Below are 229,516 nucleotides of genomic sequence, written 5' to 3'. Positions count from 1 at the left end.
GCGCGTCGACCACCGTCCACCGCACACCCGCACGGTACCGGCGCCGGCCCGACCGGCGCGGCGGTTCGCCGCTCACGCCGACGGCGTGGCAGCCTGGGATCCGTGTACCGGGAACGTCCTGCCGGCGTCGCCGGCGGCACCCTCTGGACCAGCGTCAATCCGGGCGACGCCCGGACGAGCCGGGTGCTTCCGGACGGCTGCGTCGACCTGCTCTGGTCCAGCCGCGCCGGCCTGGTCGTGGCCGGTCCGGACCGGACGGCCTTCCTGAGCGTGGCCGCGCCGGGGGACCGGTGGGTGGGGCTGCGGCTGCCGCCCGGTGTCGGCCCCGCGGTGCTCGGCGTGCCCGCGGACGAGCTGCGCGACGTGCGGGTGCCGCTCGCCGCGCTCTGGGGTGACCGGGCCGTCGCCGAGCTGGCGCAGCGGGCAGCCGAAGCCCCGGCGTCGGTGCTGCCGCGACTCGTGGCGCGACGGCTGCGTGAGGTCGGCGGAGCCGATCCGCTGGGCGCCCAGGTGGCGGCCGCGGCGGCCGGCGGCGTGCCGGTGGGCGCGATCGCCGCCGAGGTCGGGCTCGACGCGCGAACCCTGCACCGCCGCAGCCGACACCTGTTCGGGTACGGCCCGAAGACCCTCGCCCGGATCCTGCGGATGCACCGGGCGCTGGCCGTGGCCCGGACCGGTACGCCGCTGGCCGAGGTGGCCGCCGTCTGCGGCTACGCCGACCAGGCGCACCTGACCCGGGACGTACGGGACCTCGCCGGGGTGCCGCCGTCGACCCTGCTCGCCGCCGGCTGACCGGGGCGAGCAGGGTGGTGCGCTCAGTCGGCCTCGGGTAGCGGGGCGAAGAGGTCGACGCCGTTGCCGTCCGGGTCGTGCAGCACGGCGTAGCGCTGCCCCCAGAACGCGTCCCACGGCTTCAGGTGGCCCTCGTAGCCGGCCTCGGTCAGCTCGGCGTACCACCTGTCGACCTCGGCCGGGTCCGCGCAGCGGAAGGCCAGGCTGTGTCGGGGGCTGCCGGTGGGTGGCGTCCAGTCCGGATCGAAGGAGCGGACCATCTCCGCGTCGTCCCACGCGAGCCGGATCCCACCGGGCAGGGTCACCTCCACGTGCGGCTGGGATTCGGCGCCGGGCGGGATGTCCAGCCCGAGGCGGCGGTAGAAGTCCAGGGTCCGGGCCATGTCGGTGGTGGCCATGCCGATCAGGTCGAAGCGAGGCGTCATGGCACCGACGATAGGGAGTCCCCCCGTCGGGTGTCTTGAACGAAACGGACGCCCGGGTGTAGCCGGTGTGGCCGCGCGAGATGAATGATCGGCGTACGGTGGCTGCAAAGCGGCTTTCCGGATCAAAAGCCCCATGGCGCCTCCTCCGGGACAGCCGGTTTCGTGACGGCGAGGAAAAGGAGCGGTTGGTGTCCCATCTGGCCTATCTGGACGCGGGATCCGGCAGCCTCATCGTGCAGGCGGTGGTCGGCGGGGTGGCCGGCGCGGCCGTCGCCGCCAAGCTGTACTGGCGCAGACTCGTCGACCGGTTCCGGCGGCAGCCCACCGACCAGAGCTGACCCCGGCCGACGATGGCGATCTCCCCGGCGGGCCTCCGGCCCGAACCCGGCTCGTTCCGTGACCCGGCCAACCGGGTCTTCCACGACGGTGACGACGTGCTGCGCGGGCTCGACGCGCAGGCCGCCGAGCACTGGCGGGCGCTGGCCGCCAGCGACTTCTTCACCGCCCTGCTCGCCGCCGGCAAGGTCTGCGGCACCGAGGCGGTCGAGCCCGCCCGGCTGCCCGGCGCCACCCGCTGGGCCACCGTGCTGCGCCACGAACGCATCCCGTTCGTCTCGCACCCCTACGAGTGGTCCTTCACCATGCTGCGCGACGCCGCGCTGCTGCACCTGGAGATCCTGCGCGCGGCGCTGCCCGCCGGCTTCACCACCAAGGACGGGTCGGCGTACAACCTCCAGTGGCGCGGCACCGAGCCGGTCTTCATCGACGTGGGCTCGTTCGAGCCGGTCCGCGACGGGGAGCCCTGGGCGGGCTACCGACAGTTCTGCCAGACGATGCTCTATCCGCTGCTGCTCGGCGCGCACCTCGGCGTGGACTTCCAACCCTGGTTGCGCGCCCGGGTGGACGGCATCGAGGCCGACGCGCTGCGGCCGCTGTTCCGCGGCTTCCGGCGACTGTCCCCCGGCGTACCGACCCACCTGCACCTGCACGCCGCCATGCAGAACCGGCACGCGGCGGCCACCACCACCGACGTCCGCGCCGAGCTGCGCGCCGCCGGATACTCCGGCGAACTCGCCCTGGCCACCGTACGCGGCATCGAGAAGCTGGTCCGCCGGCTGGACCGTCCGCCGGCGACCAGCCACTGGGCCGACTACCAGCGCACCTGCGGCTACACCGAGCAGGACCGAGCCGGCAAGGAGCGGTTCGTCACGAACGCGTTGGCCGGCGGCCCCCGCCCCCGCCTCGTGCTCGACCTCGGCGCCAACGACGGCCGGTACGCGCGTCTCGCCGCCCGCCACGCCGACCAGGTGGTCGCCGTGGAGCAGGACCCGGCAGTGGTGGACACGCTCTACCGGGCGCTGCGGGCGGAGGGCCAGCGGCGGATCCTGCCCCTGGTGATGGACCTCGCCGACCCCTCGCCCGGCGGCGGGTGGCGGGGCGTCGAACGGGCCTCCTTCGCCGACCGGGCCGCCGCCGACGTGGTGCTCGCCCTGGCCGTGGTGCACCACCTGGCGATCGGGCGCAACGTGCCACTGCCCGAGGTGGTGGCCTGGCTCGCCGACCTCTGCGCCCCCGGCGCGCGGATCGTCGTGGAGTTCGTCCACCCCGAGGACCCGATGGCTCAACGGCTGCTGGCCAACAAGCCCGAGGGGACCTTCCCCGACTACCGGCGGGCGGAGTTCGAGCGGCTGCTCGCGGCGCGCTGCGACATCGCCGGGCGGGAGGAACTGCCCTCGGGCACCCGTACGCTCTACACGGCGGTGGTGGGTGACTGAGCCGCCGACCGTCACGGCCGAAGGTGCCGGGGCGGGCGCGCGTCGGGGCCGCTGGGCGGCGGGCCTGCGATCCGAGCTGGGCCGGATGCTGGAGATCGTCGCACTGGTCGGGCTGGTGGTCACCCAACCACTGCTGGACGTGCTCGGCCGCAGCCCCGACTTCTTCCTGTTCCACCGCGCCGACCGGGAGCAGGTGCTGCTGCTGGTCGGGCTGATCGCGGTGGCGCCCACCGGCGCGCTGCTGCTGCTCGGCGCGCTCACCCGGCTCGGCGGGCGGATGGCCCGGTCGGTGACCCATACGCTGCTCGTCGGGCTGCTGATCGCCGCGCTGGCCGTGCAGATCGGCCGGCACGGCACACCGCTGCGGGGCGTACCGCTGCTGTTGGTGGCCGGGGTGGTCGGCGTCGCCGCGGCGGTCGCCCATCGGCGGTGGCGCACGCCGGGCCGGGTGCTGCGGGTGGCCGCCGCCGGCCCGCTGGCGTTCGTGGGGATCTTCCTGCTCCTCTCACCCAGCTCGGTGCTGGTGCTGCCCCGGTCGGCCGACGGCGCGACCGGCACCGCGGCGACCACCGTGCACCCGCCGGTGGTGATGCTGATCCTCGACGAACTGCCGCTGGTCTCCCTGCTCGGTCCGGACGGCCGGATCGACGCGACGCGCTTCCCGCACTTCGCGGAGCTGGCCGCGGGCTCGACCTGGTACCGCAACGCCACCGGGGTCAGCGGCTGGACGCCGTACGCGCTGCCGGCCATGCTCACCGGCCGCTATCCGGCCCGTGACGCCGCGCCGCACTACGCGCAGTACCCGGACAACCTCTTCACCGCCTTCGGTGGGCTGTACGACATCCGCGCCGAGGAGAGCATCACCCGGCTCTGCCCGCCCAGCCGTTGCGAACAGCCGGTCTCACCCGAGCAGGGGCTCGGCGTGCTGGTGCGGGAGACCCGTGGCCTGCTCGGGCAGATCACCGCGCCGCACGAGAGCCGGATCGACCCGGAGGACTCCTACCGGGAGCAGACCGCCGCCGAGGCGGGGCTGGACGCGGCGGAGCCGATCCCGGACGACCCGAAGTTCCGGTGGGACAACCTCGACGACAACCAGCCTGCCCGGTTCACCAGCTTCCTGGCCGGTCTGAAGCCGACGCCCCGCCCCACCCTGCACTTCCTGCACCTGCTGATGCCGCACTCGCCGTGGCAGTTCCTCCCGTCGGGGGCCCGCTACGACGGTCCGGAGGATCTGCCGAACGAGGGCGCCGGCTGGGTCGAGCTGGCCCGGCAGCGGCACCTGGCGCAGCTCGGCTACACCGACCGGTTGATCGGTGAGACGCTGCGGACGCTGCGCGCCACCGGGCTCTACGACCAGGCGACGGTGGTGGTCACCGCCGACCACGGGGTGAGCTTCAGCAAGGGGTACCAGGGGCGCGGCATGGATGCGATCAAGGCGGCGCCCGGCGAGGTGGCCTGGGTGCCGCTCTTCGTGAAGACGCCCGGCCAGCGCGCCGGCCGGGTCGACGACCGCAACTGGGAGCACGTCGACCTGCTGCCGACGGTGGCCGACGAGGCGGGCATCCGGATCCCGTGGCGGGTCGACGGGCGCTCCGCGCGGGACACCCCGAGAGCCGCCGGGCAGAAGCACTTCTACGACCGGCCGGGAGAGCCGACGCCCATCCCCGACGGGGTGCCGAAGCCGCCACCCCTGCCGGCGGTGCATCCGCTGGTCGGCACGACGGTGGGGGAGCGGCCGTCGGGCGGCTCGGCCCGCGTCGCCGACCTGGCCGGGTTCCGCGCCATCGACCCCGACACGGGTACGCTGCCGGCGCTGATCTGGGGGACCGTCCCGGAGGGCGTACCCGACGGCACGCTGCTAGCGGTGGCGGTCAACGGGCGCGTAGGGGCGGTCGTGCCGGTGGTGCCGCCCGACCCGGGCGGCCGCCGGTTCGCCGCCCTGCTCGCCGACGACCAGCTCTTCCACGCCGGGCAGAACCGGCTCGACGTCTACCAGATCACCACCGACGGTGGGTTGCGCCTGCTCGCCCTCTCCTGATCCGCCCGCTCGTTTCGACGGTTTCCCGATCCGGACGGTCGGGAATCGGGTGACGCATACCTCACCGCAGAACCACCGCAGGTGGTGTCCCCGGAACCGCGATTACGGTAAAAGCGAAGGCAATTCAAAGAAGATCTGCCGGCGAAGCGAGGAACCAGATGACGGAAGTCAAGCTCGATCACCCCGGCGGGCAGCTGTCGATGCCGGTGCACACCGCGGTCGAAGGCCCCGCCGGTATCGGGGTGAGCAAGCTGTTGAAAGAGACCGGGTTGACCACGTACGACCCCGGTTTCGTGAACACCGCGGCGTGCTCGTCCGAGATCACCTACATCGACGGCGACGCGGGGATCCTGCGTTACCGCGGCTACCCGATCGAGCAGCTGGCCGAGAAGTCCTCCTTCCTGGAGGTCTCCTACCTGCTGATCTACGGCGAGCTGCCGACCGAGCAGCAGCTGACCGAGTTCACCGAGTGGATCCGGCGGCACTCGCTGCTGCACGAGGAGATGCGTCGGTTCTTCGACGGCTTCCCGCGTGACGCACACCCGATGGCCGTGCTCTCCTCCGCGGTGAGCGCGATCTCGACCTTCTACCAGGACAGCCTGGACCCGTTCGACTCCGAGCACGTGGAGATCTCGACGGTCCGGCTGATGGCGAAGGTGCCGACCATCGCCTCGTACGCCTACAAGAAGTCGATCGGGCAGCCGCTGCTCTACCCGGACAACTCGCTGGGCTACGTGGAGAACTTCCTGCGGATGACCTTCGGCGTGCCGGCGGAGCAGTACGAGGTCGACCCGGTGATGGCCCGCGTGCTGGACATGCTCTTCATCCTGCACGCCGACCACGAGCAGAACTGCTCGACGTCGACGGTCCGGCTGGTGGGCTCCAGCAACGCCAACCTGTTCGCCTCGGTCTCGGCCGGCGTGAACGCCCTCTTCGGCCCGCTGCACGGCGGCGCCAACCAGGCCGTGCTGGAGATGCTCCAGAAGATCAAGGCCGACGGTGGCGACGTCCGCTCCTTCGTGCAGAAGGTCAAGGACAAGCAGGACGGCGTGAAGCTGATGGGCTTCGGTCACCGGGTCTACAAGAACTACGACCCGCGCGCCGCCATCGTGAAGAAGGCCGCCCAGGACGTGCTCGGCCGGATGGCCAAGCCGGACCCGCTGCTGGACATCGCGATGCAGCTGGAGGAGATCGCCCTCGCCGACGACTTCTTCGTGTCGCGCCGGCTGTACCCGAACGTGGACTTCTACACCGGCCTGATCTACAAGGCCATGGGTTTCCCGACCAAGATGTTCACGGTGCTCTTCGCCCTGGGCCGCCTCCCCGGCTGGATCGCCCAGTGGCGCGAGATGATCAACGACCCGGAGACCAAGATCGGCCGTCCGCGGCAGGTCTACACCGGCTCTCCCGAGCGCGCGTTCGTACCGCTCACCGAGCGCTGATCCGCCCGCCGGCACCACCGACAGGCCGCCGACCCCGCGAGGGGTCGGCGGCCTGTCGCCTGTCGTACCGGACCACGGTCGCGGTGCGGGACCTCGGGCGCCGCGCAGTGCCTGGGCCTCGGTCGCGGGGCTGGACCCGGACCTTGGGCGCGGCGCTGGACTTCGTGCGGCCGGCGGGGATCCGCCGGGTTCGGGGTTCGGGGTCGGCAGCCTTTAGAGCTGATGTCGTAAACGCATCGGCTCCGATGTCGTAAGCGACTCAGCTCCAAAGGGGCCGCGCAGCGGTACCGAGACCCCGGAGACACGCCGCCGCACGCCGCTCCACGCCGCGCACCGCAGCAGGCCGCCAGACCCCACCGCATGCCGACCGCCGGCCACCGCCCGTCGCCGCATGCCGCATGCCGCAGCGGTAGGTTGCCGCACGCCCCCGCGCCGCCGCAGGCCCCGCCCGCCACTCGCAACCGGGTGGCCGGGCTGGGGTCAGATCGGGGTCGGGGCGGTCGCGGCGTCGGGTCGGGTGGGTCTCAGCGCAGGCCGGCGGCGGCGAGCAGGTTGCCGGCGGCGACCGGCGGCAGCGCGCGGCCCGCCGCCATGCGCTGCTCGGCCCGCTCGGCGGCGAACGCCGGAGCGCCGGAGATCGCGGCCGCGTACGAGGCGGCGGTGCGCCGGGCGATCGCCGACCAGCCGTACTGCTCGCGCACCAGGGTGCCGGCCCGCCGGGCCAGGGCACGCGCAGTGTCCGGGTCGGCGAGCAGCGCATGCACCGCCTCGACCAGTCCGTCCGGGTCGTGCGGCCGGAACGTCATGCCGGTGACGCCCGGCTCGACGATCTCGGCGAGCCCGCCGGTGGCCGAGACCGCGATCGGCGCCCCGGCCGCCGCGCCCTCCAGGGCCACCATGCCGAACGGCTCGTAGATGCTCGGCACCACGAAGCAGTCCGACGCGGCCATCAGCGCCGGCAGCTCCCCGCCGCCGAGGAAGCCCGGCATCTGCACCACGCCGGCCAGCCCCAGCCGGTGCACGTCGGCCTCCAGCTCGGCGCGGTAGGGGCCGTCGCCGGCGATCACCACCCGCAGCCCCGGGTGCCGCTCCCGCAGCCGGGGAACCCCGGCGAGCAGGTGCTGCACGCCCTTCTCGTAGACCAGCCGGCCGGCGAAGGTGACGAGCGGCCCGTCCCCGGCGAACCGGGCTCGCGCCGCGGCGACCGCGGTGCGCGGCGCCCGCCAGCGGTGCGGCTCGACCCCGTTGGCCACCACGTCGACCCGGGCGGACGGCACCCCGAAGAGCGCATTCACCTCGTTTGACATGTACCCCGAGCAGACGATCACCCGGCCGGACTCGCTCGCCAGCCACTGTTCGACGCCGTGGATGGTGCGGTTCATCTCCTCGGGGAGCCAGCCCTGGTGTCGGCCGGCCTCGGTGGCGTGGATGGTGGCGACCAGTGGGATGTCGAGGTGCTCGCGCAGCGTGATCGCGGTGTGGGCGACGAGCCAGTCGTGGGCGTGGATGACGTCGTAGTCGCCGGCTTCGGTGGCGCGTAGGGCGGCGCGGGTGAGGGTGTGGTTGAAGGCCATGGTCCAGGCGAGGAGGCTGTTGGTGGCGAGGGGGAAGGTGACGGGGTCTTCGGCGGCGCGGATGATGCGGACGCCGTCGGCGTACTCCTCGAGTGGGGCGCCGTCGGCGTGGCGGGTGACGACGGTGACGTCGTGGCCGGCGGCGGCGAGGGCGACGGAGAGGGCGTGTACGTGTCGGCCGAGGCCACCGACGAGGACGGGCGGATACTCCCAGGAGAGCATCAGGATCCGCTGCGCCGCCGGGGCGGCCCCCGGACCACCGGGCTGCGGGATCTGGGTACGGGTCAGGGTGGGCCGGCAGGTGCGGTCCGAGGCGACGGCGAGCGGCTCGCCGACCCGCAGAGTGGTCACAACTGTCTCCGTCCAGGCAGGGGCGTACGCGCCGGCGGCGATGGCGGCGTAGGCAGGAAGGTGGGCGGGATCGAGGCGCGGGTACGTGCGCGTCCCCTGCACCAGGAAAAGCCATCCGGCGGCCGATCGCATCCCGAAAAGGGTCAGAGGTGACGGACGACACCTGAACGGCCCGCCTGTCCGACTCGGACGGATTTCCCCGTCGGCCGAAAGGATGGATTGGCCGCGGCGGGCGCGGGGCATTACCGCCGTGCGCAGCGTGCGGCCCGCCGTGCGGTGCGCTCATGACGCGGGGCGCTCATGATCAGAACCGAAGGAGCGACATGCAGGTCTGGCCGGGTGAGCGCTACCCCCTCGGCGCCACGTACGACGGGATGGGCACCAACTTCGCGATCTTCTCCCAGCGCGCCGAGAAGGTCGAGCTGTGCCTCTTCGACGAGTGGGACACCGGCGCCGAGCGCCGGGTCGAGCTGCGTGAGGTGGACGCCTACGTCTGGCACGCGTACCTGCCGGGCGTCGAGCCGGGGCAGCGCTACGGCTACCGCGTCCACGGGCCGTACGACCAGGCGTTCGGGGTGCGCTGCAACCCGCACAAGCTGCTGCTCGACCCGTACGCCAAGGCGGTCGACGGTGACGTGACGTGGGACCCGGCGGTCTACGACTACGACCTGGAGCACCCGGAGCGGATGTCCGAGGTCGACTCGGCGCCGTTCATGCCCAAGTCGGTGGTGGTGAACCCCTACTTCGACTGGGGCAACGACAAGCCGCCACGCACCCCGTACCACCACTCGGTCATCTACGAGGCGCACGTACGCGGGCTGACCATGCGCCACCCGGACGTCCCGGAGGAGCTGCGCGGCACGTACGCGGGCATCGCCTCACCACCGATGATCGAGCACCTGACGCGGCTCGGGGTGACCGCGATCGAGCTGATGCCGGTGCACCAGTTCGTGCACGACCACCGCCTCGCCGACCTGGGGCTTCGCAACTACTGGGGTTACAACACCATCGGCTTCTTCGCCCCGCACCACGGCTACTCGGCGATGGGCCGGCAGGGCCAGCAGGTGCAGGAGTTCCGCGGCATGGTGAAGGCGCTGCACTCGGCCGGCATCGAGGTGATCCTCGACGTGGTCTACAACCACACCGCCGAGGGCAACCACCTCGGGCCGTCGCTGAGCTTCAAGGGCATCGACGCGCCGAGCTACTACCGCCTATCGGAGGAGGATCGGCGGTACTTCGTCGACTACACCGGCACCGGCAACAGCCTCAACGTACGCAGCCCGCACTCACTCCAACTGATCATGGATTCGCTGCGGTACTGGGTCACCGAGATGCACGTCGACGGCTTCCGCTTCGACCTCGCCGCCACCCTGGCCCGGGAGTTCTACGAGGTCGACCGCCTCTCCACCTTCTTCGAGGTGGTGCAGCAGGACCCGGTGGTGAGCCAGGTCAAGCTCATCGCCGAGCCGTGGGACGTGGGGCCGGGCGGCTACCAGGTGGGCAACTTCCCGCCGGAGTGGACGGAGTGGAACGGCAAGTACCGGGACACCGTGCGGGACTTCTGGCGCGGCGAGCCGGCGACCCTGGCCGAGTTCGCGTCCCGGATCTCCGGCTCCGCCGACCTCTACCAGGACGACGGGCGCCGCCCGTTCCACAGCATCAACTTCGTCACCGCCCACGACGGGTTCACCCTCGCCGACCTGGTCTCCTACAACGACAAGCACAACGAGGCCAACGGTGAGGAGAACCGCGACGGCGAGAGCCACAACCGGTCGTGGAACTGCGGGGTGGAGGGGCCGACCGACGACGACGCGGTGCTCGCCCTGCGCGCCCGGCAGCGGCGCAACTTCCTCGCCACGCTGATGCTCTCCCAGGGCGTGCCGATGATCGGCCACGGCGACGAGCTGGGCCGCAGCCAGCAGGGCAACAACAACGCGTACTGCCAGGACAGCGAGCTCTCCTGGGTCGACTGGGAGAACACCGACGAGCAGTTGCTGGAGTTCGTCGCCACGCTCGTCGCGTTCCGCCGCCGGCACCAGGTGTTCCGTCGCCGCCGGTTCTTCACCGGCCTGCCGGTGGGCGGCCGGGAGGTCGACGCGCCCCTGCCGGACCTGGCCTGGTACACCCCGGACGGCCGGGAGATGACCGGCGAGGACTGGGGCAACGACTTCGGCCGCTCGGTGGCGCTCTTCGTCAACGGCGAGGGCATCCGCGAGCGCGGCCAGTACGGCCAGCGTCACCACGACAGCTCGTTCCTGCTCTGCTTCAACGCCCACGACGCGCCGCTGGAGTTCACAGTGCCCGGCAGCGAGTTCGGGCAGAAGTGGGAACTGGTGATCAGCACCGCCGAGCCGGACCAGGGCGAGGTCACGGTGATCAGCGCGGGCGGCGCCGTCCGGGTGCCGGACCGCTCCCTGGTGGTCCTGGAGAGGACGGTCTGACGATGTCCGCGGCCCCCCGAACGGACGGAACGAACGCGACGCCGACCGCCCGGGTCGGCGCCACCTACCGGGTGCAGGTACGCCCCGGATTCGACCTGGACGCCACCGCCGGGCTCGCCGGCTACCTCGCCGACCTCGGCATGACGCACCTCTACAGCGCACCGCTGCTCACCGCCACCCCCGGCTCGGCGCACGGCTACGACGTGGTCGACCACCGGGCCGTCAACCCGGAGCTGGGCGGGGAGGCCGGTCGGCGGCGTCTGCTGCGCGCGCTCCGCGCGGCCGGGCTCGGCCTGGTGGTGGACATCGTGCCCAACCACGCCGGGGTGGCCGTGCCGGCCGCCAATCCGCCGTGGTGGGACGTGCTGCGCCGGGGCCGCGCGTCGGCGTACGCCCGCTGGTTCGACATCGACTGGGAGCGCGGCCGGCTGCTGCTGCCGGTGCTGGCGGAGACGCCCGACGCCCTCGACGACCTCAAGATCGCCGACGGGGAGCTGCGCTACCACGAGCACCGCTTCCCGATCGCCGACGGCACCACGGGCGGCACCCCTCGGCAGGTGCACGATCGGCAGCACTACGAGCTGGTGTCGTGGCGGCGCGGCGACGCCGAACTGACGTACCGCCGCTTCTTCGCGGTCAGCGACCTGGCCGGCCTGCGGGTGGAGGACCCGGAGGTCTTCGCCACCACCCACGAGCTGGTCCTGCGGTGGGCGTCGGCCGGCGAGGTCGACGGCATCCGGGTCGACCACCCCGACGGGCTGCGCGACCCCGCCGGCTACCTGGCCCGGCTGCGGGCCGCCGCGCCGGCCGCCTGGCTGGTGGTGGAGAAGATCCTGGAGTACGGCGAGGAGCTGCCGGCCTGGCCGGTCGACGGCACCACCGGCTACGAGGCGCTGGCGGCGGTCTCCGGGCTCTTCGTCGACCCGACCGCCGAGGGTGACTTCACCGCGCTGGACGCCCGGCTCGTCGGCCGCCACACCTCCTACCAGGACCTGACGCACGACACGAAGCTCGCCGCCGCCACCCGGCTGCTCGCCGCCGAGCTGTCCCGGCTGGCCGCCCTCGCGCCGGAGGTGGCGCCGGCGGCGGCCCGGGCGGCCCTCGCCGAGCTCGCCGCCGCCTTCCCGGTCTACCGGGGCTACCCGCCGCACGGCGCCCGGCATCTCGCGGCGGCCCGCGCCGAAGCCGGCCGTCGACGCCCGGACCTCACCGGCGCGCTGGACGCGCTCACCCGGCGGCTCCGCGACCCGGACGACGAGCTGGCCGCCCGCTTCCCCCAGTTCACCGGCGCGGTGATGGCGAAAGGCGTCGAGGACACCGCCTTCTACCGGTGGAGCCGCTTCGTCGCCCTCAACGAGGTCGGCGGCAGCCCCGCGCACTTCGGCGTGCCCCCGGCGGAGTTCCACCGCTTCGCCGCCGCTCGGCACGTCCGCTGGCCGACCGGCATGACGACGCTCTCCACCCACGACACGAAGCGCAGCGAGGACGTCCGCGCCCGCCTCGCCGTGCTCAGCGAGCTGCCGCAGCGGTGGGCCGAGCAGGTCACCGAGTGGATGGGGGTCGCCCCGCTGCCAGACCCGGCGTTCGCGCACCTGCTCTGGCAGACCGCGGTGGGCGCCTGGCCAATCGAACGCGAGCGACTGCACGCGTACGTGGAGAAGGCCGCCCGGGAGGCGTCGGTCTCGACGAGCTGGGCCGACCCCGACCCGGTCTTCGAGCGCGCGATGCACGCGGTGGTCGACCGGATGTACGACGATCCTCGGCTGCACGCCGAGCTGACCACCTTCGCCGCCGAGATCACCCCGGCGGGCTGGTCGAACTCGCTCGGGCAGAAGCTCGTGCAGCTGGCCCTGCCCGGGGTGCCCGACACCTACCAGGGCACCGAGCTGTGGGACAACTCTCTCGTCGACCCGGACAACCGCCGCCCGGTCGACTTCGCCGTACGCCGGGAGTTGCTGGCGCGGCTCGACGCGGGCTGGCGGCCGCCGGTCGACGCAGGCGGCGCGGCGAAGCTGCTCGTGGTCTCCCGCACGCTGCGGCTGCGCCGCCGCCGGCCCGACCTCTTCACCGGCTACCGCCCCGTTCCGGCGCACGGGCCGGCGGCCCCGCACGTGGTCGCCTTCGACCGGGGCGGCGCGGTCGCCGTCGCCACCCGGCTGCCGCTGCGGCTGGCCCGCGACGGCGGCTGGCGCGACACCGTTCTGTCGCTTCCTGTACACAATGTGACCGACGTGTTCACCGGGCGGGTCTACAGTGGGTCTGAGCTGCTCCTACAAGATCTGTTGAGCACCTATCCCGTCGCCCTCCTCGCTCCCGTCGATCACGTGGAGGCTGCCGCATGACCGAGTTCACGGTATGGGCGCCCGAAGTCGCCCGGGTCCGGCTGCGCCTCACCGGCGGCGCCGACCATGAGATGAGCGGCGGGCCGGACGGCTGGTGGCGGGTCGAGGTGCCCGACGCCGGCCCCGGCACCGACTACGCGTTCCTGCTCGACGACGACGACGACGAACAGCCGCTGCCCGACCCCCGATCGGCCTGGCAGCCGTACGGGGTGCACGGGCCGAGCCGCCGCTACGACCACACGGCCTTCGGCTGGAGCGACGGCGCGTGGACCGGGCGGCAGCTGCCCGGCAGCGTCCTCTACGAGCTGCACGTCGGCACCTTCACCCCGGAGGGCACCTTCGACGCGGCGATCGAGCGGCTCGACCATCTGGTCGCGCTCGGCGTGGACCTGATCGAGTTGTTGCCGGTCAACGCGTTCAACGGCGAGCACAACTGGGGCTACGACGGCGTCTGCTGGTACGCCCCGCACCAGCCGTACGGCGGCCCGGACGGGCTGAAACGGCTGGTGGACGCCGCGCATGGCAAGGGACTGGGGGTGATCCTCGATGTCGTCTACAACCATTTCGGGCCCTCCGGGGCCTACGCGCCGAGGTTCGGCCCGTATCTCGCCGAGTCGGCGAACCCGTGGGGGCGCTCGGTCAACCTCGACGGCCCGCACTCCGACGAGGTACGCCGCTACATCACCGACAGCGTTGTGATGTGGCTGCGCGACTACCACGTCGACGGGCTGCGGCTGGACGCCGTGCACGCACTGCCGGACACCCGCGCCGTGCCGCTGCTGGAGGAGCTGGCCGTCGAGGTGGAGACCCTCGCCACCCACCTCGGACGGCCGCTGTCGCTGATCGCCGAGTCGGACCTCAACGACCCCCGGCTGATCACCCCGCGCGAGGCGGGCGGGTACGGCCTGCACGCCCAGTGGAACGACGACGCGCACCACGCCCTGCACACCCTGCTGACCGGCGAGCGGCAGGGCTACTACGGCGACTTCGGGTCGCTGCAGGCGCTCACCGACGTGCTGACCGGCGCGTTCTTCCACACCGGCACCTGGTCGAGCTTCCGGCAACGGCACCACGGGCGGCCGGTGGATCCGCGGACGCCGGGGCACCGTTTCGTCGCGTACCTGCAGAACCACGACCAGATCGGTAACCGGGCCACCGGCGACCGCATCTCCGCCTCGCTCTCGCCCGGCCTGCTGCGGGTCGGCGCGACGCTGCTGATGACCGCCCCGTTCACGCCGATGCTCTTCATGGGGGAGGAGTGGGCGGCCAGCACCCCGTGGCAGTTCTTCACCTCGCATCCGGAGCCGGAGTTGGCGGCCGCCGTGGTGACCGGGCGGCGGCGGGAGTTCGCGTCGCACGGGTGGCCGGCGGGGGAGGTGCCGGACCCGCAGGACCCGCAGACGTTCGCCCGGTCCCGGTTGGACTGGGCGGAGCTGGACAAGCCCGAGCACCGCGAGATGCTGGAGTTTTATCGGCGACTCATCGCGCTGCGCAAGAGCCGGTCGGACCTCTCCGATCCACGGTTGAACGCGGTGAAGGTCCAGCACGGCAACCAGTTCCTGGTGATGCGCCGGGGCGACACGCTCGTCGCGGCGAACCTCGCCGACCGGGCGCAGGGGATCTCCCTGCCGGGGGTGGCGCGGAAGGTGCTGCTCGCGACGGGGGAGGGCGTCACGGTGATGCGCGACCGGATCCAGCTACCTGCGGAGACGGCGGCGATCGTCGCCCTTTGAGGTTCATGTCGACGCCCTTGGCAGGAGCCAGCAGTGCGAGTCGACGAATGGAAAGCTCGTCGTGCGGTACCTCGGCGGGCGTGGGTTCGCCCGCGACATACGCCGCCAGCTGCGCGTTGCCTGCCCCGGCCAGCCAGCGCTCGGCCGCGCGCCGCGCCTCGGGGTGCGGCACCGGGTCGCAGGTCCCGGCACACCCAGGAGCGGCTGATGGCGGCCGACCGTCTCGCTCGGCAGCAGCCCGACGCCGGTCACGGCCGTCTGACATTCTCGATATCCACCGCTTGCCAACGGATCTGATGACACCCTGATCGCGGTGAGTGCGGTCGCGAACCCGGGAGAGGCGGTATCGGGATCAGGGTGAACGGCTTCTGATGCGTACCGCGTTGATCGTGTTGGCCGCGCTGGCGGCGGCCGTGGTCGTGGACCTGGTCTCCGGCGTGTTGGTCCGCCGGGTTGCCCGTGGCCGCTATAGCTGGCTGCTGGAGCCGCTGCGGCACGCCTGCCGCCGCCCGGCGGCCACGGTCCTGCTGGTCGCAACGCTGTTCTACGCGCTGCCGCCCGGACCGGACGCGTGGCAGCGTTATCTGCGGCACGCCATCCTGCTGGTCCTGGTCGGCGTCTGTGCGTGGCTGGTGATCAAGGCATTGCACGTCGCCGAAGCGGTCGCGTTCAGCCGGCTGCCGAGCGATCCGGTCACGAGCCGGAGGGTCCGGCGGGCCCGTACCCAGATCCGTCCGGTGCGGCGGCTCACGGTGGCCGTTGTCACGGTCGTCGCGGTCGGCCTGATCCTGATCACCTTCCGGCCGGTACGCCTCTTCGGCCTCTCCATTTTGACCTCAGCCGGGGTGGTCGGCGCGGTGATCGGCCTCTCCGCCCGGACCGCGCTCGGCAACGCGTTCGCCGGCATCCAGGTCGCCTTCGCCGACGGGATGCACGTTGGCGACGTGCTGGTGGTGGACGGCGAATGGGGTCGGGTGGAGGAGGTGAAGCTGACCAACGTGGTGATCCGGCTCTGGGACGAGCGGGTGCTCATCCTGCCGACCACGTACTTCACCGAGCGGCCGTTCCAGAACTGGACCCGGAACGAGTTTCGGGTGGTCGGCAAGATCCAGTTACATGTCGACCACACCGCGGACCTGGACGCCCTGCGCCGGGAGGCACGCCGACTGGTCGAGTCCTCACCGCTGTGGGATCGAGACCAGTGGGTGCTCCAGATGGTCGACGCCACCCCGCAGACCGTGGTCATCCAGGTGCAGGCCTCGGCCGCGGACGGCGCCAGCGCCTGGGACCTACGGTGCGACCTGCGCGAGGGACTGGTCCGCTACCTGCGCGACCAGCACCCCCAGTGGCTGCCCCGCACCCGCAGCCAGTACCAGCCCTGACCATCGGTTCCGGCGTGGCCGGCGGGCGCCGATGAATGAGTCGGCGCCTACCGGGGACTAGCTGGACCAGGCCCTGTCGACAGGACACGGCCTACGCCGAAAGGGGCGAGAGGCGGCGATGAGCGTCGACCGGGACTGCACCGAGGTGGAGGGCGCCGCGCCCGGGGGAGCGGCCGGGCAGGCTCCGGGAGTGCGGTGACCGGGCGCGGGTCCGTCGTCGTGGGTGTCGTGGCCGCCCCCGGGGCCGCGGCCGACCTGGCGCGGGAGGCCATCCCGGAGCTCGCCGACCGGCTCCGCAACCGGGTCCCGGAGGCCGACTGGGCGGTACGCCTCCAGGTAGCGCGGCTCGTCGAAGGGCCGGCCGACCTCAGCCAGCTCATCGAGGCAACCCGGCGCAGGATGCTGGCCGAGGGCTGGGGTCTCGTCCTCTGCGTGACAGACCTGCCGTTGCAGACCGCGCGGCGGCCCGTGGTCGCGCACGCCAGCACCACCCACGGCGTCGCGGTGCTTTCCGTGCCCGCGCTGGGCCCCGTCGCCGTGGCTCGGCGGATGGCCGAGGCCGGAGACCGGCTCCTCGCGGCACTGCTCGGCGATACCGACGCGGTCGGCGACCCGGTACGGGCCGGACCGCGCCGCCGGCGCCTCGCCACCGGACAGCGGGCCCGGGGACTCGGCGCACGGGTGAACCACCAGGCGTCCGGCATCGGCCTGCTGGCCGGGGTGATCGGCGGCAACCTGCGGCTGCTGCTCGGTATGCTTCGGGCGAACCGGCCGTGGCGGCTGGCCGTCCGGCTCTCCCGGCTGCTGGTCGGTGCCTTCGCGACCGCCGTCCTCGCCCTGGTGAGCGCCGATATTTGGCAGCTGTCGGCGGCCTTGGGAAACCTCCGGCTCGGCCTGCTCGCGGGCGGCTCCGTCCTGGCGGTGGTGCTGACCATGTTGCTCGGCGCGCGCCTCTGGGAGCGGGTTCCGCGCGATTCAGGTGCCCGTGAGCAGGTCGTCCTGTTCAACGTGGTCACCGTGCTCACCGTGGTGATCGGTGTCCTCGCGCTGTACGTGGCGCTCGCCGTGCTGGCCATCATCGGGGCGATCGCCCTCGTCCCCTGGGACCTGCTTGGTGAATCCACCGGCCGACCGGCCGGCGTCGCCCATCAGGTCAAGCTGGGCTGGCTGGTCAGCTCGCTGGCGACGGTCGGCGGCGCGCTCGGCGCCGGACTGGAGTCGGACTCGGCGGTACGGGAGGCGGCGTACCGCTATCAGCCCGACACGGAGCTGACCGGCGAGCAGGGTGGGCCGGACCCGACCGGCGGGGCCGGACAGGGACCGAGCGGCGAGTCCGGGTCGCCGCGCACAGACAGGTCTGAGCCGGAGCGGAACCACGAGGCCAGCTGACTGCGCTGGTTGGCGCTGTGATCAGGACCCGTTTGCGGCGTTGCCTCAGCGGCGCGGATCGCCAGCAGGACGGTGTCGTCAGTGGGCTGGTCTCCAGGTCGAACCGGGTCGCAGGAAGATCGATCGCCGCTCCACTCAGATCGCCCTCGCTGCCGCGCTTCAGGTCGCGGGTGATCGAGCTTTCCCGGACGGTGCGGCCACCGGTTCTCGCGGCGTCCATCCGGCAACTGTCCTACTGGCTCGATCTCGGCCGGGCACTGGCTGACGGCGGTCGCCTGGACGTCGACGCGTTGGCAGCGTTCGTGCGGGGCGAGCGGGCCGCGCCGGTGCCGTCCGCCAATAGTCCCCTCGCCCTCGATGCAGTGGTGGCTCTTGCGCAGCGCACCCAGCGCCGCGCCATTAGAGATGCGGTCGAAGGCCGGTAAGTTGCTGCTGTAGTGATTTGCCTCGGCTGCCGCGAGCTAGGAGTGCTTGCCATGCCCCCACCCGCAACCACCATCGTCGACCCCCGTTTCGCCACCGAGTTGCGGCGATTGCGGGAGGCGCGCGGCCTGTCGCTGCGGCAACTCGCCGCCGCCGTCAACCACGGCAAGAGTCTCGTTCACCAGTTGGAGGCCGGGAAGACGAAGCCGACAGTGGACGTGGCGACCCGGCTCGACGAGGCACTTGAAGCGTCTGGTGCCTTGGCCGCGCTGGTCGTCGACGCTCCCGTTGGCGGTGATCGGCTGGCTTACGTGACGGCGCATCCCCGGCGGGTCGACCGTGCCGCCATAGAAGCGCTTGCGGACCTTCTCGCTGGCTACCGTCGGCTGGAGGATGCCATCGGTTCCGGACCGATCATGGGTCCCGTCGGCACCCACCTCGACACCGTGACCGGGCTGTTGACGGATGCCCCACCTGGCGTGCGACCTCGTGTGGTCGATGTGGCCGCGCAGTGGGCGCAGTTCGCGGGTTGGTTGAGCATCGCGCGGGGTGCGGAACGCGCCGCGACGATGTGGAACGCGAGGGCGTTGCAGTGGGCCACCGAGGCTGGCAACACGAATCTGGTCGCCACAGTGCTCTCCTTTCAGGGACACCAGGCCGAGTTGCGGAACGATCTGCCTGCCATGATCGACCTTTCTCGGGAATCACGGCGAGACACGTCGGTGAACTCGGCTCTACGCGCGTACTGCGCCGGGCAGGAGGCCAGGGGCTTCGCGATGTCCGGGGCCGCAATCGCCGACGTGGTCGCGTGCCTGTCTGAGGCGTCGGACCTGTCGGCCCAGGCGACAGAGGAGCCGCTCTCCCCGTGGGGCTACTGGTACACGCCGTCGTTCTTCGCCGTCCAGCAGGGAACTGTTTGGCGGTATCTCGGCGCGAGCGACAGCCGCGCCAACGAACGGGCCATTGAGCTGCTGACCGTCGGGGTCGCGGGCGTCAGCGAGGAGGCCAGCGGTGCGGAGTGGCACGGCCGCAACCTGGTGCACCTCGCGGTTGCGCAGGCGCAGGCGGGGGATGCGGCAGCGGCTCGCGAGACCCTGGCGAAGGCGGACGCGATCGCGGTCGCCACCGCCTCGCGGGAACTCGCTCGCCAGGTGACCGAGGCTGCCCACCGACTTGGACTGTCCGCTATGCCGTAACGGACGCCTTTCGCCTGGCCCGCTACCCATCGCCACCTCGAACATAACGGTGGGTGACAGCGTAGTGACTTTTTCGATGCCTTCGTCGCGCCCACTGTCCGATGGAGGTGGGTATGCAAGACAGCACTTCGGAGAGCCGGGGCGAGGAGTCCGAGGCGGCCGAGCGAGAAGCCGCCAAGCGGCGACTCCTGGCGCAGGCGGAGGCGGATCGCGTACCGGTGGAGGAGACCACCCGCGCCGTCCCGGACCGGCGGTGGCGGCGTGACCGCTGACGAGCTGCCGATCGGCCGCCGGGTGGCGCGTTGGCGGGTCCGGCGGCAGCTGACCCAGCAGATGCTGGCCGACCGGCTGCGCAGGTCGAAGAGCTGGGTGGACAAGGTGGAGCGGGGAGTCCGTCCGCTGGACCGGTACTCGGTGATCCAGGAGCTGGCCCAGGTGCTGCGGATCGACCCGGAGCTGCTGCTCGGCCGGCAGCGGCCGGTCACCGTGGGCACGCTGGACGGGGTGGACGACCTCCGGGCCGCGCTCGCCCGCTACGACACCCGGCCGGCCCCGGCCGGGGAGGCAGAGCAGCTGCGGCGGCTGGTCGGGCACGCCTGGTTGAGCTACCAGCACGCGCACTACCCGCAGCTGGTGCGGGTGCTGCCCGGTCTGCTCGACGCCGCCCAGGGCACGCAGACCTCGGAGCTGCTGGTGCAGGCGTACCGGATCACCTCGTCGCTGCTGGTGAAGCTCGGCGAGGCCGACCTGGGCTGGCTGGCCGCCGACCGGGCGATGGCCGCCACGGGCGGCGACCCGGTGCTGTCGGCGACGGCGGCTGTCTCGGTCGGGCAGGCACTGCGCGCGCTGGGCCGGGGGCGGCTGGCCCTCGCCGCGACCCTCGCCGCCGCCGAGCACCTGGAGGTCGATCGGCGGCGGCCGCCGGGGGAGTGGGCGGTCGGCGGGACGCTGCTGCTCCAGGCCGCGCTGGCCGCCGCCGGCTGCGGCGACACATGTCGCGCTGAGGAGCTGACCGAGCGGGCCGCCGGGATCGCCGGGCGGCTTCGGGGGTACGACGATGCGCACCGCACCGGCTTCGGGCCGGTCACCGTCGAGCTGGCCCGGGTCGTGGCGGCCGCCGAGTGGGGTGACGCCGGGGCGGCGGTGCGGCGGCACCCGGCAGTCGTCCGGCGGGCGGGGTGGCGGCTGCTGCCGGCCGAGTGCCGGGGCGCCTACCTGCTCGACGTCGCGCGGGCGTACCTCCAACTGGGTGACGTGCGCGGCGCGGCCCGCAGCCTGGTCGACGCGGACAGCATCGCGCCCGCGGAGGTCCGGTGCCGGCCTTCGGCGCGTACGGTGATCGCCGAGGTGGCTCGGGCGCACCCGGCGCCGGCCGGCGTGGCGCGCCTGGCGACGCTGGTCGGCCTCACCCGGTGAACGGCCGTCCCCGAGCCCGGTCGGTCAGCGCAGTGACCGGAAGCCGTCGCGGATCTCCTGCGTGAGCAGGTGGGGCTGTTCCCAGGCCGCGAAGTGCCCACCGATGTCGAGCCGGTTGTAGTGGACGAGGTTCGGGTACGCCTGCTGCGCCCAGCTCAGCGGGGCCTGGAACAGGTCGGTGGGAAAGACGCTCACGGCCGCCGGGATGGTGACGCCCTTGGGGGCGAAGAAGGAGTACGCGTTCATCGCGTAGAGGCGGGCCGAGGAGACCCCGGTGTTCGTCAGCCAGTAGAGCGTGATGTTGTCGAGGACGTCGTCCCGCGACAGGCCTCCCTCGTTCCCGGCGAAGGCGCGGGAGATCAGGTCGAGGCTGCTCGCGTCGTGGTCGAGCATGAAGGCCGCCAGGCCGACCGGTGAGTCCGCCAGGGCCGTCAGGGTCTGCGGGCGGGTGCCCATGATCAGCGCGTACGCGGCGTGCTTCCAGAAGAAGTTCAGCTGTTCGCAGGCGCGCATCTCGTCCGCCGACAGGTTGGAGGGCAGTTGACCCATCGCGTTGTTCAACCCGGTGATGTCGGACTGGAACAGCTTGTCGATGTCGGCGGGAACGACGCAGGGCATGCTGGAGTGGATGCCGGCCAGCTCCGGCGGTGCCTGCGCGCCCAGCAGGTCCGTGATGACCGCTCCCCAGTCGCCGCCCTGCGCCACGAAACGCGAGTAGCCCAAGCGCCGCATCAGCTCCGTCCAGGCGCTCGCGATGTGGTCCGGCCCCCAGCCGGGGTCGGTCGGCTTGCCGGAGAAGCCGTAGCCGGGCATCGACGGGATGACCAGGTGGAAGGCGTCCGACGCCGGTGCGCCGTGCGCCGTCGGATCAGTGAGCGGGCCGATGATCTTCAACTGCTCGATGACCGAGCCCGGCCACCCGTGCGTGACGATGAGCGGCAAGGCGTCCGCGTGCTTCGAGCGGACGTGGAGGAAGTGGATGTCCACCCCGTCGATCTGGGTGATGAACTGCGGCAGGGAGTTCAGGGTCGCCTCGACCCGGCGCCAGTCGTACTCCTTCTCCCAGTAGCGTGCGAGCGCCTGGATCGTCGCCAACTGCACGCCCTGCGACTGGTCCGGGACGGTCTCCCGCTCCGGCCAGCGCGTCGCGGCGATCCGGGTACGCAGCGCCGTCAGCTCGCTCTCGGGGATCTCCACCGTGAACGGCCTGATCTCCGCGACGCCCGGCCGGGCTTCGGTCTTGACGGCCATGCGGGCCACCTCTCCTCGCAGGTTCTTGCGGCCGAGCAGAGTCTTCGGCTTGGCCGCGCAGCCTTGTGCGTACCCCGCCGATGCGTGGCCTCGCCCTGGTCGCTGCCCTCGGTGGGACGCCGTCGACGCGGGTGGACACCCGGTCGGCCGAGGGCGCCCAGGCGCCCGCTGCCCGGTCCTGCCCGGGGCGCCAACGGTGGCGGAGCCACCTGTCCAGAGCCTAGGGCGCTTCATGTCGCGTCGCGGGCGATACCGCGATCCGGGCTGCGGCCCCGTCGCGGAGGCCGGTTGCTGCGGCTCAGAGCGGTGGCGGGCAGCGGTCGGGGAGGGTGACGGTTCCCGGCTGGTGGCTGAAGGTGGTCAGGGTGAACCACTCGTCGAGCGCGGGATCGAAGAGGTTCTGGAAGCCGAATTGCAGCACCTGCCACCACTGGCCCGGGTTGCGCTGGTCGACGTAGACGTCGCCGAGCGCGATGGGGAACCGGGGGTTCTCTCCCGGCTGGGTGGAGCCCCCGACGACGCCGACCCGCCAGTGGTCGACGCGCCGGTCCTTCTTCCCCTGGAGGATCTCCGGCCCGACGTAGCGTGCGGTCTTCAGCAGGTCGTTGAGGATCTGGCGGTTGAAGAACCCGACCCGGTCGCACTGGCGCGGCGGGGTCGCCGGGATGCCGGGCCACTTGTAGGTGAGTGTGTAGAGCGTGTTGCGGTAGATGATGTTCGTGAACCAGATCGGGTGCTCCGGGCCGCCCGCGATCATCTGGCTGTCGCCGCCCCGGCCCTGCCAGGTGAAGGGCACGTCGATGCCGAGGTCGCGGACGACGTAGCGGCCCTCGCCCCGGAAGTCGGCCGGCAGCAGCGGCGGGCGGGGCTCCTCGAAGACCGGTGGGACGCCCGCCGCCTGCCCGAGGCCGGCGACCGTCGTCTCGTCGGCGGGGGCGGCGTTGCCGGCCGGGGTCGGCTTCGGTGGCGGGGGACCGTCCACCGGACCGGGCGCGATGAGGGCGAGGGCGAGCGCGCCGGTGACACTCGTCGAGATCAACCTGCGAAGTGCTCGCGTCCGGGTCATCTGCCCCTCCAGGGTGGGAACGGCTCGAAGCGGACGAGCCAGGGATGAATCGGTAACTTCTTCGCGAATCGTAATGGTTGGCACGGTGATCGACTTGGCTTCCTCGAAGTCGGGGTCTCCGGGGGCCGCGGATGCCCCGACTTCACCGAGCCCTCGCTGATCGCGCTTCCGACGCTCTCGAGCAACCCGGACGTTCTCCCTGGAACCGGGCACACCGGACCCCCGTACGGCATAGCGTCACGGTGGCGGGCACCACCACCGCCGCACCGCCCGACCGGCGGCCACGCCCTGCGGAGGGACCGACGTGAACCCAATCGACGGAGTGCTCCTGCCCGAACTGGACTCACCCGTCCGCGATCCGCACCTGCCCCGGGCCCTCGGCTGGCTGAGCCTCGCCCTCGGGGCGAGCGCCGTGGCCGCACCCGGCCCGCTCGCTCGGCTCACCGGCATCGACGACTCGCCGGCGGCCGGCACGGTCATCCCGGCCCTCGGCGCCCGCGAACTGGGCCACGGGCTCGGACTGGTCGCCGGACGCCGACCCTCCGGCTGGGCCTGGACCCGGGTCGCCGGCGACGCGATGGACCTGAGCCTGCTCGGCTGGGCGATGACCGACCGCAGCGGTGAGCGACGCCGCCGGCTCGCCCTCACCACGGCCGTGGTCGCCGGCATCACCGCCCTCGACGTGCTCGCCGCGCTCAGCGCCGGGCGCGCCCGCCGGACCCGCGACCGGACCATCCGCATCGACATGGCGGTGACCGTCAACCGCACCCCGGCCGAGGCGTACCGGTACTGGCGGGACATGGAGAACCTGCCCCGGTTCATGTCGCACGTGGAGGCGATCCGCACCATCGACCTGCGCCGGTCGCACTGGACGGTGCGGGGGCCCGCCGGTCGGCACGTCGAGTGGGATGCGGAGATCGTCGACGACCAGCCGAACCGGTCGATCGCCTGGCGGTCGCTGCCCGGCACGCCGGTGCCCAACGCCGGTCGGGTCCGATTCGTGCCCGCTCCGGGGGAGCGGGGCACCGAGGTACGCGTCCAGCTCGGCTACGTGCCCCCGGCCGGAGCGGTGGGCCGGGCCGTGGCCAAGGTCTTCGGCGAGGAGCCGGAGCAGCAGGTCCGCGACGACCTGCGCCGGTTCAAGCAGGTACTCGAGACCGGCGACGTGGTCCGCTCCGACAGCAGCCCGGACGGCATCTCGGTACGACAGCAGGTCATGCAGCGCCCCGCCCAGCCGCTGCCCAACGGTTTCCGCCGCTGAGCCGCTCGATGCGCGAGGAGGAGCAGGGATGAAGGCCACCGCCTGGATGGGCCGCGACAGCGTCAAGGTCATCGACGTGCCGGACCCGACGATCCTGAGCCCCCGGGACGCGATCGTGCGGATCAGCACGACCGCGATCTGCGGCTCCGACATGCACCTCTACCACGGCTACATCCCGGCGATGCGCAAGGGCGACATCCTCGGGCACGAGTTCATGGGCGAGGTGGTCGAGGTCGGTCCGCAGGTGCGCAACCTGCGCCCGGGGGACCGGGTGGTGGTGCCCTTCCCGATCGCCTGCGGACACTGCATCTCCTGCCAGCGCGGCCTCTACTCGGTCTGCGAGAACTCCAATCCCAACGCCGGCATCGCCGAGAAGATCATGGGCCACTCGCCGGCGGGTATCTTCGGCTACTCCCATCTACTCGGCGGCTACGCCGGCGGCCAGGCCGAGTACGCGCGGGTGCCCTTCGCCGACGTCGGACCGCTCAAGCTGCCCGACGAGGTGCCCGACGAGCAGGCGGTCATGCTCGCCGACGTCTTCCCGACCGGCTACATGGGCGCGGAGATGTGCGACATCAAACCCGGGCAGCTCGTCGCCGTCTGGGGAGCCGGCCCGGTCGGGCTGCTCGCCGCCGCCAGCGCCCGGCTGCTCGGCGCGGAGCGGGTCTTCGTCATCGACCGGTATCCGTACCGGCTGCGGCTGGCACGCGAACATGCCGGCGCCGAGACCATCAACTACGAAGAGAGCGACGTGCTGGACACGCTCAACGAGCTGACCGCCGGCCGTGGCCCGGACGCGTGCATCGACGCTGTGGGCCTCGAGGGTCACCACGGCAACGCGGCCATCTACGCGTACGACCGGGTGAAACAGGGCGTCCGGGTGGAGACCGAGCGCCCGCCCGCGCTGCGCCAGGCGATCCTGGCCTGCCGTAGCGGCGGGGTCGTCTCGGTGGTGGGCGCCTACGGCGGATTCGTCGACAAGTTCCCGATGGGCGCGTTCATGAACCGGTCCCTCACCATGCGTACCGGGCAGTGCCACGTGCAGCGCTATCTCCGGCCGCTGCTGGAGCGCATCCAACGTGGAGAGATCGACCCGAGCTTCATCGTCAGCCACCGGATGCCGCTCAAGGACGCCGCGAAGGGCTACAAGCTCTTCCAGAAGAAGCAGGACGAGTGCTCCAAGGTGCTGCTCACCGCCTGACCGCGCTCGGTCGGCCGCTCGGCGGTCCTGGACCGCGGCCGCGTCTGCCGACCCGCGACCTCGGTAGGGTGTCGGCATGCCCGTCGCGACCCGGACGCCCGATCATGAGGTGCTGACGGCGGGGCCCGTCCGGTTGTGAGTCGCACCCAGCCGCCCCGCCAGCGGCGGGCCGCCGCCGCGTCGCCGTCGACCTTCACCCGGATCTCCGACCGGTGTGCCCGCGCCGTGCGGTCCCGGCCGTTCGAGATCGCGATCATCGTCCTCATCGTGGCCAACGGGGTCGTCCTCGGCATCGAGACCTTTCCGCACCTGGGGGCGGCCGGGCCCGTCCTGCGCTGGCTGGAGCTGGCGTTCCGGGCCGCGTTCGTCACCGAGATCGTCATCCGGGTGCTCGCCTACGGGCGACGCCCCCAGGATTTCTTCCGGCACGGCTGGAACATCTTCGACTTCCTGGTCACGCTGGCGATCTTCATCCCTGGTCTGCACGGCGACTCGGCACTGCTGCGCGTACTGCGGGTGGCCCGGGTGCTGCGGCTCGTCCGGTTCTCCCCGGGGCTGCGGACGATCGTGGCGGCGCTGCTGCGCAGCCTCCCCGGCGTCGCGGGTTTCCTCGCGCTGGCCATGGTGACCCTGTACGTCTACGGCATGGCCGGCTGGCTGATCTTCGGTGACACGTACCCGGAGCAGTACGGCGACATCGGGCGGTCCCTGCTGACGCTCTTCGTGCTGCTCTCCCTGGAGACGCTGCCCGACCTGATGGAGCAGGGCCTGGCCATCTCCCCGTGGACCCTGCTCTACTACGTCAGCTACGTGATCATCACGGTGAACCTGCTGCTCAACATCCTGATCGCGGTCATCGTGAACTCGATGGAGGAGGCGCGTCGCCTGGAGATGACCGAGCGGTTGGCGCCCGGGTACGACGAGGACGGCGACGGGGTGCCCGACGAGGTGGACCGCATCGCGCTGACCCAGCGGCTGGACGACCTGCGCGCCGTCATCACCGAGCTGGAGCGCGAGCTGCGCATCGACCGCGAGGACGCGCACGCGCGGCACGGGGCGGTGAGCCGGCGCGCCGAGCGCTAACGTGTCCGGTGTGGAGGGCCGCTACCCGCCGGTGCCCGTGCCCGGCATCGCTCACGAGAGCGACGGCGACGTCGTGCGGCTGCGCCCGGTGACCGAGCCCGACCTCGCCATGTTCCGGCGGTTCTGCACCGAGCCCGGGCTGATCGGCCTCGACTGGGGTGGCTTCCGCGACCCGGGTGAGTCAGTGCGACGCTTCGCGGTCGACGGGATGCTCAGCGCGCAGGACGGTCGGCTCGTCGTCGAGGCCGGGCCCGATGCGGTCGCGGCGGGTTTCGTGAGCTACCGGGCCGGTCAGTACGCCCCGCGCGCCGACTACTGGGAGATCGGCATCGCCCTGTTGCCGCAGTGGCGCGGGCGGGGCGTCGGCTGGCGCGCGCAAGCGTTGCTCTGCGACTACCTCTTCGCGCACACCCCTGTGCAGCGCATCCAGGCCGGCACCCACCCGGAGAACCTGCCCGAGCAGCGCTCGCTGGAGAAGGCGGGCTTCCAGCTGGAGGGGGTGGTCCGGGCCTGCGAGTTCCGAGCCGGCCGGTGGCGTGACGGCTACCTCTACAGCCGACTGCGCGACGACCCGTCACCGTGGGACTGAGCGCAGCCCGCCGCTGAGCAGCGCCCTCAGGGCAGCGGCCACTCGTGCACCGGCCGGTTGCTGTGCATCAGGTCGACGTAGTGGCGCAGCACCTCGCGCAGCGCCGCCGGCCGGTCCAGGTGGTCGGCGGTTTCCAGCCGGTGCAGGGTGCCGACCTGCCAGCTCGCGCCGTTGCGCCCGGTGAGGCAGCGCTGCTCGATGATGCCGAGTAGCCGGTCCCGCTCCCGCGGGTCTAACCCCCACTGGTCCAGCCCGTGGTGGGCCAGCGGCAGGAGCCGGCGCAGCACCAGCTCGGTGACCGGAAGGTAGCCCAGGCCCGGCCAGTAGACCTGCGCGTCGATTCCGTGCCGGGCGCAGTTGGTGAAGTTCTCCTCGGCCGCGCTGAACGACATCTGTGACCACAGTGGCCGGTCGGACTCGGCCAGCGCCCGGACCAGGCCGAAGTAGAAGGCCCCGTTGGCGATGGTGTCCACCACGGTCGGGCCGGCGGGCAGCACCCGGTTCTCCACCCGCAGGTGCGGCCGGCCCCGCAGCACGTCGTAGACCGGGCGGTTCCAGCGGTAGACCGTGCCGTTGTGCAGGCGCAGTTCGGCGAGGCTCGGCACCCCGCCCGCCGCGAGGGTCTCCGCCGGATCCTCCGGGTCGCAGACCGGCAGCAGGGCGGGGAAGAAGCGGACGTTCTCCTCGAAGAGGTCGAAGACGCTGGTGATCCAGCGTTCGCCGAACCAGACGCGGGGACGTACGCCCTGCGCCTTGATCTCCTCCGGTCGGGTGTCGGTGGCCTGCTGGAACAGCGGGATGCGGGTCTCCCGCCACAGCTCCCGGCCGAACAGCAGCGGCGAGTTCGCGCCGACCGCCACCTGCACGCCGGCGATGCACTGGGCGGCGTTCCAGTAGTCGGCGAACTGCGCGGGGCTCACCTGGAGGTGGAACTGGGTGCTGGTGCAGGCCGCCTCCGGAGTGATCGTGTCGGCGGTGACCGCCAGCCGCTCCACCCCGTTGATGGAGATCCGCAGGTCCTCGCCCCGCGCGGCGAAGATCTGCTCGTTGAGCAGCTCGTAGCGGGGATTTGCGGAGAGCGTGCCGGCGTTCAGGTGCGCCGGGAGCAGCGTCGGCAGGATGCCGATCATCACCATGTGCGCGCCGAGCGGGCGAGACTTCTCCTCGGCGGCGTTCAGGCTGGCCCGGACGTGCTCCTCGAACTGCGCCGTGCCGGTGCCGGTCAACCGACGCGGCTCGACGTTGATCTCCAGGTTGAACTGGCCCAGCTCGGTCTGGAAGCTCGGGTCGGCGATGGCGGCCAGCACCTCGGCGTTGCGCATCGTGGGCTGCGACTCGCCGTCGACGAGGTTGAGTTCGATCTCCAGCCCGGTCATCGGGCGGTCCACATCGAAGCGGGACTCGCGCAGCATCTCGGCGAAGACGTCCAGGCACCGGCGGACCTTGTCCCGGTAGCGCGCCCGGTCGTCCCTGCTGAAGGTGTGCGTGCCGACGTCTTCGCCCATGGTCACCGCCCGAGTCACCGCTGGTCCTCCTAACCTCCCACGGCGGCGCGGGAAGGGGGAAGAGCCCGTGGAACCTTCCTCTACCTGTCCGCGCATCGGGTGATTCCCGTCGCGTCCGGCCGGTCGGGCCCGGCTTCGCGGCCCAGCGCCGTTAGCATGGCCGCCCGAGAGGTGGTGGCGGTGGGGATGCGCGACAGGGTGACGAAGCTGTTCGTCGGTGCGGCGATCGCCGAGGCCTGTTCCTGGCTCGGTCTGCTGGTCGGGATGGCGGTGAAGTACGGCCCGCCCGGCAACGAGCTGGGCGTGAAGATCTTCGGGCCGATCCACGGCGGCCTCTTCGTCGTCTACCTGCTGCTGGTCCTGCTGGTGGCCCGGCGGCACCGGTGGAGCCTGCTCGCCACCGGGGTGGCGCTGGCCTGTGCGGTGCCCCCGTTCGCGACCCTCGTCTACGAGCGCTGGGCGCGCCGCCGGGGGATGCTCGGCGTGACGGAGGCCGTGGCGCCTCCGCAGCCCGCCACCGTGCGCTGAGCCCTGGCGGTGGCGCCGGGTCGTCCCGCTCGCGCCACGCGAAGCGCACCGGGCACCGGCGGCGTCCGGCGGCGCGTCCGTCTCATCGGCCGCCCCGGCGGGTCGTCGGCGGAACCTGCGGCGACCCCGGAGGTCGCGTCAGGTCAGCGCCGACCAGGCGGCGATGCCGAGCACCAGCAGGATCCCGAGCGTGGCCTGGAGCAGCAGCGGTGGGCCCAGGTGCGACCAGAGCGTCGCGGTGCGCGGGGTGAGCAGCTGCCCGGTGGTGAGGTTGACGATCCGCTCGATCCGCGGCGGCAGGTCCGGGTCGCGCTGCGCTCGCAGGGTCAGCTGCACGTGGTCGGCGGGGTGCACCGCGCTCTGCGCCAGATGTCCGTGCAGTTCGACCTCGTAGAGCCCGCCGGCGCCGTCGCGCAGCCGCACCGGGGTGACCAGGTATTCGGGGCCCTTGGTCAGGTCCTTCCAGCGCCGTCGGGCTCCGCCGCCGCTGCCGGGCAGGATCGCGCGTACCACCAGCATCAACAGCGCGCCCACGCCGGCCGCCGCCAGGACGGCCACCAGGACCGGCTTGCCGATGGCGATCTCGCGGGTGTAGCCCTCCAGGAACCGGACCACCCGGCCGGTGAAGATCCGTTGCGTCGGATGAGCGATGCGCCGGGTATCGAGTCCGCTGTCCATGACCACCACCGAGAGTCCTGATCCGTTCACTGATGGTATCCGTGCCACGGGTTGAACGGCGTGAATGAAACCTGGTCACGCACTCATGTCCGGCCAGGTGACATTCCGGGCGGCACGGGTATGCGCAGGGCCGAGCTGGAAAGGGGTCGAGCATGCAGCTGTCCTTCCTGCGGCCGCTCTACGACCGACCCGGGCCGTGGTGCTCGGTGTACCTGGACGCGTCGGCCGACACGCACGACGCCCACCCGGCGCTCGACCTGCGCTGGCGGGCACTGCAGGGCCAACTGGTCGAGCAGGGCGCGGACGAGCCGACGGTCGCCGCGCTGGACCGGGTGATCCGGGGACACGACCCGGTCGCGGGGGACTACGGCCTGGCCGTCTTCGCCACCCGTGGGCGGGTGGTGCTCACCGAGTACCTCTCGGCGCCGCCGCTGCGCGATCTCGCCGCGTACGCGCCGCTGCCGCACGTGATGCCGCTGCTCGCCCAGCGCGGCGAGCAGGTCGCCTGGGTGCGGGTGCTCGCCGACCGGACCGGCGCGGACGCCGTGGCGGTCAGCGCCGGGGGAGTGCCCCGCCGGGCGCACGTCGTCGGCCGCGAGGACTTCCGGCTGCGCCGGGTGCAGCCGGGTGGCTGGTCGCAGTCGCGCTACCAGCGGGCGGCCATGGAGGCGTGGCACCACAACGCCGGTGACGTCACGGCCGCAACGGTCGAGCTGGCCGAGAAGGTCGGCGCGGACGTGGTGGTGGTCGCCGGGGACGTCCGGGCCACCGGAGTGATCGCCGCGCAGATGCCGCCCCGATGGCAGGACCTGGTCGTCCGGACCGACGCCGGCTCCCGGGCCGGTGGCGCCGACCAGACGCTCCTGGACGACCTGACCGTGCAGACCATCGCCGAGGTGGCAGACCAGCGGATCACCCTGGCCCTGGACCGGTTCGGCATGCAGGAGGACGTCGGCGCGGGGCTGGACGCCGTGGTCGCCGCGCTGCAACGCAACCAGGTCGACAACATGCTGATCGTCGACGACCCGTCCGCCAACGGCGAACTCTGGATCGGTCCGGAACCGACCGAGATCGCCGTCGACCCGGGGCAGCTGGACGCCATGCGCGTCGACGACCCGCTGCGGGTACGCGCCGACGCGGCCCTGGTCCGCGCGCTTGTGGGGACCGGCGCCGAGCTGACCGTGCTCGGCCCGGACGAGGCACCGGAGTTGACCGACGGCGTGGGCGCGGTGCTGCGATACGCGGACGCCAGCACGCCGGGACGGGGCGATGGCTGACCGGACCGCCGCCGACCTGGTGGTGGAGCGCCTGCGCGCCTGGCGGGTGCCCCGGGTCTTCGGTTGTCCCGGCGCGGCCCTCGCCCCGCTCGTCGCGGCGCTGGACCGCGCCGGCGGCGATCCGGCGTTCGTGCCGGCGCGACATGAGGAAGCCGCCTCCTTCATGGCGACCGGGCACGCGAAGTTCACCGGCGGGATCGGGGTCTGCCTCGCCACCCAGGGGCCGAGCGCGGTGCAGCTGCTCAACGGCCTCTACGACGCCAAGCTGGACAGCAAGCCGGTCGTGGCGATCGTCGGCGAGGACGTCTCCGGCCCGCTGGGCGACGCGCACCAGGAGATCGGGTTGACCCGTCTCTTCGCCGACGTGTGCAACCAGTTCGTCCGCTACGCGCGCGGCCCCGGGCAGGTGCCGGCCCTGCTCGACCAGGCGTTCCGCACCGCCGCCGCGACCCGCAGCCCGGTCTGCGTCGTGCTGCCGCGACAGGTGCAGGAGGCGGCCGTGCCCGACCTCCGGACGTACGCCGCGGGCGGCGTGATCACCGCGACCCCCGGCGAGCCGCTGGCCCGGGTGCTTCCGCACGAGCCGGACCTGGCCGCGGCCGCGGAGCTGCTCGGCAGCGGCCGGCGGGTGGCGATCCTGGTCGGGCAGGGCGCCCGGGACGCGGTGGACGAGGTCGTGGCGCTCGCCGACCGGCTCGGCGCCGGGGTGGCCTGCTCGCTGCTGGGCAAGCCGGTCGTCGACGAGCGGCTGCCCTACCACGCCGGCGTGCTCGGCGAGGCCGGCACCCGGGCCGCCGCCGAGCTGATGGGCGGCTGCGACACGCTGCTGCTGGTGGGCACGAACGATCCGTGGACCGGCTACCTGCCGATGCCCGGGCAGGTGCGCACGGTGCAGATCGACATCGACGGCCGGCGCGTCGGCAGTCGCTACCCGGTGGACGTCCCGCTGGTCGGCGACGCGGCCGAGACGCTGCGGGCGTTGCTGGCGCGGGTGCCGGACCGGCCGAGCCCGCAGTGGCGGGCCACGGTCGAGAACTCCGTGGACCGGTGGCGGCGTGAGCTGGTCGACCGGGCCGCCGCGCCGGCCGAGCCGGTGAACCCGCAGCTGGTGCTCCAGGAGCTCTCGCCCCGGCTGCCCCGGACCACGGCGGTGGCGGTGGACGTCGGCTCGGTCGTCTACTGGTACGCGCGCCATCTGGAGCTGCCGCCGGGGGTGAACGCGCAGCTCTGCGGCACGCTCGGCGCGATGGGCTGCGCGCTGCCGTACGCGGTGGCCGCCAAGCTCGCCGCACCGGACCAGCCGGTGGTCGCGCTGCTGGGCGACGGCGCCATGCAGCTCAACGGGCTGGCCGAGCTGATCACCGTGGCGCACCACTGGACCCGCTGGCAGGATCCGCGCCTGGTGGTGCTGGTGCTCAACAACCGCGACCAGTCCGGGCTCGCCGCCGGCCGGGAATCGGCGGGTGACCCTGCCCAGCGCCGCCCCGACGTGCCGTACGCCGGCTGGGCGCGGCTGCTCGGGCTGCACGGCGTACGGGTGGACCGGCCCGAGCTGGTCGGTGCCGCCTGGGACGAGGCGCTCGCCGCCGACCGCCCCTGCGTCGTGGAGGCGGTCGTCGACGCCGCCGTGCCGCTCGCGCCTCCCGAACCGGCGCTGGCCGACCTGCGGGGCCTCTTCGCCGACGGGGACGCCGCGCACCGGCTCCGGGAGCAGGTCGACCGCCAGCTCTCGGTCGCCGCGGACGACATCGTCTAGCCCCCCGCCCCACCCGCCCCCCATCCGCCCTCCACCCGGCGTGCGCCGTGGAGCGGCGTGCGGCGGCGTGTCTCCGGGGTCTCGGTACCGCTGCGCGGTCCCTTTGGAGCTGAGTCGCTTACGACATCGAAGTCGATGCGTTCACGACATCAGCTCTAAAGGCTGCCGACCCCGAACTCCGAACCCGGCGGATTCGCCGGCCCCAGGAAATCCGGCGCCGCGCCCGAGGTCCGGCCGGAGCCACCCTGCACCGCGCCCCTCCCAACGCCGTCCGGCAGCCGGTGGGAACGGGCGGGTACGGCGGTCGCCGGTCGATCGCGTACGGCCCGGACAGCCCTCCCGAGACGGACGGGAGACCGCCAACTGGCCGGTATCGGCGAAGTGCCCCCGATCAGCGGATTGGACCCGGCAGGTGGAGGAGGGCCCGTTTGAACCGCATCGGGACGGGAAGCCGGGCCGCGTGGTGAGCGAACGAGGCAAGGTGGGGCCGGTGCACAAGGTGCACGAGGGGCTCGTGGCGGCGGACGCCGGTCTGGCCGGCGACCGGGTCGTCACGGCCGGCAGCGCGGCCCGCGTCCTGGTCGCCGCCACGGCCCGCGCCCTACGTGGAACCGACTGTGCCGACCTGGGACATCAGGGCCCGGTGTCCCGCTTCCCGGGCGCCCCCGATCCCGTCCGTCGAGCCGCGATCACCCGGGCCGCCGGCCGGGTCGCCCTCACCCCCGCGCAGCTCGCCGACGTCGACGCGGAGCGGGTCGCGCGCTGGTTCGTCGACCAGTACCCCCGCCGCGAGTACCCGGGGGTCGTGCTCGGCTCGCCGCACGGCGCGGCGGCGCACCTGGCGGTCGCCCTCGGTGTGCCCTGGCTGCCCGCCGGCTTCGAGATGACCGTGCACTGGGCGCAGGGTGCGGTGGATCGCCCCGCCACCGCGCTGGAGCACGGCGCGACGCTCACCGCGCGGCTGCTCGACGGCAACGACGATCTGCACGTACGCCAGGTGCACTGCCCGGCGAGCCGCGGCGTGTTGGCGGGGGCGACGATCCTGCTCGCGGCCCGCTGGCGGACGCTTCCGGCCGCGTACCGGCGGTTCCTGGCCGACCGGCTGGCCCCGGGAGCGCCGGTGCTCCTGCTGCGAGACGCGCGGACGTGGCCGGTGGTGGAGGCGGGGCAGCGGCACAGCTTCCAGGTCGGCTGTCCCGGCAGCGGGCTCGACCCCGTCGACTTCCACCCGGACAGCCACGCCCTGCGGCAGGTGCTCCGCTCCGCCGGCGGGGACGCCGCCCGCTGGGAGCCGCCGGAGGTCTCCTCCCCGTCCGGGTACGCCGAGCACGGCGTGGAGTCCGGTTTCGAACTGAGCGCCCGGGACTGGGCCGGGCGTTCCGAACGAACCCTGCACCGGGTGCTCTTCCCTCGCCCGGAGGGGCTCAGCGCCGTGGTGGCGGACCTCTACCGCCGGTGGCTGCGCGCGGCGGGCAAGACCGGCGACCGGCTGGTGGTGGAGTGCGGACGGCTGCTCGACCCGTGGCAGGTGGTGCGGGCGGGGCTGGTGCCGTACTGGTGCGAGAACGCGACGAGGCGCAGCGTGGAGGAGGCCGAGTGGTGGCTCGCCGGCAGCGAGCCGTACAACTCCGTGGACGTGCTGCCCGAGCCGCCCGGCGTCCGCTCGCCCGCCCTGGCGGGGCTGCCGCAGTGGCTCGCGGTGGCCGGTTTCGGGCGGCGACGCCGGGCCCTGGACCGCGCCTCCGCGCGGGGCTACCCGGTCACCTCCGTACCCACCCGCCGGGCCACCGAGGTGCTACGGGCGCAGCCGTACGACCTGCCCGTGCCGCCCCCGTTGACCGTGGCGGAGACGTTGGCGGTCTTCCGCGACAGCGGCACCCACCAGGGGTTGCTCGTCTCTTGAGGCAAGCCCAGCGAAACATCCTCGCGAACCCGGGATCCCGTGATTGAGTACCTACGGAGCGGGAACATCGCTGGCTGCGACGGACTGATCACCTTGCGCAGTGTGATGTCGTCGCCCGCTGGCGTCCCAGTCACGTAACCCAACTCCGGCCCGGTGCGTGGTCCGACCACGCGCACGACCGGCTTTCCCGATCCGGGCGAGGGACCTTCCTGAGGGAGGCGCGGATGTTCGGACAGACCACCACAAGCACGCCACCACCGACCGAGCGGGGTCTGGAGGACCTCGACGCGGCCGCACTGGCCTATGCGGCGCGGATCGAGGGAGTGCCACCCGAACGGCGGCAGGAGGCTCGCGACGACCTCGTGCGGTTCGCCCTGCCGTTCGCCGGCCGGCTCGCGCGCCGTTACCGGGGCCGGGGCGAACCGCTGGAGGATCTGGAGCAGGTGGCCCGGCTGGGGCTGGTGAACGCCGTCGACCGGTACGACCCGGAACGGGGCTCCTTCACCGCGTACGCGGCTATCACCATCGTCGGTGAGATCAAGCGGCACTTCCGGGACCGGACCTGGGGCGTACACGTACCCCGCCGGCTACGCGACCTGATCCTCGAGGTCGGGCAGGCCACCGCGTCCCTGACCAGCGAACTGTCCCGGGCCCCGACCGTCGCCGAGCTGGCCGCACGACTGGAGACGCCGGAGGAGGAGATCCTCGCCGCGTTGGAGTCGGCGGCCGGTTACAGCCCCGCCTCGCTCAACGCGCCCGTCGGTGGGGAGAGCTCGGCCGAGTTCGGTGACCTGGTCGGCGAGTCCGACAATGCGCTGGAATCCGTCGACGACCGGGTCACGGTCAGCGGGCTGCTGCACCGCCTGCCCTGGCGCGAGCGACGGATCCTGGCGATGCGCTTCTACGGCAACCAGACCCAGGCGGAGATCGCCGCCCGGTTCGGCATCTCCCAGATGCACGTCTCCCGGCTGCTGTCCCGGGCGCTGACCTGGCTGCGTCAGGCGATGCTCGCCGACACTCCGCCGCCGTGGCAGAACGGCGCGGCCGAGACCGAGGCGAGCAAGCCGCGCATCTCGGTGTGGCAGAACGGCGACCGGGTGGTGGTCGAGGTCGGCGGCGACGTCGACCGGGACGGCGCCGACCAGCTGCGCCGGGCGATGCTGGAGGCGGTCACCGGCCAGCCGAGCGAGGTCGTCGTCGACCTGGTCGGCGCGGGCGGGGTGGACGCCGGTGGGATCGCCGCGCTGGTGGCCGGCCGGGAGGCGGCCGCCCGCACCGGTGTCCCGCTCCGGCTCACCCGGGTGCAGCCCGCGGTGCGCCGCTCGCTCACCGCCGCCGGCCTGCCACCGGCCCGCGACTGAGCGGCCCGTCCGGCCTGCCACCGACCCCGTGCTGCGCGGTCTATCCGACTCGCGACCGCGCAGCCTGTCCTACTCGCGACCGCGCCGCCCGTCCGACTCGCGACCGTGCGGTCCGTCCGACCCGTGACCGCGCGGCCCGTCCGACCCGTGACCGCGCGCGGCCCGTCCGACCCGTGACCGCGAAGCCCGTCCGACCCGACCGCGAAGCCCGTCCGGACGTGTCGGGCAGCCGCAAGGGGCTCTCCTCGACGTCCGGCGTCGCGGAGAGCCCCTTGGTGTCGGCGCGGGCGCGCCCGTCACCGATCCGGCTGGTCGCCGTGGCTGCGCGGGTGGCGCCACTCGTCGTTCTCCTGCGGCGCCCGCTGCGCGCCCAGCGGATTGTCGTCCGGCTCGTCGGTCTCCTCGAAGCTCGGCCGGCGAACCTGCTCCGGATCCGGTACCTCCACCGGGCGGGCGCCGGACTGCGGCGCCGGCATGTACTCGTTGACCTCGTGCGTGCCGTGCGCGCCCTCGGCGGCGGGCGACTCCGGCACCTGCGTGACGTGCCGGAACTCTTCACGGAACTCCTGCGGCGGCCGGGTGGTGCGCTGCGGCAGGTCCCGGCCGAGGTCGGAGACGAGCGGGCCGTACTTGGCGTCGAACGCGGGTCGCTCGGAGCGGATCCGGGGCATCCGGTCGAAGTTGCGCAGCGGCGGGGGGCAGGTCGTGGCCCACTCCAGCGAGTTGCCGAACCCCCAGGGATCGTCCACCGTGACCTGCGACCCGTACCGCCAGGTCTTCCAGATGTTGTAGATGAAGAACAGGGTGGAGACGCCGAGCACGAACGACCCGAGGGTGGAGATCGTGTTCAGGACGGTGAATCCGTCCTCGGCCCGGTAGTCCGAGTAGCGCCGCGGCATGCCCTCGCTGCCCAGCCAGTGCTGGACGAGGAACGTGACGTGGAAGCCGACGAACATCGTCCAGAAGTGGACCTTGCCCAGCCGCTCGTCGAGCAGCCGCCCGGTCATCTTCGGGAACCAGAAGTACACGCCACCGAAGGCGGCGAAGACGATGGTGCCGAAGAGGACGTAGTGGAAGTGGGCGACGACGAAGTAGGAGTCGGAGACGTGGAAGTCCACCGGCGGGCTGGCCAGCAGCACCCCGGTGAGCCCGCCCAGCAGGAAGGTCACCAGGAAGCCGACCGCGAAGAGCATCGGCGTCTCGAAGGTGAGCTGCCCCTTCCACATGGTGCCGATCCAGTTGAAGAACTTCACGCCGGTCGGCACGGCGATCAGATAGCTCAGGATGCTGAAGAACGGCAGCAGCACCTGCCCGGTGGCGAACATGTGGTGCGCCCAGACGGTCATCGACAGCACGGTGATCGCGACGGTGGCGAGCACCAGACCCAGGTACCCGAAGATCGGTTTGCGGGAGAAGACGGGAATGATCTCGGTGATGATGCCGAAGAACGGCAGCGCCACGATGTAGACCTCGGGATGGCCGAAGAACCAGAACAGGTGCTGCCAGAGCATCGGTCCGCCGGTGGCCGCGTCGAAGACGTGCGCGTTGAGCAGCCGGTCCGCGCCGAGCGCGAGCAGCGCCGCGGCGAGCAGCGGGAAGACCAGGATCACCAGCACACTGGTGAGCAGGATGTTCCAGGTGAAGATCGGCATCCGGAACATCGTCATCCCGGGTGCGCGCAGGGTCAGGATCGTGGTGATCATGTTGACCGCGCCGAGGATGGTGCCCAGCCCGGAGACGACCAGACCGATGAGCCACATGTTCCCGCCGATGCCGGGGGAGTGCTCGATGTCGGAGAGGGGCGCGTAGGCGAACCAGCCGAAGTCGGCCGCGCCGCCCGGGACGAGGAAGCCCCCGACCACGATCGACCCGCCGAACAGGTAGAGCCAGTACGCGAGCGCGTTGAGCCGGGGGAACGAGACGTCGGGGGCGCCGATCTGGAGGGGTACGACGTAGTTGCCGAACGCGAAGACCAACGGGGTGGCGAAGAGCAGCAGCATGATCGTGCCGTGCATGGTGAAGAGCTGGTTGTACTGCTCGGGGGAGAGGAACTGCAGCCCGGGCCGGGCCAGCTCCCCTCGCATGAGCATCGCCATCACGCCGCCGATCACGTAGAAGGCGAACGACGTCGTGAGGTACATCAGGCCGATGAGCTTGGCGTCGGTGGTGCCGAGGAGTTTGATGATGGTGCTACCGCGGACCACTTCGCGGAACGAGCCGGGATAGCCGCCGAACTGTGCCGGCGCGAGGATCGCCGGTCCTCTGTCTCGGCCTGGCTCCGTCGTGACCCGCTTGGGCATGGCTTCACCCCGTCGTCGCGTAAGGGGACGGGCGTGCCTACCCCACCCCCTGCCCTATGAAACCAGGCTGAAGGGGCGTATCGGGTCAATTCGCGACGTCGGGTCCGAGGTTGCGTCAGGTCGCCGGCACCATCGCCCAGACGGCCTTGCCGTCCCCGGCCGGGACGCAGCCCCACCGCTTCGCCAGCTCACGCACGAGCAGCAGGCCCCGGCCACCCTCCGACCGCGCGTCCGGGACGCGCGTACGCACGGCCCGCCGGCTGCCGTCGACGACCGCGATGTGCAGATACGGCCGGCGTAGCGTCAGCGTGACCTGCATCGGGGTGCCGGCGTGCCGGACCACGTTGCCGACCAGCTCGCTGAGCACCACCGAGGCGGGCCCGGCGACCTCCGGCAGCTGCCACCGGGCGCAGGCGTCGACCACCAACTCGCGGGCCCGCCGGCACGCCTCGGCGACCGGTTCGAGCCGGGCCCGCAGCCGGGGTGCGGCGGCTTCCCCGGCCGCCCGGGTCGCCTCGGCGCAGTCCCGCCGCACCGGCAACACCCGGCACGCGGTCGTCTCGGCCAGCCAGCGCGTGGTGTTCGGGGGCGGGGCGCAGAGCACCACGGGTACGGCCGGCCACTCCTCGGCCCGGCGGAACGTCGCGGCGAAGACGGCGAGCGCCAACCGGTCCCGTACGGCCACCGCGCCCAGGTCGACCACGAGTGCGTCGGGCTGGGCGGCCAGGCAGGCGTCCAGCCGGCGGTACACCGACCGCATCGTCGCCAGGTCGAGAGTCCCGGCGAGCCGGACGACGGTGACCGGCGATTCGTCGTGCACCTCGCAGGTGATCCGGCTCGACATCTGGCCCCAACCCTTTCGCGTCTCATCGGTGGGACTCAGGAAATACCCTCGGCCCGAATCGACGAAACCGTCGACGCCGTCACCCCGGCGCTCGCCGGGCCGTCGACAGGCCGAGCGCGACCATGCCGAGGCCGAGACCCAGATGCAGCCAGTTGTCGGCGTCGTTGAGCGGGAGGAAGTTCGCCCCACTGCTGGCGTCCATCACCACGCCGTAGAGCCACAGCACGAGGTAGACGGCCCCGCCGCCGACGAGGTAGGCCCGGGCCCGGGTGACCGTCCGCGAGAGCACCAGCCCGGCCACCCCGAACGCGAGGTGGACGAGGTTGTGCAGCACCGACACCTGGAACGTGTCGAAGAGCGCGGCCCCCGAGTGGTGCCCGGCGAAGCGCAGCTCGTCGTAGGGGTTGGTGACACCCGGTACGAAGCCGAGCACCCCGATGACGACGAAGACGACAGCCACCACGCCGGCGGCCCGGCGCACCGGCGCCTTACCGTCGGCCGGATTGGGTCGGGCTCGGGAGTGCGCCAGCGGTCCGATCACCGACGCCTCCTCCCGCCACCGCCCTCGGCCAGCCGCGGCTACCCGCGAACCGGCCGCCCAAACCGAGGGTCGGGGGCGGGCCGGACGGGCCCCCGGCTCCGCCGTCGATCGGGGATCCGCCGCGGTCCGGGTCAGGCCGGCTGCAGGTCGGCGGCCGGGGTCAGGTGCCGGACCCGTTCGTAGAGCGCGAGGTACCGCTCGGCCATCACGGCCGGGGTGAAGCGGGCCGCCGCCTCCCGGCGACACTCGTCCGGGTCGAGCAGGCCGGCGGCGAGCACCAGCTCACCCAGCTCCTCCTCGTCGGTGGTGAGCAGCCCCGTACGGCCGTGCTCGACGAGCTCGGGCAGGCAGCCTCGCGCGGTGGCGACCACGGGGGTGCCCAACGCCAGCGCCTCGACCACCGCGGTGCCGCCGGGCTCCTCCCACCGCAGCGGGAAGAGCGCCGCGCGGGCCCCGGCGAGCAGGTCGTCGCGCTCCCGCCCGGCGACTGTCCCGACCCAGCGGACCAGCTCGCCGTCCAGGTGCGGCGCGACCTCGTCGTGGAAGAAGCGCACGTCCGGGTTCTGCCGGGCCTCCGCACCGGCGGCGGCGAGGTCCTCCGGCCGGTGGTACGGCCCCACCGGTCCGGCCAGCACCAGCGGGAAACCCACCTGCCGGGCCAGCCGCGCGCCCAGGTCCTGCCCCTTGCCCGGGTTGATCCGGCCGAGCACCACCACGTGCTCGCCCTTCTCCGGCCGGGACCGGCGCTCCGCTCCCACCGCGAGCGGGGTGGAGAGGTGCACGTGCCCCACCGAGTGGTCCCGCAGGGCGCGGGGGGCGCGGGCCAGCTGCGACGCGGAGACCCCGTTGACCCGGACCCGGTCCCCGCCGTCCAGGTTGCCGTAGAGGGCGGGATGCTTGGCCAGGTCCCAGTGCAGCGTGTGCAGCGCCGGCGGCCCGTCCGGGCCCATGGCGGTCAGGGTGGCCAACCCCACCGCCTCGACGTGGTCGTGCACCAGGTCGATGTCGTCGCGGGCGCGCAGCTCTCGGACCACCCTGGCCAGGTGCGCCTGGGCGACGCCGCACACCTGGTTGTACGGCCGTTGCAGGGCGCCGAACTGCCCGTCGGGAAAGACCGACACCAGCTCGTCGACCGGCAGGGTGCTCTCGCCGACCGAGGCGAGCACCACCCGGACGCCGAGGCGGCGCAGCTCCGGCACCAGGGTCGCGATCACGTTCTCGATGCCGCCGTAGCCGGGCGGCGGGACGGAGAGCCACGGACCGGCGTTCATCAGTACGGTGAGGCTCATCGGGCCCGGCCCCTCTCCCGGGCGACGGCACCGGCGGCGGCCGGAACACCGATCGACGTGTCGTGCGGGACACCTGTCGACGTGCCGCGCGGGACACCTGTCGACGTGCCGCGCGGAACACCTGTCGACTTGCCGTGCGGGACACCGGAGACCCTGCGACGGCCGCGCCGAACCGGCCCGGCGGTCACGCCGCCGCCACCCGTCGGCCCGGCAGCCGGTCCTGCAGCTCCGCCAGGGGCGGCCGCTCCTGGACGGAGACGTCGCTGACCACGATCTCCCGCTCCAGGTTCGGCAGCCCCTCCGAGCCGCCCCGGCGGAACTGGGTCAGCAGCGGGGTCGGGTCGACGCCCGGGGCCGCCCAGCCCCGCCGCTGCAGCCGGGACCAGACGGTCAGCAGGATCTGCGCGGACATCCGGCCCAGCGCCGCCGTGTCCTGGTGCCGGTGCTTGCGCTCGCCGAGGTCGACCTGCGCCAGCGCGTCGAGCCCCACCAGCTCCAGCAGGTCGATGAGCATCGCCGTCTCCACCCCGTAACCGGAGACGAAGGGCACCTGGGCCAGCACGTCGCGCCGGCCCGCGTACTCACCGGCGAGGGGCTGCACGAAGCCCGCCAGCTCCGGCCAGAAGAGGTTCAGCAGCGGCCGGGCCATCAGCTCCGTCACCCGCCCACCGCCGTCGGGCTCCACGCTCGTCGTACCGACCAGGGGGCGGTGGTAGAAGCCCTTGACGAAGTCGACCGAGGAGTCGGTGAGCAGCGGGCCGAGCAGCCCGGTCACGAAGTGCGGACGGAACTCCCGCAGGTCGGCGTCGACGAAGGCCACCACGTCACCCCCCGCGGCGGCGAGACCCGCCCAGAGCGCGTCGCCCTTGCCGGCGAGGCGGGGCAGCCCGCGGGTCATCTCGTCCTGACCGACCACCTCCGCGCCCGCGGCCCGGGCCACCTGCGCGGTCCGGTCGGTGGACCGGGAGTCCACCACGATGAGCTCGTCGACCAGGGCGACCCGGTCCACCAGGTGTTCACGGATCGTCGACACGATCGCGCCGACGGTCGCCTCCTCGTTGCGCGCGGGCAGCACCACACTCACGCGGGTCTCGCCCTTGGCCCGTAGCAGACGCCGGGCGTTCCAGTCGGCCGCCGAGGTGGTGCGGTAGGTGGCCCAGGCCTCCACCACCGGTGAGACGCTCGAATCAGTCTGCCGCACGGGCACCCCCCAGATCGTGGCGAGAACGAACGTCCTTTTTCCCACCGCCGGCCTCGCGCTAACCAATCATGCCCAACAGCGGGATCGCGACGTTCCTGCCGGGGACCACGCGCGGTGGACGTTTGACCGAACGGCCGCGCGGGGAGTGCTTGCCGCACAACGTGCGGGATCGGGCGGAGAGGCGGGGCCATGGACAGGTGCCGGGTGGGGTTGGTCGGGGCCGGCGGGGTGGCGCAGCGTCACGCCCGGGTACTGGCCGGGTTCGACGACACGGAGCTGATCGGGGTGACGGACGTACGGCCCGCCGCGGCCGCCGCGCTCGCCGGCCTGCACGGCAGCCGGACCTACCCCGACGTCGAGGCCCTGCTCGCGGCCCGGCCGGACGCCGTGTACGTCTGCGTGCCGCCGTTCGCGCACGGCGCGGTCGAGGAGGCCGTGGTCGCCGCCGGGGTGCCGATGTTCGTGGAGAAGCCGGTCGCCGTGGACCTGGTCACCGCCGAGCGGATCGCCGGCATGGTCGCCCGGCGCGGGCTGCTCACCGCGGTCGGCCACCACTGGCGGTACCTGCCGGTGGTGCAGCACGCCCGGGACCTGCTCGCCGGCCGTACCGTCCGGATGGTCTCCGGCGCCTGGTGGGACAAGGTTCCACCGGTCGAGTGGTGGAGCCGGCGGGACCGCTCCGGCGGCCAGGTGGTGGAGCAGGCCGCCCACGTGCTGGACCTGATCCGGCTGCTGGTCGGCGAGGCCACCGAGGTGACCGCGTACGGCGACGGCGCCCCACCACCGGTCGACGGGGCGGACGTCGACTCGGTGACCGCCGCCACCCTGCGCTTCGCCGGGGGCGCCGTGGGCACCCTCAGCGCCGCCTGCGTGCTCGGCTGGAAGCACCGGGCCGGGCTGGAGATCCTCGCCGACGGTCTGGCGTTGACGCTGACCGAGGAGGGGCTGCTGGTCTGCGACGCCGACGGGGAGCGCCGGCTGCCCGCCGACCCGGAGACCGCCCGGACGGCCGTCGACCGGGCCTTCGTCGACGCGGTCCGCGGCATCGGCGACGACGTGCGCGTGCCGTACGCGGAGGCGCTCGCCACCCACCGGCTCGCGCTGGCGGTGGCCGACTCGGCCCGCACCGGCCGGCCGGTACGCCTCGACGCGCCGGCCACGACGACGCTGGAGAGCGCCGGGGTGACCGTCGATGCGTGACCGGGTGGTGGTGGTCGAGGCGCCCGGTCGGGTGGGCCTCGTCGAGCAGGACCCCGCGCCGCTGCGCCCGGGCACGTTCCGGGTGCGGACGCTGTTCAGCGGGGTCTCCGCGGGCACCGAGCTCAGCTACGTCAAGGGCACGAACCCCTACCTCAACGTCACCTGGGACGCCGACCTCGGCCTGTTCCGGCCGGGCGAGCCGAGCACCCCGTACCCGGTGACCCGGCTGGGCTACATGCAGGTGGGCCGGGTGGTGGAGAGCGCGACCCCCGCCGTCGCCGAGGGCTCGGTCGGTGCGATGACCTACGGCCACCGCACCGGCTGGGTCGCCGACCCGCTCGCCGAGCGTTTCGTGCCGCTCCCCGCCGACCTGGACCCGCTGCTCGGCGTCTACGTGGCGCACATGGGTCCGATCTGCGCCAACGGGCTGCTGCACGCCGCGGCCGAGCTGCACGGCAGCGACGTGCGCTCCCTCGGGGACGGGGTCCGCGGACGGCGCGTGGCGGTCGTCGGCGGCGGCGTGGTGGGCCTGCTCACCGCCCTGCTCGCCCGGCGCCACGGCGCCGCCTCGGTGGTGGTGCTGGACCCGACGCCGCAGCGCCGCCAGGCCGCCGAGGCGCTCGGGCTGGAGACCCTCGACCCGGACGCCGACGATCCGGCCGTGGTGCTCAAGACCCGCTGGGCGCACACGGCCGGCGACCGCGGCGCCGACGTCGTGTTCCAGTGCCGGGGACAGGCCTGGGCGCTGAACCTGGCGCTGCGCCTGCTCCGCCCGCAGGGCGCCGTGATCGACCTGGCCTTCTACCAGGGTGGGGCGGAGAGCGTCCGGCTCGGCGAGGAATTTCACCACAACGGCCTCTCCGTCCGGTGCGCCCAGATCGGCCGGGTCCCCCGTGGGCTGGGCTCGGTCTGGGACCGGGAGCGCCTCTCGGCGGAGACGATCGACCTGCTGCGCGGGGACGGCGACGTGATCCGCAAGCACCTCGTCACGGCGGTGGTGCCGTTCGACGACGCCCCTGCTCTGTTGACCGATCTCGCCGAGCGCCGCAGGCGGGAGCTGCAGGTCGTCCTCGCGGTGTGACCGACCGGTCACCGCGCGGATGCGACATGCCGCCCGGGCGGGACGCGGAAGCCCCCCGGGTTCGCGTACCGTTGCCGCTCATGGGTGTCTCGCAACGGTTCAAGAGCAGGTTCCGGCGGTTCCTCCAGCGCCCGGGGACGACGGTGGACCTCGCTCCGCTGGAGAAGCTGCTGCCGGCGATCGAGGCGCGCGAGGGGGACCTCCGCGCGCTTGACGACGCCGAGCTCACCGAGGCCGCCGGCCAGGCCGCGGGCTATGAGGAGATCTGCGCGATCGGCCGGGAGGCCGCCCGTCGTGGGCTCGACCAGCGCCCGTACGACGTCCAGCTGCTCGGCGCGATGGCGCTGCTCTCCGGCAAGGTCGCCGAGATGGCCACCGGTGAGGGCAAGACGCTCACCGCGACCGTGGCCGCCTACGGGCACGTGCGGATCGGCAACGGGCCGGTGCACGTGCTCACCGTCAACGACTACCTGGCCCGCCGCGACGCCCAGTGGATGGAGCCGGTCTACACCCTGCTCGGCCTCACCGTGGGCTGGGTGAACGAGGCCTCCACGCCGCAGGAGCGGCGCGAGGCGTACGCCTGTGACGTCACGTACGTCTCGGTCAGTGAGGCGGGCTTCGACTACCTGCGCGACCAGCTCGTCACCGACATCGAAGACCGCGTCCAGCGGCCGCTCTCCACCGCGATCGTCGACGAGGCCGACTCGATCCTGATCGACGAGGCGCGGGTGCCGATGGTGCTCGCCGGCGCGGTCCCCGGCGAGCAGGACCCGGTGCACGCCGCCGCCGCGCTGGTGCGCGGGCTGCGCAAGGGGCGGCACTACACGGTCGCCGAGGACGGCCGCAGCGTCGCGTTCACCTCGGCCGGGCTCGCCGCCGTCGAGGCCAAGCTCGGCATCGACCTCTACGACGAGCAGCACGTCGAGCAGCTCTCCGCCGTGAACGTCGCCCTGCACGCGCACGCGCTGCTGCACCGCGACGTGGACTACATCGTCCGGGAGGGCTCGGTCGAGCTGATCGACGAGATGCGCGGCCGGGTGGCCCAGCGCCGGCGCTGGCCGGACGGGCTGCAGGCGGCGGTCGAGGCCAAGGAGGGGCTGGACGCCACGGCCGAGGGCGAGGTACTCGGCACCATCGCCGTCCAGGCGTACATCGCGCTCTACCCGAAGGTCTGCGGCATGACCGCGACGGCGGTCCTCGTCGGCGACCAGCTGCGCGAGTTCTTCGATCTCGAGGTGGCGGTGATCCCGCCGAACACCCCGTGCATCCGCCAGGACGAGCCGGACCGCATCTACGCCACCCGGGCGGAGAAGGAGGAGGCGCTGATCGACGAGATCAAGCGCTGCCACTCCGCCGGCCGGCCGGTGCTGGTCGGCACCCTCGACGTGAAGGAGTCCGAGCAGCTCGCCGCGGGCCTGCACGCCGCCGGCGTGTCGTGCGTCGTGCTGAACGCCAAGAACGACGACGAGGAGGCGGCGATCATCGCCGAGGCCGGCGCGCACGGCGCGGTGACCGTCTCCACCCAGATGGCCGGTCGTGGTGTGGACATCCGGCTCGGCGGCAGCGACCAGGCCGACCGGCTGCAGGTGGCCGAGCTGGGCGGCCTGTACGTGATCGGTAGCGGCCGGCACGACAGCCGGCGGGTCGACGACCAGCTCCGCGGCCGGGCCGGTCGCCAGGGCGACCCCGGTGGGTCGGTCTTCTTCGTCAGTCTCGAGGACGACCTGGTCGTCCGGCACGCCGCCGACGCGGTCCCGCCGTCGCCCCGGATGAACGCCGACGGTCTGGTCACCGACGACCAGGTCGACTACGCCGTCGAGCACGCCCAGCGGGTCGCCGAAGGCGTCAACCACGAGATCCACCGCAACACCTGGCGCTACAGCGTGGTGATCGAGCAGCAGCGTAAGGCGCTCGCCGAGCGGCGGGAACGTCTGCTCACCAGCGACGTGGCCGCCCTCATGCTGCTCGACAAGATGCCCGAGAAGGCCGGCGAGATGGACGAGGACCTGCTCGCCAAGGTGGCCCGCTCGATCGCGCTCTACCACCTCGACCGGCTCTGGGCGGCGCACCTCGCCGAACTCTCCGAGGTGCGCGAGGGCGTGCACCTGCGGGCGCTGGGCCGGTTGGATCCGCTGGACGAGTTCCACCGGGCCGCCGTGCCGGCCTTCAACGAGCTGGTCCCGGAGATCGAGGCGCGTACGATCGCGACCTTCACCGAGACCGAATTCGATGAGGATTGGGAGCCGGATGAGGCGGAGCTGACCCGGCCGAGCGCCACCTGGACGTACCTCGTGCACGACAACCCGTTCGGCTCGGAGCTGGACCGGCTGATCGCCTCGGTGGGGCGTCGGCTCACCGGCGCCTCCCGCTGACGTTCCCAGGGCACCGGCCGGCGCCGGCACCGCCGGCCGGACCTGGGCTTCAGCCCGTTTCGACCCGGGTGACGCCGGGTAGTAGGGCGGGTCCGAAGACTCGGGAGAGAAGCAGACATGACACAGGTGATGGCACCGGCCGGGCGTGCCGTGACAGGCCGCGGGGCGGGGGCTGCACGCCCGTGAACCTCGACACCGACCAGCCGGCGGTGCCCACCGTCGGCGTGCTGGAGACAGCCGCGCTGCTGCGGGAACTCACCGCCGGCCTTATCGCGGTGACCGATTTCGATGATGCGCTGACCGCGCTGGTCCGGATCACCCGGGACGCGGTGGCCGGGGTGAGCTTCTCCGGCTTCACCGTCCTGCGGGCCGGCCAGCCGGCCGGGGCGGCGGCCTCCGATCCGACCCTGGCCGGCCTCGACGACCTCCGGTACGGCCCCGACTCGCCGGCCATGGACGCGATCCGCCGCCGGGAGATGGTGCTGTCGGAGAACCTCGGGCGTGAGCGGCGCTGGCCGGACTGGACGCCCCGCGCGGTCGACCTCGGCGTGTACGGGGTGATCTCCGCTCCGCTCGACGTCGACGACCAGGTGCTCGGCGCGATCAACCTGTACGCCGGCGAGTCCGACGTGCTCACCACCGGGCACCAACTCACCGCGATGCTGCTCGCGGAGCATGCCGGCCTGCTGCTGGCCGCCGTCCGGGACCGGGCCCGCCAGCTCGAGGTCGCCGACGAGCGCGACTCCTCCCTGCTCGACGGCGGGGTCGTCGGGCAGGCCATCGGGGTGATCATGACTCAGCGTGGCTGCCCGGCCGAGGAGGCGCTCGAGGTGCTGCGCAGCGCCGCGGCCTCGCTGGACATCCCGCTACGGGAAGTGGCGCAGCGGCTGGTCCGGACGGTCTCCCGCGCCCGGGACAACTGAGCCGCTTCGCACCCTCCTCCCACCGCGCGTCGTTTCACCCCGCGTGCGCCCGGGTAGCACTCTGGGTTCACGCGCCGCGAACCCGGGGAGGGAACGATGCAGAGCCGGCTGCGGGTCCAGGGGCACCCGATCCAACCGATGCTGGTGACGTTCCCGTACGGGCTCTTCGCCACCGCAGTCATCTTCGACCTGGCCGACGTGCTGGGCGGGCCGGCGTTCCTCGGCGAGGTCGGCTACTGGAGTGCGGTGGCCGCCCTGGTCGCCGCCGCGCTCGCGGCGGTGGCCGGCATGGTCGACCTGTGGGACGTGCCCGGCGACCGGACCCGGCGCACCGCCATCGCCTTCAACCTGGTGAACCTGGCGATGGCCGGGTTGTTCCTGCTCGTCTGCCTGATCCGGGCGGACGCCCCGCAGAACGGCGCGTCACCCGTGCTGCTCGCCACCGAGCTGGTGGCGCTCGGCGTCGGCGCGGTGGGGGTACGCCTCGGCGCCCGGCTGGTGCGCCGGTTCGACGAGGGACGGGCCGAGGCCACCACCTTCGACGCCCTGGGCGCGGTGACCGGAACGGCTCCGGAGATCGTCCGTCCCAGCCCGGAGGTCGGCACACCCTGACCCGCCGGTCCGAGGCCCGCCGCCCCTGATCGGGCGGGCGGCGTCAGTGGGCGTCGGTCCGGTGCGCGGCCAGCACGTCCTGGCCGAAGTCGCTGCCCGGGCGGCGCAGCACGGTGTGCGCGTGGTTGCCGTCGTCGGAGGTGTTGTCGTACTCGATCAGCAGGTCGTCGCCCTGGACCCGGTAGTAGTGCCGCTGGCCGGTGCCGGTCGGGCCGGCCCAGGCGAAGTGCAGCTCGCGGCCGTCGAGCCGGCGCGCCTCGCGGACCGCCAGCTCCGGTGGGAGCCGATCCAGGTAGACGGCGAGCAGCTGCCCCAGCAGCGCCCGTCCGGTCGGCCCGAGCCGGTCCGCCGGCACGCCGAGCGGCTCCAGCGGGCCGTCGACCCGGGGCCGGGTGGCGCTGATGATGTCGTCGGGCGCCCGGTCGGCGATGATCGCCGCGTCGCGGGCCGCCGGGCCCATCGCTTCCAGCAACGCCCGCGCCAGGTCCTCCTCGACGCCGAGCGGGCGGGAGACCGGGTGCCCGGCGTGGCGTACGGCCGCCGGGTTCGCGCCGAAGAAGATCGGCGCGGGGGAGACCTGACCGTCCGCCACGGTCATGCTGACCGAGAGGTGGTGCCCCTCGATCCGCCACGCCCAGCGGTCGTCGCGCTCCGGGTCCCCGAAGATCGCCACCCAGTAGTCGCCGCTGTGCCGGCCCAGCCGCCAGCCCTCGGCCCGGTCGAGCACCTCCTCGAGCGCGACGATCGCCATCGCCTGGGCGTACGCGGCGGGGCTCAGCGCGGTAGCCAGCAGCCGGTGCGCGGCCTTGCGCCCGGCGCGGTCGAGGTCGTCCAGGCACACCCCAGGCCGGGGCCGGGGGCGGTACTCCAGCCAGCGCCGGGCGCCGGTGTCGTCGAAGCGGTAGGAGACGCCGGCCCTCGCCGGCTCGTCGAGCGCCGACAGCAGCGTGCCGGCCGCCGCTCGCATCTGCTCGGGTAGCGGATCTTCCACCGCCCCTGTATACCCGGGCCCGGTCACGGCCCGCTCGCGGACACCCCGCCCTTGCCGGCATCGAGGTCGCCGCGGATGCCGGTCCGGGCCGGGTCGAAGATCCCGGCGCGCTTGATACGGTCTGCGGCGTTTGGGGGAGGACGATGGACGAGACGGTCTACGTGGGCAACGCCGGGGCCGACGGCGCCACCAACGGCGGCTGGCTGCTCGGGCACTTCATGCCGAAGGGCGAGGTCCGGCACAGCACCGACGTCGAGATCAAGTGGGGGGTGCATCCGCCGGGGGAGACCCGGGCCCGGTGGGCGACCGGAGAGCAGCGTACGGCCCTGCTGGTGCTGGTCAGCGGTCGTTTCCGGGTCGAGTTGCGCGATCGTACGGTGGTGCTCGGCGCACCCGGTGACTACGTCGTGTGGGGTCCCGGGGTCGACCATTCCTGGTTCGCCGAGCAGGAGTCCGTGGTGCTCACCGTCCGCTGGCCCTCCGTGCCGGGCTACCGGGTGGAGCCGCCCGTCCTGCGCTGACCGGCCCTCGTCGTGAGAGGTGCTGTCTCAGCATTCGAAATACCTACTAAACCTATAGGTTTTCCCGACTAGAGTTCGAGGTGGCCGTACCGCCGGACCCGTGAGGACGCCATGAGCCGCCGCTCCGAACCCGACCCGCTCGCCGTCGCCGCCCGGTGGGCGGCCGAACCGGCCGGCTGGCCGGTGCCGCTGCGCTTCGACCCCGTGCAGCGCTGGTACGCCCGGCTCGCCGCGGACGCCGACCACGAGGTGTGGGCGCTGAGCTGGCTGCCCGGGCAGGGCGCCGACCTGCACGACCACGGCGGGTCGGCGGGCGCCTTCCTCGTCGTGGCGGGTGTGCTCACCGAGGAGACGGTCGCCGGCGGGCGGCTGCGCCCGCACCGGCTCCCCGCCGGCTCCGCTCGCCGCTTCGGCTCCCGGCACGTGCACGCCGTGACCAACCGGGGTGACGTTCCGGCCGTCAGCGTGCACGTCTACCGGCCCGCGCTGCGCCGGATGACCCGCTACCACCTCACCGGCGGCCGGCTGCGGGTCGCCGAGGTGGCCGAGGCGGGCGTGGCCTGGTGATCCCGGTCTGCTCTCGGGCCGGCACCGACGCCGGTGCGCGGCACGCCCAGTCACACCTTCGGCGCCCCCGCCTCGCGTCCGCCGGTCCGTCCTCGTCGGAAGGAACCCTCGTGCACCAGCCCCGCACCACCGACTCGCCCGCTCCGGTTCCCCCGCCGGGCTCCCGAGGAATCGACGAGATCCTGGCCGCCGCCCGAGCCCGGCTCGACCGTCTCGATCCCGAGCGGGCGCACCTGGCTCACCGGGCGGGCGCCCTGCTGGTCGACATCCGGCCGGCCGCGCAGCGCGCCGCGCACGGCACCGTCCCGGGCTCCCTCGCCGTGGAGCGCAACGTCCTCGAGTGGCGCTTCGACCCGCGCTGTCCCGCCCGGCTGCCCCAGGCCGTCGGCTACGACCTGCCGGTGGTGATCCTCTGTCAGGAGGGTTACACCTCCTCGCTGGCCGCCGCCGCGCTGAAGGACCTCGGGCTCCGGCGCGCCACCGACGTGGTGGGCGGCTTCGCCGCCTGGCGCATCGCCGGCCTGCCGGCCCTCGGCCCGACCCCGCTGCCGGCGTCGCCGCTCCCGATGGCCGCCGGTGTGGCCCGCCGCTGACGCCCATCGCGACTGTCGCTCCTCTTGGGAGCGTGCCCAGGTGGAGCTGGCCCACCTCTCCGGCCGCCGGTGACCGAATGTGAACCCGGTGGGGACCCCCTGTATCGGGTCATCCGGGCGACTCTGCTGTAATCATCAAACCTCGTACGCAGAGCGAGCATTCGGCTCCGATGTGTTCGTCAAATGTCACATTCATGCAACGTAGCGGCCTCTTGACCCTCGCACGGGTGCCGGGAAGCATCGATGAAGCGGCGTCCCGGGCCGTGGGGAGATCTCCCGACCAGCCAAGGAGGACCATGTCGGTCAGCCCCGCCTCGTCGCGCGCCGGATGGCATACGGCCCAACCCGTGGTACCCGGCCGGCCTCCCGGCGGTCAACGCCGCCCGGCGAACACGCCCGCGCCGGTGCTCACCGTCACCCTCTCCATCCCGCTGACGTGCGAGGAGTCGCTGACCCCGCCGGCCCGCCGACTGCTCGACGCCGCCCGCGAGCTGATCGAGCGGGGCGAATGCACCGTGACCCTGCCCGCCCCCACCACCGAGCGGCGAGTCGACGTACCGGCCAACCGGGCGGCGTCCCGCTCGCTCGCCGCCGCCCCCGCCCTGCACATCCTCGCCTCGTCCCGTTCGGTGCTGCGCGACGGCGAGCCGCTGCCGCTGACCCGGCTCGAATTCGACCTGCTGCTGCACCTCGTCGCCCACCCGCGCCGGGTCTTCACCCGGCTGCAACTGCTCAACGCCGTCTGGGGCTACGAGCACGCCGGCGTACGCACCGTCGACGTGCACGTACGCCGGTTGCGCGGCAAGGTCGGCGTCGACGTTCCACTGGTCACCACGGTCTACGGCGTCGGCTACCGGCTCGCCGACGACGCCCGGGTCACCCTCGACCGCAGCGGCTGACCGCCACCACCGCCAGGCAGGATGGTGGCGTGCGCATCCGCCCCATCTCGCCCGAGCGACTCGTCACCGAGCTGGCCGACCGGCTCGCCGCGCAGGCCGACACCGCACCGCCCGGCCGGCTGCGGGTGGGCGTCGACGGTCCGGGCGCCGCGCGACCGGAGGAACTCGCCGCCGCGCTCGTCGACCCGCTGCGCGCGCGGGGTCGCCCGGTGCTGCACGTACGCGCCGAGAACTTCCTGCGGCCCGCCTCCGTCCGGCTCGAACACGGTCGGAGGAACCCGGACGCCTACTACGAGGGCTGGACGGACGAGGCCGGGCTACGCCGGGAGGTGCTCGACCCGGCCGGGCCGGGCGGCTCCGGCCGTCTGCTGCCGTCGCTCTGGGACGCCACCGCCGACCGCGCCAGCCGGGCGGCGTACGTCGAACTGCCACCCGGCGGCGTCGTGCTGCTCAGCGGTCCGCTGCTGCTCGGGGGCGGCCTGCCCCTCGACGTCACCGTCCACCTGCTGCTCTCCCCGGCGGCCCTGCACCGACGCACCGACGCCGACGAGCAGTGGACGCTGCCGGCCTTCGACAGGTACGCCGCCGAAGTCGCCCCGGCCTCCTTCGCCGACGTCGTGGTACGCGTCGACGACCCCCGTCACCCCGCCCTCGTCGAGTACGCGGCACCAGCCTGAAAAACCGGTGCCCCGAACGACCTCGCCTGACCGGAAAATCCCCGGTTTGATCGCCGGATCCGGTGGGTATTCGCCCGGCTCACAGCGCACGGGTGATCGCCCGTGCACCGGACGCGACCGTGACCGGGGCCGCCGCGCGCCGGGCCCCCGGTTGACCAGAGGCAGGAAAGGCAGGCAGCGATGCTCGTCCACGACACGGTAGGAACGGGCCGAACCGAGGCGGAGACCGGGAAGATCCGGCAGTCCCTCCAATCGCGCTACGACGAGCTGTCCGCGGAGTACGAGCAGGCGGTGCTGCAGAGTCAGGTACTGCGGCTGGTCGAGGTCGGCGACACCGCCGGCGACGACCAGGCCGACAGTGGAACCAAGACCGCCGAGCGGGACACCGCGCAGTCGTTGCTGCGTACGATCCTCGACCGCCGCGCCCAGTACGAGCACGCCCTCGCCCGGCTCGAAGAGGGCACCTACGGTTTCTGCGAAGGCTGCACGGCGCCGATTCCCGTGGAGCGGCTGGAGATCTTCCCCTCCGCCACCACCTGCGTCACCTGCAAGCAGACCCGCGAGCGGCGGGCGGCCTGACCGCAGCGTCCGGTTGCCGGTCGGTCCGGAACGCGGTGAACTCCACAGATGGGTGACATCCTGGTGGGCACCGCCTCCTGGACCGACCGGACGCTGCTGGACTCCGGCTGGTATCCGCAGACCGCCGACACGCCGGAGAAGCGGCTCGCGTACTACGCCCGGCAGTTCCCGCTGGTCGAGGTGGACGCCACCTACTACTCACCGCCCGCGGAGCGGACCGCGCGGCTCTGGGCCGAGCGCACCCCGGCCGGCTTCACCTTCAACGTCAAGGCGTTCAGCCTGCTGACCCGACATCCGACCCGGGTCAACGCCCTCTACAAGGACCTGCGACCGGAGACCGAGAAGCGCAACGTCTACCCCGACGACCTCGCCCCGCAGGCGTACGAGGAGGTGTGGACGCGTTTCCTCTCGGCGCTCGACCCGCTCGTCGAGGTGGGGAAGCTCGGCGCGCTGCTGTTCCAGTTCCCACCCTGGTTCACCATCAAGCGGGACAACAAGCAGTACCTGCTGGAGGTCGCGAAGCGCTGCTCTCCGCTGCGGCCGGTGTACGAGTTCCGGCACGCCTCCTGGTTCGACGGCGACAACCGGGACGAGACGGTGGAGTTCCTGCGCAAGCACCGCCTGCCGTACGTCTGCGTCGACATGCCCCAGGGGCACCGCTCCTCGGTGCCGCCGGTGCTGGCGGCGACCGCCGACCTCGCGGTGGTGCGGTTCCACGGGCACAGCGACAAGTGGACGAGCACCGACATCCACGAGAAGTTCGGCTACCACTACTCCGACCGGGAGTTGCGCGACTGGGCGCCGAAGCTGCGCGAGCTGGCCGACTCCGCCCAGCGGACCCACGTGCTCATGAACAACTGTTATCGGGACTACGCGCAGACCAACGCGGCCACCCTCGCCGGCCTGCTCGGGGCGGAGTGATGCCGGCCGCCCAGCCGGGTCACCCGCGAAGGGTGAGGACGAGTCACCCGGGCGCGGGACACCGTGGAGGCTGCGTGCGGTCGGTGCGGCGACCGGCGCACCACGAGGAGGTGACCGGCAATGACGGCTCGGGTGGTGATGGATCCGCGACGCGGGGCCGTGCTGCACGTGGTCGGTGGGTCGCGTGACACGCGCGCAGCCCGGCAGGCGGGTCGACGGAGCCCCCTTCGGGCCCGGCCCGGCCCGGCGGGGCCGCCGCGGCGCGACGACGATCGACGCTGGGTCAACGACGAACGGGGGTGGGAAGATGGCTGAGCAGTTCATATCTGCGGTCGAGTCCTCGCTGGACAAGACGAACCTGATCCTGAAGGACATCGAGAGCGCCTACGGCTGGCCCAAGGAGCAGCGCAACCAGTCCTATGCCGCGTTGCGCACCGTGCTGCACCTGCTGCGGGACCGGATGCCGGTGCAGGAGAGCGTCGAGTTCGCGCAGCAACTGCCGATCCTCGTCCGGGGCATCTACTTCGACGGGTGGAAGCCGTCCGACGTACCGGTGAAGTTGAACCGGGAGGACTTCCTCTACGAGGTGCGGCAGGGCTTCCCGTACGACGTGCAGGGCGGCACCGAGCGGGTCGTGCAGGTGGTGCTCGACACGCTGCGCCGGCACGTCACCCAGGGTGAGTGGGAAGACGTCAAGGACACCATGCCGCGGGATCTCGCCCGGATGATGCCGTGAGGTGACGCCGGCCCGCCCCGACCCGGGGCGGGCGGGTCACCCCGCCGGGACGCGGCTCACCTGAAGTCCGTCCCGGCGACACCGGGCGGCGAAGGCGACCGCGTCGGCGATCGCCGCGCCGCCCGGGTCGTTGTTGAAGTAGACGTACACGGGCGCGTCGCCGAACGTATCGGCGAGCCGGCGCACCCACGACGTCAGGGCGGCCCGGCCGTAGCGCGGGTGCGGGCGGGCCCGCCCCTCGTGCAGGCGCAGGTAGCCGAAGTCCGTGGTACGCCACAGCGGCGTCACGGGCCGGCCGAGCCGGTCCGCCCAGACCAGCGCCGCCCGGTGCCGCTCCAGCGTCGCCCGGGTGGCGGCGGTCCACCAGGAGGTGTGCCGCGGCTCCACCGCCACCCGCACCTGCGGTGGGAAGAGGCGCAGGGTGGCGTCGAGGAGCGGAACGTCCGCGGCGAGGGTGGGCGGCAGTTGCAGCAGCACCGGCCCGAGCCGGTCGCCGAGCGCCGAGGCCCGGTCGAGGAACCGGTACACCGGCTCGGCCGGATCCCGCAGGCGCTTGATGTGGGTGAGGTAGCGGCTCATCTTCACCGCCACGCAGAAGTCGTCGGGCGTACGGGCGCGCCACGCCGCGAACGTGTCCCGCTCCGGCAGCCGGTAGAAGGCGTTGTTCACCTCCACCGTGGCGAACCGTTCGGCGAAGTGCTCCAGCCAGAGCCGCTGCGGCAGGCCGTCGGGGTAGAACCGGCCCCGCCAGTCGCGGTACTGCCAGCCCGACGTGCCGAGCAGGATCACCGCCGGACTACCAGAGCTGCAGCGGGAAGACCTCGAACGCGGCACCGTAGCGGACCCCGAGCCGGGTGCCGATCGGCCGGGCGAAACCCTCCAGGAACTCCTCGGCGTCGAAGCCGCCGTCGCCCAACCCGGTCAGGTACGCCGAGTGCGCCCGTAGCGACTCGACCCCCTGCGCGAACGTCGCGGTGACGTCCACCCCGTGCGTCGCCTGCGGCGATCCGGCGGCCCAGACCTCCCGCACCCCGTCCCACCGCTGCACCCCGTCGGTCAACTGCTCCGGGAAGATCCAGCGGTTGCCCGCGTCACGCGCCGCGTCCAGCGTCGCCCGGCCGGTGGCGATGTGGTCGGCCTGGTTCAGCGCGTACGCGCCGTCCCAGGTGTCGCGGAAGTTGTTCGTGATGACGATCTCCGGACGGTGCCGGCGCACCACCTCGGCGAGGGCCCGGCGCAGCGGCACACCGTACTCCAGGATCCCGTCGGGCAGGCCGAGGAACTCGACCGTGTCGACCCCGACGAGCGCCGCCGACGCCCGCTGCTCCTGCTCGCGGACCCGGCGGGCCTGCTCCGGCGCCAGCCCGTCGATACCGGCCTCGCCGCTGGTGACCAGGCAGTAGACGACCTGCTTGCCCTGCCCCGTCCAGCGCGCCACGGCCGCCGCCACGCCGAACTCCAGGTCGTCGGGGTGGGCCACCACGGCCAGGGCCCGCTGCCACTGCTCGGTCACCGGTTCGAGTGGAGTCACGGCTGGCTCGGTCATCGACACCTCCTGCGCCTTCGTCCGCCCCATCCTGCCACCGCGGCCGTCTCCCCGCTGCCGCCGAGACCGGCGTTCGGCGGCCCGTCCCACGCTGACCCCGAACCACCGATGTCCGCCATGTCGGACGTCTACCGTGAGGTTAGGAAGCGAGCGTGGGGGTAGCACTCGCTGCACAGAGACCCCGGCGTACGGCGGGGCCGGCACGAGGGAGCACCGATGGCACTCAGCGACGACGACATGACCACCATGGGCGCCGGAGGCGACGAGGGCCCCGCCGACGGTGGCGCGACGCCGGGCAAGCGGGACGGCGGCGCGGACGGCAGCGCCGACCAGGGCGCCGAACGCGGCATGGACCGCGGCGCGGACCAGGGCGCGGAGGGACCGGCGGACGGCGGTGCGACGCCCGGCAAGCAGGACGGCGGCGCCGACGGTGGGGCGGAGGGACCGGCCGACGGGGGCGCGACCCCCGGCAAACAGGACGGCGGCGCCGACGGCCCCGCCCGCTGAGCGATGGCCGTCACGCAGCTCGACCCGCCGGGCGGCCACGGCCGCCCGGCGGCGCAGCCCGCGAGCGCGTCCGCGGCGCTCGCCCGGTGCGTGGCCGTCGAACCGGCGAAGTTCGCCGCCGCGCACTGGGGCCAGACCCCACTGCTCTCCCGCGCCGACGAGCTACCCGACCCGGCCGGCTTCACCGACCTGTTCAGCCCTGGCGACGCCGACGAGCTGCTCAGCCGGCGCGGCCTGCGCACCCCCTTCCTGCGCATCGCCCGCGACGGGGAACTCGTGCCGCCGGTCCGCTGGACCGGCGGCGGCGGCGCCGGAGCCGAGATCGGCGACCAGGTGCTCGACGAGCGGGTGCTGGAGCAGTACGCCGCCGGCGCGACCCTGGTGCTGCAGGGCCTGCACCGCAACTGGCCGCCACTGATCGACTTCGCCCGCGACCTGGGTCTCGCGCTCGGCCAGCCGTTGCAGGTCAACGCGTACCTCACCCCGGCCGGGAACCAGGGCTTCGCCACCCACTACGACACGCACGACGTCTTCGTCCTGCAGGTCGACGGCCGCAAACACTGGCGGATCCACCCGCCGGTGCTGCCCGACCCGCTGGAGAAGCAGCCCTGGGGCGGCCGGGCCGACGAGGTGGCCGCCACCGCGCAGGGGCCGGCCGCGCTGGACGTGGTGCTCGCCCCGGGGGACGCGCTCTACCTGCCCCGCGGCTGGCTGCACAGCGCGCAGGCCCAGGAGTCCTCGTCGCTGCACCTGACCGTCGGCGTGCGCGCCCTCACCCGCTATGCGCTGGTCGAGGAGCTGCTGGCGCTCGCCGTCGAGGACCGCCGACTGCGGGCCGGCCTGCCGCTCGGCATCGACCTGTCCGACCCGGACGCCGTCGAGCCGGAGCTCACCGAGACGGTCGAGGCGCTGCGGGACTGGCTGCTGCGCGTCGACCCGACCGCGCTCGCCGACCGGCTGCGGCGGCGGTCCTGGCCGGCCGCGCGCCCGGCGCCGATCCGCCCGCTCGCCCAGGCCGCCGCCATCGACACCCTCGACGTCGACAGCCGACTCACCCTGCGTCCCGGGCTCCGTTGGCAGCTCGTCCCCGAGGCCGCGGACCGGGTCGCGCTGCGCTTGTTCGACCGGACCGTCAGCCTGCCCGCCGAGTGCGAACCGGCGGTCCGCGCCCTGCTCACCGGCGCGGTCGGCCGGGTCGGGGACCTGCCCGGCCTGCCGGACGACGCCGACCGGCTCGTGCTGGCCCGCCGACTGCTCCGCGAGGCGGTGGTCGTCCCCGGCTGAGCCGAGCAGCCGACCAGCCGCCCGGTCGACGACCGGCGCGCCGGTCAGCGGAAGAGGACCAGCAGTAGGACGGTGGCCGCCAGCCCGGCGGCGAGCACCACGGTGATCGGGCGGGGACCCAGCACGGCATTACGCCGATCCGCCAGCATCTTCGCCGGCACCAACCCGACCAGCGGGCCGAAGAGCGTCACCACCAGCGCCAGCACCGGCATCCCGACCGCCAGGTCGCCGCCGTAGCCCACCCCGGCCGCACGGGCCACCGCACCGAGGGCGTACGCCAGCACGGCGCCGGCCACGCCGCAGGCGGCGAGCAGCGGGTTGACCGAGCCGGGCAGCTCACCCGGCTGGCGGGTACGGTCGAGCAGCTCGCGCACCTGGCCCAGCAGCAGCACCGGATCGGCGTCGACGCCGGCCGTCGGCGCGGGCGCCCCGGTCAGCCGGCGCCCGGCGGAGCCGAGCCGCTCACGCAGCAGCTGCCACAGGTGCGCCGCCTCCGCGTCCACCCGCTCCTGCAGCTCCCGCGCGTCGGCCAGCTCCCGCTCGGCCTGCTCCACCTGCTCCTCCGCCTCGGCGACGGCCCGGTCCGCGGCGACGCACTGCCGCTCGTGCCAGCTCTGCGCCTCCTCCCGCTGGGCGTGCACGCGGGCGCTGACATCGGCGAGTCTGCGTACCTGCGCCGCGTACGTCTCGCTGGCAACCGGCTGGTTCATCGGGACGGTCCATAGGGGATGATCACTTGGCCGGTGCGGTGCACCGCTCGGTCGAAGAAGAGCCCACGCCACGGGCGGGGGTACCAGTCCGGGCCACCGGTGCCCGGATAGAGCGACGAGCCCAGCTCGCCGCCGTGCGTGTCGAGCGCCACCCAGGCGCCGATCTGATCGGTGCGCGCCGCCGGGCCGCCCAGATCCGCCCGCATCCGGGCCACGCCCCGCCACCAGGCCAGCACGTGCGTACGCCGCTCCGGCCCGTCGTGCAGGATCCCGCGCAGCCGCTCCAACCCGGTACGCCCCCCGGCTCGGGCGGCCAACGCGCCCGCCGCCGCGTCCACCGCGAAGAGCAGCAGATAGTGCGGATCGCCGGCGCTCGCCAACCCGTCCGCCGTCTCGGTCATCAGCTCGGCGACCGTCTCCTCGTCGTACCAGGCGGCGTCCTCGGCGAGCTCCTCGTAGAGGGCACGGGCGATCGGGTCCGCGTCCGGGTCGAGGCAGGCGATGGAGAACCGTGCCGTGCCCGGGCGGTGCTGCCGGGCCAGCGAGCGGGCCGCCGCGTCGAGCACCGCGCACGCCTCGTCGACCCGGGTGCCGAGCACCGCCAGGTTCCGTCCCGGCGCGCGAGGCAGCCGCAAGGCCGCCGACCGGGCCTGCACGTCGATGATCTCGCCGAGCAGCGCGACCGGGCCCCGGGTCGTACCGTCGCCGCTGCTCAGCGCCCGGAAGTCCGGCGCGTCGACGAGCCGCGGGATCGCGTCACCGTCGAAGAGCCGGGCCGGCGCGGCGTCCTGCGGGCGCATCCGCCACAGCCGGTGCTGCAGGCCGCTCCAGGTCTCCCAGTCACTCGCCGACGGGATCCGGGCGACCTGGTTCCCCTCCGGCAGCCCCGACTCGGCGTTGACCACCGCGTGCCAGCGCGGCAGCGACTGGGCGGCGTCGTTGCGCTCGGCGAGGATCCGCAGTGCCTTCGGCAGCGCGATCCGCAGGGTGAACTGGGCGACCAGCGCCGGCCGCCCCCACAGCGCCTCGATCCCGCGCACGTCCTGCGAGGCGAGGACCAGGTGGATGCCCTGCGAGCGACCCCGGCGGGCCAGGTCCTCCAGCAGGTCGGCGGCCTCCCGGGCGACCACGTCGCGCCCGGCGAGCAGCATCTGGAACTCGTCGACCACCGCCACGATGCGCGGCCAGCGGCCGGTCGGGTCCACCGCGCGCAGCTCGGCGAGCTTGGTGACCTCGTGCTTCTTCGCCGCGTCGGCACGCCGGCGCAGCTCCTCGGCGAGGAACCGCAGCAGCGCCAGCCCGAACTCCCGGTCGGTGTTGACGTTGATCCCGACCAGCCGCATGTGCGGCAGCCAGCTCGGGTCACGCCGGCCCTGCGCGAACCGGGCGAACGACACCCCCTCCTTGAAATCGAGCAGGTAGAACTCCAGCTCGGCGGGGGAGTAGCGGGCGGCGAGCGCCCCGATCCAGGTGAAGATCAGGTTGGTCTTGCCGGTGCCGGACGGGCCACCGATCAGCGCGTGCGGCGGGTAGTCGCCCAACGTCAGCAGCACCGGGCGGCCCTGCGGCCCCTCGCCGATGGGTGCCGTCAGGCCGGTGGCCGAGTCCTCCCGCCACATCCGCTCCGGCGGCGGCAGCAGGTCCGTGAAGGGCGTCGGCGCGGGACCGGCGTTGACCCGGGCCGCCACGTCCCGGCAGGTCTCGGTGACCAGGGGCGCCGGCGGCGGCGGGTCGAGCCGGACCGGCAGCCCCGGCGACGCGCCGACTCGCGCGCCCTCCGGTTCGGCCACCACCCGGGTGACCGTCGGATCGTCCGGCAGCGCCACGCCCCGCACCACGAGGTGCACCCCGCACGCCGCGCCCGTACGGACCACCCGGTCGAGCTGGCCGCGCTCGTGGCGGGAGAGCTCGTCGCCGCCGAGCAGCACCGCCACCCGCCACGGCTCGGGCCGGCGGCCCGTCGCGGCGGCCAACTCCCGCAGCGAGCTGTGCTCCCCGGCCAGCACCGTCTCGTTGATCCGCCGGATCTGCTCGACGAGGTCGTCGAGCAACCGACCCAGCCCACCCGGCCCGACGAAGGTCAGCAAGCCGGCGGTGCCGAGCGGGGCGAAACCGGCCAGCCCGCCACCCAGGTGCTCCGGGTCGTACCCCATCAACCGGACGGTGCCGGGATCCGTCCGGCCCAGGGCGCGCAGCAGCAGCGCGCCGACCACCGCGTCGCAGCCGTCCCGGTCGGCGCCGGAGAGTTCGACGTGTCCCGCATCGAGCAGCGGCACCAGGGCCGGCACCGGCTCGGCGCCCGCAATGCCGAGGGTGCCGATCCGCAGCGCGCCGGGAGGCTCGGACCGCTCGGCCGGCGTGGCGCGCCAGCGGGACCACTCCTCGGCGGCGGCGCCGGGCGCCTCCCAGCGGGCGGCGTCGGCGGCCCGCCGGGCCAGCTCGGCGATGCGCGCGGCGTGCCGCTCGTCGATCTCGGCGAGGCGGCGGTCGCGCTCCGCGCCGACCCGCCCCGGCACCTCGGCGGCGGCCCGGCGTACCCGGGTCAGCCGCTCCCGCCCGGCGGCCAGCTCGGTCTGCGCGGCGAAGAGCCGGGTGCGGGCCGCGCCGAGCGCGTCGGCGAGCGTGCCCCGGACCCGGCTGACCAGCTGCGCGCGCCGGTCAGCCATCGCTGCCCCGGCGCCGGGGCGCGTCGACCCACGGACCCGGCCGCCGCGGACGGGTACCGGTGCCCGCGGCCGTCCGGTCGGGAAGCCCACCCGACTGCGCTCGGTTCGCGCCGGCGCCGGTCAGCTCGCCCGGCGCGGCCCGACCCGGGGTGGAACGCCCACCACGGTCGGCGCCGACCCGCTCGCCCGCCCGGCCGCCGTTGCCTGCGCCCGTCGGCGCCGAGTCGCCGGTCCCCCGGCGATCCGCCGTTGCCGCCTCGGGCAGGTCCCGCCCGAGGCGGGCGAGGAGCACACCGGTCAGCACACCGCCGGCCACCGCCGAGTCCGCGGCGTGCGGGGCCTCGCCGGAGCGGCGCGGCGGGGGCATCCGGCACAGCCGGGTCAGCAGCGTCTCCAGCACCGGCGCCGGTAGGCCGGGCAGCAGATCCCGCACCCGACCGTCCAGGGCGCTGCGCAGCCGGCCCAGATCGTCCGAGCGGGGCGGATGGCCGAGCAGCTCGGTGGCGAACTCCCGCAGCAGCTGGGGGGCGAGCGCGGCCATGCCCAGCCCGACGTCGGCGTGTGCCCGGCGCAGCTCGGTGCGCAGCCGGTCCCGGTCACCGGCGCGTACCCCGCGCACCACCCGGCGCAGCAGCTCGGTGGAGTCGGTGATCTGCTCGTCCGGTTCGTCCGCGCCCTCCGCGCCGCCGGTCAGCTCCGCCACCCGTACCGACCACCACCGCCGCAGCCGCACCTGCTCGGCCGGCTCGGGTGGTACGACGACCGGGGCGGCGTCCCGCGGCGCGTCGTGCCGGGGCCGCTCGGAGTCACGTGGCTGGGCCGGGGCGATGCCACCGGCGCCGAGCCCGATGGCGGCCAGGTACGCGGCGAGCTGCTCCTGTGCCAGCCGCAACGCGTATCCGGCGGTCTCGATGTGCTCGGTGGCGGAGGAGAGCTCCGGCACCCCCATCGGGTTGGCCGACTCCTGACGTACCCAGCGCAGTCGCTCGCTGGCCAACCCGAACTTCTCCAACGCCTGGGCGACCAGGCCGAGCGGCAGCTCCTCGGCGGCGGCGTGGACCTGGGCGCCGACATCCTCGACGATCGACACGGCCGTCGCCTACAGGGCCGCGACGTAGAGCTGCGCCTGCTCGACGGCGACCAGGGTCGCCGCGAGGCACTCCTCCAGCTCCTGACCGGCCTGGGTCAGCGAGGCCTGTGCCGCCTCGACCGTCTCGTGCCCGCTGCCCTCCAGCGCCCCGGCCAGGGTCTGCTGCGCCTCGGTGAGTTTCTCGCCGGCGGCCTGCACGGCGCTCTGGCCGTCGCCGATCTGCTGGAGTGCCACGTCGATGGCTGCCTTGAGCTCGGCGACGCTCGCCACGGGGGTTACCTCCTGGGGGCAGGGAGGCTTTCATTAGAGCCTATGGGTACGGCGGGAAGTCATCCGCCCTGTCAGTGTTCCTGCCCCGGTGACCGCTTGTCACCCTGAAGCGCCGGGAGTCCGATTGGCGGGACTGGCCGCATCTTGCGCCCGGACCGCCGGACCCGCCATGCGGCCCTCCGAACCCTCGCGCAGCCAGCGCGGCCCGTACACCTCGGCCCCCTCGGCCACGACCCGATCGCGCAGCTCACGGTCGGCCGTGACGACGACGCGCCGGCGCTGCGGGGCCGCGCGGACCAGGTCGACTATCGCGTCGTCGCCCGAGCCCCGGGCGCCGACCACCTCGACGCCCGGCACCGCCGCAACGTCCCGCGCGCGACCCTCCACCACCAGCACCACCACCACCGGCGGCAACAGCTGCGGGGGCAGCCCGACCTCGCCCAGCCCGGCGAGCGAGTCCCGCAACCGGGCGGTCGCCCCGGCCCGGTCCCGCCACCACCCGTCCGGGCGCGAGCCGACAACGTTCGCGGCGTCCACGATCAGCAGCGGCCGTACGTCCATCACCCCAGCCTGCCACCGCGGGCGCCCGCCGACCCGGCTGCCGCCGCCACCGGCGCGCCGCGCTGCCGCCACCGGCGCGCCGAGTGCCGCGCGCCGCCGAACCGCCGCCACCGGCGCGCCGTGCGCCACCGGACCGACGCGGGGACCGGCCGTCGTGCCCGCCCCGGCGGCCTCCGCGCGGCGTTTGTCGGGCCGACCGCCGGGTAGCCCCTGCCGACCGTGCCGCACGCTACTGCGGAGGACAGAGATGATGGGACCCGGCGACTTCGGCACCGACCCCTGGGACGAGTTCCTGGCCCGGTACTTCGGCCGTGGCGAGGGCGGGCGCCGACCGCCGCACCGGGTCGACATCACTCGGCTGATGACCGCCGACGCGCGGGAGACGCTGGCCGACGCGGCCCGGCGCGCGGCGCAGCGACAGAGCACCGACCTGGACACCGACCATCTGCTCTGGGCGGCGCTGCAACGCGAGCCGCTGCGCGATCTGGTACGACGGGCCGGCGCCGACCCGGACACCCTGCTCAACGCCCTCGGCGGCAAGGGCGACGGGGCGCCCCGTGGGGAGGTGCCGCCGAATCTGTCGCTCACCCCGGCGGCGAAGCGGGCGCTGCTCGACGCCCACCAGCTCTCCCGCGCGATGGGCGCCAACTACATCGGCCCCGAGCACATCCTGATGGCGTTGCCGCTGAACCCGGAGTCGCCGGCCGGTCGGATGCTCGCCGCGGGGCGGATCCAACCCGAGTCGTTGCAGGCCGCCAACGCCGAGCGCGGGCCGATGACCGGCCCGAAGCCGGACCGCGGCACACCGACCCTTGACCAGTACGGGCAGGACCTCACCGACCTGGCCCACAACGACCAGATCGACCCGGTCATCGGCCGCGCCGACGAGATCGAACAGGCCGTCGAGATCCTCTCCCGGCGTACGAAGAACAACCCGGTGCTCATCGGCGAGGCCGGTGTCGGCAAGACCGCCATCGTCGAAGGGCTGGCGGAGCGGATCTGCGACGGCGACGTGCCGCAGACCCTGCTCGGCAAGCGGGTGATCCAGCTGGACCTGGCCGGGCTCGTCGCCGGCACGCGCTACCGCGGTGACTTCGAGGAGCGGCTGAAGAAGGTGATCGACGAGATCCGGGCCCACCGGGAGGAGCTGATCATCTTCCTGGACGAGATCCACACCCTGGTCGGGGCGGGCGGCGCCGGCAGCGAGGGCGGCATGGACGCGAGCAACATGCTCAAGCCGGCGCTGGCCCGCGGCGAGCTGCGGGTGATCGGCGCGACGACGCTCGACGAGTACCGCAAGAGCATCGAGAAGGACGCGGCGCTCGCCCGCCGGTTCCAGCCGGTGCTGGTGCCGGAGCCGAGCGTCGACGACACCATCGCCATCCTGCGCGGACTGCGCGACCGGTACGAGGCGCACCACCAGGTGCGCTTCACCGACGAGGCGCTGATCGCCGCCGCCGAGCTCTCCGACCGGTACGTCACCGACCGGTTCCTGCCGGACAAGGCGATCGACCTGATCGACCAGGCCGGCGCCCGGGTCCGGCTGCGCACCCGGACCCCGGCCGCCGACGTACGGGACCTGGAGCGGCAGCTCGACGAGGTACGCCGGGACAAGGAGCAGGCGGTCTCCGACGAGAAGTACGAGCGCGCCTCCGCCCTGCGCGACCGGATCGCCGAGCTGGAGGAGCAGGTCCGCCGGGCGCACGGCGAGGACGGCAACGGCGGTTCACAGGTGCCCGAGGTGGGGCCGCAGGAGATCGCCGAGGTGGTGTCCCGTGCCACCGGCATCCCGGTCAACCAGCTCACCGAGGAGGAACGGGACCGGCTGCTGCGCCTCGAGGGGCACCTGCACGAGCGGGTGGTCGGGCAGGACGACGCGGTCTCCGCGGTCGCCGAGGCGGTCCGCCGTTCGCGTACCGGTCTCGCCGACCCGGAGCGGCCGATGGGCAGCTTCCTCTTCCTGGGCCCGACCGGCGTCGGGAAGACCGAGCTGGCCCGCGCCCTCGCCGAGGCGCTCTTCGGCGAGTCGGACCGGATGGTCCGGGTGGACATGAGCGAGTTCCAGGAGCGGCACACCGTGAGCCGTCTGGTGGGCGCGCCGCCGGGATACGTCGGCTACGAGGAGGCCGGGCAGCTCACCGAGGCGGTCCGCCGCCGCCCGTACGCGGTGGTGTTGCTCGACGAGATCGAGAAGGCGCACCCGGACGTGTTCAACATCCTGCTCCAGGTGCTCGACGACGGGCGGCTCACCGACGGGCAGGGTCGGACGGTCAACTTCAAGAACACCGTCCTGATCATGACGAGCAACCTCGGCTCGGAGCTGATCACCGGTGCGCAGCGTGCCGTCGGCTTCGGCGCCGGCGAGCCGGGCAGCGAACAGGAGAGCGACGAGCTGCGGGACCGGCTGATGCGCCGGCTGCAGGAGAACTTCCGGCCGGAGTTCCTCAACCGCATCGACGAGGTGATCATCTTCCGTCGGCTGGAGGCCGCGCAGCTGCGTCAGATCACCGAGCTGCTGCTGGAGGAGACCCGCCGCCGGATGCACGCCCAGGACATCGAGGTGGACGTCACCACCGCCGCCGTCGACTGGCTCGCCGAGCACGGCTACCAGCCGGAGTTCGGCGCCCGGCCACTGCGCCGCGTGATCCAGCGGGAGGTGGACAACCAGCTCTCCCGGATGCTGCTGGCGTCGGAGATCTCGCCCGGCCAGAAGGTCACTGTCGACGCTCGCGACGGCGCGCTCACCTTCGACGTCGGCGCCGGCGAGCGAGGCTACACCGCGGCCACGACGTCGCATCCGCGATGAGTCGCCCGGAGCCGCGCGAGCCGCAGCAGCCTCCCGAGGCGGAGCAGCCTGCCGAGACCGAGGAGTCCCGGGAGGACGCCGAACACCCCGAACCTATCCAGGCCCGGCCCACGGCCAACCCGGCGCGGGTCCGCATGCCGGCGGAAGGCTGGCGCCGCAAGACCGACGAAGGGGACCCGGAGACGTCCGGGCCGCCACCCGGAGAGGAGACCTGATGGTACGCGAGCAGCGGCTCGATCCCGAGGTTGCGGTGCTCTGGGACGACTTCCACGCCCAGGTCAACGTCCCGTCCGAACAGCTGCGACAGTGGCTGCTGACCCGCGGCTCGGGCGAGGAGGCGTTCGGCCCCGACCCGGACCTGAACCTGCCGGAGCCGGGGCGGCAGATCCTCAAGGTGCTGACCAAACGGAAGGTCGACCTCACCCCGGAGGACATCGAGGTGATGCAGGACGCCGTCGACCGGATCCAGGCCCTGGTGGACGCCCGGCCGCCGCGCGGCAACGCCGACGACGAGTGGCGGCACTCCCTGCTGGACCTCGGCCACGACATCCTGATCGAACGCTGACCGGCCGCGACCGCCCCGCCTCAGGTGCCCTGGTCGGACTCCAGGCTGCCCAGGGTGAGCCCGGCGGCGTCGGCGGCCGCCTCCCGGTCGGCGCGCATCCGCTCCTCCCGGGTCACCAGGTTGGCGTACTCGGTCAGCTCCGCCGGCCCCGGCACCTCCGGCAGCCGGCGCAGAAAGGCCTCGAGGTCCTGGGCGGCGGCGGTGTGCGCGGCGGCGGCACGGCGCAGCAGGTCACGGTCGTCCGCGGCGGGAGAAACGTCGGTCATGGGGCCCTGATACCCGTCGCTACGCCGTTCGCACCCCGTTCGCGTCGGCGACCGGAGCCAGCACGGCCGACCGGCGCACGCCGAACTCCGGATTCGCCACCAACCAGGCCAGGTACGCCGGGTGCGGGGCCAGCGAGTCGTCGTAGGCGGCCTTCGCCGTCTGCAGTACCCACTCGGCGGCCCGCGCCGCGGGGGAGTCGGGATGCCAGCCGAACATCAACCGCCAGCGCAGCGGCACCCCGGCCAGTCGGCGGGTGACCAGGCCGGCGGGTGGCCGGAAGGTGGCCTGGCAGAGTGCCACCGCCTCGCCCGCGTCCACCAGGTCCACGCAGCCGCGCACATCCGTCTCGTAGAGCTTGCGGGGCGTGAAGCCGGCGCGGGCGCACGCGGCCGCGAAGCAGTCGCCGAAGCAGCCGTCGCCCGGCGCCGCCACCCACTGTTCGTGCCGCAGGTCCACCAGCCGCACCTCCTCCCGCTCGGCCAGCGGATGCGACTCCGGCAAGAGCACCAGCACCGGGTCGACCGACACCTCCCGCCAGCTGAGCCCGCACTCGGCCGACGGGCTGGAGTCGCCGCAGACGCCGGTCAGCACGAAATCCAGCCGACCGCCGACGACCAGCTGCGCCAGCTCGTCCACCGACCAGGACGCGTACGTGGTGATCTGCGCCTGAGGCTGCGCGGCCGCGACCCGGTGCACGAGCCGGCCGAGGAATGGGCTGTTCACCCCGCCGAACCGGTACCGCCGGGGCGCGTCCGTCGCCCCCGCGAGACGGGCGGCCTCGTCCTGCAACCCCTTCATCGCGGGCAGCAGCACCCGGGCCCGAGCGAGCACGAGCTCGCCGAGCGCGGTCGGCCGGGCGCCGCGACGGTCCCGCTCGAAGAGTGGGCCGCCCAGTGTGCGTTCGATCCGTTGGAGCTGGGCGGTGAGCGCCGGCTGGGCCAGGCCGAGCGTCGACGCCGCTTTGGTCACGCTTCCCGTCTCGGCGATCGCGCACACCACCCGAAGGTGTCGCAGCTCCAGATTCATACCGTGACGGTATGACCCCGCTCCGGTTCTCCGGAAGAGCCGGATGGATCGGCGATTATGGATGAAGGTCGGCGGTCAGCCGCGCGGCTGCTCCGGAAGGTCGGCGAGGTAGGTGGGCCTGCCGCTGACCACGTCGCGGACCTTGTCCACCACGCCCAGCGCCGGCTCGACCACCCGGTTCCACGGCGGAGTGGCCGGGGTGTCCGGGTGCGGCCGGGTCGGCGCGGCCTCCTCGGCGATCTCCAGGCGGTTGCCGAGCCGGATCAACTCCTCCTCGGTCGCCACCGCGCGTAGCTCCACGACCAGCGCGCCCACCTCCTCGACGTGGCGGCGGACCCGCTCGGCGACGTCGTTGAGGTCGTCCTCGGCGAGCGTGCGCAGCGCGCCCAGCAGCGCGGCGTCCGCGTCGAGGATCCGGTCCACCCGATCGGCCGATTCGGGCACCGCCGACCGCACCGCCGGCAGCAGGTACTGCTCCTCGGCGGAGAGGTGCCGGGAGAGCGCGGCGGTCAGCACCGCCAGCTGCTCGTCGGCGGTGGGGTCCGGCCCGGTCAGCCGCGCCACGAGCTCCAGCAGCTGCCGGTGCTCCTGCCCGACGATGTCGGCGACGCTGCGACCACCGGGCCGGTAGCCCTCGTCGGGGGCGGGTGGCAGCGGAGGCAGGGGAACGGTCATCGTGCTCTCCTCGTCTGGCCGGGGGTGCGGATCGGGGACGTGCGGTCGCGGGCGGCGGTACCCGGGGCGGCGGATCGCGAAACCGCGCCCACCGCCGACCCGCCGCGGGAGACGGTGGCGCACGACCGCCGACCCGGCCGCGGCGAGTCGATCGGACGCCGCGGCTGGTATGAAGAAGCGATGACGAGCGACGCCACCTCCGCCCGACCCGCCCTCACCGACGAGGTCGTCGACCTCTGCCGTGACCTGCTCCGGATCGACACCTCCAACACCGGTGACAACGACACCAGCGCGGGCGAGCGCGCCGCCGCCGAGTACGTGGCGGAGAAGCTCGCCGAGGTCGGCGTCGAATCCCAGCTCCACGAGTCCGCCCCCGGCCGGGCCAACCTCGTCGCCCGGATCCCCGGCACCGACCCCGGCCGCGGCGCGCTGCTGGTGCACGGCCACCTGGACGTGGTGCCGGCCGACGCCGACGAGTGGTCGGTGCACCCGTTCTCCGGTGAGATCCGCGACGGCTACCTGTGGGGTCGCGGCGCGATCGACATGAAGGACTTCGACGCGATGGTGCTCGCCGTCGTGCGGCACTGGCAGCGCACCGGCGTACGCCCCACCCGCGACATCGTGCTCGCGTACACCGCCGACGAGGAGGCCGGCGGTGACTACGGAGCGCACTTCCTCACCCGCCACCACCGGGACATCTTCGACGGCTGCACCGAGGCGATCGGCGAGGTCGGCGGCTTCTCCTACTCCGTCGACGACGCCCGGCGGCTCTACCTCATCGAGACCGCCGAGAAGGGCGTGGACTGGCTGCGGCTGCACGCCAAGGGCCGCCCGGGGCACGGCTCGATGGTCCACGACGACAACGCCGTCACCGCCCTCGCCGAGGCCGTCGCCCGCATCGGCCGGCACCGCTTCCCGGTGGTGGTCACCCCGACCGTACGGGCCTTCCTCGAAGAGGTCTCCGAGCTGCTCGGCATCGAGCTGGACCCGGAGGACCCGGAGGCCGCGATCGCCAAGCTGGGGCCGATCGCCAACATCATCGGCGCCACGATCCGCAACACCGCCAACCCCACCCGCCTGACCGCCGGCTACAAGGACAACGTCATCCCCGGCCGGGCCACCGCCACCATCGACTGCCGCAGCCTGCCCGGCCAGTCGGAGCTGCTCGAGGAGCAGCTCCGCGCGCTTATCGGGCCGGACATCGCCATCGAGTACATCCAGCGCCAGCCGGCCATCGAGACCACCTTCGACGGTGACCTGGTCGACGCGATGTCCGCCGCGCTGCGCGCCGAGGACCCGGGCGCGCACCCGGTGCCGTACATGCTCTCCGGCGGCACCGACGCGAAGGCCTTCGCCCAACTCGGCATCCGCTGCTTCGGTTTCGCCCCGCTGCGACTGCCGGCCGACCTGAACTTCTCCGCGTTGTTCCATGGCATTGACGAGCGGGTTCCGGTGGACGGGCTACAGTTCGGCGTGCGGGTTCTCGACCGGTTCCTGCGTACCTGCTGACCCGCCTCCGGTTGCTGCGCCCGCGCGGCACCTCCCATCGTGAAGGGAACACCTCGCATGACCGACCAGCACGGTGAGCTGGACGCTGCTCTCGAGCGGGTGATCGACGCGGCCCGTCGCCACCTGTCCGCGGTACGCGCCGCCGACGGCCGCATCGACGACGACGACGTCTGGCAGGCGTACGTCGCTTTGAACAACGCCTCCCACGCCTACGACGAGCGCCTCCTGGACGCCTTCGGCGAAGTCACCCCGTGGGACGTCGAGGCGATCGACCCGGACGAGGCCGACGAGCGTTTCGCCGGCGGCGCCGAGGCGATCGAGGCCACCGACCCGCACCCGCGGGTGATCTCGGTACGCCAGCGTCGCGACTACCGGGTGCCCAGCGTCTCCGCGCTGATGCGGGTCGCCGAGGTGGCCCGCCGGGACAGCACCCCGGAGGACGACGAGCCGGCGCCGGTCGAGGGGGTCGGCGAGGCGGTGCTGGAGCTGCTGCAGAGCGGCGACGGCTCGCTCAGCGCGCTGGACATCCCCGAGCTGGAACCGCTCGACGGGGTGGTGATGGTCAGCGAGGTCGGCACCCCGGTCGACCTGGAGTCGTTCGAGGACGACGACGCGGTCGGCCCGTTCCAGCCGGCCGCCGACGACCGGCTGATCGGCCGTCTCGACGAGCACCCGTTCCTCGAGCTCGACGACGAGCACGACCACGTCCACTAGGCGATGCCGCCCCGGGGTCCGGCCGTACGGCACGGGCCCCGGGGCGTACGCCTGGCGGTTCGTTCAGTACGAGAGGCCCGGCTGCGGCTGGTTGACCCGGCGGCGACGCAGCATCACCTGCCGCGTGCCGTCCCGGAACAGCCGCACCCGGGCCAGCTCCCATCCGGAGAACTCCGCCTGGATCGCCAGCTGCGCCGCGGCGGTCAGCCGGTCGACGTTCGATGGCAACCGCAGCGGCGCGTATTCGTAGTCCATGTTCCCTATGCTGCCCAGGCCGGCGGTGGTTTGCCACCCCCGGCGGGGTGATCGACACCGCTGCCGCGGGCGCTTCGTGCCCACAGGTGGCACCCTGGCCGGTTCGCCGCCTCAGCTGTCGCGCTCGGGGTAGCCGACCGGCACCGCCGAGACATCCTCCAACGCGGTGATGATCTCTTCCGGCAGCGTCATCCGCTCCACCTGAAGCGCCCCGAGCAGCTGGCCCACCGTGCGGGCGCCGAGGATGGGAGCCGTCACGCCGGGCCGGTCCCGCACCCAGGCCAGCGCCACCTCCAGCGGCGAGACGCCCAGCCCGCCGGCCGCGGTGGCCACCGCCTCCACGATGCTCGAGCAGCGCGGCTCCAGGTAGGTGGCGACGAAACGCTCGAAGTGCGGCGAGGCGGCCCGGGAGTCGGCCGGGCGGCCGTGCCGGTACTTGCCGGTCAACACCCCCCGCCCCAGCGGAGACCAGGGCAGCACCCCCAGGCCGAGCGCGTCGCAGGCGGGCAGCACCTCCCGCTCCACGCCCCGCTCCAGCAGCGAGTACTCCACCTGGGCGGCCACCACCGGCGACCGCCCCGGCCAGGCCGCCTGCCAGGCCGCCGCGCGGGCGGTCTGCCAGCCGGAGAAGTTCGACACGCCGACGTACCGGACCCGGCCGCTGGCCACAGCGTGGTCGAGCGCGGCCAGGGTCTCCTCCAGCGGGGTGTCCGGGTCGTAGCCGTGCACCTGAAACAGGTCGACGTGATCGGTGCCGAGGCGGCGCAGCGAGGCGTCGAGCGTACGCAGCAGATGGCCCCGGGAGTTGTCGCGGCGGCGGCCGTTACCCGGTCGCAGTCCCGCCTTCGTGGCGATCAGCAGCTCGTCGCGGGGCACCAGGGCGCCGAGCAGCGACCCGATCACCGACTCGGCGTCGCCGTCGCCGTAGACGTCGGCTGTGTCGATCAGGTTGCCGCCCGCGTCGAGGTAACTCTTCAGCTGGGCGGCCGCATCGTCGGCATCGGTGTCCCGACCCCAGGTCATGGTGCCGAGCGCGAGCCGCGAAACCGCCAGCCCGCTTCGGCCGAGCGGTCGCTGTTGCATGGGTGAACCTTATTTCGAACACGGCGCAACCGATATCCTCGCTCCCGTCATGTCTCCCGGGTTCTGCCGGTGTTCCTGCCGCTGTCGCGCCCGAATCCGCCCACTCCATCGCCGTTTCGGTGAGCCGGTGATCCAGTCGTTCACCGGCATTGCGTAACCTGATGCGACCTGTGGAGCCGATGGGGGAGGACCATTGCGACTCGGGCTCAGCCTGGGATACCAGACGGCGTGGAGCACACCGGCCGATCACCTGGCCCTCGCCCAGGAGGCGGACCGGCTCGGTTACTCGGTGGTGTGGGCGGCGGAGGCGTACGGCTCCGACTCGCCCAGCATGCTGGCCTGGATCGCCGGGCAGACCGAACGGATCGACCTGGGCAGCGCGGTGATGCAGATCCCCGCCCGCACACCCGCCGCCACCGCGATGACAGCGGCGACCATCGACACTCTCTCCGGGGGCCGGTTCCGGCTGGGTCTCGGGGTGTCCGGGCCGCAGGTCTCCGAGGGCTGGCACGGTGTCCGCTTCGGCAAGCCCCTCGCCCGCACCCGCGAGTTCGTGGACATCGTCAAGCTCGCCGTGGCGCGCAAGGAGGTCGCCTACGACGGCGAGCACTACACCCTGCCGCTGCCCGACGGCCCCGGCAAGGCGCTGCGGTTGAGCTTCCATCCGCCCCGCGACCACATACCGATCTACCTGGCCGCCGTCGGCCCGAAGAACCTCGAACTCGCCGGTGAGATCGCCGACGGCTGGCTCGCCGTCTTCTACGCCCCCGAGTTCGCGCAGGAGCAGCTCGCCGCCGTACGCGCCGGCCGGGAGCGGGCCGGCAAGGAGCTGGCCGGCTTCGACGTGGTGCCGTCCGTGCCGGTGGTCGTCGGCGACGACGTCGCCGCCTGCGCCGAACTGGTCCGCTGGTATGCGGCGCTCTACGTCGGCGGCATGGGCAGCCGCAAGCAGAACTTCTACAACCAGTTGGCCACCCGGATGGGCTACGGTGACGCCGCCCGCGAGGTGCAGGACCTCTACCTGGGCAAGCAGCATCGGGACGCCGCCGCCGCGGTGCCGCTGGAGTTCATCGACCGTACGTCGCTGCTCGGGCCGAAGGAACGCATCGCCGACCGGTTGCGGGAGTACGCGGCCGCCGGTGTGACCACGCTGTCGGTCACGCTCTTCGTGGCGGATCGGGAGAGCGGTGTGCAGACCCTTCGTACCGTCGCCGAGGCGCTCGAGCTTGCTGGAGTTGGCGAGTGACCTGGGTTGAGGCCATCGTCCTGGGCCTGGTCCAGGGGCTCACGGAATTCCTGCCGGTCAGCTCGTCGGGGCACCTACGGATCACCTCCGAGCTCTTCTTCGGGCGGGACGCCGGCGCGTCGTTCACCGCGGTGACCCAGCTGGGCACCGAAGCGGCCGTGCTGATCTACTTCGCGAAGGACATCTGGCGGATCACCCGTACCTGGGTCGTCGGAATCTGGGACAAGTCCGTGCGCTCCAGCCTGGACTACCGGATGGCCTGGTACGTGATCGTCGGTACGATCCCCATCGGCATCTTCGGCTTCCTGTTCAAGGACCAGATCCGCACCGCCGGCCGCAACCTCTGGCTGGTGGCCACCACGCTGATCGTCTTCGCCTTCGTGCTCGCCTTCGCCGAGTACTGGGGCCGCCAGACCCGCTCCCTGGAGAACTTCCGGATGCGCGACGGCGTCGTCATGGGCTTCGCCCAGGCCATGGCGCTGATCCCGGGAGTGTCCCGGTCCGGCGGTACGCTCACCGCCGGCCTGCTGCTCAACCTCACCCGGGAGACGGCGGCCCGCTACTCGTTCCTGCTGGCCATTCCGGCGGTGGTGCTCTCCGGTGTGTTCAGCCTCGGGGACGTGTTCGAGCCGGCGGCGCCCGGCACGGCAGCCCCGACCGTCGCCATGCTGGTCGTGGCGACGATCATCGCCTTCGGCGTCGGGTACGCGGCGATCGCCTGGCTGCTGCGCTACGTCGCCCACCACACCCTTTACGTCTTCGTGCTCTACCGGGTGGCGCTGGGCACGCTGGTCCTCGCGCTGCTGATGACCGGCGCCATCAGCGCCACCTGACCGCCGACCCGTTACGCCGACGGCCGGCACCCCGCCCTGGGGTGCCGGCCGTCGTGCTGTTGCGCTGCCGACCGCTTGCTCTGCACTCCGTCTTGCTCTGCACCCTCATACGCGCCGCGGCGCGCTGCTTGGGCTTCCGTTTTGTGGGGCGGATACGCCGCTGGCCGGCGCCCGTGTGGGGTGCCGGCCAGCGGTTGGTCGTGCTGTTTGGTTGTCAGCTGTTCCAGTACTGGGCCACGAGGTCGGCGGCCTGCTGCTCCCACTGGGCGTAGGCGTCGGGGTAGGCGGAGACCTGGACGGTCTGGGCGGCGTCGGTCAGCGGCATGTCCTGCCAGCCGTCGACCTGCTTGAGGCCCTTGAGGAACGCGGTGGTGGAGTACTGCGGGTCGGTGATCTGCTCCGGGGTGCCCCAACCCGAGGTCGGGCGCTGCTGGAACAGGCCCAGCGAGTCGTGGTCGTTGGCGTCACCGAGGTGACCCAGGTTGTGCAGCTTCGACTCCTGCAGGCTGGTGGCGATGGAGATGACCGCGGCCCGCTCGTTCATGTCCGACTTCTTCGTGGCGGCGATGATCGCCTTCACGTTGGCGGTCTGCTCGTCGTCGAGGTTGATGCGGGACTGGGTGCCGTGGGTGCCGTTGGGCATGGGCATCAGCTTGCCCTTGTCCACACCCGGCTTGTCAGCCTGCACGACAGCGACGGGCTTGGCATCCACCGCCGGGGTGGCGGCGTGGGCGGCGACGGGGCCGCCGATGACACCACCGGCGAACGCGAGACCAGCGATACCGAGAACGCTCTTACGCATGATCGTGTTCATGTCAAAGCTCCTTCGGGGGTGATGACCCACACCCGGGGGGGGTGTGCAGGTCAGCGCCACGCTCGGGCGCTTCACAGGAAGGGGGAAAAGTTTGTGGTCGGTCGGCGCCTGCGCGAACCGGGGGTGTTCGCGGGGCCGGGCCGGTGTCCCGGGGTGAGGGGGCTTCACCGCGCCGGGACGGTGTTCAACGGTCGACGGCCCGCCACCATTCCCGGCGACCCACACCCTCAGAACCGGGCCACACGCCGAGCGGCGGGCCTGCTACCTCGGCCGTCGCAGGTGTTCAACGCCCCCGACCCCGCCACGATTCCACCCCCAGGGTGCCACCGGTCACACCCCACACCCGCCCAAACCACCCACCAACCCACAGCCACACCCCGACCCGGCCTCCCACAAACCGAACAACCGACCCCGGTTCACCCCCGACGACCGATGATCCACACGCGCTCCATGAAGTCGCGGCATCCACCCACCCCGGACACCCCGACCTCACGGAAACCGAGTCGATCAACCGCGAACGCGTACGACGGAGGCGCGACGTCGCCCCGGAGACTCCCCGGCCACCGGCGAGACCCGCCCAAGGTCCACTCGAGGTCCATGAAGTCGCCGCATCCACGCACGCCGGACACCCCGACATCACGGAAGCCGAGTCGATCACCCGCCCCACGACGGTGACCGAACCAGACACCGCACCCCGGGACTCCCCCATGCCCAGGAACCTCCCGCGCCCGGCCAAACCTCGACGAAGGTCCGTCAAGATCAATGGAGTCTCGGCATCCACCCACCCTGGACACCCGGACCTCACGGAAACCGAGTCGATCGCCCGCCCCACGACGGTGACGGAGCACGACACCGCACCCGCGGGACCCCCACCCAGCGACCCCCACCCAAGGTCCACTCGACCTCCATGAAGTCGCCGCATCCACCCACCCCGGACACCCCGACCTCAAGGGAGCCGAGTCGATCATCCGGGTGGGCGGCGCGGGGTCGAGTCGGCCGGCGGGCATGAGCTGGCGCCCGCCGGAGGAGTCCGACGGGCGCCAGCTTCAATTCATGCCCGGGCTTCGCCCGGACGGTCCTGCATCAGTGCGACCCCATGAAGCGCTGACGGCGGCGCCACGCGAAGGTCAGGAGCAGGAGCACCGCACCGGCGCCGACCAGGCCACCACCGACCTTCATCGGGGTGCCGAGGCTGTCACCCGTGACGGGCAGCGGCGGCGGCTGGACGGGGTCGTCCACCCGCAGCTGGGTGGTGGCGACGCGACGGGAGTCGGCACCCGTCGCGGTGAAGGTCAGCAGACCGGTCACCGACGGCTTGTAGTTCCGGGTGAACTTGCCGTTCCCGTCCGTGTACGCGCTGAAGGTCAGCGGCGCGGCGGCCTGGTAGGCGACCGGCGCCATCGCGACGGTGGTGCCGTCGCTGCGGCGGGCCGGCGCCTGGTTCGCGGCGGGGGCCGCGAGCGGCCTCACCGTGACGACGATGTTCACCGTCTCCGTGGCACCGAAGCCCAGTCCGGTGAGCAGGACCGTCTGACCGAGGTTGATGGCCGGTCGGTTGACGGTCAGCGTCGGCTGCGGCGTGTACGGCGGTGGCTGCGGTGGGTCGGTGGTGACGCCTGGCGCCGGCGGCTGCGGCTGTGCCGCCCCCGCTGCCGTCGGCACGGTCACCACGGCCAGACCGACCGTGAGTGCCATGATGATGCGGGATAGCCGCATGGTTGGTTCCCTCCTACTGGTCACAGCTTGGTGCGGTATCTACTTGGGTGGTCCATGGGGTGGCCATGGGCGTGAGCCACAGCTCGGCCTCGCCGGTCGCGGTCTTCTTTCCGGTCAGGACGGTGACCTCCAACGTCCGACTCGTACCGGGCCGGACGTCGACGCTCGCCGTCGCGGCCTGGCGACTGCGTTCGGTGCCGCTGCCGACCGCCGTCTCGGCACCGTCGAGCCGGGCGTCGAGCACCGCCCCACCCGTTGGTGTGAAGATCGAGACAAGCGTGCGGACCGTGTACGGGTCACCCGCCATGCCGAGGCCGAGAACCGACTCACTGAGACCGGTTTTCGGCGCCGTGGACTGGAGCGTGACCCGCAGTCGGAGCTCGCGGCGCCCGTCGGATCGGCATTCGCCGACCGTCAGGGTGGCCGCCGGCCGCAGGTAGTAGCCGAGCTTCGCGCCGCTGCCGTCGTTGAGGAACACGCCGACCGTCGGCACGGTGTCCTGTTCCGGAAGGGCGCCGGCCAGCCGGCTGTCGCCGAACTGTCGTTGCTCCTCCGGGCGGGCACTCCAGAACAATATCCGGCGTTCCGTGACAGCACGGTCAAATGCGGACAACAACGCCTTCGGGTCCACATTCTTCGTGAAGAAGGCGTCGAACACCGCAGCCGCCGCCGCCGAGAAGAAGCCGTCCTGTTTCTCCGGTTCGAGACGCTGGTACGACTCGTTGAGCAGCGTCCGCACCACCGTGTCGGAGGCGAGCGGCACCCCGCCCGGGACCATCACCGGCCCGGTCGCCTTGAGCAGGTAGGAGAGCACGACGGGGTCCACGGCGAGCACCCCGTCGACCTTCGTACCGGTCTTGCGGCGGAACATCTCGCCGTAGAGGGCCGCGGCGGTCGGGAAGTGCGGCGTCAGGTTCACGTCCGCCGGATACATGCCCGGCAGATCGGCCCAGAGCGCGTGGACCTCCTTCGGCACGGGCAGCGGCGGGTTGAACCGCCCCAGCGAGGAGCTGCTGCCCTGCCGTCCCATCTGGACCCGGCCGTTCTTCGCCTCGATCACGGCGTACGCGCCGAACATGCCGCCGGTGGCGCGCAGCTCGGCCGGGTTCTGCGAGACCAGCAGGTAGCGTCGCGAACCGTCGGCGCCGAGCAGCGTCGGCAGCAGGCGCGCGCCCTGGTCGGCCGCCGCGGTCATCGTGGCCAGACGGTCGATCTCGTCCCGCAGGTCGGTGAGGGCCTGACGCACCTGGCTGACCAGGCCGCCGGCGGAGACCTCGGCCAGGTCCTGCCGGGTCTGCTGGATCGTCTGGTTGACGGCGGTGAGGTCGGCGGAGACGGCACGCAGCCGACCGACGTCCAGCCGCCCCTCGTTCGGAACCAGGTTGGCGAGGTCGACGCGGAGCAGGGCCGGAAAGGCCTTCCGGGCCAGATCGTCGACGCCCACCGCGATCTGCCGGACCGCGCCGAGGTCGTCGCCCGCGAACGGCGTGTGCCGGCCGAGCGCCCACCCGGGGTCACCGGTCGCCGACCGGGCCGCGCCGGCCTGCTCCTGGAGAGCGGCGAGAGTGCGCTGGGCACGTTCGGCGTCGCCGCCGACGACCTGGGCGCTGAGCTCCCGCGCCAGTCCGGCGGCGTTGAGCAGGTGGGCCCGCGCCTGCCAGCCACGGAAGCCGACCCAGCCGCCGGTCAGCAGCAGCAGGGATCCGGCCACGAGTGCGGCGAGCAGTGCCCGGCGCAGGCGGGCTCGCCTGCGCCGGCGGGACCGGCTGCGCCGTCGCCGCGGTCGTTCGCTCTCCGTCACTCCACACTCCCCGTTGCCGGAATCGGACAGAAGTCCCATTACTCCGCTGTTCTTAACACCCGTCGCACACGAATCGTGACGTTTCGACGGATCTTCATCGATAGGCGAGGTTCGTTCGGGTGACTCAGGCTGTCGCGCGGTTCCGCGCCACCTCACGCAGCAGCCGCTCCATCCGGTCCACGCCGGCCGGCAACGACATCTCGCGCAGGTACGCCTCGCGCCCCCGCCGCCCCATGTCGACCCGGGCGGACGGCGGGATCGTGGCGGCCAGCCAGAAGCGGTCGGCGAGGCTCGCCCAGTCCTCGGGCTGGCAGGAGAGCCCGGCCCGCGTCCGCTCCACCAGCTCGGCGGTGTCCCCACCTGCGGAGACGACCACGGGCGCGGCGCAGGAGAGCGCGGCCTGCAGCTTGCCGGGGACGGTGCCGCGCAGCTCGGGCAGGTCGCGCAGCATGACCAACTGGTAGTCCGCCGCGGCGTAGAGGTCCGGCATGTCCAGCGGCGAACGCCGCTCGACGAACCGGACGTTCTCCGCCCGCAGCTCCGCGGCGAGCCCCCGCACCCGCGGTTCGTCCGCGCCGGAGCCGACCAGGACCAGGTCCATGGAGCGGTCCAGCTCCGCCGCGGCCCGTACCGCGGTCTCCAGCCCCTGCCGGGCGCCGATCGTGCCGGCGTGCATCACCACGCAGCGCCCGTCGCGGCGCACCAGCCGGTTGGCCTCCGCACTCGGGCGCGCCGGCTGGAAGATCCGCTCGTCGGTCCAGTTGAGCACCACCGAGACCCGCTCCGGGTCGGCGCCCGCGGCGACCACGAGGTCCCGCATCGACGGCGCGACCACGGCGATCCGGTCCGCGGCGCGGAAGGCCCGGGTCATCGCGGCGGTGAGCCGGGCCGTCCACCGCCCGTCACCCCCCGCGGCGTCCTCCGGCCAGACGTCCTGTACGTGCAGCACCGTGGGTACCCGACCGATCAGTCGGGACACGCTGACGGCCGCGAAGCTGGTGGCGGGGAGCTGGAAGACGTAGAGCACGTCGATGCCGGCGAGGAAGCGCCGAGCCACCAGCGCCGCGCTACCGGCGAAGGTGAGGTAGCTCGCCATCCGGGCGCCGGTGGAGGGTTCCCCGGTGGCTACGTACTTCGGCACCCGGCGTACGGAGAGCCGATCGTCGCGGGTCCGGTGCCGCCATCGCTGCCGCCAGCCCGGGTACACCTGCCCGCCCGGGTAGTCCGGGAAGCCGGTCAGGACGCGCACCTCGTGCCCCCGGGCCGCCAGCTCCTCGGCGAGGCTGCCGGGGATGAAGGCCGGCTCCGGCGGGAAGTGGTACGACAGGATCCCGATCTTCATCCGCTCGTCACCGCCCTCCGGTTCCTCCGCCCCGGCGCGGCAGCAGGACCGGCGGCCACGGGACGCGCGTACGATTCGGGCAACCCCTCCGCGTCCGGCAGCGACCGCCGGCGCTGTCCCGTCGTGGTCCCACCGGCTGCGGCGGTACCGACGAGAGGGGTTCTGATGACCGACCGGGTGCTCTTCGTCTGCCACGCCAACCTGTGCCGCTCCCCGATGGCCGAGTACCTGGCCCGCAAGGTGCTGGCCGGACGACCGGTGACCGTGCAGAGCGTGGGTACGGACGCGGTGGCGGGTCTGCCGATGCACCCGTACGCCGCCGACCTCGCGGCGGAGACCGGTGCGGATCCGACGGACTTCCGCAGCCGGCGGCTGAACGCCGAGCACCTGGCCGACGCCACGCTGGTGCTCACGGCGACGCGACGCCAGCGCTCGGTCTGCACGGCGTTGGCGCCGTCGGCGCTGCACCGGACGTTCACGCTGCGCCAGTTCGGCAGACTCGCCGCCGCGGCGGAGCCGCCCGAGGACCCGGCCGGCGACCCCCTGCGCGCCGCCGTCCAGGCCGCCGCCCTGGCGCGGGGGCGGCTGCAACCCGCCGCCCCCGGCACTGACGACCTTCGGGACCCGATCGGCGGCACCGCCGCCGACTTCCGCCGTTGCGCCGAGGAGATCGAACGGTCCATACGACCCCTCGCCGCGCTCATCGTGGCAGCCGGGTGAGTTCCTGTGTGTGATCGCTGACGGCGTTCGGCTCACCGCTGTCGCTGTGTCGCGCGGTCTTGGGCCGCTCGGCGGGCGCCTCGGCCAACTCCGTCGTGGCGACCACCCGGTACGCCTCGTACTGGTACGCCTCGGCCTTCGGCATCTTGGCCATGTTGAGCACGCAGCCGAGGAGCCGCACCGAGACGGCGTGCAGCGCGCGGGACGCGGCGGCGACCTGAGTTCGCGAGGTCCGCCCCTGCTGGCTCACCAGCAGGGCGCCGTCCGCCTGGACCGCCACGACGACGCCGTCGGTCACCGCGAGCAGCGGCGCGGTGTCGATGATGACGATGTCCGCGGACTCGCGGAGGGCGAGCAGCAGGTCCGCCATCGCCTTCGAGCCGAGCAGCTCGCTCGGGTTGGGCGGGGCGGAGCCGCTCGGCAGCACCAGCAGCGACTTGTCGCCCCAGCGCTGCACGACGTCGCCCACCTGGACGTCGCCGACGAGCACGTCGGTGAGACCGACGCCGGCGTCGATGCCCAGGTAGTCGTCGACCTTGGGTCGGCGCAGGTCGGCGTCGACGAGCAGGACCCGCCAGCCCGCCTCGGCCAGGGCGATCGCCAGGTTGCAGGAGAGAGTCGTCTTCCCCTCTCCCTGGAGCGCGCTGGTGACGGCGATGACCCGGGCCGGCTCGTGCACGTCGACGAAGCGCAGGTTGGTACGCAGCTTGCGGATCGCCTCGGCGCGGGACGAGTTGGCCGCTTCGCCGACGATCAGCGGTGCGGACCTGGCGCCGGTCTCGAACGGGATCTCACCGAGCAGCGGGCTGCCGGTGGTCCGCTGGAGGCCGGCCGCGTCGCGCAGCCGCACGTCCGCCACGCCGCGCAGGATGGCCAGGCCGACCCCGAGCACCAGGCCGATGAGCCCGCCGAGGGTCAGGTTGCGCACCGGCTGCGGCGACACGGGGCTGGAGCTGACCCGGGGACCGCTCACGATCTCGATCTTGATGGGGGCCTTGCCCTCCGGCGGCGTCTCGACCGTCTGCACGAGTTCGACGAACTTGGCCGCGAGCGTCTCGGTCACCTTCAGCGCCCGGGCCTGGTCGGTGTCGGTCACCGCCGCCCGCAGCAGGACGGTGCCGGCCTCGGTCGAGGTGCTGACGCTCCGCTGCACCTCCTCGGCGGTCCGGCCCACGGGGTTCTCGGCCACCACGGTCTGCGCGAGCCGGTCGCTGGTCAGCAGGTCCGCGTAGGACTTGACGCGCTGCTGGAGGAAGAGGCCACCCTGGTAGGCGTCGGTGACTCCCTGGTTGGGCGTGGTGACGAAGAAGGTCACCGAGGCTTCGTACCGGGGCTGGGCCCGGACGGTGAGGAACGCACTGGCGCCCAGGGCCACCATCACGGTGACCAGCGCGACCCACCAGTGCCGACGCACGTGGCGAAGTTGGCGGAGCAGGTCCATCAGGTGCGCCTCCGTACCGGACCGGTATCGCCAAAGAACTTCACGAAAACCCCCAAGGTCGTCCGTAACTCGTGAAACCATTAAAGCGGCTCATGCGGCTTATGTCCGGAGTTATGTGTTTTCTGTGACGAGCCGTGTGCCCGAATTACCAACCCGGGAAAGACCCATTCGGCATCGGGCGCGCTGGTGGAAAAGTCGGTGACCGCCCGACAGCGGCTGCGGGACGACCCGCATCGCCCCTCCGGCGCCGCTGGGTGACGAATCCGCGACGGGGGTCGTCGGGGCCTCCGCACCTCCTGGCCGGAGCGACACCCGGACGAACTTCCAGGCAGGCGGACGCCGCGACACGCGACGCCTGTCGGCCGTCACGACAGCGCGGAGCGGATGAGAGACCGGAGCCGCCCGGCTGCTCGGCCTCATCTCGATCGATCTCGCCGCAGGCGGCGACAGATCGCGAGAATGGTCGTGCACCGCGGTCGACCGGCGTCGGGACGGCGTTCTTTCACTCCCCGGAGAGTCCCGCCAGGCCGCCAACCCCCGGGGGATCACGGCAATCGCGCAAGGCGCCCGAAATCACCGCGCCGCACGACGTGCCGAAGTCGACTCGCCTCAGGGAAAGTCGGGGCGTCCCCGACTTCGATGAACTCGAAAACGATCAAGCTGCGGGTACGGCTCAGCGGCGCCGCTCGGTCCCGTGCTCGTCGTCGGTCTCCTCGTAGAGGGCCTCGGCGGCCGGCTCCGTGAGATCGTCGCCCGGGACCGCCACCTGTTCGACCCGGTCCTGCTCGTCCTGCTGCCCGCGCGGCGGCGGTTCGGGCGCGGTGGGGTCGCCGGCGAAGCCGTACTCGTTGGGCTCGTCGTGCCTGCTCATCCGGTCACCCTCCCGATTTCTCCCGCTTCGCCTCTACCGCCAACCGTAAGTGGTGATCGTTGCTCCCGCAGCGAGGCGGGGATTGTCGGCGGGGCCACGGGCCGGCGACGTTGAGCGAGGCCCACACCAGCTGGCGCAGCACGATGATGATCGCGGCCGCGGCCAGGGCGGTCCAGCTACGGCCGGTGGCGAGCCGCAGCAATCCGGCGGCGGTCAGCAGGTCCAGCAGCACCCGTACCGCCAGCAGCGCCCGACCGGTTCCGACCAGCACGACCGCCGCGCAGAGCAGCGCCAGCCCGGTCACCACGCCGACCAGCAGCGTCGTCACGCGCTCCGCTCCCCATCGCTCACCTGCTGCTTCTCCTTGCGGATCTCCCGCCCGAGGAAGTAGTTGAGCAGGGTCCGAATGGTGGCGATCGCGGCCAGCTGACCGACCTGTTCGAAGGTCGGCGACACCGCCGTACGCAGAATGTCCGCGGCGAGCTGGAACTCCAGGCCGAGCGTGAGGAACCGGCCGAGGCTGAGCCGGATCGGGGTGAAGATGGCGGCGGTGCGGTGCCGTAGCCCCTCGACCACGAACCGCACCGCCGCGAGGACCGCCCCGACGAAGATGATCAGAGCGCCCGCCACCTCCACCACGCCGACCAGGACCTCGTCGGCGTGGCGCAGGAACCCCTCCACGTCCATCCCGGGCCGTTACCCGGCCATGGCAGGGGTAGTCGGTCCTCAGGTCAGCTCGGCGACGGCCTCGAGGATGAGCCAGAGGCCGGAGATCGCGAAGAGCGCGGCCGCACCGTACTGGATGGCCTTCTCGGGAAGCCGACGACCGAGCATCCGCCCGACCAGGATCGCCAGCGCGTCGGCGACGACCATGCCGATCGTGGAGCCGATCCACGTACCGACCCAGCCGTGCTGGGTCGCCAGGGTGATGGTGGCGAGCATCGTCTTGTCCCCCAGCTCGGCGAGGAAGAACGCCACGCCGACCGTCAGGATCGCCGACTTGGTCGCCTTCTCCGCCTTACGCCGCTCCTCCTCGGTCAGGGAGTCGCCCCGCAGGGTCCAGGCGGCGAAGCCGAGGAACGCGACACCGGCGATCAGCGAGATCCAGTCCGTCGGCAGCACCGAACCGAGGCCGACGCCGATGGCCACCGACGCGAGGTGCACCACCGCGGTGGCGACCGTGATGCCGATCAGCACCGGCACCGGCTTGTATCGCGTGGCGAACGCCAGCGCCATCAGCTGGCTCTTGTCCCCCAACTCGGCGACGAAGATGACGCCGAAGCTGATGACCAGCGCGGCGAGAAATCCCTCCATGACATCCTTCCCGATCATGCCGGGAGGAGGTACAGGGGTGCCCTCGACCCGGCTGTCACAGCCTGAGTCGAAGGTCTCGCCCGCCCCACCGGAAGCAGGGCCGCCTGGCCGGATGCGCGAGGCACCAGTATGTCGACCACGACGTTGGGGGCTACTCCCCTTCGCGGGACCGAGCTTAACCGACCGGCGCTGCCGCCTGCGGCACGGGTCATCGCGTCCGGTCGAAACGCCCTGGCCCGGTCGGGCGATCGCCGACCACTGCTGCGGACGACCGAGCCGCGCCGGCCGACGGCGATCGCCGCGCCGCGCCGCGCGGGCGGATCACACCGCTCGGGCCAGCGTGACGCCGAAGAGCCCGTCCGGGTCGGTCCAGAACGCCCGACCGGCGAACTCCGCGGCGTCGAGCTCCGCCGCCACACCCTCCGGACGGAACTTCGCCGAGATCTCGGTACGCAGCTCCTCTCCGGCGGCGAACGCCACCTCCAGGTCGAGGCCGGGGATCCGCACCCGCATCGGCCGGTCCGCGCGCAACCGCATCTCGATCCACTCGCACGCCGCGTCCCAGCGCGCCACGTGGGTGAACGCGGCAGGGTCGAAGTCCGCCCCGAGCTCACGGTTGATCACCCGCAGCACGTTGCGGTTGAACTCGGCGGTCAGTCCGGCGGCGTCGTCGTACGCGGGAACGATGATCGACGGGTCCTTGACCAGGTCCGTGCCGAGCAGGAGCCAGTCGCCGGCCTCCAGGGCGGCCCGCATCGCGCTTAGAAACGCCGCCCGCTCGTCGGGGAGCAGGTTGCCGATCGTGCCGCCGAGAAACAGCACGAGTCGCCGCCCACCGGTGGGCAGTCGGTCCAGGTGCCGGGTGAAGTCCCCGACGATGCCGCGTACCCGCAGGCCCGGATAGTCGGCGGCGATCCGTGCGGTCGAGGCGCGCAAGGCGCTGGCCGAGACGTCCAACGCGACGAAGGTGCCCAGCCCGCCCCGGTCGGTGAGGGCGTCCAGCAGGAGCCGGGTCTTCTCCGACGAGCCGGATCCCAGCTCGATGAGCGTCTTGGCGCCGGTCAAAGCCGCGACGGCCGACGCCCGGCGCGCCAGCACGGCACGCTCGGCCCGGGTCGGGTAGTACTCGGGCAGCCGGGTGATCCCCTCGAAGAGCTCGCTGCCCCGGGCGTCGTAGAACCACTTCGGCGGCAGCCACTTCGCGTCGGCGGTGAGCCCGAGGCGGACGTCCTCACGCAGCCCCCGTGCCAGGTCCTGCTCCTCGAGGTGGATCTCCAGCGGCTCGGCGCTCATCTGACGGCACTTCCCTTCCCATGGATGGACCTTGCACAGGCACCGGGGGCGTGCTCAGGTGAGCGGGCGCAGCCGCACCCGGCCGGGGACGGCGCTCACCAGTTGACCGTCGGGCAGTTCGCGCCAGCCGGGCTCCTCGTCGTGCGGCTCGGAGGCGAGCAGCACCGCGTCCGGGCTCTCGCGCACCGACAGCGCGTGCCCGAGGACGCTGGCGACCACGGCACGGCCATCGGTGAGCAGCACGTTGAGTCGGGATCCGGGGGCGGCCTCGGCGACCGCTCGCACCGTCGCGGCCACCGCGTCGGCCGCGTCCGCGCCACCGCGCAACCGGTGCCGTACCAACGCCCAGAGCAGCGCCGAGTCGGTGGTGGCGTCCAGGGTGAGCAGGTCGCGTACGGGCAGCTCGGCGGCGAGCGGCACGACCGTGTCCGGCCAGCCCCGGATCACACCGTTGTGGCTGAACAGCCAGCGCCCCTCGGAGAACGGCGCGGCCGCGTCGTCGAGCACCGCCATGCCGACGGTGGCGGAGCGGACGGCGGCCAGCACCGCGCCGGCCGAGGTCACTTCGGCCAGCTGCGCGATCGTCGGGTCACTCCAGATCGGCTGGGCCCGCCGGTAACGCACCGGCGCACCGTCACCGGGGTACCAGCCGATCCCGAAGCCGTCGGCGTTGATGGTGCCCCCGCCCCGCATGTCGCGCGGCGCCCACGCCTGGCGGACCAGGGAGAACGGCGGCTCGAACAGCAACCGCGCGAGGGTGACCGGCGGCCCGAGATAGACGAGGTGTCGGCACATCAGGCGGCTCCGCCACGGGCCTCGGCCGGGCCCGTACCCACGGCCGGGCCCGTACCCACGGCCGGGCCGGTACCCGCAGTCGGAGCCGGGCCCACCGCCGACCGCTCCGGCGAGGCCGGCCGAGGCCGTCGGAGCCCCGTCACGACCGCGACTCCTCCGGCCGAGCGTCCCGGGCGCAGCGGAACCCGCTGAAGATCTGCCGGCGGATCGGGAGGTCCCAGTTGCGGAAGGTCCCCCGGCACGCCACCCGGTCGGTACCGAACGAGCCGCCGCGCAGCACCCGGTAGTCGTCGCCGAAGAACACCTCGGAGTATTCCCGGTACGGGAAGGCGGTGAACCCCGGATGCCCTCGGAAGTTGGTGGACGTCCACTCCCAGACGTCCCCGATCAGCTGGTGCACGCCGAGCGGTGACGCCCCGTCCGGATACGCACCGACCGGGGCGGGCCACAGGTGCCGCTGGCCGAGGTTGGCGTGCGCGGCGGCCGGGTCGTCGTCGCCCCACGGGTACCGGCGGGAGCGTCCGGTCGCCGGGTCCCACCGGGCGGCCTTCTCCCACTCCGCCTCGGTGGGCAGGCGCTTTCCCGCCCAGCTCGCGTACGCCTGCGCCTCGTACCAGCAGACGTGCACCACCGGCTCGTCGTCACGCACCGGCGCCCACCGCCCGAACCGCCGGTAGGCCCAGCCGTCGCCGTCACGACGCCAGTGCAGCGGTGCGGAAAGCCCGGCCGCCATCCGGTGCGCCCAGCCGGCGCTGCTCCACCAGCGCGAATCGTCGTACCCCCCGGCGGCGACGAACCGCTGGTACTGGCCGTTGGTCACCGGGGCCGCGTCGATGACGTACGCGGGCAGCTCCACCGGGTGGGCCGGGCGCTCGTTGTCCAGCGCCCACGGGTCGGTGTCGGTGCCCATGGTGAACGGGCCCGCCGGGATCAGCACCTCACCGCCGACCGGTGCCCGCGGTTCGGGCGGCGGCGGCGCGTGCAGCACGGCCGGGCCGGCGCGCAGCTGATGGGTGGCGAGCATCGTCTCGTCGTGCTGCTGCTCGTGCTGCACGATCATCCCGAACGCGAAGCCCTCGGCCACCAGCCGCCCGTGCGTGAACCGAACCCCGTCGAGCAGGTCGTAGACCTTGTTCCGGACGGTCGACACGTAGGCCCGGGCCTCGGCCGGAGGCAGCAGCGGCAGGGACGGGCGGTCCTTGCGCGGCTGCTTGAACGCGTCGTAGAGGTCGTCGATGTCCTGCCGCACGGGTGGCCGGCCACCCACGTCGCGGACCAGCCACAACTCCTCCTGGTTGCCGACGTGCGCGAGGTCCCAGACCAGCGGGGACATCAGCGGCGAGTGCTGCCGCATCAGGTCGGCGTCGTCGACCACCTCGGTCAGCAGCGCGGTACGGGCCCGGGTGCGGTCCAGCTCGGCCGCGATGCGGGCCCGCAGCTGCTCCGTTCCGAGCCGGTCGATGCTCGTGTCGGTCACCGGTCTCCTCCCTCCGCGGCGGCTCGTCGCCGTCGTACGCCTCGGTGGATCTCGTCGGTCAGCTCGGCCGGCAGGTCGAGCCGGGGCAGCGCCGCGAGGGCCAGGTCGAGCAGGTGCGCCGCGGCGGTGGCGAGCGCCCGGTCGGCGAGTCCGGCGCGGGCCGCGTCGTGCCACCGGTGCGCCACCGGCGCGCTGACCAGGTATGCGGCGTGCAGGGTCGCCGGATCGGCGAAGAGGGCCGCCAGCACCGCCAGCGGGATCATCCAGTCCCGGCCCGGCTGCGCGTCGAGGTAGCGCAGTTCGAGGTAGCCGCGCGGTCGTACCGGCGGGAAGAGGGTGCTCACGTGGTAGTCGAGGTCGTCGGTGGTCGGCGGCCTCGGTAGCGCACCAGCGAGCCAGTCGGCGAAGGTGACGTCGGGCGGGGGTGTCCAGTCGGGCCCGGCGGTGCGCAGGCACAGCAGCGGCGCGGCGAGCACGTAGCGGGTCCACGCCGTCACCGGGTCGTCGTCGGGTCTTGCCGGGGACCAGACCGGGCCGGTGCGGGCCGGGTCGGTCGAGAGCCAGGCCGCCATGCGGAAGGAGGCCCAGCCGGTGCCGCGCCCGGCGTGTCGATCGGCCGTGGCGAAGGCCGCGACCAGCGGCGGCCCGACGGCGTGCGCCACGGCCCAGCGCAGCGGCACCTGCTCGGGTTCACCCGCGTCGAGGCAGACCTGCAGGCCGGCGGTGCAGTACATCATCGTGCGGCCGGCTGCGCCGCCGCGGTCGAACACCCGGCGCATCGCCCGGTAGCGGGGCGTCTCCAGGACGGGCTGCGGCTGCCGGTAGGGGTCGATGCCGGTGCCGCCGAGGGTCAGCCCGGCGCGTTCCAGCAGGCCGGTCACCTGCGCGATGTCGGTCTCGGTGGCGCGGATGAGCGCGCCGATCGAGGTGTGCGGCGGAGTCGAGAGCTCCACCTGGCCGCCCGGTTCGAGGCTGACCGCGCTGCCGCGCCGCAGCGGCTGCGCCGGGCTCGCCTCGTCGAGCGTCACCGGGCTGTGCCGCCCCAGCGCCGCCCGCAGCCGTGCGGGGTCGACCGGGCGGGCGGGGTCGGCGACGTCGTGCACGGTCCATTCCAGCTCCACGCCGGTGCGGACCGGCGGGCCGGTCTTGAAGCAGATGCGGGCGAGGTGACGGGCGGCCGCCCCGGACTCGTGCAGGATCGCTCCGCGATCGAGCTCGGGTGGCGTCGTCATCGGTCGGCCCCCTCCCGCACCGGCATCCGGACCGGGTGTCACCGTAGCGGCACCCACCGACACCGCGGGCCGGTCTGCGGGCCCGTCAACCCCTGTCTAGCAGACCGTGGCGGAACGGCCGGTGCGAACAACCGCGCCGGACACCACGGTCGCGGGCGTACGCCGCGACCACGGCGCTGGGCGACGACGACGGCGGACGACGGACGGTCCGCACGACACCGGCGCGGCCCGGCGCCGCCGACCCGCCCTGCTCAGCCCACCGGCAGGGCCGACGCCGGGCCGCTCCCGTTGCCCTTGCCGTCGCCCTTGTCCTTGACCTTGCCCTGGTCGTCGCCCTGGTCCTTGTCCTTGTCCTTGACCTTGCCCTGCCCGTTTCCGGGCTCGGCGGGGACGGGCGGCGGGGATGGCCTCCCGGCCCGTGCCGGTTCCTGGCAGTACGCCTCGACCTCGCCGACCCCGCCGGCCGCCTCGACCAGCGGGCGGAACGAGGGAGTGGTGAGCGCCTTCTCCCGCTGGGCCGGCTTCTTGGCCAGGTACGCCGCGCACAACCGGACCGCCTGCTCGTCCTGCTCGGGGCCGCCGGAGGACCGCTCGGGGTCGGGGCTCGGCGCCACGTCGGGTCGTGCGTCGGTGGAGGTGCTCTCGGCGGGGCGGGACTCCGGGCGGCCGGTGGCGGGCGTCGGGCTCACCGGGACGGGCGGCGCCGCCGCTTGCTCCAGGGTGACCGCGGCGAAGGCGACCCCGGCCGTCGCGGTGACGAGCAGGCCGGCGACCCAGGCCAGCGCGCCCGCGGTGAGTCGACGCCGCCGTGGCGCGCGGAGGGTCGTCGGCGTCGCGCGGGCCGCCCGAAAGGCCGCCAGCGCGGCCTGCTCCCCCTCGAGTTCGTGTGCACGGGCCGGCGCCGCCGCGGCGGCGAGCAGCTCCGCGAGCGGATCCGGCGGGCCGTCCGCCTCGGCCGGCTCGCCCGCCCGGGCCGCGTCGAGAAGCCGATCGGCCTCCGCGCGGTCGGCGAGCCGATCCGGCTCGCGACCGTCACTCATCCTGAATTCCCCCACGTCAACCATCCGCCGGTTCGGCACGCGGCGCTCGCGGACGCAACTCGCCGCGCGAGCGGGGCGGCGTCGCCCGCTCCGACATCACCGGGAACGGCTCCGTGCCGTGCTGCTCCAGCAGCGCGGCGAGCCGCCGCAACCCCCGGTGCGCGGCGGTACGCACCGCGCCCGCCCGACGACCGAGCACCCGGCCGGCGGTCTCGGCGTCGAGCCCGACCACCGCCCGCAGCAGGACGGCCTCCGCCTCCCGGGGCGGCAGGGTGGCGATCAGCGCGAGCGCGGCCTCGGTGCCGAGGCTCTCCCCGGCCCGCTCGGCGGTGTCCGCGTCCCCGGCCAGCTCGTTGAGCGCCTGCACCGGCACCGGTAGCGACGGGCGGCGACGCTGCCGACGCAGGTGGTCCATGGCCCGGTTGCGGGCGATGGTGATGGCCCAGGCACGGAACTCGCCGCCGGTGAAGCTGGGCAGATCCCGCGAGATCTGCAGCCAGGTCTCCGACGCGACGTCCTCCGCGTCCGCGCCCACCAGCGCCGTCACGTAGCGCAACAGTCCAGGTTGGATGCTCCGGTAGAGGAATCGGAAGGCCTCCTCGTCGCCGGAGCGCGCCTTCGCCACCGCCTCGCTCAGCTCCGCCGTCATGCCGTCGCCGGCCCTGGAGCAGCCGGTGGGCGGCATCGGTCCCCGCAGGCCGGCGAACGCCGTACCGGCCGGCTCTTGGACCGGGCCTCTCCCCGCACCTCTTCCCAGACCTCCGCTGCCCCTTGTTCCCGCGACCGCGGCGGCGCGGGCGACCTCTCCGGGCACCCCCCGGCGCTCGACGCCGACCCAAAGCCACACCGGCGTAGTCAGCGGGCCAACGCTAGGATCAGGCAACCGGAGCGACAAGCTAACGGCACGTCACAGAAGAGTGACAATTATCAACAGCGCAGCGCCGCGTGTCGGCGTAACACTTCGACGACCTCGGACGCTGCACCTCCTCCACCCCCGTCGGCGCGGCCGCCGGGCGGGTTCCCGGCAGGAAACGGACGCGCAGCGTGATCAATGCGTCACGCAGCGACGGCGAATCGGGCGTACGGCACCGGCCGCACGGCGGTGACCGCCCCGCACGCGGGACTGCGCCGTGCGTGCCCACCGACCCCTCTGGGTACGGTAATCCCGTGTTGTCATCGGAGGTCGTGCTCAGCGGTCGCTACCGCCTGGACGAACGCGTCGCCACCGGCGGCATGGGCGACGTCTGGCGGGGCACAGACCAGGTCCTCGGCCGGCAGGTCGCGGTGAAGGTTCTGCTGCCGTCGCTGGTCTCCGACCCCGATTTCATCGCCCGGTTCCGCGCCGAGGCGCGGATCATGGCCGCCCTGCGGCATCCCGGCATCGTGCAGGTCTTCGACTGCGGCGAGGACGAGCTCGCCGACGGTGGTCGGGCCGACTACCTGGTCATGGAGTTCGTCGACGGCGAGCCGCTCTCCAAGCGGATCGAGGCCGCCGGGAAGCTCGGCGTGGCCGAGACAATGTCGATCGTGGCGCAGGCGGCGCAGGCGCTGGCCGCCGCGCACCGCGGAGGCATCGTGCACCGCGACGTCAAGCCGAGCAACCTGCTCGTGCAGGAGGACGGCTCCGTCGTCCTGGTCGACTTCGGGGTGGCCCGGTCGACGAACGTCACGAGCATCACCAGTACGAACGCGGTGCCCGGCACGGCGCTCTACATGGCGCCCGAGCAGGCGGCCGGGCGACCGGTCAGTGGCGCCACCGACATCTACGCCCTCGGCGCGGTCACCTACTGCTGCCTCACCGGCACGCCCCCGTTCACCGGGGACAACCCGCTCCAGGTGGCGGTGCGGCACCTGGACGACGAGCCACCGGAGCTGCCGCACGACATCCCCGAGGCGGTCCGCGCCCTGGTCTCGCGCGCCCTGGCCAAGGATCCGGCCGAGCGGTTCAGCAGCGGCGCGGCGATGGCCGAGGCGGCGCGTACCGCGGTGACCGGTGACGCCGGGCCGACCGCCATGGTCTCGGTGACTCCGCTGCGCGGCGCCGGCCCGGACACCCAGCCGGAGCTCACCCCCGGCGCGCTGGTGGCCGATGGCCCGGCCCGGCGCGGGCGACCGGCGCTGCTGGGCGCCGCCGCGGCCGTGCTGGTCGGGCTGGTCGGGCTGGCCGCCGCGCTCGGCGCCACCAAGTACGCGGGGGACGCCCCGGCGGTGGAGCTCACCCCGACCACCCCGGCGGTCACACCGACCCAGAACACCGACCTGTCGATCGGCAACGAGGTGAAGCCCACCGACCCGGACCGGCCGGTGCGGCCGACCGCTCCCCGCACGAGCGCACCGGCCTCGACCAGCCCGAGCCAGAGCGCCCAGCCGAGCGACTCCGCCAGCCCGGAGTCGCCGAGCCCGACGCCGAGCGCTTCGGCGACCGGATCCCCTTCGACCAGCGTGTCGCCGGAGCCCACGGCCACGGATCCGAGCACCACGCCGACCACCCCGGACGGCGGGGACCCGCCGCTGGGTGGGAGGGAGTGACCGACCGGAGGCGGCCGACGGCCGGTTGACGGCGTCGGTTCGCCGGACGCACGACCAACCTCACCCGTCCCGATATCCCCAAACCGGACTTACGGCAGCAGACAGCGCCCTACGCTCCAAGCAGGTCTTTTCCCCCGTCTGCCCCAGGAGCTTGGGTGAGCGCTGAGAAGTTGGTCGTGATCGGCCAGGGTTACGTCGGACTACCACTCGCCATCCGGGCCGTCGAGGCCGGACTCGACGTGGTCGGGCTCGACGTCGACGGCGACCGGATCAAGCGGCTCGCCTCGGGTGAGTCCTTCGTGGAGGACATCAGCACCGACCGGCTCGGCCGCGCGCTGAGCACCGGGCGGTACCGGCCGAGCACCGAGTACCCGGACGCCGAGGGATTCGACATATGCGTGATCACGGTGCCCACTCCGCTGCGCGACGGCACGCCGGACCTCAGCTTCGTTGAGCAGGCCGGCATCGGCATCGGCCCGTACGTCCGGCCGGGCTGCACGGTCGTCCTGGAGTCCACCACCTACCCCGGCACCACCGAGGAGCTGCTGCGGCCGCTGCTCGAGTCGGCGAGCGGTCTGCGCAGCCCCGGCGACTTCCACCTGGGCTACAGCCCGGAGCGGATCGACCCGGGCAACCCCACCTGGCGCCTGGAGAACACCGCGAAGGTGGTCTCCGGCGTGGACGCCGAGTCGCTGGCCCGGGTCGACGACTTCTACCGGCGGATCGTCGAGCGTACGGTGCCCGTCGACTCGACCCGGGTGGCCGAGCTGACCAAGCTGATCGAGAACACCTTCCGCCAGGTCAACATCGCTCTGATCAACGAGCTGACCATGCTCTCGCACCACCTGGAGATCGACGTCTGGCAGGCGATCGAGGCCGCCGAGACGAAACCCTTCGGATTCATGCCGTTCCGGCCGGGCCCCGGGGTGGGCGGGCACTGCCTGCCGATCGACCCGTGTTACCTGTCCTGGCAGGTGAAGCGGCGGTTGGGCCGGCAGTTCCGCTTCATCGAGCTGGCCAACGACGTGAACCACGAGATGCCCGAGCACGTGACGCAGCGGGTGATGGCCGGGTTGAACCGGCGCGGCCGCGCGATCAGCGGATCCCGGCTGCTGCTGCTCGGGCTCGCGTACAAGCGGAACACCGGCGACATGCGCGACTCCCCCGCGGTCGACGTGGCCCAGCGGTTGCAGGCGCTGGGCGCGGAGGTGCGCGCCGTGGAGCCGTACGCCGAACCGCACCACATTCCCGGCGGGGTGGCCGTCGTGAGCCTCACCGAACGGGAGGTCCGGGAGGCGGACGCGGTGATCGTGGTGACCGACCACGACGTGTTCGACTACGACCTGGTCACCCGGCACGCCCGCTACGTCTTCGACTCCCGTAACCGCTGCGCCGGCGACGTGGTCGAGCGGTTGTAGACCGGCACCGCCGGTGCGGTCGGCGTCAACGACGACGGGACCGCACCGGCGCTGTCACAGGTCGGCGAGCGCCTCCACCACCGGCCGGGCCAGCGCACGGCGTGCGGGCAGCACCGAGGCGAGCAACGCCGCCACCACCGCGACCGCGAGGATCAGGCCGAGCTGGCCGACCGGCAGGACCAGGTGGAAGTCCCCACCCAGGCGGTCCAGCATCGCCATCGCCGCGGCGCTCACCCCGGTGCCGAGCGCGAGCCCGAGCAGGGCCCCGACGGCCGCCATGAGCGTCGCCTCGACGGCGAGCATGACCCGCATCCGCCCCCGGGTGAGCCCCACCGCGCGCAGCACGGCGTTCTCCCGGGTGCGCTCCAGGACCGAGAGGCTCAGCGTGTTCGCGACGCCGACCAGGGCGATCACCACCGCCAACCCGAGCAGCGCGGTGACGAGCGCGAGCACCATGTCCACGGTGCCGGTGAGCATCTTCTTGTACGCGGCCTGGTCCATCAGGTTCACCGTCGGATACCCGGCGAGCACCGACTCGATCGCGCCCCGCGCCCGGCCGGCGTCCACACCGTCTGCCGGATCGATCTCCGCGAGGTAGCCGCGCTCGGCGGGGAAGATCGCACTGAAGTCGGCGTCGGTCATGTCGATCATGTGTCCGGCGGACGCCCCACTGCCGGCCGCGGGCCGACTCTCGTCGTCCACCACGGCCGCGACCCGGAACGTCCGGCTCCCGACGGTGACCTGGTCGCCCACGGTCCAACCGCGCGCCGCGGCCAACTCCCGGTGCACCAGCACCGTGCCCGGACCGAACGCGCCCAGCTCACCGGCCGTCGCGGTGAGCGTCCGGCCGACCAGCGCGGGGTGGGCGGCACGCACCTCGATTCCAGCGGTCACCTCGGCCCGCTGCTCGTGCACGACACCGAGCTCAGGACGGGCGGTCAGCGCCGCGGCGAGCCCGGCGGGCAGGTCTCCGCCGATCCCGGTGACCACGTAGTCCACCCCGATCTGGGCGTCCACGCTGCGCTCGATGCCGTCCTTGGTGCTGTGCGCGCCGACCACGAAGGCCGACACCAGGCCGATGCCGATCACCAGGGCGGTGCTGGTCGCCGCGATCCGTCGCGGGTTGCGCACGGCGTTCGCCACGGCCAGCCCGGCGGTCGCCCCGATCAGCCGGCGCAGCGGCCAGCCGACGACCCTCGCCAGCGCCGGCACGAGCAGCGGTCCGAAGAGGACGATGCCGAAGAAGGCGAGCACGCCACCCAACGCCACCAGGACGAACTGGCCGGCGACGGCCGCACCGACAAGCGCGGCGATTCCCGCGAGCAGCACCAGCGCGCCGGCGGCGAGCCGGAGCCGACCGGCCCGCCGGGTGGACTGCACGGCGGCGTCAGTGAGCGCGGCGACCGGCGCGACCCGGGTGCCGTGCCAGGCCGGCAGCAACGACGCGCCGACAGTCAGCAGCACGCCGAGGAGCACACTGACCAGCACGGTTCCCGGGGCCAGGGTGATCGAAGCACCGATCGGGGCGGTCGTCCGGGACAGCAACGCCGCCAGCCCCGCGGCCAGGCCGGCGCCGAGCAGCACACCGAGCGCGGAGGCGACCAGGCCGACCACCGCCGACTCCAGCACGGTTGCCAGGAAGACCTGCCTCCGGGTGGCGCCGACCACCCGCAGCAGCGCCGTCTGACGGGTGCGCTGGGCCAGCACGATCGCGAAGGTGTTCGCGATGACGAAGCCGGCCACCACGACGGCGACGGCGGCGAAGGTGAGCAGCGCCATCGTGAACTGGCGGGCGTCGCGGACCGCGTCCTCGACCGCGTCGTCGAGGATCTGCTGGCGGGTCTTCACCGCCGCACCCGGGCCGGCGGCGGCGGCCAGACGGCCGATCAACGCCGCCGCGTCGGTACCGGGACGGGTGGCCACCATGATCCTCCCGTACCCCTGCATCCCGGTCACCGCCAGCGCGTCCGAGCCGACCATCCCGATGAACGGCCCACCGACATCGCGGGTGGTGCGCGCCACGTCGACCGTTCCGACCAGGGTGTACGGGCGGGCGGCAGCGACGCCGCCGATGCGTACCGGCGCGTCGAGGGCGAACCCCTCCCGCGCCACCGTCGGCGCGTCGAGCACCACCTCACCCGGTCGGTCCGGCAGCCGGCCGGCGACCACGTCGTACGAACGCAGCGCCGGATCGGTGGGGACGGCGGCCAGGACGGCGTAGCCGAGCACGGGTCGGCCGTCCGAGCCGACGACCCCGCCGGTGCCCACCAACTCGCCCTCGGCGGCGATCACCCCGTCGACCGCGCGGACCCGGTCGACAGTGGCGGGCGAGAGGGTGTTCCTCTCCCCGTACACACCGGCGTCGGTGTGCCGGTCGAAGGTGCCGGCCCGCTCGTACGCGCCGTCGGTCATGGCGTCGTTGAGGATCAGCGTGCCGGCGATGAACGCGACGCCGAGCACGACGGCCAGCGTGGAGAGCAGCCTCCGCAGCGCCTCGGCGCGCAGTGAACGCAGGGTCAGACCCAACATCCCGGTCACCGCCCCACCGAGCGGGCCCGGACGGCGCCGGCCGGGTCGAGACCGGCGAGCGCGTCGAGCACCTGCTCGGCGGTGGGGGCCGCGAGGTCATGGACCAGACGGCCGTCGGCGAGCAGCACCACCCGGTCGGCGTGCCCGGCGGCCACCGGGTCGTGAGTCACCATGATCACGCTCTGACCGAGGGTGTCGACGGCCTCCCGGAGCAGGCGCAACACGTCCGCGCCGGCACGGGAGTCGAGGTTGCCGGTCGGCTCGTCCGCGAAGATCACCCACGGGCGGGTGATCAGGGCGCGGGCGATCGCGACCCGCTGCTGCTGGCCGCCGGAGAGCTCGGCGGGCCGGTGCCGCAGGCGGTCGGTGAGTCCCACGGCCGCCACCACCTGGCGCAGCCAGGTCGCGTCGGGGCGCCGTCCGGCGATGGCCAGCGGCAGGACGATGTTCTCCTCGGCGGTCAGTGCGGGCAGCAGGTTGAACTTCTGGAAGACGAAGCCGACCCGGTCGCGGCGCAGCAGGGTGAGCCGCCGGTCGTCGAGGCGGTCGAGGTCGACGTCGCCGATCCGCACCGAGCCCGCGCTGGGCCGGTCCAGCCCGGCCAGGCAGTGCAGCAGCGTGGACTTGCCGGAGCCCGACGGGCCCATGATGGCGGTGAACCGGCCGACAACAAAATCCAGGTCGACGCCGTCGAGGGCGACGACGGCGGACGGGCCGTCGCCGTACCGCTTGCTCAGGGCGCGGGCGCTGACCGCGGCGCCGCCGGAGCCGGACCGCTGGTCGGCGACGGCGGGTACGGGAGATGAGACGCGCAACGTGTTGCTCCCGGTGGAGAGGGACGTTCTGACCTCTCCGACGCTATGGACCGGGTGGCCGGAGCGGCTCCACCCGCACGCTCGACCTCGGTACGCCCCGGGTCGCCCCTGATCGGGGTGACCCGTACGACTCAGGTCGTACGGGTCTCCGCGCCCGGTACGACCAGCCCGCTCTCGTACGCGAGGACCACCGCCTGCACCCGGTCCCGGAGCTGGAGCTTGGCGAGGATGCGCCCCACGTGGGTCTTCACGGTGGCCTCCGCGACGTGCACCCGGCCGGCGATCTCCGCATTGGAGAGCCCCTGCGCGACCAGCAGCAGGATCTCCCGTTCCCGCTCGGTGAGCTGACTCATCCGGGGATCCTCGGTGGGGCCGGAGCCGAGCTGGTCGGCGAACCGGTCGAGCAGCCGCCGGGTGATCGACGGCGCGACCACCGAGTCGCCCTCGGCGACCACCCGGATCGCCGCGAGCAGCTCCTCCGGCGGCACGTTCTTGAGCAGGAAGCCGCTCGCGCCCGCCCGGAGCGCGGCGAAGGCGTCCGCCTCGGTGTCGAACGTCGTCAGCACGAGCACCCGTGGCGGGCCCGGCGGACGCCCGGCACAGAGCCGCCGGGTCGCCTCGACGCCGTCCATCGTCGGCATCCGGATGTCCATCACCACCACATCGGCCGCGACCCGATCTAGCACCCGCAGCGCGTCCGCGCCGTCGATGGCCTCACCGACCACCTCCAGGTCGGGCTGCGAGTCGAGCACCATCCGGAATCCGGCGCGCACCAACGCCTGGTCGTCGACGATCACCACTCGAATCGTCATGCCGCGATCACCTCCGTCGTCCCGGCGCCCGACGGTAGCGGCAGTCGCACCTCGACCCGCCAGCCCCCGGCCAGCCGGGCCCCGGCGCTGAGGGTGCCGTCGTAGACCCCGACCCGCTCCCGCATGCCGATCAGCCCGTGACCGCCGGAGGGCGCCGGGTTCACGACCGGCCGGCCCTGCCCGTCGTCGACCACCCGGACGACCACGACGTCCGGGCCGTACTCGAGGGTCAGCTCCACCTCGGCCCCGACCCCGGCGTGCTTGAGCGCGTTGGTCAGCGCCTCCTGTGCGACCCGGTAGACGGTGAGCTCCAGCCCGGGCGGGAGCGCCGTCGGCTCGCCGCTGACGGTGTCGCGAACCCGCAGGCCGGCGGCGCGGAACCGGTCGAGCAGGGCGGGCAGCTCGGTGAGGGCGAGCCGTCTGCGCTCCGGGTCGCCGGCCACCGCCTCGCCGTCCGGGCCGGCCCGTCCGGCGAGCGCGGGCGCCGGCTCCGGCGGGTCGGTCTCCCGCAGCACGCCGACCAGGCGCCGCATCTCCTCCAGCGCCTGCCGGCCGGTGTCGGCGACCACCTTCACCGCCTGCCGGGCGGTCTCCGGGTCCCGGTCGAGCATGAACCGGGCGCCGTCCGCCTGGACGATCATGACGGCCATGCTGTGCGCCACCACGTCGTGCAGCTCCCGGGCGATCCGGGTGCGCTCGCCGGCGACCGCGGCGCGCGCCTCGGCCTCCCGTTCCCGCTCCAGGGTGGTGGCCCGCTCCTCGAGGCTGATCACATAGAGCCGGCGGGTACGCACGTTCAGCCCGACGAGCCAGGTCGCGGCGGTGACCAGCGTGAAGTAGACGGCGGCGGCCCACCAGGGCCCGCCGCCGCGCACCTGGAGCGATGCGAGTACCGCGCCGGTCGCGGCGGCGAGTCCGGCGAGCACCGCGTCCCGGAGCCGGTCGGCGTACTTGACGACGCTGTAGAGGGCGACGAGCACCGCGAAGTCGAACGGAAGCGGCCCCCAGTCGGCGATCAGCTGGACCACTCCGAGCGCGCCGACGACGACGGCCACGGCCGAGGGGTGCGACCGGCGGAACAGCAGTGCGACCGCCATCCCCGTGCCGAGCAGGGCCGCCGGCCAGCCGCCGGGCTGGGACGCCGCCGCCACGACCGCGATCAGCACGACCAGCCCGGCGACGAAGACGTCGAAGGCGATGGCGCGCAGCGGGCGGCCGAGGATCGTACTCGTCACGGTCACCCAGGGTACGCGTCCGAGCGCGCATCGACCGGAGTCGCGGCCCTGGCCCGGGCGGTCAACCGGCGAGGATCTCGCGCATCCGGCCGATCTCCACGGTCTGTTCGGTGGCCACGGAGTTGGCGAACTCGTTCAGCTGCTGGTCGGCTCCGACGGTGAGCAGGTTGGTGGCCATCTCGATGGCCCCCTCGTGGTGCTCGGTCATCATCTTCACGAAGAGCTGATCGAAGTCGGCGCCGCGGGCGTCGGTCAGCTGCCGCATCGCCTCCGGCGTCTGCATGCCGCGCATCGTCCCGTGGTCGTGGCCCGCGACGTCGGCGGAGAGGCCACGGTTCTGCAACCAGGCCCGCATGAGACCGATCTCCGGGTCCTGGCTCGCCTGGATCCGGTCGGCGATCGCGCGTACGCCCGGGTCGGCGGCCCGGTCGGGCGCGAGCCGGGCCATCTCCAGCGCCTGCGCGTGGTGCGGAATCATCATCCGGACGAACCAGACGTCCATCTCGTTGTGCGGGGTCGAGCCGACACCCCGGACCTCACCGGGGGCGCGGGTGACGGCCGGCTCCCCCGGCCGGCCGGGCATGATGACCGTCGCGTCGGTCGGCGCGGGGCTACCCGGCGTCGAGCCGGTCGGCGCGGCGGCCGGGCGGGTGGCCGGGCCCGAGTCGTCGTTGGCGGCGAACACGACCCAGGCGACCAGTGGCAGGGCGAGCGCCAATGTGACGGCCGCCAGGACCCGGGCACGTCGACCGGTCATGAGCCACTCCCTGAGATCGAGGTCACCGCGATGCTATCCACTGAGGAACGAACATCGATGTGACGCGCATCACATCGATGTCCATCACGCGGCTGTAGGGTGTCCACAATCATCACTCCCGTGCGAAGGGTCTCGCCGATGACCAGAATCCCCAAGCCACGCTTACGACAGCTACGGATCGTGAGCATCGCCGCGGCCGGCCTCCTCACCGCCAGCCTCCTCGTCGCGCCGCCGAGCAGCGCGCAGGTGGTGCCGGCGGCCCAGGCGGCTCCGGCGGCGGCCACCAACACCATCCCCGGCGTCGACGAGATCGTCAGCAGCCCCAACCTGCGCCTTCTCACCAACCTGCCCAAGGTCGCCCCGCTGGACGGCACGAACAGCGACCTCGCCTTCCAGGGCAAGTACGCCTTCGCCGGCAACTACAACGGGTTCGTCACCTACGACATCTCCCGGCCCAGCTCGCCGCGGGTCGTGTCGCGGGTGCTCTGCCCGGGGTCGCAGAACGACATCTCCGTCTACGGTGACCTGCTCTTCCTCTCCACCGACTCGTCCCGCAGCGACGACTCCTGCAACAGCGCGGCGCAGGGTGCCGACGTGAAGTCGTCGTGGGAGGGCATCAAGATCTTCGACATCAAGAACAAGGCCAACCCGCGCTACATCAAGTCGGTGGAGACGGCCTGCGGCTCGCACACCCACACGCTGGTGCCCGGCAAGGACAAGAAGTCCGTCTACCTGTACGTCTCGTCGTACAGCCCCCGGGCCACCTTCCCGGATTGCCAGCCGCCGCACGACTCGATCTCGATCATCAAGGTGCCGGTGAAGAAGCCGACCCAGGCGGCCGTGGTCGCCACGCCGAACCTCTTCCCGGACGGCGGCTTCGAGGGCAGCGAGACCGGCTCGGCGACGACCGGTTGCCACGACATCACCGCCTACCCGTCGCGGGACCTCGCCGCCGGGGCCTGCATGGGTGACGGCATCCTGATGGACATCCGCGACCGCGAGGCTCCGCGGGTGATCAACCGGGTGCGCGACACCACCAACTTCGCGTTCTGGCACTCGGCCACGTTCAACAACTCCGGCACCAAGGTCGTCTTCACCGACGAGCTGGGTGGCGGCGGCGCGGCCACCTGCAACGAGGAGGTCGGCCCGAACCGGGGCGCGGACGCCATCTTCGACATCACCGGTCGCGGTGACCACCGCAAGATGAACTTCCGCAGCTACTTCAAGATCCCGCGGGTCAACGCCGACACCGAGAACTGCGTGGCGCACAACGGCTCGCTGATCCCGGTGCCCGGCAAGGACATCATGGTCCAGGCGTGGTACCAGGGCGGCATCTCGGTCTGGGACTTCACCAACTCGGCCCAGCCCAAGGAGATCGCCTTCTGGGAGCGCGGTCCGATCTCGAACGAGGAGATGATCGGCGGCGGTAGCTGGTCCGCGTACTACTACAACGGCCACATCTACTCGAACGACCTGTTTAAGGGCTTCGACGTGCTGAAGCTCAGCGACTGGCGCACCTGGCCGGCCGAGCTGGTCCGGTACAAGGAGCTCAACGTGCAGAGCCAGCCCAGCTACCTGGGCGGCTGGTAGGCACCGCTGCGCGGCACCGCCCACGGGCGAGCGAGAAGGGCCCGGTCCCCGAAAGATGGGGGCCGGGCCCACTCGCGTGTCGAGCGGATACGCGTCGGCGGGCGGCGCCGACCGCTCAGCCGACCGTCAGGTCGTACCGCCGCTCGGCGCCGCCGGCCGTGACCAGCCGCACCTCGCCGCTGCGCAGGCCGTACGTCACCGACCAGCGGGTGTGGGCCTGCCGGACGCCGGTCAGCACCCGGAAGGCCGCGGTGGCGTCGGCCACCCCACCGGATTCGGTCATCGCCCGGTGGATCAGGTCGTACCGACGGTCGGCGCGGCGCTTCTCCTCGGGAATCCCGATGAGCGGCACATTCGTCAACGCCTGCCAGCTGCCCTGGCCCCGCTCGACCCGCATCTGGCCGTCCACGAACTCGATCACGGCCGACGCGCCGGTGGCGTCGCCCACCAGGTAGTGCAGCGCCGGGCCGCCGGAGAAGTCGAGGTTGTGCGCGGTGAAGACGGCGATCGCCTCGTCGACGGTGGCCGCCCGGTCGAGTACCAGGCGCAGGATGCGCACCGAGCCGACGGTCGGCTTGCCCGGTACGGGATCGGCCCGCGCCGCGTCGTCGGCCGCCAGCCCCACGGCCAGGCCACGCTCGTTCATCCCGTCGAACGGCAGCAGCGGCGCATTCAACAGCCGCCGGTCGCCGCTCAGCTCGGCACCGACGCCCAGGTACGACAGGTCCACCAGCGAGATCGACGCGTACCCCTGCGGCGGGTCGGTGCGCAGCACCATCGCCGGGTTCGGATCCCAGTCGAAGTTGCGGGCGAAGAGGGGTCGGCTCCGGTCACCGGCCGCCACGAAGAGCGAGCAGCCGAACGGGCTGGCCGGCGCGGCGTCGGTGCCGACGGTGGCGTCGTACGACCCGACGTAGTTCATCTCGTAGAGCGGCAGGTCGTCGACCCGGCGCAGGCTGGCCAGGGTCTCTTCCACCTGGCCGGCGTCCTGCCGTGAGGCGGTCGGCGTGCCGGTGGGGGTGGGCCCGGACGTCGACGTCTCCGACGGCGTCGAGCAGGCGGTGAGCACGAGCAGCAGGGCCAGGGTGGCGGCCGGTAGAGTCCTCCGCATATCCACAGGACGCTATGCGTCGGGCGCACGCCTGTCCATGGGCCGGACCGCCCGGACGCGCGGACCCACCAGCCAGGCGGCGTCCAGCCGATCGGCAGCACACACCCGGTAACGGGCGGCACCCCGCCGGATGTGCGAATATTGCCCGCCGTGACCCTCACGGCCCCCGCACCGCCCACCCCGACCGGCACCGGCCGGCGGTGGCGGCCCCACCCCCTGGACGTGGTGGCGGTCCTCCTGGCGCTGGCCGGCGCGGGCTGCGCGGCGAGCGGGCTGTTGCCACACGCGGAGACCTCCGCCACGCTGCACCGGATCGCGCCGTTGCTGGTCTTCCTCGGCACCGTGGTGGTGCTGGCCGAGCTGACCTCGGTCGCCGGGGTCTTCGACGTGCTCGGCACCCGACTCGCGATCGCGGCCCGGGGGCGCTGGTCGCTGCTCTTCCTGCTCTGCGTGGCCTTCGCCACGGTGACCACCGTCACCTTGAACCTGGACACCACGGCGGTGCTGCTCACCCCGGTGATGCTCGCCCTGGCGCGAAGCCTGCGGGTCGCGCCGACCGCCCTGGCGGTGACCACCGTCTGGCTCGCCAACACGGCCAGTCTCCTGCTGCCGGTGTCGAACCTGACCAACCTGCTCGCCGCCGACCGGCTCGGACTGAACCCGGTCGGCTTCGCCGGCCGGATGTGGCTGCCGCAGCTCGCCGCCGTCACGGTCACCGCGCTCCTGCTCTGGTTCGCCTGGTGGCGTCGGGACCGACCGCCGGGGGGCCGCTTCGATCCGCCGCCCCGTCGCCCACCGGCCGACCCGGTGCTGTTCCGGACGGCCGTCGCCGCCTGCGTGCTCTTCGTCGTCGGCGTGCTGGCCGAGGTGGAGCTCGCGATCGTGTCGACCGTCGCCGCCGTCGTGGTGCTGGCCGGCTTCGCGCTGCGCGCCCCGCACCGGCTGCACGCCCGACTCTTCCCCTGGCGGCTGCTGCTCATGGTCAGCGGCCTGTTCCTGGTGGTACAGACGCTCGGCCAGTGGGGCCTGGACACGCTGGTCGCAGGGCTGCTCGGGGCGGGCGACGGTCCCGCCGCACTGCTGCGGGCCGGTGGCACCGGGGCGCTCCTGGCCAACGGGGTGAACAACCTGCCCGCGTACCTCGCCGGCGAGTCCGTGTTGTCCCACGACTCCCCGACGCGGCTGCTGGCCCTGCTGATCGGCACGAACGCCGGGCCGCTCGCCGTGCCGTGGGCCTCGGTGGCGACCCTGCTCTGGTTCGAGCGGTGCCGCTCGCATGGGGTCACGGTGTCGCTACCCCGCTTCCTGCTCACCGGCGCCCTGCTCGCCCTGACCGGCACCGCCGCGGCCGTCGGCGCGCTGCTGCTGACCTGAGCGACGCGACGCCACCGGGCCACCGGGCCACCGGGCCACCGGGCCACCGGGCCACCGGGCCACCGGGCCACCGGGCCACCGGGCCACCGGGCCACCGGGCCACCGGGCCACCGGGCCACCGGGCCACCGGGCCACCGGGCCACCGGGCCGATTATCAGCACGAGGTCGATACCTCAGAGGCATAGATATGCCCCTGAGGTATCAACCTCGTCGCGATCCGCTCGACGAGGCGAACGGTGGCCGGCACGTCGGCTCGCTGTGGTGGTACTCAAGCCCGACGAGCAGGGCCACGTCCGCCGTCCGCCGCTCGCCGCTCTCCGCTCTCCGCTCGCCGAAGGCGGGGTGGGGTCGGCCGAGCGGGACCGGCTGGGCGCAGGCACGGTTCGCGTGACGCCCGCGCCGGTCACTCCTCGGCGCGGTCGACGGCGAACATGTAGCAGCCGTGCACCACGTTGCGGCTGTGTAGTTGACGCACGGCCGGGTCGGCGAGCAGCTCGGCGATCACCGACTCCGGGTCACCGCCGTCGTGACGCCGGCCGTCGTGGATGTGGCCCCGCCGGTCGTACGCCCGTAGGACCTGCCCCCGCCCCCGCCAGGCCGCCGGATAGGAGCCGGTCGACTCCGGCCCGGAGCAGGGCAGGGCGTGGGCGAAGACCGGGCCGATCTCCCGGTAGGGGCCGGCGGCGACCGGCGGTGCGTACCCGAAGAGCAGCAGCTCCTCCCCCGGCTCGGCGTCGCGCAGGCAGCAGCGCAGCGGTTCCCCACCGGCGGCGGTGGCGGCCTCGACCGGCCGGCCGGCGGCGTCCCGGCGGGTACGGCGTACGGCGTCGAGCAGGTCGGCGGGGAGCGGGCGGATGACGAAGCGGATCAGAGCGGTCACCTGCCCAGCCTGGTCCGCCTCCGGCGGGAATGCTGGCGGAGATCGGACCTCGACCAGGGCGAGCATCCGCTCAGCCGGAGCGCGGGGCCCCGTCACCGCCGTGGGTACGACGCGTGAACACCAGCCGGCGCACCACCTTCGCCGCGTTCCACCCGGACCCGGAGCTGTCCCGCACCGCGGCACGGCCGAGCAGCGCGGCCTCGTCCGGATCGTCGATCGCGGACAGTCGCTCGCCGACGGTGAGCAGGTCCACGTGGGGACGCAGCCGGACGTGGCCGTCGGCGTCCGCCCAGCCGTGGTGTCCGGGCGGCACCTCGTTGATCGGCACGGCGTACCGGACCAGCGCCTTGGCCTCGGAGGCCAGGTGCAGGCAGCCGGGCTCACGGGCCCAGTACAGCGGCTTCCCGCCGAGCGGGTCGCGGGCCAGGTACGCGCGACCGGTGGACCGATCCACCACGACGAAGGCGTACTCGCCGCCCAGCCGGTGCACGGCGTCGGCACCCCAGCGCTCGAAGGCGGCCAGCACCACCTCGGTGTCGCTGTCACCGCGGAAGACCTGACCGAGCCGGCTCAGCTCGGCGCGCAGCTGCCGATGGTTGAAGATCTCGCCGTAGTAGCAGAGCAGCCAGCGCTCGTCGGCGGAGGTCCACGGCCGCACCGCCCGCTCCCGGTCCACCACGCGCGGGCGGCGGACCCCGGCGAGCAGGCCGCCCTCGTACCGGGCCTCAGTCACCGCGCCCAGCGGCGCGAGCACGGCGAGCGTCCGGCGGAAGACCACCGGATCCGCATCCGGGCCGATGCTCAGGGCGATGCCGCACATCGGCTCAGACGCCCATCTCGGCCTCGTACGCCCGGCGCAGCCGCCTCCCGGCGACCGGTGCGAGGCAGACGTGCCAGGCCTGCCCCTCGTCGATGACGTTGATCTCACCGGCCTGCTGCCGGGTGAGCAGGAGGGCCGCCAGGGTCTCCTGGACCCCGTAGCGGGCGTACCAGGTCATCTCCACGTCCATGGCGTACCCGGTGCAGTGCCCGCTGGGCAGCATGGCGGCGTACCCGAGGCGACGCAGCCGATGCTGGTGCTCGACGCTGCGGGTGAGCGAGGTCACCCACAGTGGCGGGGTGCCGGGTGGGGTGGCCGCCGCGAACTCCCGGCCGAGATCGTTGAGCAGCGCGACGACCTCGCGGCGGGCTCGCCGGGCGAGCAGGCCGGCGGTGCGCGGCGTGGCTTCCGGGCGCAGCCGGCGTCGCAGCGCGTGCCAGCTGCGGCCCACCACGGTCGCCGGCTGCTCCCGGTAGCGGAAGCGGAGCAGGTCACGGCGGCGCAGCCACTCCAGGTCGACCAGGTCGGGGCTGCCCTGGACCTGGTCGTCGGTGACGAAGTCCGCGACGTCGCGCCACCACATGACGTCGATGCGGGAGAGCAGGTAGATCCGCACCAGCGCCGTCAGGTCCCGGGCGGAGCTGCGGGGGTTCGGTTGGTAGCGGGCCATCTCCAGCAGCAGCGTCTCCCGGGCGCCCAGCAGCCCCTGCGGGGTGGCGTCGAGGACGGCGGCGAGGGCCGGCTCGCGCAGCCGCTCGTCGATGAGCACCTGTCGGGCGGCGGTGCTCGGCGCGTCGGCGAGCGCGCCGACCTCCACGAGCAGATCGGCGACGGCCTCCCGGTAGGCCACGAGATCCGGGTCGGTGGCCGGCGGCGGGCCGGAGGAGGCGGGAAGGCGGCGGGCCGGGGCGGTGGAGGCGACGGTCGGACCGGGCCGTCCTCCGGGGCTTCGGCTGGGCACTCGCATGATCGGTCCTCTCCGCGGTCCCGACACTGGGTCGTTCGCCCTGCACAGACACGGTAACCAGTCGGATCGGGAGGAGGCCGAACATTCCTCCTATCACCCCGCGAACGGCGACGGTTCGGAAAGCACGGGATGCCCAGCCGGGAGGTTGCAGGCCGACCGGGTGGGGCACGAACCGGTCAACCGCCGCGACGCGTGGCGCCGCCGCGCCGAGCCGGAGGGCGCCTCAAGATTCCGGCGTCCACCCCTCCGTCAGCGCCTGCACCTCGCCGTACGACGCCGGCCCGGGCGACGCGACCGGGCCGGCCGAGGCGCGACCGGCGTCTACGCCCGCCCGCGCCGGGGTGAGGGCGTCGACACCGGCCAGCGCGGCGCCGAGCGCGGCTCGGAACGGCAGCGAGCCGGTGCTCACCCGCGCCACCCCGAGCCGCGCCAACTCGTCGACGCCCAGGAAACCCGGGCGGTACAGCACGTTCAGCGGAGCGTCGACCTCGGTGACGAGGACCCGGATCGTCTCCTCGTCCGGGGCGCCGGGTGCGAAGACACCGTCGGCGCCGGCCGCTCGGTACGCCCGGGCCCGCTCCACGGCGGCGTCGAGCGGATCGGGTACGCCCAGCCACCACGCGTCGGTGCGGGCGTTGACGAACAGGTCCGGCACGGCGGCCTTGACCGCCGCCACCTTGACCGCGGTCGCCGCGGGTGCGGCGAGCGAACCGTCCGCGTGGCCGTCCTCCAGGTTGATGCCGACGACGCCGAGCCCGGCCAGCTCGACGGCGAGGGCGGCGACCTCCGCCGGGTCGTCGCTGAAGCCCGCCTCCACGTCGACGGTGAGCAGCACCGGGAGCCGGCGCAGCCGTCGGGCCAACCGCAGCGTCTCGGCCCGGGTCGCCCCCGCGCCGTCCGGCAGGCCGGCCGCGGCGGCCACGCCGAGACTGGTGGTGCCGACGGCCGGGTAGGACCGGGCCGCGAAGATCGCCGCCGAGGCGTGGTCCCAGGCATTGGGGAGGAGCAGGGGGTGGCCGGGCCGATGCAGCGCGCGGAAGGCGGCGCAGCGGTCGGCGTACCGGCCGGTGGCGGTGGATGGTGTCGTCATCGCGGGATCACCTCGAGCCGGGACGGCACCCGCAGCAGCGGATGGGATTCGTACGTCGGGCGGGCGGGGCCAGCGCCACCAGCACCGCGACCGCCCCGTCGGCCCGCCGGACCGCAGCCGCGTCCGCGCCGGGCTGGTAGGCGGCGGCGATCGTGGCCACCGCCTCGACGGCGGCCACCGGATCGGCCAGCCCGAGTCGGGCGGCGAGCACCCCCACCGGTACGCGCCGGGCGAGCGCGGACGGCACGTCGAACCGGCCATCGGCCCGGTCCAGGGCGTCGGTGGTCCGCCGGACGGCCTCGGCGCGTAGCTCGCCCGGGTCTAGCGGGGCCAGCGCCGCGAGGCCGGCCGACCGCCGGGCGGGATGGTTCTCCGGCGCGCTGAATCGGCTCACCAGGCCACGGAGCCAGTCGAGCGTGTAGGCCGCGCCGGGGCGGGCGGGCGGTACGCGGCAGGCCGGGGCGGCGAGGGCGGCGCGCACGTCCGCGTACCGGGTCAGCGTGCAACCGGTCCGCGGGTCCACGGTGGGTGGGCCGCAGGGCGGGGTGCCGGAAATCGGGGCGATGCGGGGCCGGGTGAGGGTCACCCGACGACGCTAGGGCCGGGACGCTGCGGCCGACGCCGAAGTGTCGCCGCGGGCGGTCGGACCGAGCGCGATGCCTGAGCTGGTCGATCGACTCGACCGGGCTCGGCCGGGATGATCGTGAACGCCAGGTCAGGCGCGTCCGCCGCCGGTGTCGGCGTCGGCCGGTGGGGCGAGGTCGGCCGGGTCCAGGCCGAGCGCGGCGGCGAGCGCCGGAGTGCCGGACGGGGTGAGGCGGACGGCCCGGCCCGCGCCCCGGGTGAGCCAACCCAGGTCGAGCAGGTGGGCGCAGAGCGCCGCGCCGAGGGCGCCGGAGAGGTGCGGCCGCCGCTCGGTCCAGTCCAGGCAGTCGCGCAGCAACGGCCGGCGGGTGGCGCGCAGCGGCGCCACGGGCAGCCCCAGCTCGGCGCACCAGCGCGTTCCGGCTGGAGTGAGCGCCAGTCCGGCGGAGCGGTCCAGCAGTCCCCGGTGCAGCAGCGCGTCGTGCATCAGCACGCCGAGGCGCCCGGCGAGATGGTCGTAGCAGGTCCGGGCGTACGCGAGCGCGGCGCCGGCCCGGGCGGCCCGCAGCGACCGGTCCGGGGCGGGCGGCGCGGAGGGCCGAGCGGCCAGGTCCTCGACGAGCTGGGCCACGCTCGCGTCGGCGAGCCGCAGGTATCGGTGCCGCCCCTGCCGTTCCTGCGCCAGCAGCCCACCCTCGACGAGGCGGCTGAGGTGGTCGCTCGCGGTGGAGGGGGCGACGCCCGCGGCCCGGGCCAGCTCCCCCGCCGTCCAGGCCCGACCGTCGAGCAACGCGAGGCAGATCCGCGCCCGGGTGGTGTCGGCCAGCAGCGCGGCGAGGTGCGCGAGCCCCGGGGCCCAGGCGGTGTTCGGGTGCATCCGGCCATGCTGGCACGCGGACGGTTCGCTCTTCGCCGACCGGTCTTTACAACGTTGCACGAGGCGCGGTAGGAAGGGACGCGGCTCGCACCGACATCCACTGCACGCAAGGCAGGTCTGATGGGACAACCACGTCGCGGTGGCGCGCTCGCCGCCGTACTCGCTCTGCTGCTGGCGGCCCCCACCGCCGCCCCGGCCGCCGCCGAAGCCCGCTCGACCCCCCACTACCGCAACCCGATCTCCGTCGACGTGGGCGACACCTTCGCCGACCCGGTCATCGTCCGCGGTGACGACGGCTACTGGTACGCCTACGGCACCACCGACCCACTGCGGGAGGGCGAGCGGCAGTCGCACCGGGTGCCCACCGCCCGCTCCGCCGACCTGGTCGACTGGACGTACGCCGGCGACGCCTTCGCGCCCGACCAGCGCCCGCCCTACGCGGCCAACGGCGCGGCGTTCTGGGCACCGGACGTGCGCCGCATCGGCGACCGATACGTCATGTACGTGACGGTCACCGACACCACCGTCTCCACGGAGGGCAGCGACTACGCCATCGGCGCGGCCACCGCGCCCACCCCGACCGGCCCGTGGACCTTCGCCGACGAGCCGGTGGTCGCCCCACGCCCCGGCGGCGGCGGTGGCTGGCTCTGGACGATCGACCCGAGCCAGTTCACCGACGTCGACGGCACCAACTACCTCTACTACGGCAGCTACTACGGCGGCGTCTCCGTCACCGAGCTCACCCCCGACGGGCTGCGCGCGGTCGGCTCCCCCACCCTGGTCGCCGTCGACAACAAGTTCGAGGGCAGCTACGTGCTGCGCCACGACGGCTGGTACTACCTCTTCGCCTCCACCGCGAACTGCTGCGCCGGCCCGGCCACCGGCTACTCGGTGCAGGTCGGACGCGCGCGCAGCCCGCGCGGGCCGTTCCTGGACCGCGACGGCATCGCGCTGACCGCGTCCCGGACCGGTGGCACCCCGGTGCTCACCCAGAACGGCAACCGCTGGATCGGCACCGGACACAACGGGTTCCTCACCGACCTGTCCGGGCAGGACTGGATCGTCTACCACGCCATCGACCGCTCGGACCCGTACCTGGACGAGCCGTTCGGCGTCAACGAGCGGCCGATGCTCATCGACCGGCTGGACTGGATCGACGGCTGGCCGAGCGTGAACGCCGGCGCCGGCCCCTCCGACGGCGAACGCCCCGCCCCGGTGACGACCGGCCCGCTCGACGAGCGGTTCGACACCGCCGGCCTGGCGCGCTGGCGGCGCGCCGACGGCGACTGGCAGGTCGACGACGGTCGGCTCACCGGTGGCGGCGCGTTGACGAGTCGTACCACCGTCGGCGGCGACCTGCGGGCGGAGACCGACCTGCGGCTGACCGGCGCGGCCTCCGCCGGGCTCACCCTCGCCGACCGGGTCGAGGTCCGCGTCGACGCGGCAGGTGGCCGGCTGGTGGCCCGCGACGGCGGCCGTACGGCCAGCGCCCCGCTGCCCGCCGGTTTCGTTCCCGCCGACCGGCACAACCTGGCCGTCGAGGTGCGCGACCGCCGGCTCGTCGCCGAGCTGAGCCCGGCCCGCCTCGGCGACCAGCTCGCCGTGGTGGAACTGCCGCTGGACCGCCCGGTGACCGGCCGGGTCGGCCTGCACGCCACCGGAGGTGACGCCGAGTTCGACAACGTGAGCGCGGTCCGGCTGTACCGGCCGGCCCGGGCCGTCACGACGCCCCGGATCGGGCGGGTGCTCACGTCGTACTCGGACGAGTTCACCGGTGGTCTCGGCCCGGCCTGGAGCTGGGTACGCCCGGACCCGGCGGCGACGGTGGCCGGCGGCGCGCTGCGCTGGCCGGTGCAGTCCGCCGACCTCACCGGCACCGGCAACACGGCCGGGGTGCTGCTGCGCGACGCGCCCGTCGGCGACTACGTGGTCGAGACGAAGGTGACCCTCGACCTCGGCGAGGAGAGCGTCCGCAACTACCAGCAGGCCGGCCTGGTGGCGTACGTCGACGACGACCGGTTCGCCCGGCTGGCGCAGGTGGCGATCTGGAACACCCGGCAGGTGGAGTACGGCTACGAGCTGCCCTTCGCCGGCCAGCCGGTGTACGGCGGCAGCATCGTCGGCACCCCGGCCGGCGCCACCTGGCTGCGGCTGGCGCACCACGTCGACCGGGCCACCGGCGAGCACGAGTTCCGGGCCGCCTCCAGCCGGGACGGCGAGCACTGGACCTGGGGTGGGGTGTGGACCTTCCCGGCCGACACGACCCCCCGGATCGGGCTGGTCGCGCACGGGGGCGCCGCGCCGGCGGTCACCGCCGACTTCGACTACCTACGCTTCTACCGCTGACGGCGCGCTGACCGGGGCCCCGGTGACGGAGCCCCGGTCAGCACCCGGAGAGGGGCGTGACCGACCGAGGGTCGGAGTCGTAGCTGCGCGCCGCGACGAACTCCCCGCTCGGCCGGTCCCCGCCGATCACCGCCCGGGCCCGGCGACGGTCGGCGGCGCGGAAACGCAGCGCCAGGCTCAGATGCGGAACCCAGCGCCCGGGCAGGTGCCACGGCTGCGCGCCGGGCGCGCCCGCGAGCACGTCCCAGACCGCGCCGTGCAGGGCCAGCAGCTCCGGAGTCGACCGGATCAGCCACACCAGCGGGGCGCTGCCGTCGAGCACCGCCACCCGGTCGACCCGCGCCCGAAGAGGCAGCGCCGCATCGAAGAGGTCGGCGAGGCGCTCCTGCGCGCCGGGCGGGAACTCGTCCACCGCCGCGAGGGTCAGATGTGGCCGGTTCGTGGCATGGGTGTTGCGGGCCAGGCTGGGCAGACCGGTCTCGGCCAGTCGATCCCACGCCGCCCGCACCGTGGCGTCCAGCTCCGCCGAGCAGAGCAGTTCGACCGTACGCACCCGCCCACGCTAGTCGGCCCCGGAAGCGGCCGGGCACCGGCTCAGAGCCAGCCGTTCTCCCGCGCCCTCCGGATCGCCTCCGCCCGGTCGGTCGCACCGAGCTTCTGCACCGCCGCCGCGAGGTAGTTGCGCACCGTGCCGCTGGAGAGGTGCGCCCGCCGGGCGATCACGGCGACCGGGGCGCCCAGCTCGGCCAGGCGCAGCGTCTCCAGCTCCCGTGGCGTCAATGGGCAGTCGGGCAGGGTCAGCGCGTCGGCGGCCAGCGCCGGGTCGACGTACCGGCCGCCGGCACGCACCCGCCGGATCACGTCCGCGAGCGCCCCACCCGGCGCGCCCTTGGGCAGGAAGCCGCGGGCGCCGGCGGTCAGCGCCTGACGCAGGTGCGCGGGTCGGCCGTGCCCGGTGAGCAGGACCACCGCGCATCCGGGCAGCGCCCGGGTCAGCTCGGCGGCGACCTGGATGCCGGTCAGCCCCGGCATCTCCAGGTCGACCACCGCCACGTCCGGCCGGTGCGCCAGCGCCGCCGCGACCGCCGACGGCCCGTCGGCCGCCTCCGCCACCACCTCGATGTCGGGCTCCAGCCCGAGCAGGGCGGCCAGCGCCGCCCGGATCAGCTCCTCGTCGTCGGCGAGCAGGAGCCGGATCATGACCCGACCGGGACTGTGGCTTCGAGGGTGAACACGTTCTCCTCCCGCCGGACACGCAGCCGCCCGCCGACCCCGGCGAGCCGGTCAGTGAGGCCACGCAGACCGGTGCTGCGCTCGTCCGGTCCGCCACCCGCGGCGCCGTCGTTGGCGACCGTCAGGCGGGCGACGTCGCCGTCACGCACGATCTCGATCCGGCACCAGCCGGCGCGGCTGTGCCGCAGCAGGTTCGTGCCGGCCTCACGCAGCACGGCCGCCAGGTCGCTCGCCGCCGCCGGCGGCAGGTCGGCCGGTGGGGGCGCGACCGTGCACCGGATGCCGGACGAGCGCAGCACCGCCGCCACGGCGTCGAGCTGTTCACCCAGGTCGACGCTCCGGTAGCCGTGCACGGCCTCGCGCACCTCGGCCAGCGCGGAGAGCGCCAGGCGCTGCACCTCGCCGGCCTCCCGGGCGGCCCGTTCGGCATCCACCTCGGCGAGCCGGGCGGCCAGCTCCGCCTTCAACGCGATGACGGTGAGGCTGTGCCCCAGCACGTCGTGCACGTCCCGGGCGAAGCGGAGCCGCTCCTGGGCGGCGGCCAGTCCGGCCTGCGCCCGCTGCCCGTCCCGCGCCTCGACGAGCAGGTCCCAGAACCAGACCTGGAACCAGTTGACCAGAGCGACGCTCACGCCGACCCCGCCGGTCACCAGGAGGGACCGGGAGATCTGGCCGCCGGTCCATACCGCCACCCCGGCCGAGGCGGCGAGGGTCGCGGCGGTCACGGCGAGCACCACCGGCGGGCGTACGAGCAGCGGCGCCATGCCGACCAGCGAGGCGCCCAGCCACGCCCACGTCGGCCACGCGCCCGCCGCGACGGGACCGACGAGCGGGACGGTCAGCGACGCCGCCACGGCCAACCCCAGTTGGGACCGGCGGCGCCACCGCTGCGGCAGCCAGGGAGTCACCGCCGCGTACAGCACCGCGGCCTGGCCGGCGACGAAGGCGACCACACCCACCACGCCGAGCGCGGCGCGCGTGCCGTCGGGCTCCCGGGCGACGCCGAGCAGGGGCAGCAGCAGGCTGGCCCAGATCCCGGTGCCCAGCGAGAGGAGCATGGCCGTACGGGCGCGGCGCAGCCGCCGATCCGCCCGGGGTCCCGCCGCCTGCTGCGCCACGGACCCGATCGTAGGGCCGCCGCCGCCCGATCCGCCCCTGCGGAATGTCACGGGTGGACCGTGCAGATCGCACGGAGATCCGGTGACATCCTGGTCTGCCCGACGGGTCGCGCTCACCGGCAGGGTCTACGGCATGACGCAGATCCGAGTTCACCAGCCGACGACCACCGCCGCGCCGCGCCGGGCGGGCGGCGTCGCCCATCTGCTGCGGCACCTCGGCGAGATGACCCTCGCGATGATCGCCGGGATGCTCCTCCTCGGCCCGGTGTGGTCGCTCGTCGCCGAACCGTCGGGGCTCGCCGGCCTGCTCGACCAGCCGGAGGTCGCCGCGCTGGTGATGGCGACGAACATGACCGCCGGGATGACGGTCTGGATGCGGTACCGCCGGCACACCTGGTCGGCGTGCGCCGGGATGGCCGCCGCCATGTACGTCCCGTTCCTAATGCTGCTCCCGCCCTACTGGGCGGGCCTGCTCGACGGCGAGGCGATGATGCTCGGCGGTCACCTGCTGATGGTGCCCGCCATGGTGCTCGTGGCGCTGCGCCACCGGCACGAGCCGCCCGCCGCCACACCGCGCCGGGGACGGCTGGTCGCCGCCCTGCTGCGCCGCTGGCCGACCGGCCTCGCTCTGCTGATGACGATCGACCTCTGGATCTCGCCGACCGTGCTCGGGCCGTGGACGCTGCTGATCCTGCCCGTCGGGTATCTGATCATCGGCGGGTACCGTCGCCGGCTGCGCGGGCCGGGTGTGCTGACCCGGCAGCTCGGCGGCCTGGTCGCCTGGTCGGCGCTGGCGCTGGTCGCGGCGGCGGCCGGCGGGCGGGCCGCGGCGTGGCTGGTCGCGCTCGGCTGGCTCGGTCACGCGGTCTGGGACGTGGTGCACCACCGGCGTGACGAGGTCGTGCCCCGCGGCTACGCCGAATGGTGCGGTGTCCTCGACGCGATCGTCGGCGTCACGATCATCCTGGCGCTCCTGACCACCTGACCCCGAGGTCGCGCCGCCGGGTCGGCGCGGGCCGCCGCACGGCCCGACCCGGGCCCGGATCGCTTGATCATCGGGGCGGTCCGCAGGCGTCGGCGGCGGAGAGGTGCCGGTCGGCGCGGCAGGCATGAGGCGGTGATGAAAGGCTTGTCGCATGAGTTCGGCACAGATCCACCCCACCGACCCGGGCGACACCGAGGCGAACGGCTTCGCGGACCTGGGGCTGCGCCCCGAGCTGCTGGGCGCGCTGGCCGCCCTCGGCTACGAGGAGCCCACCCCGATCCAGCGGGAGGCGATCCCGCCCCTGCTGGCCGGTCAGGACCTGCTCGGTCAGGCGGCCACCGGCACCGGCAAGACCGCCGCCTTCGCGCTGCCCCTGCTGCAGCGCATGCCGGCGCACCGTGACGGCGGCGACCCGGTGGCGCTGGTGCTGGTGCCGACCCGGGAGCTGGCGGTGCAGGTCTCCGAGGCGTTCCACCGGTACGGCCGGGAACTCGGCACCCGGGTGCTGCCGATCTACGGCGGGCAGCCGATCGGCCGGCAGCTGCGGGCGCTGGACGCGGGCGTGGACGTGGTGGTGGCCACCCCGGGCCGTGCGCTGGACCACATCGCCCGGGAGACGCTGCGGCTGGGTGGCCTCGCCACCGTCGTCCTGGACGAGGCCGACGAGATGCTGGACATGGGCTTCGCCGAGGACATCGAGGCGATCCTGCAGCACGCGCCGGAGCAGCGGCAGACCGTGCTCTTCTCGGCCACGATGCCGGCGCGCATCGACGGGATGGCCCGGCAGCACCTCACCGACCCGGTCCGGATCCTCATTCGGCGGGAGCAGCCGGTCGCCGGGGAGGCGCCCCGGGTCCGGCAGAGCGCCTACCTGGTGGCCCGGGCACACAAGCCGGCGGCACTGGGCCGGGTGCTGGACGTGGAGTCGCCGACCGCCGCGATCGTGTTCTGCCGCAGCCGGGAGGAGGTGGACCGCCTCACCGAGACCATGAACGGCCGCGGCTACCGCGCGGAGGCCCTGCACGGCGGAATGAGCCAGGAGCAGCGCGACCGGGTGATGGGCCGGCTGCGCGCCGGAACGGCGGATCTGCTGGTCGCCACCGACGTGGCCGCGCGCGGTCTGGACGTCGAGCAGCTCACCCACGTGGTCAACTACGACGTGCCGTCGGCTCCCGAGTCGTACGTGCACCGGATCGGCCGGGTGGGGCGGGCCGGTCGGGAGGGGGTGGCGATCACCCTCGCCGAGCCGCGCGAGCACCGAATGCTCAAGACCATCGAGCGGGTCACCGGACAGCGGATCTCCATCGACACCATCCCGACCGTGGCGGATCTGCGTACCCGCCGGCTGGAGCTGACCCAGGCGGCGCTGCGGGAGAGCCTGCTCGACGACGACCTGGAGCCGTTCCGGGTGATCGTCGAGTCGCTGACCGACGAGTTCGACCTGATGGAGGTGGCCCTCGCCGCGGTGCGGCTGGCGCACGAGGCGACGTCGCCGGGCGCGGACGACGAGGAGGAGATCCCCCAGGTGTCGCTGCGCGGCCCGCGCGAGGGGGCGCGGGGCGAGCGGCGCGGCGCCACCGGCCGGCCGCGCACGGGCGGCACCACCCAGGTCTTCGTCGGGCTCGGTCGCCGGGCCGGAGTACGCCCGCAGGACCTGGTCGGTGCGATCACCGGCGAGACCGGGATCAGCGGCCGGGACATCGGCTCCATCGAGATCGCGGACCGGTTCTCCCTGGTGGAGGTGCCGCACGCCGTCGCCGACGAGGTGATCGCGGGGCTGCGCGCCAGCACCATCAAGGGCCGCAAGGCGACGGTACGCCGCGACCGGGACGGCGACGGCGACGATCGCCGGGAGCGGGCGTACGCCGGGGACCGCCGCGACCGGCCGTACGGCGGTGACCGTCGTGACCGGCCGTACGGGGGCGACCGCCGCGACCGGCGGGACCGCGACCACCGCTGACCACCGCGGCACGCGCGAAAAGGGCCCCCGACCACGCCGTTGCGGTGTGGTCGGGGGCCCTTCCCGATCAGGCGTCAGGCCGCGGCGAGCGCCGGGCCGTCCAGCGACTCCGTCTCCAGCTCGGCCGGGCGCAGCGCCAGGGCGAGCACGTCGGCGACGTCGGAGAGGGTGTGGATGGTCAGCGCCTCGCGGACCTCGGTGGGCAGATCGTCCAGGTCCGGCTCGTTGCGCTTCGGGATGATCACTTCGGTCAGGCCCGCCCGGTGCGCGGCGAGCAGCTTCTGCTTCACCCCGCCGATGGGCAGCACCCGACCGGAGAGGGTCACCTCACCGGTCATCCCGAACTCGGGCCGGACCGGCCGGCCGGTCACCAGGGAGGCCAGCGCGGTCACCATGGTGATGCCGGCGCTGGGGCCGTCCTTGGGCACCGCCCCCGCCGGGAAGTGCACGTGGATCCGCCGTCCGGCCAGCTCGTTCGGGTCGATGCCGAGGCGTCGACCGTTGGAGCGCAGGTACGACAGCGCGATGTGCGCCGACTCCTTCATCACGTCACCGAGCTGACCGGTCAGGGTCAGCCCCGGCTCGCCCTCCATGCCGGTGGCCTCAATGAAGAGCACGTCGCCGCCGGCGCCCGTGACCGCCAGGCCGGTGGCCACGCCGGGCACCGCCGTCCGCTCCGCCGACTCCGGGGTGAACTTCGGCCGGCCCAGGTACTGGGCCAGGTTGCCGTCGTCGACCTGCAGCGGCGTCGGGTCGGTGGCGAGGGTGACCGCCACCTTCCGCAGGATCTTCGCCAGCGCCCGTTCGAGCTGCCGTACCCCGGCCTCTCGGGTGTACTCCCCCGCGATCCGGGCGAGCGCCTCGTCGGCCACGGTCACCTCGTCGGCGGTCAGCCCGGCCCGCTCCCGCTGCCGGGGCAGCAGGTGGTCGCGGGCGATCGCCACCTTCTCGTCCTCCGTGTAGCCGTCCAGGGTGACCAGCTCCATCCGGTCCAGCAGCGGGCCGGGGATGCTCTCCACCACGTTCGCAGTGGCGAGGAAGAGCACGTCGGACAGGTCGAGGTCGACCTCCAGGTAGTGGTCCCGGAAGGTGTGGTTCTGCGCCGGGTCGAGCACCTCCAGCAGCGCGGCGGCCGGGTCGCCGGCGTACCCGGCGGCCAGCTTGTCCACCTCGTCGAGGAGCACGACCGGGTTCATCGAGCCCGCCTCGCGCAGCGCACGCACGATGCGGCCGGGCAGCGCCCCGACGTAGGTGCGCCGGTGACCGCGGACCTCCGCCTCGTCCCGGACACCACCGAGGGAGACCCGGACGAAGTTGCGCCCGAGCGCCCGGGCGACCGACTCTCCGAGGCTGGTCTTGCCGACACCGGGCGGGCCGGCCAGGGCGAGCACCGCGCCGGAGCCGCGTCCGCCGACCACGCCGAGGTTGCGCTCGGCGCGCCGGTTGCGTACCGCGAGGTACTCCAGGATGCGGTCCTTCACGTCCGGCAGGCCGGCGTGGTCGGCGTCGAGCACCGCGCGCGCCTCGGCCAGGTCCGTGTTGTCGGTGGTACGCGTGTTCCACGGCATCTCGAGGACGGTGTCCAGCCAGGTGCGGATCCAGCCCGCCTCCGGGGAGGCGTCGCTGGCCCGCTCGAGCTTGCCGACCTCGCGCAGCGCCGCCTCGCGTACCTTCTCGGGCAGCTCCGCGGCCTCGACGCGGGTCCGGTAGTCGGCCGAGCCGTCCGGCTCGTCCTCACCGAGCTCCTTGCGGATCGCGGCGAGCTGCTGACGCAGCAGGAACTCCCGCTGCGACTTCTCCAGCCCCTCCCGCACGTCGTTGTTGATCTGCTCGGTGACCTCCTGCTCGGCCAGGTGCTCCTTGACCCAGCCGACGAGCAGTTCGAGCCGGGCGGTGACGTCCGCGGCGGCGAGCAGTTCGTTCTTCTGCTCCAGGCTCAGCCAGGGCGCGTAGCCGGCGGAGTCGGCGAGTTCGGCGAGATCGGTCATCCGCTCGATCGCGTCGATGACCTGCCAGGCCCCCCGCTGCTGGAGCAGCGACGAGACCAGGGCGCGGTACTCACGGGCGAGTTCGCGGGCCCGGCCGGCGGGGGCGGGTTCGGAGAGTTCGGCGGCCTCGACCCAGAGCGCGGCGCCCGGGCCGGGGACACCGGAGCCGATGCGCGCGCGGGAGAGCCCGCGGATCACGGCGGCGGGCTCCCCGCTGGGCAGCCGGCCGACCTTCTCGATGGTGGCCACCACGCCGACGGGACCGTACTCCCCGTCGATGCGGGGCACGGCCAACAGCGTACGGTCGCCGGTGGCGCGGGCCGCGTCGACCGCGGCCTGAGTGGTCGGGTCGAGGGTCACCGGGATCACCATGCCGGGCAGCAGCACGGCGTCGGTCAGCGGAAGTACCGGAAGAGTTGCCATCGAACACCTGCCATCGCATTGAGTTGAGCGTGTCAGGCTCAAGTCACGAGGCGGTCCCTTTCTTCCGGGGTGTGATCCAGGCCACCCTCGGTGCGGTCACCGGGCGGCGGCAGCAGCAGTTCCCACAGCAGCCTGGCGCCGCCGGCGAGCAGCACCGCGACCGGGATCGCGATGCTGGTCAGGGCCAGTGCGGCCACCGTCCAGGCGGGCAGCCCGGCGATGACCGCAACGACGGTCAGCGCCGCGCAGACGGCGAGCTTCACGCGGGTACGGGCGACCGGGACCAACGGATGCGACGACATCCTCGGCACCTCCTCGGGTACGCGTGCCGACCGCCGCGTGGGCGGCCCGGCACGGCGGGGTCAGGTGAGCCTGCTCTCGACCTCGGTGGCGAACTCGCCGAGCAGGCCCGGTTCGGTCCCGTACAGGCGCGGGTCACCGGGGGGCAGGACGGGTTCCGGCGCGTGCGCCCGGGGGCTGTTGTCGTACCGGAACTCGCCCTTGCCGTCCGGGGTGGGCCCGGCCGCCCAACGCCCCTCGGAGGCGTCGGTGCCCGGCGAGAAGTCCAGGTAGGTGTAGCCGAACTCCTCGGTGAGCTCCCCCGAGTCGGGGAACGCCTCCGGCACCGGCATCTCCTCCAGGCCGTCCTCCTTGAGCTGCTCGATGGCGGCCAGCCAGATGTTCTGGTGCATGGTGTCGCGGGCCAGCAGGAAGCGCAGCAGCTGCTTGACCCCCGGATCGTCGGTCATGTTGAACAGCCGGGCCACCTGCAGCCGGCCCTGCGCCTCCGCCGCCACGTTCAGGTAGAAGTCGGCCATCAGGTTGCCGCTGGCGGTGATGTACGAGCCGTTCCACGGCACCCCGACGCTGTCCACCGGCAGCGCCCCGCCGCCACCGTGGATGAAGTGCGCCGGATTGGCGCCGCCGTAGATCGCCCCCACCATCGGGTTCTCCTCGGCCGCCGCCTCCTGCAACGACAGCGGCGCGTTCTCCAGCAGCCGCGTGATCATCGTGGCGATCATCTCGACGTGACCCATCTCCTCGGTGCCGACATCGAGGAAGAGGTCCTTGTACTTGCCGGGCAGCCGGCAGTTCCAGCCCTGGTAGAGGTACTGGTTGGCGACGGTCATCTCGCCCCACTTGCCGCCCAGGATCTCCTGGAGCCGCCGGGCGAACGCGGCGTCGGGACCGTCCGGCTTCGCCTCGAACTGCAGATCCTTCAGGTGGCTGAACACATCTCCTCCTCGGTACCGATACCGGGGACACTTCCCGCGTCGCTGGCCCGGCCGCGCCAATCGGCGACCCCGGCGGGTCAATTCGGATGCGCGAGCGGCGGCAGCCGCACCTCCAGCGCCACCCCGCGCGGGCGGAGCCGGTGCACGTGCACCGAGCCCCCGTCGGCCGCGACGAGCCGCCGGACGATCCACAGCCCGAGACCGTGCATGCCGGCGCCCGGCTGTGGCCGGCACAGCGCCTCCAGCAGTGCGCCGTCCACCCGCCCCTCGTCCGTCACCAGCAGGTTGAGATTGGGGCCGCGAAGCGCCGCGTAGAGCCCCACCCGGCCGTCCCGGGGCCCGTGCCGTAGCGCGTTCTCCACCAGGTTGGTCAGCACCCGCCGGGTACGCCGCGCCGGCACCGGACACTGCCGCGCCCGCCGGGTGGCCCGGGCCCGCCGACGTTCCACCGGCACCAGGGCCACGGCCTCGCGGAGGACGTCGCCGAGCGGCACGACCGGGTCGGTCGCGGCCGGGAGGGTCAGCGCCCCGGCGCCGGCGGTGGCGTCCCGAAGCAGCGCCTGCAGGTGGGCCGCCTGGTCCCGGGCGAGCCGGGTGATCGCCCGCCGGTCGACCCCGGTTAGTTCCCGCTGCTCGTCGGCGAGCGCCCTGGTCAGCGAGGTCAGGGAGCTGACCGGGGCGCGGAACTCGTGACAGAGCACCCGCAGCAGCAGCTCCGGGTCGGGCGGCGACGAATCGTCAACAGCCCCACCGGCCGGCTCGATCCGTCGGAGACCTCGCAACAACCCCGGCAACCCGTACCGTCCCCGCATCCGCCCAGCTCCCCTCGTACCGGTGCGTACCCGAATGATCGGTACCCGCTGGGGAACGGAGCAGACATGCCGGACAGGCCCACCATTCGGATCGTCGTCGTCGACGACCACCCGCTCTTCGTACGCGGGCTCGAACTTCTGCTGCCCGCCGCGACCGAGAAGCGGGTGGAGGTGGTGGGCTCGACCGGTGACGCCTCGGCGGCCGCCTCGCTGGTGAGCCGCACCCATCCGGACCTGGCCCTGGTCGACCTGCACATGCCACCGCCGGGCGGCGTGCGCGCCGTGGCCGCCATCCGGCGGACCACACCCCGGGTACGGATCGTGGCGATGTCGGGCGGCGACGACCCGGCCCCGGCGCTGGAGGCGCTGCGTGCCGGCGCCGAGGGGTACCTGCCGAAGAGCAGCGAGCCCGAGGAGTTGCTGCCACCACTGCTGGCGATCCTCGACGGCTGGGCGGTGCTTCCGTCGGAGTTGCTGCGTGCGCTGCTACGACCCACCCGGGCCGTCGCGATCGACCTGGACAGCGAGGAGCGCCGCCTGCTGCGGGCCCTCGCCACCGGCCGCAGCACCGTGGAGATCGCCGAGGAGCTGCACGTGTCGGAACGGACCGTGAAGCGGATGATCGCGGCGCTGCTGCGGAAACTGCGGGTCTCCAGCCGGGCCGAGGCCGCCGCTCTCGCCGGCCAGGTGGGCCTGCTGGGCGAATGACGGGTCGGGCCGATTCCAGGGCCTACCGATCGCGGGACCGATTACGCCATCAGGCACACTATTGATGGTGCGAAAACACGACCCGCCGAAATGAAACGACCGTATTCTTGCGGTTTACCGGGATCGTACGTCAAACTTTGCACCACACCCCGCCCCAGACAGGGAGTAATCGGCGATGGCCAGAAAAGTAATCACGGTGCTGACCGACGACCTCGACGGTGGAAAGGCCGACCGGACTGTCGAGTTCAGCCTCGACGGCGTCGCCTACACCATCGACGTCTCGGACGAAAACGCCGGCGTACTGCGTAAGGCACTCGATCCTTACATCACCGCCGGTCGCCGCGTCGGCCGCGGCAACGTGGAGACCCCCCGGAGCGGGCGGCGGGCAGCCCGGATCGGCGGCGCCGGAATGGACCGGGAGCAGAACCGCGCCATCCGGGAATGGGCCGCCAAGAACGGTTACCGGATCTCCGAGCGGGGCCGGATCCCGGTCGAGGTCTCCGAGGCGTACAAGAACCGCTGATCCTGTCCGCGACGGCTGACGATTCGTCGCGGCGGGGCGACAACACGCCATCCGGCCGGCCCGCGCGGGCCGGCCGGATGGCGTTCGGCGGCCTCCGGGCCATCGCGCGGCGACGGCCGGGCCGCCCGGAGCCTCTCGCCCCGGGTGGCCCGGCCACGCCGGTTCGGGCTTCAGCCGACCTGGATGCGTACCGCGTCGAAGGCGGGAGTCTGGTTGGCCCGCTCCATCATCGGCAGCCGGTGCGATCCGTCGCCGGCCCAGACCGCGCACTGCGCGACACCGGACTGCGGCAGGCCGGGGACCTGGATGGTCACCTCGTCCGGCTCCGCGCCACCCCCGCCGTCCTCGGTGGCCACGAAGAAGGCGGGCACCTCCTGCGGCGCCGGCGGAGCGTCGACGCTGCCCAGCATCCGGCAGGCCGTGTGGAAGTGGCCCCGTACCAGCCCCTCCTCGTTGAGCAGGGAACTCTCCACGTAGTAGCCGCCCTGACCGGCGGGGAGGAAGCGGTCCCGGATCAGGTTGCGGGTGCTGACCCGCAACGTGAAGGGCTGGTTGGCACCGATCTCCTCGGGGAAGTCGGTGATCAGCAGCGACGGGTTGTTGGCGGCGGCGCCCACCTCACCGAAGGCGGTGCTGACGCAGCGGTTGCCGTTCTGGAAGCCGTCGTGCGCCTGCAGCCGGCTCTCGTCGCAGTTGTTCGCGAGCACGTCCAGGCCGGAGCCGGGCGCGCCGGTGCTCGGCGCACCGGTGCCGGGTGCGCCCGGGCCGCCGCCGTTGTCGGTCCCACCGTCGTCGCCACCCACCGGCGCGACCTGGCACTCGGCCAGCCGGGCCAGGTTCTGCGGGCGCGGCCCGAACCGGTCGATGGCGGTGGTGATCCGGGCCAGCGTGGCGCGGCGCTGGGTGGCCAACGGCCGCAGGATCGAGTCACGGACGAACTGCTCGCCCCGGTCGCCGTCGGCGGCGAGTCGCCGGTCGGCCTGGGTGATCTGCGCCTGCAACTGGCCGAGGTTGCGCTCCACCTCGGCCCGCGCCCGGCGCGGCACCTCCGGCAGCTCACCGGCGACGTCGGGACAGGCGATCGCGGAGCCGCCGGAGCCGCTGCCGCCGCCGGTCCCCGGCTGGCACTGCTGCCCGTCGCCCCAGTGGTTACGCACCCACCGACCGTCCTGCCAGGTCCGGCTGGTCTCCTCGCGGCCGGCCGGCGGCGTCGCGCCGGCGCTCGGCTGCACGCAGGCCCCCGCTGCCGGCCGGGGCTTGCTGGGCCGCCGGTCCTCGGCCGACGAGATCTGGGTCACGGCGACGATCCCGCCGAAGACCGCGAGCGTACCGACCACGGCCAGCAGACGCCTGCTTCGCGTGTTACCGGACGACCGGCGCGCCCGTGTGGACCTGCGCATCGAATTGCTCTCCTTCGCGATCCGGTGGATCCGTGCCCTCAGCGACCGCCGGAATTGCGCGCACGCCACGACTGCGGCAGCCGTGGCGCGCCGTCATACGTCGACGGTCGACGATGCCATTTCCGTACCGTCCCCCGCCTCCGGTGCCCTGGAGGGGGAGATCTTTCCATTCCCGCTGAGGTACGGAACGCCTGCGGCGAGGGTTCAACGCGCCGCCAGAAAATTGTTCGGGCGACGGCGGGGCGCGGCGGCCCGGACCGGGAGCCGCTGGTCAGGGAGCACGGGCGGCCCAGAAAACGTCGGAAGAAGTCAGTCCGCGCAGAGGTGGTCGAACGCGAAACCGTCGACCAGTTCGTCGCGTCGGGCCTGCAACGCGAGGATGTCGGCCCGGAGGGCGTCCCGGGCGACGAGTTGCGGCTCGGCGTCGTCCAGCTCGCGCAGCCGCTCGCCGATCGCGACCGCGGCCAGATCCTCCGCGAGCCACGCCGGGTCGATCCCGCAGGAGAAGCCGTGCTCCCGGACCGTCACCCGCTCCACCAGGCAGCGGCCCGGGCGAACCTCCACCCAGCTCCACCCCTCCGCCGGCCCACCGGCCCACCGCACGTGCAGTCCGCGCACGATGGGGTCGACCAGCCGGCGGGAGACGTACGCCTCCACCGCCGCGGCGCGGGCCAGCGCGCCCAGATCGTTCACGTACCCCGTGCGCCCGTCGGGGAGCCGGCCGAGGATCTCGCGGAAGCCGACCGGCGTGGGCCCCTCCGGGTCGGCGGCGGTCGCCGCGGCGTAGCCGCGCGCGTCGAGGACGTACTCCACCAGGCGACGAGCGTGGTCGGCGGCGCGCAGGGTGGGCGACTCGACGCGCAGCACCGGCAGGCCGGCCGCCGTGGCGACGGTGGCCTTCATCCGCTCGACCCGCTGCGCCGGCGAGCCTCCGGGCGCGGCGGGACGGATCTCCACCGCGGCGCGGATCCGACCGCTCTCCCCGGCGCAGACCACGAGGTCGTACCCCTCGCGGCTGGCCGTGCTCCACTGGTTCCCGGTGATGCCCGGCGGGCGCCCCGGCACCAGCTCGCCGAGGCGGTGCGCGGGGTGCACCTGGTGACCGGCGCGCTGCAGCACCGGGGCCCGCCCGCCCGCCACGGGCAGCGTCCGCAGCAGCCTGCCCTCGTCACTGCCGGTGATCGTCATCCGCCTGATTCCATCCGCCGATCGGTCGACCGACCGAGTCTAGGGGTGGATCATGGGAGCCGCGTCGCCGGTGCGGCCCGGGCCGCACCGACGAACCGACGATGATGAGCCGTGTGATGTGAATCACATAATCGCCACGTTCCGACGCCCGACGAGCGTGTATCCACCTGCACGTCGGTAGCGCGCCGGCCGGGAGGTGCCATGTCACGACCGTGGTTCGGCGTTCTCGCCGCTCTGCTGCTGACAGCCGGCGGGGCGCTGGCCGGCGCGACGGCAGCCGGCCTCGTCCTGCTGGCCGGCCTGGTCGGTTGGCTCGCGGTCCGGATCCTGGGCGGCGACGTCGCGGCGACCGGACTCGGCGACCGGGTCGCGCGGCGGCGCTAGTGCGGTGTCCACGAACGTTGGCGGTGTCGCGGCGAGGTCCAGGCGGCGGTCCGGCAAGGCGGAGTCTGGCCTGGATACCGGTGTTGTATCCAGGCCAGACTCCAACGCGGCCGGTCGTCGTCTGGGCCCGGCGCGGCCCGGTGAACGTTTCTGGACACCGCACTAAAGGCAGGGAGGCACCGATGACCGACCCGACGACCGACCCGGGCCCCACCCGGGTCGCCCCGGACGCCGTCGCGCGGATCAGCGCTCAGGCGGCCCGGCACGCTCCCGGCGTGCACAGCCTGGTCATCGTGCCGGCCCGGCCGTACGGGGTGACGGTCCGCCTGGACGACCGGACGGTGAGCGTCGACGTGGACGTGGTCACCTGGTACGGCCGCAGCGTGCTGACCGTCGCCGACGCCATCCGGGACGCGGTGATCGACCAGGTGACGTCGTCGACCGGGCTGACCGTGCGGGAGGTGACCGTCACGGTGACGGACGTCGTCGTACCGGGCGTCGACGTGCCGGTGCCGACGTGACCGGCCGGACCGCCGCCGGGAGCTGAGATGCGTACCGCCAACCGGCTGGCCACCCTGTTGCTCGCCGTCGTGCTGCTCGTCGGCGGCGTGCTGCTGGCCGTGGCGGCGGGGGCGGCCGCGGCCGGCCGGCCGGCGCTGCTCGTCGACGTCGCGGGGTGGGCCGCCCCGCTCGGGGAGACCCGGTGGGACGACTGGCCGGTGGGGGCGGCGGCGATCGGCGCTCTCCTGCTCGGGCTCGGCCTTCTCGTCGCCGAACTGCGGCGGTGGAGACCGCAACGGCTGGACGTCGGCGACGGCTGGCACCTGCACCGGCGTCGCCTGGAGCGGCGGCTGACCGTGGCCGCCGCCTCGGTGCCGGGCGTACGGCGGGCCCGCGTCCGGATACGGGGACACGGCGCGCAGTGGCGGCCCCGGGTGGTGGTCACCGGCGACCCGGCGAGCCGCGACGAGGTGGAGTTCGCCGTGCGGCAGGAGCTGCACCGGCTGGCCACGCCCCGGCCCGGCCCGATCGAGGTGTGGCTGCCGTCCGGGCGGCGGGCGGCGTGACCCACGCCGCGCACCGGGTGCTCTGGACCGTCGTGGCGCTGCTGCTGGTCGCGCTGGGCGGGGTCGTGCTGGCGCAGAGCCTCGGATGGCTCCCCGGCGGGGATCCGTCCGGCGTGCTGCTCGGCACGGGACTGCGCCGCTCCTGGCAGCTCGCCACCCCGTGGGCCCCGCTGGCCGCGGCCGCCGCCGGGCTGCTCGCCGCCACGAGCGGTCTCTGGCTGTTGCTGCGGGAGCTGGGCGGGGTCGGCGTGGGGCGGCGCGGCACCCTCGTCCACCCCGGCCGGCGGGGCCGGACCCGGTTGGCCGCCGGGGCGCTCACCCGCGCGCTGGAACGCGACCTCACCGGCGATCCGCGGATCCGGCGGGCACGGGTGGTGCTCACCGGCGACCCGCACCGGCCCGACCTGTGGCTCCGCGTGGAGATCGTGGCCGGTGCGCGCACCGTCGGCCTGCGCGAACACGTCAACGTCGCGCTCCGCCGCTACGTCGACACCGCCGACTGTCGCCCCGCCCACCTCGACGTGACCGCGCTGGTCGACGCGGGCCAGGCATGATCTACCCACCGGCGCCCGTCCGGGCGCGCAGAGCTGGGGGTCGAGTGTGCGGGTCGTGTCTCTCGTACCGTCGCTGACCGAGGCGGTGGCGGTCACCCTGCCCGGCGTACTCGTCGGCGCCACCGACTGGTGCGGCCACCCGGCCGGGCTGGACGTGCCGCGGGTGGGCGGCAGCAAGTACCCGGACCTGGAGCGGGTGCTTGCGCTACGCCCGGATCTCGTGCTGCTCAACGTCGAGGAGAACCGCCGCGAGGACGCCGACGCGCTGGTCGCGGCAGGGGTGCCGGTGCGGGTCACCTACCCGCGTACCGTCCCCGAGGCGCTCACCGAACTGGCCGACCTGCTCACCGCGCTCGGCGCGACGCGGGAGCCGGCGTGGCTCGACGCCGCCCGCCGCGCCTGGGCCGAGCCGCCACGGTTGTCGCCGGCCCGCCGAGCCGTGGTACCGGTCTGGCGGCGCCCCTGGGTGGTCCTCGGGTCCGGCACCTTCGCCGGCGACGTGTTGCGCCGGCTCGGCGTGCTGAACTCCTACGAGGGGCACCCCGAGCGCTACCCCCGCCCGCCCCTCGCCGAGCTGCGCGACGTCGGCGCGGAGCTCGTGGTGCTCCCCGACGAGCCGTACCGTTTCACCGCCGACGACGGCCCGGAGGCCTTCCCCGGCACACCGTGCGCCCTGCTCTGCGGCCGACACCTGACCTGGTACGGACCGTCGCTGGCCGAGGCGCCCGCACTGCTCGCGGCGCAGCTCGACCGCCCGGTCTCCGCCCCGGCCTGAGCCGGGCCCACCACCCGCCCGACCCCGACTCGGCCCGCACCGTCCGCGGCGGGCACCCGGCCGGATCGCCGTCAGGGCTTGCCGCCCTCGCCCCGGCCGCCCGCCGCGCGGCTGCGACCCCGTCGGGCGGAGAACGCGCTCCAGCCGATCGACACGGAGAGGGTCACCACCACCACCGTGAAGGTGAGCCAGATCGGCAGCTTCCCCACCGGCGTCTCCGCCAGGATCAACTTCAGCCCGGCGAAGGCCAGCAGGACGGCCAGCCCGTACCGGAGGTAGCCGAAGTGCCGCAGCAGCCCGGCGAGGCAGAAGTAGAGGCTGCGCAGCCCCAGTACGGCGAAGGCGTTGGCCGTCCAGACGAGGAACGTGTTGGTGGTGATCGCCAGGATCGCCGCCACCGAGTCGATGGCGAAGACCACGTCGGTGGCCTCGATCGCGACCAGTGACACCAGCAGCAGGGTCGCCCGCCGCCGCCCGCCGGCCCGTACGGTGAACCGGTCGCCGTGGTAACCGGCCTCGGTCGGGACCAGGCGGCGGAAGAGCCGGACCACCCGGTTGCGCTCCGGGTCGACGTCGGGTTCGCCGCGTACGGCCAGCCGCCAGCCGGTCCAGATCAGGAACGCGCCGAGCACCACCCCGGCCCAGGCGAGCCGCTGCAGCAGCTCGGCGCCGGCGATGATGAAGGCCAACCGGAACACCAACGCCCCGACCACCCCCCAGAACAGCACCTTGTGCTGGTAGGCGGCGGGTACCCGGAAGTAGCCGAAGAGCAGGGCGAAGACGAAGACGTTGTCCACCGACAGCGCCTTCTCCAGCAGGTATCCGGAGTAGTAGGCGACCGCCGGCTCGCCGCCGCGCCAGAACCAGATGACGAGGCCGAAGAGGAGACCGGCTCCGATCCAGACGGCGCTCCAGATCAACGCCTCGCGCAGCTCGATGACGTGGTTGTCCCGGTGCGAGAGCAGGTCGACCGCGAGCATGACCACGATGACCACGGTGACGGCGGCCCAGGCCCAGAGCGGCGCCGGGAACGTCGCGTCGCCCACCGGTGCCCTCCGCATCGACCGCTTCCCACGGTCACTTCCCGCCGCTCGCCGCGCGAGGACGGGGGACCTGAGGCGGGGGCGCCTCCGAGCCTAGGCCAGCGTCGCGGGCGGCGGGACCGCTCCGCCAGGTTCGGTCCGCGAAGGTCGCCTCGGCGGGCTGCCGCACATCGGCCTGCCACGATCCGGCAGGATCGGTGCTGACCGGGCCACATCACCCAACACGGCAGGAGTTTTACCGATGAACCAGCCAGGTGCCCGCTCGGGCAAGCCCGACGTGACCCCGATCGAGGGCGCGCCCCCCGCCGACCTCGTGGTCGAGGACCTCACGGTCGGCGACGGTCCGGAGGCCCAGCCGGGCCAGCTGGCCACCGTGCACTACGTCGGCGTCGGACACTCGACCGGACGCGAGTTCGACGCCTCCTGGAACCGGGGTGAGCCCTTCGAGTTCCCGCTCGGCGGCGGACAGGTGATCGCCGGCTGGGACCAGGGCGTGGTCGGCATGCGTGTCGGCGGCCGCCGCCGGCTGGTCATCCCGCCGCACCTGGGCTACGGGGACCGGGGCGCCGCCGGCGCCATCCGTCCGGGCGAGACCCTGATCTTCGTGGTGGACCTGCTCGGCGTGCGCTGAGCACTCGCGGGGCCGCCGACGGAGCGTCAGCGGCCCCGCGACCCCACCGCCGATCGCCCGGTCGCCCGGTCGCCGATCGCCCGGTCGCCGGTCGCCGGTCGCCGGTCGCCGGTCGATGATCCGCCGCTCGGCGGCCCGCGCTCTCAACGTCGGGTGAGCACCACGTCGCCCGGCCGGGGGTGGGCGGTCAGGCCGCCACCAGCACCGGCTGCGCGGCCGGCGCGGGCGGCACGTGTCGCATCGTCGGCGCCGGTGGCGCGAGCGGCGACGGCGCGGACGAGGTCGGCGACGGCAGCGGGGACGGAGACGGCCGCACGGGTGCCGGCGGCTCCGCCACCGGCCGGGACGCCTCGACGACCGGGACGACCCGGTGCAGCCCGGTGACCCGCAGCACCCGGGCCACCACCGGCGCCGGATCGACCAGCACCAGCTCGCCGCCCTGCGCGCGCACCCGCAGGTGCGCGGCGGCCAGCGCCCGCACCCCGGCGGCGGAGAGCAGCCGGACGCCGGAGAGGTCGACCCGCAGCACCGACCGCGACGGCGCGGCCCAGAGCGCCGAGCGGAGCACCCCCACCGTGGCGATGTCGATCTCGCCGACCGCGCGCACGTCCACGCTCTCGTCGCGCACGCTCACGTGCACGCGGAAACGCTCGCTGACCTGCTCTCCCATGCCGTCCAATCTAGTCTCGACCACCGACACTTCCGCCCCTGCGCAGGAGTGATTCCGGGTACGCCCAGGGTCGTACCCCGACCCGACCCTGATCCCTCTCAGGGCCGAAGCCCGGGCCGCGGCCGACCCGCGCGCCGCTCCGGCGCGGGCCGGTGACGGCGCATCCGGACATCGGCGGGTGACAATGGTCGGATGGTCGTCCCCCACCCCCGGCCTCCCCGGCTGATCCGGCCGGTCCGTGAGCCGGCCACCGTCCCGCCGCCACTCACCGGCCCGTGGGCCGCCACCGACCGACGGCTCGACACGGTCGAGCTGCTGCCGCTGCCCGACGGCGCGGCCGGCCCCGAGGACGTGGTCGTCGACCCGGACGGCCGGGTGATCAGCGGCGACGAGGAGGGCCGGCTCTGGTGGTGGCCAGCCGACGCGCCGCCGGGGACCCTGCCGCGGCTGCTGGCCGAGACCGGCGGCCGGCCGCTCGGGATCGAGCTCGACCCGACCGGCGGTGGGCTGGTGGTCTGCGACGCCTACCGGGGGCTGCTCCGGGTCACCCCGAACGGCGCGGTGCACGAGCTGACCGGGACGGCACCCCCGGTGCACCTGGCCAACAACGCCGCAGTGGCGCGGGACGGCACCATCTACTTCACCGACAGCTCGGACCGCTTTCCCGTCTCGCACTGGAAGCGGGACCTGCTGGAGCACCGGCCCAACGGTCGGGTGCTCGCGTACCGGCCCGGCGACCGACGCGCCGAGGTGGTGGCGGAGGGCCTCTACTTCCCGAACGGGGTCGCGCTGACCCCGGACGAGTCGGCCCTGATGCTGGTGGAGACGACCACGCACCGGCTGCTCCGCGTCGACCTGCCCGGCGGCGCGGTCCGCGTCCTGGCCGACCTGCCCGCGTATCCGGACAATCTCTCGGCCGTGGGCGACGGCACCTACTGGATCGCGCTGCCCAGCCCGCGGGTGGCGGTGGCCGAGCGGCTGCTGCCGCACCCGAGGCTGCGCCAGCTCGCCGCGTTGCTGCCCGACGCCATGCAGCCGCAGCCGCGCCGCTACGGCCTGGTCGCGCTGGTCGACGGCGAGGGCACCGTTCGCCGCACGCTGCACGGCCCACGCGGCGACTACTGGATGATCACGGGGGTACGTCAGCACGGCGAGCTGCTCTGGCTCGGCAGCCTGATCGGCCCGGGCGTCGCCCGCGTCCGGCTGACCTGACGTCGGCGCTCGGCGCGGCCGGCTGCGGTCCGCCGGCCGGCCGGCGTTTTCGTGATCGACTCGCCTTCCGTGAAGTCGGGGTCTCCGCACGGCGGCGTTTTCGTGATCGACTCGCCTTCCGTGAAGTCGGGGTCTCCGCACGGCGGCGTTTTCGTGATCGACTCGCCTTCCGTGAAGTCGGGGTCTCCGCGCGGCGGGACGCCCCGAGTTCATGGAGTTCGAGACGATCAAGCCCGGACCGGACCGCGGGTCGGGCCGAGAACAGCTCGGCCGACAGGTCGGGCCACCGGGCCGGCGGGACGGGCAGGGTCGGCCCGCGCGACGGCGGGCCGACCCGGGTGCGGTACGGCGGTCAGCCGCCCGTCACCGAGGGGTGCGGGGCCGGCGAACCGCCGGCGACCGCGCCCGGATGCGCCGGCTGGCTCGGCGCGGGGCCCAGCCCGCTCGGCACCGGCAGCGCGCTGCCCTTGACGAACTCGCCCCAGCTGACGTTCCACGCGGTCCAGCCGTTGCCGTTCTGCAGCTCCACCTCGGTGCCCTTGACGGTTACCAGGTCACCGACCTTTGTGTTGTTCATCAGCCAGTCGGCGGCAGCGGCCGAGACGTTGGTGCAGCCGTGCGAGACGTTGGTGCTGCCCTGGTCCCCCTCCGACCACGGAGCACCGTGGATGAACTCGCCGCCCCAGGTGAGCCGCTGGGCGTCCTCCACGTCCACCACGTACGGGTCGGCCGAACCCGTCGTGTCGAACGTGGTGAACTGGTGCTGCTCCATGATCACCATCTTGCCGCTGGACGTCGGCGTGCTCGGCTTGCCGAGGCTGACCGGGATCTTGCGGATCACCTTGCCGTCGCGCAGCACCGACATCTGCTTCGTGGCGTTGTCGATCTCCAGAGAGACCTGCTGACCGATCTTCGACGTCGACCTCCGGTCGTCGTCGCCGACCAGGTCCTTGCCGATCGGCAGCCCTTCCAGGCCGGACCGGACGCTGATCGTCGTGCCCGGCCGCCAGAAATCGGGTGCCCGGTAATAGACCTGACTACCGTCGTCCACCCATGACCAGGCACCCGGCTGCGGCGGGTTCGTCTTTACGAACAACCGGCGCTGGACATCCGCCCTGGCCTCTTTCGGAATGGGCGGGTCGAATGCGACCGTCACCGGCATCGCGGTTCCGTACGTCCGTTTGTCGGCGAAATAGAGGGTGCTGGTCACCGCCGGTTTGGTCGATTTCGGCCTGGTGGTGAAGGTCGTCTTGCGGGTCGTCGTCTTACCGGAGTCGCCGGTCGCGGTCACCTCGGCCGTGTACGTCCGCTTCGGTTGCAGCGTGGTGCTCGGCACCCAGGCGGAGCCGTCCTCGCGGGGCTCGGCCTTGATCTCCTTACCCTTGTCGTCGGTGATCCGGACCCCGGTCACCCGGCCGCCCGCCACCTGGGTGCCGACCTCGGCGCTGATCGGCACGTCCTTCGCCCGGTCGCCGGGCGTCACGGTGAGCTCCGGCGCCGCGGCGCGTTTGCCGCCCTGCCGGTCGTCGTTCTTCGAATCCGCGGTGCAGCCGACCAGGATCAGTGGAGCGGCCGCGACGGCCACCCCCAACAGCGTCAAACGCCGCCTCAGCCTCATGATGCGTCCCCCCGTTTTCCGCTTCCGTAGGCACATTCTCTCCACCCCGATACGACTACCCCCGCAATTCACGAAATAAGGTCACGACAATTACCTGTCGCATTTCGCCACGCTGCGCCGAAAGCGACGGATCGTCGGCGGCGGTCGGCATCGGGCGGGACGGGCGGGTACGGTCGCCCGGCGCGCCGACACGGCCGGGCCGTCCCGTCCGCGCCGGCCCGGCCCGATTCAACCGCCCCACCCGAGTGAGCCGGGGGTCGGCGGAGCCCGTCGACTTCAGGAATCCCGCGCCGATCACCCGTCGCGGGGCCCCGGGATGGCGGCGATCCGGCCGATCGAGAACCGAGGGACGCGAGCCTCGGGCAACTTTTGTCGGCCCCAGCGAAAGTTCGGCGCCCCAGACAGAACCTTTGCCTTCGACCGTCGGCAAGGGTACGGTGACGGGCCAGATAGATAGTTGCCCATAGGTCGATCCGCTGCCCGCCCCGCCGACAGTGGCGCGCCCCGCGTGGGCTCGTCTCCATCCGTACGCCGACCGCCACGTCCGCCGGACCCGCTCCGGCCGGTCCGGCGTGCCTGGAGACGGCGGCCGGTCGACCCACAACCGCCGGATGAGCGGCGTCCGGCAGGGAGGGACACCACCATGGAGCAGAGCAAACAGCCGGCGGAGCCGCCGGGGTCCGCCGAACCGGTCAGCCGACGCGGGCTGCTCCGCGCGGCGACCGTCTCCGCCGCCGCGGTCGGTACGGCCGGCCTCCTCGGCGCCTCCGCGGCGTCGGCCTCCGGCGGCTCGGGCCACGGCGGCGGCCGGCGCCGGGTGCCGGTCGACCGAATCAGCATCCAGCTCTACACCCTGCGCGACCAGTTGGCTGCCGACCTGCCCGGCACGCTCACCGCGCTGCGCCGGATCGGATACCGGCGGGTCGAGCACGCCGGCTTCGTCGGCCGCACGGCCGCCCAGTTCCGCGCCGCCCTCGACGAGGCCGGCCTGCGCGCGACCTCGGGTCACACCGGCATCCCGCAGCCCTTCGACGCCGACACCTGGGAACGCGCCCTGGACGAGGCGAACACGGTCGGCTGCCGGAAGATCGTGCACCCGTGGTTCGGACTGGACTCCGCGGGGCAGCCGATCCGCGACCCGCAGGTCTACCGGGCGCTCGCGCGTGACCTCAACCGCGCCGGCCGCCTGGCCGAGCGCGCCGGCCTGGAGTTCGGCTACCACAACCACCAACTCGAGTTCGTCCCGCTGACCGGCGGTGGAACCGGCTTCGCCATCCTCACCGGCGAGACCGACCCGCGGCTGGTCCACTTCGAACTGGACCTCTTCTGGGCGTGGCGCGGCGCGCAGGACCCCATCGACCTGATCCGCGCCCACCGGGGCCGGATCCGCCAGGTCCACGTCAAGGACATGGACACCGAGGCGAGCTTCGCCGACCTCGGCGACGGCCTCATCGACTTCGGCCGGATCTTCGCGCACGAGCGGGAGGCCGGTATCGAGGAGTACATCGTGGAGCGCGACGACGCCGGCACTCCGCCGCGCGCGCCCGCCGACGCGCTGGAGACCGCCCGCGTCGGCTTCGACTACCTCGCGTCTCTCCGTTACTGACCACGACCCCCGGGGGAACCACCGTGAAGAGAAGGATCGCCATCCTGTCCGCGCTGGCGCTGGTCACCGCCGGCCTGGGCGCGCCGGCCGCGTCGTCGGCCGCCGCGCCCGCACCCGCCGCACCGCCGGACTCCAGCTTCCAGAAGGTCACGCTCAACGACTTCCCGGGCGAGCCGGTGAGTCTCGCCGTCCTGCCCGACCTGCGGGTGCTGCACACCGCGCGCACCGGCGAGGTCCGCATCCACGACCCGCGTACCGGCCTGAACACCCTCGCCGCCGACGTCCCCGTCTACGAGCACGACGAGGAGGGCCTGCAGGGCATCGCCATCGACCCGGACTTCGCCAGCAACAAGTGGGTCTACCTCTACTACTCCCCTCCCGGTGACACCCCTGCCGACGACCCGAGCACGCCGGACGTCAACGAGGGTGACGCGCCCTTCGTCGGCACCGAGGCGGACTGGCAGCGGTTCCGCGGCGCGCTGCGGCTGTCCCGGTTCAAGCTCGAGGGGATGAAGCTCAACCTCGCCACCGAGCAGAAGATCATCGACGTGCCCGTCGACCGGGGCATCTGCTGCCACGTCGGCGGCCAGATCGAGTTCGACAGCAAGGGCAACCTCTACCTCTCCACCGGTGACGACACCAACCCGTTCTTCTCCGACGGCTACACGCCGATCGACGAGCGGGCCGACCGGAACCCCGCGTTCGACGCGCAGCGCACCTCGGGCAACACGAACGACCTGCGGGGCAAGCTGCTGCGGATCAAGGTAAAGCCGGGCGGCGGCTACACGGTGCCGGCGGGCAACCTGTTCAAGCCGGGCACCGCGAAGACCCGTCCCGAGATCTACGCGATGGGGCTGCGCAACCCGTTCCGGTTCGCCGTCGACCGCCGTACCGACGACGTCTACCTGGCCGACTACTCCCCCGACGCCGGGTCGTCGAACCCGGACCGCGGGCCGGCCGGACACGGCCGCTGGATGGTCGTCGACAAGCCGGCCAACTACGGCTGGCCGTACTGCGCCACCCCGGACCTGCCGTACCGCGACTTCGACTTCGCGACCAACACCCCGGGCAGGAAGTTCGACTGCGACCGGCTCGTCAACGACTCGCCGCACAACACCGGGCAGCGCCGGCTGCCGCCGGTGGAGGCCCCGCAGGTCTGGTACCCGTCCGCCGCCTCCGGCGAGTTCCCGCAGCTCGGCACCGGCGGCATCGGCCCGATGGGCGGCCCGGCGTACGACTACGACGGGCGGAACACGTCGCGGACCCGCTGGCCCGCCTACTACGACGGCGTGCCGCTGTTCTACGAGTGGACCCGGGACTACATCAAGGAGTTCCGCCTCGACGACCGGGGCGAGGTACGCGACATCCGTCCGGTGGCCCCGTCCTTGGTCGTCGACAACCCGATGGACCTGGAGTTCGGCCCGGACGGGGCGCTCTACGTGCTGGAGTACGGCGACGGGTACTTCGCCGAGAACCCGGACGCGCAGCTCTCCCGGATCGACTTCGTCCGGGGCAACCGCACGCCGATCCCGCAGATCAGCGCCGACCCGACCGTCGGGCAGGCGCCGCTGACGGTGCGCTTCTCCAGCGCGGGCACCGTCGACCCGGACGGCGACCGGCTGCGCTACGCCTGGGACTTCAACGCCGACGGCTCGGTCGACTCCACCGACCCGAACCCGACCTGGACCTACCAGGCGAACGGCCAGTACAACCCGACGGTGAAGGTCACCGACAGCACCGGGCGTTCGGCCGCGGCCACGCTGCCGCTGCTGGTGGGGCCGCGGGCACCGATCGTCGAGTTCGTGACCCCGACCGAGGGGCAGCCCTTCGAGTTCGGCCAGACCGTCAGCTTCGAGGTGCGGGTGACCGACGACCTGCCGGTCGACTGCTCGCGGGTGCAGGTGACGTACATCCTCGGCCACGACGAGCACGGGCACCCGCTCTCGACCGCGACCGGCTGCACCGGCAGCATCACCACCTTCCTCGACCCCGGTCACGGCGGCGCCGACAACCTGCGGGCGGTCTTCGTCGCCGAGTACACCGACGCGCCCACCGACCCGGGTGTGCCGCCGCAGACGGGCAGCGCCGAGGTGGTGCTCACCCCGGGCGGTAGCGCCCGCTGATCCGCAGGTGGTGGCCCGGCACACCGGGCCACCACCGCGCAGCCCGGCGGCACGGCCACCACGACCGAAGGGCCGGCACCGCGAGGTGCCGGCCCTTCCGCGCGTACCTCAGACGGCCGCGATCAGCAGCGCGGGCTGCTCCACGCAGTCGGCGACGTGCCGCAGGAAGCCGCCCGCGACCCCGCCGTCGCAGACCCGGTGGTCGAAGGTGAGGCTGAGCTGCACGACCTTGCGGACCGCGAGCTCTCCGTCGACCACCCACGGCTTGTCCACGATCCGCCCCACCCCGAGCAGCGCCGCCTCCGGGTGGTTGATGATCGGCGTCGAGCCGTCCACACCGAACACCCCGTAGTTGTTCAAGGTGAAGGTGCCACCGGTGAGCCGCGCCGGCGCCAGCGTGCCCGCCCGTGCCGCGGCCGTCGTCTCGGCCAGCTCGACGGCGAGCTCCGCGGTGGTCAGCCGCTGGGCGTCGCGTACCACCGGGACGACGAGGCCCCGATCGGTCTGCGCGGCGATACCCATGTGCACGCCCGCGGACTGGAGGATCCGCTGCCCCTCGGTGTCCACCCGGGCGTTCAGCTGCGGATAGCGGCGCAGACCGGAGAGGCAGATCCGGGCCAGCAGGGCGAGGACGCTGACCGGCTGCTCCGGACGGGCGGCGTTGATCGCGGCGCGCGTCTCCAGCAGGGCGGTGGCGTCCGCGTCGACCCAGATCGTCACCTCGGGGATCTCCCGCCGGCTGCGGGAGAGCTTGTCGGCGATCGCCTTGCGGATGCCCGTCAGCGGAATGACCAGGTCCTCGCCGTCGCCACCCGCCGACGGCTGCGGCACCGCGCGCGGTGCGGCAGCGACCGCCGTACGGGCGGCCTCCACGTCGGCGCGGCGGACGACTCCCCCGCGGCCGCTGCCGGTCAGGGTGGCGAGGTCGATCCCGTGCTCGCGGGCCAGCCGCCGGACGATCGGCGAGATGACCAGCGGCGCGACGTCGCCCGTGGACCCGACCGCGGCCGCTGGACGCGGGGCCGCGACGGCGACCGGTTCCGGGGCCACGACGGCGGCCGGCTCCGGCGCGACCGCGAGCCGTGACCTGCGGCGGCGACGTCCCGGCCCGTGCCCGGTGCCGTAGCCGACCAGGACGTTGCCCGAGCCGGCCCGCTCCTCCTCGCGGTAGGTGGCGTGGCCGGGAGGCTCGGGGGTGCTGTCGGGCGCGGCCGCCGCGCCGTCCGACGTCGCGATCGTGATCAGCGGCTGGCCGACCGGGCGGGCCTCGCCGGGAGCACCGTGCAGCGCGACCACTCGCCCGGCGTACGGGCAGGGCACGTCGACGACGGCCTTGGCGGTCTCCACCTCGACGACGGTCTGGTCCACCGTCACCGTGTCGCCGACCGCGACCCGCCACTCGACGATCTCCGCCTCACTGAGCCCCTCGCCGAGGTCGGGCAGGAGAAAAACCCGCTCGCTCATGCCGTTGCCTCCCTCCGGTCGGCAGCGGCATGAGGCACCACCGCACTGCGCCCGATGATTCGCTCGCTCCGCTCGCTCATGCCGCCGCCTCGGGGGCGGGGAGCCAGCGCGGGTCCGGCTGGTCATCCCACTGCAGGCGGGCGACCGCGTCGAGCACCCGGTCCACGCCGGGCAGGTGGGTGTGCTCCAGCATGGGGGCCGGGTACGGGATGTCCAGGCCGGAGACGCGCAGCACCGGGGCGTGCAGGGCGTGGAAGCAGCGCTCCTGCACCCGGGCGGCGATCTCGGCGCCGACACCCGCGAAGCCCTGGGCCTCCTGGATCACCACGCACCGGCCGGTACGGCGCACCGAGGCGGTCACCGTCTCGTCGTCGAACGGGACGATGGTGCGTACGTCGACCACCTCGAGATCCCAGCCCTCCTCGCGGGCGGCCTCGGCGGCCTCCAGCGCGACCGGCACCGACGGCCCGTACGCGATCAGCGTGGCGTCCCGGCCGGGGCGGCGCACGACGGCGCGGCCGAACGGCGCGGTACGCGTCGGCAGCTCGGCCTCGCCGCTGGCGAAGTAGAGCTTCTTCGGCTCCATGAAGACGACCGGGTCGGGGTCGTCGATCGCCTCGCGGAGCAGCGAGTACGCGTCGTCGACGGTGGCCGGGGTGACCACCTTGAGCCCCGGGGTGTGCGCGTAGTACGCCTCGCTGGAGTCGCTGTGGTGCTCGACGCCGCCGATCCCACCCGCGTACGGCACCCGGATCACGATCGGCACGCTGAGCGCGCCCCGGGTGCGGTTGCGCAGCTTCGCCACGTGCGAGGCGATCTGCTCGAAGGCCGGGTACGCGAAGGCGTCGAACTGCATCTCGACCACCGGCCGCAGCCCCGACATGGCCAGGCCGACCGCGAAGCCGACGATGCCGGCCTCGGCGAGCGGGGTGTCGAAGCAGCGCTTGTCGCCGAACCGGGCCTGGAGACCGTCGGTGATCCGGAAGACGCCGCCCAGCTGGCCGACGTCCTCACCGAAGACGAGCACCCGCTCGTCGTCGGCCATCGCGTCGGCGAGCGCGGCGTTGAGCGCCTTCGCCATGGTGGTGGCCATCAGGCGTCCCCCTCCTGCTCGGCCGCCGCCAGCTCGGCGCGGACCTGCTCGCGCTGCTCGATCAGCTGCGGCGTGGGCTGCGCGTACACGTGGTCGAAGAGGCTCAGCGGGTCGACGGTGGGCTGCGCGTTCATCCGCTCGCGCACGTCGGCCGCGTAGGCCTCGGCCTCGGCGGCCACGGCGGCGACCCCGTCGTCGTCCAGCTCGCCCCGGTCGCGCAGGTACTTCTCCAGCCGCGCGATCGGGTCCCGGTCCCGCCACGCGTCGACCTCCGCGCCGTCGCGGTAGCGGTTGGCGTCGTCGGCGTTGGTGTGCGGCTCCATCCGGTAGGTGTGCGCCTCGACCAGGAACGGCCCGTTGCCGGCGCGGGCGTGCTCCACCGCGCGGGTGAGCACGGCGAGCACGGCGACCGGGTCGTTGCCGTCGACCTGCTCGCTCGGCACGCCGTAGCCGGCCCCCTTGTACGCGAGGCTCGGCGCGGCGGTCTGCCGGGACAGCGGGACGCTGATCGCGTACTGGTTGTTCTGCACGAAGTAGACCACCGGCGCCTTGAAGACGGCGGCGAAGTTGATCCCCTCGTGGAAGTCGCCCTCGCTGGTGGCGCCGTCGCCGATGAAGGCCAGCGCCACGGTGTCGCGCCCCTGGTGCGCCTCGCCGTAGGCGAGACCGGCGGCGTGCACGCACTGGGTGGCGAGCGGGGTGCACTGCGGCGCGGTGAACCGGGCGGCCGGGTCGTAACCGCAGTGCCAGTCGCCGCGCAGCAGCGTCAGCACCTCGACGGGGTCGAGCCCGCGCGAGACGAGCGCCATCGACTCCCGGTAGGTCGGGAAGACCCAGTCGGTGTCGCGTACGGCGAGCACCGCCCCCACCTGGCAGGCCTCCTGGCCGCGGGAGGACGGGTAGACCGCGAGCCGGCCCTGCTTGGTGAGCGCGGTGGCCTGGGTGTCGAAGCGGCGACCGATGACCATCCGACGGTAGAGCTCCCGCAGGAGGTCGCCGGGGGGCTCGGGGTAGTCGGTGCGGGCGGGCAGCGGCGCGCCGCTCGGGTCGAGCAGGCTCACCGGCTGCGCGCCGGGCAGCAGCGGACGGGCGGGGTCGGCCGGGGTGGCCGGCCGACGGCGGTTGCGCGGGGATGCCCTGCGGACCGCCTGGGGTGTGGTCGTCACGGCGGGGACCTCCTGGGACGTGTGGTGGCCCTATGCTCCAGCCTTGCGGATGTTTTGCTCAAGATCCACCATGAACGTGAGACAAACGGCACGCGAGAGGAGTCCCGGTGAGCCAGACGACCGGTCCCGAAGCAACGCCGACCGCTGCCACGGGACGTTCGTCCCGTCCGCTGGACGAGGTGGACCGCCGGATCCTGGACGAACTGGTCCGTGACGGGCGCACCTCGGTGCGTACGCTCGCCGAACGGATCCACATCTCCCGAACCAACGCGTACGCCCGGGTGGAACGCCTGCTGCGCGACGGTGTGATCACCGGGTTCCGGGCGCAGGTCGCGCCGGAGGCCTCGGGGCTGGGCACCTCGGCGTACGTGGCGCTCACCATCGAGCAGAACACCTGGCGCGAGGTCTCCGCGGAGCTGGCGCAGGTGCGCTACATCGAGCACGCGGCACTGCTCGGCGGCGACCACGACGTCCTGGCGCTGGTGCGGGCGCCGGACAACGCGGCGCTGCGCGACGTGGTGCTGGGCCGGATCCAGAGCATCCCCGGGGTGCTCTCCACCCGGACCTGGCTGGTCTTCGAGGAGTTCGACGGGGTCACCAGCCCCTGGGCGTAGGCCGAGCGGGGACCCGGCCGCGCCGCCGGTCAGCGCTCCGGCGGGGCCTCCAGCCCCTCCCGGTCGGCCAGCTCCAGCAGCGGCTCCAGGGAGAAGCGCCGATCGTCCAGGCCGGCGTGCGGATCGCCCCGCTCGGCGAACCGGGCCGGCACGGTGACCACGTCGAAGTCCTCCGGCCGGACGTCGTCCAGCTCCGCCCAGTGAAGCGGCGCGGAGACCAGTGCCCGGGCGGTGGGCCGGATGGAGTACGCCGAGGCCATCGTGTGGTCGCGGGACATCTGGTTGTAGTCGACGAAGACCGGACGGTCCCGCTGCTCCCGCCACCAGGTGGTGGTGACCAGGTCGGGCCGGCGACGCTGCAGCTCCCGGCCGAGCGCGAGCACCGCCCGCCGGCAGTCGCCGAAGCTCCACCGCGGCTCGATCGACAGGTAGATGTGCAGCCCCCGGCCACCGGTGGTCTTCGGGTAACCGGTGAGCCCCAGCTCGGCGAGGAACGCCCGCACCTCGTGGGCCACCGGCACGACCTGGGCGAAGTCGACCCCGGGCATCGGGTCGAGGTCGATCCGGAGCTGGTCGGGACGCTCCACGTCCGCCGCGGAGACCGGCCACGGATGGAAGCGCAGGGTGCCGAGGTTGGCCGCCCAGATCACGACGGCCAGCTCGCTGGGCGCGACCTCGTCGGCGGTCCGCCCGCTCGGGAAGGTGATGTGCGCGGTGCGTACCCAGTCGGGGGCGCCGGCGGGCAGCCGCTTCTGGTAGAACGCGTCGCCGCGGTTGTCCTGCCGGGTGCCGATCTTCGCGCCTTCGAAGACGCCCCGCGGCCAGCGTTCGAGCATGGTCGGCCGGTCGCGCAACGCGCGCAGGATCCCGTCACCTACGGAGAGGAAGTAGCGGACGACGTCGAGCTTGGTCAGCCCACGCTCCGGGAAGTACGGCTTGTCCGGGCTCGAGACGCGGACCACCCGCGCACCGACCTGGATCTCCTCGGCCGTCGTCGCCACGTCCCACACGGTAGCGGTCCGCGGTCCTCGGTGTGGGTACCCGCGCCCACCCGCCGTGCCGCCGTCCACGCTCACACGGCGAAGCCGACCGGGATGGGGTCGGCGTAACTCTCCATACCGGTGGCCAGTTGTTTGAAGGACACACACGGGCATGGAGTGGGACAAATGACGCAGACAATCCGCCAGACGAAGGCGGCCGATCCTCGAGTCGGATTCCGTGGCGACGTGGAAGGGCTGCGGGCCCTTGCCGTGGTCCTGGTACTCGCCGGGCACGCCGGCCAGCAGTTGGTCCCGGGCGGCTTCGTCGGCGTCGATGTTTTCTTCGTCATCTCCGGGTTCCTCATCACCGGTCTGCTCGTAAGCGAGGTGAACAAGACCGGCCGACTCTCCCTCAGCGGCTTCTATGCCCGGCGCGCCAAGCGACTGCTGCCGGCCGCCGTGGTGGTGCTCGTCGCGACCCTCGTGCTCACGTTCGCCTTCCTGCCACGTACCCGGTGGTCCGCTACGGGCTGGGATGTGGTGTCCAGCGGGTTGTACGTGATGAATTGGCGGCTCGCCGAACAGTCCGTCGACTACCTCGCGGCCAATCGCGCGCCCAGCGTCCTCCAGCACTTCTGGTCACTCGGTGTCGAGGAGCAGTTCTACCTGGTATGGCCGCTGCTGCTGGTGGCCGCGTTGTGGCTCGGCCGACGCCGATACGCCCGCACCAGCTTCATGGTCGCCGCTCTCGCGCTGGTCGCGGTGCCCTCCTTCGCCTGGTCCGTCTGGCTGACCAGCGACAATCCCGCCCGCGCATACTTCGTCACCACGACGCGGATGTGGGAACTGGCCCTCGGTGGATTCGTGGCCCTACTCGCCGCCTACCTGCACCGTCTGCCCCGTCCGGCCGCTGCCGCGCTCGCCTGGTCCGGCCTCGTGGCGATCGTGGCGTCCGCCTTCCTGCTGAGCGACAGCTCCGCCTTCCCGGGCTATTTGGCGCTGATCCCAACCCTCGGCACGGCGGCCGTCATCGCCGGCGGTCCCGCCGCCGGCAATGCCGGACCTGCGGTCCTGCTCGCGGTACGGCCGGTATGCGCCGTCGGTGCCATCTCGTACTCGCTCTATCTTTGGCACTGGCCGCTCCTCGTCGTCGCGGAGGCCCGGTTCGGTGAACTGACCGCGAGCGCCGGCCTCGCCGTGGTCGCCGCCTCGGTGGTTCCGGCCGCGCTCACCTACCGGTACGTCGAGAACCCCATCCGCAGGTCCGAGACGCTCGCATGGCAGCCCACTCGATCGCTCCAGCTCGGGGCGGTTTGTACCGGTGTGGCCGTGGTGGCGGGACTCAGCTTTCAACTGACGGTGTGGCCACCAGCGGCTCCGCCGGCGCCCCCATCTCTGGCTGTGCCGACAGTAGGCGTGAACGGCACCCCGGCGACCGTCAACTCGCCCACGGTCGCCGGCGCGACCGCGCTCGGCAAATCCCCGACAACCAGCGCGGCCGGAACTCCGGTAGACCGGGTAGGCGCGTTCGTACCGGACCCGCTCGTCGCCAGTCAGGACGGCCCCGACGCATGGAAGGACGGCTGCCACACCGACCAGCGCAGCAGCGAAGTGCGATCCTGCCTCTACGGCGATCCGGACGCCTCATTCACCGTCGCCCTTGCCGGCGACTCCCATGCGGCGCAGTGGCTGCCGGCCTTGCAACGGGTTTCCGTGTCGAAGCAGTGGCGCCTGAAGAGCTACACGAAGTCCTCCTGCCCGTTCATCAACGGAGTGGTCGCGCTGGACAGCCGGCCGTACCCGAGTTGCGCGGAGTGGAATGAGAAGCTACGCAGGGCGCTGACAGGTGACGAACGACCTGACCTGCTGGTAGTGAGCACCTCCTTCTACGTCATGGTCCGCGACGGCGCGCCCGTCGCCAGTCAGGCACAGGCCGCGTTCGCTGACGCGCTGCGGCGCACCTGGTCGGAGATGGCCGGCGCGGGGATCCCGGTGGTCGTCCTCCGCGACACTCCCTACCACGACAAGGACATCGCCGAATGCGTCTCGGAGAATCCGCGGAAGCTCACACGCTGCGCGTCGCCCCGGGACAAGGTTCTCGCCGGCGGAGGTGGGCCGGCCCACGAGACGGCCGCGCGGCAGAACGACAAGGTGCACCTGGTGGATCTGAACGACGCCATTTGCCCACGTGAACGCTGCGCGCCGGTGATCGGCGGTGTGCTCGTCTACCGTGACAACAACCACGTCACGGCCACCTACATGGCGACGTTGGCACCACGACTGGCCACGGCTCTCGACCGCGTGCTCGCTTGAGCCGCTGCCGCGATGACGGAGCTCGCCGCACTCTGGATCGTCCGGCACGGGGAGAGCACGGGGAACGTCGCGGCCCAGCGGGCGAGGTCCTCGGGCGCCGAGGAGGTCGCCCGCACCGAGCGCGACGCCGACGTGCCGCTCTCGCCCGCTGGCGAGGAGCAGGCCCACGCCACGGGACGCTGGTTGAGGACGCTGCCGCCGGACCGGCGCCCGGAGGTGGCGGTGACGTCGCCGTACCTGCGGGCGCGGCGCACCGCCGAGCTGGCCCTGGCCGGCACCGGCGTACCGCTGAGCCGCGACGAACGGCTACGCGACCGGGATCTCGGCATCTTCGACCGGCTCACCCCGCACGGGGTACGGGTGCGCCATCCCGAGGAGCACGAGCGGCGCAACCGGCTGGGCAAGTTCTACTACCGGCCGCCGGGCGGTGAGGCGTGGACGGATGTCGCGCTGCGGCTGCGCGGGTTCCTCGCCGACCTGCGCCACGAGCACACCGACCGCCGGGTGATGCTCTTCGGCCACGACGTGCTGGTCTTCCTGCTCTCGTACCTCCTGGACGGGTTGACCGAGGAGGAGCTGATGGCGCTGGGCCGCCGGCACGTCATCGCGAACTGCTCGATCTCCAGCTGGTCCGCGGACCACTCGGGCCATCTACGGATGAACGGCTTCAACGAGGTCAGCCACCTGCACCCGACCCGGAGCGGGCCGGCCGGCGGCGACCAGACGCACTACGGCATCTGACTGTTTCCGCACTTCACCGCCGGGGTACCGGACGATCAACCGACATGTCGAGGAGGTCAGCCGGTGTCCACCGATGCCATCGTCCTGCTGAAGGAAGACCACAAGGAGATGCGCCGTCTGTTCACGGCGTTCCAGGACGCCGAGAAGGGCCCGGCGAGCCGGCGGCAGAAGCTGGTCGGGCAGATCATCGAGGCGCTCACCGTGCACACCTACCTGGAGAACGAGGTGATGTACCCGGAGGTCCGCCGGCTCCTGCCGGACCTGGAGGACGACATCCTCGAGTCGTACGAGGAGCACCACGTGGCCGACGTCCTCTGCGCCGAGCTGTTCGCGATGGACGCCGAGGACGAGCACTTCACCGCCAAGACCACGGTGTTGATCGAGAACGTGCTGCACCACGTGGAGGAGGAGGAGCAGGAGTGGTTCCCCAAGGTGCGTGACCAGCTGGGGCGCAAGGAGCTCCAGGAGATCGGCGCGCGGATGATCGAGATGCGGGCGGGCGCGCCGCGCACGCCGACGGATCCGAAGGCCGTCAAGAAGGCGGTGGACGCGGCGACGGCCTGACTCGCGGTGGCACCCCGGGCCCGGCCCTGCGCCGGGCCCGGCGCCGTTTCCCCGGCACCGGTGTGCCCCGCGCCGGCCCTGCCCGACCGCACCGGCACGCCGTCGGGCGCCGAACGAGGCCATCCGGGCGGGACCAGGCCACCCGGGCGGGACGGGGCCGACGCCGGAACGAGGCCGCCCGGGCGGGTGACCTCCGGTTCGGTAGGATCTGGGCGGGCCGTTACTGGCGCGTGGGGATGGAGAACCATCGGGGAGCGGCCCCGTCAAGAGGACGCATGCCGAGCGCCTGGGCCTTCCGCACGTCAGTAGGAGGTCGCATGTCGTCGCCGAACGCAGAATCCACCGCTTTCCGCAGCGCGCTCGAGGTGATCCGCGCCGTCGAGCCCCGGGTCGCCGGCGCCATCGCGGCCGAGCTGACCGACCAGCGCGAATCACTCAAGTTGATCGCCAGTGAGAACTACGCCTCCCCGGCCACCCTGCTGGCGATGGGGAACTGGTTCAGCGACAAGTACGCCGAGGGCACCGTGGGTCGCCGCTTCTACGCCGGCTGCCAGAACGTCGACACGGTGGAGGCGCTCGCCGCCGAGCACGCCCGGGAGTTGTTCGGCGCCGCGCACGCGTACGTCCAGCCGCACTCCGGCATCGACGCGAACCTGGTCGCCTTCTGGGCGGTGCTGGCCGACCGGGTCGAGGCGCCCGCGCTGGAGAAGGCGCGGGCCCGCCACGTGAACGACCTCACCGAGGCGGACTGGTTCGCGCTGCGCCGGGAGCTGGGCAACCAGCGGATGCTCGGCATGTCGCTGGACGCCGGCGGTCACCTCACCCACGGGTTCCGTCCGAACATCTCCGGCAAGATGTTCGACCAGCGCAGCTACGGCACCGACCCGCGCACCGGTCTCATCGACTACGACAAGGTCGCCGAGGCGGCCCGCGAGTTCAAGCCGCTGATCCTGGTCGCCGGCTACTCGGCGTACCCCCGGCGGGTGAACTTCCGGATCATGCGGGAGATCGCCGACTCGGTCGGGGCCACCTTCATGGTCGACATGGCGCACTTCGCCGGCCTGGTCGCGGGGAAGGTGCTCACCGGCGACTTCGACCCGGTGCCCCACGCGCACATCGTCACCACCACCACCCACAAGTCGCTGCGCGGCCCCCGCGGTGGCATGGTGCTCTGCCAGCCGGAGCTGGCCGAGCAGGTCGACCGGGGCTGCCCCATGGTGCTCGGCGGCCCGCTGCCGCACGTGATGGCGGCGAAGGCGGTCGCGCTCGCCGAGGCCCGTCGCCCCGACTTCGCCGACTACGCCAACCGGATCGTGGCCAACGCCCAGGCGCTCGCCGAGGGGCTGCTGCGCCGTGGCGCGAACCTCGTCACCGGCGGCACCGACAACCACCTGGCGATCATCGACGTCACCTCGTACGGGCTGACCGGCCGGCAGGCCGAGCAGGCGCTGCTGGACTCGGGCATCGTCACGAACCGCAACTCGGTGCCGCAGGACCCGAACGGCGCCTGGTACACCTCGGGCATCCGGATCGGAACCCCGGCGCTCACCACCCGAGGCCTCGGCACCGCCGAGATGGACGTCATCGCGGAGCTGATCCACACCGTGTTGAGCCAGACGAACGCGGGCTCGAACGCGGACGGCACCGCCTCCAAGGCGAAGTACGCGCTCGACGCGGCGGTCGCCGACAAGGTCAGCCGGCAGGCCGGCGAGCTGCTGGCCGGGTTCCCCCTCTACCCCACCGTCGACCTCACCTGACCGGACCTTGTTGATCAAGAGGTTCGCGTCACGGACCGATCGGTTCCTGACGCGAACCTCTTGATCAACGGCGAAGCAGGGCGCGGATCCGGCGAATGGGGGCAGCGGATCAGGCGAGTGGGCGCTTCAGGTGGTAGCGGTGCACCTCGGTGCTGCCCTGCACGTTGTTGACGTCCTCCGCGGCGGAGACCAGCTCCCAGCCCTCCCGGCCGACCCGGTTGAGGTGCGCGACCGCCGTGTCGCCGTACGCGGTGATGTCCTTACGGGACCCGTCCGGCCCGTACCAGACGAACGACACGTGGAAATTGCGGCCCTGCCCCTGATAGCGGCGGACCAGCAGAGCGTACTCCCAGGCAACCATGCGGCCCATTATGACCGTCCATCCAGGACGTCGGAACGGCAGTGGTGGCGCTTTGCCACGCGGTGAACGCGGTGTGTCAACTCGCCCGCGAACCGCCCCGACCGCCGGTGGCGCCCCTACGCTGGGGCGATGGCTACCTGGGAGGACGTCCGCCGGATCGCGGCCACCCTGCCCGAGACGAGCGAGCACGAGTCGTACGGCGGCCTGCCGGCCTGGCGGGTGCGGAACAAGGCGTTCGTGTGGGAACGTCCGCTGCGCGAGGCGGACCGGAGCGTCCTCGGCGACGACGCGCCGGACGGCCCGATCCTCGGCGCCCGGGTGCCCGACCTGGGCGCGAAGGAGGCGCTGCTCGCCGACGACCCGTCGGTCTACTTCACCATCCCCCACTTCGACGGGTATCCGGCGGTGCTCGTCCGGCTCGCCCGCATCGGGCGCTCCGAGCTGACCGAGCTGATGGTCGAGGCGTGGTACGACCGCGCTCCGAAGCGGCTCGCCGCCGCGTACCGGATGCCGGCCACGCCGTCGCCGGAGTGACCGCGGCGCCGCGGGCGGTGGCCGGGACGGGCGGCGTCCGCCCCGGATGTTCGCCCGGCGTTCGCCGGCGGGCCGTCCGGATGCCCGCTTCGGGCCCTAACGTGATCGCCCGGACCGGACGCCCCTGCCAGGAGGCCGCCGCGCATGAACCCGTCACCGATGGGCCGCACCACGCAAGCAACGGTCACCGCGGTACGCCGCATCGGCGACAGCGCACCGCACAACGCCTTCACCGACCTGACCCGACACCGGGACCGGTGGTTCTGCGTGTTCCGGGAGGGCGGCTCGCACGTCTCCGGCGACGGGGCCGTCCGCGTGCTCGTCTCGGCCGACGGTCGCCACTGGACCTCCGCCGCGCTGCTGACCCGCGACGGGGCCGACCTGCGGGACCCGCGCCTCGTCACCCGCCCCGACGGCCGGCTCCAGCTGTACGCCGCCGCGGCGACGGGTGGCTCCACGAAGGCGTTCCGGACCGTCACCTGGCTCTCCGCCGACGGCCACCGCTGGGGTGACCCGATCCCGGTGGGTGAGCCGGACGTGTGGTTGTGGCGGGCGGCCTGGCACGGCGACGCCATGTGGGGCGTCGGCTACGCCACCCGGGAACCGCGCTTCGCGCGCCTCTACCGCAGCGGCGACGGCCTCGACCTGCAGCCGGTGGTGCCCACGCTCTTCGCCGACGGCTACCCCAACGAGTCGGGGCTGATCTTCGAGCCCGACGGGGCCGCTCGCTGCCTGCTCCGTCGGGACCGCGACACGGCCACCGCGCAGCTCGGCAGCGCCCGCCCGCCGTACCGGGACTGGCACTGGACCGACCTGGGGGTGCAGGTGGGCGGTCCCGCTCTGCTGCGGTTGCCGGACGGCCGGCTGATCGCCGGGGTACGCCTGCTCGACGGCCGCGCCCGCACCGCGATCTGCGCGCTCGACGCCGAGCGCGGCGAGCTGACCGAGCTCGTGACGTTGCCCTCCGGCGGCGACACCAGCTACCCCGGCCTGGTCTGGCACGACGATCTGCTCTGGGTGAGCTACTACTCCTCCCACGAGGGACGCACCTGCGTCTACCTCGCCGAGGTGACGCTCGACCGCTGAGCCCGGCCCTGGAGACGGCGTGCCGCCCCGGCGGGGTCCGCACGGGACCGGCACCGCGCGGATCCGTGCTCAGACGGGTTCTGGGCGGGCACGTGGAAGCGCCGCCCGGCGCTCAGACGGGCGTCGGCGTCTGCGCGTGGACGTGGAAACGCAGCGAACGGGCGTCGGTGAAGCACTCCCGCATCGGCCGGACCAGCTCCCGGTGCTCCGGGCTGCGCTCCCAGGTCTCGAAGTCGGCGAGGCTCTCCCACTCGCTGGTGATCAGCCACTGCTCCGGGTCGGCCGACGACCGGCACACCTGATCCACCAGGTGCCCGGGCACCCCGCCGGCCACCTGGTGGCGGATCGTCTCGTACGCGGCCAGGAAGGCCTCCGTGCGCTCCCCCGGCACCCGGACCAGGAAGACCACCCGCGCCCGCCGTTCACTCATCCTCGTCCTCCCTCACCGGCGCCGCCCCGCGCAGGACCAGCGCGCTGTTGTAGCCGTCGAAGCCCCGCGCGCAGACCATCGCCACCCGGCTGCGCGGTCGCCGGTGTTCACGCAGGAAGTCCAGCTCACAGCCGGGAGCCACCTCGTCGGGACCGGCCGAGGCGGGCAGCGTGTCGTGCCGGAGCGCGAGCAGCGCGGTGGCCACGTCCAGCGCCGCGCCACCCTGGTGCGCCCGGCCGGTCAACGGCTTCGGCGTACTGACCGGCGGCCGTCGCGAGCCGAAGACCGCCCGCAGCGCGGTCGCCTCCGTACGGTCGTAGCGGGGCACCCCCAGCGCGTCGGGCAGCACCACGTCCACCTCCTCCGCCGAGGTTCCCGCCCGGTCGAGAGCCAGCCGCATGGCGCGGGCGTACTGGGTCGGGCTGCCGGCCGTCTCCGGGCCGGTGTGCACGGCGTCGTGGGTGGCGCCCCAGCCGGTCAGCTCGCCGTAGATCCGGGCGTCCCGGGCCAGCGCGTGCTCCAGCTCCTCCACGACGAAGACCGCCCCACCCTCGGCGGGGAGGTAGCCGCTCGCCGCCGCGTCGAAGGGCCGGTAGGCCCGCTCCGGGTCGGCGACGTCGCTGAGCAGCCCGCCCGCCAGCTGACAGGCCAGGGCGTACGGGCTCAGCGGGCACTCGGTGCCGCCCGCGATCACCACCGGCGTGCCCCGGCGCACCGATCGGACCGCGTGCGCCAGGCTGTCCAGGCCACCGGCGGCCTCGCTGACCAGCACCCCGCACGGGCCCTTGAACTGGTGGTGGATGGAGAGCTGCCCGACGCTGGCCGCGTAGAACCAGGCGATCGACTGGTACGCCCCGACGGTGCGCGACGATCCGCCCCAGAGGCGCTGCAGCTCCCGCTGACCGAAGAGGTTCCCGCCGGAGGAGCTGGCGAGGGTGACCGCGTAGCCGTACGGGTCGGGCGAGCGCTCCGGCAGGCCGGCGTCGGCGAGCGCCAGCCGGGTGGCGGCGAACGCCAGGTGCGTCCACCGGTCGGTCTGTACCAGCTGCCGGCTCTCCGCGTACCCGGTCGCCTCGAAACCGGTCACCTCACCGGCGAGGCGGGTCGGGTAGCCGGCCGGGTCGAAGAGGGTGATCGGCCCGGTACGCCGGGTCCGCTCCCGCACCGTCTGCCAGTGCGCGGCCGCGCCGATGCCGCTCGGGGCGACCACCCCGATGCCGGTGACCACCGCCCGCGCGGTCACGCGGCCGCCTTCGACAGCCGCCGGAAGATCATCGCGGACTGGAAGCCGCCGAACCCGCTGCCCACCGAGAGCGCCACGTCGACCGGCAGCTCGCGGGCCTCGTTCGGCACGTAGTCCAGGTCGCACTCGGGGTCGCGGGTGGTCCAGTTCGCCGTCGGCGGCACCACGCCGAACTCGATCGCCAACGCGCAGGCCGCCATCTCGATCGAACCGATCGCGCCCAGCGAGTGCCCCACCATCGACTTGATGGAGCTGACCGGCACCCGGTACGCGGCCTCGCCGAGCGCCCGCTTGAAGGCCGCGGTCTCGTGCCGGTCGTTCTGCCGGGTGCCGGAGCCGTGCGCGCTGATGTAGGAGACCTGTTCCGGGGCGAGCCGGGCCTGGCGCAGCGCGGCCTCGATGGAGAGCGCCATCTCCATCCCGTCGGGTCGCAGCCCCGTCATGTGGTAGCCGTTGCTGTGGCTGGCGTACCCGGCGACCTCGCAGTAGACGTGCGCGCCGCGCCGCCGGGCGTGCTCGGCCTCCTCCAGCACCAGCACCGCGGCCCCCTCGGCGAGCACGAAGCCGTGCCGGTCGGCGTCGAACGGACGGGAGGCGTGCGCGGGGTCGTCGTTGTCCGGGCTGGTCGCCTTGATCGCGTCGAACGAGGCGACGGTCACCGGCGAGATCGGCGAGTCGGCGGCGCCGGTGAGCACCAGGTCCGCCTCGCCGTCGACGATCAGTTGATGGGCGTACCCGATGGCGTCGATGCCGGAGGTGCAGCCGGTGGAGATGACCTGCGCCGGGCCGTGCAGCCCGTACCGGCAGGCCACGTCGGCGGCGAGGCTGCTGGGCACCAGCGCCTGGTAGAGGAAGGGGCCGCCGCGGGACGCGTCGACGAGCCACCGCCGGCCGCCGTCGGAGACCGTCACGTACTCCTGCTCCAGCGCCATGGTGCCGCCGACCGCCGTGCCGAGCACCACCCCGGTGCGGTCCCGCTCGGCCTCGGTGAGCTCCAGCCCGGCGTCGGCGACCGCCTCGTCGGCGCAGGCGAGCGCGAACTGCACGTACCGGTCGGCGCGGCGTCGCTCGGCCTCGGTGAGCCCGGCCGCGACCGGATCGAAGTCGCACTCGGCGGCGATCCGGGACCGGAACGGCGACGGGTCGAAGAAGGTGATCCGCCGGGTCGCCGTCCGCCCCTCGGTGATCGACTTCCAGAACCGGTCCCGGGTGACCCCACCCGGGGCGACCACGCCGATCCCGGTCACCACCGTGCGGCGCCCGCTCACGGCGCGCCCCGCTCTTCGGCCAGCTCGGTGTCGACGTGGCCGAGCTCCGGCCGGGGCGCCAGCGGCCCGAGGTGGAACACCACCTCGGCCGGCTCGTCGCCGGTGTTGCGCAGCCGGTGCCGTACGTTGATCGGCACGTGGAGCGCCTCGCCGGCGGCCACCGGCACCGGCCGGTCGTCGAGGTCCACGATGATCGCGCCGCGCGCGACGTAGAGGAACTCCTCGCTGTACGGGTGGTAGTGCTCGGCGATGCGCTCGCCCGGGCCCAGCCGGGCCACCCCCATGAAACCGGAGGTGCTGCCGACGGTGCGTGGCCCGAGCAGCACCCGCAGCTCACCACCGCGACGCCGGTCGGCCGCTACGTCGCGGGCCGCCACCAGGCCCACCGTCCGCTCACTCATCGCCGCCCTCTTTCACCGTGAGCTCCCCCGTCTGCACCCGGCGCTCGATCCGTTCCTTGATGACGGCGAGCTGCACCGCGCTGTTGGCGTTGATCCGGTCGGTCATCCCGGCGTTGTCCACCGGCGCGGTCGGCTTCATGGAGAAGTCCTGCGTCCAGGCCATCCGGGTGCCCGCCGGCTCCTCGGTGTAGCGCCAGTGGATCCGCATGTACTCGAACGGCCCGGTCTCCACCCGGTGCGCGTGCACCTCGCGGGTCTTCGGGTCCGCGGTACGTTCGCTGACCCAGCTCCACGAGATGCCGTTCTCGTCCGGGTGCATGGTGAGCCGGAACCGCACCGTGTCGCCGTCGCGGTGCAGGATCTCCACCACCGCGTACTCGGTGAAGAGCTCGGTCCAGTTCGCCACGTCGTTGGTGATCTCCCAGACCAGCGGCAGCGGGGCCGCGATCACGATGCTGTTCTCCGTGTGCGCGGGCCGCTCGCCGTGGTGCTGCGCGGGCACGGCGTGCGCGGTGGGCGGGCCGTCGGCGCTGCGGGCGACGAGGTCGGCCACCGCCGGGATGCTGAGCTGGGCGGCCTGTTCGGGGATCTGCACCCGGTACCGGTCGGCGACCACCGCCGACAGTTCGAGCAGGGCGAGGGAGTCCAGGCCCAGCTCCTCCAGGGAGGCGGCCGGCGCACGGGCGGCGACCTCGGGGTCCAGCCCGCAGTGGGTCACCAGGATGTCGGTGATCGCAGTGGTCAGCGGCTGGCCTTGGGTGACGGTCATCAGTCCTCCTCAGTCGGACATCGGGCGGTCGGCGGTGGTCGACGGGCGGGTCGCGGTCACCGCGGTGACCGGCGGGTCCGGGGTGTCGGCCGGCGGGGCGGTGAGCAGCCGGTCGACCAGTCCGGTGTGGTGGCGGCCCTTGCGGAACTCGGCGTCGTCGAGCACGCGCCGGGCGAACGGGATGGTGGTCCGTACGCCCGGCCCGGCGACGTCGAACTCGTCGAGCGCGCGTTCGAGCCGGTTGAGGGCGAGCTCCCGGTCGGGCGCCCAGACCGCCACCTTGGCCAGGAGCGAGTCGTAGTGCGGGCCGACCAGGTAGCCGGGGTAGCCGTGGGTGTCGACCCGGGTGAAGGGGCCGCCGGGCGGGACGAAGCGCTCCAGCCGCCCCGGGGTCGGGGCGAAGTCGCGGTCGGGGTCCTCCACGTTGACCCGGCACTCGACGGCGACTCCGTGCAGGCGGATCTCCTCCTGCCGCAGGCGCAGCGGCGTTCCCGCGGCGATGTGCAGCTGTTCGTGCACCAGGTCGATGCCGGTGATCATCTCGGTGACCGGATGCTCCACCTGGATCCGGCAGTTGATCTCCAGGAAGTGGAACCGCTCCTTGGCGTCGACCAGGAACTCCAGGGTGCCCGCGCCGGTGAAGCCGACCGCGAGCGCGCCGCGCAGCGCGGTCTCCGCGATCGTGTCGAGCGTGGCGGCGGAGAGCGCCGGCGCGGGCGCCTCCTCGATGAGCTTCTGGTGCCGCCGCTGCACGGAGCAGTCCCGGGTGCCCAGGTGCACGCCGTTGCCGTGGGCGTCGCAGAGCACCTGCACCTCGACGTGCCGGGCGTCGGTGAGGTACCGCTCGACGTAGACCCGGTCGTCGCCGAAGACCTTCTGGGCGGTGGCTCGGGTCTTCGCGTAGGCCCGGGGCAGGTCGGCCGGGGTCCAGACGACGGTCATCCCCCGTCCACCGCCCCCGGCCGCCGCCTTGACGATCACCGGGTAGCCGATCTCGCCGGCCACCTCCACCGCCGCGTCCGCTGTGGGCACCGGCTCGACACTGCCGGCCGGCAGCGGCAGACCAGCCCGGCTCATCAGGGCGCGGGCGGACGACTTGTCGCCCAGCGCGGCCATCACCTCCGGCCGCGGGCCGATGAAGGTGAGCCCGTTCTGCGCGCAGATCTCGGCGAAGTCGGCGTCCTCGGAGAGGAAGCCGTATCCGGGGTGCACCGCCTGGGCACCCACCTGCCGGGCCGCCTCAACGATGGCGGCGGCGTTGAGGTAGCTGCGCCGGCTGGGCGCGGGCCCGATCCGGACCGCCTCGTCGGAGAGGCGTACGGCGGCGGAGTCGGCGTCCGCGGCGGAGTAGACCACCGCCGTACGCACACCGAGCTCACGGCAGGCGCGCAGCACCCGCAGCGCGATCTCGCCACGGTTGGCGATCAGGACCTTCTCGAACATCCCACACCACCTCAGGCCGGTTCCAGCGCGACCAGCGGCTGGTCGTACTCCACCGGTTGGCCGTCGTCGGCCAGCACGGCGACGACGCGGCCACCCCGCTCGGCGGCCACCTCGTTCATCAGCTTCATCGCCTCGACGATCCCGATGACCTGCCCTGGCCGTACCAGGTCACCGACGGCCACGAACGGCGCCGCCCCCGGCTCCGGCGACCGGTAGAAGGTGCCGACGATGGGCGCGCGGACCACCGCGCGGTCGGCGGGCTCGGCGGGCGCCACGGGCTCGGCCGTGGACGGCGCGGCCGGGGCCGGCCGCCGCGGCGCGACGGGCTCGACCGGGGCGGGGGCGCCGCTGCCGTGCCACTCCACCTCCAGCACCGTCTCACCGCTGCGCAGCCGCACCCGACGTACCGGCCCGGCCAGCTCGGCCACCAGTTGCCGGGCGTGCCGGCGCAGCCCCGCCAGCACGGCGTCGGTGCCGGCCCCCGCCTCGGTGCCGTCCGGGACGCTCTCGGCGGTCGCCACGGGCCGCGGCCGCGCCGCGCCGGCGGTCACCGGGCACCCGCCCGGTTGCCGGCGCGGGCCGCCCCGAAGCGGCGGAAGCGCTGGCGGCGACGGCGCACCAGGGTGGCGGGTGGCAGGTCGAGCAGCGGCGACAGGTTGGCCCGCACCGCGTCGCGCAGCGCCGTGGCGGCGGCGTCCGGATCGGCGTGCGCCGCGTCGGCGGGCTCCGGCACTATCTCGTCGACCACGCCGAGCCGGTGCAGGTCCGGCGCGGTGAGCCGCAGCGCGCGGGCGGCCTGCGGCGCCGCCGAGCGGTCGGGCCAGAGGATCGCGGCACAGCCCTCCGGGCTGATCACCGAGTAGACCGCGTGCTGGAGCATCAGCACCCGGTCGGCGACCGCCAGGGCGAGCGCGCCGCCGCTGCCGCCCTCGCCAGTGATCACCGCGACGACCGGGGTGGGCAGCACGGTGAGCGCGAGGATGTTCTCCGCGATCGCCGCGGCCTGGCCCTGCTCCTCGGCGCCGACTCCCGGGTCGGCGCCGGGCGTGTCCACCAGCGTGACCACCGGCAGGCCGAGTCGGGCGGCGAGGCGCATCAGCCGCAGCGCCTTGCGGTGGCCGGCCGGGCTGGCCATGCCGAAGTTGCGGGCCACCAACTCCGCCGTGGTGTGCCCCTTCTGGTGGCCGATCACCATGAGCGGCCGGCCGTCGAGGCGGGCGAGGCCGCCGACCACCGCCGGGCAGTCGCCGCCGAGCCGGTCGCCGTGCAGCTCGACGAAGCCGTCGAAGGCGGACTCCAGGTAGTCCAGGGTGGTGGGCCGGCCGGGGTGTCGCGCCAGGCGTACGGTCGCCCACGGGTCGGCCATGTCGGCCGGCGGGTCGACGGTGGTGGTGGTGGTGACGGTGGCGCGCGGCGTCGGCTGCCGGGGCACGGGCGGGCTGGTCGCCGGCGCGGCGGCTTCGACCGGGCGCGGACGTCCGGCGCGGCCCGCGGCGAGCAGCGCCACCAGCCGGCCCCGCAGCGCCCGGCGGGGCACCACCATGTCGACCTGGCCGTGGCGGAGCAGGAAGTCGGCGGTCTGGAAGCCGTCTGGCAACGCGCGGCCGGTGACCTGACGGATCACCCGCGGGCCGGCGAAACCCATCCGGGCTCCGCTCTCGGCCACGACCACGTCGGTGTTGGTGGCGAACGAGGCCGCCACCCCGCCGTAGGTGGGATCGGTGAGCACGCTGACGGTGAGCAGGCCCGCCTCACGGAGCGCGGCGACGGCCTGGCTGACGGTGGCCATCTGCATCAGCGACAGCACGCCCTCCTGCATCCGCGCCCCGCCGGAGGCGGTGACCAGGATCAGCGGTACCCGGTCCTCCAGCGCCCGCTCGGCGGCCCGGGTGATCAACTCGCCGACGGCGCAGCCGAGGCTGCCGCCGAGGAAGCGGAAGTCCATCACCGCGAGCGCGGCCGGGTGACCGCCGAGGGTCGCGGTGCCGCAGAGCACCGCCTCGGCGAGCCCGGTGCCGGTACGGGCGGCGGTGAGCCGGTGCGGGTACGGCACCACGTCGACGAAGCCGATCGGGTCGACGTCGGCGGGGTCGTCCGGCAGCGGCCGGAACGAGTCCGGGTCCACCAGTTGCCGCAGCCGGTCCGGCGCGCCGAGGCGGCTGTGCACCCCGCACTCGGGACAGACGTCCAGGTTGCGCCGCAGCCGCTTGCGGTAGAGCAGGGTGGCGCAGCCGGCGCAGCGGGACCAGAGCTGCTCCTCGCGGGGCGCGGTGGCGGTCATGGCCGCCGCCCGACCGGCGCGGCGTCGAAGCGGTAGAAGCAGTGCGCCATCGCGTCGCGGGGCGAGCGCCAGGTCGGCGAGTACGGGGTGATGTAGGGCCGCAGGCGCGCGCTGACCCGGTCGAACTCCGGATGGCCCCGGGCGGCCTGGACCGCGGCGTCCCCGGGGAGCTCGGTCTCGAGCAGGTGCACGTAGAGGTCGTGCAACCGGTACAGCGACCGGTGCCGCACCCCGGCCAGGTGCGGTAGCTCCGTGGCGTCGGAGTCGGCGAAGACCTCGGCGACCTGCGCCTCCGCGGTCGGGATCACCTTCGCGACGATGAGCGATCGATCCATGAACGAGCCTCCCCCCACGGCGCTCACCGGGCGTGCGCGCCGGGCGCCGGACGAGCCGGACGACTCCCGACACGATGCGGCGCGGCTCGTCACGACGGCGTCACCGCAGCGGGTACGCGAACACCCCTGGTTGGTGACGCTGCGTTGACGCAAGCTGTGTATCCGCTATGCGTCGCCTTTCCTCGATCGTCGGCGGTGACAAATTTCCGCAGTTCAGAGCGGGTCTCATGGATTCTCCGGGGCAACTCGCGTCGCCGTCGCGACATTGACCCAGAGTGACGGTTATTGATAATCTTCGTCGCGGTCAGCCCGGCGGCCCGGCGCGACGCCGCAGCCACGGCGAAGCGACGACAGCGGTGTCACGGGGCAGCCGCGCCGGGGGACACAGCAGACAGCCGGAACGACCGTTCCGCAGGGGGTGCCGCCGTGGCCGCTGATCCGTCCGTGCCGCCGACCGGGAGCCGTCCCGGCGCGGAGGTCTCACTGCACCTGCTGGGTGGCTTCCAACTGCTGCACGGCGACACGCCGGTGGTGGTGCCGCGCGGCCTGCAACGGGTGATCGCGCTGATCGGCCTGCGCCCCGGCGCCACCCGCTGCCAACTCGCCGGCCTGCTCTGGCCCGACGCCGCCGAGGAGCGGGCGCTCTCCTCGCTGCGCACCGCGCTGTGGCGGCTGCGGCAGGACCCGTGCTGTCCCCTCACGGTCAGCGCCGACACGGTACGGCTGGACCCGGCCGTCCGGCTCGACGTCGACGAGCTGGTCGGCACGGCCGGCCGGGTACGCGACGGCGACGACGCGCGCAACGCGACCGGGGCGCTCGCCGCCGGCCGCCACGACCTGCTTCCCGGCTGGTACGACGACTGGGTGTTGCTGGAGCGGGAACGGCTGCGCCAGCTCCGCCTGCACATGTTGGAGCAGGTGGCGGGCCAGCACCTGGCGGCGGGCCGGCACGGCGAGGCCCTGCAGGCCGCGTTGGAGGCGATGGCCGCCGAGCCGCTGCGCGAGACCCCGCACCGGCTGGTGGTCCGCATCCACCTGGCCGAGGGCAACGCCTTCGAGGCGGTGCACGCCTTCTACGTCTACCGGGACCTGCTCCGGCGGGAGCTGCGGCTGGAACCCTCGGCGGCGATGTGCGCGCTGCTCGACGAGACGCTCGCTCCGATCCGCCGGGCCACCCGCGACGGTGGCGGCGCGCGCCGCTCCCCCGGCCACCCGGGCCGCGCCACCGGTGGGCCGCCGCGCCCGGCGTCACCGACGCGACGCAACGTGTGACGGGCAGGTGACAGGCCGGACGGCACGGTGGGCGGCACGACAGTCCCGTGGCCTGCGACGTGGGCCACCGGTGGAAGGGGTCCGATGAGCCGTCTACTGATCGTGAGCAGGATCGCGCCCGGCGCGGAGGGCCGGGTGGCGCAGATCTTCGCCGAGTCCGACGCCACCGAGCTACCCGAGCTCACCGGTGTCACACACCGGTCGCTGTACTGCCTGCACGACGTCTTCGTGCATCTCATGGAGACCGCCGACGTCGCCCCGGAGGCGTTGAGCGAGGCCCGCAACCATCCGCTCTACCACCAGGTCAACGAGCGGCTCTCCGCGCACACCTCGCCCTACCTGCCCACCTGGCGCTCCCCGCGGGACGCGATCGCCGGCTGTTTCTACCGGTGGGACGCGATCACCGCGCCCGCTCCGCGCGCGGCCGGTTGAGGCCGGCGTGTCCGCCACAGCGCCGCACGTACTCATCGTCGGCGCGGGGACCGGTGGCCTGTGCCTGGCGCACGGGCTGCGCCGGGCCGGGATCAGCGTCGCCGTCTACGAGCGGTACCGCACCCGCGGCGAGGGGCTGCTCGGCTACCGGGTAGGCATCGGCCCGACCGGTAGCCGGGCGCTGCGCGAGTGTCTGCCGCCGGAGCTGTTCGACATCTACCTGGCCACCTGCGCCCGCTCCCCGCGCTGGTTCAACGTCCTCACCCAACGCCTGCGCCGGACCGCGTCGTTCGAGCTGCGCCCGGACACCCACCCGGTCGACACCGAGCGGTCCGTGGCCCGGATGACGCTGCGCCAGGTGCTGCTCACTGGCATGGAGGACGTGGTCCACTTCGACAAGACGTTCACCCACTACGAGCAGCGGGACGACGGCACGGTCACCGCGTACTTCGCCGACGGGAGCAGTGCGACCGGGGACCTGCTCGTCGCCGCGGACGGCACGCACTCCGCGGTGCGCCGGCAGTACCTTCCGCACGCGGTCACCCGGGACGCCGGGACGATCAACATCGCGACCCGGATCCCGCTCACCGAGCACACCCGGGCGCTGCTGCCGGAGCGGCTCCAGCGCGGCATCTCGTTGATCTTCGGCACCGGCGGCATGATGGGCGTACTGCACGTGATGGACTTCAAGTGGGACGCCGAGGGTCGCCTGAAGCCCGGGGTCTCCGAGGCCGACGCGGCCCTGCTGTCCCGGTGGCCGGGGAGAGTGCACGACCCGACACGCGACAACATCAACCTCGTGGTGTGGAGCACCGCCCGCCGGTTCCCGTCCGATGTGATGCAGCGTCGCGGCGACGAACTCGTGCAGGTCGCGCTCGACCTCACCGGCAACTGGCATCCGCGCCTGCGGGAGCTGTTGATGCGCAGCGACCCGGCCAGCGCGTTGCCGATCCGAGTGAGCACCTCCGAGCCGGTGCCGCAGTGGAAGAGCAGCACGGTGACGCTGCTCGGGGACGCCATCCACACCATGACGCCGGGCCGTGGGGTGGGCGCGAACACCGCGCTGCGCGACGCCGTGCTGCTCTGCCGGCAACTGCGTCTCGCCGCCACGGGCGGGAAGACCTTGCTGCAGGCGGTCGCCGACTACGAGACGGCGATGCTGCCGTACGGGTTCGCCCGGGTCGCCGACTCGCTCAACCGCAGCGGCACGAACGGGGACGACCGGATGTACAAGCCGGTCGTCGGCCGGCTCGCGCTTCTCGGGGCGCGCGGCTACTTCGGCGTCACCAGTCGGGTGCCCCGGCTGCGCCGCAACTTCGTGGACGACTTCTACACCTATCGGGGCGAGGAGGACTGAGCCCGTCCGGCACGACCCCGGCGCCGCCACGCGCCGGGGTCGTCGCCGTCCAGTCGGCACGTTCAGTCACGGCCGGCAGACCGTCGGTGCCGAACCTCTCCCCCTTCCCGGTACGACCCCGAGCCTCCCGACCGCCGCAGCCGCGCGTATGCGAAGCTGCGGCGAGTTTTTCCCACGTTATGACTCGACGAGGTGAGAGGGAGGTCTGCCGTGGCGTGGTCCTTCGGGCAGTCGCTGACAGTGATACTCGCCCTGCTGATCGGTCTGGCGGGCGGCTGGTTCCTGCGTGGTCGGCGCGACGCGCGGAAGCCCGATCCGGCCACCGTGGACGCCGCTCCGGCCGCCACGACGGCTGTGCTCGCCCCTCCGGCGCCGGCCGCGGTCACCGATGCCGAACAGCCGGTGGCGACGATCGACCCGGCGCCGACGGCGGTCGCCGACGAGACGACCGTGCCCGCCGAGCGGGGCGACGCCGGGGCGGCGTTGCCGGAGGAGGTGGCGACGACCGGCGTCCCGCCGGTGTCCGACGTCGACCCGGCGGACATGGCGCTGACCGACGGTCCCGCCCCCGTCGTCGCGCCGCGTTCCGCGCCGGAGGCCGAGCGGCTCGACGCGACCGGGTCGGCCGGCGCCGACGAGCCGGCGACGATCGCTTCCGAGCCGGAGCCGGTGGCGAGCCTTCCCGAGCCGCAGCCGGTGGCGAGCCTTCCCGAGCCGGAGCCGGCGACCGGCGAGCTTGTCGCCGCCGAACCGACCGAGGCCGTCGTCGCCGAACCGGCCGACGCCGCGACGCCGGGCGCCGAACCGGCGGTCACCGCGTCCTCCGCGGCCCTTCCGTTCGGGGCGCTCGTGCCGCCGAACCAGCCCGAGCGGGCCGCACCGGCTCCGGTCGCCACGACCGCCGAGGAGTCGACGGCCGTGGACGACGAGCGAGCCGAGCCGCCGACCCGGCCCTCCCCGGTCGCCACCCCGCCGGTCCGTCCGGTCGCCGCGACCTCGGTCGAGGTGGACGACTTCCGCCGGATCCAGGGCGTCGGACCGAAGATGGCCGCGGCGCTACAGGCCGCCGGAGTCCGGACCTACCGGCAGCTGGCCGACCTCGACGAGCCCGCGCTGCGCGAGCTGATCCGGGGTGCCGGCCTGCGGGCCGCGCCGGGCCTGGCCACCTGGCCGCAGCAGGCGCGGCTGCTCGCCACCGCACCGGACGAGGCGACGACCGCGCCGACCGGCGCGAGCGAGGCGTGACATCGTCCCGGTTCCGTGCCGGCGGGCGGCTCGTCCCGCCGGCACGGAACCGGGGCTCGGCGGCCGTCGCCCGAAGCAAGGAAAGCGAATCGGGCGTACGTCGCGGCTGACGTCGCTACGGTCAGGCGGAGGGGCCGAAGGGCCTGCCGACCCGACCTGGTAACCGGGAGCCGACCGTGCCGACCGCCACGCCGGAACCGGCGCCGCGGCGACGGCGCGCGCCGGTACGCGACCCGGAGGGCCCTCGCCGGGTCACCCTGCTCGAACTCTTCTTCGACCTGGTCTACGTGGTCGCGCTCGCCCTCATCTCCAAGGGCATGGTCGACGGGCTGGACTGGTACCGCGCGGCGCAGTCGCTCATCATGCTCGCCGCCGTGTGGTGGACCTGGTCCATCACCACCCTCGTCACCGACCTGTACGACCCCGAGCGGCCCGAGATCAAGCTGCTGATCGTGCATGTCATGTTCGGCGTCCTGCTGATGACGACCGCCATCCCCGAGGCGTTCGGCGACAGCGGCCTCGTCTTCGCCGGCACGTACGTGGCGATCCACCTCGGCCGGGGCCTCTTCCTCATACCCACCGTCCGACACGCCCCCGAGACCCGCCGGCGCGCACTGCGGATCTTCACCTGGTTCGCCGTCTCGGCCGTGCCGTGGATCATCGGCGGATACGTCGAGGATCATTGGCGTGCGGTGTGCTGGGCGGTCGCGCTCGCCATCGACTACGGCGGGTTCCGCCTCGCGTACCCGGTGCCGGGCCTCGGGGTGGTGCCGATGGCGCAGCGCAGCGTCACCTCCGAGCACCTGGCCGAGCGCTACCAGCAGTTCTTCATCATCGCGTTGGGCGACGCCGTCCTCACCATCGGGTTGATGTTCAGTCCGGCGCACGCGGGCTGGAAGAACAGCGGGTCCTTCGCGATCGCGTTCGCCACCACGCTGCTGCTCTGGCGGATCTACGTGCACAAGTCCGGCGAACTGCTCCCCGTCGCCATCGAACGGTCGCGGTCACCGAGCAAGTTCCTCTACACCGCCCCGTACACCCACCTGGTGATGATCGCCGGGGTGGTCACCACGGCGACCGGCTTCGACCTGGTGCTGCATCCGCAGGACGGCTCGGTGCCGCCGGCCTGGGTCGCGGTCATCCTCGGCGGCCCGGCGCTCTTCCTCGCCGGACGGGCGGCCTTCGAGTACGAGGTCTTCAGCCGGGTCTCCAACTCCCGCCCCGGTGGGCTGCTGGCGCTGCTCGCCATCGCGCCGATCGTGATCTTCCTGCCGCCGGTGTTCACCTCGCTCGGTGCCATGCTGGTGCTCGCCGGGGTGGCGGTCACGGACGTCCGGCGTAGCTGGGGACGGCCACCCGAGGCGCCGGCCCCGGCGCACTGACCACCGCCGACCAGCGCCACCGTCGGTCACCGTCACGGCCCGGCGACGGCGAGCCGAGCGGCTCACCCGCCCCGGCGGGTCACACCAACGCGCCGTCGTACGCCCGCACCGGCAGGCGCTGCCCGGCGGTGGCGCCGAGGCGTACCTGGAGCCCGAGCGGGGCGGCGGCCCGGCGCACCTGGTCGACGTGGAGCGAACCGTGCCGGTCCACGATGAGCACCGGCGGCTCCTCGCGCTCCCCCTCCGGCCGGTGGAACGAGAGCAGGGTTACCGAGTTGGGCAGATAGGCCGGGTACGCGGCGCGGGCGGCCGGCTCGTCACGGTGTGCGAGCAGGACGAGGTCGGGCAGGTGGGCGAAGTCGGCCGCGATGCCGTCGGCCTTCCAGTGCGCGGGCTCCTCGTCGACGCCCGTCAGGTGCCGGGACCGGTTCGCCGAGGTGATCGCGAGGTGGTCCACCCCGGCCTCGGCCGCCGCCCGCTCAAGGAAGGCGTTCGACGGGCAGAGCGCCCCCGGCGCGATCACCTGTGCGGTACGGATTTCCCGGTCGTGCCGCGTGAGGTGGTCGGGCAGCCGGTCGGCGGCCGGGCCACGGAACCCGAACGGCCCGGCCCCGTACAGGATCTCCATCAGGGCGCGTACCCGCCGCTCGGGCAGCCGGGGTGAGATCCGGGACCAGTCGAAGATGGACGGTGTCCGGTAGGCGGCCACGGTGACGCTGCCCACCTGGTCCGCCGGTCGCCCCTTGGCCAGGTTGAGCCGGCGTACGCACTCCTCGTCGGGGCGCGCGACGAGGGCGTAGAAGTTCGCGAAGGCCACCGCGACGACCACACCGTCGGCCAGCGCACGGGCCGCGAAGGCCACATCGGCGGGGTGGTCGATGTACCGGGTCGGGGTCCGGATCTGCATGGCTCCTCCTCGGCGAGCGCCGTGAGGCCAGTTCTACGTCGGCCACGGCCGGCGGCGTGGAGATCGTCCTCGATCCGATAGTGGCCACGTCCGATCCGGTGCGGCCGACCGATGCGGACTCGTACCACCGGCCCGCCCAGGACCAGCCGGACGGCCCGCCGCTGGCACCGATCGGCGGCACCGTTAGCGAATCGAGGCGGTTGGGTACATCCGCTGCACTCACCCACCACAACCCCCTCAGGAGGCACGCCATGCGGGGCACCTCGATACTCGGAATCCTGGTCGTGATCTGGCTGATCATCGGCGCGATCGCCGCCGGGCAGCGGGGCTACTACGGCGGCGACGACACCAACTGCGCGGAGGCGGGCACCATCCTGGTGACGATCGTGGCGGGCCCGCTGAACTACATCGGCGCCAACCCGAAGATCGACTGTGAGCTGCCGGAACCGTCCAAGTAGGCCCTCGTCCGCTCCCCCACCCGGCGCGCGCCGTACGGCGCGCGCCGGCACTGTCCCGGAGCACGTCTCCAGCGCCGGCCGGCTGCGCGCCCTCGGTTGAGCACGGCAGGGCGCACCCGTCCGCCCGGGACGGCCGTCGAGACCGTCGCGCGCGTCCGGGTGCGCCGTGTCGTACGCCGATCGCCGTCAGCGGAAGCAGTTGGCCACCGGCGTGGTGCTGCCCACGCAGTTGGTCTGCTCATTGCCGGTGAGGACGCTCTCGTCGTCGATGCGGACCTGCGCCCGCTCGACGAAGAGACCGCCCGGCTGCCCGGTCGCGTTGTTGCTGACGACGTTGGTGGTGTAAACGGACAACTGACCAGCGGTCGCGTAGATTCCGCCGCCCTTCGAGGTGGCACCGGCCGCCTCGTTGTCAGTGACGTCGCTGCCACGCACGAGCAGGTTGGACTTCTCGGCGTAGATGCCACCGCCGTGGCCGTGGCTCGTGTTGCCGGCCACCACGCTGTCGTCCAGTGGGAGCAGGCCCTGGGTCGTCGAGATGCCGCCGCCCTTGACGGTGGAAATGTTGTCCCGGATCGTCATCCCCCGCAGCACGATCACCGCGTCGGAGTTGGCGATACCGCCACCGATCTGGGCCGTGTTGCCGATCACCTCGGTGCCGAGGACCTTGGTGCGGGCCGAGAAGCTGGCGATGCCGCCACCCTGCACCGCGCTGTTCTGGGTGAACGTGGTGTCCTCGACGTCCGCCGCGCCACGGAAGTTACCCAGACCGCCGCCGTACGCGTTGGCGCTGTTGCGGTGGAACTCCGAGTCGCGCAGCGTCAGCACGCCACCGTTGAGCAGGCCCCCGCCCTTACCCTCGGCGCCGGCCGCGCTGTTTCCGACGAACCGGATGCCGGAGGCCACGAGGTTGCCGTCGTTGAAGATGCCACCGCCTCCGCCGTCCTTGGAGAGCGAGGTGTTGCTGGTGACGGTGACGCGCTCGACGACGGCGGTCGCGCCGTGCACGATGTGGATGGCGCCACCCTCGATCTTGGAGCGCCCGTTGCGCAGCTCGACATCGCGGAGGAACAACTCGCCGCCGTCGCGGACGGTGAAGAAGCGGAACTCCTCGGCCTGCTTGTCACGCTCGATGATCGCTCCGGCCCCGTCGATGATGATCGGTTGGTAGATCACCGGGAGGCCGGCCTTGTCGTCCGCCAGGTTGCGCGGGGGAGCCTCCTCGTCGCCAGGAGTCTCGGCCACGTCGCCGGGAGTCTCGGCCCCAGCACCCGGGGTCTCGGCCCCAGGACCCGGGGTCTCGGCCCCAGGACCCGGGGTCTCGGCCCCAGGACCCGGGGTCTCCGCAGGACCCGGGCTCTGCACCGCAGGACCCGGGCTCTGCACCACAGGACCCGGGCTCTCCGCCACAGGACCCGGGCTCTCCGCCACAGCACCCGGGGTCTGCACCACAGCACCCGGGGTCTGCACCGCAGCACCCGGGCTCTCCGCCGCAGCGGCCGGACTCTCCGCCACAGCACCCGGGGTCGCGGCCGCGCCGCCGGCATTCTCCGCGGCGTCGGCCGCCTCCCGCGCGTCTCGGATTCCGCCGTCGTAGTCGTCGGGCTGCGCGAACGCCTGGGTCAGCGTGTACCTGCACTTCGGCGCGAGCCGCAGCGATCCGCCGCCCTCCGCGTTGGCCTTCACGAGCGCCGCCACGAGCTTCTCCGCGTCGCAGGGCACCTGCACCACCGGATGACGCCCTGTCCCGGGGCCATCGGCAATCCGGCCGTCCGGCCGACCGACACGGTCACTCGCCGCGTCGATGATGGGCCGATCTGTGTCACCGGCCGCCGCCGCGACGCCGCTGATCCCCACGGCGCCCACGACCAGGCTGCCCGCGAGCAGCCCTCCGGTCATTAACCAACGGGGCCGGCCGGGTCGTGCTGCCCGCCGGCTCCCTTCGTACGTCGACATCTCTTCCGCCTTCCTGGCTGCCTGACCTGGCCGCGCCAAACCGGGCGCGGGGTGAGTGACGTCCCGTCAACCACCGAAAGCCACGTTACGGACGCAATCCGGACAGCTCCGCCCGAACATGAATAATCGTACTATTCGTGTTCCTGGTCGCGGTTGACCCGAAAAGGAGGCAGACGACCTGGCCACTGTGACGGCGGCACGCCGGACGCTCAGCCGCCGACGTGGATCCCGGGGCGGCGGGCGGGGTCTGGCTCGCAGCGGCGGATGATCTCCCGGACCACCGGCGGGGTGTCGCCGCGCCCGAGGATCAGGTACCGCAGCAGGTGCCCGATCGGACTCCCCTCCGACCACTCGAAGTGGGCGTGCGGCCGGACGCCGGTGACGTCCCGCAGCGCCAGCAGGATCGCGGCGATCGCGTTCGGGGCCGCCGGGCTGCTGGCCCGCAGCACCCGGAACCCGCCCACCTCCACCCCGTGCACCCGCAGTACATGGCTGAACCCCGACGGGTCGATGACGTCGATCTCGAGGAAGAGCACGTCCGCCGCACCGGGCACCGGGTTCATCGCCCGCTGCGCCCGCTCCTTGAGCGTGTACTCCTTCAACGCGCCGCTGTCGCGCTTGTTGGCGATCAGGTGCAGCCGCCCGTCGTGCGCCACCGACTCGGCGACGAACCGTCGGGCCGCCTCGTCGAACTCGATGCGCTCCGCCCGCAGCTCGGTGGTCCGGGTCACCCGGGAGATCAGGGAGACCACGATGATGGCGAGGATGAAGAGGCTGGAGATGGCGATCCCGTCCGGGTGCTCGACGATGTTGTCGCCGAGGGCGTACAGCAGCACGAGGGTGAGCACCGTGAAGCCGGCAGCGGCTCTCCGCCGCTGCCGGCGCAGCGCGGCGATGCTCACCGCTGTCGCGCCGGAGACCATCATCGCCAGGATCCCCGTGGCGTACGCGCCGGCCTGCGCGTTGACGTCCGCCCGGAAGGCGAGCGTGATCGCGACGCTGACCAGGGTGTAGACGAGCACCACGGGGCGGATCGCCCGCGCCCAGTCCGGCGCCATGCCGTAGGACGGCAGGTAGCGCGGCACGATGTTGATCAGGCCAGCCATCGCCGAGGCGCCGGCGAACCAGAGGATGAGCACGCTGCTGATGTCGTACAGCGTGCCGAAGACCTCGCCCAGGTGGGCGTGGGCCAGGTAGGCCAGCGCCCGCCCGCTGGCCGGGCCGCCCGCCCGGAACGCCTCCGCCGGGATGAGCACCGTGGTGACGAACGTGGTCAGCAGCAGGTAGACCGACATGATCAACGCGGCGGTGGTGAGCAGCCGTTTCGTGTTGCGGATCCGGGCGGCCAGCCGGGCCTCGCGGTCGGCCCCCCGCCCGGCGACCAGCGGCATCATGCTCACCCCGGTCTCGAAGCCGGAGAGCCCCAGCACCAGCAGGGGGAAGGCGAGCACGGTGGTCACCAGCATGTCCCCCGGACCGGCGACGCTGGAGGTCAGCGCGTCACCCCAGTCCGCGAGGACCCCCGGCTCGCTGACGATCCGGGCCATCGCGTCCGCCACGATCACCGCATTGAGCCCCAGGAAGACGGCGACCAGCGGGATGGCCACCACCACCGCCTCCCGGAACCCGAGCAGGAACACCCCACCGAGCACGAGCAGCATCACCACGGTGACCGCGACCGCCACCCCGGTGCTGCGGAAGCCCTCCGGCAGGTACGGGTTCTCCACCAGGTGCACGGTCGCGTCGGCCGCGGAGAGCGTGATCGTGATGATCCACGACGTCGCCACGAAGCCGAGCAGGACCAGGACGAAGATCTTGCCGCGCCAGAACGGCAGCAGCCGCTCCAGCATCGCCACCGAACCCTGCCCGTGCGGGCTCTCCCGGGCCACCCGCCGATACATCGGCAGCATCCCGAAGAGGGTCAGCGCGACGATCAGCAGCGTCGCGAGCGGGGACAGGGCGCCCGCCGCCACCGCCGCGATGGCCGGCAGGTACGACAAGGTCGAGAAGTAGTCCACCCCGGTCAGACACATCACCTGCCACCAGGGGTGGGTGCGGGCCTGACCCTCCGCCGCCTCCGGGCCTACCGGCTGAACCCGGTGCCGGAAGAGCCACCGGTGCAGCCGACCGGCGGGCGGCGCGGGGCGTGACGGGCTGGACACCCGCTCGGGAACCGTCACCCGACGGCCGGCGGGCTCGGCCCGTTTCGGGTCGCGGGCGGCCCGCAGCTCAGAACCGGGTCCGGACCGCTGCCGGCGCCCGTGCGCCCGGCCCGGCTTCCCCCCGTGCTCCTCAGCCATGTGCCCCGTCCCGCAGCTCGCCGGCTCCTGACCCGACCGTAGGGGGTACGCCGGCCCCCGCCCGGCGGAACCGGGGAAGCCGCTCAGCCTCCCGGGCCACCCAGCACGCGGGCCAGGTCGTCCGGGTCGGCGACGGTGATCGTCATCGCCCGGTGACGCAGCCACCGCCCCGGTGCCAGCGCGGGGACCGGCGTACGGAACCGGACGCAGAGCCCCGCCGCGGCGCTGCTGCCGAAGGTGACCCCGCCGTCGGCCAGCGACAGGTGCACACCGATCGCCCGCCACCAGCGGTACGGCCCACCCCGCTCCACCCCGGTCACGTTCTCCCGGGCGGTGGCCAACCGCCAGGGCCCGAAGCGGACGACCAGCTGCCTGTCGTCCACCTCCGCCCAGGCGGTCCCCGGCCGGACGCCGACCAGCGCCAGCAGCGGACGGAACGCCGGGTCGAAGCGGAACGGGAAGCGCCGGCTCATCGCGTACCGCCGTTGGGACACGGCGTGGGGCCACCCGGGCGCGACGGCGCCGGGCGGGCGGGGCGAGGTCTGGCGGCGGGACGCCGCCGAGTCGGCCGGGTCATGTCGCGGGCGTACCCCCTGCCGCGCGACCGACACCCCGAACCCCCGGGCGCGGGGATCAGTCCGACAGAGCCCGCTCCCAGAGCGGCACGTGCGTGGCCAGGTAGCGGGTGGTCTCCTGCCAGTACACCCCGTCCTCGGTCCAGATCCGGGCCCAGGGCTGGATCTGGTCGCGGGCACCCCGCCGGAGCAACTCGACCATCGCCGCGGCCCGCCGCGGCAGCATCGCGGCCAGCGCCGGCCGGTCGGCCTCCGCCAGGCCGTACCCGTCGACCAGGGCGCGCAGTCGCCGCGCCGACTCGCCGGCCGGCCGATCGGCGCGCAGACCGGCGACGCTCTGCGCCGTGTACGCCAACTCCCAGAGCCGGGAGCCCGGACCTGCCCCGTCCCAGTCGATCAACACCCAACCCCGGGGCGAGCGGACCAGGTTCCATGGCGCGGCGTCGTGGTGGCAGAGCAGTTGCTCCCGATCGGGCGCGATGGCGGGCTGCCAGCACGCCTTCGGCGGCGGCACGAAGGCCTCGGTGGCGCGGTGCAGGTCGCTCAGGAGCGCGCCGATGCTGGCCAACTCCCCGAGCGGGTAGCTGCCGTCGACAGGGCCGCACTCGCCCGGAACGTACTCCAGCACCTGCCGGCCCTGCTCGTCGCGCCCGAGCGGGCGCGGGGCACCGGTGAAACCGACGTCGTGCAGGTGCCGCAGCAGCGCGTCCACGGCGTCGGTCCACGGGCCGGCCGGGCGGCGGACGGTGTCACCGACGCGCACCAACCCACCGGTGACGTTGCCGGCCAGCGGCTGCTCGTACGCGGTCACCGGGCCATCCTGCCCGAGCCGCAGACGGCACGGCGCCGCCGGTCCCCCCGAACCGACGGCGCCTCCCCCCGCGTCTTGCCGTACGCGCCCCCGCGTTCCGCCCCCCGGACGGAACGCGGGGACCCCCCGTCCCGGCTACTGCAGGAACGCCCCGAGGGGCGACAACAGCAGCCGACCGAGCGCCGCGGCCGTCGAATCCAGCCGGTTGCGCTCACACTCGTGGGCGGCCGGGTCGTGCCGGCAGCGCCAGATCTTCTGTGCGTTGCGCCAGGCGACATCGCGGGTGTACTCGACCAGCTCCCCCTGGTACCAGTCGTCGATGTCGCCGTTGAGCATGTCGATGAGCAGCTGCCAGTGCTCCAGGTAGCCGCGACGCAGCCCCGGGATCTTCTCCGCGAAGATGTTGTTGATCTCGAGGTAGTCGCGGTGCTGGTCGCTCCCGTCGACCGGCTCGGACTCCAGGTGGTCGAACGTCGTGACCAGGGCGAACGGCAGGTCGAAGTTGATGTGCGCGTTCACCCCCGCCGCCGCCGAGGGCAACGGGCGGGCGTCCGGGCCGTGCATGCGCTCGAAGAGGCAGCTCCACGCCTTCGGCGTGCCCGCGCTGGAGTCGGTCCAGAGCCGCATCGCGTCGAAGTAGCGGGCCGCGAACTCCACGTCGAGCCGGGACAGGAAGACCGGGTCCACGAACCGGTCGTCGTAGAGGCCGTCGAGCACCGTCGTGGTGATGGTCAGGTAGAGCCCGTTGAAGTCGGCCAGCGGGCAGCTGTCCAGCAGCGGAGGCATCCGGACCAGCAGGTCCTGCAGCTTGGTGAGGTGGTCGACCACCGCCGGCACGTCGGCCGGGTGGTCGGCGAGCAGGTCGACGATGTCCCGGTGCACGGGCCCCCAGACCGGTTCCGACATCTCTCCTCCACAGTGGTGCACGGCACCTGCGCGCCGCTCGCGACAGGGCACAGCCTTTCAGCCCGGCGCTGTCCGCCGGATCAGTAGAACGACGTATCCGAAGCGCCGCGCGCGCCGCCGGTCAGCCCCGGCCGGTACGTAGGTAGATGGCGCTGGCCTGGACCCGGGTACGGACCTGGAGCTTGTCGAAGATGTGCGACACGTGCACGCCGATGGTCCGTTCGCTGATGAAGAGCCGCTGCCCGATCTCCCGGTTGGTCAGCCCCTCGGCCACGGCCGCGAGCACCTCCCGCTCGCGGGCGGTGAGCGTGGCCAGTTCGTCGTCGCCCGCCGGGTCGACCGCCGTGTCCCGCCCGCGGGACGGTTCGCGCTCCTCCAGCGTCACCCGGGCGCGGCTGGCCAGCGTCCTGATCTCCGAGGTCATCGGTACCGCGCCGAGCCCCTGGGCCGTCCGGTACGCCTCGCGCAGCAGCTTGCCGGCGGTCGCCACCCGGCTGCGCCGGGCCAGCAGCGCCTCCGCCTGCCGCAGCCGGGAGTAGGCCGCCGGGTAGGGGTGGTTGCGGCGATCCCACTCGGCCACCGACCGGGCCCACAGCTCCGGCTCGTTCTCGTCGAGCCGGCTCACCTCCGCGGCGCAGAGCGCCAGGAAACCGTCGACGACGTCACGTACCGGGCGGGCGGCCTTCTCGCTCTTGCGGGCCACCCGGTCGGCGACGTCGCGCAGCCGCCGTACCGCCGTCCGGTCGACCGGGACGGTACGCCCGGCATGCGCCTCCGCCTCGGCCCGCAGCCCGTGCCAGACGAGCGCGGCGAGGATCGCCACGTCGTCGGAGCGGCTCTCGGTCAGGCCCCGCTGCACCGCCTGGCGGGCGAGGTCGTGCCGCCCCTGCCACATGGCCAGCCCGGCGCGCAGGGTCAGCAGCGGGATCACGTGCCGGGCGCCGCCACCGGCGAGCACCGTGGCCACCGCGTCGAGGTCCCGGTCGGCCGCCTCGATGTCGCCGTAGCCGACCGAAAGCCGGCACCGGGCCAGCAGCAGCTCCACGGCGTCGGCGCCGGACGGGCGGTGCCGCAGCGCGGCGGCGACGACCTTCTCCGCCTCGGCCCACTGCCCCACCCGGAACAGACCGTTCGTGGCGATGGCGAGCAGCCGGGTCTCGTAGGTGCGGCCGAGCCCCAGCTCGGCGACCCGCTCGGCGCCCCGCCGGGCCACCACCACCCCCTCTTCGAGGATGTTCAGCGGGCCGGTGAGCAGCTCGGCCAGGTGCAGGTACGCGCAGGCCACGTCGTCCGGACGGCCCGCCTGCTCGGCGATCTCCAACGCTCGGCGCACCACCGCGAGACCGGCGTCCGGGTCCTCCAGGTACGCCTCGCTGAAGCCGAGGGCGGCGCTGGCGAGCACCACCTCGGAGGTGGCGCCGTCCACCACCGCGGTCAGCTCCAACGCCTCCCGGGCCCGCCGCCCCGCGTCGGCGTACCGACCGAGGTGCAGCAGCAGCTCGGCCAGGTAGGCGGCGGCGGTGGCCCGCTCCCGGGGCGTGCAGTCGTCGGCCTCCAACGCCCGCCGGTACTCCGCCTCGGCGAGCGCGGAGCGTCCGGCCGCCGCGAGGTAGCGGGCCCGGCGGATGTGCAGCGCGCAGGTGGACATGCCGCCCGCGCCGGCCAGCTCCTCCAGCAGCGCCAACGCCCGGGCGTGCTCGCCGCAGTGGTGCGCCGCCTCGGCGGCGTGCCCCAGCAGGTCCGCCCGGTCGACCGTACGCGCGCCGACGGTCGGCGCGTCGGCCAGTTGCAGCGCGACCGACCAGTGCCGGTGCGCCTCCGCGTAGCCGTGCAGCCGTTCCGCCTCCCGTGCGGCGGCCACGGTCGCCGGCAGGGCACGGGCGGGCTCCCCGGCCAACCGCCAGTGGTGTGCCAGCCGGGCCTGGTGCAGCTCGGCCTCCACCGACGTCAGCGCCTCGGCGTAGCGGCGGTGCAGGGCCGAACGTTCGGCCGGCAGGAGTTCGTCGGCCAGCACCTCGGCGACCAGTCGGTGCCGCAGCCGGTAACCGTCGTCCGCGCTGACCAGCAGTCGATGGGCGACGGTCGCCCGGATGGCGTCGATGAGCTCCTGCTCCGGCAGCCGTACCACCTGCGCCAGCAGCCAGTGCTCCACCGGCTCCACTCCGGCGGCGACGGCGTGCACCACGGCGTGCGCGTGCTGGGGCAGCGCGTCGACCCGGGCCAGGAAGATCTCCCGCAGGGTCTCCGAGAGGCCGGCGCGTCCGTCGCGCAGGTCCCGGGCGAGCTCCTCGATGACGAAGGGGTTGCCGCCGCTGCGCTGCCAGACCTGGTCGGCCGACTCCGCGGCCAACGGACGGCCGACCACCGCGGCGGCGAGCTGCTCGGTGGCGCCCCGATCGAGCGGGGCGAGGTCCAGTACCCGGACGGAGCGCAGCCGGCGCAGCTCGGTGAGGACCCGGCGCAGCGGGTGCGCGCCCTGCAACGACTCGGCCCGGATGGCCGCGAGGACCGACAGCTGGAGGTCGCCGAGGCCGGCGAGCAGGTAGAGCAGGAGCTGCCGGGTGCTCCGGTCGACCCACTGGAGGTCGTCCAGGACCAGCACCAGCGGCCGGCCCTCGGCGATCAGGTGCAGCCCGCGGGAGACCCGCTCCAGCAGGGCGCCCGCACCGTCGGGTCCGGCGGTCTCGTCGGCGAACATCTGCAGCAGCGCCCGGACGGCGGACGAGGTGCGAGTGTGCGAGCTGGACAGCTCAGCGTCGAAGCGGCGCAGCGCCTGGAGCAGCGGATGCAGCGGCGAGGCGTCGCCGATGTCCAGGCACGAGCCGGTGAGCACCAGCGCGCCGGCGTCGCGCAGCTGCGCGCCGGCCTCGCGCAGCAGCCGCGTCTTGCCCACGCCGCTCTCACCGGTGAGGAAGACGGCTGCGGTGTGCCCCTGCGCCACATCGTCGAGCAGGGCCGACCGGACCGACTTCAGCAGGTCGGCCCGGCCGACGAGCGGTGCAGTGTCCACATCGCTGGCCATGGCACGCAGCCTAGTCACAGGCCCCCGCACCGTTCTACGGCCGTTTGCCCCATGTGGTGCTCCTCGCGTCGCCAATGCGACCAACCCTTGCGGGCGGCCGACATACGTCGTCCTACGGATCCGCCGCAGGGGCGCGGGTGCGAGTCTCCTGGGATCATCCGCCGTCTACGGGAGGAAGGCAGGTGGGAGGCCATGTCGACGTCCGCCGCTGGCGCGCCTCGGGTCCCGTCTGCGTGCTGGCCGGTGCCGGAGGAACGGCGCACGGTGACGGTGCTCTTCGTCGACATCGTCGGCTCGACAGCGCTGGTGGACCGGCTCGACCCGGAGGACGTCCGGGCGGTGCAGCGGGCGTACTTCGACACCGTGGCGGGAGTGCTGCGCCGCTGGAACGGGGTGGTGGAGAAGTACGTCGGTGACGCGGTCATGGCGTTGTTCGGTGCCCGCGAGTCGGACGGGTTCGACGCGTACCGGGCGCTGCGGGCGGGGCTGGAGATCCAGCCGGCGCTGGACCGGCGGCCGCTGACCGACGGCGTCGTGCTGCGGGTCCGGGTCGGCGTGGCCACCGGCGAAGCCGTGGTGGAGCTGCCCGCCGCTCGTGACGGCGCACATGGTGTGGCCAGCGGCGCGGTCATCACCACCGCGGCCCGGTTGCAGGAGTACGCCCCGCCAGGCGCGGTCGTCTGCTGCCCGACCACCCAGCGGGCCACCGCCGGCCTGCTGTCGCAGCGGCAGCTGGCCCCGATCGCGGTGCCGGGCCGGACGCCCGGGATGGGTATCTGGCGGGTGGCCGCGCCGCTCGGGCAGCCGACCGCGCGGCACGACGGCCCGCTCGTGGGTCGGCGGCGGGAACTGGCCACTGCCCGGGAGCGGATCGTCCAGGCGGTACGCGAGCGCAGTCCGGGGTGGGTGTCGGTGACGGGTCCGTCCGGCAGCGGCCGCAGCCGACTGCTGCACGAGCTGACCCGGGCGCTCGACGTGGTCGACGGCGTGCCGGTGCGCTGGTGTGTCGCGTCCTGCCCGCCGCACCCGCACGAGTCGCTGGCCCCGGTGGCCAACCTGCTGCGCGATCTGGTCGGTCTGCGCCCGACGGATCCGCCGTCGGTGCTCCGCGGGCGGCTCTCCGCCGCGCTGACCGGGCTGCTCCCACCGGCCCGGCTGGCGACGGCGCTGCCCGCGCTGGAGCGGCTGCTCGCCGTGCCGGACGCCACCGCCGCCGCGTCGGCGGCCTGGCTCCACGAGGTGCTGCTACGCCTGGCCGCTCGCCGGCCGCTGGTGCTGGGGGTGGACGACCTGGACCGGGCCGCCCCGGCGGTCGACCGCTTCCTGCACGCCTTGTTCACCGCGGCCAGCGCCCGGAAGCTGCCGCTGGCCGTGGTGACCCTGCACGGAACGGATCGGGCCGACGTGCTGCCCGTGGCGCGGGGGCGACGCTGCCACGTGCCGCTGCGCCCGCTGGCCGCGGTGCAGACCGGCCGCCTGCTGCGGCAGCTGCTGGTCCGCGCGGGCCAGCCGGTGGACCGGGTCGCCGGGCTGCTGCCGCTGGTCGGGGACACGCCCGGTCACGCCGTCGCGTACGTCCACTCGCTGGCCGACGGCGCGGACCCGGCCGAACCGCCGTTGCCGGAGGCGCTGGGGCGTGCGGTCGGCGCCGAGGTGGACCGGCTGGACGGCACCCGGCGGGCCGCGCTGATGGCCGGCGCGACCCTGCCCGACGGGTTCACCGCCGGCGCCGTGGAGCGGCTGCTCGACTGGGCGCCCGGACAGGCCCGGCCCGCACTGGCCGCCCTGCGCGCCGCCGACCTGCTGGTCGCCCGCCCGGAGGGCCGGTACGCCCTGGCGACGCCGGCGCTGCGCCGGGTGGCCGCCGACCGACTGCCTCGACGGCTGCGGGCCGTCTTCGCCTCGCGCGCCACCGGCCAACCGGAATCGGCACACCCGGGTCACGTCGTCCGGGACGCGGTCGGGCCGGCACCGTGCCGGGTCGGCACCCGGCCCGAGACGCAGCCCGCCCGCTCGGGCCGGAGCAACCCGTCGTCGACCGGGTCGTTCCCGGTCAACCCGGCCCCGCCGGCACCACGACTGGACGCTACGACCCGGCGATCCAACTCCCGTTCGGCGGCGGACGCGCGGCCGAGCGAACCCGCCGGCGATCGTCGGTTCCCGGCCGAGCGCCCGGTCAGCCCCGACCGGCCCGCCTGGTGGCAGCCGATCCCTACGTCACGGGAGGGCCGGGCGGGCATCTGGCCGGATCGCAGCGACCCGGCGGCGGAGGCGGTGGCGCCTCCCGCCCGTTCCGACACGGCCGCCGCCGGTGATTCCTCGACCGTCACGGCCGAGACCGCCGCCGTCTGAGCGCTCCAGGACCGTGCCTTTCCGGCGCGATATTCGATGGACCTCACGTCCACGATCTGATTGCGTGAGCCGGCGTGACACCAGAGCGAACCGCGGTACGGGTCAGACGCGCCCTGCCGGGCGACCTGGCCGGTCTTCAGCGGATCCAGGTGAGCTCGGGGGCGCTGTTCCGCGAGGTCGGCATGGCCGACGTCGCAGACGATCCCCCGCTCTCCATCGATGCTCTGACCGGGTACCAGCAGGACGGGCAGGCGTGGGTGGCCGTGGATGACAGCGGTCCTCCGATCGCCTTCGTAGTGGTCGAGGTGATCGACGGCAGCGCCCACGTCGAGCAGACAAGCGTCCACCCGGACCACTCCCGCCGGGGCGTCGGCCGGGTCCTGCTCGATCACGTCGGCGCCTGGGCCGTCGAGCTCGGCTTGCCCGCGTTGACGCTCACGACCTTCCGGCACGTGCCGTGGAACGCGCCTTACTACGCGCGTTGCGGATTCGTCGAACTGACACCGGCGGAGGTCACACCCGGCCTGAGCAGGGTGCTGGAGTCGGAGATCGCGTTCGGGCTCGATCCAGCCACCCGGGTGTGCATGCGACGCGGGGTCGGCTGAGCCCCGTCGAGGGTCGAGTGCCGAGGGTCAACGGCCGTCGAGGAAGGCCTCGACCCGGGTCCAGGTGGTCTCCGTGGCGGCGGCGTCGTGGTCGGACACGTCCGGATCGGTGAAGAGGTGCCCGACGCCGGGATAGCGGAACACCTCGAGCTGCGCCCCGGCGGCGGTCATCGCCGTGCCCCACTCGTCGACCTCCTCGGGCGGCTCGTACGAGTCGGGGTCGCCGAGGTGCAGCTGCACCGGCAGCCCCGGCCGGACCGCCGCCGGCGAGCCGCCGGTGCCGTGCAGAAGCAGCAGCCCAGCCGTGGCGGGCCGCTCGGCGAGCAGGGCCCCGGCCACCCCGGCACCCATCGAGAAGCCGGCCAGCACCGTGTCCAGCGGCAGCTGCGCGACGGCCTCGGCGGCCCGGCCGAGCACGACGTCCTGGCCGATCTTCTCCAGCAGGGCGAAGCCCGCCTCGACGGTCTCCGCCGCCGGTACGCCGTAGAGGTCGGGTGTGGACACCTGATGCCCGGCGGCACGCAGGCGCTCGGCCGCCGCCAGGACCGCCGGGCGCAGTCCGTAGACGGAGTGGAAGAGCACGACGTGTCCCATCGGGCCATCCTGCCGCATCCCGAGCGGCGCGCCGGGCAGCCCGCGCCGGCCTTCCCGGCCCGGCGGCGACGTGCGGATCAGCACGCGGGCACCGGCGGTACGAATCGGCGCTCGAGCGACGAGCGTGCGGATCAGCACGCGGGCACCGGCTGTGCGAATCGGCGCTCGGGCGCCAGCTTTGCGGATCAGACCTCGGGCGCCCTGGCGTCGGCGGGCGCGGGCCGGTCGACGAGGGTGCGGCTACGCCCGCGGAACTCGGCGACCACCGCGCCGTCCTCCCGCGTGACGGTGACGTCGTAGATGCCGCTGCGGCCGTAGCGGGTGCGTTCGGTGGCGGTCGCGGTCAGCAGGTCACCCAGGCGCGCCGGCCGGACGAAGGTGATCTCCCCTCCGGCCGCCACGGTGGCCGGACCCCAGCTGTTGCAGGCCAGCGCGAACGCGGTGTCGGCCAGCAGGAAGACGAAGCCGCCGTGGGCGATCGCGTGCCCGTTGATCATCGTGTCGGTCACGCGCATCCGGGCCACCGCCGCGCCGTCGGCCGCCTCGACCAGCTCGACCCCGAGCCCCCGGGAGGCCGGATCGGCGTCGAACATCTCGTACGCGGCGTTGCGCTCACCCCCCACGTCAGACCGCCGGGCGCTGGTCGACGATGCGCCGCATCTTGCCCATCGAACGCTCCACCCCGTCCGGTGCGATCACCTCGACCGACACGCTCACCCCGATCGTGTTCTTGACCAGGCCCACCAGGGCCTCGCCGGCCCGCTCGGCGGCGTCGACGGCCACGGCGGGCCGGCGTTCCACCTTCACGGTCAGCGTGTCCATCCGCCCCTGCCGACCCAGCACGCACTGGAAGTGCGGGGACAGCTCGGGCGTACGCAGGATCAGCTCCTCGATCTGGGTCGGGAAGATGTTCACCCCGCGCACGATCATCATGTCGTCGGTGCGTCCGGCGATCTTCTCGATCCGGCGCATCGGGCGGGCGGTGCCCGGCAGCAGCCGGGTCAGGTCCCGGGTGCGGTACCGGACGACCGGCATCGCCTCCTTGGTGAGCGAGGTGAGCACGAGCTCGCCGCGCTCCCCGTCGGGCAGCACCGCACCGGTGACCGGATCGATGATCTCCGGGTAGAAGTGGTCCTCCCAGAGGTGCAGCCCGTCCTTGGTCTCCACACACTCGTTGGCCACGCCGGGACCCATCACCTCGGAGAGCCCGTAGATGTCCACGGCGTGCAGGTCGAGCCGTTGCTCCATCTCCCGGCGCATGTCCTCGGTCCACGGCTCCGCGCCGAAGATGCCGACCTGCAACGAGGTGGTACGCGGGTCGATCCCCTGCCGCTGCATCTCGTCCACGATGGCCAGCAGGTAGCTGGGGGTGACCATGATGATCTCGGGTTCGAAGTCGCGGATCAGCATCACCTGACGCTCGGTCATCCCACCGGAGACCGGGATGACGGTGCAGCCCAGCTCCTCGGCCCCGTAGTGCGCGCCCAGGCCGCCGGTGAAGAGGCCGTAGCCGTACGCGACGTGCACCCGGTCGCCCGGACGACCGCCGGAGGCCCGGATCGACCGGGCCATGAGGCGGGCCCAGGTGCGCAGGTCCTCACGCGTGTAGCCGACCACGGTGGGTCGGCCGGTCGTGCCGGACGATGCGTGCAGCCGGGCGATCCGCTCGCGGGGCACCGCGAACATGCCGAACGGGTAGTTCTCCCGCAGCTCCGCCTTGCCGGTGAACGGGAACCGGGCCAGGTCGGCCAGCTCACGGCAGTCGTCGGGGTGCACGTCGGCGGCCTCGAAGGCCCGTCGGTAGTGCGGGACGTTGTCGTACGCGTGCCGCAGCGACCAGCGCAGCCGCTCCAGCTGCACCGCCCGCAGCTCGTCCACGCCGGCCCGTTCGATCGGCTCCAGGTCCTCGGGGCGAGGGGTGCGGTCCTGCATCGTTCCTCCTGCGCGACGACGGCGGCGCCATCGACGTCCGCGTCGCCGCCCTCGCGCCGGCACGTCCCCGCACGGGGCGTTCGCGCCGGCGCCCGGTGGTTCCCGGGCCCGCCGATGGCGGAAACCGTACGCCGACTCGGGCCGTCCGCCGACTCGGGGTACCCGCGGCAGCCGACCCGCCGCCGGCCGGGCGGGCCGGTGCCGCCACAGCAGCGCCTCGCGAACCGGGCGGACCGGTGTCGTCCGGGTCAGACAGTCAGCAGGGTCTTGCCGATCGCCGACCGGTCCTCGATGGCGCGGTGCGCATCGGCGGCCCGGTGCAGCGGGAACGTCTGGCCGATCAGCGGCTTGATCCGCCCGGCCGCGGCGGCGTCGAGCGCGGCCCGCAGGTGGCGGCGTCGCCGCTCAACGTCGAACTGCACGTCGGCGATGCTCAGGACGGTGATGCCCTGGGCCGCGGCGGCGTCCGCGTCGGGCACCGCGAACTCCCCCGCCGGGGTGCCGTGGGCGGAGAACCAGCCGCCAGCCCGCAGCAGGTCGAAGGCGGCCCGTCCGTATCCGCCGCCGGCGCCGTCGAGGACCACGTCCAGCCCGCCGGTCGCCGCTCGGACGAGGCCCGTCCAGCCCGGCTCGGTGTAGTCCACCGCGAGGTCCGCCCCGAGCTCGTACGCGGCGGCGCGTTTGGCCGAACCCCGGCAGGCCGCGACGACGTATCCGCCGGCCGCCCGCGCCTCCTGCACCAGCAGCGCGCCCAGCCCGCCGGTGGCGGCGGTGACCAGCACCCGGTCGCCGGGGCGCAGCGGCACCTGGTCGAGCAGGCCCATGGCGGTCACCCCGTCGTGCAGCAGCGCGGCGGCGTCGGGCAGGGAGACTCCGTCGGGGACCGGCAGCAGGTTGTCGGCCGGCACCACCGCCCGTTCCAGGTAGCCACCGCGCTCGTCGGTGCGGGTGACGACCCGCCGCCCGGTCCAGGCGGGGTCGACGCCCTCGCCCACCGCGCTCACGATGCCGGCCACCCCGACTCCCGGCCGGTACGGCGCCCGGACCGGGAAGTGCGTGCCGCCCGCGCCGCGGCGAATCGCCGTCTCGACCCAGAGCACGTCGGCGGCGGCCACCTCGACCCGCACCTCGCCGGGCCGGGGCGCGGGCTCCGGCACCTCGGTCACCGTCAGCACCTCCGGGCCGCCGAACGCGGCCACCTCGATCACCCGCACAGCGTCCTCCGCCTGGCTCGTCGGTACGACCAGCCTCGACGGTGAAGTGGGGTTGAGGTCAAGCGGCCGGCGGTGTGACGCTCCGGGGCAGGTCAGCGGAGCGCCGGCAGGCGGTGCAGGGCGTCGACCAGCGGGGCCAGTTCCGGGGTCTGCTCGGCCTCGGCCAGTGCGCTCGCGAGCACCCGGTCGTGGGTGGGCCGGGCCTGGGCGAGCAGGTCGGAGCCGGCCGGGGTGAGTTCGGTGTAGATGCCGCGCCGGTCGTCGGCGCAGAGGATCCGGGCCAGCAGGCCGCGCTCCTCCAGGCGGGTGACCAGCCGGGTCGTGGCGCTGCCGGAGAGGGCGGCGGCGCGGGCCAGTTGACGCATCCGCATGTGCCAGCCGTCCTGCCGGGAGAGGGCGTCGAGCACCGTGTACTCGACGACCGACAGCTCGTGGTCGGCCTGCAGTGCCCGCTCCAGGGCGGTCTCGATCTGTCCGTGCAGCGCGGCGAGGATTTGCCAGCCCTGCGCGCGGACCTCGACCGCGTCGTCGCCGATGCCCATGCCGCTTCCCTCCAGTGGTGCGGACCACTGAGAGGCTATCACGCTTGCGCCGGTATAGCGCGCGTGCAACTATCTGGTTGTCGGCGCGTGTAGTTGCATACGCGCGCAATCGCTCCTCCAGCCCGACCGGAAGGTCTCATGTCCGCACGTTCCCAGTCCCTGCCCGCCGGCCTGATCGCGCTGGCCATCGGCGCGTTCGGCATCGGGCTCACCGAGTTCGTGATCATGGGCTTGCTGCCCGAGGTGGCCGCGGACTTCGCAGTCACCGAGCCGGTCGCCGGCTGGCTGATCTCCGGTTACGCGTTGAGCGTCGCCATCGGCGGGGTCGCCCTGACCGCCGCTGTCACCCGGCTGCCCCGCAAGCAGGTGCTGCTCGGCCTGATGGTGCTCTTCATCGTCGGCAACCTGCTCTCGGCCGTCGCCGACAGCTACTCGATGATGATGGTCGGCCGGGTCGTCGCCGCGCTCTGCCACGGCGCCTTCTTCGGCATCGGCGCGGTGGTCGCCGCCGGGCTCGTCGCCCCGGCCCGCCGGGCCGGCGCCATCGCGATGATGTTCGCCGGGCTGACCATCGCCAACGTGCTCGGCGTACCGTTCGGCACCCTGCTCGGTCAGCACCTGGGCTGGCGCTCGACGTTCTGGGCGATCACCGCCATCGGCGTCGTCGCGCTGATCGGCCTGGTCCTGCTCGTCCCCGGTCGTCCCGCGGGGGCGGCGGACGCCCCGACCGGAGGGCTCCGCGGCGAGCTGCGGGCCTTCACCCACCCACAGGTCTGGCTCTCGCTGGCGATCACCATCCTGGGCTTCGGCGGGATGTTCGGCGCCTTCACCTACATCGCCTACACCCTCACCGAGGTGAGCGGCTTCGCATCCAGCTCGGTGCCGTGGCTGCTGGTGCTCTTCGGGGTGGGCCTCTTCGCCGGCAACCTGCTCGCCGGCCGGGCCGCGGACACCTCACTGTCGCGGACGCTGGTCGTCGTGCTGACCGCGCTCACCGTGGTGCTCGCGGCCTTCGCGCTGACCGCCGGGAACAAGGCGTCGACCATCGCCGCGCTGGTGCTGATGGGCGGCTTCGGCTTCGCGACCGTGCCACCACTGCAGATGCGGATCATGCACTACGCCCAAGAGGCGCCGACGCTGGCCTCGGGCGCGAACATCGCGGCGTTCAACGTCGGCAACGCGCTCGGCGCCTGGGTCGGCGGGCTGACCATCGCCGCCGGGCTCGGGTACACCTCGCCGATCTGGGCGGGCGCCGCGCTCACCCTGGCCGGCCTGGCCGTGCTGCTCCTCTCGCTGCGACTGGCCGCCCGGCGGCCGGAGCAGCCGACCGCGCAGGAGCTGCGGGAACCGGCCGGCATGGCCTGAGGGCCCAGCCGGCGGCGAGGCGTGTTTGACGCCCCGCCGCCGGTGGGTCCGACCCGCCGGGCAAGGACGGAACGACCCGGCGAGGGATCATCGCCCGATCATCATCCCCTTGTTGCATATTGTTGGCAACAAGGTCTGGACAGGCGACCCACGATGTAACTAGCCTCATGGGACATGAGCCCTTACATCAGTGACGTCGCGGCCTGGCAGGAGAGCTGGGACCGGCAGCAGGAGGCGTACCTGCCGGACCGCGAGCACCGGTTCGCCGCGATGCTCGACGCGGTCGACGCGGTCACCGACGGCGTACCGCCACGACTGCTCGACCTCGCCGGCGGCACCGGCACCATCTCGCTGCGGGCGCTGGCCCGCTTCCCCGACGCCGAGATCACCGTCCTCGACCTCGACCCGGCGCTGCTGGCCATCGCCGAGTCCTCGCTGGCCGGCCGGGCCACCGTGATCAGCGCCGACCTGGGCCGCGCCGAATGGGTGGCCGCGCTCCCCCACCGGGCGTACGACGCGGTGCTCACCGCCACCGCCCTGCACTGGCTGCCGGCCGAGCGGCTCACCCGGCTCTACGCCGAGATCCGCGAGGTGCTGCGGCCGGACGGGATCCTCGTCAACGCCGACCACATGCCCGACGACGCCCTGCCGCAGCTCACCAAGCGGCTCGCCGCCCGGGCACACACCCATCGCGCCGCCCGGTACGCCGCCGGCGCCGCGCTCCCCTGGTCCCAGTGGTGGGAGCGGGCGGGTGATGACCCGGTCCTCGCGCCACTGGTCGAGCGCCGACACGCCATCTACCCGACCGGTCACAGCCCCGAGTGGACGCCGCCCGTCTCGTGGCATCTGGCGGCGCTGACGGACGCCGGCTACAGCGAGGTGGGCACCCTCTGGCGCGGCGGTGCGGACGCCGCCGTCGTCGGCCTCCGCTGACGCGCCCCGCCCCTGCGGGCGTATCCTGAGGCTCGGTGATCTTGCGCGATTGCGGCTCCCGCCGTCGCGCGCCCTCGGCAAGAACGGCGCCTGCCAGCGCCTTCGGTCTCTCACGGGACCCGCTCGACTCCCGTGGTGGGCGCGGCCGGCGCCCTGCCTTGCAGCGACGTGCGCCGGGGGCGCGGGTCGGCCTCGCCGGGGCATCGCCCGTCGGCGTCGGCGCACATCGGCGGGCCGGCGAGCGAGGTGGACAGGGCCGGCAACGGGAGGGGTGGCGGGTGACGCAGCGGCCGCGGCAGCGGATCGACCCCGACGTCGACCTGCGCTCACCGCGCGACCGGCGGGAGGTGATCCGGCACCCCGCGGCGGTGCTCGGCGCGGTCGCCGCCGGTGGGGTGCTCGGCGCGCTGGCCCGCGCCGGCCTCCAGGCGGCCTTCCCGCACGGCCCGGCCGCCTTCGCGTGGGCGACCTTCGGAATCAACCTCGGCGGCTGCCTGCTCATCGGCGTGCTGATGGCGGTGCTGCGAGCGGCCGGCGGCGGTCCACCACTGGCCCGGCCGTTCCTCGGCGTCGGCGTGCTGGGCGGCTTCACCACCTTCTCCACCTACGTGGTGGACGTGCACCAGGCGCTCGTCGTGGGGGCGCCGGGCACCGCCCTCGCCTACCTGGTGGGCACCGTCGTCGGGGCGCTGCTCGCGGTCTGGACCGGTGACACCCTCACCGGCCGGCTGCTGCAATGGAGGGGCCGGTGAGCGTGCTCCTCGTCGCGCTCGGCGCGGCCGTCGGCGCCCCGCTGCGTTACCTCGCCGACCGGGCCGTGCAGGCCCGGTTCGGCTCGGCCTTTCCGTGGGGCACCCTGACCGTCAACGTGGTGGGTTCGCTGGTGCTCGGCGTCCTGGTCGCGCTTCCGGTCACGCCCGCGATCAACGCGCTGCTGGGCACCGGCTTCTGCGGCGCGTTCACCACCTGGTCCACGCTGAGCTACGAGACGCTGCGGCTGGCCCAGGCCGGCCGCCGACTGCCCGCCCTGACCAACACGCTGGGCAGCGTCGCCGCAGGCCTGGCCGCCGCCAGCGCCGGCTACGCCCTCACCCAAGCCCTGACCCCCTAACCCCACCCACTCCCTCCCTCCCTCCCCCCGCCCCCCGGCCCCCCGCCCCCCGGCCCCCCGCCCCCGGTCCGCCCCGGTGATCATGAGGTTGACGGAGTCTTCGATCTCCGATTCCGCCGTCAACCTCATGATCGACGCGGGCGAGGCAGGCGCGCGGGGGCCGGGTGGGTGGGCGTCGGGTGGGGTGAGGGTGGGTCAGGGGGTTGCGGCTTGGATCAGGCGGCGGGCGGTCTCGGGGTGGCCTGCCCAGTGGGTGTGCAGGTAGGAGGCGTGCACACGGTCGTCGACGAAGCCGTGCGCCGCGCCGTCCCAGCGCCACGCCGGCCGGTCTCCGTGCCCCGGGTCGGTGACCGTGCGGTGGAACTCGTGCCCGTGCACCGCTTCGCCGGCCGCGGCGAGCGGCGAGTCGGTGGCGGCCACCGCCGCGCGGTAGCCGAGGGTGAGCCGGCCGGTCATCCGCGCGGTGAGGTCGAGCCGCCCGCACATCGGCACCCTGTCCAGGGCGCGCCCGAGGTAGAGCAGCCCGGCGCACTCGGCGACCACCGGGCCGGAGAAGTCGGCCAGCTCGGCGCGGAGCGACGTGTTCGCGGCGAGACGCTCCGCGTACGCCTCGGGGAAGCCGCCGCCGATCACCACCGCGCGGGTACCGGCGGGCAGCGCCGGGTCGTGCAGCGGATCGAAGACGGCGACGCGTGCCCCCGCCGCGACGAGCAGCTCGGTGGTCTCGGCGTACGAGAAGGTGAAGGCGGGACCACCGGCGACCGCGACCACCGGACGCAGCCCGGTCGGGCCACCGACGGCGACGGCCGGATCCCAGGCGGGTGCGGTCAGCGGCGGGGCGGTACCGGCCAGCTCCAGTACCGCGTCGAGGTCGACTGTGGCCGCCACCAGCTCGGCCAACGCGTCGACGACGGCCACGGACTCCGGTGCCCGCTCGGCGACCGGCACCAGCCCGAGGTGCCGCGACGGGGCGGCGACCTCGGTGGCCCGGGCGACCGCCCCGAGCACCGGTACGCCCACCTCGGCGAGCGCGTCGCGCAGCAGCCGCTCGTGCCGGGGCGAGCCGACCCGGTTGAGGATCACCCCGCCGATGCGCACGGCCGGGTCGAAGGCGGCCATGCCCAGCGTCAGCGCGGCGGCCGAGCGGCCCTGGGCGGTGGTGTCCAGCACCAGCAGCACCGGGGCCTCGATCAGCCGGGCGACGTGCGCGGTGGAGGCGAAACCGCGCCGGCCGACCGCGCCGTCGTGCAGCCCCATAACGCCCTCCACCACGGCGACGTCGGCCGGCGTCGGCGTGCTCGCCCCGTGCCGTAGCAGCGGCGCGATCCGCTCCTCGCCGACCAGCCAGGGGTCGAGGTTGCGGCCCGGCCGGCCGGCCGCGAGCGCGTGGTAACCGGGGTCGATGTAGTCCGGACCGACCTTGTGCGGGCTCACCACCAGGCCGCGGCGGCGCAGCGCGGCGAGCAGCCCGGTGGCGACGGTGGTCTTGCCGTGCCCGCTGCCCGGTGCGGCGACCACCACCCGGGGCAGCGCCCACGGCGTCGCAGGCTGCCCCGTCGGGCTGCCCGGTCGGCCCGGTCCCGGCTTCGGGGCGGCCGGGTCGGGCATCACCACTCGATGCCCTTCTGGCCCTTCTGGCCGGCGTCCATCGGGTGCTTGATCTTGGTCAGCTCGGCGACCAGGTCGGCCGCCTCGACGAGCCGCGGGTGGGCGTCCCGGCCGGTGATCACGACGTGCTGGAAGCCCGGGCGGCCGGCGAGCGTGTCGACCACCTCGTCGACGTCCACCCAGCCCCACTTCATCGGGTAGGTGAACTCGTCGAGCACGTAGAACTTGTACCGCTCCTCGGCGAGGTCGCGCTGGATCTGCCGCCAGCCCTCCAGGGCGTCGGCGGCGTGGTCGGCCTGGTCGCCGCGCTGGATCCAGGACCAGCCCTCGCCCATCTTGTGCCAGGTCACCGGCGCTCCCTGGCCGGTACGCTCGTGCAGCTCGCCGAGTGCGCGCAGGGCGTTCTCCTCCCCCACCCGCCACTTGGCGCTCTTGACGAACTGGAACACCCCGATCGGCATACCGGCGGTCCACGCCCGCAGCGCCAGGCCGAACGCGGCCGTCGACTTGCCCTTCATCTGTCCGGTGTGGACGAGCAGCAGCGGACGGTTACGGCGCTGCCGGGTGGTGAGCCCGTCGGCGGGCACGTGGGTCGGCTTTCCCTGCGGCATCAGGCGACGCTCCTTGCGCGGCTGGTGTTCGACGTGTGGGCGTACGGCGCGGCGGGACGGGTGGCGGCGAGGCCGACGAGCGGGTCGGTGGCCACCCGGTCCAGCGGATGGTGGTCGGCGCCCAGCTGGGCGGCGAGGCGCTGGGCGAGGCCGAGGCGCACGGAACCGGACTCACAGTCCACGACGACGCAGGGCGCGCCGGTCGCCGCGAGCACCGCCGCCGCCCGGGCCGACCGCTCCAGCGGGCGCGTACCGCTGGTCGCCCGTCCGTCGGTGAGCACCAGCACCAGCGGGCGGCGACGCGGGTCACGCAGCCGCTCCACCCGCAGCAGCTCGGCGGCGGAGAGCAGCCCCTCGGCGAGCGGCGTACGCCCACCGGTGGGCAGGTCGGCGAGGCGCGCCGAGGCGGCGAGCACCGACGAGGTGGCGGGCAGCAGGGTCTGCGCGCCGGCGCCCCGGAACGCGACCACGGCGACCTTGTCGCGCCGCTGGTAGGCATCGGTCAGCAGCGCGAGCACCGCCCCCTTGACGGCGGACATCCGCTGCCGGGCCCCCATCGACCCGCTGGCGTCGACGACGAAGAGCACCAGGTTGCCCTCACGCCCCTCGCGGACGGCCTCCCGCAGGTCGGCCGGGCGCAGCCGGAGCGGTCCGTCCCGGCGGCCCCGCTCGACCTGGTGCGGGGCGGCGGCGCGCAGGGTCGCCGGCAGGTGCAGGGCGCCCGGTCGACCGGCCGGCAGCCGCGCCCCGGTGGTGCGCCCGCGTCCGGTGCGGGCCCGCGAGCGCCGGCCGGGAACACCGTCGCCGACACCGGGCGCGGTGAGCAGCCGGGCCTTGAGCCCCGGGACGGGTACGGCCACCGGCTGGCCCCCGGCAGCCGGGCCGCCCCCCGAGGGTTCCACGAACTCGTCGGCTCCGCCGCCCTCGCCGCCGTCGGCCGGGCCGGGGCCCACCGCCGGGGCCTGCTGCGGCGCCGACGGGTCGTTCCCGCCGTCGGGGCCGGCGTCGGTCTCCGGCCCCGCGCGGGACGGGCCGGGCGCGTCGCTACCCCTCGGGCCGTTCGCGTCGCCCGACGGGCCGCCGTCCGGACCCCCGTCGGAGCCACCGCCGTTCGGGCCACCGCCGTTCGGACCATCGCCGTTCGGGCCGCCGTCGTTCGGGCCGGAGCCGTCCGGGCCGCCGTCGGACGGACCGCCCGGCGGGTCGTCGTCGGGATCGTCCGCACCGGCGCGGTCGAGCGCCTCGTCGAGCCGCTTCTCATCCAGGCCCGGCGTGTCGAACGGATCCCGGCGTCGCCGGTGCGGCAGCGCCAGCCGCGCGGCCACCCGTACGTCCTCGACACCGACCTGGTCCCGGCCGTGCCAGGCGGCGTGGGCGATGGCGGTGCGCGCGGTGACGATGTCGGCCCGCATGCCGTCCACGTCGAACGCGGCACAGACCTCGGCGATCTGCCGCAGCGCGGCGTCCGGAAGGCGCACCCCGGCGACCCGCTGCCGCGCCCCGGCCACCCGGCGGGCGACCTCGGCGTCCGCGTCGGCCCAGCGGGCGGCGAAGCCGGCCGGGTCGGCGTCGGCGGCCAACCGGCGGCGGACGACCTCGGCGCGGACCAGCGGCTCCCGGCTCGCGCCGACCTCGACGGTGAGCCCGAACCGGTCGAGCAGCTGCGGGCGCAGCTCCCCCTCCTCCGGGTTCATCGTGCCGACCAGCAGGAACCGGGCGGCGTGACTGACCGAGACGCCCTCCCGCTCCACGTGGCTGCGGCCCATCGCGGCGGCGTCGAGCAGCAGGTCGACCAGGTGGTCGTGGAGCAGGTTGACCTCGTCGACGTAGAGCACCCCGCGGTGCGCGGCGGCGAGCAGACCCGGCTCGAAGGCGCGTACGCCCTCGCCGAGCGCCTTCTCCAGGTCCAGTGACCCGACCACCCGGTCCTCGGCCGCGCCGACGGGCAGCTCGACCAGCCGCGCCGTACGCCGCTCGGCGACGGCGTGCGCCGGGTGCGGGCCGTCCGGGCAGCCCGGATCCGGGTTCGCCGGGTCACAGCCGAACCGGCAGCCGGCCACGTGCTCGACCGGGGGCAGCAGGGCGGCGAGCGCCCGTACCGCCGTCGACTTGGCGGTGCCCTTCTCGCCGCGCACCAGCACCCCGCCGATGGCCGGGCTGACCGCGTTGAGCAGCAGGGCGAGCCGCATGTCGTCCATGCCGAGCACCGCGCTGAACGGGAAGATGGTCACGCCCGGTCCTCCAGGTCACCCTCGCTGATCAGGTACGTCTCCCGCAGCCGCTCCAGGGTCGTCGGATCGGGCTCGGCCCAGAGACCCCGGTCGGCGGCCTCCAGCAGCCGCTCGGTGATGCCCCGCAGCGCCCACGGATTCGACTCGGCGAGGAAGTCCCGCGTGGTCGGGTCGAAGACGTACTCGGCCGCGAGCTTCTCGTACATCCAGTCGTCGACCACCCCGGCGGTGGCGTCGTAGCCGAAGAGGTAGTCCACCGTGGCGGCCAGCTCGAACGCGCCCTTGTAGCCGTGCCGGCGCATCGCGGCGATCCACCTCGGGTTCACCACGCGGGCGCGGAACACCCGGCGGGTCTCCTCGCCCAACGTCCGGGTGCGCACGTCGTGCGGCATCGCCGAGTCACCGACGTACGCGGCCGGCGCGTCACCGGTGAGGTGACGCACCATCGCGACCATCCCGCCGTGGTACTGGAAGTAGTCGTCGGAGTCGACGATGTCGTGCTCACGGGTGTCCTGGTTCTTCACGGCGACCGCGATGCGGGCGAAGGAGCGTTCCATGTCGGCACGCGCCTCCCGGCCGTCCAGCCCCCGGCCGTACGCGTAGCCGCCCCAGACCGCGTACACCTCGGCCAGGTCGGCGTCGCTGCGCCAGTTCCGGGCGTCGATGAGCGGCAGCAGCCCCGCCCCGTACGCCCCGGGCTTCGATCCGAAGATGCGCGCGGTGGCCCGGCGTTCGTCGCCGTGCTCGGCCAGGTCGGCGGCGACGTGGGCCCGGACGAAGTTCTCCTCGTGCGGCTCGTCGAGGGCGGCGACCTGCCGGAACGCGTCGTCGAGCAGGGCGACCACGTGCGGGAAGGCGTCCCGGAAGAAGCCGGAGATCCGCACGGTGACGTCCACCCGGGGGCGGCCCAGTTCGGCCGGCGGCACCACCTCGACGCCGGTGACCCGGCGGGAGCGGTCGTCCCAGGTGGGGCGGCAGCCGATCAACGCGAGGACCTCGGCGATGTCGTCACCCTGGGTACGCATGGCGCTGGTGCCCCAGACGGTGAGCCCGACCGAGCGCGGATACTCGCCGGTGTCGGCGAGGTGGCGCGCCAGCAGGGACTCCGCGAGCGCCGTCCCGACGTCCCAGGCGTTGCGGCTGGGGATGGCCTTCGGGTCGACGGAGTAGAAGTTGCGGCCGGTGGGCAGCACGTTGACCAGCCCCCGGGTCGGCGAGCCGGACGGCCCGGGCGGCACGAACCGACCGTCCAGAGCGGCCAGGGTGTGCGCCAGCTCGTCGGTGGTCCGGTCGAGACGGGGCACCAGCTCGGTGGCGGCGAAGCGCAGCAGCGCGGACGCGTCCGGCAGCTCCCGGCCGGTGACCTCGGCGACCACCGCGTCGACCTTCCCGGCGTCCCAGCCGAGCGTCTCCATGCCGACGACGAGCCGGCGCGCGAGGGCCTCGATGAGGTCGACCGCGTCGGCGGCGGTGACCGCCGGCCCGTCCACGACCTCGGTCAGCTCGGCCGGAACGGCGAGCCGCTCGCCCGGCGCGGCGAGCAACGTCGCCTCGTCCAGCCCGTGCGCGGCGGCCAGCACCTGCCGCAGCCCCGGCAGGGCCCGGCTGCCGCCCCACACCTGCGGGGCGCGCAGCACGGCGAGGACCAGGTTGACGCGGGCGTCGCCGACCGGCGCGGCGGCCAGCACGTGCAGGCCGTCGCGGATCTGCACGTCCTTGACCTCGCAGAGGTACCCGTCGAGGTGGAGCACGAAGTCGTCGAAGTCCTCGGCGTCGGGCATCTGTTCGGTGTGCAGGTCGTGGTGCAGCTCGGCGGAGCGCACCAGCGCCCAGATCTGCGCCTGCACGGTCGGCACCTTCGCCGGGTCGAGGGCCTGCACTGTCGCGTACTCGTCGAGCAGCTGCTCCAGCTTCGCCAGGTCGCCGTACGTCTCGGCGCGCGCCATCGGCGGCACCAGGTGGTCGACGACGACCGCGTGGGCGCGGCGCTTGGCCTGCGTGCCCTCCCCGGGGTCGTTGACGATGAACGGGTAGACCAGCGGCAGGTCGCCGAGGACGGCGTCGGGGGCGCAGTCGGCGGCGAGCCCGAGGCCCTTGCCGGGCAGCCATTCGAGGGTGCCGTGCTTGCCGAGGTGCACCACCGCGTCGGCGCCGAAGCCGCCGTCCTCGGGCCGGGCGGCGAGCCACCGGTACGCGGCCAGGTAGTGGTGGCTGGGCGGCAGGTCCGGGTCGTGGTAGATGGCGATGGGGTTCTCGCCGAAGCCGCGCGGCGGCTGGATGAGCAGCGCCACGTTGCCGAAGCGCAGCCCGGCCAGCACGACGTCACCGCCGTCGGTGTACAGCTCACCGGGCGGCTCGCCCCAGTGCGCGCGCATCCGCTCGCGCAGCGCGGCCGGCACCTCGTCGAACCAACGTCGATAGACCTCGCCTGGCACCCGGGCCTCGGCGGCGGTGAGCTGCTCGGGGGTGAGCCACTCGACGTCGTGACCACCGGCGGCGATCAGGGCGTGGATCAGGGCGTCCCCGTCGTCGGGCGGCGGCGTGGAGCCGAGGTCGTACCCGGCCTCGGCCAGCGCGGCGAAGAGCCGCACCGCCGAGGCGGGGGTGTCCAGGCCGACGGCGTTGCCGACCCGGGAGTGCTTCGTCGGGTACGAGCTGAGCACGATCGCGAGGCGCTTGTCGGCGTTGGGGAGCCCACGCAGCCGGGCCTGCCGCACCGCGATGCCGGCAACCCGGGCGGCGCGCTCCGGGTCGGCGGCGTAGACGGAGAGACCGTCGGCGTCGATCTTCTTGAACGAGAAGGGCACGGTGATGATCCGGCCGTCGAACTCCGGGACGGCCACCTGCATGGCGGCGTCCAGCGGGGTGAGGCCGGCGTCGGAGTCGGCCCACTGCTCGCGGGTGCTGGTCAGCAGCAGCGCCTGGACCACCGGCACGTCGAGCGCGGCGAGCGCCCCCACGTCCCAGGTGTCCTCGTCGCCGCCCGCGGAGGCGTCCGCGGCAACCGCGCCGCCGGCCGCCAGCACGGTCACCAGCAGCGTGTCGCAGCGGGCGAGCAGCTCCAGCGGACCGGCGCCCGCGGTCAGCCCGCGCAGCGATCCGCAGTAGACGGGCAGGGCGTTGCCCCCGGCCGCCTCCACCGCGTTGGCGAGCGTGTCCACGAAGGCGGTGTTGCCGGCGAGCGCGTGCGCCCGGTAGAAGACGATGCCGACGGTCGGCCGCCCCGGATCGGTCGCCCGGTCACCGTGGACGCCGTACGCGGGGGTGGGCGCCGGCGGCGCGAAGCCCTCGCCGGTGAGCAGCACCGTGTCGGAGAGGAACCGGGTCAGCTGGGCGAGGTTCTCCGGACCCCCCTCGACCAGGTACGCCAGGGCCTGCGTGACCACCCCGGCGGGCAGCGTGGAGGCAGCCATCAGCTCCGCGTCGGGCGCCGACTCGCCGCTGAGCACGACCGTCGGCACGCCGGAGGCGAGCACCGCGGCCAGTCCGTCCGGCCACGCCGGCCGGCCACCGAGCAGCCGTACGACGGCGACGTCCACGCCGTCGAGCAGCGCGGGTACGGCCTCGGCGTCGACGCGGACCGGATTGGCCAGCCGGTAGTCCGCGCCGCTGGCCCGGGCGGCGAGCAGATCGGTGTCGGAGGTGGACAGCAGCAGGGTACGCACGGATGGCTCCGGAGAGTGACGCCCGGCTCGCCGTCGGGGCGGTCGGGCTGAGGGGTGGATGGCGCGGGGTTCAGCGGGCGCGGTCGGCCGGCCGGAGCCGGCGGTTGGCGCGGCGGTCGGCGTACGGGTCAGCCGGCGGGGTCGAGCCCGCCCGGCGGCGCTCCGGTGTGGCCGGTCGGCGCGGCAGTACGGGGTCGGGTGGCGCGGCGGGCGCGCTGCGGCGCGGGCGCGCCGATGGTATTGGGCCGGTCACGGCGATCGCCGCCGGCACGGTGGACGCGGTGCGTCATCGGGTCCTCCTCGGGTCTCCACGCCCTGGGGTCACATCCCGACGGCCGAAGTATCCTGGCTCCCGGATCGACGCTCACCCCCGGCCTTCCAACCGCACGCGGTCGTGACTCGCAAGGAGGGCTCACTCCCCGATGACAGTGGCGGGACCGCGCCGGAATCGCACCGGCTTCCTTCACTGCCGTCAGGCCGCGAATGCTGCCACACCCGTCCCGGCCGGTCAACGCCGCCCCGGGCGGCTGATCAGCGTCGATGTCATCGAGTCAGATCGATTCCGGGCATCGTCCGGGGCCCCGCCGACCTGGTGCGCGGCGGCCATCCGATCGGCGCGCCCGGCGCTACGCTCGCCGGCCTGCCCGGCCGACGCCCACGGCCGGCGTCCGGCGCCCGCGATCGCGCTGAACCGCTGGCCGGCACACGGATGACGAGCCCCAAACACTACTATCGACCGGGCCTCGGCGAGCGTCCGTGGTCGATCCCGGGGAGGTCGCCATCATCGGCATGCAGTTCCATCAGCTCGCCGGACGGGTCTGGCTCTGCCCCGGCGATCCCGACCCGGCGGCCGTCCAGGCCGGCGTCGCCGTGGTGGCCGACGAGCGCGGCAGTGTGATCATCGACGCGGGGCAGAGCCCGGCGCACGCCCGGGAGATCCGGGCCGCGCTGCACGCGGCGGGGCTGCCGGAACCGCGCTGGCTCGTCTACACGCATCACCACTGGGACCACGTGTGGGGCGCTTGCGCCTGGCCCGGCGTGGAGATCGTCGGGCAGGTGACCGGCCAGGAGCTGCTGCGGGCCGAGGCGGCCCGGCCGTGGAGCCACCGCTACCTGCGCGAACAGGTCCGCGCGAACCCTCGGCTCGCGCCGAGTTTCCGGGCGCGCGCGTTCGCGGTGGACTCGTGGGACGACTTCGCGGTGTTGCCGCCGACCCGTACCTTCACCGACGCCGACGAGCTGCCGGTCGGAGTGCTGCTGCGCCATGTCGGCGGCCGGCACGCGCCGGACTCGACGGTGGTGCTGGTGCCGGACTCGGGCGTCATGCTGCTCGGCGACTCCTTCTACCCGCCCCCGGCGCACCTTCGCGAGCCGGACGACGGCCCCGACCTCGGGCTGGTCCGCCGGCTGCTCGACGACGACTACGACTGGTACGTCGCCAGCCACTCCGCGCCGATGACCCGCGCGCAGGCCCGGGCCGAGGCCGGCTGAGGGACGTCGACGCGCGCCTGCTCGCGCGTCAGCGGGCCCGACGCTCGGGGTGGGCCCGGTTCCAGGCGCGCATCCGCTCCGGGTAGCCGGTGCGGCCGGCCTCGTAGAGCGGAACGGCGTGCCGCCGTGCGATGGTCGCCGCGGCGCGGGGCGAACCGGTGCGGCGGCGGATCCACTCCCCGTCGTAAGCGATCGCCACCACAGTGGTGTCGGTCGCGGTGGTCTCCGGCTCCAGGTAGAACTCGACGCCCCGGCGGCTGGTGACGAAGGCCTCCAGCGCGGCGAGGTCGTCCCGGGTCGCCTCCCGGTCCAGCTTCGTCGGGGTCCCGTCGGCGGATCGGGACCGCCGGTTGAACCAGCCCATGCCCGGCTCCTCTCCGTGCGCGTTCCGTCCAGTTCACCACCGTCACCTGGCAATATCCTGCGAGCCCGATGGGAGCACGCTGGACCGACGGGCTAGGGTCGGGCGGTGTCCGGGGAGCGCGCGTCGGCCGCGCGGAACAACGCCGAGTGGTGCGATCTCGTCTGCGCGTGCCACGACCTCCCCGGCGCTACCGACGCCGACGCCTGGTCGGTGCCGCGCCGCTCCCCGCCCTGGTACCCGGATGCCGTCACGCTTCGCCCCGGGGTCTCCGCGGACGCGCTGCTGGCCCGGATCGACCCGGGTCCGGGAGCCTCGGTCAAGGACAGCTTCGCCGACCTGGACCTGCGGCCGTACGGCTTCCGGGTGCTCTTCACCGCCGACTGGATCCACCGACCGGCCACGAACCGGGCGACCGATCCGGCGGGTGAGGTGGAGCGGCCACTGACGCCGGTGCGCACGCCGGACGGGTTGGCCACCTGGGCGGCGGTCCACGGCGGAGGGGAGCTGTTCCGCCCCGCGCTGCTGGCCGATCCGCGGGTGACGGTGCTCGCCCGGTACGCCGCCGACGGCGCGCTGACCGGCGGCGCGGTGCTCAACCGCGGCGGCCCACTGACCGGCGTCTCCAACGTCTTCGCCGTCGACGGTGACGCGACACCGATCTGGGCCGGGATCCCCGCCGCCGCGGCCGGAGCCGCCCTGGTGGGGTACGAATCCGGAGTCGACCTCGCCCCCGCGTTGCGGGCCGGCTTCACCACCGCCGGGCCGCTGCGGATCTGGGTACGCGACTGACCCGCGCCGGCCGCGGCCCGACGAACCCGACGCCGCCGACACCCCGGCCCGACGAGCCCGGCACGGCCGACACACCGGCCGACGAGCCCGGCGCTGCAGAAACCCCCGGTTCGACGATCGCCGCGCCGCCGACACCCCCGGTTCGACGAGCTTGGCGCGGTCGACGCTGATCCGCACGACTGTGATGCCTGAGAGGTATCAATATGCCTCTCAGGCATCACGCTCGCGGGCATCCTCGGTCCGAACACGGTCGACCTCGCCGGCGTCCCACATCGCAGCGCCGGCACGCGCGGACGTTCCGGGCCTCCGGCGCGCCCGAGCCGAAGCGGGCCGGACCTCCGGTGCGCCGAACCGAAGCAGGCCGCCGGGCTCAGTCGAGTGGTCGTGCTCGGCCGGGCCGTCGGGCTCAGCCGGGCCGTCGCGCTCGGCCGGGCCGCCGTGATCAGCCGAGCCGGGCCAGGTCCTCCGCGCTGAGGCGCAGCCCGGCCGCGGCGACGTTTGCCACCAGGTGCCCCGGGTCGCCGGTGCCGGGGATGGCGAGCACGTGCGGGCCCCGGTGCAGGGTCCAGGCCAGCCGCACCTGATGCGAGGTGACGCCGTGGGCGCGGGCCACGGCGTCCACCGCCGGGTTCTCCTCGGCCGCCGCCCCCGCCTCCCGGCGCGTGCCGGCGAGCGCGAAGAACGGCACGTACGCGATGCCCCGCTCGCCGCAGAGCCGGACGAACTCGTCGTCCTCCCGGTACGCGTCCACACCGTACGAGTTCTGCACGCAGACGACCGGCGCGATGTCCCGTGCCTCGTCGAGCTGCTCCGGGCGGGCGTTGGAGAGCCCCAGGTGCCGGATCAGCCCGGCGGCGCGCAGCTCGGCGAGGGCGCCGAAGCGGTCGGCCAGCGGGACCGGGCTCGGTCGGCGATAGAGCCGCAGGTTCACCAGGTCGAGGTGATCGCGACCGAGCCGGCGCAGGTTCTCCTCGACCTGGGCACGCAGCTGGGCCGGGGTGAGCGCCTCGGTGAAGCCGCTCTCCGGGTCGTACCCCGGGCCGACCTTGGTGGCGATCAGCAGCTCCTCGGGGTACGGGGCGAGCGCCGCGCGGATCAGCTCGGTGGCGTAGCGGGCCGCTCCCGTGCCGACGCCCAGCGTGCCGCCGGGCGAGACGTAGAAGGCGGCGGTGTCGATGTGGTTCACGCCCAGCTCCACCGCCCGGCGCAGGACGGCGAGCGCCCGCGCCGGGTCCGGGTCGGCGGTCAACCGCATGGAGCCGAAGCCCATCCGGTTGACGGTCTGATTTCCCAGCGTCCAGGTGCCCGCGGCGGTGGCGGTGATCTCGTCGATAGGCATCCGGCGACGGTAGCCAGCTCGGGCACCCGGCGCAGTCGGCCGCGTGCCCGATACCGCCCGGGGGCGATTGCGGCTAGGTTTGATCTCCTGAAGGCCCGTGCCCCTGGCCGGTGGGACCGGTGTCGGCGGGGTGGGGCGGGCGCATCACCGGCACCAGCGCCAGCGCCGGCACCAGCAGCAGCGGCACCACGAGCAGGGCGTGCAGGATGCCGACCCGGTCGCCGAGCATGCCGAGCAGCGGCGGGCCGGCGAGGAACGCCGTGTAGCCGATCACCGCGACCACGCTGACCCGTACGGCCGCCTTCTCCTCCTCGTCCGCGGCGGCGCTCATGCCGACCGGGAAGCCGAGCGACGCGCCGATCCCCCAGAGCGCGACCCCGACGATGGCGACCGGACCCGAGCCGGCCAGGATCGCCAGGGTGGCGCCGCCCGCCGCGAGCAGGATCGTCGCGACGAGAACCCGGACGCGGCCCCACCGGTCGAGGGCGATCGTGCCGGCGGTACGCCCGAGCGTCATGCCCGCCACGAAGACGCCGAAGACCGCCGCGCCGGCCGCCTCGCTGAGGTCGTGACCGTCCACGAAGGCGACCGCGAGCCAGTCGTTGGCGCTGCCCTCGGTGAACGCCATGACCAGCACCAGCAGGCCGATCAGCAGGGTTCGCGGCTCCCGCCACACGGCGAGCAGGGCGCCCCGCCGCGACGCCGAGCCGGCCTGCGTCGCGGTGCCGACCCCGGTCTCCGCCGCCGACAGGAAGAGCTTCGCGCCGTAGAGCGTGCCGGCCAGCACCAGCGCGGCGATCACGGCGAGGTGCGCGCCGACCGGAACGTCGAGCCGCGCCGCGCCGGCGCCCAGGCCCGCCCCGGTCACCGAACCGAGGCTCCAGGCGGCGTGGAAGCGGGGCATGATCGTGCGACCCAGCCGCCGCTCGACCGCCGCGCCCTCGACGTTCATGGCGACGTCGCAGCTGCCGGAGCCGTAGCCGAAGGCGAAGAGGCCGACCGCCACGGCGATCGCCGAACCGGTCAGGCCGGCGGCCAGCCCCGCCCAGGCCAGGCCGAGCGCCACCACGAGGGTGGCCAGCCGTACCGATCGGGCGGTGCCGAGCCGCTGGGTCACCAGGCCGGCGGTGGGCATGGCGACCAGCGCGCCGGCCGACATGGCGAGCAGCAGCAGACCGAGCCGCCCGGCGCTGAGCTCCAGTGCCTCGCGGGCGGCCGGCACCCGGGAGAACCAGGTGGCCACGGCGAGTCCGTTGAGGGTGAACACGACGGCCACGCCGTTGCGGGCGACCCGCACCGCCCGGGGCACGGCCGGCGTGGTCGCCGGGTCGGCGGGGGACGCGGTGGTGGCACTCACGGGGTCTCTGTTTCCTTCCCTCAAGACGGCGGTGGCTCGATCGGACACCTGAGAGCGTTCTCACCACAAGCCGGTTCCGACCGTATCGCCCGTCACACTCCGCGGGAATCCCCATGATCGCCGCGACCCGGCGGCCGCGCGGGCGACGAGGCGGGGAGCGCCGCGGCGAACGGTTAACCGGTGGCTCGACGGGTAACCGCCGCGCACATCGGCCGACAGCGAGGAGCGGTGACCCGTGTCCGAACCCGCGCCGCCGCACCGGCAGCCGGAGGAGAACCACCGGCACGGGCGGCTCACCGCCCGCCCCGGCCTTCCGGTCGGTCCGGCCACCGCCGGCCTGGTGCCGATGACCGACGCCGACGGCGGGCTGCTCGCCCTGCTGTACGCCCCGGCGCCGTCCGAGGATCGGCCGTACCGGCTGGTGGTGCTGCTGCACGGGGCGGGCGGGTCGGCACGCCAGGGGCTGGACCTGCTGCTCCCCGTCGCGGACACGCACCACCTGCTGCTACTGGCCCCGCAGGCGGCGGCGACCAGCTGGGACCTCATCGTCGAGGGGTTCGGGACCGACGTACGCCGCATCGACGGCCTGCTGAAGTCGACCTTCGCCGGTTACCCGGTCCGGGAAGTGGTGCTCGGCGGCTTCTCCGACGGCGCGTCGTACGCCCTCTCGCTCGGGCTGACCAACGGCGACCTGGTCGACGGCGTGGTGGCCTTCTCCCCCGGCTTCTCCGCGCCGCTGATGACGCATGGCCATCCGCAGGTCTTCGTCTCGCACGGTGTCGACGACCGGGTGCTGCCGGTGGACGTGTGCAGCCGCCGGCTCGTCCCCCGCCTGCACGAACTCGGCTACGACGTGATGTACCAGGAGTTTCCCGGCGGCCACGAGGTCCCCGAGGAGATCCGCGCCGCCGCCGCCGACTGGCTCACCACCCGCCGCCAGAAGAGTTGACCAAGAGGCTCCCGCCCACCTCGTCGGCGCACCCCGCCCCCGCCCTCGCTCCCGCCCCGCCCACGCCCACGCCCACAAATACACGGAAAGAGTGGTCATTCCTTTCTGAATGACCACTCTTTCCGTGAACGAGGCGGCGGTGGCCGGCGGGTCGGGGGCCGGCGGGACGGCGCAGGCGGGGGGTGGGGTGGGGTTAGAGCGGGGGGAGGCCGGTGGCCTGGTCGACGCGGCCGAGGACGGTCCGCTCGTCGTCGGCGCTGACGCCACGAAGCAGGTCGATGGCGGTCGCCCGAATCTGACCGATGATCATGACGAGGGGTAGAGACCGGCCCGGGGTGAAGAGGGCGCCGGCGGTGCGTACGGCGGCGAGCGCCGCCAGGTCGGCCCGCGCCGCGTGCCCGTCGGCGACCTCGTCGCGCCCCTCCAGGTCGGCGGCGAGCGCCTCCCCGGCGGCGCGGACCGCCTCCGCCAGCGAGCGCAGCGCCACGCCCAGCTCGGCGGGGACCGGCGTGGGCTGGCGGCTGAGCGTGACCCCGGCCCGGGCGAGCACCCGAACGTTGCGTACCGCGTAGTCGATCTGCCGGATCGAGCTGTCCACCGAACGCAACCGGCCGAGGTGCCGACGCCGGCGCAGGTTCAGCCAGAGCGCCTCGCCGGCGGCGAGCACCCCTTCGCGCAGCCGGTCCACCCGGGCGTCCATCTCGCGGGCGTGGCCCAGCGCGCCCCGCGCCGCCGGCTCGTCGTGCCGGTCCAGCGCGTCGGCGATGTCGGTGAGCAGCGCGGCCAGCTCGTCGAACGTGCCACGGACCTCGGCGATCAGGGGGGCCAGCGGGCGGCGGGCGTCGATCAGCTGGCTGGCGGCGAGCGCGATCCCGCCGCCGACCAGCGCGTCGACGAACCGGAACGGAACGAGCCCCTCGGTCGGCGGGGCGACGACGACCAGGTAGAGGGCGGAGACGGCGGCCTGCACCAGGCTCACCCCGGTCGCGCCGACCGCTGCGGCGAGGACGACGGTGAGCAGGATGACGGTGAAGACGGTCCCGGTGCTGCCCCGGCCCAGCCCCTGGATCACCACGTCGGCGACGAGCACCCCGCCGGCCACCCCGAGCACCACCTCGACGGCCCGGCGAAGTCGCTGCCCCCGGGCCTGACCGAGAACGATCAGCGCGGCCGCGGGGGCGAAGAACGGCTCCGGGTGCCCGAGCAGCCGGGTGGCGAGAATCCAGGCGACCGTGGCGGCCAGCGTCGCCTCCAGCACCGGCCGCCAGCCGTGGCGCAGCCGCCCGGCGGCCACCCGCAACCAGCCCATCCGGATCATCACCTTCCTCGAACGCCGACACCCGATCGTCCACCAACCGGGCGGCTACCGCCCACCGGCCCGGCGGTCCCCGGCGCCCGGCCCAGGGCATGCGAGGCCCGGCCCGGCCGACGCGAGGCCCGGCCCAGACAACGCAGAGCCCGACCCAGACGACGCGAGGCCCGGCCCAGACGACGCGAGGCCCGGCCCAGACGACGCGAGGCCCGGCCCGGCCGACGCGAGGCCCGGCCCAGACAATGCAGGCGGGCGACCGGTGGCGGCAGGGCCTCGTCCTGCGCGTCCACGGCGAGGTGGCCGAAGAGTGCGGGCGCCAGCTCAGCCGGCGGCGAGGGCCGTCAGGCGGGTGTGCTCCGGCGAGGCGAGGAACCGGGTCAGCACCTCGATGGTGCCGGGGGTGTACGGCCGTCCGTCGAGCAGTTCTGCGGCGGGCACGAAGACGATCGCGGCGCCCTCGCCGAGCACGACGTCCTCCTGCCGGGCTCGGGTGGCGGCGCAGAAGTAGTGCTTGACCCGGTCGACCTCGGGCAGCTCCTGCTGGGCGAAGTGGTGCAGCCCCTGCTCGGCGCGGAGCCCCGTCTCCTCCCACAGCTCCCGCTCGGCGGTCTCTTCCGGGGTCTCGCCCGCCTCGGCGTGCCCGCCGGGCAGGCCCCACACGTTCGGGTGGTACGCGGCGTTGCCGTCGCGCAGCTGCATCAGCAGCCGCCCGTCCCGGTCGACGAGCAGCACGCAGGAAATCGTGATCATCTGGCGAGCCTAGTGCGGCGTCCGGAAACGTTCACCGGCGTCGGGCCGCAGCGGCTCCTGGGCATCCGGGGCGTCGACGACGTGCCGCGCCCGGGTCGCCGAGCGGGCGCGCCGTGGGCGGGCGCGCCGCGGGTGGTGACGCCGTACCGGGGCCGTCCGTCTCCAGCCACGGCTGCCGGCGACCGTGTCGCGGCGACCACCCGCCCCGGCGGTGCGGGGCGGACCGCGGCGTGATGATCGGCTATAAGTGACGCATGGATTTCCCGCCGTACCTGGCCAGCATGCCGATGCACGCGATCACCGAGATCCACGGCGAACCGGGGCTGCTGGAGCGCTTCCGGTTGGAGATTCAGTCGTTCGACGAGACCGCCCGGGAACGGTTGACCGCCGCGCTCGATCTCGCCGCCGAGCTGCACCGCGATGACCGCCGGGTCCGCGAGCCGTACCTGAACCACCTGCTGCGGGTGGCGATCCGGCTGATGCACCACTACCAGGTGCGGGACGTGGACGTGATCGTCGCCGGGCTGCTGCACGACGCGGTCGAGGACCATCCGGCCGAGCTGGCCGGCGACGCCGGCGGCGAGGATCCGACTCCGGCGGCGCTGGCCACGCTCGCCGCCCGCTTCGGGCCACGGGTCGCGCGCCTGGTGGCCGCGGTCACCAATCCGCGGTACGACCCGAGCCGCGACCGCAACGAGCAGTACCGCGAGCACGTCGCCGCGAGCCTCGACCGGGAACCCTGGGCACGGGTGATCAAGGTGTCGGACTTCACCGACAACGGGGTGGGTGTGATCCACACGGTGGGGCCAAAGGTGGAGTCCTCCGCCCGCAAGTACCGTCCACTGGTCCCGGTCTACCGGGAGTTGGTCACCCGGCCCGACACGCCCCTGTCGGCCGAGGTGAAGCGGCACATCCTGGGCCAGCTCGACCTGGCCGAGGAGCGGTTCAGCGCCATCCTGGACCAGCCCGCCCACCACCACTGAGCACGCGCTCCGCCCGGCCGGGCGGCTGCCGCCCCGATCCGCTCCCGGCCGCGTGATCGACTCGCCTTCCTTGATGTCGGGGTGTCCGAAGCGGCGGGACACCCCGACATCAACGATCCCGAGCGGATCAACCGCGCGCCACGGCGGTCGGGGCACCGCACGGTGCAAGCTTCGGGCGTCCCGTCGTGAGCCCGTCACTTCGTGGGGTCGACCGGCCGTTGTTCACGGTGAGGACGGAACCCCGATCGAGAAGGGGTGACATGACGGACGCCCCCGACCCGAAGCCGGCGCGCGCCGACCGGTGGCGGCAGGCCCGCACGCGCGCGTTCGACCGGAGCCGCCGGACGGGTCTGCGCGCCGGGACGTGGCTGGCGCAGCGCTGGCAGCAGACGGTGGCCCTGCTGCGGGGCATGGAGCCGAGCCGGGCGTACGCTCCGCCTCCGGCCGCCCCCGGCCGGCTCACCCAGCGGCGGGACGCGGAGATCGTGGTGCCCGCCCACGGCTACATCTACGTGTTCGTGATCCGGGTCAGCTTCAGCTGGTCCGCCGAGGGGCTCCGCCCCGAGCTGCTCAGCTGGTACGCGCAGCACCTTCAGCCGCTCGCCGTCGCACAGCTCACCCGGCTCGCCGCGGACCTCGCCCGCAGCACCGCGCCGCAGCACGCCGGCGAGCTGGAGGTGGAGCTCCAGCGGGCGATCGGCGAGGCGGACTGGAGTTTTGCCCGTGCCGAGGGGACGGTCACCGGCAGACCGGACGCCTGGGTACGGCTCGACGAGCGGGTCCAGCAGGCGCTGTTGCCCTACTCGGAACGCCGGGTCACCCTGGACTCCGAGTACGAGCTGCACCTCGCACGGGCACGCAGCGCGCAGCAGCTGGCCCAGCGATGGTCGACCATCCTGCGCGAGTACGCCGACACCGCCGCCGAGGCCGACCCGCAGACCCAGGAGGGCCTGGTCGACGCGGCCCGCCGGATGCTCGGCCTGCAGAAGATCGCCGCACAGTGGATCGAGGACCTGCTCGCCGAGCGACCGCGTACCGGAAACTGGTTCGACCAACCGCCGCCGGACGCGCGGCGTTCCCCCGATCTTCCCCGGCAGCCCGGACCCGAGTCGGCGGCGAACGACGCCACGGCCGACGGCGATCCGTCCACCCAGGCTTGAACCGGCGGCGGGGCACCGCGCCGCGCGTGCCGGCGCAGCACCCCGGACCGGTTCAGCTCTCCTTCAACCAGGGGTCCTCGGGCTTCGGCCGGTCGAACGTGGGTCGGGCCCGCTGCCAGTGCCCGCGGGTGAAGTCGGGCACCTTGACCGGGCGCATCCGGCCGCTCTTCAAGGATTCGTGGCTGAGCGGGATGACGGAGCACCAGGCGGCCGAGTCATACACGTCGATGTCGGGGGTCATGCCGAGCCGCATCAGCTGGACGAGCCGCCAGATGGAGATGAAGTCCCCGCCGCCGTGGCCGCCGTACTGATCGGCCAGCTCCTCCAGCGTGGGCCAGAGCCAGTGGTCGTGCTGCCGCAGGATCGTGTTGTAGTCGTTGCCGGTCCGCCAGGTGTGGTTCTGGTGGCCGAGCGACTCGAGGTAGACCCGGGAGTTGTCCAGCTCGATCGAGCCCCGGGTGCCGGTGAGGGTGGTCTCCCGGCTGTAGGGGTGCGGGGAGTTCACGTCGTGCTCGACCCGAATGAACCGGCCGTTGGTGGTGGTCACGAAGCAGGTGTGCCGGTCGCCGGAGATGTAGGGCCGGTCGTCCCACGACGAGTGGTCCTCGCCGACCCGCGGGTCCTCGGAGCGGAACAGGGCCAGCGCCTTGGGTACGGAGGCCACGGCCACCAGCTCCTCGAACCGGTCGCCGCGGTTGACGCCGAGGGCGGCCGAGACCGGCCCCAGGCCGTGCATCGGGTAGTGCAGGGCGTTCATCCGCGTCTGCCAGCGACGCCGCCACTGCTCGGGGTGGTAGGCGCCGCCGAAGAGGTAGGGCCAGCGCAGGTCGTGGACGTACCCGCCGGAGGCGTGCTGGAGGTCGCCGAAGATCCCCTGCCGGGCCATGTTGAACATCGCCATCTCGGGCCGGAAGTAGTTGACGTTCTCCAGCAGCATGCAGTGCTTGCGGGTGCGCTCCGAGGTCCGGACCAGGTCCCAGATGTCGTCGAGGTACGGGGCGATCGGCAGCTCGACGGCGACGTGCTTGCCGTGCTCCATGGCCGCCTTGGCCATCGGGTGGTGCCACTCCCAGGGGGTGGCGATGTAGACGAGGTCGATGTCGTCGCGTCGGACGAGGTTGAGGAAGTCCTCCTCACCGTCGGCGTAGCCGACGGGCGGGGTGTCCTGGAAGCCCTGCTCCATGATCCGGCTGATGGTCCGCTCGACCCGGTCGGGGCGGATGTCGCAGACGGCGGTGACGGTGGCCACGGCAGCCCACCGCCGGTCCTGGTCGCCGCCGCGGTTGCCGACGCCGATGAGCCCGACGCGGACCTGTTCGAAGCCCTCGAACGGCACGTCGACCATGCTCTTCTCGCCGCGGCCGCGGGCGGGTTCGAAGCCTCCCTCGTCGGCGGCGGCGGAGGCGCCCACGGCGCCGGTGAGGCCGGCTGCGGCGCCGAGCACGGCACCGGAGCGGAGCAGGTCACGGCGGGACGGATTGAACTGAGGTGGCGGGGTCACGTGATCACTCCCTAGCTGAAGGGGACCTGATCGAACTTGCCTGCTTACGTCATCCAGTGAGCAGTGTCGATCAGACAGACATCGATGGCAAGGGGTGGTCCCGCACCTTCGTGAGATCGAGAGGTACGGATTGCCGAAGGGCGGACTGAGCGTTTACGCTCGGCTGGCCGCCGGATCGCGCGATTTCACGCCGGGCGAGTTGCCTCGTTGGCGGCGGGTCGGAGCGGCATGACACACGTCGAGCAGGAGATCGCCAGCCAGCCGCAGTGCTGGCAACGCGGCGTCGCGCAGGCCGGTCTCGCCGAACGGTTGCCACGACCGGGCGAACGGGTCGCGGTGGTCGGCTGCGGCACGTCCTGGTTCGTCGCCATGGCGTACGCCCGGCTGCGCGAGGAGGCCGGCCTCGGCGAGACGGACGCCTTCGCCGCGTCGGAGTTCCCCACCCGACGCCGCTACGACCGGGTTCTGGTGATCAGCCGCTCCGGTACGACCACCGAGGTGCTCGACGTCCTCACCGCCGTCCGGGGACGTACGCCGAGCTCCGGGGTGTTCGGTGACCCCCGGTCACCGGCGGCGACCCTGGTGGACGAGCCGGTCGAGCTGCCGTTCGCCGACGAGAGGTCGGTCGTGCAGACCCGCTTCGCGACCACCGCGCTCGCGGTGCTGCGGGCGCACCTCGGCGAGCACCTCGACCCGGCGGTACGCGACGCGACGGCGGCCCTGACCGTCCCGCTGCCGCTGGACCCGGCAGCGCTCGAACAGGTCACGTTCCTCGGTCGGGGCTGGACGGTCGGCCTCGCCCACGAGGCGGCGCTCAAGTGCCGCGAGGCCGCCGGCTTCTGGGCCGAGGCGTACCCGGCCATGGACTACCGGCACGGCCCGATCGCCGTCGCGGGCCCCGGGAGGGCGGTGTGGGCGTTCGGGGCCGTGCCGGCGGGGCTGCCCGAGCAGGTGGCCGCCACCGGCGCCACCTTCGTGCACAGCGCGCGTGACCCGATGGCGGAGCTGATCCTCGCGCAGCGACTCGCCGTCGACCTGGCCGTCCGGCGGGGCCTCGACCCGGACGCGCCACGTCACCTGACCCGCTCGGTGATCCTGACGTGAATCCCGGGGAGGCGGTGCGCGGCGGGATCCTCACCGTCACCCTCAACGCCGCGCTGGACGTGACGTACCACGTGCCGGCCCTGACGCCGGGCGCCGCGCACCGGGTGTCCCGGGTGGACGAACGGGCCGGCGGGAAGGGCGTCAACGTCGCCCGCCTGCTGCACACCCTCGGCGTCCCGGTCGTCGCCACCGGCCTCGCGGGCGGCGCCTGCGGCACGCGGATCCGATCCCTGCTGGCGCAGGAGGGGGTGCCGGAGACGTTCGCGCCGATCGAGGCCGAGTCCCGGCGCACCGTGGTCGTCGCGGCCCCCGACTCGACGACCGGGTTCTGGGAGCCCGGGCCGACGATCACCCCGGACGAGTGGGACGCCTTCCGCACCCGCTTCACCGACCTCGTACGCGACGCGGCGGCGGTCGTGCTCTCCGGCTCCCTGCCGCTCGGGGTACCGGCCGACGCCTACCGCGTGCTGATCGAGGCGGCCCGCCGCGCGGGCACGTGGACCGTGCTGGACAGCAGCGGGCAGGCGCTGCGCCACGGCCTGCGCGCCGACCCGGACCTGGTCAAGCCGAACGCCGACGAGCTCGCCGACCTCCTCGGCTGCGCGCCGCCGCGACCGGCCGCGGCGCTCGAGGCGGTACGCGGCCTCGACGCGCCCACCGTCGTCGCCTCGTTCGGCCCGGACGGGCTGCTCGCGGTGACCGGCGAGGGCGCCTGGCGCGCGTACGTGCCGCAACCGGTCGCCGGCAACCCGACCGGGGCCGGTGACGCCTGCGTCGCCGCGCTGACCAGCGGCCTGATCCGGCAGCGCCCCTGGCCCGAACGGCTCGCCGAGGCGGTGGCGCTGTCGGCGGCGGCGGTCCGGGCACCGGTGGCCGGGAGTGTGGACCTGTCCGACTACCGGCGGCTGCGCCGGGACGTGATCGTCAAGGAGTTGTGATGCCGCTCGTACCGACCGGAGAGCTCGTCGCCGCGGAACCGGTCTGCGCGTTCAACGTGATAACCCTGGAGCACGCCGAGGCGATCGTCGCCGGGGCGGAGGCCGCGGGTCGAGCGGTGGTGCTGCAGGTCAGCGAGAACGCCGTCCGGTTCCACCGCCGGCTCGCACCGATCGCCGCCGCGGCCCGGGCCGTCGCGGCGACCGCCACCGTCGACGTGGCGCTGCACCTCGACCACGTCGTCTCCGCCGAGCTGTGGCGTCAGGCGCCGGAACACGGCTTCGGCTCGGTGATGATCGACGCGTCCCGGTTGCCGTACCGGGAGAACGTCGCCGCGACCCGGGCGGCCGCCGAGTTCGCCCACGACCGGGGGCTCTGGGTCGAGGCCGAGCTGGGCACGGTCGGCGGGAAGGAGGGCGAGCCGCCCGTCGACCCGCACGCCCCCGGCGCCCGTACCGATCCGGCCGAGGCCGCGTCGTATGTGGCGCAGACCGGGGTGGACGCGCTCGCGGTCGCGGTCGGCTCCGCGCACGCCATGACCGTCCGGGACGCCGTACTGGACCACGACCTGATCGGGCGACTGCGGGCGGCGGTCACGGTGCCGCTGGTGCTGCACGGCTCGTCCGGGGTGCCCGACGCCGAGCTGCGCCGCGCCGTCTCCGGCGGGATCGTCAAGGTGAACATCGGTACGGCGCTGAACACCGCCCTCACCGGCAGTGTGCGCCGAACCCTGGCCGCCCAGCCAGAGCTGGTGGACCCGCGCCGCTGGCTGGCACCGGCCCGGGAGGCGATGGCGGAGACGGTGGCCCACTTCTGCCGGGTCGTCTCCGCGGACGGGCCCGCCGGAGCCGACAGCGGCCTGGCCTCGACCGGGGCCGCGCCGTGACCTCGACCGGGACCAGCACGGGCTCCGCCACCGCCGGTGGGATGGCCGACCGGTCCCGCCGGATGCAGGCGCTGCTGGAGATCCTGGCCGCGCGGGGCGGGCGGCTCTCCGTCGCCGAGGGCGCGGCCGCGTTGCAGGTCTCCGAGGCGACCGTCCGCCGTGACTTCACCGTCCTGGCCGAGCAGCAGCTGGTCACCCGCACCCACGGCGGCATCGTGGCCAGCTCGGTCGCGTACGACCTGCCGGTGCGCTACCGCTACCGGGGCGACCGCAGCACCAAGGAACGCATCGCGACGACCGCCGCCGGGCTGGTCGAGCCGGGTAGCGTCGTCGGGCTGAACGGGGGCACCACGACCTCGGCCACCGCCCGGCACCTCGCGGCCCGCCCCGACCTGACGCAGGTCACCAACCGCCCGGCCCTGACGGTGGTGACCAACGCGTTGAACATCGCCACCGAGATGGTGCTGCGGCAGTCGGTGCGCACCGTCATCCTCGGCGGCGTCGCGCTGCCCCAGTCGTACGAGCTGACCGGGCCGCTGACCAGCATGGTCATGCAGTCCCTCTGGCTCGACGTGCTCTTCCTCGGTGTCGACGGCTTCTCCACCGACGGCACGTCGTGCCACGACGAGAGCGAGGCCGGCATCGACGCGTTGATGGTCAGCCGGGCCCGCCAGGTGGTCGTGGTGGCCGGCTCGGAGAAGCTGGGCCGGCACTCCTTCGCGAAGATCTGCGACGCGTCCGCCGTACACACCCTGGTCACCGACGACGCCGCCGACCCGCAGGTCGTGGCCGACCTGCGGACGGCCGGCGTGACGGTCCTGCTGGCCTGACGGCGGACTACTCCGGCTCTACCAGGAGGCGGGCGTAGTTCGCCATCGAGCGCTGGTATCGGGGGAGGTGGGGCGCGAGGGCGGCGACGGCGACCGAGACCGCTTCCCGCTCCCGCCCGACGCTGGTCAGCGCGAGCGCGAGGGTGGCGGCGACCGCGTCGTCGAGCTCGTCGGAGGGCTGCCGCCGCTCCGCCGTCAGCAGCTCGACCGCCTCCTGCGCCTGGCCGATGTTCCGCAGCGAGCTGGAGAGCTGGATGACGGAGCGTCGGCGGCGGAGGCCGGTGACACCGGAACGCAGCGCCTCGCGGTAGAGCGGGACCGCACGGTCGGAGTGCCCCGTCGAGTCGAAGGCGCAGGCGCGCTCGAAGGCCGCGACCGGGTGCCCGTCGGGCAGCTCGGCGGCGAGCTTGTCGACCTGTCGACGGAACTCCTCGGGCTCGTGGTCGTCGATGCTCGCCCACAACTCGGCGCTGCGGCGTTCCCAGTCAGGTGTGGTCGTCATGGACGCGATCCTGCTGGCCGGGTAGGTTTGCCCGCCAGTGATTCGGCGAGGGCCGAACCACCTCGGGGTGGGAAGGAGCCGGGTCATCGCGATCACCCTGCGGTTCGGCCCCGCCGACCTGATCCGCTGCCGCTTCGCCCTCTCCCCCGTGCTGGAGACGATCCAGGCGATCCGGCTGACCACGCCCGAGGACGTCCCCGGGCACCACCGGGGCTTCCTGCACTCGGTCCGGCGTCAGCTCACCGCGCTGGACCTGCGGCCGGTGACGCTGCTGCAGCCCCGCCGCGGGTACAGCCCGGACTTCCTCTCCCCGCCCCCGACCGTCCCACTGCCGCGCTTCGCCGACGAGCTGGCGTGCATCGAGGCGACCCCGCTCGACCGGGTACGACAGGAGGTGGCCCGGTCGCTGCGCGACACCCGCGGCGCCGCCCGCACCGACGTCGGCCGGCGGCTGCTGGCCGACCCCGCCGAGGCGCTGCACCTACTCTCCGGGGTGATCCGGGACGTCTGGCAGCAGGTGATCGAGCCGGTGTGGCCGAGGGTTCGTGCGCTGCTCGACGCCGACGTGGCCTACCAGAGCCGCCGGATGGCCGAGGGCGGGCTGGCCCGGCTCTTCGCCGAACTGCACCCGCAGCTGCGCTGGCACGACAACGTACTCACCCGCGAGCGCGGCGACGACGAGCACCGCGAGCTGACCGGCGAGGGCCTGCTGCTGATGCCCAGCGCCTTCAAGTGGGACCAGGTGCTGGTCATCCTCGACGAGCCCTGGCAGCCGACCGTGATCTATCCGGCGCGCGGGCTGGCCGCCCTCTGGCAGGCGACCGGCACACCGGAGCTGGCGGCGCTGGCGCGGCTCGTCGGCCGTACCCGCGCCACACTGCTCGCCGGGCTCACCGAGCCCGCCACGACCACGGTGCTCGCACACCGGCACGCGCTCGCGGCCGGCACGGTCTCCGAGCACCTGGGCGTGCTGCGCGACGCGGGTCTGCTGGTCGGTGAGCGGCACCGCCACGAGGTCCGTTACCGCCGGACGCCGCTGGGCGACGCCCTGCTCGACGGGAGCGCATGACGGCCGGTTCAGTCGCCGAGTAGGTGGGAGATGCGGGCCGGCTCGGTGAGGACGGCCTCGGCACCCTGAATGTCGGCAAGCCGGGCTGCCAGGGTGGCGACTGCCAGCCGTTCCGGCAACGCCGCGCTGAACTTGAGGCCCGCCAGGGCCTTCAGGTTGACCTCGGGAAGGCAGATCCGTTCCGCTGCGTCGGCCAGCGACAGCTGCAGGGCCTCCCGCTCAACGTCGGGTCGCAGGCGGATCGAGGCATCGTCGTACCGCTGATTGGGGTCCGCGATGTCGCTCAAGGTCGAGACCAGGGTGGCGTTGGCTCGGTATCCGGCCCAGGTCCACCACCGCGCGTCCCCGTCCTTGTCCCGAACGACCAGGGTGCCTCCGGGGTGGACAAGCGCCTCCGAGTCTTGCCGCAGGCTGGCAAGCCTGGTCTGGGCACGACCGGTCAGGGCGACCGGCGGATCCGTTCCGAGCAGTACGTCCCGCATCGCGCGGACCATCCGGAACGACAAGCCCTGGGGCATGCCTCCCGTCATCCAGAGCGCCTTGCCGCCGCCATCGGCCGGCTCGACGAAGCATCGGCGGCGGTTCCAGTCGATGTAGGTGACCCGCCAGCTCCTGCCGGCGAGCAGAAGCAGCCGTGGACCCTCGACGTTCGCGGTCAACAGCGCGGGATCGGTGCGTCCGATCTCGGTGCGTCCGGAGAGCACCGTGAACTGCGGCGGAGCGGTGAACACCGCCAGCATGTCCATGAAGTGCCGGCGACCGAACCGCAGCTCCGCCTCCGGCCCGATGAACAGCATCCCGGAATCCTCATCGAGGTAACCCCGCTCGACGAGGTTCCGCACGATCACTTCGGCGCTCCTGTCGAACGGCGCCAGCCCGTTCCACTCCCCCGGCCACAGCTGGTCACCGATCCGATGCTGTTGCAGGGACACCGCCAGCATCTGCTGCGCGACGATGTGCCTCGGCTCGGGTGGCGGCACCACCGCCTCGACCCACCCCTGCGCCCATAGGTGCAGCAACCCAGCGGCGTGCAGCAGCCCCTCTCCGTCCAGCGCGAGGAAGAGGCAGTTGCGGGTGCTGCCCGGCCGCCGGCCGGTGCGACCGATTCGTTGCAGGAAGGCGGCGACGGTGCGTGGAGCGTTGATCTGGATGACCCGGTCGAGGTCCCCGACGTCGATGCCCAGTTCGAGCGTGCTGGTGGCGACGATGACGCAGTCCCGTTCCTGCGCGAAGGCCTCCTCCGCGCGCCGCCGTTCCTCGACCGAGAGCGAGGCGTGGGAGAGGAACGTCGTCACGTCGAGTGCCCGGAGCCGTTGGCCGAGTTCCTCGACCAGGGCTCGGGAGTCGCAGAACACCAGCCGCTTTTCGCCCCGGTGCAGCGCCGCGATCACCTTGGCCGCGTTGTGCACGGACCCGACGTAGTCCAACTCGACGTCACCGGCGGGACGGGATACCGACGTCGCGACGACATCCGGCGCGACGAGATCGGGCGCCACCACGCGCGCCGGTCGCTGCTCCCGGCCCGAGCCCTGTAGCCAGCTCAACAGTTCGTCGGGATTCCCGACGGTGGCGGAGAGGCCGATCCGCTGTACGGGTCGACCCGCCACCCGGGAGAGGCGTTCCAAAACCGCCAGCAGATGCCAACCCCGATCGTCACCGGCGAACGCATGCACCTCGTCCACCACGATCGCCCGCACCTGACGGAAGAACTCGTGGTGATCGACAGCCGCGCTGACCAGCATCGACTCGAGAGACTCAGGCGTGGTGAGCAGGACGTCGGGCCGCTCGCGGAGGATCTTCCGGCGCTGCCCCATCGTCACGTCGCCATGCCAGAGTGCCGCGCGACGACCGAGCCACCCGGTGTAGGTCTCGAGGCGGGGCAGCAGGTTGTTGAGCAACGCCTTCAGCGGGCACACGTACAGGACGGACGTCCCGGACCAGTTCTCCTGCCCCATCCGGGAGAGCAGCGGGAACATCGCCGCCTCGGTCTTGCCTCCGGCGGTGGGCGCCAGCAGCAGAGCGTCCTCGTCATCGAGCAGCGGACGCACAGCAGCGTCCTGCAGCGGCCGCAAGGCCGGCCACTGCAACGTGTTGACCACGTGATGCAGCACGACCGGATGCAGCAGCTCCGCCCCGTTCGTCACGGCAGCCCTACAGGTCCAGGGCTACGGCGTCGGCACTGCTCGCGTTGCGCTCGACGTCGCTCATCTCGGTGGCTGAAAGAGTCAACGCGTAGTGCTGCCGGGGGTCGAACTCGGGGAACTGGTCCACGCGGTCGAGCACCTCCCCCACCAGCTTCTTGAGGAACAGCCGCGGTGCTACCCCCACCTTGCCTCCCAGCCCACCGGCGACCGCTTTTGCCAGCTCGCCGAGGTACGCGTCATCGATGAGGCGGTGCACTCGTTCTGACGCCACGGACCCGTCGGCGTAGAGGTCGCGTACTCGACCGCCGAGTTCAATCAGCGAGTCGACGGTGAAGCCGGGCAGCCGGATCTGCACCGCACGGGGGTTGTCGAAGCGCGGGTCGGTGGTGAAGTCGACGGCCAGCCGCTGCGCCAGCGGCGCGAGCCGCTGCACGCCCTGCGGCCCCTCGTAGAACGCCGGGGTGCCGGTGATGACCAGGTACAACCCGGGGAAGCGCCCCGAGTGCACCTCGTCGATGAGTTGTCGCAGCGCGTTAAGCGCCTTGTCACGTGCGTCCGAGCGGACGCGTTGCAGCGTCTCCACCTCGTCCAGCACAAGCAGCAGACCGGGGTGGCCGCTGTCACGTAGCACGGCCAGCAGCCCCTGCAGGAAGCTGAGCGCGGCGAAATGGTCCAGGTCGCCCCGGACGCCCGCGACCCGACGGGCGGACGCGGCCACGTGAGGTTGCCCGCCGAGCCAGGCGAGGACGGCATCGGCGGTAGCCGAATCCCCCTGCGCAGCGGCCGTCCGATAGCCGCGCAGCGCCGCGGCGAACGCGGGAGCGCTCCGGCTCACCGTGGCCAACCGCTGGTCGAGCAGGATGTCGACCGCCCGGTCAAGCGCCTCGGCGTCGTCGGCCGCCACCTCGCCCGCCGCGAGGACGTCCTCCTCCAGCGCGTAGAACCAACCGTCGACAATCGCCCGCAGCGCGCTGGGCGGGAACGTCGCCGTGGACAGTCGCTCGGTGAGCCGTCGGTAGACGGTCTCCAGCCGGTGCAGCGGCGTCTCGTTCTCCGAGATCTGCACCTCGGCGGTGGCCAGGTTGGCCCGCTTGGCCCGCTCCGCCACCCATCGGGCGAAGAACGTCTTGCCCGAGCCGTACTCGCCCCGCACGGCCTTGAACACCGAGCCGCCGGCGGCCACGGTGTCGAGATCTTCGCCGACCGCGGCGTCGAACCGGTTGAGTCCCACGGCGAAGAGGTCGAGCCCCGCCGACGGCACGGCGCCTCGACGTAGCGCGTCGATGACCTCCCGGCGGCGCGCCGGGCTCACCGTGGTCACGACCCACCACCCGGCAGCCGGAACTGTTCCCGCAGCAGATGTACGTCCAGCCGGACGCTCCGGTTGTTGTCGGCCAGCGACAGCACCGGATAGTTGTCCACGTTGAAGATCCGCTGCAGGGTGGTAGCGAAGCCGAGCGCGCGCACCGGCGCCTCGCCGGCCCGCTGCGCCAGCACGGCCACCGGCAGCACGCCCCGGGCGTCGACCAGGGCCCGAAGCGCGGCCTCGATTTTCCCGCGATCCAGCCGGCGCGGCGTCAGCCCGTGCTGTGCCTGGAACAGCTCGGTGGCGAGCACCGCCGCCACCAGGTCGCCGTCGCCCCCTGCCGGCGCGGAGGTAGCTGCGGCCGGAGTCTCCGGTACGTCGAACAGTGCCTCTCCCGCGGCCACTGGCGCCTTGCGGCGCGCCTTGGGTACGGGCACTGGCCGAGCCACCGCCGGTACTGGCTCGGCGGCCGTCGCCTGCCACCAACCCGGCTGCCGCTCTTCGACGGGCGCCCAGCCGGCCGGCGTGTCCGTCACGTTGGGCATCAGGTAGGCCAAAAGCGGGATGGTGACCTCGGCCAGCGAGGCCCCGCCGTGGTAGCCGGCCTTGCTCGGGCGGTAGCGCAGCAGCGGATCCCACAGGGCGATGATCCGGCTTCCTTCGGCCACCACCCGCGGTCCACTGAGTTCCACCTCGCCGCTGACAGTCGGGCCGGGGCCCGTACGGTGCCGGGCCGACGCTGCGTCGCCAGCCTTGACATGCCGGCCGCCGCGCTCCAGGACGTGCCCGTGATCGCTGGTGATGACGACAGCGCGTCCGGACGACCGGGCCTGGTCAAGCAGGCTGGTCAGGAAGCCGACGTCGTCGAGCTGCCAGCCGGGCTCGTCGCCCTCCCGTCCGTGGGCCAGCGCGTCGTCGACGGTGTTGATGACGACGGCGACGACGGGAGCCGGTCCCGCCACCGCCTCCGCCAGTTCTCCCGAATACACCTCGCCGGCCCCGCCACGCGCCGGACCCTTGTGGAAGATCCGGGAGCGGCGCCCCCACCGGCCCTCGTCGAACATCTGCCGCTCGTGGGTCTGGTTGCCGGTCCGCAGCGCGCCGGCGAAGAGTGAGGTCCGCGAAACGGCGGTCAGGGTGGGTAGGGCAGCTACGATTCCCCGGCGCCGGGCTGTGTCCGACCCGGCCAGCGGGTCGTACTCGACCCAGTGCGGGGCGAGTTCGTCGGCGAGTTGCACCGCGACGGCGGCGCTCATTCCGTCGAGCACCACGAGCAGCACCGACCGCTCGGCGTGGACGAGCGGGTCGATCACGCGCGGCAGGAGGTTCTCGACGGTCAGCAGGCCCCCATCGTGACCCGGCCCAGGGGTTGCCCAGGCAGCCAGGCGGGCAGAGAACGCTTCGTCGAGGTCACGGCGACGCTGATGAGCCCGCTCGTGGATCTCCCGGAACGCCTGCTGCAGTTGCGGGTGGGCGTCCTCGCCGGCCCAGACATGGTTGAGCGCCAGGTCGACCCAGCCCCACTCGGCGATCTGCCGGTCGATGCCGTCCGCCACGCTCTCGGGTGGGGCCACCGATGTGCCGAGCCAACGGACGAGCCGCTGCGCCATCCGGATCCGGCGAACCCGTCCGGCTTCCGCCTCTGCGAGCCGGTGCCCCTCAAGGTGCTCGACCGCCTGGTCAGGCGCGGGTTCCGCCGGAGCGCGCAACGCGGCGAGCAGCGCCTGGGCGGCGGCACCGATCCGCTGGGTAAAACCGGTACGCAGGATGCGGCTGTGTCCGGCACTACTCACTGCGTTGAACTGGATGAGCAGCTCCTCCGCACGGTCGAGCACCGCGTGACCTTGTCGGCGCACCTTTCCGGACCCCGAGGCCAGCAATGCGCTGACGACCTGAACAGCGGCTGCGGCGAAGGCTCGCACCGTGGCGTCGTCGTCGATGCTGCCGAAGTACTGGTCGATACGTCCCCGAGCCCGCACTGCGTCGGCGCTGTCGGTGCTCCAGATCGCGTCGCAGACCAGGCCGAGCGGCAGCGCGTCGGTGCCGTGCCCGGCGTCGACCAGCGCGAAGAGCGCCTTGGCCGGTCGCCCGAACTGCTCCACCAGCCACCGCGCGAGCCCGTCCTGTTCCGCTTCGCGGAGCAACCCGTACGCCTCGACGGCCCCCGGTTCGGCGCTCCAGCGCAGCAGGGCGGCGACATCGAGATCGTCCGGCTCCTCGCCCCGGCGGTCGAGGCCGAGTCGGACGGCCGCGAGGTGACGCAGGGCGACGTCGCGGGTCAGCACGCGGGTGGCGAGCTTCGGCCAGCCCGCCGGTGGCATCGCGTCGAGCAATGCTTCGCCGGCCCACGCCTCGCGCTCCAGCGCGCTGTCGGGTAGGTGCGCGCCGAAGGCGTCCACCACAAGATCCCACGGTTCGACGGTGAGCACCTGTTGGCGGAAGATCCGGCTGCGCACGCCGTGGTGCAGCACTGACTCCGGTATGTCGGTGAGGAGGACGAGTACCTCGTCACCGCGTTCGGCGACGAGGTGCTCCCAGACAGCCAACGGCGACACGCACGGCACGACCCGGGCCTGGCGACCGTCGGGCAGCAGCAGCGTCGGATCGTGCAGCCACGCCGGTTCGGCACGCACGACCATCACCGGGTACGGGTCGCCGTTGCGGTGCCGTTCGAGCTGTTGCGCCACCTTCTGGCGCAGCGCCACCGGGTTGATTCGCAACGCCTGAGCAGGGGCGGATGCCTGAGTCACCGCACGATTCTCCAGCTCACCTCGAGGGTGACGTCCGGGTGGTCCGCCGCGAACTTCTGCAGGTCGCGCACCGCCTCATCGATGGCTCGCGCGCCGACCTGGCGGCTGCCGGCACTCGTCGTCACTCGCGGACCCGACCCGCCACCGGCTCCCCCGCTGGTGCTCCCGTTGCCGCCCTGGCCGCCACCTGCGGAGCCACCAGACCCACCAGAGCCGCCCGTCACTACCCGAAGTAAGGCCGTAGCGTCGCCCTGGGCACGACGTAGGGCGGGGGCCAGCGGAGCGGTGAGTTCGTCGGCTTGGGCAACCCGGCGCAGTTCTCCGAGGATCGCCTCCGCTCGGACACGGTGCGGCTCCGGTAGCCCGGCGACGATCTCGAACGTGTCCCACGGGGCTGCGGCCAGCGCCATCGACACCTGCGCGGCGCTGCTGATGCTCTTGCCGGTCCGATCGGGCGGTCCGTCGAGTTGGGCCCGGGCGAGCCGCTCGACGATGTCGACGGCCGCGCCGCCGGAGGCCAACGCCTCCACAAGTTCGGCAGCTGCGCGGGCTGTCGCGAGCCGACCGGAACTAGCGTCCAGCCCAAGCCAGGTCGCATGCCCTTCGAGCCGGTGGACAAGCTCGGCCGTCGCCTGCCGGTGCCGAGCTGCCTGGGTCGCGAGGTCGCGGCCGAACATCGCTACGAGGCGCCCGCGCCGGAGATTGATCGGCTGGAAGCCGAAGATGGCTGCGGCGCGGGTGCGGGCCGCCTCCCAATCGTCCTCGCTCGGCAGGCGTTCCTCCCGCAGCGTGTGGTCGAGGCTGATCTTCCCGGGCTCGGGAGCCGGAACGATCTCGCTGCCGTGCAGGTAGAAGGCCCGGTCGGCCTGCTCCGCGAAGATCGCGACGACGAGTTGCGCCACGATCGATTCAAGGCCGCGAGGACTCGGGTCGTCGATCCAGCGCAGCAGGTCGGCCACGCGGAGCTCGCCGGTGATGCCCTCGGCGGCCGCCTTGCGGTGAAAGTGCTGCGTCCACTGCCCGTCGATGACGAAGGCCGCCTCGTGCATGGTGCCGAGCTGCAGCGGGTTGGCGATGCGGCGCATGGTCTGCCGGTGCGCCCGGTCCACCTCGACGCGCCCTTCGGGCGATTCGACGGCGCGACGTACGTACTCGAGGACGACCTTGACGTCGGCCGGGCGGACCGGCTCCCCCTTGCGATCGGGGTCGAAGTCGGGATGGGCCGGATACTGCTGGGTGAGCATCTGGTCGCCGAGGCTGCGCAGCGCATCGTTGAAGGCGGCACCCATCGGCAGCTTCGGCTCCAACGCGCGGGTCAGCGACTGCAGGTGGTCGTCGAAGCCGAGTTGCACGTCGGTGGGGTGCTTGGCGGCCAGTCCGTACGCCTGGCGCAGCACCGCCTGCACCTTTGACAGCAGCGCGCTGCGCTGGTTGGTCAGCGCGGCGTGCGCGCGCCGCCGGTCGTCCGGGTTGAGGTGCTCGGCGTGGCTGTCGAAGCGCTGCCCCTCGAGCAGCTTATCGATGATGGCGAGTTTGCCCAGGTCGTTACGGCGTTCGACGGTCAGCGCCGCCGGGATCCAGCAGACCGTGCGGGCGCTCATCCTGCTGGTCAGCTCCTGCACACGCTGCCGATCGTCGGCGGGGCCGTGGCTGCCGTCGTCGAACGGATAGTCGATGATCAGTCGCCAGCCGTCCGAGGCGTTCGGGTGGAACGCCTCGTCGCGGATGTCGTGCGGGTCGCGGACGTTGCCGTAGACCAGCTCGATGCCGCGCCGGCTCCCGCGCCAGGTCAGCCCCGCCTCGGCGAAGAACGAGTCGCTCCACGGCACGCCGAGCTGCCGCCAGAGCAGCTGCTGGACGAGGTGCTTGCGGGCGCCCTCGTTGTCGTAGTGCTTTGCGGTGGCGAGCACGCTGTCGACGTCGACGCCGACCAGTTCCAGCGAGACCACCGGGTCGTCACCCTCGCCGATGCGGATCTCGGTGAACCGCGCGGCCCAATCTCGGATCTTGCGGGATACCTGGTCGACCTCACCGCCCGGGATCGGGCTGGCAATGCTTCCGTGATTGAGCGCGGACAGGCGTCGCGCCGTCAGGTTCCGCAAAGCTGGCACGCTCGGCGCCAGGGCGGCCATCAACAGGGTCTTCATCAGCCGGTCGTCACCGGTGAAGGCGCGCACCCGGCCGGCGACGTCTGGTGGCTGTTGCTCGCCGCGGCGGGCCGTCTCCAGGTCGTCGTCGGTGATGTCGTACTGGCCGAGCAGGTAGGGGCGCAGCTTCAGGTCGTACAGCTTCTGCGCCATCTCGAACTCGACCTTGAGCTTCTCGGTGAAAGGCTGGTCACCGCCGCCGCTGATCACGTCGTAGAGGTCGCCGAGCGGGACGAGTTGGCCGAGGCGCAGCGTGTCGCGGCGGTCCACCAGGAGCTGACGCATCAGCTTCAGCGCGGTCCGGGAGCGCTGCAGCGCGCTGGAGACGTGCACCAGCGTGGAGAGGAACGCGGGACTGAACGGGTACGTCGACCGGAACGCGTCGATGTCGGCGCCGCTGCCGGCGTCGGTGCCGAGCAGGGTGTCGAAGACCTCCCGGCGTACCTTGGTGGTGGCGTCGAAGGCCCGGTTGATGGCCTCGCCAGCCGTGGTGTCGCGGGGTTTGAGCAGGCGACGACGGGCGATCTCGGGAAGGTTGCGGTCCTCCAGCCGGATCACGTCGAAGCGGCCGCTGGCCAGGTTCAGGGTGTCCTGGTAGCTCAGCTCGTGTGCGCCGGTAACCTCCTCGCCGACGAGTTCCCGCAGGTCGCGCTGCCGGGCGATGAAGCTGATCACCGGGATCGGCCGGCGGGTGTCGCCCCCCTCGACGAAGTTCGTGATCTTCTGGATCTCGCGGGACACGAACTGCGGGTCGCCGATGGAGTTGGCCAGCCACAGGATCAACTCGTCAAGGAAGAGAATGAGGCCGTGATAGCCGAGCTCCTTTGCGTGCCGGCTGATCTCGGACAGACCCCGATCCAGGGAGATGAACGCCTCGGCGTCCTCCCGGGCGTTGCTGAAGAAGCCGACGTTCCAGCTGGTCAGCAGGTCGTTGACCAGCTTGCGGCGCAGCTCGTCGGAGTACGCGCCGGCGAAGGCCTGGTCCAGCCGCTCGGGCGTCCAGAACGCCTCCGTCTCGCCCCACTCGTCCTCGACGTCGCCGCCGGGCAGGCCGTCGATGAACTGCTTATCGCCGATCTTCTCCCGTAGCGAGGCGGCCTGCTCCAGCAGCGCGTCAGTGCGGTGCACCGCGGGGATCGATGCCTCGGGGTGCAGGGCACGCACCCGGTCGACGTAGCCGCCGAGCACCCGCTGCTCCAGCGAGCGGGCGTCGAGCAGGTGGTACGGGACCAGCAGGAACTTGCGCCCGTCGAGCCAAACGCTGTGCTTGGCGACCAGCGGCGCCAACTCGTCCCGCCCTCTGGCGGCGGGCTCGCCGCGCAGCAGCGCGTGCAGCACCCCCATGAAGTGCGACTTACCGGAGCCGAAGGAGCCGTGCAGGTAGGCAGCCTTGGAGGCCCGCGCCTCGACCGCGGAGCGGATCAGCCCGAGCGCCTCGTCGAAGTTGCCGAGCAGCCGATCCGTGACCACGTAGTCACGAAGGGTGGCATCGGCGTCGGCGACGCTGTCGGCGAGCTTGAGCACGAAGTCGCTAGTGCTCGTGCGCTCCGGGATGTCGATGAACTCCCGGAGCAGCGGCGCGGCGGTGGGCGAAGACATGCTGCATACCGTACCGATCTGTGCACGCCGTGGCGGCGCAGCCACGTGGGCTGGCCGCCAGATCGACTTCCCGGCCGACGTAACGCCAACCGGATACTCCAAGCGGCCGACGGACGCATAGATCGAACGGCCGATCATGGGGTGGACAGTTCTGTATGCCGCACGGTAGTACTGCAGTCGAGCCCACTAGCTCGCCACGCCCGCTCGTCCACTGAGCGCCGGTGTCGTCTGCGGTCACGGTTCCGCAGGTGGAGCCTGGCTCGGCATTCCATGGACCTTGGTAGCGATGAAGAGGTTGACTGATGCACGTCGACAGGATCGAACGGTCCATCGGAAAACTGATCGACGAGATCTCGAACGCCGAGATCCTGCTTCCCGAGATCCAACGCGAATATGTCTGGAAGCCGACACAGGTCGCGAAGCTGATGGATTCCATCTACCGGGGCTATCCGTTCGGCTCGCTCCTGTTCTGGGAGACCGACGACGCCCCGGCAACGCGGGACATGTTCGTGAGCGGGCCCGAACAGGCGCCGTCGAAGCCCCCGCTCTTCCTTCTCGACGGCCAGCAGCGCCTGACCTCCCTGCACCGTGTGTTCACTGATCACCCCGAGGCGCAAGTCGTCTTCCACGTGGAGAACCAAAAGTTCCAGAACCAGAGCGCGGCCACCCAGCGCGACCCGAAGTGGGTCAAGGTGGCGGACGTGCTCGATCCGAAGGCGAGCATGCTGCGGCTGACCCAGCGACTACTCGATGCCGGCTCCACCCTGGAGGACCACGAGATCGAGGACCGCCTCGGCAAGATCAAGCAGCTGCGCAACCGGCACTTTGTCATGGAGGTGCTCAAGGGCTTTCCGTACGAGGAAGTCGCGGAGATCTTCGTACGGGTCAACAGCGGCGGTCGCCGACTCGGCACCCTCGATCTGGCGATGGCGACCCTGTCGACTCGGTGGACCGGAGTGCTGACGAAGTTGCAAGGGGAGGCCGAGCACTGGTTGCGGCATGGCTACGGGCACATCGATGTCAACTTCCTGTCCCGGGCGCTCGCCGGTGTCGTCCTCGGCCGCGGTCTGTCGATCTGGTCTCACAGCAAGCTACGGCAGACCGTTGACACGGAGCTCGAGCGCGGTTGGGAGGTGGTAAAGCGCGGTCTTCGGCGGTTGGTGCCACTGCTGCAGACGCATCTCAAGCTGACCCGGTCGGACCCGCTGCCCTCGATGATCGTGCTGATTCCATTGGTCGTACTGCTCGGCGAGCGCACGGACGACACCGTCGATGAGGAGACCTCGAACGGGATCATCTACTGGCTTCTTCTCGCCACCATCCGGACCCGCTACAGCGGCTCCACGGACACCAGGCTGAGCCAGGACATCCGTGCCGCTCGGCAGGCGGACCCCGTCCGCGCGTTGCTGGAGGGACTCAACGTCGAAAACTCGCGGGCTGAGGTCACCGAGCGAGCACTACGGGGCCGCACGAAGGAGAGCCCCTACTTCTTCCTCAGCCTGCTCGTGGCCATGGCCCGCGGTGCCCGCGACTGGTGGTACGGCACCGATGTCCTTCCTGACACCGAGGACGCGCCGAAGCTTGAGCACCACCACGTCCATCCGCCTTCGACCCTCGACGATCGCCGGTTCGACAAGGGCATGGTCAACGATCTCGCCAACCTGGTGTTCATCTCTGCGCAGGCCAACAAGAAGATCAACGGCCGGAGCCCAGACGAGTACTTCCCCAGCCTGGGCGAGGACGAGCTGCGGGCACATCTCGTGCCGCTCGACGAATCGTTGCGGGACGCAAACGGCTACCAGCGATTCCTCAACACGCGCCGGGCGCTCCTCGCGGAGGCCATGAACGCGCTCCTGGACCGCTTCCGACCGTCCTTCCTCGACGAGGTGCCCTCAGAGAATGCTGACCCGAGCGCCGGGCTGTCGCTCGACTTGGCGCTCTACGGCAGCCTCCGCGACGGCGGAAGGATCGTCTTCGCGGCATCCGGTGACGGAATTTCCTGGACGGGCTGGGCCAGCATGGCCGAGCTGGACAGCGCCATTGAGTCCGCGCGGATCGCGGGCATCGACAGCGACGTGACGATCGCCGGCGAGTCCGTTCCTGTCGAGATGATCGAGGATTCGTTGCAGGTGCAGATCGGCCCGTTCCTGGTCACCGGAACGCCGGAGGAGTGGCGCACGGTGTTCGACCGGGAGCTCGAGACGTCCCAGCCACTCTCCGGGCTCCCTTCGATCGAAGCGAAGCAGTGGGACGGGGAGCCCATCAAGTTCCCGATCACCAGCACGGACTGACCGTTACCCGCCTCTCGGGGAGATTTGATGACGAAGGCATGGATCGTGCGGGCCGGCCGTGACGACAGCTACGACGCACTCGCTCTCGACAAGAGTCTGATCGCGATCGGCTGGTCGGCTGCGGGGGATCTCACGGCAACCACATCCGCGACCGAGATTCGCGAGCGCGTCCGAGCCGCCTACCCTGAGGTCGAGCGGCGCGCGGTAGAGAACTACGCCATCCAGCTGGTCGCTTTCCGGGCGAAGATGTCCGAGGGTGACATCGTGCTCTTCCTCCGCCGGACGAGCCCCGACGTCGCTGTCGGCCGGGTGACCGGTCCCTACGAATATCGGACCGACCTGCCCTCGGGAATCCGCCACGCGCGGTCGGTCCGGTGGTCCCGCACGGACATCCCGCGGGCGTCCGTCGAGCGGGAGGTGCTCGCCCTGCCGTCGCTGACCACCGTCTACCGGATCAACCAGGCCGACAGCGTCGCCCGACTCGAGCGGCTTCTGGGCTTCAACACACCGGCGATGGTGCTTGCTGACGAGCCTGTCACCAGCGCTCCCCTCGGCCACGACGACAGCTCCGTGCCGTTCACGAACCTGCGGCGAAACCTGGACTACGCACGTAGTCTCGCCACCGCAGGCCAGCACCTGGACCAGCTCAAGGTGGGTGCGTTCGAGGTATCGGACGTGTTCCGGGCAGCCTGGGTGCAGAGCGTCGCCGCACTCGACCACTGGGTCCGACAGGAGATCCGGGCACGGATGCTGAAGCTGGCCGCGCAGCCCGCAGTTCAGAAGCCCAGAGCATTCATGGCTTTTCAGATCTCACTCGGCCTGGTAGAGCAGGTCCAGCTTGGCACTAAGACCCTCGTGGAAGCCCTCGATCAACAGTTGCGCGACCAGGGCCACCTCGTATACCAGAACCCGGACAAGATTCGCGAGGGCTTCGCTCTCATCCATGATGTCAAGGGCTTCTGGGATCGGGTGGCGCGGGTACTCACGGAGCAAAGCGGTGACGGGGTCACCTGCACCGGTAAGGACGTGCAGGAGCAGCTCCGGCAGATCGTGCAGCGCCGCCACAAGATCGCCCACGAGTACGACGAGGATCCTCAGGATCCCATTCGGAAGCGCCCGATCGACGGGGCCGGTGCCACGCAGACGATCGATTACATCGAGCAGGTCGCTGCCGCGATACTGGATGTCCTCAACACACCCGAGCCCGCCGCTGGCTAAGGCGCACCGTCGTCAGCCGCTGCCGACCTCTACGGAGCTTCGCCACCCGGTTTGGCTGGCGTGGGTACGGCAGCCCCTCACGGGCAAGCCAGAAGCAGCCGACAGGCTCTCAGATGAGTGGTGGTTCACCGTGGCCGACAACTTAGACCGGCACGTCTGACTCCGGTCGCCTCATTGCGGGTATGCGCGGCCCCTGCGAGTGCTGGTAGACCATGCGGAATCCGAGGTGTTGCGCCAAGGGCGCCCAGCGGGCGGATCGGACCAATTGTTCGACGCTGTTGGCCTTGCGGCCGTTGGCCAGCCGGTCGACGAGAACAGTGTCGAACGCGGACGATTCGATCCAGTCGATGGTCTTGGTGAAACCACACACCATCGATGCTCCTGTCTCCTCCAGGATCTCCACGAGGGTGGGCTCACTGAGCCGTAGGACCGAGCCGCAGTCAAAGTAGAGCCGCTTGCCCTCGCATCGGCCCTGCAGCCATCCCACGACCTCGGAGAGATCCAGCTCATGCCGCCCCGACAGCCGAAGCCGGCCAGGGCCTCCGTCTATGGCGAAGATGCCGACGTCGTAGGCGGTGTACTTCCGGGACAACCATTGTTCCAGGTAGAAGCGCAGCTCCCCGGGCGTCGCCACGTCCCGGCGGATGAAGCGAATTCTGCCCAGTCGCTCCAACAGCTCCAACGTCGGCAGCACCGAGCCGCGCTCAGCTAGGTCGTCGCCCCACTGCCCCTCGACACAGAAGACACTGCCGGGCTTGGCCACGTCGCATCCCCTCGCACGTCACGGAGGCACCACTCCACCGAGATGAATCGATACTGAACCATCCCGGAAGGTGATCACTTCTCGGCGTCGAGAAGCGGGCGCAGCTGATCGAGCAAGTGCGCCCGGCTGACGTTGCGCGGCAGGTCAATCTTCAGGTCGATGCCCGGCCCCTTGACCGTCAGGACGACCGAGGGCCGAGGATCCCGCAGCCGCCAGTTGCGGATTGCAGCGACCAGGGACCCCAACTGCGGCTGCAACGTCGCGAGGGTGGCGAGGTTCGCCAGTACGCTGACGCCCTCGACGGCGAGGGTCACCGCCGACACGTCCCGGACGCCCTCGTACGGCAGGTCGAGTTCGGCGAAGACCTCAGCCGGCAACACCAGTTTTACGCTCGTCACTTCTCACCTCGCACTAGGCTGGCGATTCGCTCACGGATCGGCTCCTCCAGGTCATGTAGCGATACCGATGCTGTGTTCCCGCAGAAGAAGCCCTGCACGTGGTGGATGCCCAGGTCGTAGATCTGCTTCAGGGTGATCGGCGCCGCATCGTCGTAACCCTCGACGATGACGGGCCGTGGGGTGTGCGCGTGCCCGAGGTCGGCAGCGTGCCGGGCCACCCGCGCCACCAGCGCGAGCTCGTCCATGGCGAGAGGATGGTGAAGCACCGCCCGGTCGACTTTGATCTGCGTCAGCGGCAGCTCCGCCATCCGGGCCAGCGAGGCGTATCCGACGCCGAAGTCATCGACGGCGAAGGTTATCCGAAGGTCCCGCGCCAGGGTGGTCAGCCGGCGGTGGAAGTAGGCGAGCGGCTCCTGCGGCCATCTCTCACCCGGCCCGGGCTCGATCGCGTCCCGCTCGGAAATCTCCAGCGTGAGGGTCCGCGGATTCATGTCGACCTCGATGAGGGCCTTGCTCACCTGGGCCAGGTACGCGTCGCTAAGCAGCGAGCGGACCGCGACGTTAACCGACAGCGGCTTCGTACCTTGATACGACGTGGCGGCGTCCGCAGCCGCGTAGGAGTGGATCGCCTTGCTGAGCAGAAGGGCGTCCCGTTCGATTATGAAGCGGTCGCCCCAGGCGTACGCCATCTGCAAGGCGCCGAGCGGAGCGCGGGTCTCGTGGTCTCCGCGGCGCGCCAGGGCCTCGAAGCTCTGGATACTCACCCCCGTCGACCGCAGGGCCAGCTCGACGACGGGCTGGAACACCATGAACATGGAGCCGACCAGCTTCTGGTAGAGGCTGAAGGCGTACTCGTAGAGGTTCAGCGGCAGCCGGCCGAAGGCAGTTCGTAGCGCGGTCATCACTCGCATCTCGGCCTGAAGTGGGTCGCCAAGGAAGTTGGCGTCGCACATCGCCCGCAGCATCACAGCGAGCGGCTCCCCCATGTCGAGCAGTGCCGGAGCGGGGTCGACCAAGACCAATGTCAGGATCTTGTCGTCCTCGTGAAGGAGTGGAACGCAGAGGATTCGCCGACCCGCGTCGTTCGAGACGATGTGACCGGGCATCCCGGTTCGGTACTTGATGGCGTCAGCTGAGCTGAGCTCCAACAACGGCCGCAGCTCCTCCTTGTCGAAGCGCGGCGTTGCGTTGACCACACGGATGGCTGCGCCGGAGAACTCTACCGCCGCCACCGACTCCGCTCCCAGGGCGTACCGCATGATCTCGACCCGGTCGGCGTAGCCGGCCTGCTCGGGCGGCTGTGCCGGGCGAGTCTCCGACCGAAACACCCGGCCGAGAAGCTGTAGAACAGAGCTGGACTGGTCTTCGAGCGGGCTCTTGCAGGGCCGCGTGGTGCCCGGGTTGGCCGGTGAACTGAGCGACTGGCGGTCATGTCGGGAGACGGGTGGCTGCGCCAGCACAGTGGTCGGACCCCACATGTGCACGAGCTGGACCGGCGGCGGCTCGATCCCCTGTTCGGCGACGAATGTCGCCATCTGCCCGAACGACACGCGCCCGCTGTCGTCGGCGGCCTCACCGCGGAGCGCGCGCAGCAGATGATGGGTCAGAACGCCGTGCCCATACTCCTCGCTCTCCCTGGCGGCCGAGCCGCTCCGGCAAGCGAGCAGAGCGCTGTGCCGGTCGACCTGGGTGCGGTAGGTCTGCATCGCCTCCGCGTGGCGCAGGTCGGCGTCGAGGTAGACCCCCGCCTGGCAGCAGTCGAGAATGAGGAAGGACGCGCCGGCAAAGGTCTCGAAGACATCGCGTTTGAGGAAAGCCATCCGTAGGCCGTTGTCCGGCTCACGTCGAAGGCCGTCCGGGTCGAGGTCCGCCGTGACGAGGTACGCATCGAGCTGGTTGCTCCATTCCGGCACCAGTGCATGACCGGCGAAGTACACCAGCAGCACGTCGGAAGGACCCGAATCGAGCGCAAGCTCGCGAAGCTTGGTTTTGATGTCGCCCCAGTTGGCGTCGCCGCCGATGTACATGGTGACGTCGCCGTCGTCGAAGGTCCCGATGGTTTCGTCGAGCAGCATGCCCCGGATCGCCTGTGCGTCGCGTTCGGCGTAGCGCAGCGCGGGCAGGTGCACGTCGCGCCCGCCCTGGTTCACCCCGATCAGGACTGCCCGCCGCCTGCTCGGCGCCATCCGGAACCCCCATATGACGATCCGTCCACCATCACACGCTGAAATCAGAGCAGCGCTCACGGTGACACTATCGGTTCCCACCGGGTAGTTGATCTGACTGCCGAGTCAGATACCTGTCATTGCAGAATCAGCCGTCACCGCGCCTGAAACGGCAGGATGAACCAATGCGAGCTGGGGAGTCGGAGTTCGATCGGGCCGTTGTGGCGACGACAGGGATCCTGCGGGAGATCGCGCGGGACTCGCAGAACGAGACAGAGGCCCTGATCACCTATCGGCAGCTCAGTGAACTACTGGCCCAACAGGGTCTTCAGGTTCCGTACCACGGCGGACCGATGCCATACATCCTCGAAGAGGCGTCGAAGCGCGAAGACGCGGAGAACCGGGGTCTGATATCGGCGCTGGTCGTTCAGCAGGGCCCCGGCGGTATGCCAGCCGAGCCCTCCCGTGGCTTCCACCGAATGGCTCGCCGGCGGCCCTTCAACCGCTCCGGCGACGACTTCAGCATCTGGTGGAACGAGGTACGCCGGCTCCGCGCCGAGAACTCCGCAGATGAAGCCGAGACGCGGCCTGCCGCAGCCCAAGACAGTGCGGCCAGGAACCTCGTGACCACCGACAATCTGGGCGCGTGGCTGGTCAAATGCAACCCCGAGGTCTGGGACCTGGTCAGCTTCCTTGCGGCCGGGGAAGAGACGATCACCAGCTGGTCTGTGGTTCCGAACTACCGCGCCGACCTGGTCCGCCCGGGCCAGCGCGTCCTGTTCTGGGTCACCGGCAAGGAGGGGGCATACCCCGAGCCGGGCTTGTGGGGCTCGGGCGTGATGGTCGGTCCCGTCTACGAAGCGACGGCTGACGGCGATACCGGTTACTGGCTCGACGAGGACCAGCAGCAGAGGACGAGGCACTTCGCGCCGATGGACGTGGAGGTCATGCCGAGCCCGGTGCCGCGGCACGTGTTGAAGTCCGACTCACGCCTCAGCGGGATGGAGGTCTTCCGTCAGCCCCAGATGGGCAACCCGCTGTTCGTAACCAAGGACGAACTGGCCGCTCTTGAGGCGCACCTGCCGCCACAGACCGTCAAGGTGACGGTGACCGCCTCAGGCGCCGGCTTCGGTAATCCGGTCACCAACGCTCAGGTCGAGGCGGCCGCCATGGGGGTCGTGACCCGTGAATACGAGGACGGAGGCTGGGTGGTCAAGGATGTCAGCGCGGCCAACCTCGGCTGGGATCTGACCTGCACGGCGCCGGATGGCGGCGTGGAGAAGGTGGAGGTCAAGGGTGTCAGCGGCCTGCATCCCATCATTCTGCTCACGCCGAACGAGGAGCGCGCTGCGCGGGTAGAGAGCGGATGGCGACTCGCGGTGGTCACGAAGGCGCTCACGGACCCGGAGCTCTTGATCGTGGACGCCGAGACGGCGCAGTCGTCCTGCCGACCGTTCATGTTCAAGGTCGACCTTCAGGGCGTCCCCGGCACCTGAGCTACAGCAACGCGAGCTCGTCCAAGCCCGGGCCCGTCCAATGCTGGACCCCGCCGCCTGCGCAGATCTCGTGTCGGGCTAGGTCCTGTCCTGCCGATCATGGAAGCCAGATGATGGCGGCGATGAGGACGAGGCTGGCTCGGTAGAGGGATGCGCGTTTGGCGTAGCGGGTGGCCAGGTCCCGCCACTGTTTGAGCCGGTTG

The 229,516-nt window shown here is 73.2% G+C and carries 202 protein-coding genes, 4 pseudogenes and 2 riboswitches (1 of these 208 cut by a window edge); of the genes and pseudogenes, 97 read left to right on the top strand and 109 right to left on the bottom strand.

What is annotated here, in order from left to right; all coding sequences use genetic code 11:
* Positions 1-25: the 5' end (the start) of an arginase family protein gene (locus tag D7147_RS26535; protein WP_147434752.1), read on the bottom strand. Its footprint begins 830 nt before the window's first position; the window shows 25 of its 855 coding nt (coding positions 1-25); its start codon is at positions 23-25; the stop codon falls past the left edge of the window.
* Positions 26-102: 77 nt separating this feature from the next.
* Between D7147_RS26535 and D7147_RS26530 the strand changes: the two genes are divergently transcribed.
* Entirely contained in the window at positions 103-792 is a 690-nt protein-coding gene (locus D7147_RS26530) for a helix-turn-helix domain-containing protein (protein ID WP_120682370.1), read from the top strand.
* A 23-nt stretch (positions 793-815) separates the two neighbouring features.
* Here D7147_RS26530 and D7147_RS26525 read toward each other — a convergent pair whose 3' ends face one another.
* Positions 816-1,217, bottom strand: coding sequence for a VOC family protein (locus tag D7147_RS26525; protein ID WP_120682368.1), 402 nt, complete (start codon positions 1,215-1,217; stop codon positions 816-818).
* Positions 1,218-1,405: 188 nt separating this feature from the next.
* Here D7147_RS26525 and D7147_RS32785 point away from each other — a divergent pair, with 188 nt between their 5' ends.
* From D7147_RS32785 to D7147_RS26510, 4 genes are all read left to right on the top strand, one after another.
* A complete protein-coding gene (locus D7147_RS32785) occupies positions 1,406-1,555 on the top strand; it encodes a hypothetical protein (RefSeq protein ID WP_187399016.1) in 150 nt (49 codons plus the stop codon).
* Between the two features lie 12 nt (positions 1,556-1,567).
* Entirely contained in the window at positions 1,568-2,992 is a 1,425-nt protein-coding gene (locus D7147_RS26520) for a class I SAM-dependent methyltransferase (protein WP_120682367.1), read from the top strand.
* A complete protein-coding gene (locus D7147_RS26515) occupies positions 2,985-5,030 on the top strand; it encodes a sulfatase-like hydrolase/transferase (RefSeq protein WP_407663390.1) in 2,046 nt (681 codons plus the stop codon). The genes D7147_RS26520 and D7147_RS26515 overlap by 8 nt, the downstream gene beginning before the upstream one ends.
* A 158-nt stretch (positions 5,031-5,188) precedes the next feature.
* Positions 5,189-6,472 (top strand): citrate synthase, encoded by a 1,284-nt coding sequence (locus D7147_RS26510; protein WP_120682365.1) that lies wholly within the window; start codon positions 5,189-5,191, stop codon positions 6,470-6,472.
* A 524-nt stretch (positions 6,473-6,996) separates the two neighbouring features.
* Here D7147_RS26510 and D7147_RS26505 read toward each other — a convergent pair.
* Complete coding sequence (locus D7147_RS26505) at positions 6,997-8,397, bottom strand: glycosyltransferase family 4 protein (protein WP_120682362.1); 1,401 nt, start codon at positions 8,395-8,397, stop codon at positions 6,997-6,999.
* Positions 8,398-8,720: 323 nt separating this feature from the next.
* Between D7147_RS26505 and glgX the strand changes: the two genes are divergently transcribed.
* From glgX to D7147_RS26465, 9 genes are all read left to right on the top strand, one after another.
* On the top strand, positions 8,721-10,838 hold the full coding sequence (gene glgX, locus D7147_RS26500; RefSeq protein ID WP_120682360.1) for a glycogen debranching protein GlgX: 2,118 nt from the start codon (positions 8,721-8,723) through the stop codon (positions 10,836-10,838).
* A gap of 2 nt (positions 10,839-10,840) precedes the next feature.
* Positions 10,841-13,180: a malto-oligosyltrehalose synthase gene (gene treY / locus D7147_RS26495; protein ID WP_120682358.1), complete on the top strand. Its 2,340-nt coding sequence runs from the start codon at positions 10,841-10,843 to the stop codon at positions 13,178-13,180.
* Entirely contained in the window at positions 13,177-14,913 is a 1,737-nt protein-coding gene (treZ, locus tag D7147_RS26490; protein WP_120682356.1) for a malto-oligosyltrehalose trehalohydrolase, read from the top strand. The genes treY and treZ overlap by 4 nt, the downstream gene beginning before the upstream one ends.
* 371 nt (positions 14,914-15,284) lie before the next feature.
* Complete coding sequence (locus D7147_RS26485; protein ID WP_120682354.1) at positions 15,285-16,295, top strand: mechanosensitive ion channel family protein; 1,011 nt, start codon at positions 15,285-15,287, stop codon at positions 16,293-16,295.
* 195 nt (positions 16,296-16,490) lie between these two features.
* Positions 16,491-17,684 carry a hypothetical protein gene (locus D7147_RS33445; RefSeq protein ID WP_199716401.1) on the top strand — a complete coding sequence of 398 codons (1,194 nt, stop codon included), beginning with the start codon at positions 16,491-16,493 and terminating at the stop codon, positions 17,682-17,684.
* A gap of 170 nt (positions 17,685-17,854) precedes the next feature.
* The gene (locus D7147_RS26475) at positions 17,855-18,109 is read left to right on the top strand and encodes a hypothetical protein (RefSeq protein ID WP_233563480.1); all 255 of its coding nucleotides are present in this window, start codon (positions 17,855-17,857) and stop codon (positions 18,107-18,109) included.
* 51 nt (positions 18,110-18,160) lie between these two features.
* Positions 18,161-19,303, top strand: a complete 1,143-nt coding sequence (locus D7147_RS26470) for a helix-turn-helix domain-containing protein (RefSeq protein WP_120682476.1) — start codon at positions 18,161-18,163, stop codon at positions 19,301-19,303.
* Positions 19,304-19,416: 113 nt separating this feature from the next.
* Positions 19,417-19,575: a hypothetical protein gene (locus D7147_RS32780; protein WP_199734274.1), complete on the top strand. Its 159-nt coding sequence runs from the start codon at positions 19,417-19,419 to the stop codon at positions 19,573-19,575.
* Positions 19,565-20,719, top strand: coding sequence for a transcriptional regulator (locus D7147_RS26465; protein WP_120682352.1), 1,155 nt, complete (start codon positions 19,565-19,567; stop codon positions 20,717-20,719). Before D7147_RS32780 ends, D7147_RS26465 begins: the two co-directional genes overlap by 11 nt.
* A 24-nt stretch (positions 20,720-20,743) precedes the next feature.
* Here D7147_RS26465 and D7147_RS26460 read toward each other — a convergent pair whose 3' ends face one another.
* Both D7147_RS26460 and D7147_RS26455 read right to left on the bottom strand, forming a co-directional pair.
* Positions 20,744-21,970, bottom strand: coding sequence for an epoxide hydrolase family protein (locus tag D7147_RS26460; protein ID WP_120682350.1), 1,227 nt, complete (start codon positions 21,968-21,970; stop codon positions 20,744-20,746).
* Between the two features lie 298 nt (positions 21,971-22,268).
* Positions 22,269-23,036, bottom strand: coding sequence for a hypothetical protein (locus tag D7147_RS26455; protein ID WP_147434552.1), 768 nt, complete (start codon positions 23,034-23,036; stop codon positions 22,269-22,271).
* A 304-nt stretch (positions 23,037-23,340) separates the two neighbouring features.
* On the opposite strand from D7147_RS26455, the gene D7147_RS26450 reads away from it, so the two are divergent.
* From D7147_RS26450 to D7147_RS26435, 4 genes are all read left to right on the top strand, one after another.
* Positions 23,341-24,297, top strand: a complete 957-nt coding sequence (locus tag D7147_RS26450; protein WP_120682346.1) for an SRPBCC family protein — start codon at positions 23,341-23,343, stop codon at positions 24,295-24,297.
* Positions 24,298-24,325: 28 nt separating this feature from the next.
* Positions 24,326-25,498 (top strand): zinc-dependent alcohol dehydrogenase, encoded by a 1,173-nt coding sequence (locus tag D7147_RS26445; RefSeq protein ID WP_120682344.1) that lies wholly within the window; start codon positions 24,326-24,328, stop codon positions 25,496-25,498.
* Positions 25,499-25,633: 135 nt separating this feature from the next.
* Positions 25,634-26,581, top strand: a complete 948-nt coding sequence (locus D7147_RS26440) for an ion transporter (protein ID WP_120682342.1) — start codon at positions 25,634-25,636, stop codon at positions 26,579-26,581.
* Between the two features lie 10 nt (positions 26,582-26,591).
* On the top strand, positions 26,592-27,170 hold the full coding sequence (locus D7147_RS26435) for a GNAT family N-acetyltransferase (RefSeq protein WP_233563478.1): 579 nt from the start codon (positions 26,592-26,594) through the stop codon (positions 27,168-27,170).
* Positions 27,171-27,196: 26 nt separating this feature from the next.
* Here the strand turns inward: D7147_RS26435 and D7147_RS26430 are convergent, their stop codons facing one another.
* Entirely contained in the window at positions 27,197-28,675 is a 1,479-nt protein-coding gene (locus tag D7147_RS26430; RefSeq protein ID WP_120682472.1) for a glutamate--cysteine ligase family protein, read from the bottom strand.
* A 156-nt stretch (positions 28,676-28,831) separates the two neighbouring features.
* On the opposite strand from D7147_RS26430, the gene D7147_RS26425 reads away from it, so the two are divergent.
* On the top strand, positions 28,832-29,203 hold the full coding sequence (locus D7147_RS26425) for a DUF3817 domain-containing protein (RefSeq protein WP_233563477.1): 372 nt from the start codon (positions 28,832-28,834) through the stop codon (positions 29,201-29,203).
* Between the two features lie 138 nt (positions 29,204-29,341).
* On the opposite strand, the gene D7147_RS26420 is transcribed toward D7147_RS26425, so the two are convergent.
* The gene (locus tag D7147_RS26420; protein ID WP_199734277.1) at positions 29,342-29,890 is read right to left on the bottom strand and encodes a hypothetical protein; all 549 of its coding nucleotides are present in this window, start codon (positions 29,888-29,890) and stop codon (positions 29,342-29,344) included.
* 143 nt (positions 29,891-30,033) lie between these two features.
* On the opposite strand from D7147_RS26420, the gene D7147_RS26415 reads away from it, so the two are divergent.
* The 4 genes from D7147_RS26415 (at position 30,034) to D7147_RS26400 (ending at position 36,178) form a co-directional block, all read left to right on the top strand.
* Complete coding sequence (locus D7147_RS26415) at positions 30,034-31,158, top strand: baeRF2 domain-containing protein (protein ID WP_120682340.1); 1,125 nt, start codon at positions 30,034-30,036, stop codon at positions 31,156-31,158.
* Positions 31,151-32,914, top strand: coding sequence for a thiamine pyrophosphate-binding protein (locus D7147_RS26410; protein WP_120682338.1), 1,764 nt, complete (start codon positions 31,151-31,153; stop codon positions 32,912-32,914). Before D7147_RS26415 ends, D7147_RS26410 begins: the two co-directional genes overlap by 8 nt.
* A 490-nt stretch (positions 32,915-33,404) precedes the next feature.
* On the top strand, positions 33,405-34,817 hold the full coding sequence (locus D7147_RS26405; protein WP_120682466.1) for a hypothetical protein: 1,413 nt from the start codon (positions 33,405-33,407) through the stop codon (positions 34,815-34,817).
* 224 nt (positions 34,818-35,041) lie between these two features.
* Positions 35,042-36,178, top strand: coding sequence for a SigB/SigF/SigG family RNA polymerase sigma factor (locus tag D7147_RS26400; RefSeq protein ID WP_120682336.1), 1,137 nt, complete (start codon positions 35,042-35,044; stop codon positions 36,176-36,178).
* A gap of 296 nt (positions 36,179-36,474) precedes the next feature.
* Here the strand turns inward: D7147_RS26400 and ctaD are convergent, their stop codons facing one another.
* The 5 genes from ctaD to D7147_RS26375 form a co-directional block, all read right to left on the bottom strand.
* Entirely contained in the window at positions 36,475-38,478 is a 2,004-nt protein-coding gene (ctaD, locus tag D7147_RS26395; protein WP_120682334.1) for an aa3-type cytochrome oxidase subunit I, read from the bottom strand.
* A 115-nt stretch (positions 38,479-38,593) separates the two neighbouring features.
* Positions 38,594-39,322 (bottom strand): STAS domain-containing protein, encoded by a 729-nt coding sequence (locus tag D7147_RS26390; RefSeq protein ID WP_120682332.1) that lies wholly within the window; start codon positions 39,320-39,322, stop codon positions 38,594-38,596.
* Positions 39,323-39,401: 79 nt separating this feature from the next.
* Positions 39,402-39,863 (bottom strand): DUF4383 domain-containing protein, encoded by a 462-nt coding sequence (locus D7147_RS26385; protein WP_120682330.1) that lies wholly within the window; start codon positions 39,861-39,863, stop codon positions 39,402-39,404.
* 131 nt (positions 39,864-39,994) lie between these two features.
* On the bottom strand, positions 39,995-41,152 hold the full coding sequence (locus D7147_RS26380; RefSeq protein WP_120682328.1) for a glycosyltransferase: 1,158 nt from the start codon (positions 41,150-41,152) through the stop codon (positions 39,995-39,997).
* Positions 41,153-41,336: 184 nt separating this feature from the next.
* Positions 41,337-42,320, bottom strand: coding sequence for a glucosyl-3-phosphoglycerate synthase (locus D7147_RS26375; RefSeq protein WP_233563489.1), 984 nt, complete (start codon positions 42,318-42,320; stop codon positions 41,337-41,339).
* 222 nt (positions 42,321-42,542) lie between these two features.
* Between D7147_RS26375 and D7147_RS26370 the strand changes: the two genes are divergently transcribed.
* The 5 genes from D7147_RS26370 (at position 42,543) to D7147_RS26350 (ending at position 48,541) form a co-directional block, all read left to right on the top strand.
* Positions 42,543-43,553, top strand: coding sequence for a Gfo/Idh/MocA family protein (locus D7147_RS26370; protein WP_120682326.1), 1,011 nt, complete (start codon positions 42,543-42,545; stop codon positions 43,551-43,553).
* Complete coding sequence (locus tag D7147_RS26365; RefSeq protein WP_120682324.1) at positions 43,546-44,634, top strand: zinc-dependent alcohol dehydrogenase; 1,089 nt, start codon at positions 43,546-43,548, stop codon at positions 44,632-44,634. The genes D7147_RS26370 and D7147_RS26365 overlap by 8 nt, the downstream gene beginning before the upstream one ends.
* A gap of 80 nt (positions 44,635-44,714) precedes the next feature.
* Positions 44,715-47,006, top strand: a complete 2,292-nt coding sequence (gene secA2, locus D7147_RS26360) for an accessory Sec system translocase SecA2 (protein WP_120682321.1) — start codon at positions 44,715-44,717, stop codon at positions 47,004-47,006.
* Between the two features lie 182 nt (positions 47,007-47,188).
* On the top strand, positions 47,189-47,929 hold the full coding sequence (locus D7147_RS26355) for a GAF and ANTAR domain-containing protein (RefSeq protein ID WP_120682319.1): 741 nt from the start codon (positions 47,189-47,191) through the stop codon (positions 47,927-47,929).
* Positions 47,930-48,025: 96 nt separating this feature from the next.
* Positions 48,026-48,541: a DUF2231 domain-containing protein gene (locus D7147_RS26350; protein WP_120682317.1), complete on the top strand. Its 516-nt coding sequence runs from the start codon at positions 48,026-48,028 to the stop codon at positions 48,539-48,541.
* Positions 48,542-48,584: 43 nt separating this feature from the next.
* Here D7147_RS26350 and D7147_RS26345 read toward each other — a convergent pair whose 3' ends face one another.
* A complete protein-coding gene (locus D7147_RS26345; RefSeq protein ID WP_199734273.1) occupies positions 48,585-49,532 on the bottom strand; it encodes a DUF3500 domain-containing protein in 948 nt (315 codons plus the stop codon).
* A gap of 143 nt (positions 49,533-49,675) precedes the next feature.
* Here D7147_RS26345 and D7147_RS26340 point away from each other — a divergent pair, with 143 nt between their 5' ends.
* From D7147_RS26340 to D7147_RS26300, 8 genes are all read left to right on the top strand, one after another.
* Entirely contained in the window at positions 49,676-50,053 is a 378-nt protein-coding gene (locus tag D7147_RS26340) for a cupin domain-containing protein (protein ID WP_120682313.1), read from the top strand.
* Between the two features lie 111 nt (positions 50,054-50,164).
* Positions 50,165-50,620, top strand: a complete 456-nt coding sequence (locus D7147_RS26335) for a cysteine dioxygenase (RefSeq protein ID WP_120682311.1) — start codon at positions 50,165-50,167, stop codon at positions 50,618-50,620.
* A gap of 110 nt (positions 50,621-50,730) precedes the next feature.
* The gene (locus D7147_RS26330) at positions 50,731-51,213 is read left to right on the top strand and encodes a rhodanese-like domain-containing protein (protein ID WP_120682309.1); all 483 of its coding nucleotides are present in this window, start codon (positions 50,731-50,733) and stop codon (positions 51,211-51,213) included.
* Positions 51,214-51,509: 296 nt separating this feature from the next.
* Positions 51,510-52,112: a winged helix-turn-helix domain-containing protein gene (locus tag D7147_RS26325; protein ID WP_120682307.1), complete on the top strand. Its 603-nt coding sequence runs from the start codon at positions 51,510-51,512 to the stop codon at positions 52,110-52,112.
* Between the two features lie 29 nt (positions 52,113-52,141).
* A complete protein-coding gene (locus D7147_RS26320) occupies positions 52,142-52,789 on the top strand; it encodes a nucleoside/nucleotide kinase family protein (RefSeq protein WP_120682305.1) in 648 nt (215 codons plus the stop codon).
* A gap of 180 nt (positions 52,790-52,969) precedes the next feature.
* Positions 52,970-53,368 (top strand): TraR/DksA family transcriptional regulator, encoded by a 399-nt coding sequence (locus D7147_RS26315; protein ID WP_120682303.1) that lies wholly within the window; start codon positions 52,970-52,972, stop codon positions 53,366-53,368.
* A 48-nt stretch (positions 53,369-53,416) separates the two neighbouring features.
* A complete protein-coding gene (locus D7147_RS26310; RefSeq protein WP_120682301.1) occupies positions 53,417-54,289 on the top strand; it encodes a DUF72 domain-containing protein in 873 nt (290 codons plus the stop codon).
* Positions 54,290-54,596: 307 nt separating this feature from the next.
* Positions 54,597-55,025 (top strand): DUF2267 domain-containing protein, encoded by a 429-nt coding sequence (locus D7147_RS26300; RefSeq protein WP_120682297.1) that lies wholly within the window; start codon positions 54,597-54,599, stop codon positions 55,023-55,025.
* A gap of 36 nt (positions 55,026-55,061) precedes the next feature.
* Here D7147_RS26300 and D7147_RS26295 read toward each other — a convergent pair whose 3' ends face one another.
* Both D7147_RS26295 and D7147_RS26290 read right to left on the bottom strand, forming a co-directional pair.
* The gene (locus D7147_RS26295) at positions 55,062-55,814 is read right to left on the bottom strand and encodes a DUF72 domain-containing protein (protein ID WP_120682295.1); all 753 of its coding nucleotides are present in this window, start codon (positions 55,812-55,814) and stop codon (positions 55,062-55,064) included.
* Between the two features lie 7 nt (positions 55,815-55,821).
* On the bottom strand, positions 55,822-56,571 hold the full coding sequence (locus tag D7147_RS26290) for a PIG-L deacetylase family protein (protein ID WP_120682462.1): 750 nt from the start codon (positions 56,569-56,571) through the stop codon (positions 55,822-55,824).
* Positions 56,572-56,787: 216 nt separating this feature from the next.
* On the opposite strand from D7147_RS26290, the gene D7147_RS26285 reads away from it, so the two are divergent.
* Together D7147_RS26285 and D7147_RS26280 are read left to right on the top strand one after the other, a co-directional pair.
* Positions 56,788-57,078, top strand: a complete 291-nt coding sequence (locus D7147_RS26285) for a hypothetical protein (protein WP_120682293.1) — start codon at positions 56,788-56,790, stop codon at positions 57,076-57,078.
* A 3-nt stretch (positions 57,079-57,081) separates the two neighbouring features.
* Positions 57,082-58,362 (top strand): cupin domain-containing protein, encoded by a 1,281-nt coding sequence (locus D7147_RS26280; RefSeq protein ID WP_120682291.1) that lies wholly within the window; start codon positions 57,082-57,084, stop codon positions 58,360-58,362.
* Positions 58,363-58,406: 44 nt separating this feature from the next.
* On the opposite strand, the gene D7147_RS26275 is transcribed toward D7147_RS26280, so the two are convergent.
* The 5 genes from D7147_RS26275 to D7147_RS26255 form a co-directional block, all read right to left on the bottom strand.
* A complete protein-coding gene (locus D7147_RS26275; protein WP_120682289.1) occupies positions 58,407-59,072 on the bottom strand; it encodes a hypothetical protein in 666 nt (221 codons plus the stop codon).
* Positions 59,069-61,738 (bottom strand): FtsK/SpoIIIE domain-containing protein, encoded by a 2,670-nt coding sequence (locus D7147_RS26270; protein WP_120682460.1) that lies wholly within the window; start codon positions 61,736-61,738, stop codon positions 59,069-59,071. The genes D7147_RS26275 and D7147_RS26270 overlap by 4 nt, the downstream gene beginning before the upstream one ends.
* Positions 61,731-62,828, bottom strand: a complete 1,098-nt coding sequence (locus tag D7147_RS26265; protein WP_233563475.1) for a hypothetical protein — start codon at positions 62,826-62,828, stop codon at positions 61,731-61,733. The genes D7147_RS26270 and D7147_RS26265 overlap by 8 nt, the downstream gene beginning before the upstream one ends.
* Positions 62,829-62,837: 9 nt before the next feature.
* Positions 62,838-63,098 carry a hypothetical protein gene (locus D7147_RS26260; protein ID WP_120682287.1) on the bottom strand — a complete coding sequence of 87 codons (261 nt, stop codon included), beginning with the start codon at positions 63,096-63,098 and terminating at the stop codon, positions 62,838-62,840.
* A gap of 99 nt (positions 63,099-63,197) precedes the next feature.
* Positions 63,198-63,659 carry a PIN domain-containing protein gene (locus D7147_RS26255; protein ID WP_233563473.1) on the bottom strand — a complete coding sequence of 154 codons (462 nt, stop codon included), beginning with the start codon at positions 63,657-63,659 and terminating at the stop codon, positions 63,198-63,200.
* Positions 63,660-63,906: 247 nt separating this feature from the next.
* On the opposite strand from D7147_RS26255, the gene D7147_RS26250 reads away from it, so the two are divergent.
* Genes D7147_RS26250 through D7147_RS26240 form a run of 3 tightly spaced genes read left to right on the top strand, consistent with a single transcriptional unit; the run spans position 63,907 to position 67,030 of the window.
* Complete coding sequence (locus D7147_RS26250) at positions 63,907-66,465, top strand: ATP-dependent Clp protease ATP-binding subunit (protein WP_120682285.1); 2,559 nt, start codon at positions 63,907-63,909, stop codon at positions 66,463-66,465.
* Positions 66,462-66,680 carry a hypothetical protein gene (locus tag D7147_RS26245; RefSeq protein ID WP_120682283.1) on the top strand — a complete coding sequence of 73 codons (219 nt, stop codon included), beginning with the start codon at positions 66,462-66,464 and terminating at the stop codon, positions 66,678-66,680. The genes D7147_RS26250 and D7147_RS26245 overlap by 4 nt, the downstream gene beginning before the upstream one ends.
* Positions 66,680-67,030, top strand: coding sequence for a DUF3140 domain-containing protein (locus tag D7147_RS26240; protein WP_120682281.1), 351 nt, complete (start codon positions 66,680-66,682; stop codon positions 67,028-67,030). Before D7147_RS26245 ends, D7147_RS26240 begins: the two co-directional genes overlap by 1 nt.
* Positions 67,031-67,050: 20 nt before the next feature.
* On the opposite strand, the gene D7147_RS26235 is transcribed toward D7147_RS26240, so the two are convergent.
* The 3 genes from D7147_RS26235 to D7147_RS26225 form a co-directional block, all read right to left on the bottom strand.
* Positions 67,051-67,296 (bottom strand): hypothetical protein, encoded by a 246-nt coding sequence (locus D7147_RS26235; RefSeq protein ID WP_120682279.1) that lies wholly within the window; start codon positions 67,294-67,296, stop codon positions 67,051-67,053.
* Between the two features lie 19 nt (positions 67,297-67,315).
* Positions 67,316-68,323, bottom strand: coding sequence for a LysR family transcriptional regulator (locus D7147_RS26230; RefSeq protein WP_120682277.1), 1,008 nt, complete (start codon positions 68,321-68,323; stop codon positions 67,316-67,318).
* A 75-nt stretch (positions 68,324-68,398) separates the two neighbouring features.
* Entirely contained in the window at positions 68,399-68,998 is a 600-nt protein-coding gene (locus D7147_RS26225) for a hemerythrin domain-containing protein (protein WP_120682275.1), read from the bottom strand.
* A 180-nt stretch (positions 68,999-69,178) separates the two neighbouring features.
* Between D7147_RS26225 and D7147_RS26220 the strand changes: the two genes are divergently transcribed.
* Positions 69,179-70,507, top strand: coding sequence for a M20/M25/M40 family metallo-hydrolase (locus D7147_RS26220; protein WP_120682458.1), 1,329 nt, complete (start codon positions 69,179-69,181; stop codon positions 70,505-70,507).
* 57 nt (positions 70,508-70,564) lie between these two features.
* A complete protein-coding gene (locus tag D7147_RS26215; RefSeq protein WP_120682273.1) occupies positions 70,565-71,221 on the top strand; it encodes a hypothetical protein in 657 nt (218 codons plus the stop codon).
* A 63-nt stretch (positions 71,222-71,284) separates the two neighbouring features.
* Here D7147_RS26215 and D7147_RS26210 read toward each other — a convergent pair whose 3' ends face one another.
* Positions 71,285-71,476 carry a DUF5703 family protein gene (locus D7147_RS26210; RefSeq protein WP_120682271.1) on the bottom strand — a complete coding sequence of 64 codons (192 nt, stop codon included), beginning with the start codon at positions 71,474-71,476 and terminating at the stop codon, positions 71,285-71,287.
* A gap of 111 nt (positions 71,477-71,587) precedes the next feature.
* On the bottom strand, positions 71,588-72,559 hold the full coding sequence (locus tag D7147_RS26205; RefSeq protein ID WP_120682269.1) for an aldo/keto reductase: 972 nt from the start codon (positions 72,557-72,559) through the stop codon (positions 71,588-71,590).
* Positions 72,560-72,752: 193 nt separating this feature from the next.
* Between D7147_RS26205 and D7147_RS26200 the strand changes: the two genes are divergently transcribed.
* Together D7147_RS26200 and D7147_RS26195 are read left to right on the top strand one after the other, a co-directional pair.
* A complete protein-coding gene (locus D7147_RS26200) occupies positions 72,753-73,805 on the top strand; it encodes an LLM class F420-dependent oxidoreductase (RefSeq protein WP_120682267.1) in 1,053 nt (350 codons plus the stop codon).
* Entirely contained in the window at positions 73,802-74,638 is an 837-nt protein-coding gene (locus tag D7147_RS26195) for an undecaprenyl-diphosphate phosphatase (RefSeq protein WP_120682265.1), read from the top strand. The genes D7147_RS26200 and D7147_RS26195 overlap by 4 nt, the downstream gene beginning before the upstream one ends.
* A gap of 214 nt (positions 74,639-74,852) precedes the next feature.
* Here D7147_RS26195 and D7147_RS26190 read toward each other — a convergent pair whose 3' ends face one another.
* From D7147_RS26190 to D7147_RS26170, 4 genes are all read right to left on the bottom strand, one after another.
* Positions 74,853-75,452, bottom strand: a complete 600-nt coding sequence (locus D7147_RS26190) for a hypothetical protein (protein WP_120682263.1) — start codon at positions 75,450-75,452, stop codon at positions 74,853-74,855.
* A 1,083-nt stretch (positions 75,453-76,535) separates the two neighbouring features.
* Positions 76,536-77,168, bottom strand: coding sequence for a hypothetical protein (locus D7147_RS26180; protein WP_120682259.1), 633 nt, complete (start codon positions 77,166-77,168; stop codon positions 76,536-76,538).
* Between the two features lie 13 nt (positions 77,169-77,181).
* The gene (locus D7147_RS26175) at positions 77,182-78,969 is read right to left on the bottom strand and encodes a DUF4012 domain-containing protein (protein WP_233563471.1); all 1,788 of its coding nucleotides are present in this window, start codon (positions 78,967-78,969) and stop codon (positions 77,182-77,184) included.
* A gap of 124 nt (positions 78,970-79,093) precedes the next feature.
* Complete coding sequence (locus D7147_RS26170; RefSeq protein WP_120682255.1) at positions 79,094-80,311, bottom strand: glycosyltransferase family 4 protein; 1,218 nt, start codon at positions 80,309-80,311, stop codon at positions 79,094-79,096.
* Between the two features lie 165 nt (positions 80,312-80,476).
* On the opposite strand from D7147_RS26170, the gene D7147_RS26165 reads away from it, so the two are divergent.
* A complete protein-coding gene (locus tag D7147_RS26165) occupies positions 80,477-81,031 on the top strand; it encodes an arsenate reductase/protein-tyrosine-phosphatase family protein (RefSeq protein WP_120682253.1) in 555 nt (184 codons plus the stop codon).
* On the opposite strand, the gene D7147_RS26160 is transcribed toward D7147_RS26165, so the two are convergent.
* The 11 genes from D7147_RS26160 to D7147_RS26110 form a co-directional block, all read right to left on the bottom strand.
* Positions 81,012-82,472 carry a polysaccharide biosynthesis tyrosine autokinase gene (locus D7147_RS26160; protein WP_120682251.1) on the bottom strand — a complete coding sequence of 487 codons (1,461 nt, stop codon included), beginning with the start codon at positions 82,470-82,472 and terminating at the stop codon, positions 81,012-81,014. The two genes, D7147_RS26165 and D7147_RS26160, sit on opposite strands and share 20 nt — an antisense overlap.
* 673 nt (positions 82,473-83,145) lie before the next feature.
* Positions 83,146-83,343 carry a hypothetical protein gene (locus D7147_RS26155; RefSeq protein ID WP_120682249.1) on the bottom strand — a complete coding sequence of 66 codons (198 nt, stop codon included), beginning with the start codon at positions 83,341-83,343 and terminating at the stop codon, positions 83,146-83,148.
* A 4-nt stretch (positions 83,344-83,347) separates the two neighbouring features.
* Complete coding sequence (locus D7147_RS26150; protein ID WP_199716852.1) at positions 83,348-83,671, bottom strand: hypothetical protein; 324 nt, start codon at positions 83,669-83,671, stop codon at positions 83,348-83,350.
* Positions 83,668-84,030: a DUF1622 domain-containing protein gene (locus D7147_RS26145; RefSeq protein ID WP_120682247.1), complete on the bottom strand. Its 363-nt coding sequence runs from the start codon at positions 84,028-84,030 to the stop codon at positions 83,668-83,670. The genes D7147_RS26150 and D7147_RS26145 overlap by 4 nt, the downstream gene beginning before the upstream one ends.
* Positions 84,031-84,069: 39 nt before the next feature.
* Entirely contained in the window at positions 84,070-84,657 is a 588-nt protein-coding gene (locus D7147_RS26140; protein ID WP_120682245.1) for a TMEM165/GDT1 family protein, read from the bottom strand.
* A 321-nt stretch (positions 84,658-84,978) separates the two neighbouring features.
* Positions 84,979-85,950 (bottom strand): L-histidine N(alpha)-methyltransferase, encoded by a 972-nt coding sequence (egtD, locus tag D7147_RS26135; RefSeq protein WP_120682243.1) that lies wholly within the window; start codon positions 85,948-85,950, stop codon positions 84,979-84,981.
* Positions 85,951-86,004: 54 nt separating this feature from the next.
* Complete coding sequence (gene egtC / locus D7147_RS26130; RefSeq protein WP_120682241.1) at positions 86,005-86,745, bottom strand: ergothioneine biosynthesis protein EgtC; 741 nt, start codon at positions 86,743-86,745, stop codon at positions 86,005-86,007.
* 139 nt (positions 86,746-86,884) lie between these two features.
* The gene (egtB, locus tag D7147_RS26125; RefSeq protein WP_120682239.1) at positions 86,885-88,222 is read right to left on the bottom strand and encodes an ergothioneine biosynthesis protein EgtB; all 1,338 of its coding nucleotides are present in this window, start codon (positions 88,220-88,222) and stop codon (positions 86,885-86,887) included.
* Positions 88,219-89,454, bottom strand: coding sequence for an ergothioneine biosynthesis glutamate--cysteine ligase EgtA (egtA, locus tag D7147_RS26120; RefSeq protein WP_120682237.1), 1,236 nt, complete (start codon positions 89,452-89,454; stop codon positions 88,219-88,221). Before egtA ends, egtB begins: the two co-directional genes overlap by 4 nt.
* Positions 89,455-89,705: 251 nt before the next feature.
* Positions 89,706-90,494: a hypothetical protein gene (locus D7147_RS26115; RefSeq protein WP_199734272.1), complete on the bottom strand. Its 789-nt coding sequence runs from the start codon at positions 90,492-90,494 to the stop codon at positions 89,706-89,708.
* 16 nt (positions 90,495-90,510) lie between these two features.
* The gene (locus tag D7147_RS26110) at positions 90,511-91,143 is read right to left on the bottom strand and encodes an RNA polymerase sigma factor (RefSeq protein ID WP_120682235.1); all 633 of its coding nucleotides are present in this window, start codon (positions 91,141-91,143) and stop codon (positions 90,511-90,513) included.
* A 518-nt stretch (positions 91,144-91,661) separates the two neighbouring features.
* On the opposite strand from D7147_RS26110, the gene D7147_RS26105 reads away from it, so the two are divergent.
* Together D7147_RS26105 and D7147_RS26100 are read left to right on the top strand one after the other, a co-directional pair.
* The gene (locus D7147_RS26105) at positions 91,662-93,023 is read left to right on the top strand and encodes a serine/threonine-protein kinase (RefSeq protein WP_199716854.1); all 1,362 of its coding nucleotides are present in this window, start codon (positions 91,662-91,664) and stop codon (positions 93,021-93,023) included.
* A 155-nt stretch (positions 93,024-93,178) separates the two neighbouring features.
* Positions 93,179-94,441: a nucleotide sugar dehydrogenase gene (locus D7147_RS26100; protein ID WP_120682231.1), complete on the top strand. Its 1,263-nt coding sequence runs from the start codon at positions 93,179-93,181 to the stop codon at positions 94,439-94,441.
* Positions 94,442-94,495: 54 nt separating this feature from the next.
* On the opposite strand, the gene D7147_RS26095 is transcribed toward D7147_RS26100, so the two are convergent.
* From D7147_RS26095 to D7147_RS26075, 5 genes are all read right to left on the bottom strand, one after another.
* A complete protein-coding gene (locus D7147_RS26095; protein WP_120682229.1) occupies positions 94,496-96,970 on the bottom strand; it encodes an ABC transporter permease in 2,475 nt (824 codons plus the stop codon).
* 5 nt (positions 96,971-96,975) lie between these two features.
* Complete coding sequence (locus D7147_RS26090) at positions 96,976-97,785, bottom strand: ABC transporter ATP-binding protein (protein WP_120682227.1); 810 nt, start codon at positions 97,783-97,785, stop codon at positions 96,976-96,978.
* A 131-nt stretch (positions 97,786-97,916) separates the two neighbouring features.
* Entirely contained in the window at positions 97,917-98,597 is a 681-nt protein-coding gene (locus tag D7147_RS26085; RefSeq protein ID WP_120682225.1) for a response regulator, read from the bottom strand.
* On the bottom strand, positions 98,594-99,838 hold the full coding sequence (locus tag D7147_RS26080) for a sensor histidine kinase (protein WP_120682223.1): 1,245 nt from the start codon (positions 99,836-99,838) through the stop codon (positions 98,594-98,596). Before D7147_RS26080 ends, D7147_RS26085 begins: the two co-directional genes overlap by 4 nt.
* A gap of 55 nt (positions 99,839-99,893) precedes the next feature.
* Positions 99,894-100,589, bottom strand: a complete 696-nt coding sequence (locus D7147_RS26075; protein WP_120682221.1) for a DUF305 domain-containing protein — start codon at positions 100,587-100,589, stop codon at positions 99,894-99,896.
* A 138-nt stretch (positions 100,590-100,727) separates the two neighbouring features.
* Between D7147_RS26075 and D7147_RS26070 the strand changes: the two genes are divergently transcribed.
* Complete coding sequence (locus tag D7147_RS26070) at positions 100,728-102,179, top strand: LVIVD repeat-containing protein (protein WP_120682219.1); 1,452 nt, start codon at positions 100,728-100,730, stop codon at positions 102,177-102,179.
* 115 nt (positions 102,180-102,294) lie between these two features.
* Here the strand turns inward: D7147_RS26070 and D7147_RS26065 are convergent, their stop codons facing one another.
* The gene (locus tag D7147_RS26065; RefSeq protein ID WP_120682217.1) at positions 102,295-103,290 is read right to left on the bottom strand and encodes a carcinine hydrolase/isopenicillin-N N-acyltransferase family protein; all 996 of its coding nucleotides are present in this window, start codon (positions 103,288-103,290) and stop codon (positions 102,295-102,297) included.
* Between the two features lie 150 nt (positions 103,291-103,440).
* On the opposite strand from D7147_RS26065, the gene D7147_RS26060 reads away from it, so the two are divergent.
* On the top strand, positions 103,441-104,664 hold the full coding sequence (locus D7147_RS26060; protein ID WP_120682214.1) for an ArsB/NhaD family transporter: 1,224 nt from the start codon (positions 103,441-103,443) through the stop codon (positions 104,662-104,664).
* 403 nt (positions 104,665-105,067) lie between these two features.
* Here the strand turns inward: D7147_RS26060 and D7147_RS26055 are convergent, their stop codons facing one another.
* The 6 genes and pseudogenes from D7147_RS26055 to D7147_RS26030 form a co-directional block, all read right to left on the bottom strand.
* Positions 105,068-105,544, bottom strand: a complete 477-nt coding sequence (locus D7147_RS26055) for a DUF1203 domain-containing protein (RefSeq protein WP_233563469.1) — start codon at positions 105,542-105,544, stop codon at positions 105,068-105,070.
* Between the two features lie 163 nt (positions 105,545-105,707).
* A pseudogene (locus D7147_RS26050) lies at positions 105,708-106,364 on the bottom strand (asparagine synthetase B); the annotation flags it as partial.
* A 4-nt stretch (positions 106,365-106,368) separates the two neighbouring features.
* Positions 106,369-107,331, bottom strand: coding sequence for a DUF5715 family protein (locus D7147_RS26045; protein ID WP_120682208.1), 963 nt, complete (start codon positions 107,329-107,331; stop codon positions 106,369-106,371).
* Positions 107,332-107,554: 223 nt separating this feature from the next.
* Positions 107,555-108,421: an isocitrate lyase/PEP mutase family protein gene (locus tag D7147_RS26040; RefSeq protein WP_120682206.1), complete on the bottom strand. Its 867-nt coding sequence runs from the start codon at positions 108,419-108,421 to the stop codon at positions 107,555-107,557.
* A 7-nt stretch (positions 108,422-108,428) separates the two neighbouring features.
* Positions 108,429-109,007 carry a cytochrome P450 family protein gene (locus tag D7147_RS26035; protein ID WP_147437447.1) on the bottom strand — a complete coding sequence of 193 codons (579 nt, stop codon included), beginning with the start codon at positions 109,005-109,007 and terminating at the stop codon, positions 108,429-108,431.
* Positions 109,008-109,136: 129 nt separating this feature from the next.
* Positions 109,137-109,883, bottom strand: coding sequence for an ArsR/SmtB family transcription factor (locus tag D7147_RS26030; protein ID WP_120682202.1), 747 nt, complete (start codon positions 109,881-109,883; stop codon positions 109,137-109,139).
* 120 nt (positions 109,884-110,003) lie between these two features.
* On the opposite strand from D7147_RS26030, the gene D7147_RS26025 reads away from it, so the two are divergent.
* Positions 110,004-112,229, top strand: coding sequence for a family 43 glycosylhydrolase (locus D7147_RS26025; protein WP_120682200.1), 2,226 nt, complete (start codon positions 110,004-110,006; stop codon positions 112,227-112,229).
* 37 nt (positions 112,230-112,266) lie between these two features.
* Here D7147_RS26025 and D7147_RS26020 read toward each other — a convergent pair whose 3' ends face one another.
* The 3 genes from D7147_RS26020 to D7147_RS26010 are packed head-to-tail and all read right to left on the bottom strand — an operon-like array spanning position 112,267 to position 114,580.
* Complete coding sequence (locus tag D7147_RS26020) at positions 112,267-112,782, bottom strand: 2'-5' RNA ligase family protein (RefSeq protein ID WP_120682198.1); 516 nt, start codon at positions 112,780-112,782, stop codon at positions 112,267-112,269.
* Positions 112,783-112,823: 41 nt separating this feature from the next.
* The gene (locus D7147_RS26015; protein ID WP_120682196.1) at positions 112,824-113,429 is read right to left on the bottom strand and encodes a response regulator transcription factor; all 606 of its coding nucleotides are present in this window, start codon (positions 113,427-113,429) and stop codon (positions 112,824-112,826) included.
* Complete coding sequence (locus D7147_RS26010; protein ID WP_233563467.1) at positions 113,426-114,580, bottom strand: sensor histidine kinase; 1,155 nt, start codon at positions 114,578-114,580, stop codon at positions 113,426-113,428. Before D7147_RS26010 ends, D7147_RS26015 begins: the two co-directional genes overlap by 4 nt.
* Before the next feature lie 133 nt (positions 114,581-114,713).
* On the opposite strand from D7147_RS26010, the gene D7147_RS26005 reads away from it, so the two are divergent.
* Positions 114,714-115,565, top strand: a complete 852-nt coding sequence (locus D7147_RS26005; protein WP_233563465.1) for a hypothetical protein — start codon at positions 114,714-114,716, stop codon at positions 115,563-115,565.
* A gap of 151 nt (positions 115,566-115,716) precedes the next feature.
* A pseudogene (locus D7147_RS26000) lies at positions 115,717-117,423 on the top strand (DEAD/DEAH box helicase); the annotation flags it as partial.
* 176 nt (positions 117,424-117,599) lie between these two features.
* Here the strand turns inward: D7147_RS26000 and lon are convergent.
* The 4 genes from lon to D7147_RS25980 form a co-directional block, all read right to left on the bottom strand.
* Positions 117,600-119,936 carry an endopeptidase La gene (lon, locus tag D7147_RS25995; RefSeq protein WP_120682191.1) on the bottom strand — a complete coding sequence of 779 codons (2,337 nt, stop codon included), beginning with the start codon at positions 119,934-119,936 and terminating at the stop codon, positions 117,600-117,602.
* Between the two features lie 38 nt (positions 119,937-119,974).
* Complete coding sequence (locus D7147_RS25990) at positions 119,975-120,238, bottom strand: hypothetical protein (RefSeq protein WP_120682189.1); 264 nt, start codon at positions 120,236-120,238, stop codon at positions 119,975-119,977.
* Between the two features lie 60 nt (positions 120,239-120,298).
* A complete protein-coding gene (locus D7147_RS25985; protein ID WP_120682187.1) occupies positions 120,299-121,171 on the bottom strand; it encodes a manganese catalase family protein in 873 nt (290 codons plus the stop codon).
* 77 nt (positions 121,172-121,248) lie between these two features.
* Positions 121,249-121,983: a sensor histidine kinase gene (locus tag D7147_RS25980; RefSeq protein WP_147437446.1), complete on the bottom strand. Its 735-nt coding sequence runs from the start codon at positions 121,981-121,983 to the stop codon at positions 121,249-121,251.
* A gap of 66 nt (positions 121,984-122,049) precedes the next feature.
* Between D7147_RS25980 and D7147_RS25975 the strand changes: the two genes are divergently transcribed.
* Together D7147_RS25975 and D7147_RS25970 are read left to right on the top strand one after the other, a co-directional pair.
* On the top strand, positions 122,050-122,691 hold the full coding sequence (locus D7147_RS25975) for a response regulator (protein WP_120682183.1): 642 nt from the start codon (positions 122,050-122,052) through the stop codon (positions 122,689-122,691).
* Between the two features lie 175 nt (positions 122,692-122,866).
* Positions 122,867-123,214, top strand: a complete 348-nt coding sequence (locus D7147_RS25970) for a histone-like nucleoid-structuring protein Lsr2 (RefSeq protein WP_120682181.1) — start codon at positions 122,867-122,869, stop codon at positions 123,212-123,214.
* Positions 123,215-123,384: 170 nt separating this feature from the next.
* On the opposite strand, the gene D7147_RS25965 is transcribed toward D7147_RS25970, so the two are convergent.
* Both D7147_RS25965 and D7147_RS25960 read right to left on the bottom strand, forming a co-directional pair.
* Positions 123,385-124,614 (bottom strand): hypothetical protein, encoded by a 1,230-nt coding sequence (locus tag D7147_RS25965; protein ID WP_120682179.1) that lies wholly within the window; start codon positions 124,612-124,614, stop codon positions 123,385-123,387.
* Between the two features lie 309 nt (positions 124,615-124,923).
* Positions 124,924-125,802, bottom strand: coding sequence for a PDDEXK family nuclease (locus tag D7147_RS25960; RefSeq protein ID WP_120682177.1), 879 nt, complete (start codon positions 125,800-125,802; stop codon positions 124,924-124,926).
* Between the two features lie 201 nt (positions 125,803-126,003).
* Between D7147_RS25960 and D7147_RS25955 the strand changes: the two genes are divergently transcribed.
* The 5 genes from D7147_RS25955 (at position 126,004) to D7147_RS25935 (ending at position 128,582) form a co-directional block, all read left to right on the top strand.
* Positions 126,004-126,186, top strand: coding sequence for a hypothetical protein (locus tag D7147_RS25955; protein ID WP_120682175.1), 183 nt, complete (start codon positions 126,004-126,006; stop codon positions 126,184-126,186).
* 182 nt (positions 126,187-126,368) lie between these two features.
* On the top strand, positions 126,369-126,707 hold the full coding sequence (locus tag D7147_RS25950) for an Asp23/Gls24 family envelope stress response protein (protein ID WP_120682173.1): 339 nt from the start codon (positions 126,369-126,371) through the stop codon (positions 126,705-126,707).
* Positions 126,708-126,734: 27 nt separating this feature from the next.
* Positions 126,735-127,253, top strand: a complete 519-nt coding sequence (locus D7147_RS25945) for a DUF6286 domain-containing protein (RefSeq protein ID WP_120682171.1) — start codon at positions 126,735-126,737, stop codon at positions 127,251-127,253.
* Positions 127,223-127,807: a hypothetical protein gene (locus D7147_RS25940; RefSeq protein ID WP_120682169.1), complete on the top strand. Its 585-nt coding sequence runs from the start codon at positions 127,223-127,225 to the stop codon at positions 127,805-127,807. The genes D7147_RS25945 and D7147_RS25940 overlap by 31 nt, the downstream gene beginning before the upstream one ends.
* A gap of 46 nt (positions 127,808-127,853) precedes the next feature.
* Positions 127,854-128,582 carry a helical backbone metal receptor gene (locus tag D7147_RS25935; RefSeq protein WP_120682167.1) on the top strand — a complete coding sequence of 243 codons (729 nt, stop codon included), beginning with the start codon at positions 127,854-127,856 and terminating at the stop codon, positions 128,580-128,582.
* 71 nt (positions 128,583-128,653) lie between these two features.
* On the opposite strand, the gene D7147_RS25930 is transcribed toward D7147_RS25935, so the two are convergent.
* Positions 128,654-129,643 carry a TerC family protein gene (locus tag D7147_RS25930; protein ID WP_199734271.1) on the bottom strand — a complete coding sequence of 330 codons (990 nt, stop codon included), beginning with the start codon at positions 129,641-129,643 and terminating at the stop codon, positions 128,654-128,656.
* Positions 129,644-129,866: 223 nt separating this feature from the next.
* Between D7147_RS25930 and D7147_RS25925 the strand changes: the two genes are divergently transcribed.
* Positions 129,867-130,256, top strand: a complete 390-nt coding sequence (locus D7147_RS25925; RefSeq protein WP_120682163.1) for an FKBP-type peptidyl-prolyl cis-trans isomerase — start codon at positions 129,867-129,869, stop codon at positions 130,254-130,256.
* A 328-nt stretch (positions 130,257-130,584) separates the two neighbouring features.
* On the opposite strand, the pseudogene D7147_RS25920 reads toward D7147_RS25925, so the two are convergent.
* Positions 130,585-130,926, bottom strand: a pseudogene (locus D7147_RS25920) (STAS domain-containing protein); the annotation flags it as partial.
* 192 nt (positions 130,927-131,118) lie between these two features.
* Here D7147_RS25920 and D7147_RS25915 point away from each other — a divergent pair.
* Positions 131,119-132,138: an SMP-30/gluconolactonase/LRE family protein gene (locus tag D7147_RS25915; protein ID WP_120682159.1), complete on the top strand. Its 1,020-nt coding sequence runs from the start codon at positions 131,119-131,121 to the stop codon at positions 132,136-132,138.
* A gap of 352 nt (positions 132,139-132,490) precedes the next feature.
* Here the strand turns inward: D7147_RS25915 and D7147_RS25910 are convergent, their stop codons facing one another.
* A complete protein-coding gene (locus tag D7147_RS25910) occupies positions 132,491-133,756 on the bottom strand; it encodes a L,D-transpeptidase (protein WP_120682157.1) in 1,266 nt (421 codons plus the stop codon).
* Positions 133,757-134,399: 643 nt separating this feature from the next.
* Here D7147_RS25910 and D7147_RS25905 point away from each other — a divergent pair.
* Positions 134,400-135,362, top strand: coding sequence for a sugar phosphate isomerase/epimerase family protein (locus tag D7147_RS25905; protein WP_120682155.1), 963 nt, complete (start codon positions 134,400-134,402; stop codon positions 135,360-135,362).
* Between the two features lie 23 nt (positions 135,363-135,385).
* Positions 135,386-137,485 carry a PQQ-dependent sugar dehydrogenase gene (locus D7147_RS25900; RefSeq protein ID WP_120682153.1) on the top strand — a complete coding sequence of 700 codons (2,100 nt, stop codon included), beginning with the start codon at positions 135,386-135,388 and terminating at the stop codon, positions 137,483-137,485.
* A 108-nt stretch (positions 137,486-137,593) separates the two neighbouring features.
* Here the strand turns inward: D7147_RS25900 and D7147_RS25895 are convergent, their stop codons facing one another.
* The 3 genes from D7147_RS25895 to pdhA form a co-directional block, all read right to left on the bottom strand.
* On the bottom strand, positions 137,594-138,949 hold the full coding sequence (locus D7147_RS25895; protein WP_120682151.1) for a dihydrolipoamide acetyltransferase family protein: 1,356 nt from the start codon (positions 138,947-138,949) through the stop codon (positions 137,594-137,596).
* 76 nt (positions 138,950-139,025) lie between these two features.
* Positions 139,026-140,045: an alpha-ketoacid dehydrogenase subunit beta gene (locus D7147_RS25890; protein ID WP_199734276.1), complete on the bottom strand. Its 1,020-nt coding sequence runs from the start codon at positions 140,043-140,045 to the stop codon at positions 139,026-139,028.
* Positions 140,042-141,208 carry a pyruvate dehydrogenase (acetyl-transferring) E1 component subunit alpha gene (gene pdhA / locus D7147_RS25885; RefSeq protein WP_120682147.1) on the bottom strand — a complete coding sequence of 389 codons (1,167 nt, stop codon included), beginning with the start codon at positions 141,206-141,208 and terminating at the stop codon, positions 140,042-140,044. The genes D7147_RS25890 and pdhA overlap by 4 nt, the downstream gene beginning before the upstream one ends.
* 107 nt (positions 141,209-141,315) lie before the next feature.
* Here pdhA and D7147_RS25880 point away from each other — a divergent pair, with 107 nt between their 5' ends.
* Positions 141,316-141,822: an Lrp/AsnC family transcriptional regulator gene (locus D7147_RS25880; protein ID WP_120682145.1), complete on the top strand. Its 507-nt coding sequence runs from the start codon at positions 141,316-141,318 to the stop codon at positions 141,820-141,822.
* 29 nt (positions 141,823-141,851) lie between these two features.
* Here the strand turns inward: D7147_RS25880 and D7147_RS25875 are convergent, their stop codons facing one another.
* Positions 141,852-142,823 (bottom strand): DNA polymerase domain-containing protein, encoded by a 972-nt coding sequence (locus tag D7147_RS25875; protein ID WP_120682454.1) that lies wholly within the window; start codon positions 142,821-142,823, stop codon positions 141,852-141,854.
* Between the two features lie 165 nt (positions 142,824-142,988).
* Between D7147_RS25875 and D7147_RS25870 the strand changes: the two genes are divergently transcribed.
* From D7147_RS25870 to D7147_RS25855, 4 genes are all read left to right on the top strand, one after another.
* Positions 142,989-145,115 (top strand): acyltransferase family protein, encoded by a 2,127-nt coding sequence (locus D7147_RS25870; RefSeq protein WP_120682143.1) that lies wholly within the window; start codon positions 142,989-142,991, stop codon positions 145,113-145,115.
* 12 nt (positions 145,116-145,127) lie between these two features.
* Positions 145,128-145,856 (top strand): histidine phosphatase family protein, encoded by a 729-nt coding sequence (locus tag D7147_RS25865; RefSeq protein ID WP_120682141.1) that lies wholly within the window; start codon positions 145,128-145,130, stop codon positions 145,854-145,856.
* Between the two features lie 63 nt (positions 145,857-145,919).
* Positions 145,920-146,420 (top strand): hemerythrin domain-containing protein, encoded by a 501-nt coding sequence (locus tag D7147_RS25860; protein ID WP_120682139.1) that lies wholly within the window; start codon positions 145,920-145,922, stop codon positions 146,418-146,420.
* 209 nt (positions 146,421-146,629) lie between these two features.
* Positions 146,630-146,719, top strand: a riboswitch (ZMP/ZTP riboswitch).
* 18 nt (positions 146,720-146,737) lie between these two features.
* On the top strand, positions 146,738-148,177 hold the full coding sequence (locus D7147_RS25855; RefSeq protein ID WP_120682137.1) for a glycine hydroxymethyltransferase: 1,440 nt from the start codon (positions 146,738-146,740) through the stop codon (positions 148,175-148,177).
* Positions 148,178-148,286: 109 nt separating this feature from the next.
* Here D7147_RS25855 and D7147_RS25850 read toward each other — a convergent pair whose 3' ends face one another.
* On the bottom strand, positions 148,287-148,547 hold the full coding sequence (locus tag D7147_RS25850; RefSeq protein WP_120682135.1) for a hypothetical protein: 261 nt from the start codon (positions 148,545-148,547) through the stop codon (positions 148,287-148,289).
* A gap of 120 nt (positions 148,548-148,667) precedes the next feature.
* Here D7147_RS25850 and D7147_RS25845 point away from each other — a divergent pair, with 120 nt between their 5' ends.
* Both D7147_RS25845 and D7147_RS25840 read left to right on the top strand, forming a co-directional pair.
* Positions 148,668-149,072 (top strand): MmcQ/YjbR family DNA-binding protein, encoded by a 405-nt coding sequence (locus D7147_RS25845; protein WP_120682133.1) that lies wholly within the window; start codon positions 148,668-148,670, stop codon positions 149,070-149,072.
* 144 nt (positions 149,073-149,216) lie between these two features.
* Positions 149,217-150,158 carry an exo-alpha-sialidase gene (locus tag D7147_RS25840; RefSeq protein WP_120682131.1) on the top strand — a complete coding sequence of 314 codons (942 nt, stop codon included), beginning with the start codon at positions 149,217-149,219 and terminating at the stop codon, positions 150,156-150,158.
* A gap of 112 nt (positions 150,159-150,270) precedes the next feature.
* Here the strand turns inward: D7147_RS25840 and D7147_RS25835 are convergent, their stop codons facing one another.
* The 9 genes from D7147_RS25835 to D7147_RS25795 are packed head-to-tail and all read right to left on the bottom strand — an operon-like array spanning position 150,271 to position 158,328.
* Complete coding sequence (locus D7147_RS25835; RefSeq protein WP_120682129.1) at positions 150,271-150,588, bottom strand: antibiotic biosynthesis monooxygenase family protein; 318 nt, start codon at positions 150,586-150,588, stop codon at positions 150,271-150,273.
* Positions 150,581-151,831, bottom strand: a complete 1,251-nt coding sequence (locus tag D7147_RS25830; RefSeq protein WP_120682127.1) for a beta-ketoacyl synthase N-terminal-like domain-containing protein — start codon at positions 151,829-151,831, stop codon at positions 150,581-150,583. Before D7147_RS25830 ends, D7147_RS25835 begins: the two co-directional genes overlap by 8 nt.
* Positions 151,828-153,099 (bottom strand): beta-ketoacyl-[acyl-carrier-protein] synthase family protein, encoded by a 1,272-nt coding sequence (locus tag D7147_RS25825; RefSeq protein WP_120682125.1) that lies wholly within the window; start codon positions 153,097-153,099, stop codon positions 151,828-151,830. Before D7147_RS25825 ends, D7147_RS25830 begins: the two co-directional genes overlap by 4 nt.
* A complete protein-coding gene (locus D7147_RS25820) occupies positions 153,096-153,500 on the bottom strand; it encodes a cupin domain-containing protein (protein ID WP_120682123.1) in 405 nt (134 codons plus the stop codon). Before D7147_RS25820 ends, D7147_RS25825 begins: the two co-directional genes overlap by 4 nt.
* Positions 153,493-154,269 (bottom strand): SRPBCC family protein, encoded by a 777-nt coding sequence (locus D7147_RS25815; protein WP_120682121.1) that lies wholly within the window; start codon positions 154,267-154,269, stop codon positions 153,493-153,495. The genes D7147_RS25820 and D7147_RS25815 overlap by 8 nt, the downstream gene beginning before the upstream one ends.
* Before the next feature lie 9 nt (positions 154,270-154,278).
* Positions 154,279-155,712: an acetyl-CoA carboxylase biotin carboxylase subunit gene (locus D7147_RS25810; protein WP_120682120.1), complete on the bottom strand. Its 1,434-nt coding sequence runs from the start codon at positions 155,710-155,712 to the stop codon at positions 154,279-154,281.
* 11 nt (positions 155,713-155,723) lie between these two features.
* Complete coding sequence (gene accB / locus D7147_RS25805; RefSeq protein WP_120682118.1) at positions 155,724-156,263, bottom strand: acetyl-CoA carboxylase biotin carboxyl carrier protein; 540 nt, start codon at positions 156,261-156,263, stop codon at positions 155,724-155,726.
* Positions 156,260-157,993: an acetyl-CoA carboxylase carboxyltransferase subunit alpha gene (locus D7147_RS25800; protein ID WP_120682116.1), complete on the bottom strand. Its 1,734-nt coding sequence runs from the start codon at positions 157,991-157,993 to the stop codon at positions 156,260-156,262. The genes accB and D7147_RS25800 overlap by 4 nt, the downstream gene beginning before the upstream one ends.
* The gene (locus D7147_RS25795) at positions 157,990-158,328 is read right to left on the bottom strand and encodes a TcmI family type II polyketide cyclase (protein ID WP_120682114.1); all 339 of its coding nucleotides are present in this window, start codon (positions 158,326-158,328) and stop codon (positions 157,990-157,992) included. Before D7147_RS25795 ends, D7147_RS25800 begins: the two co-directional genes overlap by 4 nt.
* On the opposite strand from D7147_RS25795, the gene D7147_RS32505 reads away from it, so the two are divergent.
* From D7147_RS32505 to D7147_RS25770, 6 genes are all read left to right on the top strand, one after another.
* Complete coding sequence (locus tag D7147_RS32505) at positions 158,327-158,476, top strand: hypothetical protein (protein ID WP_158609394.1); 150 nt, start codon at positions 158,327-158,329, stop codon at positions 158,474-158,476. The genes D7147_RS25795 and D7147_RS32505 overlap by 2 nt on opposite strands.
* A 278-nt stretch (positions 158,477-158,754) precedes the next feature.
* Positions 158,755-159,600 (top strand): AfsR/SARP family transcriptional regulator, encoded by an 846-nt coding sequence (locus D7147_RS25790; protein WP_120682112.1) that lies wholly within the window; start codon positions 158,755-158,757, stop codon positions 159,598-159,600.
* 84 nt (positions 159,601-159,684) lie between these two features.
* A complete protein-coding gene (locus tag D7147_RS25785; protein WP_120682110.1) occupies positions 159,685-160,032 on the top strand; it encodes a TcmI family type II polyketide cyclase in 348 nt (115 codons plus the stop codon).
* 7 nt (positions 160,033-160,039) lie between these two features.
* The gene (locus D7147_RS25780) at positions 160,040-161,389 is read left to right on the top strand and encodes an FAD-dependent oxidoreductase (protein ID WP_120682108.1); all 1,350 of its coding nucleotides are present in this window, start codon (positions 160,040-160,042) and stop codon (positions 161,387-161,389) included.
* Positions 161,390-161,599: 210 nt separating this feature from the next.
* Positions 161,600-162,634 (top strand): hypothetical protein, encoded by a 1,035-nt coding sequence (locus D7147_RS25775; protein WP_120682106.1) that lies wholly within the window; start codon positions 161,600-161,602, stop codon positions 162,632-162,634.
* A gap of 176 nt (positions 162,635-162,810) precedes the next feature.
* On the top strand, positions 162,811-164,016 hold the full coding sequence (locus tag D7147_RS25770) for a low temperature requirement protein A (RefSeq protein ID WP_120682104.1): 1,206 nt from the start codon (positions 162,811-162,813) through the stop codon (positions 164,014-164,016).
* Between the two features lie 79 nt (positions 164,017-164,095).
* Here D7147_RS25770 and D7147_RS25765 read toward each other — a convergent pair whose 3' ends face one another.
* On the bottom strand, positions 164,096-164,923 hold the full coding sequence (locus D7147_RS25765) for an L-threonylcarbamoyladenylate synthase (RefSeq protein WP_120682102.1): 828 nt from the start codon (positions 164,921-164,923) through the stop codon (positions 164,096-164,098).
* A gap of 251 nt (positions 164,924-165,174) precedes the next feature.
* Between D7147_RS25765 and D7147_RS25760 the strand changes: the two genes are divergently transcribed.
* The gene (locus tag D7147_RS25760; protein WP_120682100.1) at positions 165,175-165,381 is read left to right on the top strand and encodes a hypothetical protein; all 207 of its coding nucleotides are present in this window, start codon (positions 165,175-165,177) and stop codon (positions 165,379-165,381) included.
* A gap of 186 nt (positions 165,382-165,567) precedes the next feature.
* Here D7147_RS25760 and D7147_RS25755 read toward each other — a convergent pair whose 3' ends face one another.
* The 6 genes from D7147_RS25755 to D7147_RS25730 all read right to left on the bottom strand — a co-directional run bounded on the left by D7147_RS25755 (position 165,568) and on the right by D7147_RS25730 (position 174,951).
* The gene (locus tag D7147_RS25755; protein ID WP_407663392.1) at positions 165,568-167,280 is read right to left on the bottom strand and encodes a right-handed parallel beta-helix repeat-containing protein; all 1,713 of its coding nucleotides are present in this window, start codon (positions 167,278-167,280) and stop codon (positions 165,568-165,570) included.
* 266 nt (positions 167,281-167,546) lie between these two features.
* Positions 167,547-169,637 carry an APC family permease gene (locus D7147_RS25750; RefSeq protein ID WP_233563461.1) on the bottom strand — a complete coding sequence of 697 codons (2,091 nt, stop codon included), beginning with the start codon at positions 169,635-169,637 and terminating at the stop codon, positions 167,547-167,549.
* 83 nt (positions 169,638-169,720) lie between these two features.
* Entirely contained in the window at positions 169,721-170,131 is a 411-nt protein-coding gene (locus tag D7147_RS25745; protein ID WP_233563458.1) for a hypothetical protein, read from the bottom strand.
* A gap of 139 nt (positions 170,132-170,270) precedes the next feature.
* Positions 170,271-171,023 carry a phosphotransferase gene (locus tag D7147_RS25740; protein WP_199734270.1) on the bottom strand — a complete coding sequence of 251 codons (753 nt, stop codon included), beginning with the start codon at positions 171,021-171,023 and terminating at the stop codon, positions 170,271-170,273.
* Positions 171,024-171,158: 135 nt separating this feature from the next.
* Positions 171,159-171,929, bottom strand: coding sequence for a DUF5995 family protein (locus D7147_RS25735; RefSeq protein ID WP_120682096.1), 771 nt, complete (start codon positions 171,927-171,929; stop codon positions 171,159-171,161).
* Between the two features lie 121 nt (positions 171,930-172,050).
* The gene (locus D7147_RS25730) at positions 172,051-174,951 is read right to left on the bottom strand and encodes a helix-turn-helix transcriptional regulator (RefSeq protein WP_120682094.1); all 2,901 of its coding nucleotides are present in this window, start codon (positions 174,949-174,951) and stop codon (positions 172,051-172,053) included.
* Positions 174,952-175,194: 243 nt separating this feature from the next.
* On the opposite strand from D7147_RS25730, the gene D7147_RS25725 reads away from it, so the two are divergent.
* Together D7147_RS25725 and D7147_RS25720 are read left to right on the top strand one after the other, a co-directional pair.
* Positions 175,195-177,303 (top strand): adenylate/guanylate cyclase domain-containing protein, encoded by a 2,109-nt coding sequence (locus tag D7147_RS25725; protein WP_233563456.1) that lies wholly within the window; start codon positions 175,195-175,197, stop codon positions 177,301-177,303.
* Positions 177,304-177,377: 74 nt separating this feature from the next.
* Positions 177,378-177,908, top strand: coding sequence for a GNAT family N-acetyltransferase (locus D7147_RS25720; protein WP_233563455.1), 531 nt, complete (start codon positions 177,378-177,380; stop codon positions 177,906-177,908).
* Positions 177,909-177,935: 27 nt separating this feature from the next.
* On the opposite strand, the gene D7147_RS25715 is transcribed toward D7147_RS25720, so the two are convergent.
* The 5 genes from D7147_RS25715 to D7147_RS25695 form a co-directional block, all read right to left on the bottom strand.
* On the bottom strand, positions 177,936-178,502 hold the full coding sequence (locus tag D7147_RS25715; RefSeq protein WP_233563454.1) for a dienelactone hydrolase family protein: 567 nt from the start codon (positions 178,500-178,502) through the stop codon (positions 177,936-177,938).
* Between the two features lie 185 nt (positions 178,503-178,687).
* Complete coding sequence (paaI, locus tag D7147_RS25710; RefSeq protein ID WP_120682444.1) at positions 178,688-179,095, bottom strand: hydroxyphenylacetyl-CoA thioesterase PaaI; 408 nt, start codon at positions 179,093-179,095, stop codon at positions 178,688-178,690.
* Positions 179,096-179,126: 31 nt separating this feature from the next.
* Positions 179,127-180,434, bottom strand: coding sequence for a phenylacetate--CoA ligase PaaK (gene paaK, locus D7147_RS25705; RefSeq protein ID WP_120682090.1), 1,308 nt, complete (start codon positions 180,432-180,434; stop codon positions 179,127-179,129).
* 248 nt (positions 180,435-180,682) lie between these two features.
* Complete coding sequence (locus D7147_RS25700) at positions 180,683-181,648, bottom strand: zinc-binding dehydrogenase (RefSeq protein WP_120682088.1); 966 nt, start codon at positions 181,646-181,648, stop codon at positions 180,683-180,685.
* 92 nt (positions 181,649-181,740) lie between these two features.
* Positions 181,741-182,190 carry a MarR family winged helix-turn-helix transcriptional regulator gene (locus tag D7147_RS25695; protein ID WP_120682086.1) on the bottom strand — a complete coding sequence of 150 codons (450 nt, stop codon included), beginning with the start codon at positions 182,188-182,190 and terminating at the stop codon, positions 181,741-181,743.
* Between the two features lie 138 nt (positions 182,191-182,328).
* Between D7147_RS25695 and D7147_RS25690 the strand changes: the two genes are divergently transcribed.
* The 4 genes from D7147_RS25690 to crcB all read left to right on the top strand — a co-directional run bounded on the left by D7147_RS25690 (position 182,329) and on the right by crcB (position 185,599).
* Positions 182,329-183,555, top strand: a complete 1,227-nt coding sequence (locus D7147_RS25690) for an MFS transporter (protein WP_233563452.1) — start codon at positions 182,329-182,331, stop codon at positions 183,553-183,555.
* Positions 183,556-183,729: 174 nt separating this feature from the next.
* Complete coding sequence (locus D7147_RS25685) at positions 183,730-184,488, top strand: class I SAM-dependent methyltransferase (RefSeq protein ID WP_120682084.1); 759 nt, start codon at positions 183,730-183,732, stop codon at positions 184,486-184,488.
* Positions 184,489-184,766: 278 nt separating this feature from the next.
* Positions 184,767-185,240, top strand: coding sequence for a fluoride efflux transporter FluC (locus D7147_RS25680; protein ID WP_120682082.1), 474 nt, complete (start codon positions 184,767-184,769; stop codon positions 185,238-185,240).
* A complete protein-coding gene (crcB, locus tag D7147_RS25675) occupies positions 185,237-185,599 on the top strand; it encodes a fluoride efflux transporter CrcB (RefSeq protein ID WP_120682440.1) in 363 nt (120 codons plus the stop codon). The genes D7147_RS25680 and crcB overlap by 4 nt, the downstream gene beginning before the upstream one ends.
* Before the next feature lie 195 nt (positions 185,600-185,794).
* On the opposite strand, the gene D7147_RS25670 is transcribed toward crcB, so the two are convergent.
* Genes D7147_RS25670 through cobN form a run of 4 tightly spaced genes read right to left on the bottom strand, consistent with a single transcriptional unit; the run spans position 185,795 to position 193,714 of the window.
* Positions 185,795-187,207 (bottom strand): cobyrinate a,c-diamide synthase, encoded by a 1,413-nt coding sequence (locus D7147_RS25670; RefSeq protein ID WP_120682438.1) that lies wholly within the window; start codon positions 187,205-187,207, stop codon positions 185,795-185,797.
* Positions 187,207-187,818: a cob(I)yrinic acid a,c-diamide adenosyltransferase gene (cobO, locus tag D7147_RS25665; protein ID WP_120682080.1), complete on the bottom strand. Its 612-nt coding sequence runs from the start codon at positions 187,816-187,818 to the stop codon at positions 187,207-187,209. The genes D7147_RS25670 and cobO overlap by 1 nt, the downstream gene beginning before the upstream one ends.
* Positions 187,818-190,016 carry a VWA domain-containing protein gene (locus tag D7147_RS25660; protein WP_120682436.1) on the bottom strand — a complete coding sequence of 733 codons (2,199 nt, stop codon included), beginning with the start codon at positions 190,014-190,016 and terminating at the stop codon, positions 187,818-187,820. Before D7147_RS25660 ends, cobO begins: the two co-directional genes overlap by 1 nt.
* Before the next feature lie 29 nt (positions 190,017-190,045).
* Positions 190,046-193,714 (bottom strand): cobaltochelatase subunit CobN, encoded by a 3,669-nt coding sequence (gene cobN / locus D7147_RS25655; protein ID WP_120682078.1) that lies wholly within the window; start codon positions 193,712-193,714, stop codon positions 190,046-190,048.
* Between the two features lie 316 nt (positions 193,715-194,030).
* Positions 194,031-194,203: riboswitch (cobalamin riboswitch) on the bottom strand.
* Between the two features lie 267 nt (positions 194,204-194,470).
* Between cobN and D7147_RS25650 the strand changes: the two genes are divergently transcribed.
* A complete protein-coding gene (locus D7147_RS25650) occupies positions 194,471-195,205 on the top strand; it encodes an MBL fold metallo-hydrolase (protein ID WP_233563450.1) in 735 nt (244 codons plus the stop codon).
* A gap of 28 nt (positions 195,206-195,233) precedes the next feature.
* Here the strand turns inward: D7147_RS25650 and D7147_RS25645 are convergent, their stop codons facing one another.
* Entirely contained in the window at positions 195,234-195,569 is a 336-nt protein-coding gene (locus tag D7147_RS25645; RefSeq protein WP_120682076.1) for a hypothetical protein, read from the bottom strand.
* A gap of 105 nt (positions 195,570-195,674) precedes the next feature.
* On the opposite strand from D7147_RS25645, the gene D7147_RS25640 reads away from it, so the two are divergent.
* Positions 195,675-196,358 (top strand): hypothetical protein, encoded by a 684-nt coding sequence (locus tag D7147_RS25640; RefSeq protein ID WP_120682074.1) that lies wholly within the window; start codon positions 195,675-195,677, stop codon positions 196,356-196,358.
* Positions 196,359-196,800: 442 nt separating this feature from the next.
* On the opposite strand, the gene D7147_RS25635 is transcribed toward D7147_RS25640, so the two are convergent.
* Positions 196,801-197,697, bottom strand: a complete 897-nt coding sequence (locus D7147_RS25635) for an aldo/keto reductase (protein WP_120682072.1) — start codon at positions 197,695-197,697, stop codon at positions 196,801-196,803.
* A gap of 73 nt (positions 197,698-197,770) precedes the next feature.
* Positions 197,771-199,054, bottom strand: coding sequence for an MFS transporter (locus D7147_RS25630; protein WP_120682070.1), 1,284 nt, complete (start codon positions 199,052-199,054; stop codon positions 197,771-197,773).
* A 235-nt stretch (positions 199,055-199,289) separates the two neighbouring features.
* Here D7147_RS25630 and D7147_RS25625 point away from each other — a divergent pair, with 235 nt between their 5' ends.
* Positions 199,290-200,003 carry an alpha/beta hydrolase gene (locus D7147_RS25625; RefSeq protein ID WP_233563449.1) on the top strand — a complete coding sequence of 238 codons (714 nt, stop codon included), beginning with the start codon at positions 199,290-199,292 and terminating at the stop codon, positions 200,001-200,003.
* A gap of 193 nt (positions 200,004-200,196) precedes the next feature.
* Here D7147_RS25625 and D7147_RS25620 read toward each other — a convergent pair whose 3' ends face one another.
* Both D7147_RS25620 and D7147_RS25615 read right to left on the bottom strand, forming a co-directional pair.
* On the bottom strand, positions 200,197-201,321 hold the full coding sequence (locus D7147_RS25620) for an FUSC family protein (protein ID WP_233563447.1): 1,125 nt from the start codon (positions 201,319-201,321) through the stop codon (positions 200,197-200,199).
* Positions 201,322-201,636: 315 nt separating this feature from the next.
* Positions 201,637-202,065 (bottom strand): NUDIX domain-containing protein, encoded by a 429-nt coding sequence (locus D7147_RS25615; RefSeq protein ID WP_120682068.1) that lies wholly within the window; start codon positions 202,063-202,065, stop codon positions 201,637-201,639.
* A 254-nt stretch (positions 202,066-202,319) separates the two neighbouring features.
* Here D7147_RS25615 and D7147_RS25610 point away from each other — a divergent pair, with 254 nt between their 5' ends.
* A complete protein-coding gene (locus tag D7147_RS25610; protein WP_120682066.1) occupies positions 202,320-203,048 on the top strand; it encodes an HD domain-containing protein in 729 nt (242 codons plus the stop codon).
* Positions 203,049-203,308: 260 nt separating this feature from the next.
* A complete protein-coding gene (locus tag D7147_RS25605) occupies positions 203,309-204,208 on the top strand; it encodes a hypothetical protein (RefSeq protein WP_120682064.1) in 900 nt (299 codons plus the stop codon).
* Positions 204,209-204,260: 52 nt separating this feature from the next.
* Here D7147_RS25605 and D7147_RS25600 read toward each other — a convergent pair whose 3' ends face one another.
* Positions 204,261-205,709, bottom strand: a complete 1,449-nt coding sequence (locus D7147_RS25600) for a Gfo/Idh/MocA family oxidoreductase (protein ID WP_120682062.1) — start codon at positions 205,707-205,709, stop codon at positions 204,261-204,263.
* Between the two features lie 228 nt (positions 205,710-205,937).
* Here D7147_RS25600 and D7147_RS25595 point away from each other — a divergent pair, with 228 nt between their 5' ends.
* From D7147_RS25595 to D7147_RS25580, 4 genes are read left to right on the top strand one after another with little or no spacing between them, the layout of a single operon-like run.
* Positions 205,938-206,813, top strand: coding sequence for an SIS domain-containing protein (locus D7147_RS25595; RefSeq protein WP_120682060.1), 876 nt, complete (start codon positions 205,938-205,940; stop codon positions 206,811-206,813).
* Complete coding sequence (locus tag D7147_RS25590; RefSeq protein WP_233563445.1) at positions 206,810-207,751, top strand: 1-phosphofructokinase family hexose kinase; 942 nt, start codon at positions 206,810-206,812, stop codon at positions 207,749-207,751. The genes D7147_RS25595 and D7147_RS25590 overlap by 4 nt, the downstream gene beginning before the upstream one ends.
* Positions 207,751-208,635 carry a class II fructose-bisphosphate aldolase gene (locus tag D7147_RS25585; RefSeq protein WP_120682058.1) on the top strand — a complete coding sequence of 295 codons (885 nt, stop codon included), beginning with the start codon at positions 207,751-207,753 and terminating at the stop codon, positions 208,633-208,635. The genes D7147_RS25590 and D7147_RS25585 overlap by 1 nt, the downstream gene beginning before the upstream one ends.
* Before the next feature lie 41 nt (positions 208,636-208,676).
* Entirely contained in the window at positions 208,677-209,465 is a 789-nt protein-coding gene (locus tag D7147_RS25580) for a DeoR/GlpR family DNA-binding transcription regulator (RefSeq protein ID WP_407663391.1), read from the top strand.
* Between the two features lie 7 nt (positions 209,466-209,472).
* Here the strand turns inward: D7147_RS25580 and D7147_RS25575 are convergent, their stop codons facing one another.
* Entirely contained in the window at positions 209,473-209,967 is a 495-nt protein-coding gene (locus D7147_RS25575; RefSeq protein WP_120682056.1) for a tetratricopeptide repeat protein, read from the bottom strand.
* A 67-nt stretch (positions 209,968-210,034) separates the two neighbouring features.
* On the opposite strand from D7147_RS25575, the gene D7147_RS25570 reads away from it, so the two are divergent.
* A complete protein-coding gene (locus D7147_RS25570; RefSeq protein WP_233563443.1) occupies positions 210,035-211,036 on the top strand; it encodes an ArsR/SmtB family transcription factor in 1,002 nt (333 codons plus the stop codon).
* Positions 211,037-211,044: 8 nt separating this feature from the next.
* Here the strand turns inward: D7147_RS25570 and D7147_RS25565 are convergent, their stop codons facing one another.
* Genes D7147_RS25565 through pglY form a run of 4 tightly spaced genes read right to left on the bottom strand, consistent with a single transcriptional unit; the run spans position 211,045 to position 220,982 of the window.
* The gene (locus D7147_RS25565; RefSeq protein WP_120682054.1) at positions 211,045-213,180 is read right to left on the bottom strand and encodes a DEAD/DEAH box helicase; all 2,136 of its coding nucleotides are present in this window, start codon (positions 213,178-213,180) and stop codon (positions 211,045-211,047) included.
* A 7-nt stretch (positions 213,181-213,187) separates the two neighbouring features.
* On the bottom strand, positions 213,188-214,501 hold the full coding sequence (gene brxD, locus D7147_RS25560) for a BREX system ATP-binding protein BrxD (protein ID WP_120682052.1): 1,314 nt from the start codon (positions 214,499-214,501) through the stop codon (positions 213,188-213,190).
* Positions 214,498-217,236, bottom strand: coding sequence for a BREX-2 system phosphatase PglZ (pglZ, locus tag D7147_RS25555; RefSeq protein ID WP_147437445.1), 2,739 nt, complete (start codon positions 217,234-217,236; stop codon positions 214,498-214,500). Before pglZ ends, brxD begins: the two co-directional genes overlap by 4 nt.
* On the bottom strand, positions 217,233-220,982 hold the full coding sequence (pglY, locus tag D7147_RS25550) for a BREX-2 system ATPase PglY (protein ID WP_120682047.1): 3,750 nt from the start codon (positions 220,980-220,982) through the stop codon (positions 217,233-217,235). The genes pglZ and pglY overlap by 4 nt, the downstream gene beginning before the upstream one ends.
* Before the next feature lie 302 nt (positions 220,983-221,284).
* On the opposite strand from pglY, the gene D7147_RS25545 reads away from it, so the two are divergent.
* Entirely contained in the window at positions 221,285-223,273 is a 1,989-nt protein-coding gene (locus tag D7147_RS25545; RefSeq protein ID WP_120682046.1) for a GmrSD restriction endonuclease domain-containing protein, read from the top strand.
* A gap of 27 nt (positions 223,274-223,300) precedes the next feature.
* The gene (locus tag D7147_RS25540; protein WP_120682044.1) at positions 223,301-224,491 is read left to right on the top strand and encodes a restriction endonuclease; all 1,191 of its coding nucleotides are present in this window, start codon (positions 223,301-223,303) and stop codon (positions 224,489-224,491) included.
* Between the two features lie 142 nt (positions 224,492-224,633).
* On the opposite strand, the gene D7147_RS25535 is transcribed toward D7147_RS25540, so the two are convergent.
* From D7147_RS25535 to D7147_RS25525, 3 genes are all read right to left on the bottom strand, one after another.
* A complete protein-coding gene (locus D7147_RS25535) occupies positions 224,634-225,254 on the bottom strand; it encodes a DUF6642 family protein (RefSeq protein ID WP_120682042.1) in 621 nt (206 codons plus the stop codon).
* 74 nt (positions 225,255-225,328) lie between these two features.
* Entirely contained in the window at positions 225,329-225,652 is a 324-nt protein-coding gene (locus D7147_RS25530) for a hypothetical protein (RefSeq protein WP_120682040.1), read from the bottom strand.
* Positions 225,649-227,898 (bottom strand): EAL domain-containing protein, encoded by a 2,250-nt coding sequence (locus tag D7147_RS25525; protein ID WP_233563441.1) that lies wholly within the window; start codon positions 227,896-227,898, stop codon positions 225,649-225,651. Before D7147_RS25525 ends, D7147_RS25530 begins: the two co-directional genes overlap by 4 nt.
* Before the next feature lie 104 nt (positions 227,899-228,002).
* Here D7147_RS25525 and D7147_RS25520 point away from each other — a divergent pair, with 104 nt between their 5' ends.
* Positions 228,003-229,313, top strand: a complete 1,311-nt coding sequence (locus tag D7147_RS25520; protein ID WP_120682036.1) for a protein NO VEIN domain-containing protein — start codon at positions 228,003-228,005, stop codon at positions 229,311-229,313.
* A 97-nt stretch (positions 229,314-229,410) separates the two neighbouring features.
* Here D7147_RS25520 and D7147_RS32775 read toward each other — a convergent pair.
* Positions 229,411-229,516 (bottom strand): annotated as a pseudogene (locus D7147_RS32775) (IS5/IS1182 family transposase); the annotation flags it as partial.

The organism is Micromonospora musae, from assembly GCF_003626545.1.
Taxonomy (GTDB): Bacteria; Actinomycetota; Actinomycetes; order Mycobacteriales; family Micromonosporaceae; genus Micromonospora; species Micromonospora musae.
Note: the sequence above shows the minus strand (reverse complement) of the source record. Positions and strands in the feature narration are given on the sequence as shown.

Excerpts from the sequence above, each read along its gene's own strand:
- D7147_RS26270 (WP_120682460.1), bottom strand. The coding sequence starts at position 61,738 with ATGGCTGACCGGCGCGCGCAGCTGGTCAGCCGGGTCCGGGGCACGCTC.
- D7147_RS26075 (WP_120682221.1), bottom strand. The coding sequence starts at position 100,589 with ATGACCGGTCGACGTGCCCGGGTCCTGGCGGCCGTCACATTGGCGCTC.
- D7147_RS26485 (WP_120682354.1), top strand. The coding sequence starts at position 15,285 with ATGCGTACCGCGTTGATCGTGTTGGCCGCGCTGGCGGCGGCCGTGGTC.
- D7147_RS25835 (WP_120682129.1), bottom strand. The coding sequence starts at position 150,588 with ATGAGTGAACGGCGGGCGCGGGTGGTCTTCCTGGTCCGGGTGCCGGGG.
- D7147_RS25800 (WP_120682116.1), bottom strand. The coding sequence starts at position 157,993 with ATGACCGCCACCGCGCCCCGCGAGGAGCAGCTCTGGTCCCGCTGCGCC.
- D7147_RS26525 (WP_120682368.1), bottom strand. The coding sequence starts at position 1,217 with ATGACGCCTCGCTTCGACCTGATCGGCATGGCCACCACCGACATGGCC.
- D7147_RS25840 (WP_120682131.1), top strand. The coding sequence starts at position 149,217 with ATGAACCCGTCACCGATGGGCCGCACCACGCAAGCAACGGTCACCGCG.
- D7147_RS25760 (WP_120682100.1), top strand. The coding sequence starts at position 165,175 with ATGCGGGGCACCTCGATACTCGGAATCCTGGTCGTGATCTGGCTGATC.
- D7147_RS25690 (WP_233563452.1), top strand. The coding sequence starts at position 182,329 with ATGTCCGCACGTTCCCAGTCCCTGCCCGCCGGCCTGATCGCGCTGGCC.
- D7147_RS26415 (WP_120682340.1), top strand. The coding sequence starts at position 30,034 with ATGCAGCTGTCCTTCCTGCGGCCGCTCTACGACCGACCCGGGCCGTGG.
- D7147_RS26365 (WP_120682324.1), top strand. The coding sequence starts at position 43,546 with ATGCGTGACCGGGTGGTGGTGGTCGAGGCGCCCGGTCGGGTGGGCCTC.
- D7147_RS25615 (WP_120682068.1), bottom strand. The coding sequence starts at position 202,065 with ATGATCACGATTTCCTGCGTGCTGCTCGTCGACCGGGACGGGCGGCTG.
- D7147_RS26235 (WP_120682279.1), bottom strand. The coding sequence starts at position 67,296 with ATGACCGACGTTTCTCCCGCCGCGGACGACCGTGACCTGCTGCGCCGT.
- D7147_RS26390 (WP_120682332.1), bottom strand. The coding sequence starts at position 39,322 with ATGTCGAGCCGGATCACCTGCGAGGTGCACGACGAATCGCCGGTCACC.
- D7147_RS26445 (WP_120682344.1), top strand. The coding sequence starts at position 24,326 with ATGAAGGCCACCGCCTGGATGGGCCGCGACAGCGTCAAGGTCATCGAC.
- D7147_RS26255 (WP_233563473.1), bottom strand. The coding sequence starts at position 63,659 with ATGGACGTACGGCCGCTGCTGATCGTGGACGCCGCGAACGTTGTCGGC.
- D7147_RS25645 (WP_120682076.1), bottom strand. The coding sequence starts at position 195,569 with ATGGGCTGGTTCAACCGGCGGTCCCGATCCGCCGACGGGACCCCGACG.
- D7147_RS25855 (WP_120682137.1), top strand. The coding sequence starts at position 146,738 with ATGTCGTCGCCGAACGCAGAATCCACCGCTTTCCGCAGCGCGCTCGAG.
- D7147_RS26470 (WP_120682476.1), top strand. The coding sequence starts at position 18,161 with ATGCCCCCACCCGCAACCACCATCGTCGACCCCCGTTTCGCCACCGAG.
- D7147_RS26210 (WP_120682271.1), bottom strand. The coding sequence starts at position 71,476 with ATGGACTACGAATACGCGCCGCTGCGGTTGCCATCGAACGTCGACCGG.
- D7147_RS26025 (WP_120682200.1), top strand. The coding sequence starts at position 110,004 with ATGGGACAACCACGTCGCGGTGGCGCGCTCGCCGCCGTACTCGCTCTG.
- D7147_RS25950 (WP_120682173.1), top strand. The coding sequence starts at position 126,369 with ATGACCGACCCGACGACCGACCCGGGCCCCACCCGGGTCGCCCCGGAC.
- D7147_RS25960 (WP_120682177.1), bottom strand. The coding sequence starts at position 125,802 with ATGACGATCACCGGCAGTGACGAGGGCAGGCTGCTGCGGACGCTGCCC.
- D7147_RS26015 (WP_120682196.1), bottom strand. The coding sequence starts at position 113,429 with ATGATCCGGCTCCTGCTCGCCGACGACGAGGAGCTGATCCGGGCGGCG.
- D7147_RS26110 (WP_120682235.1), bottom strand. The coding sequence starts at position 91,143 with ATGACGGCGGAGCTGAGCGAGGCGGTGGCGAAGGCGCGCTCCGGCGAC.
- secA2 (WP_120682321.1), top strand. The coding sequence starts at position 44,715 with ATGGGTGTCTCGCAACGGTTCAAGAGCAGGTTCCGGCGGTTCCTCCAG.
- egtC (WP_120682241.1), bottom strand. The coding sequence starts at position 86,745 with ATGTGCCGACACCTCGTCTATCTCGGGCCGCCGGTCACCCTCGCGCGG.
- D7147_RS26215 (WP_120682273.1), top strand. The coding sequence starts at position 70,565 with ATGACCGACCAGCACGGTGAGCTGGACGCTGCTCTCGAGCGGGTGATC.
- D7147_RS25520 (WP_120682036.1), top strand. The coding sequence starts at position 228,003 with ATGCGAGCTGGGGAGTCGGAGTTCGATCGGGCCGTTGTGGCGACGACA.
- D7147_RS26225 (WP_120682275.1), bottom strand. The coding sequence starts at position 68,998 with ATGACCGTTCCCCTGCCTCCGCTGCCACCCGCCCCCGACGAGGGCTAC.
- D7147_RS25850 (WP_120682135.1), bottom strand. The coding sequence starts at position 148,547 with ATGGGCCGCATGGTTGCCTGGGAGTACGCTCTGCTGGTCCGCCGCTAT.
- D7147_RS26300 (WP_120682297.1), top strand. The coding sequence starts at position 54,597 with ATGGCTGAGCAGTTCATATCTGCGGTCGAGTCCTCGCTGGACAAGACG.
- D7147_RS25785 (WP_120682110.1), top strand. The coding sequence starts at position 159,685 with ATGAGCCGTCTACTGATCGTGAGCAGGATCGCGCCCGGCGCGGAGGGC.
- D7147_RS26460 (WP_120682350.1), bottom strand. The coding sequence starts at position 21,970 with ATGGCCGTCAAGACCGAAGCCCGGCCGGGCGTCGCGGAGATCAGGCCG.
- D7147_RS26410 (WP_120682338.1), top strand. The coding sequence starts at position 31,151 with ATGGCTGACCGGACCGCCGCCGACCTGGTGGTGGAGCGCCTGCGCGCC.
- treY (WP_120682358.1), top strand. The coding sequence starts at position 10,841 with ATGTCCGCGGCCCCCCGAACGGACGGAACGAACGCGACGCCGACCGCC.
- D7147_RS26510 (WP_120682365.1), top strand. The coding sequence starts at position 5,189 with ATGACGGAAGTCAAGCTCGATCACCCCGGCGGGCAGCTGTCGATGCCG.
- D7147_RS25585 (WP_120682058.1), top strand. The coding sequence starts at position 207,751 with ATGCCGCTCGTACCGACCGGAGAGCTCGTCGCCGCGGAACCGGTCTGC.
- D7147_RS26340 (WP_120682313.1), top strand. The coding sequence starts at position 49,676 with ATGGACGAGACGGTCTACGTGGGCAACGCCGGGGCCGACGGCGCCACC.
- D7147_RS26170 (WP_120682255.1), bottom strand. The coding sequence starts at position 80,311 with ATGAAGATCGGGATCCTGTCGTACCACTTCCCGCCGGAGCCGGCCTTC.
- D7147_RS26520 (WP_120682367.1), top strand. The coding sequence starts at position 1,568 with ATGGCGATCTCCCCGGCGGGCCTCCGGCCCGAACCCGGCTCGTTCCGT.
- D7147_RS25870 (WP_120682143.1), top strand. The coding sequence starts at position 142,989 with ATGACGCAGACAATCCGCCAGACGAAGGCGGCCGATCCTCGAGTCGGA.
- D7147_RS25975 (WP_120682183.1), top strand. The coding sequence starts at position 122,050 with ATGCCGGACAGGCCCACCATTCGGATCGTCGTCGTCGACGACCACCCG.
- D7147_RS25895 (WP_120682151.1), bottom strand. The coding sequence starts at position 138,949 with ATGAGCGAGCGGGTTTTTCTCCTGCCCGACCTCGGCGAGGGGCTCAGT.
- paaI (WP_120682444.1), bottom strand. The coding sequence starts at position 179,095 with ATGTTCGACGCCGATCCGGCCTCCCGGGGGCTCGGGGTCGAGCTGGTC.
- D7147_RS25970 (WP_120682181.1), top strand. The coding sequence starts at position 122,867 with ATGGCCAGAAAAGTAATCACGGTGCTGACCGACGACCTCGACGGTGGA.
- D7147_RS25820 (WP_120682123.1), bottom strand. The coding sequence starts at position 153,500 with ATGAGTGAGCGGACGGTGGGCCTGGTGGCGGCCCGCGACGTAGCGGCC.
- D7147_RS26145 (WP_120682247.1), bottom strand. The coding sequence starts at position 84,030 with ATGGACGTGGAGGGGTTCCTGCGCCACGCCGACGAGGTCCTGGTCGGC.
- D7147_RS25620 (WP_233563447.1), bottom strand. The coding sequence starts at position 201,321 with ATGATCCGGATGGGCTGGTTGCGGGTGGCCGCCGGGCGGCTGCGCCAC.
- paaK (WP_120682090.1), bottom strand. The coding sequence starts at position 180,434 with ATGCAGGACCGCACCCCTCGCCCCGAGGACCTGGAGCCGATCGAACGG.
- D7147_RS26140 (WP_120682245.1), bottom strand. The coding sequence starts at position 84,657 with ATGGAGGGATTTCTCGCCGCGCTGGTCATCAGCTTCGGCGTCATCTTC.
- D7147_RS26160 (WP_120682251.1), bottom strand. The coding sequence starts at position 82,472 with ATGGACCTGCTCCGCCAACTTCGCCACGTGCGTCGGCACTGGTGGGTC.
- treZ (WP_120682356.1), top strand. The coding sequence starts at position 13,177 with ATGACCGAGTTCACGGTATGGGCGCCCGAAGTCGCCCGGGTCCGGCTG.
- D7147_RS26180 (WP_120682259.1), bottom strand. The coding sequence starts at position 77,168 with ATGCGGCTATCCCGCATCATCATGGCACTCACGGTCGGTCTGGCCGTG.
- D7147_RS25910 (WP_120682157.1), bottom strand. The coding sequence starts at position 133,756 with ATGAGGCTGAGGCGGCGTTTGACGCTGTTGGGGGTGGCCGTCGCGGCC.
- D7147_RS26095 (WP_120682229.1), bottom strand. The coding sequence starts at position 96,970 with ATGTTGGGTCTGACCCTGCGTTCACTGCGCGCCGAGGCGCTGCGGAGG.
- D7147_RS25990 (WP_120682189.1), bottom strand. The coding sequence starts at position 120,238 with ATGTCGTCGCATCCGTTGGTCCCGGTCGCCCGTACCCGCGTGAAGCTC.
- D7147_RS26040 (WP_120682206.1), bottom strand. The coding sequence starts at position 108,421 with ATGACGACACCATCCACCGCCACCGGCCGGTACGCCGACCGCTGCGCC.
- D7147_RS26285 (WP_120682293.1), top strand. The coding sequence starts at position 56,788 with ATGGCACTCAGCGACGACGACATGACCACCATGGGCGCCGGAGGCGAC.
- D7147_RS25595 (WP_120682060.1), top strand. The coding sequence starts at position 205,938 with ATGACACACGTCGAGCAGGAGATCGCCAGCCAGCCGCAGTGCTGGCAA.
- D7147_RS25955 (WP_120682175.1), top strand. The coding sequence starts at position 126,004 with ATGTCACGACCGTGGTTCGGCGTTCTCGCCGCTCTGCTGCTGACAGCC.
- D7147_RS26045 (WP_120682208.1), bottom strand. The coding sequence starts at position 107,331 with ATGCGAGTGCCCAGCCGAAGCCCCGGAGGACGGCCCGGTCCGACCGTC.
- D7147_RS26230 (WP_120682277.1), bottom strand. The coding sequence starts at position 68,323 with ATGAATCTGGAGCTGCGACACCTTCGGGTGGTGTGCGCGATCGCCGAG.
- D7147_RS25605 (WP_120682064.1), top strand. The coding sequence starts at position 203,309 with ATGACGGACGCCCCCGACCCGAAGCCGGCGCGCGCCGACCGGTGGCGG.
- D7147_RS26245 (WP_120682283.1), top strand. The coding sequence starts at position 66,462 with ATGAGTCGCCCGGAGCCGCGCGAGCCGCAGCAGCCTCCCGAGGCGGAG.
- D7147_RS25765 (WP_120682102.1), bottom strand. The coding sequence starts at position 164,923 with ATGCAGATCCGGACCCCGACCCGGTACATCGACCACCCCGCCGATGTG.
- D7147_RS25845 (WP_120682133.1), top strand. The coding sequence starts at position 148,668 with ATGGCTACCTGGGAGGACGTCCGCCGGATCGCGGCCACCCTGCCCGAG.
- D7147_RS32780 (WP_199734274.1), top strand. The coding sequence starts at position 19,417 with ATGCAAGACAGCACTTCGGAGAGCCGGGGCGAGGAGTCCGAGGCGGCC.
- D7147_RS26250 (WP_120682285.1), top strand. The coding sequence starts at position 63,907 with ATGATGGGACCCGGCGACTTCGGCACCGACCCCTGGGACGAGTTCCTG.
- D7147_RS26325 (WP_120682307.1), top strand. The coding sequence starts at position 51,510 with ATGTCGGTCAGCCCCGCCTCGTCGCGCGCCGGATGGCATACGGCCCAA.
- D7147_RS25610 (WP_120682066.1), top strand. The coding sequence starts at position 202,320 with ATGGATTTCCCGCCGTACCTGGCCAGCATGCCGATGCACGCGATCACC.
- D7147_RS25540 (WP_120682044.1), top strand. The coding sequence starts at position 223,301 with ATGACGAAGGCATGGATCGTGCGGGCCGGCCGTGACGACAGCTACGAC.
- D7147_RS25815 (WP_120682121.1), bottom strand. The coding sequence starts at position 154,269 with ATGACCGTCACCCAAGGCCAGCCGCTGACCACTGCGATCACCGACATC.
- D7147_RS25905 (WP_120682155.1), top strand. The coding sequence starts at position 134,400 with ATGGAGCAGAGCAAACAGCCGGCGGAGCCGCCGGGGTCCGCCGAACCG.
- D7147_RS32505 (WP_158609394.1), top strand. The coding sequence starts at position 158,327 with ATGAACGAGCCTCCCCCCACGGCGCTCACCGGGCGTGCGCGCCGGGCG.
- ctaD (WP_120682334.1), bottom strand. The coding sequence starts at position 38,478 with ATGCCCAAGCGGGTCACGACGGAGCCAGGCCGAGACAGAGGACCGGCG.
- lon (WP_120682191.1), bottom strand. The coding sequence starts at position 119,936 with ATGGCAACTCTTCCGGTACTTCCGCTGACCGACGCCGTGCTGCTGCCC.
- D7147_RS26335 (WP_120682311.1), top strand. The coding sequence starts at position 50,165 with ATGAGCCGCCGCTCCGAACCCGACCCGCTCGCCGTCGCCGCCCGGTGG.
- D7147_RS25545 (WP_120682046.1), top strand. The coding sequence starts at position 221,285 with ATGCACGTCGACAGGATCGAACGGTCCATCGGAAAACTGATCGACGAG.
- D7147_RS25980 (WP_147437446.1), bottom strand. The coding sequence starts at position 121,983 with ATGCGGGGACGGTACGGGTTGCCGGGGTTGTTGCGAGGTCTCCGACGG.
- D7147_RS26220 (WP_120682458.1), top strand. The coding sequence starts at position 69,179 with ATGACGAGCGACGCCACCTCCGCCCGACCCGCCCTCACCGACGAGGTC.
- D7147_RS26070 (WP_120682219.1), top strand. The coding sequence starts at position 100,728 with ATGACCAGAATCCCCAAGCCACGCTTACGACAGCTACGGATCGTGAGC.
- cobO (WP_120682080.1), bottom strand. The coding sequence starts at position 187,818 with ATGCCGCAGGGAAAGCCGACCCACGTGCCCGCCGACGGGCTCACCACC.
- D7147_RS26065 (WP_120682217.1), bottom strand. The coding sequence starts at position 103,290 with ATGCGGAGGACTCTACCGGCCGCCACCCTGGCCCTGCTGCTCGTGCTC.
- D7147_RS26310 (WP_120682301.1), top strand. The coding sequence starts at position 53,417 with ATGGGTGACATCCTGGTGGGCACCGCCTCCTGGACCGACCGGACGCTG.
- D7147_RS25865 (WP_120682141.1), top strand. The coding sequence starts at position 145,128 with ATGACGGAGCTCGCCGCACTCTGGATCGTCCGGCACGGGGAGAGCACG.
- D7147_RS25750 (WP_233563461.1), bottom strand. The coding sequence starts at position 169,637 with ATGGCTGAGGAGCACGGGGGGAAGCCGGGCCGGGCGCACGGGCGCCGG.
- D7147_RS26315 (WP_120682303.1), top strand. The coding sequence starts at position 52,970 with ATGCTCGTCCACGACACGGTAGGAACGGGCCGAACCGAGGCGGAGACC.
- D7147_RS26240 (WP_120682281.1), top strand. The coding sequence starts at position 66,680 with ATGGTACGCGAGCAGCGGCTCGATCCCGAGGTTGCGGTGCTCTGGGAC.
- D7147_RS25575 (WP_120682056.1), bottom strand. The coding sequence starts at position 209,967 with ATGACGACCACACCTGACTGGGAACGCCGCAGCGCCGAGTTGTGGGCG.
- egtD (WP_120682243.1), bottom strand. The coding sequence starts at position 85,950 with ATGAGCGCCGAGCCGCTGGAGATCCACCTCGAGGAGCAGGACCTGGCA.
- D7147_RS26085 (WP_120682225.1), bottom strand. The coding sequence starts at position 98,597 with ATGACGATTCGAGTGGTGATCGTCGACGACCAGGCGTTGGTGCGCGCC.
- pglY (WP_120682047.1), bottom strand. The coding sequence starts at position 220,982 with ATGTCTTCGCCCACCGCCGCGCCGCTGCTCCGGGAGTTCATCGACATC.
- D7147_RS26275 (WP_120682289.1), bottom strand. The coding sequence starts at position 59,072 with ATGAACCAGCCGGTTGCCAGCGAGACGTACGCGGCGCAGGTACGCAGA.
- egtA (WP_120682237.1), bottom strand. The coding sequence starts at position 89,454 with ATGACGACGCCACCCGAGCTCGATCGCGGAGCGATCCTGCACGAGTCC.
- D7147_RS26380 (WP_120682328.1), bottom strand. The coding sequence starts at position 41,152 with ATGAGCCTCACCGTACTGATGAACGCCGGTCCGTGGCTCTCCGTCCCG.
- D7147_RS25685 (WP_120682084.1), top strand. The coding sequence starts at position 183,730 with ATGAGCCCTTACATCAGTGACGTCGCGGCCTGGCAGGAGAGCTGGGAC.
- glgX (WP_120682360.1), top strand. The coding sequence starts at position 8,721 with ATGCAGGTCTGGCCGGGTGAGCGCTACCCCCTCGGCGCCACGTACGAC.
- D7147_RS26205 (WP_120682269.1), bottom strand. The coding sequence starts at position 72,559 with ATGCAACAGCGACCGCTCGGCCGAAGCGGGCTGGCGGTTTCGCGGCTC.
- D7147_RS26400 (WP_120682336.1), top strand. The coding sequence starts at position 35,042 with ATGTTCGGACAGACCACCACAAGCACGCCACCACCGACCGAGCGGGGT.
- D7147_RS25695 (WP_120682086.1), bottom strand. The coding sequence starts at position 182,190 with ATGGGCATCGGCGACGACGCGGTCGAGGTCCGCGCGCAGGGCTGGCAA.
- D7147_RS26290 (WP_120682462.1), bottom strand. The coding sequence starts at position 56,571 with ATGACCGAGCCAGCCGTGACTCCACTCGAACCGGTGACCGAGCAGTGG.
- D7147_RS25925 (WP_120682163.1), top strand. The coding sequence starts at position 129,867 with ATGAACCAGCCAGGTGCCCGCTCGGGCAAGCCCGACGTGACCCCGATC.
- D7147_RS25810 (WP_120682120.1), bottom strand. The coding sequence starts at position 155,712 with ATGTTCGAGAAGGTCCTGATCGCCAACCGTGGCGAGATCGCGCTGCGG.
- D7147_RS25915 (WP_120682159.1), top strand. The coding sequence starts at position 131,119 with ATGGTCGTCCCCCACCCCCGGCCTCCCCGGCTGATCCGGCCGGTCCGT.
- D7147_RS25795 (WP_120682114.1), bottom strand. The coding sequence starts at position 158,328 with ATGGATCGATCGCTCATCGTCGCGAAGGTGATCCCGACCGCGGAGGCG.
- D7147_RS25755 (WP_407663392.1), bottom strand. The coding sequence starts at position 167,280 with ATGACCGGAGGGCTGCTCGCGGGCAGCCTGGTCGTGGGCGCCGTGGGG.
- D7147_RS26115 (WP_199734272.1), bottom strand. The coding sequence starts at position 90,494 with ATGAGTGACGGTCGCGAGCCGGATCGGCTCGCCGACCGCGCGGAGGCC.
- D7147_RS25930 (WP_199734271.1), bottom strand. The coding sequence starts at position 129,643 with ATGCGGAGGGCACCGGTGGGCGACGCGACGTTCCCGGCGCCGCTCTGG.
- D7147_RS26455 (WP_147434552.1), bottom strand. The coding sequence starts at position 23,036 with ATGACCCGGACGCGAGCACTTCGCAGGTTGATCTCGACGAGTGTCACC.
- D7147_RS25670 (WP_120682438.1), bottom strand. The coding sequence starts at position 187,207 with ATGCCCGACCCGGCCGCCCCGAAGCCGGGACCGGGCCGACCGGGCAGC.
- D7147_RS25965 (WP_120682179.1), bottom strand. The coding sequence starts at position 124,614 with ATGCGCAGGTCCACACGGGCGCGCCGGTCGTCCGGTAACACGCGAAGC.
- D7147_RS26370 (WP_120682326.1), top strand. The coding sequence starts at position 42,543 with ATGGACAGGTGCCGGGTGGGGTTGGTCGGGGCCGGCGGGGTGGCGCAG.
- D7147_RS25580 (WP_407663391.1), top strand. The coding sequence starts at position 208,677 with ATGGCCGACCGGTCCCGCCGGATGCAGGCGCTGCTGGAGATCCTGGCC.
- D7147_RS26005 (WP_233563465.1), top strand. The coding sequence starts at position 114,714 with ATGACGCAGATCCGAGTTCACCAGCCGACGACCACCGCCGCGCCGCGC.
- D7147_RS25735 (WP_120682096.1), bottom strand. The coding sequence starts at position 171,929 with ATGTCGGAACCGGTCTGGGGGCCCGTGCACCGGGACATCGTCGACCTG.
- D7147_RS26165 (WP_120682253.1), top strand. The coding sequence starts at position 80,477 with ATGACCGACCGGGTGCTCTTCGTCTGCCACGCCAACCTGTGCCGCTCC.
- D7147_RS26425 (WP_233563477.1), top strand. The coding sequence starts at position 28,832 with ATGGCCGCCCGAGAGGTGGTGGCGGTGGGGATGCGCGACAGGGTGACG.
- D7147_RS25715 (WP_233563454.1), bottom strand. The coding sequence starts at position 178,502 with ATGGGACACGTCGTGCTCTTCCACTCCGTCTACGGACTGCGCCCGGCG.
- D7147_RS25730 (WP_120682094.1), bottom strand. The coding sequence starts at position 174,951 with ATGGCCAGCGATGTGGACACTGCACCGCTCGTCGGCCGGGCCGACCTG.
- D7147_RS25635 (WP_120682072.1), bottom strand. The coding sequence starts at position 197,697 with ATGCCTATCGACGAGATCACCGCCACCGCCGCGGGCACCTGGACGCTG.
- D7147_RS26350 (WP_120682317.1), top strand. The coding sequence starts at position 48,026 with ATGCAGAGCCGGCTGCGGGTCCAGGGGCACCCGATCCAACCGATGCTG.
- D7147_RS26155 (WP_120682249.1), bottom strand. The coding sequence starts at position 83,343 with ATGAGCAGGCACGACGAGCCCAACGAGTACGGCTTCGCCGGCGACCCC.
- D7147_RS26280 (WP_120682291.1), top strand. The coding sequence starts at position 57,082 with ATGGCCGTCACGCAGCTCGACCCGCCGGGCGGCCACGGCCGCCCGGCG.
- D7147_RS26430 (WP_120682472.1), bottom strand. The coding sequence starts at position 28,675 with ATGGGCGAAGACGTCGGCACGCACACCTTCAGCAGGGACGACCGGGCG.
- D7147_RS26030 (WP_120682202.1), bottom strand. The coding sequence starts at position 109,883 with ATGCACCCGAACACCGCCTGGGCCCCGGGGCTCGCGCACCTCGCCGCG.
- D7147_RS25945 (WP_120682171.1), top strand. The coding sequence starts at position 126,735 with ATGCGTACCGCCAACCGGCTGGCCACCCTGTTGCTCGCCGTCGTGCTG.
- D7147_RS25660 (WP_120682436.1), bottom strand. The coding sequence starts at position 190,016 with ATGGACGACATGCGGCTCGCCCTGCTGCTCAACGCGGTCAGCCCGGCC.
- D7147_RS26190 (WP_120682263.1), bottom strand. The coding sequence starts at position 75,452 with ATGAACACGATCATGCGTAAGAGCGTTCTCGGTATCGCTGGTCTCGCG.